Raw genomic sequence first — 227,686 nt, forward strand, 5'->3', positions numbered from 1 at the left:
CGCGCACGCTCGCCGGGACGCAACGGGCGCCGGCGAACAACAGCCGCTATTCCCGGTGCGCACGCGGTTCGCGATACAGCCGGTCACGCAGACCGGATCGCGCCGACGCGCGCACGGCAGCAAGCCGCACCGCGCCAGTCATGAGCCGTCGTCAGGCCGGAGAACGGGCCAACGGGAATCGAACGGCACGCGAATGCTCTCGGCACGCGTCGGACGCATTCAGCCGCGAGTGGCGATGTAGTCGGGAAACGGGGAAATACGACGAGGACAACGAGGAGGGAAACTGGCCGGCCCGTCGATCGGGCGTCTGGCCGCGGCTGAGGAAGCCGGAAAGGGTTCGCCGGTCTGGCCGGCGATGACGGCCCGGCAAGCCGCCGGGCCGAATCTCGCGTCGGGTGCCGACGCCGTCGGCGCGCCGGTGCGCCATTCGCGCACCAAGCCGCGCCAGCGGCGATCAGTCCCAGTCGCGGTGGTGGTGATGCTTGCGGTGGCGATAGCCACGATCGCCGCGACCGCCGTAATCGCGCTCGTACGAGCTGCGCGACATGTTGCCGCCGAGCGCCGCGCCGGCGCCGCCGCCGACAGCCGCACCCAGCAGGCCGCCCGTGCGGCCGCCCATCGCGTTGCCTGCCGCGGTACCTGCGCCGCCGCCGAGGGCGCCGCCGATGATCGCGCCGGTGCGCTCGTGACGGTTCGACGTCACCGCGCCACCCGCGCCGCCGCCGATGGCGCCGCCGATCACCGAGCCCGTGCTGCCGCCGAGCGCACCGCCGACCGCTGCGCCGGCTACCCCGCCGAGCGCGCCGCCAAGCGCGTTGTTCATGTCACCTGCCATGGCCGGCAGTGCAGTCGCGCCGGTCAACGCGGCGACGACGAGAGCGGGGGCGATTTTCTTCCACATTCCCGTATTCTTCCTTGTTCGCAATCTGGTTATTGAAGGTCCGCTCGGTACGACGATCTGAATCGATCGACGTCGTGTCAGGCATTGTGCCGAGCCGCGGACCAATTCATTTCAATGAGCTTGCGGCGAAGAATAGCACCGGTCCCACATCCTTGCCGTGGACATTCTGGTAACAAGTTGTTTACGAATGAGCGACTTCGCACGGCCTTACCGGAATGCCCGCAAACCCCCGCCAGCATTGGCTCGGCCGACAGTCCGGCCCTGCGGAACGACAGGCCGGCCGTGGGCTGCATCGCACGTTTGCGACACACGTGGCAACACATCGGGAACGAATCGTGGGCGCGGCCCGAAACGGCGGCCGGGAGGAAATGAAGGGGGTCAGTACACGCCCGGCAGCAGACGCCAGGTCCGCGCGCAATACGCGTCGTATTCGGCGCCGAATTGCGCGCGCAGCAGCGCCTCTTCGGAGCGGATGCGCGCGACGAGCGGCACCATCGTCAGTACGACCAGCAGCAAGCCGACACCCGAGCGGAAAGTGAACGCCCAGCCGACCGAATTGACGACCAGGCCGAGATAGCTCGGATTGCGGATGCGGCTGTAGATACCGTCGGTCACGAGCGTATGGCCCGGCTGGATCGCGACGAGCCCGCTGAAGCGCTTGCCGAGCACGAATACGGGCCAGATGCGCAGCACGCCGCCTACGATGTACAGCACGACGCCGATCCAGCGCACCGCATCGCCGCCGAAGGTCCAGAAGTCGAGCCGGTCGGTCAGCGCGGGCAGGTATGCGAGCAGGAACCCGCTTACCCCGAACGCCGCGAGCACCCAGCGGTTGTCGCGGTTCTCGCGCTCGCCGCTGCTCAGGTTGCCTTCGGTGAACAGCGCGGCGACGGCCATCGCGAGCGTCGCCACAACAACGACGGTCAGTTGGGGATGCGAGAAGAAGGCCTCGAACCCGCCGCTGCCGAGCACCGCGAGCCCGAGATAGACGAGCGTGGCGATGCACGACGCGACTGCGGCCCTGGAGGTGACTTTCATGGCTGCCTCACCGGAATGCGGAATGCGCTTTCCTGTGAAGTATAGGAACCGCGCGCACGCCGCGCATCGCACCGGTATCACGCGTTACGCGAATCCGCGTGAGCCATCCAGTGCAACGCGTTGGCGCTGACCGAGGCGGCCGGCGCCAACGCCCGGTGCCCGATCAGCGGATGCGGAAGTTGCCGCCGATCCCGACGCTGACGGGCGGCGCGTAATACGCCGGCGCATAGCCGTAGTAGGCCGGCGCGGGCGCGTAGCCGTATGGCGGCGCAACGTAGCAGCCGGACAGGCCGCCGATCAGGGCAAGCGTGATGAGAAGTCTGGTCATGGCTCGATTCCCGGCGCGAAAGACGAATGGCACCTCGCGAAAGCCGCTCCGCCGCGCGATGCGGCGGCCGGCACGAAGGGGCGATCCGCCCCTTCCTGTCGCTCGGTGAAGCAATGCGCGGAGTCTAGCGCCGGGTGGGCCGGGCCGAGTTTCGCCGGCGGTTACACGTGTTACCTCGCATGACCGCTGAAACAGGCGTTGGCGCGGCGGCTGGCCGATGCGTCATGCCGTGCCGTCGCCGCGTGCAATCGACGTGTGCAATCGACGCGTTACACGAAACGCGCGCGAATGCGCTGCGCGAGCGCTTCGAGCGTCGCCGCGTCGGCGATCTCGCGTGCATGCATCCGCAGCTCGGCGCCTTCCCAGCGCGGGATCACGTGGAAGTGCACATGCGGCACCGTCTGGCCGGCGGCCGCGCCGTTGAACTGGCCGATGAACACGCCGTCCGGCTCGAGCGCCGCGCGCACCGCCGCCGCCACGCGCTGCGTCATGCGGATGCCGGCCGCCGCCGCGTCGCCGGACAACTCGAAGATCTGCGCGGCCGGCTCCTTCGGGATCACGAGCACGTGGCCGTCGGCCTGCGGCATCAGATCCATGATCGCGAGGGTCGCGTCGTCTTCCGCGACTTTCACGCACGACAGTTCGCCGCGCAGGATTTTGGCGAACGGGTTGTTGTTGTCGTAGGACATGGCGTTTTCCGATAACGGTTGGACTGGGAGAGGGGGAAAGCGATGCCGGACGATTATCGGCCGATGGCGGGGCCGTTTTCAACTCGTTCACCGAGCGGTGGCGGCCGGATCGTCGGGCAGGACACGGGACGCGTCACGCACGGGCCACCGCCCGGTCGCCATCGCGCGTCAGGCCACCGCGATTGCAACGCATCGCCCGAACCTGAGACACTGCCGCATCGCTGCCTGCCGGCACGCCACCGAGGACGCTCGCGCATGACGATCCCCTTCAAGAAGCTGATCCTGCGCGGCGTCGCGCTCGCCGTCGTCGTCGCGGTCGGCTACACGGGCTACATGCTGTCCCGGCTCGCGCCGATCGCGACCGGCTATGCGGCGAAGGCGCTGTGTTCCGGCGTGTACGTGTCGGGCCGCCCGGCCGCATCCGTGATCGACGTCGACATCATGGCGGGCGTGCACCCCCTGCTGAAACTGGTGCACCCGTCGATCGATCCCGACCATCATCGCGCGACGGCGACCTTCGCCGGCTTCGCCGAACGCGAGGCCGACTTCCGGCCCGGGCTCGGCTGCACGCTCGCGCTCGGGCCGTCGCCCGGCGCGTTGCCGGCCGCGCTGCCGCCTCTCCCCGATCCGCCGTCCACACAACCGGCACCGGTCACGCCGCCAGCCGGCATCGACGCACAGAAGCTGCAGACCGCACTCGACCGTGCGTTCGACGAACCCGATCCGGCGCGGCCGCGGCGCACGCGCGCGGTCGTCGTGATGTGGCGCGGCCAGGTGATCGCCGAACGCTATGCGCCCGGCTTCACCGCCGACACGCCGCTGCCCGGCTGGTCGATGACGAAGACCGTCACGGCCGCACTGGTCGGCACGCTGGTCGCGCAGCACAAGCTGTCGCCCGATGCGTCGGCGCTGCTGCCCGAATGGCGCGGCAGCGGCGATCCACGCGCGGCCATCACGCTCGACGCGCTACTGCGGATGACGAGCGGCCTGCAATTCAACGAGGACTACGACGACCCGCTGTCCGACGTCGCATTGATGCTGTACGCGCAGCCCGATACCGCGCGGTTCGCCTCCGAAAAGCCGCTCGCCGCGACACCCGGCACACGGTGGTCCTACTCGAGCGGCACGAGCGCGATCCTCGCGCGCGTGATGCGCGAGGCACTGGGCAGCAGCGACGGCGACTACCTCGCGTTACCGCGCCGCGCGCTGTTCGCGCCGCTCGGGATGCGCAGTGCCGTGTTCGAGCCCGATGCGTCCGGCACGCTCGTCAGCCCGTCGTACATGTATGCGAGTGCGCGCGACTGGGCGCGCTTCGGGCAGTTGCTGCTGCAGGATGGCGTGTGGGACGGGCAGCGGCTGCTGCCGGAAGGCTGGGTGCGCTACCTGACGCGCACGACGCCGCAGTCGGAGCGCCAGGAGTATGGCGCGCAGCTGTGGGTCAAGGTGCCGGAGCCGTTCAACGATCGCGATCCGCATGCGGTCGCGATGCCGGCCGACGCGTTTCATGCGGTCGGCCATGAAGGCCAGTTCGTGAGCGTGGTGCCGAGTCGGCAACTGGTGGTCGTGCGGCTCGGGCTGTCGCGGCCGGAATCCGCGTGGAATCACGAGGCGTTTCTCGCGCGCGTGCTCGACGCGGTGCCGGCGCCCGGCGCGTGACAACAGGCCCTCAGGCCCGTTGTGCATACTGCTCATGACGCGAACGCGGCGGCGCTTGCCACGCCGCCGCGCCGCGCACTACCTGCGACGCGTCACGGGTTCGCGCTGCCTGCGTACTTCTGGAACCCTTCGCGCGTCGCGAGGCGTTCGACATAGCGCGACACCGCCGGGAAATCCGGATGCTCGAACGGCGTGCCGAACCAGCGGTTCACCGACAGGCCGATCGGAATATCCGCGAGGGTAAAACCGTTGCCGGCCACGTATGCGCCGGTCGCCTCGAGCTGCGTGTTCAGCACCTGCATGTGCTTCGTCCAGCCCGCGATCGACTGCGCGATGCCGGCCGGATCCTGGTGATCGGGCGATTTGCGCACGAGGCCGAGGAACGCGCCGACCCACGAGCGGTTCAGGTCCGCACCCTGCCAGTCGATCCACTGATCGACCCGCGCGCGCGCCTGCGGCTCGGCCGGATACAGTGCATCGCCGCCATAGCGGTTCGCGAGGTAGCGGATGATCGTGTTCGATTCCCAGAGCACGAAATCGTCGTCCTTGATGACGGGCACGAGACCGTTCGGATTCAGCGCAAGATAGGCCGGATCGTTGGTCGTGCGGAAGCCCGCGCCCCAGTCTTCCTGTTCGAACGGCAGGTTCAGCTCGGTGCACAGCCACAGCACCTTGCGGACGTTGATGGACGGGATCTTGCCGAGGATGTGCAGCATGCAGTCTCCTTGTGAGGTCGGATGCGGGGCATTCGGGACGCACGACACGTGCCGAACGCGTTCACGCCGAGTTTATACGCGACCTCGGGGCAAGCGACAGGCCATGCACGGAAAATCCGCATGCGGACGATTCGTCAGGTCACGCAGCGCGTGCTCGGCCGTCGGGAACCGGAACATGAATCCGTCCTGATGCAGGCGTGCCGGCATCACGCGCTGCCCGTCCAGCAGCAGCTCGGCCATCTCGCCCATCGCGATGCGCAGCGGCGCGGCCGGCACGTGCAGCCAGGCCGGGCGGCGCAGCACCTTCGACACGACCTGCACGAACTCGCGCTGGGTCAGCGGCGCGGGCGCAACCGCGTTGTAGACGCCGTGCATGCCCGGGTTCGCCATCGCACGCGCGATGATCCGCAGCACGTCGTCCCGATGGATCCAGCTCATCACCTGCGTGCCGTCGCCGAATCGCCCGCCCATCCCGACGTAGTGCGGCAACAGCATCGGGCGCAGCGCGCCGCCGGGGCCGAACACGACGCCCAGCCGCAGCACCACCGAACGAACGCCGTGACGCTCGAGCGGTCGTGCAGACTGCTCCCACTGCCGGCACAGCTCGGACATGAAGCCGGCGCCGGCGCTGCTGCTCTCGTCGAGCCGCTCGTCGGCGGGACGCACGCCGTAATAACCGATCGCTGACGCCTGGATCCACGTGCGCGGCTTGACCTCGGCGGTCTCGACCCAGCGCATCAGCGATTCCGTGACGCCGACGCGGCTCGCGAGCAGCACCGCCCGCCGACGCTTGCTCCAGCGTGCACCGAGCACCGGCGCGCCCGCTAGATTGATGACCGTGTCGAAACGTTCGTGCGGCTGCAGCTGACCGACGGACGTCACGCTGCGCACGCGGCCGTGAAACGTGTAGGCTGCGCGCAGCGGATCGCGCGCCAGCAACGTAACCGTATGCCCCGCATCGAGCAGATGGTTCACGAGGGTTTCGCCGATGAAGCCGGTCCCGCCCGTGACGAGCACGTTCCCCGGCGGCTGCCCCGCGAACGGATTGGCAACCGGCGCGCGTCGCGCGATCCGGCAGGCCGCGATCCCGTCGCGGATTCCCGATACCGTCACGCCGACGGCAAAGAGGCTCAGCACCCAGCCGCGCCAGCCGAGATCGAGCGCCTGCAGCGCGGTCGGCTCGTGCGCCCACGCGGCCAGTTGCATCGCGATCATCCCGAACAGCGCGCCGCCGTTGACGGCCAGCAGCGTGTGCAGCACGCGCTCGGTCGCCGGCAGCTTGCGGCTCTGGTCCTCGACGACGAAATCCCACAACGTCAGCACCACCTCGACCACCACCACCGCCGCGATGGCCGCGACCCACGCACCGTGGAAGGCGACGTTCGCAATCGATGCGAACACGAGACCGTAAAGCACGGAGCGCACCGCGTGAATTCCCAGCTCGAGCTGCGCACGCGGGCTGTGCGGGAGATCCTGCGTGAGTTCGTGGTGATAAAGCGTATCGAATGCGCCCATCGCGCCCTGCACGATCAGCAGGTTGAGCGCCCAGTCGTAAGCAGGCAAGGTGTTCATACCGCGTCCCTCCTCCAAAGCCAGACAAGCGGCGGCACCATCGCGACGAGTGCCGCCGCGTCGATCGCCACGTGGCCCGATACATGGGCCTGCAATGAAAACAGCATGTCCTGCGGCGCCCAGATCAGCAGGCCGGCCAGCAGCCATCCCCACACTTCCCGTTTCCGCAAGCGGTTGCCGAGGTGCACGAGCGCCAGCATCCAGACCGATGCGCATTGCACCGTCGCGCCCATCAGCGACATCCACCAGACCTGCTGTGCACGCGCCGCGTCGGGCGCCGCTCCCGCCCAGAAATGCAGCTCGATGACGCGGTGATACGCATCGAGCCACGGCGCGCCGGCAACCCACGGAACGGCCATGCCGACGAGCACGTGCGCGGTCGCCGCGACGTACATCCAGGTCACGACGAGGCGGCGTGCAGCGCCACCCGCGGGACGATCTGGCGTGGGCTCAGCCGCACGTTCGCTACCGCTACCGCACGCCGCCGCATCGCAAGGCGCTTCGGTGCGATAGCCGAGCCAGCGCGATACCGCATGCCGGTTGCGCGCGAAGCGGCGATACAGCAGCGCCAGCACACCGCGCACGGCCGGCACGCGAAGCAGCCGGACGAGCGTGCGGCGCCCGGTCAGCGCCTGGGCGGCCAGGATGCTGTCCACGCCGGTCAACATGCGTCCGTCGGGCAGGCGCGCGTGCAGCTCGCGATTCAGCGCGGGCAGGTCGACGCCCAGCGGCGCGGGATCGAAACCCGGCTTGGCGATATCGACAAAAGCCAGCCGGTGTCGCGCGTCGCGGGCCCCGAGACGCTTGATCTCCGCGACGCATAACGGACATCGTCCGTCGAAGTACAGTACCAGTTCACTTGATCTCATGATTCGCATTCCTTCTTATTACCTGTCGCATGCTTCATGAATCGATCGACTGCTTTCCTCCATGCCGTACCGCCACTTCAGCGCAGCGGCGGCGGCACGCTTACATCGGCTTGAGCACCATCAGGAAGTAGACGGTCAGCATCGCGAAGAACGCCGGATAGCCGAGCAGTTCCCAGCGCTTCGCATAACGCCAGTACCGTTCCGGCAGTGCGGCGTTGCCGTTCGCGTGCGCGAGCTTCGCCATCGATGCCAGTTCAAGCTGCAGCCACACGACCGGCAACCAGCACACGCCGGCGATCGCATACAGCACGATCGACGCGACGAGCCACGGCGTATCCCACGGCCAGCCGGCCGTGTGCGCGAGCCAGAGCCCCGATGCCGGCTGGAAGATCACGGCCGGCGTCGTGAACCACCAGTCCGCGCGCACCACGAGGCGCGACACGGCCGCAATAGCAGGCACCGAGCGCGTGCGGTTCGCGAAGAACAGGTAGAACGCGGTGCCGAACCCGGTGCCGACCAGCAGCACCGAGGACAGGATGTGAAGCGCCTTGATGACGAGATAGGTATTCATGCTTGTTCTTCTTCTGAAAAAAGGATCAACAGGATGGCGAGGATCGGCACGTTCTTGAGCACGGGGCCGAACGGTTCGGCGAGCAGGCCCGGCATCGTGACCGCAATGACCGCCGAATACGCGACGATCAGCGCGGCTTGCGCGCCCCACAGGCGGCGCGACGGCGCGACGACGGTCGCGATGCCGAACGAGAAGTCCAGCGCGCTGGCCGCATAGAGCGCGATCAGCGCGGGCAGCCCCGTCAGGTGCGCAGGCGCGAGCAGCGCGAGGCTCGCGTGCAGCGGATGGATGAACGCGCTGGCGATGGCCGTCCAGATCCACACGATCGCCAGCGCGCCGCGCAACAGCGGGCGACGCCACATCGCGAGCGCATCGCGACGCAGCGCGGCGGCTTCCGCGCCGATGAAGCCGTCGATCCCGCGTGGCGGCCGGCCGAGCATCGCCGTGGCGGCGGCCGGATCGCCGGTGTTCCCGCCACGCAGCATCGTCCACGTGTCGCGTGTGAAGATCGCGCCCGGCAGCGTGCCGAGCAGCGCGGCCGCCATACCGGCCAGCGGGCCCGGCAATCCGATGCGAGCGGCCGGCGGAAACCCCAGCGCCGCGCGGTAGCGGGCCAGCATCTCGCGGTATTCGACTTCGTCGGCGCCGACCACATCGATCACCGCGCGGCCCACCGCCGGCGCATCGACGCACCGCGCGACGACTTCGGCGAGATCGTCGACGTGCACGGGGCGCAGCCGCTGATGGCCACCGGCCGGCAGGACCTGCACCGGCAGGCTCGCGAGCATCCGGAAAAACCGCGCCGACGCGCCGTCCGTGCCATAGACGAGCGCGGGGCGCACGATCCGGAAGTCGATCGGCAGCGTCTTCAGGAAGCGGTCGGCAGCGCACTTGCTGGCGAAGTAGCGCGTATTGCCGCGCTCGACGCCGAGCGCCGAGATCTGGATCACGCGCCGCACGCCGGCGCGGCAGCACGCGGTGAAGAGCGCGCACGGCGCGGCGCGATGCACGGCGTCGAGCGTCGCGCCGCGCTGATCGGCAAGGATGCCGACCGCATTGATCACCACGTCGACGCCTTCCAGCCGCGCGAGCCACGCGTCCGGATCGATGTCCTGCGCGAAGTCGATCTCGACGTCGCACAGGCCTGTCGCATGACGCACGCCGCGCAGCACGCGATGGCCGCCGGCTTCGAGCTGTGCGCACAGTGCCCGCCCGATGAAGCCGTTCGCACCGCACACGAGAACGGTCATGCTGTGCGCCCGGGTGCGGCCATGCGGGCGGGTCGACGGCAAGACGGTGTCCATTTTCATCCTCTATTTACAGTTATTTCTGTACAGACAGAAATAACAACCCCGAAAAAAGCGGGCTGGCTGCCCGCATTTCACATACCGCTTACTTCGACGGCTTGCGCCTTACCGTCTGGCTGATCTTCGCGCCGATGCCGAGCGCCTTCATCAGCGTATCGGGCTTGAGCCGCAGCATCTCGTCCGACCAGGTCGTGAGCGTCTCGACGAACTGCAGCGTGTCGCGGATGCGCTGCTCGGTCTCGCGGCTCTCGTTCGCGATCTCGGGATTCGTCAGGCAATCGCGCAGCACCGTGAGCGTCGGCTCGATCTCGCGCTGCCGCCGCCCTTCGACGATCAGTTTGAACAGTTCCCAGATGTCGGTCGACGTCTCGAAGTGGTCGCGGCGGTCGCCCAGCACGTGCACGACTTTCGCCAGCCGCCACGCCTGAAGCTCCTTCAGGCTCGTGCTGACGTTGGAGCGCGCCACGTTGAGCGTCTCGGCGATCTCGTCGGCCGCGATCGGCCGGCCGGCCAGATAGAGCAGCGCGTGGATCTGCGAGACGGTGCGGTTGACGCCCCACCGCGAGCCCATTTCGCCCCAGTGGAGAATGAATCGTTCGGCTATCGGTGTGAGTTCCATGACGTGAAATTTAGGCATTTCAGTTATTTCTGTCAAGAGAGAAATAACTGGACGATCCGCCGGGTTCCGGCCGCGGCCGCCCGCGATCGGCCGCTTCCTTTACAATGCGCGGGATTTTCCCGAATTCAGGCCGTCCCAGCCTTTCTGACTAGAGGTTTCCATGATCATCAAACCGCGCGTGCGTGGCTTCATCTGCGTGACGACTCATCCGGTCGGCTGCGAAGCCAACGTCAAGGAACAGATCGACTACGTGACTTCGCACGGCCCGATCGCCAACGGCCCGAAAAAGGTGCTCGTGATCGGCGCGTCGACCGGCTACGGCCTCGCTGCCCGGATCTCGGCCGCCTTCGGCTCCGGCGCGGACACGCTCGGCGTGTTCTTCGAGCGCGCCGGCAGCGAGACGAAGCCCGGCACGGCCGGCTGGTACAACAGCGCCGCGTTCGAGAAATTCGCCGCCGAAAAGGGGCGCTATGCGCGCAGCATCAACGGCGACGCATTCTCCGACAAGGTGAAGCAGGTCACGATCGACACGATCAAGCAGGATCTCGGCAAGGTCGATCTCGTCGTCTACAGCCTCGCGGCGCCGCGCCGCACGCATCCGAAGACGGGCGAAACCATCAGCTCGACGCTCAAGCCGATCGGCAAGACGGTCACGTTCCGCGGCCTCGACACCGACAAGGAAGTGATCCGCGACGTCACGCTGGAACCGGCGACGCAGGAAGAGATCGACGGCACCGTCGCCGTGATGGGCGGCGAGGACTGGCAGATGTGGATCGACGCGCTCGATGAAGCCGGCGTGCTGGCCGACGGCGCGAAGACCACCGCGTTCACGTATCTCGGCGAGCAGATCACGCACGACATCTACTGGAACGGCTCGATCGGCGAAGCGAAGAAGGATCTCGACAAGAAGGTGCTGTCGATCCGCGACAAGCTCGCCGCGCACGGCGGCGACGCGCGCGTGTCGGTGCTGAAGGCCGTCGTCACGCAGGCCAGCTCGGCGATCCCGATGATGCCGCTGTACCTGTCGCTGCTGTTCAAGACGATGAAGGAAAACGGCACGCACGAAGGCTGCATCGAGCAGGTGTACGGCCTGTTCAAGGACAGCCTGTACGGCGCGACGCCGCACGTCGACGCGGAAGGCCGCCTGCGCGCGGACTACAAGGAGCTCGATCCGCAAGTTCAGGCGAAGGTCGTCGCGCAGTGGAACCACGTGACGAACGAGAACCTGTACGAGCTGACCGACTTCACCGGCTACAAGACCGAGTTCCTGCGGTTGTTCGGCTTCGAGATCGCCGGCGTCGACTACGACGCGGACGTGAACCCGGACGTGAAGATCCCGGGCATCATCGACACCACCGTCTGACGGTACGGCCCGCCGCCCCCCTGCACGCGCGGCAGGGGCAGCGGGCCCGGGATACCGGCGACGTCAACGCGGCGCCGGCTCTTCCAGATAAACGCCCGACGACAGCGTGGCCTTCACCTGCCGTGTGAACTCGTCGGTCGACACTTCCTCCTCTCCCGCCTCGATCGCTTCGTACGCCTGGCGCACGACGTCGGCCGGCGTCGCTTTCGGCACGTCGAGGCCGGCCGTCAGGTCGGTATCGATGAAGCCTGCATGCAGCCCGACGACCTGCGTGTGCTGCTCGCGCAGCGAATGGCGCAGCCCGTTGGTCAGCGCCCACGCAGCCGATTTCGACACGCCGTAGCCCGACAGGATCGGCCGGTTCACCCAGCTCGCGACGGACAGGATGTTCAGGATCGCGCCGCCGCCATGGCCGGCGAGGATGCCCGCGAACGCGCGCGACATCGCCAGCATCCCGAACACGTTGGTTTCGAAGTGATCGCGCAATGCGTCGGATGCGCCATCGTCCGTCAGGCTGCCGAGCCGCGCGATGCCCGCGTTGTTGATCAGCAGCGTGACGTCGCGTGCGGCTTCGGCCGCCGCGGCGACGGCCGCCGCATCGGTCACGTCGAGCTTCACCGGCACGACGCCCGGCAGCGTCACGGTGGCCGGATCGCGCGCCGCCGCATAGACCTTGCGCGCCCCTCTCGCGAGCGCCTGCTTCGCAAACTCGAGCCCGAGCCCGCGGTTTGCGCCCGTGATGAACACCACTGCACCTTCGATCTTCATGTTCGTTCCTTTCGCATGATGAATCGCATGCGCGCCGGCTCGCCGCGCGCGTGAGATCCGGTGGAAACCAGCCTGCCGTTGCTCGTCGAACCGTGGCGCCGCCTGGCGGCAGACGGCGAGCCGCCCGCTGCCCGTGACCCGGCGGCGCCAAAGACCCCGACCGATTGCCATCCAGTGTTCCGGCAGCGGCTTTGTGCTCGCCGCCAAGTCGACTACACTTGATGTCAATGTCGATCACCATCGTCTTTGCGATGCATTGTGTTCCCGCCATCCGGGCACGTCAATGGTGATCGCCATTGTGTTTTCCAATCGACGCGATCGACAAAATCAGGGAGGGATCGATGGGCGTGTCAAGACAGCAGGCTGCCGAGAACCGGAGCGCGATCGTCGCGGCCGCCGAGCGGCTGTTCCGCGCGCGCGGCGTCGACGCGGTGGGGCTCACGGAGCTGATGAAGGAAGCCGGCTTCACGCAGGGCGGCTTCTACAACCACTTCAAGTCGAAAGACGCGCTGGTCGCCGAGGTGATGGAAAAGGCGATGCAGGACCGCGCGGATTCGCCGAATGCCGGCAGTCTCGATGCGCAGGTGGCGTTGTATCTGTCCGCCGCGCATCGCGACAACGTCGAGGCCGGATGCCCGCTGTCCGGTTTCGCGGGCGATGCGCCGCGACTGACCGACGCGGCGCGCGCGTGCTATGCGCGCGGCCTCGCCACGTATCTCGATCGGCTCGAACGGATGGTGGCCAAGGAAGGCGCGACGCCGGCGCAGACGCGTCGCGAGGCGGTCGCGGTCTTCAGCCAGATGGTCGGCGCGCTCGTGCTGTCGCGCGCAATCGCCGGCACCGATCAGGCGCTGGCTGACGAGATCCTCGCAGCCGGGCGGGAGACGCTCACTGCCGGGCGCGACGATTCGGGCACGCCGGCGTGACGCCGCACACGGCACAACGCCATTCCGCCGTTGCTGCGCTATGCGATTGCCCGCGCGGCATTCCACAGCTGCTGCCCGCCGGGCAACGCATATCACGCGTCAAAGCGCGTGTACTACGATTCGAACGGCTCCATCAGCCGATGGAAGAAACTTGAATGACAGACTAAGAATTCTCGGACTATGTATTCTTACAGATTCTCAGCTTGTATTCATGCTTTGCCCTCGTCATCGGGATATCAAATATCCATGGAAACACGAGCACTTCGCCATCGTATTGCTCAAAGGACACTTTCCCCTTCAGCTTGCCCACCGAAGCAACGAGCGGATCGTTTAGCCTGGCCTTCGATACCGCATAGGGAAGCGGATACTGCATCGTGAATTTATCCTGTGGAGGAAAATACATCTCAGATGGCGGCAATGGTGAAAAATTCATACCCTCATCATAATCACTCGATGCATGCTTGATAATTGATCCACTATTGTCGACAGTTTGAAATGCAGAAACCGTTAATCGCGGCCATTGGGCCGACACAAGCCGATAAAGAGCAGAATCCGGGTTGGAAGCTTCTGGAGCGTATTTCTGGATCCTCGCCAGCACTGCCGCGGAAACGGCACCAAACTCCGGCGAATGGCGAGGATCGTACTCTCGGCCATCAGCATCCCTTATATATGCGATAAAATCTCGCGGGACGCAAAACTGCCAAGCCTTCAAAATTCCATCACACCATATCTGCGGTTCATACGTTGCGTCCTCTTCGCCCGAAGCAAAGGTACGATATTCACTAAGATTGATTGCATAATCAAACGAAGACTCCGGCTCCCTCAACGTAAGCAACGCCCTTGAAATTACTCCATATACAGAATTTCTCAACGGATAATCACCATTCAGGTATGTATCCAAAAAGAGATGCCTACTTATGTCATTCGGATTGAACGGTGAAACTGTATTCGACTGCAAGGTATCCGGCATCGCGGTGCGGAGCGCCTTGACCACGAGATCAGAGTCGGACGTAATGTACCCCTTCGCCATCAGCAACAAAATTTGCGACCGACGCGACATGAACGACCTTGAAATTTCCGGGTTTTATTTTCGGATTGGTATACACGACTCGGTGCGTTGCATTTGCATACAGACTACCCTGCGAATGCCTCACCAATAAAACACGCCGACCTTTATTCAGAACATAATCATTAACCTTCGATACCGCGCCTTCTACTCGATCGTCCACATATATGTATTTTGCCTTAAACTGCTCTGCAACTCTGGCCGCGGTCTCCTTTTCCGTATCAGAGATCATCGTCTTGACCAGATCGATCGTTGTCGGGAGGAGGCCATCCACGAAGCCACCAGCAACTCGCGCCAATATTTCCCAAGTTAGATTCGGACGATCGGCCATTTTTTGCCGAAATACGACCATTAGATCGTCTAGAAATCCATTTGATTCGTTTGGAAAGAACGAATAATAAACAGGAATACCCCCAACCTTATTTCCGATGAGCGCAGCCACGGCCTCTGCGCCGCTCTCGATATCCTGCATATTATTAAGAATCCCATTTCCGTAAACCACCTGATATGGCGAATCACACTTATCGTCGACTTGTTGCGCAAACACCGGGATCGAAAATGCAAGCACCAACACCATCATTAATTTTCGCACGATTCCCCCCGGTATAAATCGTAGATATGACCCGACATATTTTTCATCGCGACTGAAAATGCCTGCCAGCGCTCCTTGGTATTCAACATCATCGCCAGCACCAACTTCGATTCGTCAACACCCCTTTGTCCCATTAATCCACGAAGGCACGCAAATGATTTCACCATTCGCTCAGCAGCATTTACCGCCCCCTCACGCGATCCGCCATACACCAAAAAATCGCGTTGCGCGACAGCGTATTGCTTCATCGCTGCGCGTTGTTTCGGATCCGTATATTTTTTATCGATAAAATTCTCGATGTCATCGCGAATTTTATTATTCTTCGACTCAACCCCGGGAACGGAATCAGAATAGTCCGTTGAAACACCACCCATGGCCGGACTTCTCCGAGCCATCGAATTCACCGAATCAAATGACGACTGAATACCTATTGAGTCTGATGTGCCGAGTGAAGGCGTTGCTTCCGCTCCAGTCCATGTGGCCTTCGGGGTCTCGGTTCGAAGAAACGCATAGGTGCCCGCGACAACCATCCCCCCGATGACCACCACGACAATAAGGTCCCTCGTATTCATTTTTTGTGGCTCCCGTATTGTTATCGCTTATTCTTGGCGCACTATAGTCTCTGGCGGCAATCCTGCAAGATAATTATTAGAAAAACGAAAGGAATTCGCCAGAAAAGCCGCCTCGACGGGTGGCGTTTCGCAGGGAAAGGCGTTCTTACATTGGCCGCCGCCCGGCGGGCAATGCTCCAGTCACCAAGACGTGACGCTGAAGCAGCGCCGCTTCCGCGCTATTCGACCGACCGCGCCGCCTGCCACAGCGGCTGTGCACCGCGCGCCGCATTCCACGCGGCAAAACGCGTGCGCCACGCTTCGAACGGCTCCGACAGCGGGTGGCGCGGATCGTCGCTGAGCGAATACGCCATCCCTTCGATCAGCCAGCGCGGCCGGGTCGCGACGGCCAGGTTGCCGAGCACTTCGGCCTGCCGGTGATGAATCAGCTCGTGCGCGAGAAAATAGGTCTGCCAGCCGCGCGGTGCGACGACCACGCCGAAATTCCCGAGCGTCAGCGCCGCGCGTTGGCCGAGGCCGAACGCATCGGCGCACGCCCGCGTCGAGCAGAACACCACGCGCGGCGCCGCCTGGAATGCGCCGACGGCCGCCGCCGCGCGCGCATAGCCGTCGCGATAGAGTTGCTGCGCGTCGCCGAGCTTCGCGGCATCGTCCGTGCAGATATCGGCGCTCGGGCACGACACACCGGAAACCAGCGCGGGCGCGACGACGCGCAACGGCTTGACGAGCGCATACGCGGCAATCGGCAGCGCGACGAGCAGGCCCGTGAGGGCGAAAGCGACATGGGAGCGTTTCATCGGGGCGGTGGTTCCGGGGCGTTCTCGTTCTGCTGAAGTCTTCGTGCGTGACTATATCGGACCGGCGATGTCGGCGGCCTTGCTTGATTCCCTGACGAAGCCCGGCCAATCAGGCAACATGCCGCGTGCTCGCGTCGCCGGCCCCCGTCATCCGGCGGCTCCAGCGCAGCCCCAGCCGCAGAAGCGCGACACTGCACACGAGCAGGAGCACCTCGACCAGCACGGTATCGACGTGCCAGTACCGCGTGAGCAGCACGGCGGCGAGGTCGAACAGGAAATGAAACGCGATCGCATACGCGAGCCAGCGTTTCGTACCCCGGACGAATGCCTGCAGCACGATCAGCGACAGCCCCACATGCGCGGCCATCGCGCTCGCGCGCTCGAGCAGCGCCAAAAACGGCGACGCGAGCGTCATGCCCGCGAACTGCGAGCCGATCAGCGATTGCACGCCTTCGGGCACCACGACGCCCGCGTGCGCGAGCAGATACCCCGTGCCGAGCGCGAGAAACCCGACGCCGACCAGCAGCATCGCTTCCAGTCCGCCGTGCCCGAGCCCGAGCATCACGGCCGTCGGCGCGTCATGTCGCTTCGGCAGCAGATACCGGAAAGCGACCCAGCGCCCGCACTCCTCGAAGAGGCCAGCGGTCAACGCCGCGAACACGAGCATCGGCACGTGCCAGCGCGGCTCGTGCGCGAGCCAGCGGAACAGCGGAATCTGCCACGACATGCGCAATACCGGCTGGAACACGAAGAAGGTCAGCATGCCGTAGAAAAACACGCGAAGCGGCACCTGCGTGCGACGTCGCCACGCGGCGGCCAGCCCAGCAGGCGCGAGCAGCGCGACGAGACCGGCCGCAAGCGTGACGAACACGAGCGCCGGGGCGACGGGATGCACGGTGCGCCCCGCTACGCAAGTTGCTTGTGGAAATACGTCGTCGCGCAGACCGTGCCGTCGGGCATCAGCGCGTAGTTCGGCACGACGCCGACACGCTGCCAGCCGGCCCGCTCGTACAGCCGCTCGGCGTCGCCGCCCGTCACGGTATCGAGCACGAGCACGGTCTTGCCCGCGTCGCGTGCGGCCGCATCGGCCGCCGCCATCAGCCGCGCGGCGATGCCCTGCCGGCGCGCACGCCGCGACACGAGCATCTTCGAGATATCGGCGCGATGCGGCTGGTTCTCGGGCTGCGCGGTCACGACCTGCACGGTGCCGACGATCCGGCCGGCCGCATCTTCGGCAACGAGCAGGATGCGCTCGCCGTTCGCGACGCCGTCGGCGACGTGGGTCCAGAATGCGACGGCGGTCGTCCGCTCGATCGGCAACATGAAGCTGACGGACGCGCCGCCCTCGACGCAATCGATCAGCACGTCGGCCAGTGCTTCGACACAGCGCTTCGCTTCGCCCGCGTCGACGCGGCGGACGGTAACGGATTCGGTCATGCCAACTCCGGTAGTCAGTTGGATCGCACACGCGGGTTCGGCGTGCGTCCGGATGGGAAGGAACACCGGCCGGCCGTCGCGACTCGCGCAACGGCGGCAGGCGCGCGGCAACGCCGCACCCGGTCGGCACGTGTTACCGCCCCATCATCCTACGCGACGAAAGATTCCGTTGCATCGCCGTCCGCGTCGCCTATACTTAGCCGCATGGCTAACTTTCAACCCGGCATCAGCGACGTCTTCCACGCCCTCGCCGATCCGACGCGCTGCGCGATCGTCAACATGCTCGGCCACGGCGAACAAACCGTCTCCGCGCTGGCCGAGCCGTTCGACATGGCGTTGCCGTCGTTCATGAAGCACGTCGCCGTGCTCGAGCGCAGCGGCCTCGTCCAGACCCGCAAAGCCGGCCGCTCGCGCACCTGCACACTGGTCGGCAGCCGGCTGGCCGAAGCCGAGGCATGGCTCGCCGAGCAGCGCGCGCTGTGGGAAGCACGATCCGATCGTCTCGTCGAATTCGTCGAACGCCGCCACCAGGAGGAGCAAGATGTCAGCCAGCCCCGTCGACCCCGTTGAAGCCCACGATCTCGTCATCACGCGCACGCTGCGCGCGCCGCGCCACGCGCTGTGGCGTGCATGGACCGACCCCGAACTGCTGAAGCAATGGTGGTGCCCGAAACCGTGGACCACCGAAGTGCGCGCGTTCGACCTGCGTCCGGGCGGCGCCTTCCACACGTACATGCGCGGCCCCGACGGCGGCACCAGCGACAATCCCGGCTGCTTCCTCGAAATCGTGCCGGAATCGCGCATCGCGTTCACGTCGATGCTGACGGGCGGCTGGCGGCCGCAGGCGCCGTGGATGGGCTTCACCGCGATCATCACGATGGCCGACGACGATGCGGGCAGCCGCTACGAAGCGCGCGTGATGCATCCGGACGCCGCCACGCGCGACCGCCACGAAGCGCTCGGCTTCTTCGAGGGCTGGAACACCTGCATCACGCAGCTCGACGAATTCGCGGCCGCATTGCGCTGAGCCGGCCGCGGCCACGTGTGCGGTCATTGCATGCCGCCTCTCGCGCGCCTAGGATTCCTGAAGGAAGCATGACGACACGCCGGCCGCCGGCGTGCACCGTCGTGCGCGCTCCGCGGGAGGCCACATGTTGCACACGCACACGCATTCGACCCGGGTCAGCCGGCACCTGAACGCCCCGCGCGGCCGCGTCTACCGCGCACTCCTCGATCCGCACGCCGTCGAGCAATGGAAGGTGCCCGACGGCATGACGTGCCGCGTGCATGCGTACGACACGCGCGAAGGCGGTGCGCTGCGGGTATCGCTGAGCTACGACGCGCCGTCGGCCGGCAGCGGCAAGACCACCGCGCGCACCGACACCTATCACGGACGCTTCGTCACGCTCGTGCCGGACGAGCAGATCGTCGAGATCGACGTGTTCGAGACCGACGACCCGATGCTGCGCGGCGCGATGACGATCACGATCACGCTGTCCGACGAAGCGGGCGGCACGCGCGTGGACGCCGTGCACGACGGGGTGCCGCCCGGCGTCCCGGCCGCGGACAACGAGACCGGCTGGCAAATGGCGCTGGCGCGGCTCGCGGCACTGGTGGAAGCCGGGTGAGCCAGCGCCGCGCCGGGCCCGCCGCGGCGCGCGTCAGCCGAGCCGGTAAGCGCGCGTGACCGTGCCGCGGAACAGCGCGTCGCGCTCGTCCGGGCTCGCCTGCGCGGTCAGCCGCTTGAACGCATTCCAGCCGTTCACGAACGAATACGAGCCCTTGTCGACCGGGAAATTGCTCTCGAACATGCAGCGCCCGGGGCCGAACGCGTCGATGCAGGTCATCATCCACGGCTTCCACGCATCGGCGAGCTGCACGGAAGACGGCGGCCGCTCGCCCTTCTCGAAATCGAAACCGTTGATGCGCATCCCGAGCCCGCCGACCTTCACGTAGACGTTCGGCAGTTGCGCGAGCGTACGCATCGACGCCGACCAGCGCTCGAACACCTCCGGCCGCTTGTCGGCATAACTGGCGATCCGCACGACGCCGCCGCAGTGATTGACGATGACGCGCGTATCGGGGTTCGCCTTCGCGAGCTCGAACAGTTCGGGCAACTGCGGAAAGAACAGCCATGCGTCGTACGACAGCCCGAGCGGCGCGAGCTGGGCGACGCCCGCCCGGTACGCGGGATCGAGCAGCAGCCCGCGCGGCACTGCCGACAGCGGATTGGCGAGCGTCGGATCGGCGTCCCATGTCGTCAGGTGACGAACGCCGCGGAAGCGCCCGCGACCGGCGTCGAGATGCGCTTCGAGCACCTCGCGCACGCGTTCGCCGAGACGCAGGTCCGCGTGGCCGACGATGCCTTTCGCGACCGCCACCGGGCCGTGCTGCAGCGGCTCGGTCACGCCCGCGACGTAAGCCGTCTCGCCCACCGGTTTCAGTTCGACCGGGCCCGATTCGCGATAGCGCGTCTGCGCCTGCATGTAGACGGACGCCTGGATGTTGTGGCCCGAGCGCGCATCCTGCAGATAGTCGTCGAGCATGTAGATCCAGCCCGGCCGTTCATAGAAATGATGATGCGCGTCGACGATCGGCAGGTCGGGCTCGAGCGCGGGTTCGAGCGCCGACGCGAGCCAGTCGGGCCGGACCGCGAGATAGTTGCTTTGCGTCGTCATGCGGGAAACTCCTTCCTGGGTGGCCGCGCGCGTCCCGGTGAACGCGGGCAGCGCGAGCGATGCGGCGGCCGCACCGAGCAGCCGGCGTCGCTTGATCGAAGTCGTCGTGTCCATGTCATTCGCTCCGGTCGAACGCATACAGCGACAGCGTGAGCAGCGTCGTGATCGCCAGCACGATCGCGAGGCCGAGCATGCCGGCGGTAAAGGTGCCGAAGCTGTCCTTCAGGTAGCCGACGAGATAAGGGCCCGCGAAGCCGCCGAGCGCGCCGATCGAGTTGATCAGCGCGAGCCCGCCGGCCGCGGCCTGGCCGGACAGGAAGCGCGACGGCAGCGTGTAGAAGATCGTGCGGCCGGCGATCGTGCCGATCAGCGCGAGCGTGATGCCGACGAGTGCCGGCCCGAGCGTCAGGAAGTGCGTCGACACGCCGAGCGCCACCGCGCCGATGAACAGCCCGATCGCCAGGTTCGCGACCGGGCCGCCGCGCCGGTCGACGCGCTTCGCCCACCACAGCAGCGCGATGGTCGCGAAGAAGTACGGCACCGCGGACAGCCAGCCCGTCTGCATCGTCGACATGCCGTGCGCCTTCAGCATCTGCGGCAGCCAGATGCCGATCCCGTAGGATCCCATCGTGAAGCCGAACGAGATCAGCGCGAGCACGTACACGCGCACGTCGCGCAGCGCAACGCCGAAGCGCTTCTTGCGGCCGGCGGCCGCGGCGTCGCGCTCGAACGCGCGCTGCAGCGCCGCACGCTCGTCGTCGGACAGCCACGCGGCATGCGCCGGCGAATCGGACAGCAGCTTCAGCACGAGAAAACCGAGCGCGCACGCCGGCAGCCCTTCGACGATGAACATCCATTTCCATCCGGCAAGCCCGAGCACGCCGTCGAGTTGCAGCAGCCACGTCGACAACGGACCGCCGATCAGCGACGACAGCGGCGTCGACACGGTGAACCACGCCAGCACGCGCGTGCGGTAGCTCGCCGGAAACCACACGGCGAGGAAGAAGATCACGCCCGGAAAGAATCCGGCTTCGCCGATGCCGAGCAGCAGCCGGATCGCGTAGAAACTCGTCGGCCCGGTCGCCAGCGCGGTCGCGGCCGCCATCAGCCCCCACGTGATCATGATGCGGGCGAGCCAGCGCCGCGCGCCGAAGCGGTACAGCGCGAGATTGCTCGGCACCTCGAACATGCAGTAGCCGGCGAACATGATGCCCGCGCCCCAGCCGAACTGCGTCGCGGTCAGCCCGAGATCGCGGTTCATCGTGAGCGCAGCGAAGCCGACGCTCGTGCGGTCCAGGTAGTTGAAGAAGTACGCGAGCGCGAGCAGCGGAATGAAGCGCCACGCGGCCTTGCGCACGGCCCGTTGCTCGATCGACGCGTCGGTCTCGCGATCGTCGGCCAATGCCGGGGAAGCGGATGTCATGGTTGTCTCCGTGGATGGGGCGGCCGCGCCCGTGCGTGGGACGGCCGGGACGCCTTTGTTCGTTCGGTGAATCGCGGCCGCGCTACGCGCTCGCCAGTTCGTTCGGTGACGGCGCGCCGCCCGGCGCCGCATCGTCCGCGCCATGCTGGCCCGCGACGACGCCGGCTTCGATCAGCGCACGTGCCTCGTCCGGCGTGTAGCCGAGCTCGCCGAGCAGCGCGCGCGTGTCCTGGCCGAGTGCTGGCGGTGCCGCGCGCAGCCTCAGGCGTTCGCCGCCAAGCGTCAGCGGCAGCAGCGCGGTGCGCGTGTCGACCGGCCGCCCGGCGCTGCTCGCATCGGCCGGCAGCGTCACGGCCTCGAGGCCGCCCGTGGCGAGCAGGTGCGGATCGTCGAACAGGTCCTGCGGTTTCGTGATCGGCGCGTACGGCAGGCCGTTCGATTCGAAGATCGCGCCGATCTCCGCGGCCGAATGCGACGCGAGCCGCGCGCGCAACTCGGGCAGCAGCCACTCGCGCGCCTGCACGCGCAGGTTGTTGGTCGCGAGGCGCGGATCGTCCTTCAGCGCGGCCAGGCCGAACGCATCGCAGAACAACGCCCACTGCGTGTCCGATACGACCGCGAGAAAGATCTGTTCGCCATCCTTGACGGCAAACACGTCGTAGACGGCCCACGCGGAAATCCGGCTCGGCATCGGCGATGCGGCCTGCCCGGTCACCGCGAACTGCATCATGTGCTGCGCGACGAGGAACACGTTGTTCTCGAACAGCGAGCTCTGCACCTGCTGGCCGCGGCCGGTGCGTTCGCGCTGCGCGAGCGCGGCCATCGCGCCGATCGCGCCGAACATGCCGCCCATGATGTCGTTCACGCTGGCGCCCGCGCGCAGCGGCCGCCCTTCCGGGCCCGTCATGTACGCGAGGCCGCCCATCATCTGCACCACTTCGTCGAGCGCGGTGCGATGCTCGTACGGCCCCGGCAGGAAGCCCTTGTGCGACACGTACACGAGGCGCGGATTCAGCGAGAAGAGCGCGGGATAGCCGAGGCCGAGCCGGTCCATCGTGCCGCTCTTGAAGTTCTCGCTGAAGACATCCGCCGTCGCGACGAGCCGCAGCACGATCTCCAGCCCGCGCGGATCCTTCACGTCGACGGCAAGGCTCTTCTTGTTGCGATTGAACATCCCGAAGAAGCCCGCGCCGGAACCGCGCAGCGCGCGCGTGCTGTCGCCCGCGATCGGTTCGATCTTGATGACCTCCGCGCCGAGATCCGCGAGCAGCATCCCGCAGGTCGGGCCCATCACCATGTGCGTCATCTCGATCACGCGCGTGCCTGCGTACGGCAGCGCGGAAGCCGGTTGATGGTCGTTCATTGCGCGACTCCCGTCAGGCATCCTTCCGGTTGCACCGCGCTCGGTGCGCGGTCGTCCGCGTAACGGAAGCCCTTCGGCAACCCGGCGTCCGGCACATGCCCGTACAGCGCCTCGGCCGGCAGCGCCGCGTGCAGGATTGCGCGCGCGGCGAGCAGCGCGTCGACGTCGATACCCGTGTCGAATCCCATCGCCTCGAGCAGGAACACGAGATCCTCGGTGACGATGTTGCCGGTCGCGCCCGGCGCATACGGACAACCGCCGAGGCCGCCCTGGCTCGCGTCGATCGTCGTCACGCCCGCGTCGAGCGCCGCGACGACGTTCGCGAGCCCCTGCCCGCGCGTATTGTGGAAATGCGCGCCCCCCGCCTTGCCGCCGACTTCGCGCTGCAGCCGCAGGAACAGCCGGCGCACCTGCGCCGGGTTCGCATAGCCGCTCGTATCGGACAGCCCGATCTCGTCGACGCCGCATTCGGCCATCGCCACCGCCATCGCGATCGTCTCGTCGTCGCTGACGGCGCCCGCGATCGTGCAGCCGAACGCGACCGACACGCCCGCCTCGATCTGCACCGACGGAAACCGCTCATTGCGCAACGCGACGATCGCACGCACCTCGTCGATCATCTGCGCGGGCGTCTTGCGGATGTTCGCCAGCGAATGCGCTTCCGTCACCGAGACCGGCAGCGTCAGCTTGTGCACGCCGGCCTCGAATGCGCCCTCGGCGCCGCGCAGGTTCGGCGCGAGCGCGGCGACGTGCAGCCCGGGAATCGCCAGCGCATGCGCGACGACTTCGCGCACGTCGGCCATCTGCGGCAGCAGCCTGGCCGGCACGAACGACCCGACCTCGATCTCGCGCAGGCCGGCCGCGGCCAGCGCCGTGATCCAGCGCAGCTTGCCGGCCGTCGGCATCACGGCCTGGATGCTCTGCAGGCCGTCGCGCGGCCCGACCTCGCTGACCAGCACCTTCGGATATTCGGAAACGCTCATTTGACACTCCATCGTTCTATCTGAAAGAACATCGTTCTGTTTGATAGAACTTTATGCACACGTCGAACCAGCCGTAAGCGGGGTATACCCGTGAAATTGCGATTTTCTGGAACTTGCGTTCTGTCAGACAGAACGATATAGTCGACCGATCATCGTCAGAAGGAAGCACGCAGTGCCCAAGACTCAAACCGATCACGCCGGCAGCGAGCCCGATTCGCCGGTCGAAGAAGCGTCCAGCGGCGTCGCCGTGCTCGATCGCGCGTTCGCGATCCTCCGTGCGTTCGGGCAGACCGACGACCGGCTGTCGCTCGCGGAGCTGTCGCGCCGCACCGGCCTTTACAAGAGCACGATCCTGCGCCTGCTCACGGCGCTCGAACATGGCGGCTTCATGCGCAAGCTCGACGACGGCCAGTACGCGATCGGCCACGAGCCGCTGCGGCTCGCCGCGCTGTATCAGCGTTCTTTCCGGGTCGGCCCGGTGGTCGAGCCGCTGCTCGAGACGCTGAGCCGCGAACTCGGCGAAACGGCGTCGTTCTACGTGCGCCAGGGCGACATGCGCTCGGTGCTGTACCGGGTCGAGCCCGCCCGTGCGGTGCGCGTGTCGATTCGGGTCGGCGAGGAGTTTCCGGTGCGCCAGGGCGCGTCCGGGAAGGTGCTGCTGGCGTTCACCGACCTGCAGGATGCGCGATGGAACGACGTGCGCGAACAGCTGTGGGCCGCGTCGTACGGCGAGCGCGACCCCGAGACGGCGTCGGCATCCGCGCCCGTGTTCGGCGCAGCCGGCGAGTGTGTCGGCGCGCTGACCGTATCGGGCCCGAAATCGCGGCTCGCCGACGCGCCGGCCATGGCGGCGGCGCTGGCGACGCTGTTGCCGCTCGCGCAGAAGGCGACCGTGGCGCTCGGCGGCTCGGGCGCACGCTACGACGCGGCGGCCGTGCGTGACAGCCTCGCGCGGCTCGCATCGGCGGCGGGCCACGGCGACGCGGCGTCGTAACCAGCGGCGCGCGCCCGGCCGCGCCACAGCGCGAAAGGCGGCCGCGTGCGACACTGGCCGCCGATGCTTGCATCGCGCGCCGCCTGCGGGCGTGCCGCGCGTGCCGCAGCCAACCGGACACGCTTGAGGGCCGCCACCATGAACGCCGCGCGCACCGCCACCTGGTATTTCGATTTCGTTTCGCCGTTCGCCTACCTGCAGCAGGAACAATTCGACCGGTTGCCGGCCGCCGCCGCATTCGAGCCTCGGCCCATCGTGCTCGGCGCACTGCTCACGCACTGGGGCCAGAAAGCGCCGGCCGAGATCGCGGCGAAACGCGTCTTCACCTATCGCCACGCGCAATACCGCGCGGACAAGCTCGGCATCGCGTTCCGGATGCCGCCCGCGCACCCGTTCAATCCGATCAAGCCGCTGCGCCTCGCGATCGCGATGGGCAATTCTCCCGACGCAATCCGGCGGATCTTCCGGCATATCTGGCGCGACGGCCAGGACGTGTCGACGCCGGAAGGCTTCGCCGCGCTGTGCGAAGCGGTCGGCTTTCCGGAAGGTGTGACGGCCGTCGACGCCCAGCCGGTGAAGGACGCACTGCGTGCGAACACCGACGATGCGATCACGCACGGCGTATTCGGCGTGCCGACCTTCGCACTCGACGGCGACCTGTTCTGGGGCGAGGATGCGACCGACATGTTCGCCGACTGCGCGACGTCGCGCGCGTGGCTCGATTCGCCCGAGGTGCGCCGCATCAGCGCGCTGCCCGAAGGGATCCGGCGCGGCTGACACCACCGTGGCCGCCCGGCGCTCGCGGCACGTCCCGCGCCGGAGGTCAGGTATCGCGCCCTTCGACGAGCCCCGGCACGGCCTCGCGCATCATCGCGGCGAACCGCACGAGCCGCGACGGATAGAACTGCGCATGCGGGTAGGTCAGGTAGACGGGCAGCGGCGCGGCCTGCCAGTCGGGCGCGAGGTGCACGAGCTCGCCGCGCGCGAGGTGGTCGGCCAGCATCCATGACGAACCGACGCACGCCCCCACTCCCAGCAGCGCCGCGCTGCGCAGCGCGTACAGGTTCGCGGTCGTGATGCGCGGACGGATCGCAATGCGCCGCGTCTCGCCCGTGGCCGAGTGCGTGAGCGCCAGCTCCGTGCGGTAGTACGTGCGCAGCGCGAGCCACGGCAGCGCGGCCAGCGCGTCGGGATCGGCCGGCACCTCGGCGCCGTTCAGCACGGACGGCGCGGCGACCACGAAGCGCGGCACCTTCGAGAGCCGGATCGCGACCACGGCCGGATCGGTCGGCTCGCCCACCTGGATCGCGCAATCGATGCCGCTGCCGACGAAATCCCGCACCTCGTCCTGCAGCAGCCACTCGACCGACACGCGCGGATAGTCGCGCAGGAACCGCGCGAGCGGCTCGACGAAACGCTCCTGCCCGAACGCGTGCGGCACCGCGACCCGCAACAGCCCGTCCGGCTCCTCCTGTGCGCCGCGCAGATCGGCTTCGAACGCCGCCCAGTTCGCCAGCAGCTCCTTCGCGCGCTTGAAGCAGCGCTCGCCGTCGACGGTCAGCCGCATCGTGTGCGTGGTCCGCTGCAGCAGCCGCATGCCGAGCGAGCGCTCGAGCGCCTGCAGCCGCCGGCTGATCGTCGGCTGTGTCGTATGCAGTTGCGCGGCCGCGGCCGACAGGCTGCCAGCTTCGACTATGCGTACGAAGGTTTCCATCAGCTCGAAACGATAGCCGGCACCGTCCACCGGCACCGCCTGAATGCGCGGAGACCCGCCAGGACTGGGAGAGAACGAGGATTTTTCGGTCATTCGTGGAGCGTATAACAAATCTGCACGGGGCGGCACTACCGTGGCCGGCCACATGCCGCCACACTCGCGTCCATTCCTTCATCGCAACCAGGATGCACGCCATGTCCACCCCGTCCCGACTCGATGCCGCGCCCCACGCCGCCCACGCCGCCCACGCCCCGGCCCACCCGGCCGCCCGTTCGATGCCCGATCGCCGGCTCGTGCTGCTGCTCGCGGCCGCCGCCGGCCTCGGGGTCGCGCCGCTCTACTACGCGCAGCCGATGCTCGGCGCGCTCGGGCCCGATCTCGGCGCGTCGGCACGGGCGATCGGCTTCGTGCCGACGCTCACGCAGCTCGGCTACGCGCTCGGCATCCTGCTGCTCGCGCCGCTCGGCGACCGTTTCGACCGCCGCCGCGTGATCGTGACCAAGGCCGCGACGCTGGTCGTCGCGCTGCTGCTCGCCGCGATCGCGCCGTCGCTCGGGCTGCTGCTCGCGGCGAGCTTCGCGATCGGCCTCGCGGCGACGATGGCGCAGGACGTCGTGCCGGCCGCCGCGACGCTCGCGCACGACGCGCATCGCGGCCGCATCGTCGGCACGGTGATGACGGGGCTGCTGCTCGGCATCCTGCTGTCGCGGGTCGTGGCCGGGTTCGTCGCCGAGACGGCCGGCTGGCGCGCGATGTTCGCGCTCGCGGCCGCGAGCGTCGCGGCGATCGGCGTCGTGGCCGCGCGCGGGCTGCCGCACTTCGAGCCGACCACGCGCCTGCCGTATCGTGCGCTGATCGGGTCGCTCGGCGCGCTGTGGCGCCAGCATCCGGCGCTGCGCCGTGCCGCGCTCGCGCAGGGGCTGCTGGCCATCGGGTTCAGCGCGTTCTGGTCGACGCTCGCGGTGATGCTGCACGGCGCGCCGTTCCATCTCGGCAGTGCAGCCGCGGGCGCGTTCGGCCTCGCCGGTGCGGCCGGCGCGCTGGCCGCGCCGATTGCCGGGCGCCTGGCCGACCATCACGGGCCGGAGCGCGTCACGCGCATCGGCATCGGCATCGCGACTGTGTCGTTCGCGTCGATGGCCGCCGCACCGTTGATGTCGACGCATGCGCAGCTCGTGCTGCTCGCGGTCGCGACGATCGGCTTCGATCTCGGCGTGCAGGCCACGCTGATCGCGCACCAGGCGATCGTCTACCGGATCGACCCCGCGTCGCGCAGCCGCCTCAACGCGGTGCTGTTCGTCGGCATGTTCATCGGGATGGCGGCCGGCGCCGCGATCGGCAGTTTGTTGCTCGCGCAACTGGGCTGGAATGCGGTGACCGGGCTGGCCGTCGTGACGTCCCTTGCCGCGCTCGCCGTGCGGATCTGGCGCCGCTGAGTTTCCGCGTCCGCACCCACCTGGCGGGCAGGCCTCCAAGGGCTTGCCCGCCTTTTCTTTTATTTTCGATCGGCGCACGCATGACGCCGGGCAGCCTGGCAGATTCGTGCGCATTCGGCACGAAAGGCCCCCATCTCGCGCACGGTCCGCACCCGCTCGAACGAATGTCCAGTTCAACCGATTATTTTTCCGGCGGCCGTGCGCATCGATGCGAAAACGTCGGACGATTCGATGCGCCCCGCCACGCAGCGCTCACCCATCCGGCCCCGCCGCACAGCCCCGTTTTATCAGGGGATTCCCGGTATTTTTTCGCATTTTCTTCGAAATAACGAGTGACATACTTGCCCCCCGTTGCGCTCCGGTACGAGCGCGCTTTTCGATCCTGCCGGCCGCATGTCATGCGCTGAGCGTCCGCCCGGGTCGCACAGAACATGAACGATTTCGACACCACGATCCAGACCTTCCTCACTCACATCACGTTCGGCCCGCTGATGAATCACGCGATCCGCGTGGTCGCCGGGCTGTACACGTTCAAGGGCTTCGTGCTCATTCCCGTGCTGTGCTGGCTGTGGTTCCAGCCGGGCCCGAATCGCGAGCGGCAGCGCGAGCAGGTCGTCGCGACGATCGCGAGCGGGCTCATCGCGCTCGCGATCGGCCGGCTGCTCGCGCAGGTGCTGCCGTTCCGCGTGCGGCCGATCTACAACCCCGACCTGCACCTGCACTTTCCGTCGGCAGGACTGCGCGCGGCCACGCTGCAGGCATGGAGTTCGTTTCCGAGCGATCACGCGATGCTGTGGATGGCGATCGCCACCGGCATCTTCATCATCGCGCGCCGCATCGGCGTGTTCGCGCTGCTGTATGCGGTCGTGTTCATCTGCCTGCCGCGCGCGTATCTCGGCTTTCACTATCCGACCGACCTGATCGCGGGCGCTGCGATCGGCATCGCGCTCGCATGGCTGCTGACGCGCGATGCGATCCGCTCGCGCTTCGCGCCGCAAGTGCTCGCGATGATCAAGCGCTTCCCCGCGCCGGCCTATACGCTCGCGTTCCTGCTGTGCTTCGAGTTGATCACGCAGTTCGACGAACTGCTGACGCTCGCGCAGTCGGCCACCCACACGATGTGACGGGGAGACGCCGCGATGCTGCCGCTGCTTACGTTCCGCCGCCCCGGCACGCGCTGCCGGCCATGCGCAGTGGCGGCGCGCCGCGCGTCGCCCGCGCCGGTCAGTCGCGGTCAGGCGCACCCAGCGGAAAGAACGGGCGAAACGGCCGCGCCTCGTCGACCGCGCGCGCGAACGACGGCCGCGCCAGCAGACGCCGGCGGTACGCCAGCACGTTCGCGAACGACGGATCGATCCGGTGCGTCCAGTCCGCGTAGAACAGGAACGGCGCCGCGCCGCAGTCGGCGAGGCTGAAGCGGTCGCCGGCCGCCCATTCGCGATCGGCCATCTTCTTGTCCAGCCACGCGTACGACGTCTCCAGCAGCGCGCGCGCATCGGCCACCCCGCGCGCATCGCGCTCGGCCTCCGGCCGCAGCGCGTCGAACACGACCTTCTGCTGCGGCGTCGATACGTAGTTGTCGAAGAAACGATCCATCGTGCGCACCTCGAGCGCCGCGTGCGGATCGTCGGGCAGCAGGCGCACGGGGCCCGGATGGTTCAGGCCGAGATACTCGATGATGATCGACGCCTCGATCACCGTGCGGCCGGCATCGACGAGCACCGGAAAACGCTTCAGCGGCCACAGCGCGGCCAGCTCCTGCATCGGCTTCGGATCGTCGTGCGCGAGCACGCGATACGCGAACGGCGTGCCGTTCTCGTACAGCGCGGTCAGCACCTTCTGGCAGTAGGACGAAAAGGGATGGGCGTAGAGCGTCGGCATCATCGTGGGGTCTCTCAGGGGTTTCGGCGCCGCGTGATGCGGCGCCACGTGATCGGATACCTTGACGACGAACGGCACGCGGCCATTTCGACAGCGAATCGGAATTTTTTTCGTGCAACCTGGGGCGTTACGACCGGCCGTCCGTCACGACGCGCCCTTCGGCACGCCAGCGCAGCATCCCGCCGCCGAGATTCGCTACCGCGTCGAAGCCGGCCTTCAGCAGAATGACGGTCGCCTGCGCGGATCGCCCGCCGGCCCGGCACACGGTCACGACCGGCCGGTCGCGCGCGATCTCGCCGGTGCGCGCGGCCAGTTCGCCGAGCGGAATCGGCGTCGCGCCGGGCAGGTGGCCGAGCGGGCCGGTGAATTCGTCCGGCTCGCGCACGTCGACGACCTGCACCGCCGGCAGATGATCCTCGAGCCATTGCGGATCGATTTCCCAGAACCCGGCGAACGTATAGACGAGCGGCGCCCAGTCGGGCGCGGCCTGCACGTCGGGCGCGTTCGCCGCGACGCCGCACTGCAGGTTCGCCGGTACCGCGACGTCGATCTGCCGCGGATGCGCGAGCCCGAGATTGCGCATGTAGCCCGCGAAATCGTCTTCGCTCAGGTCGCCGCCGAGACGCGGATTGAAGCGCCGCTCTTCGCCGACGCTCGTCACCGTGAGCCCGCGATAATCGTGCGCCGGATACAGCAGGCACGCGGCCGGCAGTGTGAACAGCCGGCCGTGCACCGCGCGATACAGCGCGCGCGGGTCGCCCTGCTGGAAGTCGGTGCGGCCCGTGCCGCGGATCAGCAGGCAATCGCCGGTGAACGCCATCGATTCGTCGTCGAGCACGAGGCTGATGCAGCCGCTCGTGTGGCCGGGCGTCGCACGCACGGTCAGGTAGCGCGCGCCGAACGCGCAGCGGTCGCCGTCGTTCAGGTAGCGATCGGCGCCTTGCGCGCCGCTCGCGGCCGAGATCGCGATCGTGCTGCCGGTGCGCTGCTTCAGCAGCCACGCGCCCGTCACATGATCGGCATGCACGTGCGTGTCGACGGTCGCGACGAGCCGCAGCCCGAGTTCGTCGAGCAGCGCCGCGTCGCGGCGCACCTGCTCGAACACCGGATCGATCAGCACCGCTTCGCGCGATGCGCTGTCGGCAAGCAGGTACGTGTACGTCGACGATTGCGGGTCGAAGAGTTGCCGGAAGATCATCGCGAAGTCACTCCGTCGCTGGTTGAGGCTTGTTTGATGCGTGCTGGATGCTGTCGTCCGGCCCGCGCCGCGACGGTCGCCGTCGCGCGGGCCGCCCCGTCGTGGTCCTGCATGGCCGGCATCCGGCCGGCACGGTGCGTCAACGCGGCTGCGGCACGTAGCGCAAGTACGGCTTCAGCGTCCGGAAGCCGTCCGGATACTTCTGCTTCGCCGCATCGTCCGACACCGACGTCGGAATGATGACATCGTCGCCGGGCTTCCAGTTCACGGGTGTCGCCACCGTATGCTTCGCGTTGAGCTGCAACGCGTCGAGCAGACGCAGCACCTCGTCGAAGTTGCGCCCCGCGCTCATCGGATAGACGAGCATCGCCTTGACCTTCTTGTCCGGCCCGACGATGAAGACCGAACGCACGGTCGCGTTGTCGACCGCCGTGCGCGGGCCGCCGCTCGCATTCGGGTGAATCATGTCGTACAGCTTTGCCACCTTCAGCTCGTCGTCGCCTATCAGCGGATAGTTGACCGCGTGCCCCTGCGTTTCAGCGATATCCGCCACCCACTTCCGGTGATCGCTGACCGGATCGATCGACAGCCCGATGATCTTCGTGTTGCGCTTGTCGAATTCCGGCTTGAGCCCGGCCAGGTAGCCGAGTTCGGTCGTGCACACCGGCGTGAAATCCTTCGGATGGGAAAACAGGATCGCCCAGTGGTCGCCGATCCATTCATGAAAGCGGATCGTTCCCTCGGTGGTCTCCGCGGTGAAATCGGGCGCGTCCTCGCCTAGTCGAATCGACATGGTCGTCTCCGTGAAAGGGGAATCGTCACGACGCCCGCGCCGCGGCTTGCGCGCGACGCGCGATCGTCCGCACGCGACGCGCCGGCATCGCACATGCCGGGGGGCCGCGCGTTCATATAGCCTAGTTCAAAATGCGCGCGCCACCGGTATCGAGCACGCGGCGCGCTTGCGTATCGCGGCCGATTCCGACGACGAATGCGGTGCGGCAAAACGGTGCGCCGCACCCGGCCGCCTGTACGCACTGACTTACACTACCGGCTGTTCTCGTCTTACGTTCACAGGAATTCCACCGACATGTCGATGACGATCGATCCAAAGCAGGCCGCCGCGCTGCTGGCCGTCGCCGACACGGGCAGCTTCGAGCAGGCCGCCGTGCGCCTGCACGTGACCGCATCCGCCGTCACGCAGCGCGTCCGCGCGCTGGAAGCGAGCCTCGGCACGCCGCTCGTGCTGCGCACGCGGCCGTGCCGCCCCACGGTGGCCGGGCAGCGCGTGCTGCAGCACCTGCGCCGCGTCGCGCTGCTGCAGGCCGACCTGCAGAGCACGCTCGCGACCGAGCGCGAATCGCCGATCTCGGTCACGATCGCGCTCAATTCCGACAGCCTCGGTACGTGGTTCCTGCCGGCGCTGGCGTCCGTACTCGCCGGCGAGCGCATCCTGTTCGAGCTGATCGTCGAAGATCAGGACCACACGTTCGCGCTGCTCGAAAGCGGGATGGCCGTGGGCTGCGTGACGACCGAGCCGAAGCCGATGCGCGGCTGCCTCGCGACACCGCTCGGCACGATGCGCTACCGGCTGCTCGCGGCCGCCGCGTTCGCGGTGCGCTGGTTTCCGCGCGGACTGAACCGCACGAGCGCGCGCAAGGCGCCCGTCGTCGCGTATTCGCGGCGCGATACGCTGCAGTCGTCGTTCCTGAAGGAGAAGTTCGGGTTGCCCGAAGGCGCGTACCCGTGCCACTACGTGCCGGGCACCCATTCGCACTTCGCGGCGGTGCGGCACGGGCTCGGCTACGCGATGGTGCCGGAGCCGCTGATCGGCAGCGCACCGCTCGACACGCAGGGGCTCGTCGATCTCGCGCCCGCCCATCCGACCGACGTCACGCTGTACTGGCACGCGTGGACCGTGCAGTCGCCGACGATGGCGTCGTTGTCCGAGCGGGTCGTCGAAGCGGCGCGGCGGCTGCTCGCGCCGCTGCCGTGACACGCGTGCAAGCGGCGCCGCCCACGCCGCATTTGGGGTATGTCGTGCGGTGTGCCGTGTGCGATGCGCAGCGCAGTACACCTGGCGATGAGAATCCCCGCCGCGCCGCCTATACTTTTTCCATCGGCCTGATGAGCGCCCCGCGCGGCCGATCACGCCTGTCCGGCCGTTCCCTTTCCTGCAAGGAGAACATCATGTCTCGCCGCTATATCGATTGCCGCGAGTTTCCCAGCGCGACGAATTGCTCGGTCGCGATTTCCGCCGACTCCGACAACGAACTGCTGGAGGCCGCCGTGCAACATGCGGTCCTGGTGCACCAGCACACCGACAGCGCCGAACTGCGCACGCAACTGAAAGCGCTGTTCCGCGACGGCACACCGCCCGCGGATGCACCCCGGCAAGCATGACCCGCCGGCTCGCCCGATATCGACAGACGGGTTGCCACGTCGCCCCCGTCGCCTCTCCGCCTCCTGCTTCGCGCCACATCGGGCCGGCGTCCCCGCCGGCCGGCGCATTCCACCTTACGCGCGGCGTTGCGCGAAATACGCACCGACCGCGTCGATGAACGTATCGATGTCCGCGCGCGACACGTCGCAGTGCGTGACGAAGCGCGACGCGTACAGCATCTGCGTGAGGATCCCGCGTTCCTTGAGCCACGCCTCGAGCGGCGCGCAATCGGCTTCGGGGAATTGCGCGAACACCATGTTCGTCGCATGCGACAGCACCTTCACGGAGTCGATGCGCGCGAGGCCTTCGGCGAGATGCGCTGCATTCGCGTGATCGTCCGCGAGCCGCTCGACATTGTGGTCGAGCGCATACAGGCATGCGGCCGCGAGAATGCCCGACTGCCGCATCCCGCCGCCGAGCACCTTGCGCCAGCGCTGCGCGCGCTCGATCAGCGCGCGATTGCCGACCAGCACCGAGCCGACCGGCGCGCCGAGCCCTTTCGAGAAGCAGATCGACACGCTGTCGAACGGCGCGCCCAGCTCGGCGATCGAACGCCCCGACGCGACGGCCGCGTTGCACACGCGCGCGCCGTCGAGGTGCAGGGACAACCCGCGGCTGCGCGCGAACGCGGTCGCTTCCTGCACATAGCCTTCCGGCAAAACCTGCCCACCGATCGTGTTTTCGAGCGCGAGCAGGCGCGTGCGGGCAAAGTGATTGTCGAGCGGCTTGATCGCCGCGGCGATCTTCGCGAGCGGCAGCGTGCCGTCCGGCGCGTTCTCGATCGGCTGCGGCTGGATGCTGCCCAGCACGGCCGCGCCGCCGCCTTCGTACTTGTAGGTGTGCGCGAGCTGCCCGACGATGTACTCGTCGCCGCGTTCGCAATGGGCCATCAGCGCGGCCAGGTTGCTCTGCGTGCCGCTCGGGAAGAACAGGCCGGCTTCCTTGCCGGCCCGCTCGGCCGTCACCGCCTGCAGGCGCAGCACGGTCGGGTCGTCACCCCATACGTCGTCGCCGGTTTCGGCGGCAGTCATCGCGGCCAGCATTGCCTGGCTCGGACGTGTCACGGTATCGCTGCGTAAATCGATCATCGCTGAGTCCTGGGTAAACGCGGACCGGAACCGATGCGCCCGGCCCTGCCGAAACGAGACTCAGAGTGTACGCAATTCATGCAGCGTGTGTGAACCGACGGTCGAGGCACGCACGGCGCATCTGGCGTACCTGGCGCACGTGCGCGCCATGCCGTACGACGCCGCCCGGGCCGCCGTCAGTAGCGCGGCGGCGGCGGTTGAACGCCGGCCGGCGGCATCGGCGGTGCCGCGCGCGGCGCACCGCCGTATCCGCCCCCGCCATACCCACCACCACCACCACCGCCACCGCTCATCCCGCCCGGCACCGGCACGCGGTTGCCGGTCGCGTACATGCACTGCAGGTAGCCATAGTCGTAGCGGCGCTGGATGTCGTAAGCCGAGCCTTGCGCCGCACCGGCACCCACCACGCTGCCCGCGAGCAGCCCCGCGCCCGCGCCGACTGCCGCCCCCGTGCCGCCGTTGAACGCCGCGCCGGCCGCCGCACCCAGTGCGGTGCCGACGGCTGCGCTGCCCACTGCGCTTGCGGTCGACGCCTGCCCGGCGCTCACGCCGCCCGATTGCTCGAACGCGTATTGGCGGCAATTCGCATCGTCGGCGCGGAACTGGTCGAACGATTTGCCGGTGCCGGGCAACGCCATCACGCTCGGTCCGGTCGGCATGTACGCGCATGCGCCGAGCAGGCCGGCCAGCGCGAGCGCGGCCGGCACGCGCAGCGGTCGAAATACGGATTTCATCGTCGCGCCTCCGTCACTGCGGCCGCGCCGGCACCGATCGCCAGCCCGACTTGCAGGTCTTCACATACGGGTAGTAATGCTTCGACGCGTCGCAGTAGTACCAGAGGTTCGCGTCGCCTTCGTCCTGCGGCTGGCCCTTCTCGACGTACTCGGGCGGCGGCCCCGGATCGACGGGCACGGCGACGACGGGCGGCGGGTAGTAGTAAGGCGCAGGGACGACGGGGTAGTAATACGGGTAGCCGGGGCCGATATAGACCCCGACCCGGGCGGCATGCGCCACGCCGCCCGTCGCGATCGCCACTGCGGCCACCGCGCCCAGTGCGAGCTTCAATCCATTCACGTCACGTTCTCCGGCTGGCGGTTCGTCGATGCGAACCCGACATACGGAACGCTACGCCGCGCACGATCCGTCATCCATTACGGGCGCGCCCGCCAATGTTGCGCGGCGTTACTCATGTGACAGACCCCATCGGCCGCGGCCCGCCGGCACGACCGCGCACGTTACGCGATAACGCATTGCAACGGTTCGGGCGTGCACGGGCGCGGCGCCGCGTGTTGTCACGCGGGGTTTGCGCCGGCATCGAACCGTTCCGATGACGCGACGCGCCATATTGCCGCACGTGCGTCAGACCGCCACGCCGCGGCCGCGCCTGCCGCACGCATCCTTCTTGATACGAATCAACGATTTACCGCGAAAATGCGCGCGACGGGCTGGACATCTGCGACGAGTTGGCGCATTTCGCGGTGCAACATCGCGGCACATACTCCAGCCAACCCCGACGCCCGTCCGCCGGGGTCCGCCGGCACCCGCCGGCGGGTATCGTCAGCCTCGGTCAACTGGTATGGACACCGCTCTTTCGGCCCTCGATCTGGCCCGCCTGCAATTCGCGTTCACCGTCTCCTTTCACATCGTCTTTCCGGCGCTGAGCATCGGCCTCGCCAGCTTCATCGCCGTGCTCGAATATCGCTGGCTGAAGACTGGCAAGCAGTACTACAAAACCCTCTGCCTGTTCTGGTCGAAGATCTTCGCGGTCGCGTTCGGGATGGGCGTCGTCTCCGGTGTCGTGATGAGCTACCAGTTCGGCACGAACTGGTCGGGCTTCTCGAGCTTCGCGGGCGCCGTCACCGGGCCGCTGCTGATGTACGAGGTCATGACCGCGTTCTTCCTCGAAGCCGGCTTCCTCGGCATCATGCTGTTCGGCTGGAACCGCGTGAGCCCGCGCGCGCACTTCGGCGCGACGCTGATGGTCGCGATCGGCACGCTGATCTCGACGTTCTGGATTCTCGCGTCGAACAGCTGGATGCAGACGCCGCAGGGCTTCGAGATCGTCGACGGCCGCGTCGTGCCGACCGACTGGTTCGCGATCATCTTCAACCCGTCGTTCCCGTACCGCCTGTTCCACATGGCGATCGCCGCGTTCATCGTCGCCGCGCTGGTCGTAGCCGCGACGGGCGCCTGGCACCTGCTGAAGGGCCGCCGCGACAAGGGCGTGAAGAAGATGTTCTCGATGGCGCTGTGGCTGCTGCTCGTGCTCGCGCCGCTGCAGGCCGTGATCGGCGACCAGCACGGCATCAACACGCTGAAGCACCAGCCCGCGAAGATCGCGGCGATCGAGGGGCTGTGGGAAACCGAAAAGGGCGGCACGCCGCTGAACCTGTTCGGCATTCCGGACATGAAGGCGGAAACGACCCGCTACGCGGTGAAGGTGCCGCACCTCGGCAGCCTGATCCTCACGCACAGCTGGGACGGCGAGATCCGCGGGCTGAAGGAATTCCCGCCGGAAGACCGCCCGAACTCGACGGTCGTGTTCTGGAGCTTCCGGATCATGGTCGGCCTCGGCTTCGCGATGATCGGCCTCGCCGCGCTCGCCTGGTTCCTGCGCCGCCGCGGCCGCCTGTATGAATCGAAGTGGTTCCAGCGCTTCGCGCTCGTGATGGGCCCGACCGGCTTCGTGTCGCTGCTCGCGGGCTGGGTCACGACCGAAGCCGGCCGCCAGCCGTGGGTCGTGTATGGCGTGATGCGCACCGCGCATGCGGTATCGCCGCTGTCGGTGCAGCAGGTCAGCCTGTCGATGATGACGTTCGTGATCGTGTACTTCCTCGTGTTCGGCACCGGCGTGTACTACATGCTGAAGCTGATGAAGGCCGGCCCCGCGCTGCCCGACGTGAAGCACGACGACACTCCGGACACGCGCCCCGACCACACCGCGCGCCGCCCGATGTCGGCCGTCGACGAGCCGCTCGAGACCGTCTGAGCCCACCCTTTCCGCATACGAGAAAACCTATGGACGTCACCGTAATCTGGGCCGCGATCATCGCATTGGGGCTCTTCATGTACGTCGTGCTCGACGGCTTCGACCTCGGCATCGGCATCGTCTTCCCGTTCTTCCCGGACGAGAAGGAACGCGACCTGATGATGAACACGGTCGCGCCCGTGTGGGACGGCAACGAGACGTGGCTCGTGCTCGGCGGCGCCGGGCTGTTCGCGGTGTTCCCGGTCGTCTATTCGACCGTGCTGTCCGCGCTGTACCTGCCGCTGATCTTCATGCTGGTGTGCCTGATCTTCCGCGGCGTGTCGTTCGAGATCCGCGCGAAGGCGCGGCGCACGAAGCAGCTGTGGGATCTCGCGTTCATCGGCGGCTCGGCCGGCGCGACGTTCTTCCAGGGGATCGCGCTCGGCGCGTTCCTGCAGGGCATCAACGTGAAGGACGGCGTGTTCGCGGGCGACGCGTTCGACTGGCTCACGCCGTTCAGCCTGCTGACCGGCCTCGGCCTGATCGTGACCTATGCGCTGCTCGGCTGCTGCTGGCTCGTCGCGAAGACGGAAGGCGACCTGCAACGGCGTCTGCATCGTGTCGTATGGCCGCTGACGGTCGTGTTGCTCGGCTTCATCGCGGTCGTCAGCCTGTGGACGCCGCTGCAGGATCCGGCCATCGCGCAGCGCTGGTTCGATTCGGGGCTGTTCTGGCGCCTGCTGCCGGTGCCGTTCCTGGTCGCCGGCTGCGCGGTGTGGATGCGCCGCGCGGTGCGCGCCCGGCATGACATGACCCCGTTCGTGCTCGCGCTGGCGCTCGTGCTGCTCGGCTACGTCGGCCTGCTCGTCACGCTGTTCCCGTATGCGATTCCCCAGACGATGACGATCTGGGAAGCCGCGGCACCGCGTTCCAGCCAGACCTTCACGCTGGTCGGCGCAGCGGTTATCCTCCCGATCATCATCGCCTACACGACGATGGGTTACTGGGTATTCCGAGGCAAGGTGCGCCATGAAGACCAGCATTACTACCACCACTGATTCCGCCAATGGCCAGCCCGATGCGCCGAAGCCGCGCATGCGCGGCTGGATGTGGTTCGTCGTCCTGTGGGCAGGCGGCGTGATCGGCGCCGTCACGCTCGGCTATGCGTTCAAGATCTTCATGAACCTGACGCTGTTTGCGGTGAAGTAGGCGAAGCGGCTGCCGGGTCGAGCGACGATCCGGCAGCCGTTTTCTCGTCGACGGCTGCAGCGTCGCCCCGATGCAGTGGGCGGCGCGCCGGCATCCGCGCCCATTCTCCGGGCGGCCGCGCGCACGCCGTTCCCCGCCCCTCCCTTGCGCCCCCGGCGCCGGCACCTGCGTGCCGATCACCGCTCGCACGACGTCGTGCACATCGCCTTGTCCATCGCGCCGAAGAAGGTCTGGTAGTAATCGGGCTCGACGATGGTTTTCATCCGCGAGTCGCCGTTGCTGTCCCATACCGTGCGGTCGAATCGCGCACGCACGATCGCGTCGCGCGCCGCCGTCACGCGAACCGTGACGACGGCGGCTATCCGCTCGTGATCCGGCTTCGCAGGCAAGCCGCCGATGCGCGCCTTCAGCGCGCCGCGCAGCAGTTGCCGCCACTTCGGAATCAGCGTATCGCTGCGCCCGCCCTCGATCAGCCCCGAATCGCGATCGACCGTCACCGGCGCATAACCCTGTGCGCGCAGCACGCCGGCCACCGCGTCGAGTACGCGCCCCTGCGTCGCCCCCGCATAGCGGCGGTCGGTCATCATGCGCAGCGTCTGCTGCTCGCTCTCGGACAGGTCGACTTCGGTCTGGCTGGAACTGTAGCGCACCAGCGATCCGCCGCTGCCGATCTGGCGTTCGTTGTCCGGCTTCGACGCACATCCGGCCAGTACCGCGAGCAGCCCGGCACAGGCGAGCGCCAGCGCGCCGCGGCCGTGCACCGGCGGCACCGCTGCCTCGCGACGCATCGCGCGCCGGGCGCGAAGTCGGCGGCGAATTCCGGTTGATCGGCAATCGGGTGGCGCTATGATCGTCATCGCGGTTTTCTCCTGTCGGCGCCATCATAGGGACGCGCCCCGACCGCCACAAACGACATTTTTTGACCCACTGTGTAGCTTTTCTTCGCGATCTCACGATGCGCCGATTGCCGCCCCTGAACGCGCTGCGCAGCTTCGAAGCTGCCGGCCGCCTGCAGAGCCTCACCCTCGCCGCCGACGAGCTGAACGTGACCCAGAGCGCGGTCGCGCAGCAGATCCGCGTGCTCGAATCGTTCTTCGGACAGAAGCTGTTCGAGCGCGACGGACGCTCGTTGCGGCTCACGCCGCGCGCGCGGCATTACCTCGTCGACGTCGCGAGCTGCCTCGGCCGGCTCGCACAGGCGACGGGGCAGATGTTCGAACCCGGCGGCGGCCATCCGGTGCGGATCAACACGTCCGTCTCGTTCGCGCACGGATGGTTGCTGACGCAACTGGCTGCGTTCCAGGCCGAACATCCGGACATCGACGTGCAACTCGTCACGACGCCCGACAACGAGCGCGACCAGTTCGACGAAACCTGCGACATCGTGGTTCGTCGCTACACGCCGGAGTTGCGCCGCAAGGGGTTCGTGTCGCGGCCGCTGCTCGCGACCGTCGCGGTGCCGGTGTGCGCGCCCGGCCACCCGGTGCTCGATCAGGTGCGCACGCCGGCCGACCTGCGCAATGCGCCGCTGCTGCATTACGCGGGATTGCCGCAGGCATGGCAATACTGGTTCCACCAGGCGGGCTCGGTCGTCACCGAGACGCTGCGCGGGCCGTTCTATCGCGAGTTCTTCCTGATGACCAAGGCCGCCGCGAGCGGGCTTGGCGTATGCCTCGCGCCGCGTGCAGTGGTGCGCGACGACATCGAGCAAGGGCGGCTCGTCGCGCTGTTTCCGGAAATCCACCTGGAAGCGCCGCCGTTTCATTGCCTGTATCGCGACGACGACGATCCGTCGCTGCGCACGTTCGTCGACTGGCTGTTCGCGCGGGCGGAGGAACTGGAAGGGGCGCCGCCGGGATAGCCGGCGCGGGGTAGGAGGTGGAAACCGATGAAGCAGCCGAATACGGCTCCGCCGTCACGGCCGGCTACCCATCACAACTTATGTCGATTTCTGCCGAAACAAGAATCCTTGCCGTTACTTCAGGCAGTGCTGAAAGCGCTCGGATTCCCCTTCAGCGACCTATCGCCGCTCGCGCAGCGCCGCCTCGATCTTCCGGTCGGTCTTGTACTGGCTCAGCGCATACACCGACCAGATTGCGGCCGGCAGCCAGCCGATGATCGTGATTTGCAGGATCAGGCAGATGATCCCGGCGATCGGGCGGCCGATCGTGAAGAACTGGAACCACGGCAACAGCAGGGCAAGCAGAAGGCGCATCCGGAATCCTCTCGAGGTGTCATTGAACGTTCATGCACCGCCAATATGGCGAGTTGCCCGCACCATTTCAAGTCCGCCGCAGACGAACACCGGACGCGCAGCCGGCACCTCCTGCCGCCGGCCTACGCCGAATCGGCCAGCCACCGCGCGACCCGCGCAACGAGCGGATCCGCCTCGTCGAAGCATTCGGCGCCCGCCACGCGCGGCGCGTCGCAAATCGCGAACACCGGCTTGCCCCACTGCAACCCGAGCGCGATCTCGGACAGCGTGCCGAGCCCGCCGCCGACCGCGATCAGGCACAGCGACGCACGCGCGACCAGCGCGTTGCGCGTGATGCCGAGCCCGGTCGGCAGCGCGACGCTCAGGTAGGGATTCGCGAGCGTCGCATCGTCTTCCGGCAGCAGCCCGATCGCGCACCCGCCGGCCGCATGCACGCCGCGCGCGGCCGCCTCCATCACGCCCTGCTTGCCGCCGCCGACGATGGCGACACCCGCCGCCGCGAGCGCATGCGCGATCCGCTGCGCGACCCGCATCTGTTCGTCGGTCGCCTCGCGCGGACCGATCACGCCGACCGGCATGCGATGCCGCCGCGTGCCGCGCTGCCGCTGCGCGAGTTGCGCCAGCGCGTCGCACGCCGCGTCCGACCACTCATCCATGACGTCGTTGCCGTACAAGGCCTTCCCCCAATGCAAGAACGCAGGTGCAGATCGCCGTCAGCACGATCGACAGCACCGCCGCCTGCGAGAAATCGGTTTGCCCGTCCGACAGCTTCAGATACATCAGCAGCGGCAGGATGTTGATCTGCGTGCCGGCCAGCGCGAGCGCCGTGCCGTAGGTCCCGAGCGCGATCGCCGTGACGAGGCACCACGCGGACGCGACCGACGGCCATAGTTCGCGCCACGCGACGTCGAGCCACGCACGCCACGGCCGCGCGCCGAGCGTCAGTGCCGCCTCGAGCGGCCGCCGGTCGAGATTCGCGAGCGCCGGGTAGATCATCAGCGCGACCCGCGGGATCAGGTAATACGCATACGCGACCGCCAGCCCCGGCATCGTGTAGATCGCGCCGCCGAGCACGGTCGGGTCGGCGCCCAGCGATGCCGCGAGCGTGGTGACGAAGCCGGCGCGGCCGAACGCGAGGATGAAGCCGTACGCGATCACCAGCCCGGAGAACGCGAGCGGCACGCCGAGCAGCGCGAGCGTCCAGTGGCGGCGGGCGGGCGACTGCCCCGCCAGCGCGAATGCGACCGGCACGCCGATGCCGACCGACAGCGTGCCGGCGGCCACCGCCAGCGCCAGCGAATGTGCGACCGCATCGGCGACGAGCGGGTCGCGCAGCACCGCACCGAACGCACGGCCGCCATCCGTGAACGCCGAGCCGACGAGCGCGGCGAGCGGCAGCGCGAAGCACACCGCCAGCAATACCGCCGCCGGCACCGCGCCGAAGCGGCGCAGCGCACCGCGTTCCGCCAGGGAGGTCTGCATCGTGTGCCCTCTACTGGCCGAGCGTCGCCTGCGACCAGAGCTGGTCGACCTCGGCCTTGCGCGCGGCCGCCTTCGCCACGTCGAGCGGACGCACCTGCGGCGCCTTCGGCAGCTTCGCCGCGACATCCGGCGCGACCGGCGTGCCGGGCACGGCCGGCCGCACGAAGCCCTGCGCGAACAGCGCCTGCCCGACGTCGCTCATCACCAGGTTGAGCCAGAGCTGCGCGGCGGACGGGTTCGGGCCATTCTTCACGAGGCTCATCGCGTACGGCGCCGATACGCTGCCGTCCTGCGGAATCACGACGTCGGCCGCGTCACCCATGCCGTCGACGTACTTCGCCTTCAGGCCGTCGTTCTCGTAGCCGATCAGGATCGGAATCTCGCCCTTCACGAACTTCGCATAAGGCGTCGTGCCTTCGACGCGCAGCACGTTGCCCGCGCGCTTCAGCTTGCCGAAGAATTCCGTACCGGGCTTCGGGTTCTCGACGCTGCCGCCGTTCGCATATGCTGCCGCGAACACGGCGACCTGCCCCTGCCCGGTCGAACGCGGGTCGAGATAGACGACCGCGTTGCGATACTCCGGCTTCAGCAGGTCGGACCAGCGCTGCGGCACGTTCTTCACGAGCTTGCGGTTGACGAGGAACGCGATGTTCAGCGAGTGCACCGCGAACCAGCGGCCGTCCGTCGAGCGAAACACGTCCGGCAGCTTGTCGAAGTTGACCGGCTTGAACGGCGCGACGACATCCTTGCTTTCGGCGTCGAGCGCCGACGCGGCGAAGTAGTACGCGGTATCGGCCTGCGGACGGCGGCGCGACTTGTCGAGCGACACCACGGTCGCGGCCGAGCCGATGTCGTTGTAGGTGATCTCGACCTTCGGATAGCGCTTGCGGAACTCGGCGAACAGCGCCTTCCAGTTGGCCCATTCGGGGCCCGTGTCGAACGACACGACGAGCCCTTCGTCGGCGGCCTTCGCATACAGCGCGTCCTCGCCCGGATACAGCGGCGCGGCGTGCGCGGGCGCGACGGCCAGCGCCGCGAACGCGCAGAGCGCCAGCACGCCGGCGCGTAGGGTTTTCACAAGAGGGTGGCCTGCAGGCATCGAGATTCTCCGTTGAATGAAAGGGGTCATTGCGCCTCCGGCGCGGCCGGCAGCACGAGCAGATGGCGCGGGTCGATCGCGATCCGCCGGGAGGCCGGCACGCGGCCTTCGCACAGCAACGGGTCGGCCGAGCCGGTGGGAATGAAGTCGTAGCGCTGCGTCGCGCCGAAGTAGCGCACGTCGCCCGGCGCGCCGTCGATGCGGTTCACGCCGTGCGCCGGCGGATCGGCCTCCACGTGCTCCGGCCGCACCAGCACCTCGACCTCGGCGCCCGGCCGGTGCCCGCCGGTCTCGACGCGCAGCGTCGCGAACCGCACGTCGACCGTATCGTGCGCGGTCACGCGGCCGCGCAGCAGCGTCGAATGCCCGACGAAGCGCGCGACCTGCGCGGACACGGGCCGCTCGTACAGGTCGCGCGGCGTGCCCACCTGCAGCACCCGCCCGCCGTCGACGATCGCGACGCGGTCGGCCATGCTCAGCGCCTCGTCCTGGTCGTGCGTGACGAGCAGCGTCGTCGCGCCGCACGCACGCTGCAGCGCGCGAATCTCGTCGCGCAGCTGATGGCGGATGCCGGCATCGAGCGCCGCCAGCGGCTCGTCGAGCAGCAGCAGCTTCGGTTCGATCACGAGCGCACGCGCGAGCGCGACACGCTGCTGCTGCCCGCCGGACAGCATCGCGATGCCGCGTTCTGCATGCGCCGCGAGGCCGACCCGCTCGAGCATGTCACGCGCGCGACGCCGCCGAACCTCGGCCGCGACGCCGCGCATTTTCAGCCCGTACGCGACGTTGTCGGCCACCGACAGGTTCGGGAACAGCGCGTAATGCTGGAACACCATGCTGACCTCGCGCCGCCACACCGGCACGCCGGCCATGTCGGCGCCGCCGATCGCGATGCGGCCGCTGCCGCCGTCGAGCAGGCCGGCCGCGAGCCGCAGCAGCGTGGACTTGCCGGAGCCGCTGCGCCCCATCACCGCGAGCAGCTCGCCTTGCGCGGCGGACAGCGTGACGTCGTCGACGCCGTGCCGCGCGCCGGGATACTGGAAACTGACGTGTTCGAACTCGAGACTCATGACGGACTCACTTCATACGTTGCACGGTGCCGACCGATACGAGCGTCGCGAGCACGGCGAGGACGAGCAGCACGACGGTCGCCGCGCACGCCATCCCCGACGCGCCGTAGAACGCCTGCAGCAGCACGATCGGATAGTTGCGGTAGCGAAAGCCCGCGATCAGGTTCGATATCTGGAATTCGCCGATCGACAGCGCGGCCACCATCACGAGCCCCGAAAACAGGCTGTGCCGCAGGTTCGGCAGCACGATCGTGACGAACTGGCGCAGCGGCGTCGCACCGAGCGTCGCCGCACAGGCCTCGAGGCGCGCGAGCCCGAGGTGCCGCAGATCGCTGAGCAGCGTCTGCAGCAGGTACGGCAGCGTCAGCACCGCGTGGGCCGCGATCATCAGCGGCAGCGTGCCGAGCCACGGCAGCGTGTCGCCGCTGAAGATCGCGATATAGCCGAAGCCGAGCGTCAGCGCGGGCACGGCCACCGGCATCAGCATCACGAGGCGGGTCGCCATGCCGCGCCCGGCCTGCGCACGGTGATGCAGCGCATACGCGAGCGGCAGGCCGACCGCGGCGTTCAGCGCACAGCACGCCAGCGCCACCGTCAGGCTCACGCCGAATGCGCGGGTGAAGCTGCGATTTCCGGCGAGATCGGCGAACCAGTGCCAGGTGAAGCCGGTCGGCAGCAGCGTGTTCGTCCACGACTGGCCCACTGAGCCGATCAGCAGCAGCGCGATCGGCAGCAACAGGTAGAGCCCGAACACCGCGACGAGCGCGTGCAGCAAGAGGCGTCCGGCACGCGGACGCACCGGCCTGTTACGCGGAATCGGAACACCATCGGCCAGGGCCGGGGCGGTAGACGCAGGCATGAAAACACTCGCGGACAAGAGACGAAGACACCGCGCAACGTCCGCCGGGCGGGGCTGTCGCGCGTTTTCTGGATGGCCGCAGTGTGCGGAGTCGACATGGCATCGTCATGAAAAAAACGTACAAAGCCCGCATCGATCTGTGCGCCGAAGGAATAGTCGCGATGAAGCACCTGTATCCGAACGTCTCGGAACTGCACGCATTCACCTGTTCTGCGAAGACCCTGAACTTCTCCTACGCGGCCCGCGAACTGAGCCTGACGCCCAGTGCGGTCAGCCGGCAGATCGCGAATCTCGAGGCGCTGTTCGGCGTGAAGCTGTTCGTGCGCGAGGGGCGCAGCCTCGTGCTCACGCGTGCCGGGCAGGTGTACTACGCACGTGTTGCCGGCCCGTTGCGCGAGATCGGCAACGCGTCGATCGAACTGCTGAGCGCGCGCGAGAACGACGACCTGCTGACGATCGCCAGCGTGCCGACGTTCACGACCAAGTGGCTCGTCCCGCGGCTCTCGCGCTTCCTGGCCGTCGCCCCGAGCGTCACGCTGAGCTTTCGCCGCCATCTCGCGCACGGCGACATCTTCCCGTTCGGGCTCGACGCGGCGATCCGCTACGGCGACGGCGCCTGGGAAGGGGTGCGAAGCGATTACCTGGACGGGCGAACCTTCGTGCCGGTCTGTACGCGTGAATTCGGCGAGCGGCACGCATTGCGCACGCCCGCCGACGCCGTCACGGCGCCGCGCCTCGTGCACGAGCAGGCGGAAATCGCGTGGTCTGCGTGGGCGGAACGCCATCGCGCGACGCAGATGAACGCCCTCGCCGGGCCGCGCTTCGAACAGTATTCGGTGCTGATCCAGGCCGCGCAGGCGGGACTCGGGCTCGCGCTCGTGCCGCGTTTCCTGATCGCGGACAATCTCGCGGCCGGCACGCTCGTCGAACCGTTCGATGCACCCGTCGAAGTCGACGCGCAGGGGCACTACCTGTGCTATGCGCCGGAACGCCTCGAGACGAGCGAAGCGTTGCGGCACTTCAGGGAATGGATGCTGGACGAATGCGCGCCGGCGTAAGCCGGCGCGCATTCGTCATACGGCAGGACGCGCTGGGCCGCGCGCCCCGCCGCACCGGACGCCACCGGGCAGCGGCGTCCGGCTGTCGCCGTCAGCGGCGGATGCCGAGCCCCGGCAGCACCTCCGTGCCCTCGGCCACCACCGCATGCAGCAGGCGCGGGTCGGCACCGAGCAGCCCGAGGATCGTCGGCGCGACCTGCTTCGTGCCGACCGTATCGGTCACCGTGCGTGCGCGATGCAGGCCCGGATACGACACGAGCAGGCCGAGGTGGCTGTCGTCCGGCGCGTTGCCGCCGTGCTCCTCGTCCTTCTTCGTGCTCGACGTGTAGATCACGCCCGGATTCGGCTGGACGACGATGTCCGGCGTGCGGCCGTTGGCCGGATCGCCGAAGCGCTCGGCGAGCGCCGCGCCGTACAGCACGTACGCCTGCGGGCCGTCCGCGCAGATCCCCGGCGCGTTGCAGCCGAGGTTCGCCTTCAGCGTCTGCACCACGGCCGTGCGCTGGTTGCGGTCGCGCAGCCAGATCAGGCCGACGTCGTCGGTCTGCACGAAACCGGTGCCGACCAGGCCCGAGCCGTCGTTCAAGTTGCCCGTCGTCGTGTTGTTCTGGCCGAAGTTGCCGTTCGGGTCGATGTAGTTGTTCGCTTCGAGCAGCTTCGTCAGCGTGTCGCCGTTCTTCACGAGCTTCGTGTGATCGGTCGGCGACTGGCCGTGCTTCGCCGTGACGATCACGGCCGTCGACGAATACAAGTTCGCCTGCTTCAGCGCCGCGACGACATGGCCGATCGAGTTGTCGACGTACGTGATCGCGTTCGCGACCTGCCCGTTCGGCGTGAAGTTCGCATCGAGATAGCCGCCGCCCTTCGCGACCGGCGCCTTCTGCGCGACGCTGAGCGTCTGGAAGTTGCCGCCGAACAGCGTCGGCACCGGCACGCTCTTCGTGCCCGTCGAGTCACGGCCGTTGATCTGGTTGATCAGCGCCTGCACGTGCAGGTTGTCGAACTGCGCGGTATGCGAATAGACGTCCGTGTAGTTCGTCTTGGTCACCGGGTCGATCGAGTTGATCTCGGTGCGCATCAGGTCGTCGACACCGGTGCCCGACGGCCCGTTCAGCCAGTCGTAGCCCCACGCGTGCTTGTCGGCCCACGCGGTGGTCGCGTTCGGGATGCCGGCCTTCACGGCCTCGAACACCGTGTTGGTCTTCACGAAGTTGTGCGGATAGACCGGCACGCACTTGCCGTTGACCTTCGCGTTCGGGATCGCCTGCGGGTTGAACGCGCCGCCGCCGTCGAGGTGGACGAGCGCGCCGCCGTTCTCGGCGTCGATGCCGGTCGTCTCGTCGAACACGACGTTCCAGCCCTGCTTGCCCGAGCAGCTCGTATCGCCCGGCGCGTACAGGTTGCGGTCGTACGACACGTCGTAGAACAGGCCGGCCGTCTTCGGCGAGCCGCCCGTCACGAGCGCGGCGAGGCCCGGGAACGAATCCGACAGGCCCGGCGTATAGGCATTCGTGTACGTCACGCCGCTCTTCGCGAGCACCGCGATGTTCGGGCACGTGTTCGCGCCGATGCAGCGCGCGAGATCCTGCTCGTGCAGGCCGTCGACGCTGATCAGCAGCACGTGTTTCACGACGCGGCTCGCGTGGTCGCGGCCCTCGCCGCGACTGTCGTCGTCCTGCTGCGCGGCGTGCGCACCCGCACCGGCGAGCGCCAGCGCGCCCGCCACCACCGCCACCACCTTCCGCTGCTTACCAAGGAAAGACATGATCACCCCACCTCTTCGATTGACGTTGAACTGCGTGACTTGCCATCAGGCGCGCAAGAATATGGGCGCGTCGTGGGTCGCTCGCATGAAGCGGGGCTTTCTGTTTTCTATCAAACGTAACCAATCGCAAGTGACACGAATCGGCCGCAAAGCAATGTGGCCTGGCGCACATTGCGAAAGGCGCGCCCACCTGCCGGCACTACGCCGGTGCATCGGTCAATCCGTCCGAGGCGTCATCGGTCGTACGATTTTTTTTCCGGCTTGGCGCGCGACTATTGGCGTGTGATAAAGGGTTTTCCCTGACCCGGAGCACGAGTATGTCGACCCTGGAAGCCCTCCGGTTCGTGCTGGACGATGCACGCACCCCCGAGATCATTCGCCACCACGTCGTCGACGCGTTGCAGTACGCGTTGCGCAACTACGGACAGGTGTTCACCGCGAAGGAAGTCGAATGGCTGGCGCAGTGGGACGACGCGCGTCTGCCGCTGGCTGCAAAGAAGGAATTAGGCAAGCGCGAGGAACCGGCGATCGCCGCGCGCTGAGCGCTGAAGGAAACGCGCCGCCGCGCCCGAACGGATAAACGGGCGCGGCGGCGGATCGCCTGCTTACTGCAGGCCGAAGTCGACGCGAGTGGTCGCGCCCTTGTCCTCGATGCCCTTCGCATCGAGCTTCGGCGCGACGATGAACATGCGGCTCGAATCGATCTTCCCGTCGAGATACTGGCGCACCGCCTGCGCGCGCTGCTGCGCGAGCGCACGCAGCGCGTTGTCGTCGGCCGGCGCGTGCTCGGCGAGCGCCTTCTTCATGTCGGCGTCGGGCAGCGTCTTCTGCAGGCCGATCACGTTGCGCGGCTTCTTGAAGTCGGCGGCCTTGTACGCGCGCGTCAGGTACTTGCTGTACTCGGCCGGCTCGACCTTCACCGACATCGGGTCGATGCTCTCGCCCTGCCCGATTACGTCCTTCAGCTTCTGCTGGCGCACGAGCCGCTCGACGTATGCGTCGCCGAGCCCCGACGTGTCCTTCGCCGGGTCGACGCGGCCGATCAGGTCGAGGCGGATAGACGGCTTCTCGGTCAGCATCTTCACGACGGTGTCGAGCTTCTTCTGCTGCGCGTCGTCGAGCTGGTACGAGCCCGGCGCGAATTCGACGTAGCCGAGATCCTCGCCGCCGCCGCCGAACGCATGCGCGAGCAGCGAGAAGGGCGACGTGACGGCCTTCGCGATCAGGTTCAGCACCGCGCGCCAGATCAGCCCGCCGACGCTGAACTCCGGATTCGACAGCGAGCCGGACACCGGCAGGTTCACGTCGATCTGGCCGCGCGTGTTCTTCAGCAGCGAGATCGCGAGCTTCACCGGCAGCCTGGTCGCCGTATCGTTCTCCACATGGTCGCCGAACGTGAGCTGGTCGATGAAGATGTGGTTGTTTGCCTTCAGCTGGTCGTTCGCCAGTTCGTAATGCAGGTCGACGTTGAGCTTGCCCTTCGTGATCGGGTAGCCCGCGTACTTCGCCGAGTACGGCGTCAGGTTGGTCAGCTCGATGTCGTGCGCGGTCGCGGTGAGGTCGAGCGCCGGCTTCTCGATCAGCGGGTTCACCGAACCCTTGATCGAAATCGGCCCGTTGCCCGCGAGGTTCGCGGCGACGTCGACCGGCGCGGACGTCGTCGAATCCGTGCCGAACGCGCCGACCGTGCCCTTGATCGCAATGAGGTTCGCCGTGTAGTTCGGCTTGATGAAGTTGTCGGTATACGTCACGCGGCCGTTCTGCAGCAGCAACTCGCCGAAATGCATGCGCACCGGGTTCTGCGGCGGCGTCGCGGCCTTCACGACCACCGTCGCCGAGGCGGCGGCCGGCGCGGACGCCTGCTGCGCGGCCGCGGCCGACGCGGCCCGGGCGGCAGCCGGCGGCGTCACGCCCGGCGACAGCGGCACCGGCTCGCCCTTGCTCGCGTCACGCGTGAGCGACTGCGCGGGGCCCGTTTCCTTCGCGACCACGTCCTTCAGGTTCAAGCGTCCCTGCGCGTCGAGCAGCACGCGGCCGTAGAAGTTCGAGAACGTCACGCGCGCGGCATCGACGTCGGTGCCCTTCTCGTCGTAGTTCGCCTTCAGGTTCGTCAGCGCGAGCGAGCGCCAGCCCGCGAACGGGTCGGAGGTCGCCTTGTCGAGCATCCGCACGTCGACCAGCGCGACATCGCCGCGATAGGTCGCGCGCGGCGCGTCCTTCACCTGCGCGAACGTCAGGTTGCCCTGCGCGTTGAGCAGCGCACTGGCGATCGTCGCGTTCAGCGCGCTGCCGAAGTACGGCTCGAACGCGGCCGCGTCGAGGCGGTTGCCGTTGATCTTCAGGCCGAGCTTCAGCGGCTGCGCGGTCACGTCGCCCGTCACGTTCAGCGAACCCTTGCGGTTCAGCGTCGCCTTCAGCTGCACGGGCAGCGGCCTGGTCATGTCGTCGCTGATCTTCTGCACCGACAGGTCCAGCGGCTTGATCGCCAGCTTCACCGGGCGCGGCGTCGACAGGTCGGTGAAGTTCGCGGACGCATCCTTCACGTTCAGCGCGTCGATCCGGTAATGCCACGACGGCGCGGCGGCCTCGGCCTTGCGCGCGACCGTCCGCTTCGGCACCGACGCCTGGGCAGGTTCGGCCAGCGCCGCGAGGTCGATCTTGCCGTCCTTCAGGCGCTGCACGTCGAGCGCAAGCCCGCTTGCGTCGACGCTCGCGATCTCCGCGATGCGCGTGGCGACGTCGACCTTCGCGATCTTCGCGCTCGCGTCGGGCAGCACGATCGCGGGCGCCTTCGCGTCGGGCGTCGCGATCTTCAGCGACTTCAGGCTGACCGTGCTGTCGGCAACCTGTGCGGCGAGCGGCGTCTTGCCCCAGTCGGCCTTCGCGTTGACGGTCGCACCGAGCGTGCCGTCGAGCACGCGCGCACGCGTCGCCTCGCCGAGGTACGGCTGCAGCGCCGGCAGCGCGAGCGCGGCGACCGTCAGCTTGCTCTCGACCTGCTTCTCCGCGAGATTGAACGAGCCTTCGGCCTTCACGTCGCCGCCGCGCGACAGCGACGTCGACAGCGTATATTTCGCGGGCGTCTTGCCCTGCATCGTGAAGCCGTCGAGCGTCGCGGCGAGCTTCGTGAGCGACAGCGCGGTCGGCGTCGCCGGCACGCGGTCGTCGACGTTGACCGTGCCGCCGTCGATCGCGAAATGGCGGATCGTCAGGTCGAGCGGGGGCGCCTCCTTCGCGCCGGCGCCGGCTGCGGCCTTGGCGCCGCTGGCGGCGGCTTCGGCAGCGGCGGAAGCGGCCGCCGTGCCCGACGCCGCCGGCTTGCCTTCGGCGGCCTTCGATGCGGCTGCCGGCTGCGCGGCGAGCTTCTCGACGTTCAGCACGCCCTGCTTGTCGCGCGACAGGTCGACGACCGGCTGGTCGATCCGGATCTCGTCAAAGTGCATCGCGTTGCGCAGCGGCTCGAGGCTGGCCGCCGCGACGTGCACGCCGCGTGCGGCGAACAGCGGCGCGGACGCATGGTCCGTCACCTTCGCGTCCTTCAGGTCCACGGTGCCCGACACGCGCAGCGCGGGTGTCTCGCCGCTCATCACGAAATTGACCGAGAGGTCGCTGCTCAAGAGGCCGCTCGTCACGGCCACCGGCAGCTTCGCCGGCACGTACGAGATCAGCTTCGGCACGTCGAGGCCGTCGAATTTCAGCGCGATCTCCGATTCGCGCGACTGCGCGAACGGCTTGGTCTTGCCGTCGATCGCGATCGGGCTGCCGTCGAAACGCGCGCGCAGCTTCGGCTCGACGAAGATGTCGGTCTTCGAGGCCAGCGTCGCGATGTAGGGAATGCCGAGCGTCCAGTTGTCGACGACGTGCTTTTCGTTCAGCAGACGGTCGTCGAAATCGATCCGGCCGTTGTTGACCTGGATGTTCGACACCGAGAACTGCGTCGGCTTGCTCTCGGGTTTCGGCGACGGCGTCGAGAACTTCTCGATCAGGTCGGTGAAGTTGAAGCGCTGCGCGTCGTAGCGGACGATATGAAAGCGCGGCGAGTCGAGGCGAACCTCATTGACGATCGGCGCGCCGCGGAACAGCGACGACCACGACGGCCGCACGACGAGCTTCGCGATGTCGACGAAGTCGCCCTGGTCGCCTTTGTCGCCGAGATGGATGCCGTCGGCTTCGAGGTTCAGCGTGTACGGGTTCAGCGCGATGCGCTGGATCGTGGCGGGCCGGTCGAGCTGCTTGCTCAACTGCTGTTCGGCGATATGGCGGATCAGCGGCGGCGCCGCGAAGAACCCAAGCAGTCCGAACAAAACGATGAAGATCAGCAGGCCGATGCCGATGCGCCGGGCCCGGCGCGAGCGTGCAACGCCACCGAGGGCATGGAGGGTGGAGGGTACGGTTTCTTTGTCTGCGCTTGCCATGCTTGAATGCCTCGGGATGGAATGCCGGGCCGCGCCGGAGAACCGGGCGGCCGTGCACGCTATCCCGAAAGTATAGGCTCAGGAGGTGACGGCACGGGGTTCGGGCGCCGTCGCGCCCGCCGGTCGGACAACGCCGCCGGTCGTCCGTTCACTTCCGGACGACGACGGGCGGCATCCACGACCCGTCGCTCGCCTGCGGCTTCGGCGCGTACAGGCGCAACGCGAGTGCGAAATCGGCGCGCGGCGCCGGCAGCCAGTTGGCCGCATGCGTGCCGCCCGGCGACGCCGACACGACGATGTCGATCGAGCCGTCGTGGTTGCGGCGCAGGCGGTCGCGATCGCCGAGCGAGCGGCGCGCCGACCCGACGTCGGGCAGCGCGCCGTTGGTCGTATAGGGCGTGAGCGTCCAGAACGCGCGCACCGGCGGCAGCGCGCCTGGCGCGAAATGCAGCGCATAGCGATTCGCGCCGTTCAGCGCATGGCCGTCGCTGTCGACGCGGACGACCGCGAGCGTTTCGTCGTCGCGCGTCGCGGTGCCGAACTGCGTGTAGGCCGCGTACGCGCGCAGCGTGTAGTCCTGGCCGTACTTGCCGGCCGTATCGCCGATCCAGCTCCAGCCGTTCGCGTTCAGCAGGTTCGACGGCGGGGTCGAGAGCCGCGCGCGCGCCTCGGCGACGCCGGCCGTCGCGGCCGTGAGGCGGTCGCCCGTCCACAGCACCGGATAGCCGGCCGACACGCCGATGTCGCGGAGCAGTTCCTGTGCGTGCGCATCGTCGGCCGGCGCCGGGTTGTCCTGCAGCGCCTGCGCGAAGCGCGTGAAGAACGCCTTCGGATCGAGTGCGGCCACCTGCTCGGCCGGCGTGCCGCCGCCCACCGCTTCGGACGGCGCACTGCCCGCATGGACCGCGACCGACGCGCCGCGCGCCGCGCCCGTGTAGACGGACAGCGGCACCACGCGGATCGCGCGCTGCAGTTTCTTCACGTTCGTGAGGTCGCGCCCGCCGCTCGTCTGCAGCCGGACTTCGAGCCACGCGTTGGCCGACGGCACGTCGATCCGGACCGCGCCCTGCGGCAGCGTGCCCTGCCAGTCCTTCGCGGCGAACGCAATCGTTTGCGATCGCGCACCGCCGCGTGCCCCGCGTGCAGCCACGCTCGACGACGACCACAGCACGTTCGTCCACATGTCGAGTGCGCGCGCATCCCAGTAGCGGCCGCGCGTGTCGGGCAACGTGACGATCACGGGTTCGGTCGCGACGTCGAGCCAGCCGATCGAGTCGAGCGTGTCGACGCCCGGCAGCGGCGGATTGACCGCGCCGACGGGCGGCAGCGCCTGCGCATGGCGCAGCGTGTTGAGCGGCGCCTGCCCCGGTTGCGCGCCGTCGCCGCCGGTTGCCGCTTCCTTCGCGACGTCCATCAGCACGAGCGGATACGCGTAGACATAGGAGTCGGCGACTTCCGCCCGCATCCAGCCGGTTTTCCGCTGGATTGCATCCGGTTGCGACGCGCACCCCGCTAGCAACGCCGCGAGGGCAAGCGACGCGCACGCGCGCCGCAGAAAAACTGATTCCTGCTGGTTTTCAATCATCGATTACTGGCCGAATATCGTTCTTTTCAGTCAACGCCTTGTTCGACCTGCAAATGGCGAAAGCAAGGCACCCCAGCCTGCCCGGGCAACCGTTTCGCGACGGTTCATAACACTGGGCGCTGATGTCAGGCCGGTATCATAGCGCCTCAGGGCATCCCCCAATATGCCGATTAGCGGGTGGCGCGTATTCGCGGGCCCAATGGGTCCGAAAATGTCTCGCCGGGTCTTCAGGATAATTGGGGCGACATCGCAGCGGTTTCGGCTGGCTTTAGGTGCCCGAGCGGATCGCCGACCGAACCTATAGCGGTGAATTCAAGGTCCGCATCCCGCCGCAAGCTCACCGTGCGCTGGTGATCCAGGCCGCCGAACAAGGCGTCAGCCTGAACCGTCTCGCAAGCGCCAAGCTCTGCGCGTAACCGGTCGATTACGTGCAGCACGTGACGCCCGGCCTTCCTCGTGGAAGCCGGGCGTTCACTTTTTACGGGTCGTGGCACCCTGTGAACACGGATGGCCTCAGCCGATCCGCCCGCCTGGCATCGCGTACATCATCCACTACTTGACCTTACCATCATGGGAATGTTGATACTGGGATCATTGGCGGCATGAGCCGCGCATTCAGGGAATCCGACATGACTGAACCACTTGCCTCCGCAGCGCTGCATACGATCGAGCTGGGCATCGATGGCATGCATTGCGGCGGCTGTACGGGCCGCGTGCAACGGGCGCTGGCCGCGGTACCGGGCGTCGTCGAGGCGACGGTCGACCTCGACACGCACACGGCGGCTGTGACGGCGCACGATACGGTCGACGCCGCACAACTCGTCGAGGCGGTCGGTACAGCCGGCTACGGCGCCGCCGTGCGCGACCCGCTGCCCGAAGACGCTGCGACGCCGCATGCCCATCCTGTCGAAGCATCGCCCGCGCCGATGGCCGCCGCCGCTTCGACTGCCCGCCACCCGCTTCCGGCCGACAGCACCATCATCGAACTCGATATCGACGGGATGACCTGTGCATCGTGCGTGTCGCGCGTCGAAAAGGCGCTCGCGAAGGTGCCGGGCGTCACGCGCGCGTCGGTCAACCTCGCGACCGAACGGGCAACCGTCGACGCCGCGCCCGACGTGACTGCCGCCCGGCTTGCCGAAGCCGTGAAACAAGCCGGTTATGGCGCGACGCCGGTGGCCGGCGCCGCGATCCCGCCGGCAGCCTCCAACGCCCCCGCCGATCTCGAACTCGACATCGGCGGAATGACCTGCGCCTCCTGCGCCGGCCGCGTCGAAAAGGCGCTGGCCGCCGTGCCGGGCGTCGCGGGCGTTTCCGTCAACCTCGCGACCGAGCGCGCTTCCGTACACGGCGCCGGTGCGCTCGACGCCGCGGCGCTGATCGCGGCCGTCACCACCGCCGGCTACCGCGCGTCGCTCTCCGCCACATCATCAGCCGGTGCCGCCGGGGCTGACGCGCAACCGGCCGGCCCCGCGCAAGACCCCGACGTCCGCAAGCACCTCGAAGCGATTCGCGAACGCGATCTCGTGATCTGGTCCGCCGTGCTGAGCGCGCCCCTTGTCGCACCGATGCTCGTCGCGCCGTTCGGCATCGACCTGATGCTGCCCGGCTGGCTCCAGCTCATGCTCGCATCGATCGTCCAGTTCGGCTACGGCGCGCGCTTCTATCGCGCGGCCTGGCATGCGGTGAAGGCGCGCACCGGCAACATGGACCTGCTCGTCGCGCTCGGTACGTCGGCCGCGTACGGGCTGAGCCTGTGGATGCTGCTGCGCGCCCCCCTGCACCCCGGCCACCTGTATTTCGAGGCGTCGGCCGTCATCGTCACGCTGGTGCGCTTCGGCAAGTGGCTCGAGTCGCGCGCGAAGCGCCAGACCACCGACGCGATCCGCGCGCTGAACGCGCTGCGTCCCGACCGCGCGCGCGTCATCGAGCACGGCGTCGAGCGCGACGTGCCGCTGGCGCAGGTGCGCGTCGGCACCCGCGTCAGCATCCGTCCCGGCGAGCGCGTGCCGGTCGACGGCCGGATCGTGACGGGCCGCTCGCACATCGACGAATCGCTGATCACCGGTGAAAGCCTGCCCGTGCCGAAGGACGACGGCGACCCCGTCACGGCCGGCTCGATCAACGGCGAAGGCGCGCTCGTCGTCGAAACCACCGCGATCGGCGCGGAAACGACGCTCGCACGCATCATCCGCCTCGTCGAATCCGCGCAGGCCGAGAAGGCGCCGATACAGCGGCTCGTCGATCGCGTGAGCGAGGTATTCGTGCCGGCGATCCTCGGCATCGCGTTGCTGACGCTGATCGGCTGGCTGATCGCTGGCGCCGGCACGGAAACCGCGATCCTCAACGCGGTCGCGGTGCTCGTCATTGCGTGCCCATGCGCGCTCGGCCTGGCGACGCCCGCCGCGATCATGGCCGGCACGGGCGTCGCGGCCCGGCACGGCGTGCTGATCAAGGATGCGCAGGCGCTCGAACTCGCGCAGCGCACGACGGTGATCGCGTTCGACAAGACCGGTACGCTGACCGAAGGCAAGCCGTCCGTGACGGCGTTCGAAGCGGTCGGCGTGCCGCATGACGAAGCGCTCGCGCTCGCGGCGGCGGTGCAACGCCAGAGCGACCATCCGCTCGCGCGCGCCGTGGTCGCCGCGCACGAAGCCGAACTGGCCGCACGCGGCGGTGCGGTGTCATCGCCCGTCGCCGCCGATGCGCGTGCGGTGGCCGGACGCGGCGTGGAAGCACGTGTCGGCGGACAGTTGCTCGCGCTCGGCAGCACGCGCTGGCGCGACGAACTCGGCATCGCGGTGCCGCCCGCGCTCGATGCACGCGCAGCGGAACTCGAGCGCGCGGGCAACACGATCTCGTGGCTGATGCGCGCCGACGCGCCGCGCGCGTTGCTCGCGCTGATCGCTTTCGGCGATACCGTGAAGCCGGGGGCCCGCGACGCGATCGCGGCGCTGTCGGCGCGCGGTGTCGCGAGCGTACTCGTGACGGGCGACAACCGCGGCAGCGCGGCCGCCGTCGCGGCGTCGCTCGGCATCGGCGAGGTGCATGCGCAGGTGCTGCCCGACGACAAGGCGCGCGTCGTCACCGAGTTGAAGCGCACGCACGGCGGAATCGTCGCGATGGTCGGCGACGGGATCAACGATGCGCCCGCGCTCGCGGCGGCCGATGTCGGCATCGCGATGGCGACCGGTACGGATGTCGCGATGCACACGGCCGGCATCACGCTGATGCGCGGCGACCCGGCGCTCGTCGCCGACGCGATCGACATCTCCCGGCGCACGTACCGGAAGATCCAGCAGAACCTGTTCTGGGCGTTCGTCTACAACCTGGTCGGCGTGCCGCTCGCGGCGCTCGGCTGGCTGAACCCGGTGATCGCGGGCGCGGCAATGGCGTTTTCCAGCGTCAGCGTCGTGACCAACGCGTTGCTGTTGCGGAGATGGAAGGGGCGCGCGGGGTGACGTGTGCCGGTGACGTGTGCCGGTGACGTGTGCCGGTGACGTGTGCCGGTGACGTGTGCCGGTGACGTGTGCCGGTGACGTGTGCCGGTGACGTGTGCCGGTGACGTGTGCCGGTGACGTGTGCCGGTGACGTGTGCCGAACGGCCTGATGGCCGTTCGGCGTTCGCGCTTGGCGCTTGGCGCTTGGCGCTTGGCGCTTGGCGCTTGGCAAACAGGAAGGATCGTAAGTCGGCCGGCATTGGCCGATGGCGAGTCGAATCGCCAGCGCGTGTCGGCGCGGCGCCGGCCGATGGCTTCAGTCCGAAATGACTGGCTTGATCAAGGTCGTCGTGATCGGCGCGAAGCCGCACGCACGATACAACGCACGGGCCGCCGCGTTGTGATTGAACACCGACAACCCGATCTCGGTGACGCCGTACCGGCGTGCCTCGGCATCGAGCGCCTCGAGCGTACGCGTGGCCCAGCCCTGGCGGCGCCGGGACGGGGCGATGTCGAGGTCGTAGATGAACAGCGTGCGGTTCGGCCCTTCAGGCACGATCGCGTACCAGAGGTCACCCACCGCGTCGCCGCTAGTGCCGTCGATGAGCACGACAAGGGTTTGGCCGGAGGTGCGCAGGCCGTCCGGCAGCAGCGTGTCGAAACAGGCGCGCGCCCGGCTGGCCGCGTCTTCGACAGCATTTTGTCCGGATGAAACGAGATCGCTCGCGTAGCCGTCGATGGCTCGCATGCGGTACGCGTGGAATTCGCTCGCCGTCATCGGCCGCATCTGCAGCATGGCGCGGTCACCGTGAACGGAATCGGACTTCCAGTGTAGCGGGACGGTCGCGCCGGCGCGCGATGCAGCGGCGGAAAGCGGAAAGACAGGTGCGGCAGGCGCCGCGCTGACAGCCAATCAGCGAATCAGCGAATCAGCGAATCAGCGAATCAGCGAATCAGCGAATCAGCGACGGTACAGGACGATCGGCACGAGGTGCGCACGACGCACGCGCTCGGCTTCGGCACGACGCGCAGCGTACGAGTATTCGGCGTCAAGCGGCAGGTGCGGGGACACGAAAAGGTCGTCGATCTTTTGCAGCAGGGCGAGGATGAAGCTCATTTGAGACTCCTGACAGGTGTGGCTAGGGTTTTCCCTTAGATGGACTCCATTCTAAGGGTTTTCCCTGAACTCTGCCAGCGCACCGCATCAGTTTGCCGCAGGCGCGCGACGGCGGATCGCCGATACATAGCGGCGATCGTTGCTCCGTCAGGCTCCCAGGATAGGGTCGAAACGATTAACGCGTGCGGCGAGCGCGCTTCGCGACGGCCGCCTCGCGGTTCGCGTTGCGCTGAAGCCGGTCGACTTGCGACAACAGCGCCTCGTGATGCTCCTCGAGCGTCATCAGCGTTGCCTGTTGCGTCGACAGATCGGCCGCGAGGCGATCGATCCGCTGCTGCTTCGTGGCGACGTCCTGTTTCAGGTGCGCGATCTGCCGCGTCTGCATCACCAGCGCGACGAGCCCGGCCAGCACGACGACGGCCAACGCCAGCAGCAGGCGGTTGACGCGACGCATCTCGCGATCGGCCGCGCGCGTCAGGCCGTCCACATCGGCCTGCAGTGCGGCGAGCCGGTCGGTCAGCGGACGCAGGTGCGTGTCCGGATCGAAGACCGGGGCGCCCGGTTGCGTGCGCTCCGCCGATGGCTTCGTGACAAAGGAGGCAGCGGAAGCCGGTGGCACGGCGTCATGGGCCTTCGCGACGTTAGCCGTGTTAGCCGTGTTAGCCGTGTTAGCCGGGTTGGCCGGGTTGGCAGCATTCGCGGCAATCACCGGCTTGGCCGGCTGCGCCGACGTCTGCGGCTCGACCGTCGTCACCGAGTCTGACACCTGGCTCGCCCCGACCGCCTCCGCCACCGTGCCCACGCTCGTCACGACCAGCGCGGATTGCTCCGTTGTCGCGTCGCTTGCACCGGCAGCCGCCCGGCGTTTACCGCCCGACGGCGCACGGCGTTCCTTCACGGCGTCGCCGGCGGGCCGCCCTTCGCGGGATTTAACGGCGGTAGCAGCAACAACAGCAGCCTTCTCGACTGCACCATCAGCCGCTTGAGATCCGGTCGCCTTCGCCTCAGCACCATCGGTTGCTTGCAGCTTGGTCGCCACCGTTGCGGCGCCATCGCCCGCCCGCACATCGTCGGCCTTCGTTGCGGCGCCATCGCCCGCAAGCCCATCGGCGGCTTTCGATGCAACGCCATCGGCCAGGGGAATATCGACCGCCTTCATCGCAGCCGCGCCAGAATCCGGCACGACGTCGACGTTAGCGTCACCACCGCCTTCAGGCGACGAAACGCCATGCGCCACCGTCGCGTCTCCAGGCGTCACTGCACCTTCTGTTGCATCAACATGTCCTGCCGCGGCCACCGCCTCCGGTGCACTGAACCCGTCCAGCGCAGCCTGCCGCCCGGACGCCACATCGTCCGCGACATCGGCTTGCGCGCCCGCTTCGTCACGCACCGCGGCCGGCACGCGTTCACCCGGCTCGAGCACGGGATCGCCGAACAGGTCGAGCGTCTGTTCGTCCCGCGATGCGTCGCCGGCCGGCGCACTGCCGGACCGCACCGTCGCCCTCGCGGACGTACTGCCCGCGGCAGCAGCCGAGCGCGGTCGCGAACGGGCCGACGAACGATTGGAACGGGAGCGGGAGCGAGGCGAGGAAACGGATTCGGTCATGGAAATCGGATGGCTGGGCCCGCAAGCGCGGAACCGGATGTCGAACGGAATCGGTGGTCGGCCATTGTCGCATGCCCCGTCGCCGATTCCGCCTATTCGTCGCCCGACAACCCGTTGCCCTCTTCGAAACGCGTGACGCCCTTCAGCGCGCGCAGCTTGTCGCAGATCGCCCGGTATTCGAGTTCCGACACCCGCGCGAGCGCGATGCGCACCTCGTCGTGCTCGCCCGTGTCGTCGGCGCGCTGCACGATGAACTGCTTCACCCGCGCACTGTCCGGACCCAGCGCCGCGTGCAGCGAATCGAAGTTCAGCGTGCCGCCCACGACCGTCAGCACGAGCTGGCGCCGCTGGCGCGCCGTGAAGTAGCGCCGCTCCAGCGGCTTGATGCCGGCCAGGATGATCAGGATGATGATCGTCGCCGAAATCGACGCGACGTAGAGCCCGCCTCCCACCGCGAGGCCGATCGCGGCGACCGACCACAGGCTCGCGGCGGTCGTCAGCCCGCGCACGATCTCGCCGCGCAGCAGGATCGAGCCCGCGCCGAGGAAGCCGATGCCCGACACGACCTGCGCGGCGATCCGCGACGGATCGAGCACGATATGCTCGCTGCTGCCGAGTATGTCGGCGAACCCGAACGCCGACACGATCATGATCAGCGTCGAACCGACACAAACGAGCATGTGCGTACGCAGGCCGGCCGCCCACGACAGGCGCTCGCGCTCGAAGCCGATGACGCTGCCCAGCGCCGCCGCGAGGACGAGCCGCATCACGAGTTCCAGGTTGCTCAGCATGCGATTTATCTCCTTTTTTGGTGCCGGCCGCGCGGAATGTTTTATCCTTGGCCCCGGCCGCGCCGATCCTCCGGGCCGCGCCGACACGTTTTGAACCCAGCGCTCAACCCCGTCATGTCCGTTTCCGACTCCGCTTCCGCCCAGGCCGCCCAGCTGCGCCACCATTTCGCGCACGTCGTCTTGCCGATCTGGCGGGGTTCAGGGTTCGACCAGACATTACAGTTGCCGTTCGAAGCCGTCGATCCGGCCACCCACGCGCCGCTGCCCGTGACCCGATATCGCGCAATGGCCTGTGCACGGCAACTGTTCGTGTTCGCACGGGCCGGCGACACCGCGCACGCGGCCACGCTGTTCGACGCGCTGGGCCGCCGCTTTCGCGACCCGCGCCACGGCGGCTGGCACTACAGCGTGGATGCGCAGGGCGCACCGCTCGACACGACCAAGGATCTCTACACGCACGCCTTCATCGTGTTCGCGTGTGCGGCGTGGTATGCGGCGTCGGGCGACGTCGCCGCGCGCCAGGCGGCCGAAGAGACCGCCGCGCTGATTCAGGACCGTTTCGCGCCGCACCGCGGCGACGCGCTGCTCGATGCCGCCCGCCACGCCGATTTCTCGTCATCCGGCAGCGGGACGCTGCAGAATCCGCTGATGCACCTGACCGAAGCGTGGCTCGCGGCGGCCGCTGCATTCGGCGATGCGGCGTTCGATGACGCGCTCGCGCACACCGCACAGGCCGTCGAGCGCACGTTCGTCGACGCGGCAACCGGCTGCGTGGCCGAGCTGCCGCTCGACGCAGCCGACAACCGGTTCGAGCCCGGCCATCAGTTCGAGTGGTTCTATCTGGTCGATGCGGCCGGCGCGCGGCTCGCGCAGACCGGGCTCCCCGGCGCGCTGGCGCGCGCGTTCGTGTTCGCGGAGCAATACGGCGTCGATCCGCAGACGGGCGGCGTCTGCGCGGCGCTCGACGCGCAAGGCGCGTGCATCGACGGCACGCAGCGGATCTGGGCGCAGACCGAGTACCTGCGCGCGCTCGCGACGCACGGCGGCACGGCGGCCTCCGCGCCGCTCGCGCGGCAGATCGAACGCTTCGCCGCGCGCTTCCTGCATCCGCGCGGCTGGTTCGAGTGCAAGACGGCGGACGGGCAGGTGGCGCGCGCCGACATGCCGTCGACGACGCCCTACCACCTCGAGACCGCCTACGCGGCGCTGCCTGCCGGCGCGTAACCCGCGTCGTCGAACGACGGCGCCGCGCGCTCGCCGCGTGCGGCGCGGCCATCGCCCAGTTCGAACACCGACACCGCCTGCATCAGGTGCGCGGTCTGGTCGTTCAGCGACGCGGCCGCCGCCGCGACCTCCTCCACCAGCGCGGCGTTCTGCTGCGTGAGCTGATCCATCTGCGTGACGGCCTGGTTCACCTGCTCGATCCCGACGCTCTGCTCGACCGACGCCGCGGTGATCTCGGACATCGTCTGCACGACGCGCGTGATCGACGCCGATACCGTCCGCATCGCGTCGCCGGCGCGCTCGACGAGCTCCGCGCCGCCGTTGATCTGCGCGACCGAATCCTCGATCAGCGCCTTGATCTCCTTCGCCGATTGGGCGCTGCGCTGCGCGAGCGAGCGCACTTCGCCCGCGACGACCGCGAAGCCGCGCCCCTGTTCGCCTGCGCGTGCGGCTTCCACGGCCGCGTTCAGCGCAAGGATGTTGGTCTGGAACGCGATGCCGTCGATCACCGAGATGATCTCCGCGATCCGCCCCGAACTCTGTGCGATCCCGCGCATCCGGTCGATCACGCTGTCGACCACGCCGCCGCCGTGGCTCGTCGCCTCGAGCGCCGCGTCGGCCAGCGCGCTCGCCGCGCGCGCGCTGTCGGTGTTCTGCCGGACGGTCGCCGTCAGTTCCTCCATGCTCGCGGCCGTTTCCTCGAGCGACGCGGCCTGCGTGCCGGTGCGCGCCGACAGGTCGGCGTTGCCGCCCGCGATCTCGCCCGCGCCGAGGTGGATCGCATCCGACGCCTGGCGCACCGTGCGCACGGTGCCCGCGATGCTCGTCTGCATCGTGGCGAGGCCGCGCAGCATCCGGTCGATCTCGAACACGCCGCCGGCCCGCACGACTTCATCGAGCCGGCCCTGCGCGATCCGCTCGAAATGGCGGCCGGCTTCTTCCAGCGGCGCGACGACCGCGCGCCGTGCGGCCGCGTAGATCGCTGCGCTCGCCGCGAGCATCGCCACCAGCAGCACGATGCCGACCGACTTGAACCAGAGCATGCCGCCGTCGATGGTGTCGAGCGCCGCGCGGCTCGAAGCGCCGCCATAGTCGGTGAAGCGGCGCAGCTCGGCGAGATAGGCGTCCTGGATGCTCTGCGTCGGCTGGTCGAGGAAGGCCTGGATGTTGTCGGCATCGAGGAACTGCACGAGTTCGCCCAGCGCGCCGCGCAGCGCGCGATAGCGCTCGGTGAGCGCCGCGACGCGCGCGCGGTTGGCATCGTCGACCGGCTGCGCGGCCGTCAGCGCGGCGAACGCCTTGTCGGCTTCCGCGAGCGACGCGCCGGCATGGCGAATGATGTCTTCCGGCTTCGGGCCGCCGCGCACCATCCGCGTGCCGGCGCGCGACAGGTTGATGCGCGCGTCGAGCAGCTGCTGGGTCGCCTGGCTGGCTGCCTCGACCTGCGTGATCGCGACGTTCGACAGATCGTCGACGCCGCCGCGCGTGGACTTGAGCGCCCAGAAGCCGAGCGCCTCGATCGCGAACAGGAAGAGGCAAAACACGGTCAACACGCCGAGCAGACCCGACGCGAGCTTGATTTTTCCGAACATGGGGAGATTCCTGGAAAGCGGACGATGAGGCAATGCCCCGGCATTAGCGGCATTTCTTCGTCGGACTTTAGGTGCGCATGGCGACGAAATGCGCGTTGCCCGCGCATTCCCGCGGAATCGCCCGCAAACGGGGAAATCCACGGCATTCGACGCAACAATCACGTCGCATCGCGCCGGAAATTGCATGAAATGCGGACGAATTTCCTTGCTTATCCGCATCCCCCTTCCTAGAGTTCAGCGCAAGCGGGCACTCATTTCGAGGAAAGTCGATGACCGACATCACGGACCACGCGCGCGGCGCATTGCGTGCGCAACCGTTCAGCATGCTGCTGGGCACGGAGCTGATGCACATCGGCGACAACGAAGTGTCGCTGTGCCTGCCCGTGCGCGAAGAACTGCGGCAGCAGCACGGTTTCGTGCACGGCGGCGTCATCAGCTACCTCGCGGACAACGCGCTGACGTTCGCCGGCGCGCTCGTGCTCGGCCCGCGCGTGATCACGGCGGAATACAAGATCAACTACCTGCGGCCGGCCGTGAACGGCACGCTCGTCGCCCGCGCGAAGCTCGTCTACGCGGGGCGGCATCAGGCGACCTGCCAGTGTCATGTGTTCGTCATCGACGGCGATCACGAGCGGCTCGTCGCGATCGCGCAGGGCACGATCAACCGCGTCGGCGACGGCAAGATGCCGGATGCGCCGGAGGAAACGGCGTGAGCGGTTCTCCGCACTTGAAAGATCGCCCGTCCTTCCAGAAGACGATCACCGCGTAGTCGAGCCGAGCGGCCAGACGTGCGGAAAAGCTTGCCGCTTCCATATGCGGCGCATGGGGATCTAACGCTTCATCGCGGCAAGATAGACAGCATCGCGCTCGCGTCGACCGACCGCCACGACCAGTACGAGCACTTCCGAATCGCGCACTTCGTACACGAGCCGATAGCCGACGCTGCGCAGCTTGATCTTGTAGCGGTCCGGATGACCCTGCAGCTTCGCGGACGGTATTCGAGGATTCTCGAGCCGCTCGGCGAGCCGGGATTTGAACTGATCGCGAACGGTGCGATCGAGCTTCTTCCACTCTTTCAGAGCAGGTTCGAGAAAGGCAAGCTCAAAGGTCATTCAGCTTGACCTTGACGACCTTCTCCTTGGCGCGCTTGTCGGCCAACGCGTTGTCTTCGATATCTTCAAGGCGTTCGACCATCGCCTCCCAGGTCTTCGCCGGGATGCAATAGAACGCGGGTTCGTTGTGATTCAGGATCGCGACCGGGAAACCCTCTCCTGCCGCGACCGTGCCCATCGGATTCCGCTTCAGTTCCGAAACGCTCGCCGTAACGTTGGCCAGAATGGTATGAGGCATGTCGACTCCTTTTTCAACAGGAGATCGATTGTACTCTTTTTAAGGCCAAATTTAGCACCATAATTGGCGCCCAAGATTTGCGAAGTCTTTCGACAATGTGCGTTTCGAGACTGGCTCAACGACCTCGACATGTCAGTCCGTCTACTCCACCCCGCCCCCCGCCAACGGCAAAAACCGCGGCGCCACCCGCGCCCGCACGTTGCCGTTCTCATCCGTCCGATAGATCCCGCGCGCCGCGTTGTGCGGATGCGTAGCCGCGTCGGCCACGCTCAGCACCGGCGCGAAACACGCGTCGGTGCCTTCGAGCAACGCGCGCCAGTGCGCGGACGGCTGCTGCGCGAACACGTCGGCAAAACGCGCCTTCAACGCGGGCCAGCGCGCGCGGTCGTACTGCGACGCCGGATCGACGTCGGTCAGCCCGAGCCGTTCGACCAGCAGCGCATAGAACGGCGGCTCGAGCGCGCCGATCGTCACGCATTCGCCATCCGCGCAGCGATACACGTCGTAGAACGGCGCATCGTGAAAGAGGCTCGGCTGCGCGCCGTCGAGCTGCCCGTTCGCGCGCGCCCACAGCGCGAGCGAACCGAGCATCGACACGATGTCGACGATCGCGCCGTCGACCACGCGCCCCGGGCCGCCGCCACGCACGTCGAACAGCGCGCAGACGATTCCGAACGCGAGCCCGAGCGCGCCGCCCGCATCGCCGACGACGGTCGGCGGCAACCCCGGCCTGCCGTCGCGCGGCGCCGACAACGACAGCAGCCCCGTCAGCGCGACGTAGTTCAGGTCGTGTCCGGCCGCGGCCGCGAGCGGGCCGTGCTGGCCCCAGCCGGTCATCCGCCCGTACACGAGCGTCGGGTTGCGGCATGCGCAATCGTCCGGCCCGAGGCCGAGCCGTTCCATCACGCCGGGCCGCAGCCCCTCGATCAGCGCATCGGCCTGCGCGATCAGTTCGAGCGCGGCGTCGCGGCCGGCCGGCGACTTCAGGTCGAGTTCGACGACCGTCTTGCCTTCGCGCAGCAGGTCGCCGTCGCAGGCCCGCAACGCGTCAGGCGCGCTCGTGCGGCCGGACGGGCGGGCGATCAGCGTGATCCGCGCGCCCATCCCGGCAAGCATCCAGCCCGCGAGCGGGCCGGGGCCGAGACCTTCGAATTCGACGATGTGGATGCCGGCAAGCGGCGCATCGAGCGGCATGCGATTCTCCTGTCCGTGTCACGTATCGCGACGGTCTCCGATGCCGTGCGCGTCGCATCGGATCGCGCCCGTCACGCGGGCGTCAACGCGTCACATGAAAAAATCCCTGCGTCGCGGGGTCCGCTTCGCAGGGATCGGGGTGAGCCGTGCTCATTCCGGCTGCCTTGCCGGAACCGGCAACGCTCAGAACGCGTCGCCCGGCACCCTCACCCAGCCTTCCATCAACACGCGCGCACTGCGGCTCATGATCGCCTTGGTGACGGTCCACTCGCCGTTCTCGAGCTGCGCTTCCGCGCCGACGCGCAGCGTGCCCGACGGATGCCCGAAGCGCACCGCGTTGCGTTCGCCGCCGCCCGCCGCCAGGTTGACGAGCGTGCCGGGGATCGCCGCGGCCGTGCCGATCGCGACCGCTGCCGTGCCCATCATCGCGTGGTGCAGCTTGCCCATCGACATCGCGCGCACCAGCAGGTCGACGTCGCCCGCGTTCACGCGCTTGCCGCTCGATGCAACGTAGTCGGCCGGCTTCGCGACGAACGCGATCTTCGGCGTGTGCTGCCGCGTCGCGATTTCATCGAGCGTGTCGATCAGGCCCATCCGCAGCGCGCCGTGCGCACGAATCGTCTCGAACTTCTCGAGCGCCTTCGCATCGCCGTTGATCGCGTCCTGCAGCTCGGTGCCCGTATAGCCGATCGCTTCCGCTTCGACGAAGATCGTCGGGATCCCCGCGTTGATCATCGTCGCCTTCAGCGTACCGACGCCCGGCACCGCGAGATCGTCGACGAGGTTGCCGGTCGGGAACATCGACCCGCCCGCGCCCTCTTCCTCGGCGGCCGGATCCATGAACTCGAGCTGCACTTCGGCGGCCGGGAACGTGACGCCATCCAGCTCGAAGTCGCCCGTCTCCTGCACCGCACCGTTCGTCACCGGCACATGCGCGACGATCGTCTTGCCGATGTTCGCCTGCCAGATCCGCACGGTCGCGACGCCGTCGCGCGGCACGCGGGCCGGATCGACGAGCCCGCTGCTGATCGCGAACGGGCCGACCGCCGCCGACAGGTTGCCGCAGTTGCCGGTCCAGTCGACGAACGCCTTGTCGATCGACACCTGGCCGAACAGGTAGTCGACGTCGTGGCCGGGCCGCGCGCTCTTCGACACGATCACCGTCTTGCTGGTGGACGACGTCGCGCCGCCCATCCCGTCGATCTGCTTGCCGTATGGATCGGGGCTGCCGATCACGCGCAGCAGCAGCGCGTCGCGCGCGGCGCCCGGCGCCTGCGCGGCGTCCGGCAGGTCCTGCAGCCGGAAGAACACGCCCTTGCTGGTGCCGCCGCGAATGTAGGTCGCGGGAATCCTGATTTGAGGAATGTGAGCCATGTGTGCGTTATCCCTGTGTGACTCGGTCAAGCCGCCTGAGACGATTCGAGGAAGTCCTGCGCGAAGCGCTGCAGCACGCCGCCCGCCTCATAAATCGACACTTCCTCGGCCGTATCGAGCCGGCACGTCATCGGCACCTCGACGCGCTCGCCGTTCCTGCGGTGAATCACGAGCGTCAGGTCGGCGCGCGGCGTGCGCTCGCCGATCACGTCGAAGGTTTCGGTGCCGTCGATGCCGAGCGTCGTCCGGTTCGTGCCGGGCTTGAACTCGAGCGGCAGCACGCCCATCCCGATCAGGTTCGTGCGGTGGATCCGCTCGAAGCCTTCGGCGGCGATCGCCTCGACACCCGCGAGCCGCACGCCCTTCGCGGCCCAGTCGCGCGACGAGCCCTGGCCGTAGTCGGCGCCCGCCACGACGATCAGCGGCTGCTTGCGATTCATGTACGTCTCGATCGCTTCCCACATCCGCATGACCTTGCCTTCCGGCTCGACGCGCGCGAGCGAGCCCTTCTTCACCGCGCCGTCGACGATCGCCATCTCGTTGATCAGCGTCGGGTTCGCGAAGGTCGCGCGCTGCGCGGTCAGGTGGTCGCCCCGGTGCGTCGCGTACGAGTTGAAGTCTTCTTCCGGCAGGCCCATCTTCGCGAGGTATTCGCCGGCCGCGCTGTCCAGCAGGATCGCGTTCGACGGCGACAGGTGGTCGGTCGTGATGTTGTCGCCGAGCACCGCGAGCGGGCGCATCCCCTGCAACGTGCGCTCGCCGGCCAGTGCGCCTTCCCAGTACGGCGGACGGCGGATGTACGTGCTCTGCGCGCGCCAGTCGTACAGCGGCGCCGCGCGCTCGCCCGCCTCCGCGCTACGCGCGAACATCGGTTCGTAGACCTTGCGGAACTGCTCGGGCTTCACGCTCGCCGCGACGATCGCATCGATCTCCTCGTCGGTCGGCCAGATGTCCTTCAGCGTGACGGGCTTGCCGTCCTGGTCGTGGCCGAGCACGTCCTTCTCGATGTCGAAGCGGATCGTGCCGGCGATCGCATACGCGACGACCAGCGGCGGCGACGCGAGGAACGCCTGCTTCGCATACGGGTGGATGCGGCCGTCGAAGTTGCGGTTGCCGGACAGCACGGCCGTCGCGTACAGGTCGCGATCGACGATCTCCTGCTGGATCTTCGGGTCGAGCGCGCCCGACATCCCGTTGCAGGTCGTGCACGCGAACGCGACGATGCCGAAGCCGAGCTTCTCGAGTTCGGGCAACAGGTTCGCTTCTTCCAAATACAGCTCGACCGCCTTCGAGCCGGGCGCGAGCGAGCTCTTCACCCACGGCTTGCGCGTGAGGCCGCGCGCGTTCGCGTTGCGGGCGAGCAAGGCCGCGGCGATCACGTTGCGCGGGTTGCTGGTGTTCGTGCAGCTCGTGATCGCAGCGATGATCACCGCGCCGTCGGGCATCTCGCCCGGCTTCTCTTCCCACTTGCCGGCGATCCCGCGTGCGGCGAGGTCCGACGTCGGCAGCCGCTTGTGCGGGTTCGACGGGCCGGCCATGTTGCGCACGACGCTCGACAGGTCGAACGTCAGCGTGCGTTCGTATTGCGCGTTGTTCAGCGTGTCGGCCCACAGGCCCGCCACCTTCGCGTAGGTCTCGACCAGCTTCACCTGCTCGTCGCTGCGGCCGGTGAGGCGCAGGTAATCGGTCGTCTGGCCGTCGATGAAGAACATCGCGGCCGTCGCGCCATACTCGGGTGCCATGTTCGAGATCGTCGCGCGATCGCCGAGCGTGAGGCTCGCCGCGCCTTCGCCGCGGAACTCCAGATATGCGCCGACCACCTTCTCCTTGCGCAGGAACTCGGTCAGCGCGAGCACGACGTCGGTCGCGGTGATGCCGGGCTGGCGCTTGCCGGTCAGCTCGACGCCGACGATGTCCGGCAGGCGCATCCACGACGCGCGGCCGAGCATCACGTTCTCCGCCTCCAGCCCGCCGACGCCGATCGCGATCACGCCGAGCGCGTCGACGTGCGGCGTGTGGCTGTCGGTGCCGACGCAGGTATCCGGGAACGCCACGCCATCCTGCGCCTGGATCACCGGCGACATCTTCTCGAGGTTGATCTGGTGCATGATGCCGTTGCCCGGCGGGATCACGTCGACGTTCTCGAACGCCTTCTTCGTCCACTCGATGAAGTGGAAGCGATCTTCGTTGCGACGATCCTCGATCGCGCGGTTCTTCGCGAACGCGTCCGGATCGAAGCCGCCGCACTCGACCGCGAGCGAGTGGTCGACGATCAGCTGCACCGGCACGACCGGGTTCACCTTGGCCGGGTCGCCGCCGCCGTCGGCGATCGCGTCGCGCAGGCCGGCGAGATCGACGAGCGCCGTCTGCCCGAGGATGTCGTGGCACACGACGCGCGCCGGGAACCACGGGAAATCACGTTCGCGCTTGCGCTCGATGATCTGCTTCAGCGAATCGGCAAGGATCGCCGGATCGCAGCGGCGCACGAGGTTTTCGGCGAGCACGCGCGACGTGTACGGCAGCGTGTCGTAGGCGCCGGGCGCGATCGCTTCGACCGCGGCACGCGCGTCGAAATAGTCCAGCGACGTGCCGGGCAGGGGTTTGCGGTTGGCGGTATTCATGGTGTGGGGCGGAATTCGGGGTAAGGCGTTCCGCGCGCGCCGGCTGCCCGCATCACGGACGCCGGCGCGCGCGGCGGACGATCAGCGCTTCTCGATCGGCACGAACTGCAGGTCTTCCGGACCGGTGTAGTTCGCACTCGGGCGGATGATCTTGTTGTCGATGCGCTGCTCGATGATGTGCGCGCTCCAGCCGGACGTGCGCGAGATCACGAACAGCGGCGTGAACATCGCGGTCGGCACGCCCATCATGTGATACGACACCGCGCTGAACCAGTCGAGGTTCGGGAACATCTTCTTCGCTTCCCACATCACCGATTCGAGGCGCTCGGCGATGTTGTACAGCTTCAGGTCGCCCGCTTCCTTCGACAGCTTGTGCGCGACGCCCTTGATCACCTTGTTGCGCGGATCGGAGATCGTGTAGACCGGGTGCCCGAAACCGATCACGACTTCCTTGTTCTCGACGCGGCGGCGGATGTCGGCTTCGGCGTCGTCCGGCGAGCTGTAGCGGCTCTGGATTTCATACGCGACTTCGTTCGCGCCGCCATGCTTCGGCCCGCGCAGCGCGCCGATCGCGCCGGTGATCGCCGAGTAGATGTCCGAGCCCGTGCCCGCGATCACGCGGCCGGTGAACGTCGACGCATTGAACTCGTGCTCCGCGTACAGGATCAGCGACGTGTGCATCGCCTCGACCCACGACTTCGACGGCGTCTTGCCGTGCAGCAGATGCAGGAAGTGGCCGCCGATCGAGTCGTCGTCGGTTTCCGTCTCGATGCGCTTGCCGTTGTGCGAGAAGTGATACCAGTACAGCAGCATCGAGCCGAGCGATGCCATCAGGCGGTCGGCGATGTCGCGTGCGCCCGGCAGGTTGTGGTCGTCCTTCTCCGGCAGCACGGTGCCGAGCACCGACACGCCCGTGCGCATCACGTCCATCGGGTGCGCGGACGCCGGGATCTGCTCGAGCGCCGCCTTCAGCGCGTTCGGCAGGCCGCGCAGCGCGCGCAGCTTCGCCTTGTACGCGGCCAGTTCGGTCAGGTTCGGCAGCGTGCCGTGCACGAGCAGGTGCGCGATTTCCTCGAACTCGCACGATTCGGCGACGTCGAGAATGTCGTAGCCGCGATAGTGCAGGTCGTTGCCGGTCTTGCCGACCGTGCACAGCGCGGTGTTGCCGGCCGTCACGCCCGACAGCGCCACCGACTTCTTCGGCTTGAATGCGCCTGCGGCGGCCGGTGCTGCTGCGTCTTTCGTCTCGCTCATGTTTCTGCTCTCCAATGTGTATCTGGGGTATGGGCTGTCGGCCGGACTTGGCGCTTCAGCGCTTAGTCCGGCCCCATGCTTCGCGGTCGGCCGGACTTGGCGCTTCAGCGCTTAGTCCGGCCCCATGCAAGGCTCTCCGGAATCGTGTCCCGGCGCGCGGGTGCTTACTTCTTGCCCTGCGCGAACAGCTCGTCGAGCTTGCGCTCGTATTCGTGATAGCCGAGGAAGTCGTACAGCTCGGCACGCGTCTGCATCGTCTGCACGGCTTCCTTCTGCGTACCGTCTCGGCGCACCGTCTCGTAGAAGTTCAGCGCAGCCTTGTTCATCGCGCGATACGCGCCGCAGCAGTACAGCGCGATGTCGACGTTCGCCTCGCGCAGCTCGTCGACCGTGAACAGCGGCGTCGAGCCGAACTCGGTCAGGTTCGCGAGGATCGGCACCTTCACCGCGGCCTTGAAGCGGCGGTAGTCGTCGAGCGTCTTCATCGCTTCCGGGAAAATCATGTCCGCACCGGCTTCGACATAGGCCACAGCGCGCTCGATCGCCGAGTCGATCCCTTCGGCGGCGGCGGCGTCGGTACGCGCCATGATCACGAACTGGTCGTCGGTACGTGCATCGACCGCCGCCTTGACGCGATCGACCATTTCCTCGATCGGCACGACTTCCTTGCCCGGACGGTGGCCGCAGCGCTTCTGGCCGACCTGGTCTTCCAGGTGCACGGCCGCGACGCCGGCCTTGATGAACGAACGCACCGTGCGCGCGATGTTGAACGCGCCGCCCCAGCCGGTATCGATGTCGACCAGCAGCGGCAGGTCGGTCGCGTTGGTGATCCGGTTCGCGTCGATCAGCACGTCTTCCATCGTGCTGATGCCGAGGTCGGGGATCCCGAGCGAGTTCGCGGCGACGCCGCCGCCCGACAGGTAGACGGCCTTGAAGCCGACGGCCTGTGCCATCTTGGCCGCGTACGCGGTGATCGCGCCGACCACCTGCAGCGGCTGCTCGGCCGCGACTGCCGCGCGGAATTTCGCGCCGGCGCTCTGAAGATGCGTATTGCTCATGAACGGCCTCCTGAAGGAACGACCATTAACAGCAAGGACCGGGCCAGCTCGCGCAACGTCGCTAACCCACTGATTCTTAAGCACCTGGCCGGGGCGAAGCCACGTCCGACGATTTCAATTCAGCAATTTCATGTTTCAAAAATGAAATCACGCGCGCATAATCGACCGCCATGGACCTCTCCTCGACCAAGCCCGTCGGCCCGGCCGATCGCGCGGTGCGCCCGCGTATCTGGGCGATGGGTATCAGCCGCCTGCGCGACCTGTTTCGCGAGATCGCCGGCGAATTCGACGAACGCGCCGACGTGCGCATCGTCACGCGCGCCTATGAGGATGCACTCAGCGCAATCGCCGAGGCCGGCACCGCGCGGCCCGACGTGATCGTCGCGGCCGGCTCGAACGGCGGCTTCCTGAAAACGCGTGCGCAGGTGCCGGTGGTGGTCGTGTCGCCGACCGGCTTCGACGTGATGCAGGCGCTCGCGCGCGCTCGGCGCGACGCGTCGCGGATCGCGCTCGTCAGCGCCGGGGAAACGCCGCCCGAAGTGCGCCGCTTCGTCGCCGCGTACGGCCTCGACGTGCAGTTTGCGTCATATCAGTCCGCGCAGGAAGCGGAAGCCTGCGTGCACGACCTGCACGACCGCGGCATCGAGACGATCGTCGGCCCCGGCCTCGTCACCGATCTCGCGGCCAGCGCCGGCATGGGCGCGGTGTTCCTGTATTCGCACGCATCGGTACGCAAGGCCGTCGAGACGGCGCTCGAAGTCGCGTACGCGACGCATGCCGAGGCGTTCCGCCGCCAGCGGCTCGACAACCTGCTCCAGCACCTGCGCGACGGCGTGGTCGCGCTCGACGCGCGCGGCCGTGTGGAAGCGATCAACGAGCGGCTCGCGTCGGCGCTCGGGGTCGAACCCGCGGCGGCCGTCGGCCGTGCGCTCGTCGACCTGCGGCCCGAGTTGCGCACGCTGCGCGGCGAGGACGGCGACGCGCTCGCGACCGTGCGCGGCGTGCGCTACGTCGTGCATCGCGGGCCGCTCGTCGATCGCGGCGTCACGTCGGGCAGCGTGCTGACGTTCCAGGAATCGCGCGCGGTCGAACGGCTCGATCGTGCGCTGCGTTCGCAGCCCACCACGCAGCAGTTCGCGGCGCGCTACGCGCTCGACGACGTGGTCGGCGCGTCGGCGCCGATGGCGCGCGTGCGCGATCTCGTGCGCCGTTACGCGAAATCCGACGCGACCGTGCTCGTGCTCGGCGAAAGCGGCACCGGCAAGGAAATGATCGCGCAAAGCCTGCACGCGCTCTCTGCGCGGCGCAGCTACCCGTTCGTCGCGGTCAATTGCGGCGCGTTTCCGGAAGCGCTGCTCGAAAGCGAGCTGTTCGGCTATGAGGAAGGCGCGTTCACCGGTGCGCGGCGCGGCGGCAAGACCGGCCTGTTCGAAGCCGCCCACCGCGGCACGCTGTTTCTCGACGAGATCGGCGAGATGCCGCCGTCGCTGCAGAGCCGGCTGCTGCGCGCGCTGCAGGAACGCGAGGTGATCCGCCTCGGCTCGACCGAGCCGATCCGCATCGACGTGCGCGTGATCGCCGCGACGCACCGTCCGCTGCTCGCGGCCGTCGAGGCCGGCACGTTCCGCGCGGATCTCTATTACCGGCTCAACATCCTGAACGTCGGCCTGCCGCCGCTGCGCGAGCGCGCAGCCGACATTCCCGCGCTCGCGGCCACGCTGCTCGTGCAGGCCGCACGACGCGAACCGCGCCTGGCCGAACGCCTGCGCGATGCCGACGACGCCGCGCGCGTGCTCGGTGCGACGCAGGCCGTGCTTGCGCGCTACGGATGGCCCGGCAACGTGCGCGAACTGCAGAACGTGATCGAGCGGATCGCGGTGGAGCTCGCCGAGGAAGCCGATGAAAACGATCCGGCCGCCGCATGCGGCGCGCTCGATCCCGACGCGCTGCAGGCGATCGCACCCGAGCTGTTCGCGGCACCACCCGACACGGCCGACAGCGACGATGCGCAGACACTGCACGCCCGCCGGCGTCGTGCGGAAGCCGACGAAATCCGAGCGGTGCTCGACGCGTGCGGCGGCGACCGCGACCGCGCGTGCGCGATGCTCGGCATCAGCAAGACGACGCTGTGGCGGAAGTTGTCGGCGAAATGAACAGGGCGGTTGCCGCGCAGTGAACGTGAACGGGCCGACCGTCAGTCGGCCTTGTGATAGTGGCGGTACGCCTTCGCTCGATTGCCGCACGACGACATCGAACACCAGCGGCGGCTGCCGTTCTTGCTGTCGTCGATGAACAGCCACTGGCAGGCGTCGTTCGCGCAACGCTTGACCTTCGCGAGCCGCGCACCGCCGAGCAGGTCGATCGCCGACCACAGCACCGGGCTCAGCAGCCCCGCCAGCGTCGCGCGCCCCTCCGCGATCCGCCACGCATAACCGCCATCGATGCGTGCCAGCGCGACGCGCGGCGCCGCTTCCGCCAGGAAGCCGCCGAGCAGCGCGAGATCGTCGGCCTGCGGCTCGCGCTGTTCGGCCTGCGCAAGAAAGAGCCGATACAGCGCCTCGCGCAACGCGAGCGCGTGCGCCAGCATCGCCGGTTCACCCGCCTCTTCGCCGAGCGCACGACACACTTCCGCCAGGCCGACCGGCACGCCGGCCTGCTCGCGACACCACGCCAGCAGGTCGTCCATCGTGCCGAAGGTTTCCGTCGGCGGATCGCTGCCGCGCCAATACAGCGTATTCGCGAAATCGATGCTCAGGGTTTCGGGTGGCGCCGGAATCAGGCAGTCCATCGTGACGGAAGGTTGCGTATCGCTCATGCCCGGATCGTATCTAACCACCATGCCGGTTGACAAGCGCCCGAGCGATTTCTAACATAACCAGCATGGTGGTTAAAAACGGGTTTGCCGTACCGACGTCCCTCTCAATCCAAGGAGACACAGATGATCGATCGTCTTTCGTTCAGGGTTATCCACACCGCCGCCAGCCGCATGTATGACGACAGCACGCTTGGCGCGCTTCGCTACAAGCGGCTGGCATGGTGTCTCTAAGCAGCTTCGCCGCACTGACGTCCCCCTCAGTCCAAGGAGCCACAAATGATCGACCACCTTTCGTTCGGCGTTGCCCACATCGACCGCAGCCGCACCTTCTACGACAGCGCGCTCGGCGCACTCGGCTACAAGCGTCTGTATAGCGACGACGGCGCCATCGGATACGGCACGACCGAGCCCGAGCTGTGGTTGGAGCACGTGGCTCGCCCCGTCGTCGCCGATCCCGAGTCGGGATTGCACCTGTCGTTCAAGGCCGCGTCGCCGGTCGAGGTCGACGCGTTCTACCGCGCCGCGCTCGAGCACGGCGGCAAGGACAACGGCGGGCCCGGCAAACGCGAGCACTACGGCCCCGGCTATTACGCGGCGTTCGTCGTCGACCCCGACGGCTACCGGCTCGAGGCGCACTGCGAACTCGACAACGTCGTCTGATCTGCCCCGTACGGACGCGAACAAGCGACAAGGGCCCGGTTCCGCCTCGCGCGGAATCGGGCCCTTGGTTTTTGGCTATCTCGCTGCGCTTTCGCGTGGGTCGCCGTCGGCGGTCAAGCCGACGTGTCGGGCAACACGCCCAGCGTGCAGGCGGCCGCATCTTCCAGCCAGCCCGCGCCGCTCAAGCACTCATTGCGCGTCGCGCGTGCTCTGCAACTGCTCGCCGAGTCCTTCGATCCCGAGGCGCACCACTTGCCCGGCCTTCAGGAACACCGGCGACGGCTTGATGCCCATGCCGACGCCCGGCGGCGTGCCGGTCGTGATCACGTCGCCCGGCTGCAGGCTCATGCAGCGCGACAGATAGGCGATCAGCTGCGCGACGGTGAACACCATCGTGCGCGTGTTGCCGTTCTGATAGCGGTGGCCGTCGACCTCGAGCCACAGATCGAGACGCTGCGGATCGGGCACCTCGTCGCGCGTGACGAGCCACGGACCGACCGGGCCAAACGTGTCGAAGCCCTTGCCCTTGTCCCACTGGCCGCCGCGCTCGATCTGCCATTCGCGCTCGGACACGTCGTTGACGACGCAGTAGCCCGCGACGTAATCGAGCGCTCGCGCTTCGTCGACGTCCTTGCAGGACTTGCCGATCACGACGCCCAGCTCGACTTCCCAGTCGGTCTTGACGGAGCCCTTCGGGATATCGATGCCGTCGTTCGGGCCGCAGATCGAGCTCGTCCACTTGCCGAACACGACCGGCTCCTTCGGCACCGGCATGCCGGCTTCGGCCGCGTGATCGGCATAGTTCAGGCCGATGCCGATGAATTTGCCGACATGTCCGACGCATGCGCCGATGCGCGGCTCGCCCGACACCAGCGGCAGCGTGGCCGGATCGATCGCGCGCAGCCGCGCGAGACTCGCGTCGGACAGCACATCGCCGGACAGGTCCGGCACATGCGCGGACAGGTCGCGAATCCGGCCGTCCGCGTCGAGAATCCCGGGCTTTTCCTGGCCGGACGGGCCATAGCGAAGCAGTTTCATCGTGCTTAACCTCTGTTGTCGAATGGGACAGGATTCCGGCCGACGCGGCCCTTCACGGCCGCGCGCCGGACTGATTGTCGATCGTCGATGGCGCGCGTCGGCGCCGCATCCGGCATGCCGTCGACGCGCGAGGGTCGCGCGGGCGCAGCGATCGTGGCGCCGCACGGAAGTATGGCGCACATCGAACGGGCGGCCGCCGGCCTGCGCATCGGCGACGACGGCCCGGCACCCGCGACATGGTCCGGCCCGTACCGGCCGGCTACACGCGCGACCGCACCGTCGCTGGCCCGCCAGCCTTTGTACCACCGGCCGCGCAACGGGAAATGACGCGCGACGGATACCGACTATTGGTGCGCCCGCGGACGCTGCGGTGCAGCATTGGGGGCAAAGCCGCTGCCCGCTTTCCTTTCGAACACCTTGAACGTTTGCCACCTGTCATGAATACCGGGTATTCGGGGCTTCCCTGTCATCCCCGGAGCGAACTGATCCGTTCTTATTCGGTAACGATCGGTAAAAAGACGCTGCATTGCACACTAAATGTTTGTTGTTAAGCTCAAACGGTGGCCTTTGGTGCCACACGAGGGCTCGACACAAGCGGGTTGCAGAATTGGTCAGCGTGCGTCGCCAACCGACCGACGGCAATCCCCCAACTTCACATCGACAATGCAAACAACCAATGACCTGCTTCCCGGCTGCGACGCACGGGAATCGATGGGCGCAATCGACCGCTATCGCGCTCCCGCGCTCGACAAGGGTCTCGACATTCTCGAACTCCTGTCGGAGCAGAAAGAAGGCCTCACCCGCACTGAAATCACGAAGGAACTCGGCCGCAACGCGAGCGAGATCTACCGGATGCTCGAACGCCTCGTCGCGCGCCGCTACGTGATGCGCTCGACCGGCGGCGACCGCTACACGCTCAGCCTCAAGCTGTTCTCGCTCGCACACCGCCATCCGCCGATGAACCGGCTGATCGCCGAGGCGTTGCCGCCGATGCAGCGTTTCGCCGATTCCTCCGAGCAATCCTGCCACCTGTCCGTCTACGATCGCGGCAACCTGCTCGTGATCGCGCAGGTCGACGGGCCCGGCCCGTGGGGCGTGTCGGTCCGGCTCGGCTCGCGCGTCGGGCTCGCCGATACGGCATCGGGACGCGTGATGCTGGCGTTCCAGGGCGCCGAGCAGCGCGCGCACATGCTCGCCGAGCACCGCAAGGTCAAGGGCGAAGCGCCGCTGAACGAGCAGGAACTCGCCTATGCGTGCCAGTCGATCCGGCAGGACGGCTACCTGCGCGAGGACAGCCGCCAGGCGTATGGCGTGACCGACCTGAGCGCGCCGATCCTCGGGCCGTCCGGCCATGCGATCGCGGTGCTGACCTGCCCGTACATGCGCCGGATCGATGCGCATATGGCGCCGTCCGTCGACACGGTCGTCGAACGGGTGCGCGAGACGGCCGCCCATCTGTCGATGTGCCGCGACGAGGCCTGCTGACGCGCAGGCTCGGCGGAGCGCACCGGGGCGGCGCCATCGCGTCGCCCTCGGTCGCGCGCAACCCCTTTGCGGCGCGCGATACACGGTGCCATATCGTGCGCCCACGGCGCTACGCTAAAATAGCGGCCCTCTCAAAAACTACGGCGGCCGGTTGTCGCGGCCGTCGTGTCCGATGGATGTCATGGCCAAACTTCTGAACGATCAAGAATTCCAGCGTTTCTCCGAACTTCAGCAGAAGCAGGCAAGCTTCACGATCACGCCCGAAGAGGCGGACGAGCTGCGCGATATCGTCGCGCGCGCGCAGAAGAAGCGCGACGATCGTACCGCTGCAATGCAGGCGATCGAGAGCTACATCGAGCAGTTCGACATCACGCCCGACGAACTCTTCTCGCCCGAGCAGATCGGCGACGCGGCCCGCACCTACGGGCTCATCACGGCGACCAAGAAGGAACGCACGCTGCCGCCGTCGATCACGTTCAACGGCAAGCCGTACCAGTGGACCAAGACGCTCCCGGACGACGTGCGCGGCGCATTGTTCGAAGCGTTCACGTCCGGCGAATCGGTCAAGCGCTTCATCGCGATGCCGAAGGACACCGCGCGCTGTGCGCTGACGATCGCCCGCCTCGAGCGTGAAACCGGCGCGGTCTACGCCGATCCGCACCTCGAGGAACTCGCGATTTCGCGCGACCAGGTGAACGACGCGGCATCGAAACTCGCTGCCTGAACGGGGTCATGGGCACGGTTCGTGCGTGCCCGCACCCCGCATGACGCCGGCCCAGGCCAGCGCTGCGCTTGCGGGAGACGTGCATCCGGACGCTCCCGAAAAGCCTCACCTTTGCATCCCGCAAGCGCTCACCCACACCTCCCGAAAAAGCTCACCAAGGCTCCTGGAAACCCTCACCCAGGTCTCCCGGATGTGCTCACCAATACGTCCCGCAGACCCTCACCGATGTGCCCCGGAAAGGCTCACCGGCGGCTCCCGCAGACGCTCACCGGCCACTCCCGGGAAGGCTCACCTAGTGTTCCCGTATCGACTCACCAAGTGCTCCCGTATCGGCTCACCCCGACACGTCCCGGAGAAGCTCACCGACAGCTCCCGAAAAGTCTCACCTTTTGGGTAACGTCGAATTTTCGAGGGTGGAATGCGGCGGTAAATGCGTGCGGGCACCTTGTCTGAAGCAGCGGTGCGGGACGGATATCGCGACAAGCGGTACGCGTCTCGCAGTGCCTGCTCGGTGCCATTTGTGCGTCGATATTTCCGCTGCGAACAGGCGCCGACACTTGCTCGGTTACTTCGCTCGCGAAGCGGCTTCGAATGCTCTGCATTCCTCACCGGCAAAATTCCGGACGTGCGCGGAGGCCGAAGACATCCACCGCATGCAACGTCGCCGCGCGTCGGGCCGCCGACACACGCTACGGCTGCAGCTTCATCCTGAAGCCCACGACACCAGGCTCCTCCGTCGGCGACACCTCGAACCCGCACGCCTTCGCCAGCGAGATCATCGCCGAGTTCTCGCGCAGCGCCTCGCCGATCATCCATGCGGTTCCGCGCGAGCGCGCGTAGTCGATGATGCGGGTCATCATCAGCCGGCCAAGCCCCTTGCCCTTCTGATCGGGTCGCACCGCGATCGCGAACTCCGCGGTCTCGTTGTCGGGATCGGCCACCGCGCGCGCCACCGCGAGCGTGTGGTCGCGCCCCGACACATCGGTGAACGACACGATGAAGGCCATCTCACGGTCGTAATCGATCTGCGTCATGCGCGCGACCTGCGAATGATCGAAGCTGCGCACCGCCCCGAAGAAACGCATCCGCAGATCCTCCGGCGTCATCGCGCCGAGCAGTTCGTTGTGCGCGGCCTCGTCTTCCGGACGGATCGGGCGGATCGTCACCGTCTCGCCGCGCCACTCGAGCGTCTCCTCGAGGTGACGCGGATACGGCATGATCGCGAGCCGGCTGCGCCCTGCTGCCAGCGTGACGCGTGGCGCAATCACGTGCGCGCGGTCGGACAGCACGCGCAGCGTGACCGACATCGCCACGACTTCACGCACGTCGCAGACGACCTGCGACAGCGCCGTCAATGCGTCGAGCGTCGGCTCGATGGGCGTGCTGCGCGCATACGGCGAGCGCTCCATCACCGCGCGAGCGAGCACGGTGTTCAGCGGCGGCAGGCCATAGACGACGAACGGCGCCGATACGCCGTCCGCGGGCGGCACCGCATAGCGAAATACCGGGCCGAAATTCGAATCGTCATACATGTCGACGGTGACATCGACGACTTTCTTCCCGGCCGGCTCAACGGCCGGCTCGCCCTGCAGGCCGAAATGGGACAGCCAGCGCAGCGCGGCTTCGCCGGCCAGCTCATGTTGGCCGGCTTCGACCATCCGGCGCGCATCCGCCTGCGCGGATGCAACGCACTCGGCCGGCTGCAGCGGCGTACCCTCGGGCGTTTGCATCAGCAGTTGCCGCCCGAGGTTGTAGTCGACGAGACGCGCATAGGCACGCGCGAGCCGCTGCGGCGTGGTGTGCACCGGAATGCCGTTCGCATGCAGCGCATCGCGCGTCGCCGCATCGACCGCGCCGAAGAAACACGCGAGGATGCCGCGATGCGCATACTGCCGTGATTCGATCAGCGTGTGCGCAACCGCATCGGCCGGCGCGCTGTGGGAAGTCGAATGGACGACGAACAGCGTGCCCGTTTGCGGGAACGGCGCGAGCGCCTTGACCGCCGCGGCAAAGTGTTCCGGGCGCGCATCGTCGCCCAGCGTGAGCGGATTGCCGGGCGATACGAGATGCGGCAGCGCCGCCGACACGGCCGACGCGGCCGCGGGCGACCAGTCGGCCAGCACATCGCGCACCTCGGCCACCGCATCGACCGCGAGTTTCGCGACGCCCGCATCGCTCGTCACGAGCGTGGCCGCGCCGCGCGCCGTGACGCGGCCGACGCCGAGCGTCTCGATCTCGTCGAGCAGATCGTCGAGCGCATCCACACGCACCATCCCCGCGCGCTGGAACGCCGCCGTATAGAGCGCGTCGCCGGGATCCGCGCGGCCGGTGCGCAAGGCGAGCACCGGCTTGTTGCGTGCAGCGGCGCGAGCGGCCGACATGAACTTGCGCGCGGCGCGCACGGTATCGAGTTCGAGCAGGATCGCACGCGTGCCGGGATCGCTCGCGAGATAGTCGAGCACATCGCCCGCATCGACGTCGGACTCGGCGCCGAGCGCAACGACATGCGAAAAGCCGAGGCCCCGTGCATCGGCCCAGCCGAGCACCGCGTTCGTCAGCGCATTCGATTGCGACACCCACGCGACGCCGCCCGATCGCGCGGTGTAGGCCGGCGCGCCGAAATGCGCGTGCCGTGCAGGCGACAGCACGCCGAGACTGCCCGGCCCGACGATACGGAGCACGAACGGCTTCGCCGCCTTCAGCGTGCGATCGAGCGCGGCGCGATCGGCATCGGTGCGCGCCTCGCCGATGATCACCGCAACGCGCGTGCCGAGCTCGCCGAGCTTGCGCACGATGCCGGCCCAGGTCGCGGGCGGCGTGCAGATCACGGCCACCGACGGCGGCGCGGGCAACCGGTCGACATCGGCAACGACCGGATGCCCGTGCAGGTCACGATACTTCGGATTGACGGGCCACACGGGCCCCTCGAATGCACCGTCGAGCACGCGCGACCACACCATCGCGCCGATACTGCCCGCGCGCGACGACGCGCCGACGACCGCAACGGACCTGGGCTGGAACAACGCATCGAGATGGCGAACGGTCACATCGGCTCCCTGCGGTAACGAAAGACGACCCGATCGGCATGCGGCACGGGCAGGCCATACGCCGATCGACGCGAACTCCAAGCATAGGCGAAGCGCATGCAGCTGCCTATATGCCGGACGGCCGACTGTTCGACCCACGTCAACGCTCGCACCATGGGCCTGCAACACCAGTACGGAAGCCATCGCCGCGCGCCGTCCGGGCACATTCGCTCGGCGCACACGGTACAGGCGTGCAGCACGACGCTGCGTCCGCTTCGTCAAAGGTGAGGATTTACAGGAGCCATGGTGAGACTCTTCGGGAATTGCACGGCGCCACGCGCCAACACGCGAAAGGTGATCGGAATTTGCAGCACGCGTGCACCGCGAGATTGGCGCAGGCCCATGCGCATGTGCTGCGCAATTGCGCGGCTGTTTACCGGAATTCGCCGCGATATCCCGTCGAATCGCGGCGAATTCGCAAAACGTGATCCGTTAATTGCGCGGCGTCGCAGTTCAATACGCGATCGGGAATCGCGCCGGAAATGCACGAAAACAAAACGGCGCGACGGCCGCATGGCCGTTCGCACCGTCAGTCAGTACGCGAAAGGTGAGGTTTTTCGGGAGTCAGTCCTTGATCAGGAAACGCTCGCGATTCTTGCCGAGCCACGTCGGCGAGCGCCCGCGGCCACTCCAGGTTTCACCCGTCTTCGGATTCAAATATTTCGGCGGCGACACACGTTTCGGCTTGGCTGCGCCAGCGGCCGCGCGTACCGGACGAAACCCGAGTTCTTCCGGCGTAATGTCGTATTCCTCGATTTTCGCGCGGATATCGGCAATCGCATCGGCAATCGCCTTTTCGCGTTCCTTGTCGATCTTTTGCTGAAGCCGTTCGAGCTGCGCGGTCAGTTGCCTGTAGGTCGCCATATGGATGGGACTCCGTGAGTGTTATTCGTGAAAAATAGATGACTCTCAGCCAACAGAAAAACGCTTCGCCCGATCGTGGCGCCTCAACCGGTTATCTCGGGATCAATAACCGCTTTTTTTCTTGCACGCGAAGAGAAGATTTCGCGTGGCGTCATCGCTCGATTGCTGAATCACTTCGAAATCGCCGTTGCAGATCGCCCGTGCGTTGTCCGTGCAATTGCTCCAGTCGCTGCCGGTGCATTGCACCTGGGTAGTCGGACGCCCGTCCGAAGTGAACAGCGGCGCGCTGCCGCCACACCCGCCGAGCCCTGCAACCAGAGCCAAGACAACGGCCGCCCGAGGCCACCGACAGACCGACGCAAGCATGTGTTTCATTGTTGTTCCCGTCAACCTTTTTTTGAATGTCGCGAGTATGCCATGCGCGGCCCTCCGGCCGTCAGTCCGGCGTACGGCCGGGTTGCCCGCGCGCCTTGTACGGCAAGCGCTTGCGTGGATCTTCGGTGATGCGAACGAACACCTGCTCGACGTCGGGAAGCGCCTCGAGTTCGCGCTGCAACGCCTGCCGATCGAACGCCGTATCCGCACATCCTTCGACGTAAATGAAACGTCGCTGCACGGTGATCCAGAGGCTCGTGCCATGCAGCCGATCGGAGCCGGCGAAGTGCGCCTTCACGGCGTCGGCGATCGGTGCGTCATACATATACGAATTCGGCTTCGTGCAGCGATGCGCGAGCCAGCAGGTGGTGCCGCGTTCGGCGCGGTAATGCGCGTCGTCGGCCATCTCGGCCCGGGTCATCCACGGGCCGAGCGGCAACGGGCATTCGGCCACGTCCCGCGACAGCGCGATGAACGGATCGTTGTACCAGTTGCGCCGCGCCTCGGGCGCATCGGTGTCGCCGGACTGCGCGAACGCAGAAGTCGCCAGCAAAATAGTCAGCCACCCTGCGATGCCGATCCGTTTCATCGTGATCTCCTGTTCGATGCTTCACGTCCGGGCGCGCCGGCCTGGCCGTCTGGCTTACCGGTCGATGCCCAGCGCCGCCAGTTTCTTGTACAGCGTTGCGCGGCCGATTCCGATGCGCGCGGCCGCTTCCACCACCTTCCCGTCGCAGGCTGCCAGCGCATCGGTCAGGAACTGGCGCTCCCACGCCGCCAATGCATCGGCATACGAAGCGGCCGGCGCAGCGGGCCGCTCGCCCGCGCGTCGTTCGACCGGTGGCGCGGCCAGCGGTTGCGTCGGTGCGGCCGCGTCCGTCGATACGCGCACCGGCCCAAGGAACGGCGCGAGCGCGCGCGCATCGATCACCGACCGGTCCGACAGCATCAGCGCGCGTTCGAGCGTATTGCGCAACTCGCGCACGTTGCCCGGCCACGGATACGCGCACAGCATCCGCAGCGCATCGTCGGTCAGCTCGCAATGGGCGGCGCGCCCGTGCTGCGCGGCCAGCTCCTCGAGCGTCGCGTAGACGAGCGCCGCGATGTCGGACGCGCGCTCGCGCAGCGGCGGCGCGTGGATCGTCAGCACGTTCAACCGGTAATAGAGATCCGCGCGAAAACGCCCGGCCGCGACCAGCGCCGGCAGGTCGGCGCTCGTGGCCGCGATGATCCGGACGTCGGCGCGCACGATCCGGTTCGAGCCGACCGGCTCGAATTCCTTGTCCTGCAGCACGCGCAGCAGCTTGCCCTGCAGCGGCAGCGGCATGTCGCCGATCTCGTCGAGAAACAGCGTGCCGCGATCCGCCAGTTCGAACTTGCCGATGCGCCCCTTGCGATCGGCGCCCGTGTACGCGCCGGGTGCCGCGCCGAAGAATTCGGTTTCGAGCAGTGTGTCGGGAATCGCGGCGACGTTGACGGTCACGAGCGGCTGGAGTGCACGCGCCGACGCCGCGTGAATCGCATGCGCGAGCAGTTCCTTGCCGGTGCCCGTCTCGCCGAGCAGCAGCACCGGCGAATCGACCTGCGCGGCGCGGCGCGCCTGGCGCTTGGTTTCGAGGCTCGCGGCGCTCGTGCCGACGAAGCTCGCGAACGTGTATTTCGCGCGGCGCGCCTGCGCGAGCGAACGCTGCGTCGCGATCAGCTGCTGCTGAAGCTGTGCGTAGCGGGAAAAAATCGGCGTGAGCGTCTTCAACTGGTCGAACAGCGCGAAGCCGATCGCGCCGACCGTCTCGCCGGCCTCGTTCTTCAGCGGCAGCCGCGTGACGACGAGCGGCTCGCGGCCCGTCTCCATGATGTCGAGCAGGATCGGCTGCCCGGTCGACACGACCTCGCGCATCAGGCTGTTCGGAATCACGGCCTCGCAGTCGAGGCCGACGGCCTGCTGCGGATCGGCGAAACCGAAGCGCGCGGCGTACCGCTCGTTCATCCACACGACACGCGCATCGCGATCGACGACCACCGTGCCCGCGCTCGAATCCTCGAAGGTCCGGAACAGCGACTCGGCGGCGCGCCGCAGCACGTCGCCGTAGTTGACGGGCAGGCGGACCCAGTCATTCATCATCGTGTCGTCGTCTCCGTGTATCTTGGGCCGGCTGTCTCCGGAACGAGACGGATTATCTCACTCTGGAGACACGCCGCAACGCGTTGTCCAGGAAAGCCCTGCTTGATTCCGCGGGCTGGCCGGACGGCCATTTCGTCTCCGGATCGAGACGTTTTATGTAGAATCCTCAGACAACGACCGGCGCGGGCCCGCCAGTCTCCGGCGGACCCGCGTCCGGCGGCGCAATCCGGCCGATGGCACGAAACCTGCACGAACCTGAGCCGGTCCGCGGCGCGTCCCGCGATCGAACAACAACCAAAGCCATTAGGAGACTCCCTTGTCTTTCGTGATCGTCCTCGCCGCGCTGGCGTTCCTGATGTTTGCCGCGTATCGCGGCTACAGCGTGATCCTGTTCGCGCCGATCGCCGCACTCGGCGCGGTGCTCCTGACCGAACCCGCCGCCGTCGCACCGGTCTTCTCCGGCATCTTCATGGAGAAGATGGTCGGCTTCGTCAAACTGTATTTCCCGGTGTTCATGCTCGGCGCAGTGTTCGGCAAGGTGATCGAACTCTCCGGATTCTCCGAGTCGATCGTCCACGCGGCGATCCGCTACATCGGCCGTTCACGCGCGAATGCGGTGATCGTCGCGGTGTGTGCGCTGCTCACCTATGGCGGCGTATCGCTGTTCGTCGTGGTGTTCGCGGTGTATCCGTTCGCGGCCGAACTCTATCGCCAGAGCAACATCCCGAAACGGCTGATGCCCGGCGCGATCGCGCTCGGCGCATTCTCGTTCACGATGGATTCGCTGCCCGGCACGCCGCAGATCCAGAACATCATCCCGACCACGTTCTTCAAGACGACCGCCTGGGCCGCGCCGGTGCTCGGCACGATCGGCTCGCTGTTCATCATCGTCGTCGGCCTCACGTATCTCGAATGGCGCCGCCGTTCGGCGATGGCGAAGGGTGAAGGCTACGGCACGTCGCTCGTCAACGAGCCGGAACGCGTCGAGACCACGTCGCTGCCGCATCCCGCGCTCGCGATCCTGCCGCTGATCCTGGTCGGCGTGTCGAACTTCGCGTTCACGAAGCTGATTCCGCAGTGGTACGGCGCCGCGTCGTACACGGTCGCGCCGGAAGTGCTGCCCGGCGTGCACGCGCCGGTCACGACGTCGATCAAGACTGTCGTCGCGATCTGGTCGGTCGAGGCTGCACTGCTGCTCGGCATCGTGCTGGTCGTACTGACCGCATTCAAGCGGGTGAGCGGGCGCTTCGCGGCCGGCTCGAAGGCCGCCGTCGCCGGTGCGCTGCTCGCCGCGATGAACACCGCGTCGGAATACGGCTTCGGCGGCGTGATCGCCGCGCTGCCGGGCTTCCTCGTCGTCAGCGATGCACTGAAGAGCATCCCGAACCCGCTCGTCAACGCGGCCGTGTCGGTCAGCTCGCTCGCCGGTATCACGGGCTCGGCGTCGGGTGGGATGAGCATCGCGCTCGCCGCGATGTCGGACCTGTTCATCAAAGGGGCGCAAGCCGCGAATATCCCGCTGGACGTGCTGCACCGGGTCGTCGCGATGGCCAGCGGCGGCATGGACACGCTGCCGCACAACGGCGCGGTGATCACGCTGCTCGCGGTCACGGGCCTCACGCACCGCGAGTCGTATCGCGACATCTTCGCGGTCACGATCATCAAGACACTCGCGGTGTTCTTCGTGATCGCCGTGTACTACGCGACCGGGCTCGTGTAACACCCCGCAGCGGCCCGTTTCCGGGCCGCCGTCCGCCGGCCGCGTCGACGCGGCCGGCTTCTCCTCCGCTCCTCCCCCTTTTTGCCGCATGCCGCCCGGGCGCGCTCGCCGGCTCGCTCATTGTTATCCGCAGCAAAACACTACGTTGGTCGCAGCGGCATTTTTCGCGCGTCGGGCGAGGCCTACACTGCTTTCGACGGTGATCGCATGCGATCGTCACCGTCGAAAACCTGGAGGTATCCGCTCATGAACCCGCTCATCCGCACCATCGCCCTCGCTGCCGCCTTCGCCGCGCCCCTCGCCGCGCAGGCGCAAACCAGCCAGCCGCTCACGCGCGCCGAAGTTCATTCCGAAGTGGTTGCACTGAGAAAAGCCGGCTTCCAGCCGAGCGACTGGTTCTACCCGGCCAGCATTCAGGCCGCCGAGGCGAAGATCGCGCGGCAGCAGGGTGCGCCGCGGGCCGCGGGCGCCGGCGACGGCAATCGCGGCGCGTACTCCACGGGCCAATAGTCCGGTTTCGAATCCGCCGGCCGTGCGCGCATCAGCACCACGCTCCCGGCTCGCGGAGCACGCACCGCACCGTCCGCTCAGCGCGGCTCGATGCTCGCTTTCGCGTAGGACTCGCGTTCCAGTTCGAGTATTTCCGCGCTCAGCTGCAGGTGCGTGCCGGGCGGCGCAACGACGTGCCGCTTCAGTTCCGCCAGCACCTGCTCGGAAAATTCACGTTTGACGTCGGTCGTCCGGCCGCTCAGCACCGCGAGCTTCGCGTGGACGAACGCGCGCGGCGCCGGCGACGTGCCGACCGCGAACGTATCGAACCGCAGCGCGCGGCTCTTGATGTCGAGCTCGCTGAAATGACCGGACGCGGCAAGCGCGGCATTGAGCGCGCACAAGGTCGCGCCGGCGTCGAACCCGTCGAGGTTCGCGGAGTATTCGAGCGTCAGGTGGGGCATGGTGTCGGTGGCCTAGTGAGTATCGGGACAAGCGCCGGAAGGCATCCCGAAAGCCCGTGCAGTGCCACCGGATCTATGCCTTGACCGGCTGGATCAGGCGCGCGCAGGCGCTTGCCTGCGGATCGCCGGCGGGCAGTTTCCCACAGATGCCGTCGAACTGCTTCGCGATCGATTTGACCGATGCATCGTGTGCGCCGCTGCCGCGCCAGCGGTTCAGCTGCGTGACGACCTTGGTCAGCGCGCGCAGGTTAGCGCCGTAGAACGCGTCGCGCGTCTTGTCGGCCTGCGCGAGCACGCTCGCGGCAATCCCTTCGATGCGCGCCGAATCGTCCGGCGCCAGCTGGACCGCATTCGCAAAGTAGGTCGCGCCCCAGCGCAGCTTCGTCGCCGGCCCGCTCGCCGAGTCATAGGCCTTGCGGTACCAGTCGAGCGCCGCGGCCTTGTCGCCGCGCGCCTTCGCATTCGCAGCCAGCCCGGACATGAAGTAGTACGGCGTGGCCGAACGCGGCAGCTCGGCCTTCAGCAACGCATCCGACTCGTCGTACAGCCCCGCGTCGGTCAGCGTGTCCGCGCCTTCGCTGACGAGCGCCTGCCGCTCGTACGCATTCGCGGCGCCCTGCACCGACGCGGCGATCTGCTTGCGCGCCGTGTCGGCCAGCGCGGGCGCGGCAAGCGGTGCACCCTTGCTTGCATCGCCGCGCGCGAGCAGCACGCGGCCGTGCAGCGCCATCAGCCGGTCGATCGACGACAGCGTGGTGTCGGTCGACAGGCGCGCAAGCGCCGTGTCATATGCGCCGCGCAATTTCGCACGCTGCGCGTCGTCGCCGCCGAGATACGCGACCACGCGCGCGGGCGCCGCGACCAGCACGTCCGAATCGGCGCGCGACAACACCGGATCCTGCAGCACCGTGCGCAGCGAATCGGCAAGCGCCGCCTTGTCGAGCGCGCCGGCCTGCGCCGGATCGTCGGACGCGGCGACCACGGCCGACTTCAGCGCGAAGCGCGCCGATTCGGCTTTCGCGCCGGCCGCCCGCGCGCGTTGCGCGAGCGTCTGCAGCGTCTCGGCGACGCGATCGGCCGCCACCGGCAGCGCGCCGTCGGTATCCCACGAATAGTCGGCCAGCAGGCGCCATTCGTCCGGCGTCAGCGATGCGCCATTCTTCAGCGCGGTCGTGAGCGTCTGCCGCACCGGGTGCGCGGCCGTCATCCCGAGCGACAGCGCCTGCATGTAGCGATCGAGATCGGCTTCGCCCGGCAGCCGCGTCACTTCGGTGCCGTCGGGGCGGAACAGGATCATCGTCGGATAACCGTGCACCTTGAAACGCTCGCCGAGCTTCTGCGCGCTTTCGGTATCGCCGTCGAGATACACGGGCACGAAGAACGACGAGCGGGCTTTGAATGCCTGCTGGCTGAAGATCGTCGATTTCACCTGGTTGCACGACGGGCACCACACCGCGCCCCAGTAGAGCAGCAGCGGCTTGCCGGTGCGCTTCGCCAATGCGAAGGCGGCGTCGACGTCGCCGTGCTGCCACGCGATGCCGGGCGGCAGGTGCGCGCCATCAGGCGCCGCGCTCGCCACCGGGGCGCCCGTGGGCGTGGCAGCGGCAAGCGCCGCACCCGCGGCGGCGAGCAGGCAGGCGGCAGTCAGATTCCGGAGAGCAGTTTTCATCGAAGCGGGTCCGTTGAAAGAGACGGTTGCGGGAAGGTGCGGCGCGCGAAGCGATGGTTGTGAGTTACAGCCATGAAGCGATGACGCTGAAGCCTGCCGACGTGCAACGCCGCGCGTGATCGTTACGGAAATGCGCACGGCGGCCGAGGCGGCCGGCAAATCCTTTGACGATACGACGGGCACAGCCGGGAGAAAACGAACGAATTCTCGAATGAATATGACGCGCGACATCGCGGCCGAGCGTGCTGTCGGATACGTGGCGGCCGAGCCTTCACTGCCGCGCCTTGATCCGCGCCATGTGATACACGGACTCATGCACGCCGTCGCGCAATGCATAGCCCGGCGATTCACCCTCGACCCGGAAGCCATGCTTCTCGTAGAGCGCGATGGCCGCGCGGTTGTCGGCGAACACGGTCAGCTCGAGACGCGTGATGTTCAGCCAGTTTTCCGCGAGATCGATCGCAGCCGCGAGCAACCGGCTGCCGACGCCGCGCCCGTGGCGCGCCGCGTCGACCATCATGCCGAGCCCTGCTGCATGGCGACGGCGCGGATTCTGTTCGGGATGCAGGCCGAGATGGCCGACCACCACGCCGTCGATTTCGGCGACGAGGCTCACGCCGTGCTCGCGCGCGCCGTCGAGCCGCTTCTGCCATTTCTCGAGCGACGGAAACGGATGCTGCAACGTATTCGCGTACACCGCGGGATGCGCGGCGATTTGCCGGATCGCGTCGACGTCGTGCGTCTCGCTGTGCCGGATCGTGATGTCGGTCATGGGTGGGCCGGTTCCGAAAAGTCGCGCCAGTCGCGCGGGCTGCGCACCTGCGCAGCAACCCGTCGAGCTTATCCGATTTCACGCATTTGAAACACGGGCGCCATGCGATGCCGTTGCACTCGCAACGACATGCGATCACGCCACGCCATCGCGAACAGGAAAAATCCGACCGACTCTCACATCGCAGCCGGTAATTCCTGACCCGTTCCATCGTGCGTCGCTCTCCGATCAATCGTTGCGCGCGCAACGTTACGCGCACGACATGCGATGCCATGTCTTCATCACGTCGACGTCACGGCGTCTCCCTGGACTCGGCGCCGCCCACCCCGGCATGCGCCGGGCCGGCGTGTGCCGACGCTCGCGGGCCATACGACGAAAAGCCCGGTCGACGCGCCGAGCACCGCGCAACAGTCCGCGCCGAAGATCGTGCCGCCGGCCGCGCCGTCGCTGCCCGCCCAGGCGACCGGCGTGCGCCCGTCGCGCGCGCTGCCTTACGAACTGCATGCGAGCGCGCGTGCCGATGCCGGCAACGGCACGGTCACGCTGACGTTCGCGAACACGGGCCGCACCGCCGCCGTGTTTCACGTCTATGACAAGCTGCATCTCGACCGCCTGCCGCGGCGCTACGTCGTCGAACCGGGCAAGACGCTGCACGGCGACTGGGCCGCGCGCGCCGACAACGGCGGTAAATATGACCTGTGGGTGCTGGGCCCGAACGGCTATCACCTCCGCTCCACGGGCGACCTCAGCCGCCTGGCCGGTGCGCGCGCACCGCAGCCGAAAGTTCGCGCCGGCTATGCGGGGGCGAGCGGCAACCTTCACCTGACGCCGCGCCACCACGGCGGCGGCACGGTGCGCTTCACCGTGAAGTCGAATCCGGTCCACGGGCTGCTGTCCGGCCGCGGGGCGCATGACGATCGCGGTCATCGCCAGGGCAACGAAAACGGCAACAGCCACGGTCATGGCCACGGCACCGGTACCACGTGGACGGTGACGGTGCGCGCCGGCGACCAGGCCGAGCTGCACTGGAAACTCGACTCGACCGGCCACGGGTACGACTTCATCGTCACCGCCGACAGCGACGCGAATTTCTCGCGCCGCGTCGCCGACCAGACCGCGTCGAAACCGGCCGCCACTCGGTCAGCGACCCGGCGATGGGGCTCGCCGACCGCTTCCGAGGCCGCCGCGGCGGCACGCGCCGCGCCGCGTGTCGCCGCCCGGGCCGGCCCGGCCGAGAACGGCGGTCAGGCACCGGCCGCGGCTGCGCCCGATCGGGCGCAAACGCCCGCCCCGCGCGGCTCAAACATCTGAAGGATCGGTGGTTCAGCCCTCAATTCCCCCCAACGAAATTGCTCCGAATTGCGGCCCGTTCGCGTTAAACTGCGCCAAGCTGTATTCAAGAAAGACATCTTCGCCACCACGGCATCCACGATACGAGGATAGGTTCGATGCGCACTACCGGCTCATCCGGGGCAATGACCCTGCTCACCGAACACGACCCGACCGACGGTCGCGAACTGCGCTCGCTCCGGCTCGAAGCGACCGGCGACGGCAAGAGCGTGCTGCTGATCGAGATCGACGAACGCAAGCCCGGCATCCACCGCGAAGTCCGCTACGAGATCACGCCGGCCGAACTGATCGCGGCGATCCGCTCGCACGGCGCCGAGCTCCCCGGCGAAAACCACGGCGCCGCGTCGCTCGCCCGCACCTCCTCCTGATTTCGAACGGTGAGCCGCGCGCAACGCACCGGCTCACCGTGCACTCCCTGCGGCCGCCAGGCCCTTTGAGTTATTCCCGCCGCTGACTTGAAAAAGGCCGATAATCGGCCCATCTGCGTGCTTTCCGCGCGCGTTTCCTTTTCGGCCAGCCGTCATGCTCCTCCGTGACCTCGTCGCCCAATACGGGCCGCTTCTCGTCTTCGCCAACGTGCTCGCGGCGGCCATCGGGCTGCCGGTGCCCGCGATGCCGACGCTCGTGTTGTTCGGCGCGATGTCCGCGATGCATCCGGCGATGATCGGCTCGCAACTGGTCACGGTGGTCGCGCTGTCGGTGCTCGGCGCACTGATCGGCGACACCGTGTGGTACCTCGCCGGCCGGCGCTTCGGCGGCACGACGCTGAAGACGATCTGCCGCCTGTCGCTGTCGCGTGACAGCTGCGTGAAGAAAACCGAACGCTTCTTCGGCCGCTATGGCGTGCGGGTGCTCGCCGTCGCACGCTTCATTCCGGGGCTGTCGCTCGTGTCGGTGCCGATGGCCGGCGCGTTCGGCACCCGCTATCGCACGTTCGTCGGCTACGATGCGCTCGGCGCCGCGCTGTGGACGATCGTCGGGCTGATGGTCGGGCTGATATTCGCTCGCCAGATCGACTGGCTGTTCGCCGGTGCGGGCCAGCTCGGCCGCGCGGCGCTGCTGGTGGCCGCCGCGGTGCTGGCGGTGTATGCGGCGATCCGCTGGATGCGCCGCCGCGCGCTGATCCGCCAGCTCGCGAGCGCGCGGGTCGGCGTCGACGAGCTCGACGCGATGCTGCGCGATACGTCCGCGCCGGTGGTCCTCGACGTGCGCTCGCCCGAGCACCGCAAGCTCGACCCGTTCACGATTCCCGGCGCGCAGTTCGCCGACGAACGCCAGATCGGCGACATCGTCTCGCGTTATCCGTTCTCGCAGAAGTTCGTCGTGTACTGCTCGTGCCCGAACGAGTTCACGGCCGCGCTGATGGCGAAGCGCCTGCTCGACGCCGGCTTCACCGATGCGCTCGCGCTGCGCGGCGGCCTCGATGCATGGCGCGATACGGGCCGCCAGCTCACGTCGCTCGTGGAAGACATGCCCGCTGCGAACGATCCGGTCGCGGGGCTGCACAAGCCGGCCTGATCGTTTCGATCGAAGGCCGGCCGTGCGAGGCGGGGGCGCCTGCGCCCCCTGCGATCAGAACGCGTGCAGCGGCAGGTTCACGACCAGGCGGTACTCGGTGTTCGTCGCGTCCGAGTAGTGTGCCGAACCGGCGTGCCACATTGCGATGAACGTGACCTTCGTGTCCTTCAGCTTGCCGCTCTGGAACGTGTACGACGGGATGAAGCCGAACTCGTGGTGACGGCCCTGCACCGGTGCGCCGTTGCTCCAGTAGATGCTCGACTTGCTCGGGTCGTTCGCCGCGCCCGCGCTGCCGTCCGCCCCCCAGCCCGTCACGCCCCAGACCATCGCCTTGAAGCCCGGCAGGCCCGCTTCCTTGCCGTAGAACGTGTAACGCAGCTGCAGCGACTTTTCGTGCGGCGCGTTGTAGTCGACGTCCATCGAGTTGGTCAGGAAGATGCCGTTCGTTTCGTTCAGGTAGTCGAAGAACTGGTCGCCGAGCACCTGCTGGAAGCCGAGCAGCAGCTCGTGCGGGCCGTGCTGCGCGGCCAGCGACAGGCTGTATGCATTGTTGTTGATCTTGCCTTGCAGCGCATCGCCCGTGTCGTGCGTCGAATAGACGTTGCCGAAGCCCGTCCACTTGATCGTCTGCGGGCTGCCGATGCTGTGCTTCACCGACGCGTAGTACTGGTGCCACACGTCGTCGGCCTGGTTCGCGTACAGCGCGATTTCGCCGTTCGGCGAGTAGTCCCACGTGCCGCCGACGTACGACAGGCGGTTGATGCGCGTGCCGCCGTATTGCGTCGTCAGGTTGGTAAGCGTCGTATGGCCACGCGCGTCGGTCTTCGTGAAGCTGCCGGCCTCGAGCATCACGTTCTTGAATTCATTGCTGACGAGCGTCGCACCGAGAAACGTCGGCGGCAGCGCACGGTTGTCGTGCTGCTCCATGAACGGGTTGTCGACGGCCTGCAGACCGTACTTGACCACCGTGTTCGAGATGCGCGCCTTCACGTCGTAGATGCCGGGATAGGCCCACGCGAGCTGGTTGCCGCCACCGCCGCCCTTCGCGATGTGCACCATGCTGCCGGCGCCCTGGCCGCCGTCGAGCTTCAGCGCCGCATACAGCGATGCGTCGAAACCGATACCGATCAGGCCCGTCGTATAGCCCGACTCGAAGTTCGCCATCGCGCCCTGGACCCACGCGTGGCGATGCGGCCCGCCCTTGGCGTCGAGCACGTCCGCATAGTTGCGGAACAGGAAGTTGAGATGGCTGTCGGCGATGAAGCCCTTCGACTGCGACTGCGCCGACGGCTCGTCGGGCGGCGTGACGGCCTGGTTCGCTTCGGCGTTGATGACGGCGTTCGGGGTCGTTGCCTGCGCAACGGTCGTGCCCGGTGCGGCCTGTGCGACCGTCAGCGGGGCGGGGGCCGCGTCGTCGGCGTGCGCGACGCCCGTCAGCGAAACACCGGCGAGTGCCGGCAGCCCCCAGGCAAGCAGCATTTTCGATGCCGTCCCGATCGTCTTCTGTTTTTTCATCGTAATTCTCGTCTTGTGTTGATATCGTCCACGCCGGTTGCGATCCGCGCCCGGCCCCCCGGCGCGCCCGATCAAGGACGCGCCTGTACCCGCGGCGCGAAGATCGTTCGCGCCGCACCTACCCCTGTTGACCTGCCTTGGTTATGTTTGCTGCGTCACTTCAGCTCACGCCACACCCGCGCGGATGCACGCGACACGCGCGGCCGACCCCTGCCGAACTTCCGGCAGCGGCACGTCCTGCGCGCACGCTTCGATCGCGACCGGGCAGCGCGTGCGGAACGCGCAGCCGGACGGCGGGTTGAGCGGCGAGGGCATCTCGCCCGCCAGCAGCATCGGACGGCGAGCACGCTCGCGCGCCGGCTCCGGCGTCGGCGCCGCGTCGAGCAGCGCCTTCGTGTACGGGTGCTGCGGCACGCCGTACACGTCATGCCGCGTGCCGAACTCCATCACGCGGCCGAGATACATCACGAGCACACGCTGGCTGATGGCCTTCACCACCGCCAGATCGTGCGCAACGAACAGATAGGACAACGACAGTTCGCGTTGAAGGTCGCGCAGCAGGTTCACGATCTGCGCCTGGATCGACACGTCGAGCGCCGATACGGGTTCGTCGCAGATCACGAGCTTCGGCTCGCCGATCAGTGCGCGTGCGATACCTACGCGCTGGCACTGCCCGCCGGAAAATTCGTGCGGATAACGCAGCAGGTGATGCGCGTTCAGGCCGACGCGCTCGAGCATCGTGACCACGCGGCGGCGCACCTCGGTGCGGCCGAGGCCGGCCTGGTGCGTGACGAGCGGCTCCGCGACGACCTGTTCGATCGTCATGCGCGGGTCGAGCGACGCGAGCGGATCCTGGAAGATCATCTGCACTTCGCGCCGCATCGTGGTGCCGCGCAGGTGATCGGGCGCCACGGCTTCGCCGCGCCATTTCACCGTGCCCGCCGTCATCGGCACGAGGCCGATCAGCGCACGCGCAAGCGTCGACTTCCCGCAGCCCGATTCGCCGACGAGCCCGACCGTCTCGCCGCGCTTCACGTCGAACGACACGCCGTCGACGGCGCGCAGCGTCCCCTTCGGCGACCACGGATAGCCGCCGAGCGGCACGCGGAAATGCACTTTCAGACCGTCGACGGACAGCAGCGTGTCGTCCGTCGCGCCGGCATTCTGGCGTTCATCGACGCTCATCGCAGACCTCCCGTCAGATCGGCCACGGGGCGGTGGCACGCGCGCACCGCGCCCGCGGCGCCATAGGTTTCGAGCGCGGGGCGCGCCGTGCCGCAGCGTTCTTCCGCATACGTGCAGCGCTTCGCGAATGCACAGCCGGCCGGCGCGGTGCCGGGCATCGGCGGATTGCCGGGAATCGCGACGAGCGGCGCATCGTACGCGTCGGTCAGGCGCGGCAGCGCGTTGAGCAGGCCGATCGTGTACGGATGCGACGGCGCCGCGAAGATCGATTCGGCCGGCGCGTATTCGACGGTGCGGCCCGCATACATGACCATCACGTCGTCCGCGAGGCCGGCGACCACGCCCATGTCGTGCGTGATCAGCACGATCGCGGTGCCGCGCTCGCGGTTCAGCTCGCGCAGCAGGTCGATGATCTGTGCCTGCACGGTCACGTCGAGCGCGGTGGTCGGCTCGTCGGCGATCAGGATTTCCGGCTCGGACAGGAGCGCCATCGCGATCATCACGCGCTGGCGCATGCCGCCCGAGAACTCGTGCGGATACATGCGGATGCGGCGTGCCGCGTCGGGGATCCGCACCGATTCGAGCGCCTCGATCGCGCGCTTCGTGGCTTCCTTGCGCGACAGCTTGCGATGCAGCTGCAGCGTCTCGGTCATCTGCCGCTCGATCGTCAGGAACGGATTGAGCGACGTCATCGGATCCTGGAAGATCATCGCGATCCGGTCGCCGCGCACCTTGTTCAGCGCGCGCGCATCCATCTCGAGCAGGTTGTCGCCGCGATAGCGCGCGGCGCCCGTCGTCGTGCCGTTGCCGGCCAGCAGGCCGAGCAGCGCCATCACGGTCTGGCTCTTGCCCGAGCCCGATTCGCCGACGATGCCGAGCGTCTTGCCGGCTTCGAGCGAGAACGACACGCCGCTCACGGCGTCGACCGGCGGCGCATCCTTGCGCGTGAAGCGCACGCCGAGGTTATCGACTTCAAGTAGTGCAGCCATCTCAGCGATCCTTCGGGTCGAGCGCGTCACGCAGGCCATCGCCGACGAAGTTCACGCAGTAAAGCGTCACGCACAGCATGACGGCCGGGGCCAGCAGCAGCCACGGCATCGATTCCAGTTTCTGCGCGCCGTCCTGGATCAGCACGCCCCAGCTCGTCATCGGTTCCTGCACGCCGAGGCCGAGGAACGACAGCACCGATTCGGTCAGCACGATGCCCGGCACCGAGACCGTCGCGTACACGACGACCACGCCGAGCAGGTTCGGCACGACGTGGCGCAGCACGATCGACGTCGGCGTCACGCCGATCGCACGTGCCGCGTCGACGAACTCGCGATTGCGCAGCGACAGCGTCTGGCCGCGCACGACACGCGCCATGTCGATCCACGAGAACGCGCTGATGGTCAGCACGACCAGCATGAACGAGCGGCCGAACAGCGTCATCATCAGGATCGCGATCAGCAGGTACGGGATCGCGTACATCATGTCGACGACGCGCATCATCACGGAGTCGACGCGGCCGCCCGCGAAGCCCGCGGTCGCGCCCCACGCGACGCCGAACAGGCCCGACACGAGCGTGCCGAGCAGGCCGACCTCGATCGAAACGCGGCCGCCGATCAGCGTGCGCACGAGCAGGTCGCGGCCGAGCTCGTCGGTGCCGAACCAGTGCTGGTTCGCCCAGGTCGGCGGCAGGCTGATGGAGCCCCAGTCGCTCGCGGCGGGATCGGCCGCGAGCAGCCACGGGCCGACGAAACAGGCGAGCGTGATCAGCGCGAGCAGCGCGAGGCTGAACAGCGCCGCGCGGTTGTGAAGGAAGCGCGCGAACGCGAGCTCGAGCGGCGAGCGCGAGCGCGGCGGCGAATCGGTCTGCACGGGCAGGCCGACGGCGGGAGTGGTCGGAGTCATCGCTGTGCCTCGCTCAATAACGGATGCGCGGATCGAGCCATGCGTACGCGAGGTCGACCAGCAGGTTGAACAGCACCGCGAAGACGGTCGTCAGCACGACGAGACCGAGCACCAGCGTGTAATCGCGGTTGATCGCGCCGTTCACGACGAGCTGCCCGAGGCCCGGCAGCGCGAACACCGATTCGGTGACGACGGCCGCCGTGATCGACGTGATGCAGACCGTGCCGAACAGCGACACGACCGGCATCAGTGCGGGTTTGAGCGCATGGCGCAGCACGATCGTCGAGCCCGGCAGGCCCTTCGCGCGCGCGGTGCGGATGTAGTTGCTCGACAGCGTCTCGATCATCGAGCCGCGCATCACGCGTGCGAGCAGCGACATGTTGATGAAGGTCAGCAGCACGATCGGCAGCAGCCGGTACTGCCAGCCGCCGTCACCCCAGCCGCCCGCCGGCAGCCAGCCGTTGCCGGACGACGTCTTCAGCAGGATCGCGAAGATCCACACGAGCACGGGGCCGAGCACGAACGGCGGGATGACGTTGCCGAAGTTGCCGATCAGCATCACGAAGCGGTCGATGAAACTGTCGCGGCGCACGGCCGCGACGGTGCCGAGCAGCACGCCGCACACGATCGAGATCGGGATCGACACGCCGCCCACGCCGAGGCTCACGGGCAGCGCCTTCTTCACGAGATCGTTCACGGACCAGTCGACGTAGCGGAACGACGGGCCGAGATCGCCGTGCAGCAGCGCGTTCAGGTACAGCAGGTACTGCTTCCACAGCGGCTCGTCGAGGTGGTACTTCGCGTTCAGGTTCGCGAGCGTGGCGGCGGACAGCTGCTTCTCCGTATCGAACGGGCCGCCGGGCGTGAAATGCAGGAGCAGGTAGCAGACGGTGACGACCGCGAGGATCGTCGGCACCGCCCACAACGTGCGCCTCAATGCGTAGGCCAGCATGATCGCTCCGGGCTCAGTGCTTGATCAGGTACATGTCCTGCGAAGCACGCATGTCGATCACGTTCTTCAGCGAATAGCCGCCCACGTACGACTTCACGAGACGGTCGGCCGAATACTGGAACAGCGGCACCATCGGCGTGTCGTTCAGCGCCGTGTCGTGCGCCTGCGTGAGCAGCGCGGCGCGCGCCTGGTCGTCGAGCTTCTGGTTGCCTTCGTCGACGAGCGCGTCGACCTGCTTGTTGCAGTAGCCGACGGTGTTCTGCGCGCTGCCGCAGCGGATCAGGTCGAAGAAGGTCATCGCGTCGTTGTAGTCGGCGAACCAGCCGTCGCGCGCGATCTGCACCTTGCCGTCATGCCGCTGCTTCATCAGCACCTTGAATTCGACGTTCTCGAGCTTCGTGTTGACGCCGAGCTTCGTGCGCCACTCCGATGAAGTGAACAGCGCGACCTTCTTGTGCAGGTCGTTGGTGTTGTACGTGAGCGTGAACGACAGCGGCTTCGCGTCCGAGTAACCGGCCTGCTTGAGCAGGTCCTTCGCGGCCGCGATGCGCTTGGCCATCGGCCACGACGCCCATTCCGGCGTGAACGGTTGCTGCACGCCCTTCGTACCGTTCGGCATCAGGCCGTACATCGGCTTCTCGCCGGCCTGCGTGAGCTTCGACGTGAGCACGTCGCGATCGATCACCATCGACAGCGCCTGGCGCACGCGCTTGTCCTTCAGCGCCGCGTCGCTGTTGTTCAGGTAGTAGTAGTACGTCGCGAGCTGCAGGCCCTGGCGAAGCTCGCCGCCGAACTGCTTGCTGACCTGCTGGAAGATGCCCGACGGGATCGAGTAGCTGTAGTCGATCTGGCCGGCCTGGTACATGCGCATCGCGGTTTCGTCGCTTTCGATCGGCAGGTACGTGACCTTGTTGATCACGACCTTCGGCGCGTTCCAGTACTTCGCATCCTTCGAGATCACGATGCGGTTGTTCGGCTGCCAGTCGACGAGCTGGTATGCGCCGTTGCTGACGAGGTTGCCCGGGCGCGTCCATGCATCGCCGAACTTCGCGACCGCGTCCTTGTTCACCGGCACGAGCGGCGCCATCGCGGTCAGCTCGGGGAAGAACGCGACGGGCACGTCGGTCGTCACTTCGAGCGTGTACGGATCGACCGCGCGCACGCCGAGCGTCGACGGCGCGGCCTTGCCCGCGATGATGTCCTTCGAGTTCCTGATGAACTCGACGAGGATCGTGTATTTCGAGCCCGTCTTCGGATCGACGAGGCGCTGCCACGAATAGACGAAATCGGCGGCCGTCACCGGCTGGCCGTTGCTCCACTTCGCGTCACGGCGAAGCTTGAAGATCCACGTCGTCGGCGACTTGCGCTCCCACGACAGCGCGACACCGGGCACGACCTGGCCGGCGGCATCGATGCGGGCCAGCCCTTCGAACAGGTCGAGGCCGATCGTGTTGCCGGTCCACGATTCGATGTGCGCGGGGTCGAGCGACTCGACTTCGGCAGGCACCTGTCGCGTCAGGTCCTGTTGGGGCGCGAGCGCGACGTTCGACGGAACGGTAACGGCGTGGGCGGCAGGCGTCAGGGCGAGCGCGGCCAGCACGGCCGACATGGCATGCAAGGATTTCATCGTGGCAGTCTTGAGAAGGGTTGTTCGGTGAGCGTCGCGCGGCGGATGCCGCGGCTTACGCGTGAGACGCTGACGGGTGCAGCGATTGAGGAGGCCCGTGATTCTCGTATAGCATTTTAGTATTCCTTACGTTTCTTTCGACAGGCATTCCGTCTTCGAAACGAAGGAATACCTGTGCGTTAGAACAGCCTAGGCGTACCGACCCAGACCACCACCGACTCGATCTTCGCGGTGTTGACCCAGCTGTGCGGGACCGTCGACTGATAGTGCGAGCTGTCGCCGGCCTGCAGGACGAACGTCTTGCCTTCCAGCGTCAGCGACACTTCCCCTTCAATCACATACAGGAACTCCTCTCCTGCGTGTGTCGTCACCTCAGACCGCTTCTGCCCCGGCGGCATCCTCACGAGGATCGCCTCCAGCTGGCGCCCTTCGGATACGTTCGTCAGCCTCGCGAACAGGTTCGCCGAATCGGCAAACCCGAAGAAGCGCAACTGCTCGCCTCGGCAAACCGAGCGTTCCTCGCTCGGCGTATCCACGAAGTACTGCACCGTCACGCCGAGCGCGTGCGCGATACCGGCCAACGATGTCAGCGACGGCGACGCGAGCCCGCGTTCGACTTGAGACAGAAACGGCTTCGAAATCCCCGCGGCGGTAGCGGTGTCGTCGAGCGTGCGCTTGAGTCGTTGGCGCAACGCGCGAATCTTGCTGCCGAGAGCGGCAGCGTCTGCGGACCGCGAGTTTTCAGTGGGGGGAACCATAGCAGGCCGAAAAGTGATCGTCAAAAAATGTTTGATGGAAAATAACTAAGTTAGAACGATATAGCTTAGTCTTCGGGTTCGCGCCCGTCTTCGGTGTCAAGCCCGGTGCACTAAACGGGACACGAAGCGAGCGAAACGACGCGCTATCTTGCCAGACTCGCCGGCTTCACAGGCAAGCTGCAAGCGGCTCTCCGGGAATCTTCGGAGAGCCGGCACGAAAGCTTACAAATAGATGATGAGACGAATGTTCCTGAAAGCTACTGCCACATTAGGAGTTTCCCTAGGTGGCAGGTACGTGACGCACCGGACCGGTAGCCGCTACCATGCGCGCGCCGGTCGGGGCCCCTCGCCGCCACACCAGGCGGCGTCAGACCCCGGCCCGGGCTAACCGCCCGACTGTTCCATCGCCAGCACGAAGCCTACCCGGCCCCATTGTGCACCGGCGCGAGTTCGACCCCAAAAAAGACGACGCGCGATCCGTGCCGTCCGTTTCAAACGAGATTGATGATGCAACCACCTGTTTCACAAACCCGATCGTTCACGACGGTCTTCCTCATCGAAATGTGGGAGCGCTTCGGCTACTACGGCATGGCCGCGCTCCTGGTCCTCTTCATGGTCGACCGGCTCGGTTTCACCGACAGCCATGCGAACCTGACCTGGGGTGCGTTCACCGCACTCGTCTACGCGGCGCCGTCGATCGGCGGCTGGATCGGCGACAAGGTGCTCGGCGCCCGTCGCACGATGATCATCGGCGCGTCCGTGCTGTGCGCCGGCTACCTGATGCTGTCGGTACCGAACGATCACCTGACGTACATGTACGCGTCGCTCGGCGTGATCGTCGTCGGCAACGGCCTGTTCAAGGCCAATGCGGCCAACCTCGTGCGCCGCATCTATGAAGGCGACGACGCGCGCATCGACAGCGCGTTCACCATCTACTACATGGCGGTCAACATCGGCTCGACGGTGTCGATGCTCGCGACGCCGTGGATCAAGGATCACTGGGGCTGGCACACCGCGTTCGCGGTCTGCTGCGGCGGCATGCTGCTCGCGATCCTCAACTTCATGCTGATGCATCGCACGCTCGCGCACGTCGGCTCGCTGCCGGACGACCAGCCGATCCGCTGGAAGCGCCTCGGCGCGGTCGCGCTGGGCGGTGTCGGGCTCGCGCTGATCACGCTGTACGTGCTGCAGCACAAGCAGCTCGCCGTCGCCAGCGTGTGGACGGCCGCGTTCGCGATCCTCGCGATCTTCGCGTACATGATCGCGAAGTCGGAGCGCTCGGAGCGCGCGGGCCTGATCGCGGCGCTCGTGCTGATCGGCCAGGTGATCCTGTTCTTCATCTTCTACGTGCAGATGTCGACGTCGCTGACGCTGTTCGCGCTGCGCAACGTCGATCCGCGCTTCATGCTGTTCGGTACGACGCTGTTCACGTGGAGCGCCGCGCAGTTCCAGGCGCTGAACCCGATCTGGATCATGCTGCTGAGCCCGGTGCTCGTGTGGGTCTACAACGCCGTCGCGAAGGGCGGCCGTGACCTGCCGGTCGCCGCGAAGTACGCGCTCGGCTTCGGCGCAGTGGCCGCAGGCTACCTGGTGTTCACGATCAGCGGCCGCTACGCGGTCGACGGCCGTGTGTCGTCGTGGTTCATGGTGTGGGGCTACGGCCTCTACTCGCTCGGCGAACTGCTGGTGAGCGGCCTCGGCCTCGCGATGATCGCCCGCTACGTGCCGGCGCGCATGAGCGGCTTCATGATGGGTGCGTACTTCGTCGCAACGGGCGTGTCGCAGTATCTGGGCAGCGTCGTCGCGAACTTCGCGCAGATGCCGTCGCACGATCTGCCGGCCACCGAATCGCTGCCGCTCTACCTGTCGCTGTTCGAGAAGCTCGGCTGGCTCGCCGCGATCGGCATGCTGCTCGCGCTGCTGCTGCTGCCGCTGATGAACCGCCTGTCGCGCCAGCACCAGCGTTGTGCGGAAGAACGCCGCGAAGAAGCGCTGCAGGCACAGGGCGCCGCCGCCGCGCAGTAAGTAATATCCCTCGGCGTGCGGCGTGCACGCCACATTCTCCCGCCAGGCACGCGAACGCGTCCTACACTGGATGCAGGAAACGCATCCGCTTCGCGCGATGCGCACTGGCGGGAGAAGACGATGAAAAGCAAAGCAACGCGGCTGTTGAGGATACTGTCGGACATCCGGCACGCTCAGCGCTGCACCGCGATACGGGCCGCGCGCGCCGCGGCCGAAGCCGACGCGGTACTCGCGGAACACGACGATCCGGCGCCCGACGAACGCGACGACGCCGAATCCGACGACGCCACCGCCGTTCCCCGCTCCCGTATCGGCTCACCTCACTGACGCCGCGCAGCACGCTCCGTGCCGCACGCCCTGCGTCCCGCGCCGCTCACGCGGCCGCGCCGCGCCACCGCGCGATCCACGTTCCCGAACCGGCCACGGCCATCATCAGCCCGAGCGCGCACGCGTCGGCAGCGAGGCCTACGCCGACATGCCGCAGATCCGCGCTGCGCACGACCGGATGCAGCAGCGAATCGATGACGAGCGAGATCGCCGCGCCCGCGACGAAGCAGATCAGCCCGCGCTGGCCCACGGCCACGACGGGCCGCACGCCCTGCGCGATCCGCGCGATCCAGCCGAAGCGCACGCAGTCGGCCATCACCCACGCAATGGCCGCGAAGCTCACGACGCGCGGCAGCGCGAGATCGCGCTTGAACACGCCTTCCGGCAGCGGCAGCCCCGAGAACAGCTTGTAGCTCGCGCAGCCGAGCACGACCGCGCACGCGAGCCCGGTCGCGGCGGCCCCCCAGCGCCCGAGCGCGACGCGCCGGTAGAACGGCTGGCAGCGCGCGAGCACGCCGGCGACGAACATCAGCTGCCACGCGAACGGATTGAAGCTCCAGCGGAACCCGTCGGAATCCAGCAGCTCGGGGCCGAGCCAGCCGGCCGTCAGCCATGACGCGATGCTCAGCGCGACGAGCAGCCACGGATGCCGCCGCGCGAACGGCACGAGCACCGGCGACGCGAGCGCGAACAGCACGTACATCGGCAGCACCGACGCGAGATACGGCTGGCGCTGGAAGGTCAGCAGCTCGGCTGCACCGGTGAGCGGCGACGCGAGCATCACGCTGACGTCGTCGAGCGCGAGGTTCGGCGCATCGATCCCGAAGTGGTCGAGCACGGCCGACACGACGAGCATCAGCGTCGAGGTTGCGAGAAACGCGCGGTAGATCTGCATCGCGCGGCGCACGAAGCGCTTTTGCGCGGCGCGCGCGCCGTGCCGCTCGGCAATCGCGCCATAGGCGCTCGCGGTTGCGAAGCCGCCGAGAAAGACGAAGACCTCGGCCGCATCGCACAGCGCGAACGCGTGCAGCGTGACGCGCGACAGCACGCTCGCGCCGATGTGATCGACGACGATCATCAACAGCACGATGCCGCGGAAGAAATCGACTTCGACCAGGCGGCCGCTGCGCGACGGTGAAAACCTAGCGGAAGGCGGCGTGCTCAACGACATGAGCACACCTGCACGACGGCGGTGCGGCACGCACCGGAAGATAGATCGGGGAGAGGAAGGCGAGCGCGATCAGCGGCGATGCGCGTATGCCCGCGTCGCGCCAACCCGGCCGGCCAGGCACGGAGATGACCGTTCATTGAAAAGCTGCATACGTAGGGAAGTCGGTAAGGCCAGTCTAATGGCCGATCCGGGGAGACCCTAAGTAACAAAGTGCAACCGAATCTTCTGTTCGATTACACGCGCGAGCCTTGTCGCGCAAAGCGGGCAGCGTCGCCAGACTCGCGTCAGCGCGACGCCAGTTTGCGGCCAGCATCGATGCGTTCGACCGCTGCGGCGTGGTCGTTTTGCGTTGCACGACACGGCACGCGGCATGCAACGGCCGCATCGCGATCGACGCTTATCCGCGCGTGGGCAAGCGCCGCATCATCAGTATCGCGCTGTGCCACGCGGTCAGTGCAACGGCGACCCAGATCGGCCCGTACGTCGCGAGCTTCGCCACGCTCAGCGTCTCGCCGAGCAGCAGCAGCGACACCGCGACGAGCAGCACGGGTTCGACGTAGCCGAGAATCCCGAACAGCGCCATCGGCAGCATCCGGCTCGCCTTCAGGTAGCTCGCGAGCGCGAGCGTGCTGAGCACGCCGAGGCCCGGCAGCAGCGCGGCCCACAGCACCGGATGGTCGGCCACCTGCGTCAGGCTCGTCGCGACCATCGCGAACGCGACCGGGCACAGCAGCGCGATCTCGACCGCGAACGCGGCGAGCGAATCGGCATTGATCCGCCGGCGCAGCACGAAATACGGCGGATAGCCGAGCGCGACGACGAGCGTCGGCCACGCGAACGCGCGCGTCGCCCACACCTCGTGCGCGACGCCGAGCGCGGCGCACGCGACCGCCGCCCATTGCAGCGGATCGAGCCGCTCGTGATAGTAGAAGCGGCCGACGAGCACCATCGTCAGCGGCAGCAGGAAATAGCCGAGCGACACTTCGAGCATGCGGCCGTGCAGCGGCGCCCACAGGAACAGCCACAACTGCGCGCCGAGCAGCCCGGCGCTCACGGGCAGCGCAATCAGCAGGCGCCAGTCGCGCACGCTGCGCCGAACGAGGTCGACGAGCGCCGGCCAGCGGCCGCGCAACGCGATCAGCGCAACCGCGCCCGGTGCGGTCCACAACACGCGCCACGCGAAGATGTCGAGCCCCGTGAGCGGCGCGAGCAGTTTCGCGTAGGCGGACATCAGCGCGAACAGCGTCGATGCCATCACCGACAACACGAGGCCGCGCCCGGCCTCCGGATACCCCGTCATGATCGTTCCGCGCCGCTTACTGCTGCTGGAAACGCTCGAAGCGCTTCTCGGTCCGGCGTTCCTCGAACGTCACCTCGGTCACGTGCGCGGCCGGCGGCCCGTGGCGCAGCCACGCGAGCATCCGGTCGATCTGCGCGCCGGGGCCCTGGATCATCGCCTCGACGGTGCCGTCCTCGAGATTCGCGACCCAGCCGCGCAGCTTCAGCGCATGCGCCTCGCGCACCGTCGCATGACGGAAGCCGACGCCCTGCACGACGCCGCGCACCCGCACGTAGTAGGTCTCGATCCGTTCGTCCAGTTCATTGCGGCTCATCGCGTCGCCCTCCCGTTGCATTCAAGCCCGGCATTGTAGTCGCGTCGGCCGCTTCGCACACGGGTCGGAGCCCGTTCGCCCCGTCACGGCCCGGCGTCGCCGCACGCGCCGACCACGTACAATCTCGCCGATGCTCAACCGCCGCGCCGCCCGCGCGCGGCCCCGAAGGAAACGCATGACTGATACCTCCCGCGATCTCGTTCTCGTCACCGGCGCATCCGGCTTCGTCGGCTCGGCCGTCGCGCGCATTGCGCAGCAGAAAGGCTATGCGGTGCGCGTGCTCGTGCGCCCGACCAGCCCGCGCACGAACGTGGCGGATCTCGACGCCGAGATCGTCACCGGCGACATGCGCGACGAAGCGTCGATGCGCGCCGCGCTACGCGGCGTGCGCTACCTGCTGCACGTGGCAGCCGACTACCGGCTGTGGGCGCCCGATCCCGACGAGATCGAGCGCGCGAACCTCGAAGGGGCGGTCGCGACGATGCGCGCGGCGCGCGCGGAAGGCGTCGAGCGGATCGTCTACACGAGCAGCGTCGCGACGCTGAAGGTGACGAGCGCCGGCGACCCGTCCGACGAAAACCGGCCGCTCACGGCCGAGCAGGCGATCGGCGTGTACAAGCGCAGCAAGGTGCTCGCGGAACGCGCGGTCGAGCGGATGATCGCCGACGAAGGGCTGCCGGCCGTGATCGTCAATCCGTCGACGCCGATCGGCCCGCGCGACGTGAAGCCGACGCCGACCGGCCGCATCATCGTCGAAGCCGCGCTCGGCAAGATTCCCGCGTTCGTCGACACGGGGCTGAACCTCGTGCACGTGGACGACGTCGCGCACGGCCACTTCCTCGCGCTCGAGCGCGGCCGGATCGGCGAGCGCTACATCCTCGGCGGCGAGAACCTGCCGCTGCAGCAGATGCTCGCCGACATCGCGCAGATGACGGGCCGCAAGGCGCCGACGATCGCGCTGCCGCGCTGGCCGCTCTACCCGCTCGCGGTCGGTGCGGAAGCGGTCGCGAAGTTCACGAAGAAGGAGCCGTTCGTCACCGTGGACGGGCTGCGGATGTCGAAGAACAAGATGTATTTCACGTCCGCGAAGGCCGAGCAAGAGCTCGGCTACCGGGCGCGCCCGTACCGTGAAGGGCTGCGCGACGCGCTCGACTGGTTCGGCTCCGCGGGCTACCTGAAGTAACACAAAGCGGCGTGCTTCACGCCGCTTTGCGCACTTTGTTACACGTCCCGCACGGCCCGCTACCGGCGCAGCGGTTAAAATCGCGGGTCTTACGCAGAGAAGACACGCATGAACCTGAACGATCAGATCGCTTCGCTCGCCACGGGCGTCGATCAGCTCCTCCACGATCACCACGCCGCGCAGCAGGCGGCACGCAGCGCGGAAGCCTTCGCACGCGCCGCGGCAGCGGAGGCCCGGGCCGCGGCAGAGCGTCACGCCGCCGCGGAAGCCGAAGCGCTAGCCGCCGCACAACGCCACACGGCAGCAGCCGCCGACGCCGAGGCTGCGCAGCAGCGCCACGCCAGCGCGACCGCCGCGGCCGAAGCCGCCGCCCAGCGTCATACCGATGCCACCGCGCAAGCCGAAGCCGCGTCGCAGCGCCATGCGGAAGCCACCGCACTGACCGAAGCACTCGCGCAACGTCATGCGGATGCCGAAGCAGCGTCGCAGCGCCACGCGGCAGCGATCGCCGAAGCCGAGGCCGCCGCGCAGCGTCATCACGCGGCAGCCACCGAAGCCGAAGCGGCCGCGCAGCGCCATGCAGCCGCGACTGCCGAAGCCGAAGCCGCCGCGAAGCGGCACGCGGAAGCGACCGCCGAGGCCGAAGCGGCCACGCAGCGTCACGCAGCCGCCATCGCCGAAGCCGAAGCCGCCGCCCAACGCCACACGGCTGCAATCGCGGAAGCCGAAGCGCTCGCGCAGCAGCACACGCAGGCGATCGCCGAAACGCAAGCCGCCGCGCAGCGTCATGCCGAGGCGACCGCCGAGGCCGAAGCCGTCACGCAACGCCATACCGAAGCGATCGCGCAGGCCGAGGCGGCCGCGCAGCGCCACGCCGATGCCACCGCGCGGGCGGAGGCCGTCACGCAGCGTCATGCCGAAGCGATCGCACAAGCCGAAGCGGCTGCGCAGCACCACGCGAAGGCCATCGCCGACGCCGAGGCGCTGGTCGAGGCCGTCGTCAAGGAAGCCGCGACGAGCGCAGTCGCCGCCCCGGCAGTTGCAGCCGAAGTCGTCGAACCTGCGCCGGCCGCTACGCCGGCGGCGGAGCCGGCCGTGATCGCGCCCGCGCCGGCTGCGGCCGAAACGGTGGATTCGACGGCCGACGCCGAAACGGCCGTCGTCGCGACGGCGCAAGCCGAAGCGCCGGTTGAAGTCGAAGCCGAAGCCGACGTCGCCCCGGCCCCGTCCGACAAAGCGACGCTGCACGTGTCGCGCCCGACGCAGAACGAACTCACGCTGACCATCAACGGCGAATCGATCACGCTGCATCCGGAGCAGCTGGGCCAGCTGATCGAGGAACTCGCGCATGCGCGCGCGTCGATGCAGCCGGAGCCGCCGCCCGGCATCCCGGCCGGCTGGCGCTTCGTGACGACGAAGAACCCGATGATGGCCGTGCAGAAGCAGGCGAACGGCGACCGCCTGCTGGTGGCCCGCCACACGGGCTACGGCTGGGTGCCGTTCACGTTCTCGCCGGATGTCGTGGTCCAGATGTACATGATGCTGACCCAGCGCTGAGCATCGGCACGCCGCACCGCCGAACCAGCAGTCCAAAACGAAACAGCCCGACCGGTTTCCACCGATCGGGCTGTTTGCTTTCCGGCTGCCGGGAGGCACGCCTCCCGGGCAAGTCTCAGCGCTCCACCGGCGCCTGCACGCGCGCCTTCCACTGGCCGCCCTTGCCGCGCCAGTAGCGCCACGCGGACGCGAACGTCGCGCCGACGTAGAACAGCGCGACGAGCGGCAGCGCCGGCGCCCACAGCGGCGAGCGCCGGTAGTAGCGCAGCATCGGTGCATACGCGGCGCACATCGACGCCCATGCGAGCCACGCCGGCCATGCACGCGCGCCGTACGCGAGCGCCGCGGCGGGCGGCACGAGATAGATGATCGTCATCCCGAGCAGCGTGCCGGCCAGCAGCAGCGGCGAATAGTGCAGCTGCGTGAACGCGGTGCGCGCGATCATGTTCCAGATGTCGCGCCAGCTGTCGTACGGGCGCAACGACACGCTGCGGTCGGCCAGGTCGAGCCGGATCGGATGGCGGCCTTCGCCGCGATGCTTGATCTGCGCGGCGAGGCTGCAGTCGTCGATCAGCGCGCCACGGATCGACTCGATGCCGCCCGCTTCCTCGAGCGCCGTGCGCTTGACGAGCATGCAGCCGCCCGCGGCGCCGGCCGTCCGGTTGCGCGGATTGTTGATCCACGAGAACGGGTAGAGCTTCGCGAAGAAGAACACGAACGCCGGGATCAGCGCCTTCTCCCAGAACGAATCGCAGCGCAGCCGCACCATCAGCGACACGAGATCGCGGTTCTCGGCCTGCGCGCGCGTGACGAGCTGCGCGACGGCGTCGGGCGGATGGCCGATGTCGGCATCCGTCAGCAGCAGGTAGTCGGCCGGCAGGCCGAGCGTCTGCACCGCGGCGATCCCCTGCGACTGCGCCCACACCTTGCCCGACCATCCGGCCGGCAGCGGCTTCGCGGCCAGCACCGTCAGCCGGTCGGCGCGGTTGATCGCGAGCGCCGCCGCGCGCGCCGCGTCGGCGGTGCCGTCGTCGCTGTGGTCATCGACAATGATCAGATGAAATTCGCCCGGGTAATCCTGCTCGAGCAGCGAAGTCGCCGCCCGGGCGATCACGTCGGCCTCGTTGCGCGCCGGCACGACCGCGACGACGGCCGGCCAGCCGGCCTCGGCCGCGGCGCCGCGCGCCTCGGGCGGCAGCGGCCGCGCGGGCACCGCGCGCCAGAAGCCGCCGCGCGCGACGAGCAGCACGATCCAGATCATCAGCGACAGGCCGGACACCAGGAATGCAAGAACCAGCATCATCGGCGCGCCCCCTGTCGGACGCCGGCAGCGGCAAAATCAATAGGGGTCGGGAACAAAACGCCCGAAACCGCACGGGCGGCCGGGCAATACGCGTAAGAATCGACGGTCATCGAATGGCCTTGAAATGAGCGCGACGCCGGGCAGCCGGAGCGGCTGCCCGCGAAACCGCGTAGTTTACTGGGTTCCGCGCGCGCCAGCGCCGACGCGGTTCTCCCGCAAATGCAACACGCCGGATACAGCACCAGAGCAAGGAGTTCCCGATAGGGTTAAAATGCGCGATTAATTCGGGGTTCCGGGGCCTGGCCGGCCGGTTCGTTCCTGCCTTCATAACATCAAGCCGGGGCGAGCGAGCGAGTGCCAGCTCCTCGAACCCCGGCGTCTGTCGTCGGAGTTCGCTCACCTATGCGAGTCATCCTTGCCCAGCCCCGCGGCTTTTGTGCGGGGGTTGTCCGTGCGATCGAGATCGTCGATCGCGCGCTGCAACAGCACGGTGCGCCGGTCTATGTGCGTCATGAGATCGTGCATAACCGGCATGTCGTCGAGAATCTGCGTAATAAAGGGGCCCGATTCGTTGAGGAACTCGACGAGGTGCCCCACGGCGCTGTCGCGATCTTCAGCGCGCACGGTGTCGCCCAGACGGTCGAGCGCGACGCGGAAACGCGCGGGCTCGACGTGCTCGACGCGACCTGCCCGCTCGTCACGAAAGTGCACGTGCAAGGCCGCCAGTATGTCGCGGCGGGCCGCCGGCTGATCCTGATCGGCCATGCGGGCCACCCGGAAGTCGAGGGGACGATCGGCCAGATTCCGGCCGAGGTGATCCTCGTGCAGAGCGAAGCCGAAGTCGATACGCTGACGCTGCCCGTCGACACGCCGGTCGCGTACATTACGCAGACCACGCTGTCGGTGGACGATACGCGCGGCATCATCGAAGCGCTGCAGCGCCGGTTCACCGACCTCGTCGGCCCGGACACGCGCGACATCTGCTACGCGACGCAAAATCGCCAGGCCGCCGTGCGCGAGCTGAGCGAACAGGTTGACGTGCTGCTCGTGGTCGGTGCGACGAACAGCTCGAACTCGAACCGCCTGCGCGAGATCGGCACCGAAAGCGGTGTGCCGAGCTACCTCGTCGCCGACGGTTCGGAAGTAAAGGCCGAATGGTTCGCGAATGCGAAGACCGTGGGCCTGACCGCCGGGGCGTCCGCGCCCGAGGAGATGGTCGAAGATGTCATCGGCGCGTTGCGCGCGCTGGGTCCCGTCGACGTCACGACGATGGCGGGCCGTGAGGAAAAAGTCGAATTCAAGCTGCCGGCGAAGCTCACGCAAGCTGTCGCCCGCGAAGTTTAAGGAGGACATCTCTTGTCTATTCCGCTGCTCCAGCAAGTCCGCGTCGGCGCGTACATCACGCGCCAACACCTGTCCGGCAACAAACGCTATCCGCTCGCGCTGATGCTCGAGCCGCTGTTCCGCTGCAACCTCGCGTGCAACGGCTGCGGCAAGATCGATTATCCGGACCCCATCCTGAACCAGCGTCTGTCCGTCCAGGAATGCCTGGAAGCGGTCGACGAATGCGGCGCGCCGATCGTGTCGATCGCGGGCGGCGAGCCGCTGCTGCACAAGGAAATGCCGGAAATCGTCCGCGGCATCATGAAGCGCAAGAAGTTCGTCTACCTCTGCACGAATGCGCTGCTGATGGAAAAGAAGATGGACGACTACCAGCCGAGCCCGTATTTCGTCTGGTCGGTCCACCTCGACGGCGACGCGCAGATGCACGATCACTCGGTGTCGCAGGAAGGCGTGTACGACAAGGCGGTCGCGGCCATCAAGGAAGCGAAGCGCCGCGGCTTCCGCGTGAACATCAACTGCACGCTGTTCAACGATGCGATCCCCGAGCGCGTCGCGAAGTTCTTCGATACGTTGAAGCCGATCGGCGTCGACGGCATCACCGTGTCGCCGGGCTACGCGTACGAGCGCGCGCCGGATCAGCAGCACTTCCTGAACCGCGACAAGACGAAGAACCTGTTCCGCGAAATCCTGAAGCGCGGCGAAGGCGGCAAGCGCTGGTCGTTCAGCCAGTCGTCGCTGTTCCTCGACTTCCTGGCCGGCAACCAGACGTACAAGTGCACGCCGTGGGGCAACCCGGCGCGTACGGTGTTCGGCTGGCAGAAGCCGTGCTACCTGGTCGGCGAAGGTTACGTGAAGACCTTCAAGGAACTGATGGAAGACACGAACTGGGACAACTACGGCGTCGGCAACTACGAGAAGTGCGCGGACTGCATGGTCCACTGCGGCTTCGAGGCAACTGCCGTGATGGACACGATGGCGCATCCGCTGAAGGCGTTCGCCGTGAGCCGCAAGGGCATCAAGACCGACGGCCCGTTCGCTCCGGACATTCCGATCGACAAGCAGCGCCCGGCCGAGTACGTGTTCTCGCGCCACGTCGAGATCAAGCTCGAGGAAATCCAGCGCGCCGGCAAGGGCAAGCTGCAGAAGGCGGCGAAGCCGGCAGCCGCAGCCTGAGTGCGTTTCGCCGCGCGGAGGCCACGCCTTCGCGCCGGCGGGAAAAAATGAAGCGCCACGGAGTCCGCTCCGTGGCGCTTTTGTTTTGGGCCGCGGTTTTGCATCGCGTTTCACCGTCACCGTATTGATTGCCGCGACAGTCACGCATGCGCTGAATCAACGTGACTGTATCGCTGCGCCGGTGCGGCCGGCCCTGTCTCCTCCATCCTCCCTGCGAAACCGGTGCGACGCTACGCGGCCAGCGATTCGGCCGCATGCATGCGCATCTTCTCCGCCGCGCCCGCGACGAGTGCCGGCTGGCCGCTCGACGCGAACGCGCAGACGTGCTCCCATAGCTCGGCCAGCCGATGCCGCGTGAGCGTCGTGACGCACGTGTCGTTCGCCGCGAGCACAGGCTCGAGTACTGCGCATTCGTCGTCGCGCAGCGTCCATGCGCCGCTTTGCGCCGCGCGCGCCACACCCGCATCGAGCGCACGCTCCGCGTCGACGCACAGGTCGATGTCCGCATCCGCGCCTACCGCATCGTCGAGCGCCAGGAACACGAGGTAGACACTCGTGCGCAAGCGCATCAGCAGCGCCTCGTTGCCATGCCCGCTACGCAGCGCGACGAGCGCCATGTGGCATTTCAGCGAGATGTCGCGTGCATGCACGGGCGGCAGCGGCAGCAGCCACTCGCGGGTCAGCGGCACGTGGCGACGGTTTTTCCGGGAGCCTTTCATGACGGGCTCCCGTCGGCGGGCAAATCGCTCGCCTCGAATGCCGGCCATGCGAGGCGGCACGCAACGGCGTCGCGGCGCGCGTGGCGCAGGTACGTCGCACGACGCCGCGCGCCGTGCCCATCGTCGCGCCGCTGCGCCGCCCGCGCGTCCGGCAGCCGGCGCGGCGCCGACGCGCGCACGACGCCGTTAAATCGGATCGTGCAAGCCATGTTCGCCTCCTGCATCAGAACGTGTTCTCGCCCTTCAGGTAGTACGCGGTCTTCACGAAGAACGCCTTGACCGGATGGCCGCCCTGCACATCGCGCGCGGCGCGCGCTTCCATCGCGGCCCGCTCTTCGCGCGACCGGTCCGGCACGGGGTTATGGACACGTTCGAGCGCACGCTGCATCGCGAGCGGATAGTTCTGGTTGCCGGCGGACGTCGCGCGATAGCCGGCGCGCGTCATCTGCGTCAGTTGCGCGTCGGTTTCGGCACGCGCCGCCGACCAGCTCGACCATGAGGCATTCGAGGCGCCGTCCGTCACGGCGGACTGAGCGAAACTGACGGCGGGCAGCGCAGCGAGTGCGCAGGAAAGTACCGCAACGGGAACGAGGGATCGCATAGTGGCCTCCAGGTGGTTGTCCCCGCATCGATCATGTTCGACGATGCGTTGAAACCATCGTATGACGCGCTGCATTCCGTATGAATAGCCGATTCCGCAATTGATATTTTCGGTGTCGACACCCGGTGCGCAAACCGCGTCATGCGCGAATCCCGCCAAACAGGAATTTCTTTATTTCATTCAACGCCCTGATCGCATTTGTTCAGACGATCCGAAGCAGCGCACGCAGCTCTTTTTCAATTTCGGAAATGACATGTTGCCGATGCGATCACCACCGGCGCACCCGCCGACAAGGCTTCCGGCGTGATATCGCGCGTGCGGACACCGCAATCGGTCGCCCGATCGAATCGAACGTTTCTCATGATTCAGGACAAATCATCGCGTCCGGATTGCCGGATAGCGACACGACGCGCACGGCAAGGACGCGCGATAATCACACATCGGCCGTTTCGCACGGCACCTCATGCATTCCCATCTTCATCGAGTCCTTCCATGGCTGCCCTCGACATCACCGCCATCCACAGTTGGCACGCGCACGTCTATTTCGATGCGGTGAGCCGCGACGCGGCCTGGACGTTTCGCCAGGTCGTCGACGAACGGTTCGGCGCGGTCATCGAACTCGGCCGCTTTCACGAACGCCTCGTCGGCCCGCACCCGGCATGGTCGTACCAGATCGCGTTCGACGCCGCGCGCTTCGATGACATCGTGCCGTGGCTCGTGCTGAACCACGGGGCGCTCGACATCTTCCTGCATCCGAATACGAACGACGAACTGCGCGACCATCGCGATTGCGCGGTGTGGATCGGGAAGTCGTATCAGCTGAATCTCGACGCGCTGGCCGGATAACGGCCGGCACGCGGCCGCCTGCGCCGCGGCACATCCACGTTTCGGGTCGACGTGAAACGTTCCGCGGCGGCGCGCCCATACAGTGGGTTCCGTTATCGACGCTTCCGGGACCCGCCATGTCACACGCCCACGCCGATGCCCGGCACATTTACGAAGGCTGGCACGCGGCCGTCGTCGCGCGCGACGTCGATGCGCTGATGGCGCTGTATGCCGACGACGCGATACTCGAAACGCCGCTGATCGTCGTCACGCTGCCCGATCACGGCTCCGGCGTGCTGCACGGCAAGGCCGCGATCGGCGCATTCTTCGCGGCGAGCCTGGGCAATCCGGGCAACAAGCTCGGGCGCTGGTATCGCACCGGGCTGTTCTTCTCGAACGGCCGCCAGCTCACGTGGGAATATCCGCGCGCCACGCCGGACGGCGACCAGGTCGATCTCGTCGAAGTGATGGATCTGCGCGACGGGCTGATCGCGCATCATCGCGTGTACTGGGGATGGGCCGGCTTTCTCGCGCTGCGCGCCGCCACGCCGGCGCCCGACCGCGCATGACGGGCGCCGCACCGAACCGCGCCGCGGCCCGCCGCGTGCTCGCCGCGACCGGCGTGAGCTACACGCTCGTGCTGCTCGACGCGTCCATCGTCAACGTCGCGCTCACCGACATCGCCCATACGTTCGGCAGCCGCGTAGCCGGGCTGCAGTGGATCGTGAACGCGTACACGCTCGCGTTCGCGAGCCTGCTGATGACCGGCGGCACACTCGGCGACCGGCTCGGCGATCGCGACGTCTATATCGCCGGGCTCGCGGTATTCGTCGCCGCGTCGGCGCTATGCGGCGTCGCGCCGAGCCTCCCGGCGCTTGCAGTCGCCCGCGCGCTGCAAGGCGTCGGCAGCGCGATGCTGGTGCCCTGCTCGCTCGCGCTGCTCAATCGCGCCTTCCCCGAGCCGGCCGCACGCGCGTCGGCGATCAGCCTGTGGATGGGCTGCGGCGGCATCGCGATGGCGTCGGGCCCGCTGATCGGCGGCCTGCTGATCCATCTGTTCGGATGGCGCAGCCTCTTCTTCGTGAACCTGCCGCTCGGGCTGGCCGGCATCCGGCTCGGCCGCTCGGTCGTGCGCGCTGCCGCGGGCGACGCATCGCGGCATGTCGACTGGGGCGGTCAGGCTACGGCCATCGTCGCGATCGCGGCGCTGATCGGCACGCTGATCGAAGGCCCGTCGCTCGGCTGGCGCTCGGCGCCGATCATCGGCGGCGCGGTGACGAGCGTCGTCGCGTGGAGCGCGTTCATCGCGATCGAAGCGCGGCGCCGCGAACCGATGCTGCCGCTCGCGTTCTTCCGCAACCGGCTGTTCGCCGGATCGACGTTCGTGTCGATGGCGTCGGCGTTCGTGTTCTACGGGTTGCTGTTCGTGCTCAGCCTGTTCTATCGGCAGGTCCGCGGCGCGAGCCCGCTCGATACGGGGCTCGCGTTCCTGCCGATGACCGCGATGGTCGCGCTCGGCGGTCTGTGTTCGGGCAGGCTGGTTGCTCGCTTCGGCGCGCGCGGCACGATGTGCGCGGCGTTTGGGCTCTATGCGGGCGGCGCGCTCGGCATGACGGGCATCGGTGCGACGACACCCGCGTGGCTCGCCGTCGCGCCGATGCTCGCGATCGGCTTCGCATCGGGATTCATCTCGCCGGCCGCGACGTCGCCGGCGCTCGGGACGGTCGACCGGCGCCGCGCCGGCGTGGCGGCGGCCGCGCTGAACGCGGCGCGGCAAAGTGGATCGGCGCTTGGGGTGGCGATCTTCGGCGCGTGCATCGCGACGCTGCAGCCGTTTCCGGCGGCGATGCGGGTGGCGCTCGGCATCGCGACAGGATTGTCGGCACTCGCCGCCGCGACGTGGTGGATCACGGCGCGGCCGTCACGGGCACCCGGCGAACCGGCTGCGCAGCTACAAACCGCCACGCGTCGGTGACGCATGCTCCAGCAGGTGCGCGCGCGGCGGCACGGCGCGCCGCCATTGCGTCAACGCCGCCCGTCGCTCACGCGACATACATCGCGACACTGACGAACTGGCACAGGCTCCCGGCCAGCACGAACAGATGCCAGATGCCGTGCCCATGGCGGATGCGTTCGTCGTTGATGAAGAAGTAGATCCCCGCGCTGTAGATCAACCCGCCGGCCACGAGCCAAGCGGTACCGACCGGCGGCAGCGCATGGATCAACGGGCGCACCGCGACCAGCGCGAGCCAGCCCATCGCCACGTACAGGATCATCGACAACAGGCGCGTGCGCCGCCCGAGCGTCAACTCCTGCACGATCCCGAACACGGCGAGCCCCCAGCTCACGCCGAACAGCGACCAGCCCCACGGGCCGCGCAGCGTGACCAGCGTGAACGGCGTGTAGCTGCCGGCAATCAGCAGGTAGATCGCCGAGTGGTCGCACTTCTGCAGGATCGCCTTCAGGCGCGGATTGCGCACGCTGTGGTACAGCGTCGAGATGGCATAGAGCAGGATCAGCATCGCGCCATACACGCTGAAGCTCACCACTTTGTAGGGATCGCCTTCGAGCGCGCCCATCGTGACGAGCGCCACGAGACCGACCACCGACAGCACCGCGCCGACGAGATGGGAAATGCTGTTGAAACGCTCACCGACATGCACGACGTGTTCTCCTGCGGGTCCATCGGGAAAAGAGGGAACCCTATGATACCGGCCGGCGGAATGTGCCGTGCTGCGCTCAGGCAAACGGCGACGCGCGCCGCCGGCCCGCCAAAGAAAAAAGCGCCGCGACATGCATCGCGGCGCCTCCCTTTCGATTACCGAACGGCCTGGGCAGCCCGGTTCAACAGCACTTCCCCGCTCCCGACCCGTACCGCGCATTCTGACGCTCGCGGAAGAATTCCTCATACGTCATCGGCTCGCGGTCCGGATGGGTCGCGCGCATGTGCGCGACGTAGGTGTCGTAGTCGGGCAGGCCGACCATCAGCCGCAACGCCTGCCCGAGGTAACGCCCCGCGCTGCGCAGGTCGCTGCCAAGATCGCTGAACATCGCGGCCTCCCCTTAACGTCCGCTGCCGAGCGCCTGCGCGGCCGGCATCGCTTCGTACGGCGTCTCGCGCACCGTCGGCTTCGACTCGCGGCGCGCGCGCAGCACGGCGATCACGCCGTACACCGCGATCGCCACGACGACGAAGATGAACAGCCCGGCCAGCGCCGCATCGATGTAGTCGTTGAAGATGATCCGCTTCATCTGCGCGATCGACTTCGCCGGCGCGAGCACCTTGCCTTCGTCCACCGCGGCCTGCAGCTTCGCGGCGTGCGCGAGGAAGCTGACCTTCGGGTTCGCGTCGAAAATCTTCTGCCAGCCGGCCGTCAGCGTGCAGATCAGGAGCCACGCGGTCGGCACGATCGTCACCCATGCGTAGCGCTCGCGCTTCATCTTGAACAGCACGACGGTGCCGAGCACCAGCGCGATCGCGGCGAGCATCTGGTTCGAGATGCCGAACAGCGGCCACAGCGTGTTGATGCCGCCGAGCGGATCGACCACGCCCTGATACAGGAAGTAGCCCCACGCGGCCACGCACAGCGCGGTGGCGACCAGGTTCGCGGGCAGCGACTCGGTGCGCTTGAGCGCCGGGTGGAACGTGCCGAGCAGGTCCTGCAGCATGAAGCGGCCCGCGCGCGTGCCGGCGTCGACGGCCGTCAGGATGAACAGCGCCTCGAACAGGATCGCGAAGTGATACCAGAACGCCATCATCGCTTCGCCGCCGATCACCTGGTGCAGGATGTGCGCCATGCCGACGGCCAGCGTCGGCGCGCCGCCCGCACGCGCGATGATCGTCGTTTCGCCGACGGCCTTCGCGGTCTGCGTCAGCATGTCGGGCGTCAGCACGAAGCCCCATTGCGTGACGGTGTTGGCCACCGCTTCCGGCGTCGAGCCGAGCACGGCAGCCGGTGCGTTCATCGCGAAGTAGATGCCCGGTTCGATCACGCACGCGGCAACCAGCGCCATGATCGCGACGAACGATTCCATCAGCATCGCGCCGTAGCCGATGAAGCGCGCGTTGGTTTCGTTGTCGATCAGCTTCGGCGTCGTGCCGGACGAGATCAGCGCGTGGAAGCCAGACACCGCACCGCACGCGATCGTGATGAACAGGAACGGGAACAGGTTGCCCGACCACACGGGGCCCGTGCCGTCGACGAACTTCGTCAGCGCGGGCATCTTCAGTTCCGGCGCGACGACCAGGATGCCGATCGCGAGGCCGAGGATCGTGCCGATCTTCAGGAAGGTCGACAGGTAGTCGCGCGGTGCGAGCAGCAGCCACACCGGCAGCACCGAGGCGACGAAGCCGTAGCCGATCAGGATCCACGTGAGCTGCGTGCCCGTGAACGTGAACCACGCGGCGAGCGTCGGCGAATCGTGCACGTGCTGGCCGAACGCGATCGATGCCATCAGCAGCACGAAGCCGATGATCGACACTTCGCCGATGCGGCCCGGACGGATGTAGCGCGTGTAGACGCCCATGAACAGCGCGATCGGAATCGTCGCGGCGACGGTGAACGTGCCCCACGGCGAATTCGTCAGCGCCTTCACGACGATCAGCGCGAGCACCGCGAGGATGATCACCATGATCAGGAACGCGCCGAACAGCGCGATCACGCCGGGCACCGTGCCGAGCTCCATCTTGACGAGATCGCCGAGCGAGCGGCCGTCGCGGCGCGTCGAGATGAACAGCACGATGAAGTCCTGCACCGCGCCGGCGAACACGACGCCGGCCAGGATCCACAGCATGCCGGGCGTGTAGCCCATCTGCGCGGCGAGCACGGGGCCGACCAGCGGCCCGGCGCCGGCGATCGCGGCGAAGTGATGGCCGAACAGCACGTACTTGTTGGTCGGCACGTAGTCGAGGCCGTCGTTGTACTTGACGGCCGGCGTCATCCGCAGCCCGTCGAGCTGCATGACCTTGCTGGCGATGAAACGGCTGTAGAAGCGATACGCGATCAGATACACGCAGACTGCGGCGATCACGATCCAGAGGGCACTGACGCGCTCGCCGTGTGCGAGTGCGATCGTGCCGAACGCGAACGCGCCGAGCAGCGCGACCGCGATCCATAGCAGGGTACTGGAAGCCCGATTCATGGCGTCTCCTGGTCTCCAATGTGTTTTTGAGTGGATGCGACGAGGGGCCGAACCCGCGTGACGTCGATGCGTCGTGCCGCAGCCTCGCAGAGGCCACGGCGATGGGCCGTAGTATTCCGCGCGACGGGGGCGGCTTACAAGCGGATAACTACGTATGCGGGGCTACGTAGAATTACGTAGATGTGGGGAGGTGCGGCGCGACGACAACGTCGGTTTGCGGAAATTTGTACCCAGCCCCCACTGCCGAAGCGGGAGCTGGATCGATTCAAGGTAACCCAAGACGTGGTGCGCCACCGCGAGGAAAAGCGAACCGTCCCATCAATGTGGATAGCGACATCGAACGCTGCATCCGGCGAGAACATCGACTCGACCACGCATCCGTAGAACCGATGCGCTCGTTCGCCCAGCATCGATGCTACAGACCGCCGCGCTTGAGCCGGATCCCGTGCGGATGCGGATTCGCGTCGCCGGAATCTTCGGGCAGCAGGTTGCCATCGTCGAGCTTCGCATCGGCACGCGCTGTTGCCGGATAACGTTCCGGGTAAAGGTGGCGCTGGGCGACCGTCTCGTCGAACGTACCAGACCATTTCGCAACGACGACCGTGGCCAGGCTGTTGCCGATCGTATTGCACGTGGCGATCGCCATCGACATGAAGCGGTAGACGCCAAAGATCAGCGCGAGCCCCTCCACCGGCAGCAGCCCCGTCGATGTCACCGTCGCCGCGAACACCACGAACGATCCGCCCGATACCGTCGCGGCGCCTTTCGACGTCAACAGCATCAGCAGCAGGATCCCCATCTGATGCTCGAACGTGAGCGGCACGTTGTACGCGTGCGCGATGAACATCACGCCCATCGCCATGAAGATCGACGTCCCGTCGAGATTGAACGCATAGCCGGTCGGCAGCACGAGACCGACCGTCTGCTTCGCGCAGCCAAGTCGCTCGAGCTTGATCAGCAGGCGTGGCAACGCGCTTTCCGACGACGCGGTGCCGAGCACGATCAGGATCTCGTCCTTGATGTAGCGCATGAAGCGCCACATGCTGAAGCCGGCCAGCTTCGCGACGATGCCCATCACGACGACGATGAACAGCACCACGACCGCGTAGAAGCTGAGCACGAGTTGCGCGAGCGCGACCAGCACGGCTGTCCCGTTGCTGCCGACCGCGAACGCGATCGCGCCGAAGGTGCCGAGCGGGGCAAGCCTCATCACCAGGTTGATGAACGAGAACAGGACCTCCGAAATCTGGTCGAGCCCGTCGTTGATTCGCGTGCGGCGCCCTTCGGGAATCGCGAGAATCCCGATGCCGACCATCACCGCGAGCACGACCACCTGCAGCAGCTCGCCCTTCGCGAACGCGCCGATGAAGTTGTCCGGCACGAGATGCATCACGAATTCGGTGAACCCTTGCGGCGCCGCCTTTGCCGCGGCGACCGGTACCTTGCCGACCGCCACGGACGTCATACCCTGCCCGGTCTGCAGCAGGTTGCCGGCGAACAGGCCGAACGCCAGCGCGATCGTCGACACGACTTCGAAGTAGACGATCGCACGCCAGCCGACCCGCCCCGCGCTCTTCACGTCGCCGGCGGAAGCAATGCCATGCACGATCGTCAGGAACACGAGCGGCGCGACGCCGGCCTTGATCAGCGCGAGAAACACGTCGCCGAGAATCTTCATCTGCGTGCCGAATTTCGGAAACAGCAGCCCGGCGACGATGCCGAGCACCAGCGACGCGAGCACCTGCATGCCGAGCTTGCGATACCACGGGCGCTTCGGCGCCGGGGCGACCGGTTCGTCGCGCGAGGTCTGTGCGTGATTCATGATGGTGTCTCCTCCACGTCGTCCGCTCAGATTTCGCGGGACAGTGCGATCGCCCGATCGACCATCTGCGGCGCGAGGCCCAGGTAGTTGACCGGATCCGTCATGCGTTCGATCGCGTCGCGATCGAAGTGCCGCGTCACCTCGGGCAGTGCGGCCAGCGCTTCGGCGAGCGTGCCGCCCTTCTCGTTGACCGTGCGGCACGCGTCATACACGATGTCGTGCGCCTGCTGGCGCCCGGTAAACGGCGCCATCTGCATCATCGCGGCTTCGGCGACGATCAGCCCCTTGCTGATGCCGAGGTTCTGCTTCATCCGCGCCGCATCGACGATCAGCCCGCCGAGCGCGAACTTCGCCTGATGCAGCGCGCCGGATGTCAGGATGAAGCTCTCGGGAATCGCGATCCATTCCGCATGCCACGGACCTGTCGCACGCTCGAAATCCTGGATCATCGCGTCGACCATCAGGCCCGCGTGCTGCCGCACAGCTTTCGCCGCCGCCAGCATCAGCTCGCTCGAGATCGGATTGCGCTTTTGCGGCATCGTGCTGCTTGCGCCGCGCCCCTTGACGAACGGTTCGTACACTTCCGCGAACTCGTTCGACGCCATGATCATGATGTCGAGCGCGATCTTGCCGAGCGAGCCCGTGACCAGCGCAAGCAGGTTCACTGCCTCGGCGAAGCCATCGCGCGCGACGTGCCACGTCGTCGCGGGCACACCGAGCTTCAGTTCTTCCGCAAGCGCCTTCTGGACGTCGAAACCCTTGTCGCCGAGCGACGCCAGCGTGCCGGCCGCGCCCGCGAACTCGACGACCGCGACGCGTGCGCGCAGCTCCGCGAGCCGCTGCTGATGCCGGTCGAACATCGCGAGCCAGATTGCGGCCTTGTAGCCGAACGTGACCGGCAGCGCATGCTGGAGATGGGTGCGGCCTGCCATTGCGGTGTCGCGGTGCGTGCGCGCGAGGTCGGCGAGAATGCCGCGCAATTCGCGGATATCGGCGTCGATCGAGTCCAGCGCATCGCGTACTTGCAGGGCCACCGCGGTGTCCATGATGTCCTGCGTCGTGGCACCCCAATGCACGTAGCGGCCCGCGTCGCCGCACATCGCGACGAGCTGGTGCACGAGCGGCAGGATCGGATAGCCGACGATGTCCGTCTCCTCGCGCATGTGATCGAAATCGATGCGCTCGATGCTCGCTTCCCGTGCAATCACGTCGGCCGCTTCGGCAGGAATCACGCCGACGCGCGCCTCGGCCTTCGCGAGCGCGACTTCGACGTCGATGTAGCGCTGCACGAGTGAATGATCGGAAAACAGCGCACGCATCTTCGCGGTGCCGAAGGCATCTCGAAACAGAATCGAATCGACGACGGTGCTGGAGACAGGGAGGGTGCGGCTTGCCATGGTGACCTCTGAAAAGGAAAACGGGAAAAGGCATCGGACCTTCGAAGCCGGATACCTTCAATATGTCCGGACATATCGAAGGCTATTATGTCCGGACATATCGCTCAAGCGACGTTTACCCTTAAACTGTCAGCGACGACTGACATGCAGAGAAAATGAACCGACCCCATTTCGCCGAGATCGCGCGCGACCTGACTGAAGGCATCGCGTCGGGCCGCTTTCCCGTCGGCTCGTACTTGCCGACCGAGCTCGAATTGCGCGATCTGTACAAGACGAGCCGGCACACGATTCGCGCGGCGCTGCACGAGCTGCAGCAACTCGGCTTCGTGTCGCGCCGCAAGAACGCGGGGACGCGTGTCGAATCGGTGCAACCGAAAAACGACTTCCGGCCGTCTCTTGCTTCGATCGAGGATCTCGTCCAGTTCGGTTCCGAGAATCTGCGCGTGGTGCAGACGGTCGAGGAGCTTGTCGCTGACGGCAAGCTCGCGAAGGTCCTGAAGAGCGACGAAGGTGCGCGCTGGCTGCGCATTTCGAGCCTGCGTGTCGAACGCGATACCTCGCGTCCGCCGATTGGCTGGACGGACGTTTATATTGATCCGAGCTATGCGGAAATCGTGGAGACGATCCGCAACGAGCCTGACACGCTGATCAGTTCATTGATCGAGGCCCGTTACGGACGATGCGTTGCCGAAATCGAGCAAAACGTACAAGCGGTGAACGTCTCGCCGGAGATGGCTGCGAGACTGCAGATCCCGGCGGGAACGGCCGCGCTTGAAATCGTGCGGCGCTATATCGATTCGATGGGCGTTGCGTTCGAAATCTCGATCAGCATTCACCCGGCCGAACGATTTTCCGTTTCCATGAGGCTGAAACGGTCCGAGAGTTGAACCGGCAGACGGGTGAAAGCGCCGTCAACATTGGCGCACCGAAGCAAAAAGTGGATTTGCTCGGTATCTGCTCTGCGCGTGACGCCCCCGCCGCCTTCAATGCACTGGTTACGGTGCAGTAGCACTACTCAATCACCTGATGCGTTGCGCTGAAGCAGGTGCCCGTTAAGCCGTCGGTTTCTGCCATTTGCAGGAAGCTCTCGGACGACTCTAGTTGACCGAACTGAGTCAGACGATCTGATGCTGTCTGTTTGGTCCAGTCCAGACTTATACACGTACGACGCGGCGGTGCTCCAGCGGTAGACTCGGCAGAGGAGTTGACGATCAAAGGTGCCAGATATAGTGCGTGCGAGTCTTCGGTGAGATCACACGCCGTCAATTCCTTCTGATCTACATGCTCCCCGATCAAAAGCCGAGCATCGAGAAGCTATCGCCGCGCCTACTGCGGCAGCGACCTAGTTCATGTTAGAACCAATGGCGCAAGCCAATAGCGATTTCTGTTTGGTTTCTCGCCCCTGGGAGTTGGACGTTAGCCGCTCCGCTCGTATGGTTGTAGTCGACTTGGCCGTACACACTGGTCCTCTTTGAGAAAGCGTACTCCGCTTCCGAAACGAGGGTCCATCGCACGCCGTCATTGCCCGCGAATTTTTGCGCATCGTGAATATTGTCGTAATAGTACGCTTGACGGAGTAATACGGTTGGGCTCAATTGGTACGATACGCCAGCGAAAAAGCCCTGATCCCGGCGTTCGACGTCCGCGGTGCCGGATGGTGCGCCGGTAATGTTCAGCTGTGTATCGGCAAGGCCCGTGCCGTCACGATTATTTTGATATCCCGCATACAGTGTTGCCGGACCGATCGCGTACGTTAGGCCCAAGCCGAAGATGCGCTGGAGCCCACCGTAGTTGGCGGCCCTGGTTTGTTGATACACGGCGCCGGCTGTCATACTCCCTCCGGCATACATGATTGCACCGCCAAACTGGGAATTTTGGGCGACGCTTCCCGGCACTCCGCCAACACCGTAAGAAAGCCCTATCCGCACGGGTCCAAGCTCCTTCTCGTAGTACATGGCGCTTGGCCGTTTCCCGCTATCCGTGCCAAACCACCAAGCCGTGTTGTAGAAGTTGCCCACCGTGAGCGGATCATAGTTGCTCATGGTGTTGTAGAAGATCGTGTTGATATTTCCCGCGATTAGCGATCCGAAGCGACCTTTGAGACCAACGTACGCGTATCGGTCGAAAATGAGATTCTTCGATGCCATGGAACCATCCTGCGGATTGAAGCCGCTTTCCAGTCGAAAGATCGCACTCGTCCCGCCGCCAAGGTCTTCGTTCCCGAGCAACCCGAACCGACTGTGATTAATCGCACCATTACTCATTTCGACCATGTCTCCTCCCTTCGGAGTGGCGTGATTTCTCCATACAAGGCTGGCGTCCACGACACCATAAAGCGTGACGGACGACTGCGCGCTGGCCAACGAACTTGCCATAAGGGCTGCAATGGAAAAAGCAATGTTTCTATTCCTTATTTTCATCGAAAATCTCCAACCTGTTTATCGAGTTTATATTTATTGATTAGCATGACGAAGTTATACATCCGAATACTTCCGATATCGCCGTGCTTTCCGTCTCAATGACGCAAAACTGGACAACGGAACCGAACCAGTTCCGATGCAATTGGGTGAAGGAGACGCCCCTGATGGGGCGCAGGTGCTATGTATTAGTTACAGCCTGCCCGCGTCGACGATTTTTTTGAGAAATTCTCTGGTTCTCGCCTCTACGGGATCGCCGAACAACTGTGAAGGCGGCCCTTTCTCGAGCACACGACCCTGTTCAAGGAAAACAACCTGGTCAGACACTTCCCGAGCGAACTGCATCTCGTGCGTCGCGAGAATCATGGTCATACCATCCGCTGCCAGGTCGCGGACAATGTTAAGCACTTCGGATACGAGTTCGGGGTCGAGCGCGGAAGTGATTTCATCCAGAAGCATGGCCTCGGGTCGCATCGCGATAGTACGCATAATCGCAACCCGTTGTTGCTGACCACCTGAGAGCTGATCCGGATAATATTCAGCGCGATGCGACAAGTTCACTCGGTCTAACAGTGCGCGAGCACGCTCCCGTGCCGCTCCGACATTCTCCCCCAGCAACTTGACCGGCCCCAACGCCACATTGTCCAGCACGGTCATATGGGGAAAGAGATTGTAGGACTGAAATACCATACCGACCCGCTTGCGCAATCGATTGACGTCGACGCCCGGGCCGGATACGACGTCGCCGCCGATTAGAACCTTGCCGGTGTCGATGGTCTCAAGCGCATTGATGCAACGAAGGAGGGTCGACTTCCCGCAACCTGATGCGCCGATTAACGTAACAACCTGATGCTTCTCGATATTAAGGTCGATTCCGCGAAGCACTTCGTGTTCGCCATACCGCTTTTTTAAGTCGACAAGTTCGATGAATGACATTATTTACCCTTCTGGCGACGAGTTGAGCTTCGCGCAAGCATCCAGTCGACGAAGCGAGTTTGAGGTATCGTGACCATTACAAACAATGCAGCCACCACGGTGACCGACGACAGATTGAAGTTGCTCGACGCATAAAATTTCGCTTGATTGAATGCATCGACGGTTCCAATGATGTTGACCAGAGAGGTGTCCTTTTGCAGTGCGATGAATCCGCCAAGCAGCGGCGGAATGACACGTCGCACTGCTTGAGGAAGAATCACGTACCTCAACGTTTGGCCGTACGAGAACCCGAGCGAACGCGTCGAAGACCACTGTGAAGGATGGATGGACTCAATGCCGGCTCTATATGTCTCCGCAGCATATGCACTGAATGTCATCGTTAAGGCAAAGATCGCATACCATTCCGGCGACAAGTCACTTAGAAGCGGGATCTTCGCCAACGGAAGACCAAAGCCAACCAGGTAGAGGACAATGATGGCCGGAACTGCCCGCATAATGTCGATATATGCAATCGCCAACGCCCTAACCGGTGCTCCGGCCCGACCTGGAATCATCCGCATCACAGCGAGCACAAGTCCTAATACGAGCACCAGCGCCTGCGAAACGAGGGCCATCCATATGTTGACACCGAAGGCTCTCAACACATCGAGGAAGCATTCCTTGATGACATCAATGCGTAGAAACGTTTTCTGAATGCTGCCGTCATTGATTGTCATGAACAAACCGAACATAAGAACGATCAAATATGTCAGGTTCAGGCCAAACGAAATAAGTGCATCCTGCTTCGCGCCGTCGGCGCTTGCACGGGCTGCCAGGATATCGTTACGGCGCGCCTCGCGTTGAGCCTTGAGAGACAAGCGCAACGCAGCGACGCTATACCAGAGGGACACAGCGGCAGCAACTACGCCGACCGAGCTGATTGCAAGTCCGATAACGTTGCCGGCCCCTTTGTGTGCAGAGGTCACCGTGAGGGCGCCGCCGATAGTTGCGATCAGCAGTAACAATGCCAACGATGCCGCGATTGCCGCGATTGAAAGCGGCAGGCTCTTGGGCGCCGGACTCAACGTGTCTCTGCCGACAAACGCGTTCGAAGTTTCACTCACGATGTTCATCAACGTACGCTCCAGAAAGATATCTGGGATGGGTCAACGCCGAACCTCGGTTGAAGGTATGTAGCCGAGAGCTTTTTGAGCGTACCGTCCGATGCGAGTGAACCGATCACCGTATCGACGGGCTGCGTGTTGACCGAACCACGCGGGGTGATCACGCCATAACCCTGATCCACTCTAAATTGCCCGGGTACATGTACTACCCCATTTGACGCCTTGGCTTGCGTCAGCGCGAGCGTGGTATCGGTCACGATCGCATCGACCTGTCCTGCCATCAGGGCAGTGAACATGTCTTCCTGGGATTGGTAAACACTAACCTTCGTCTGCGGCTTGAGGACGTTTGCGACCCAATCCGAGCCGACGTTGCCTTGAAGCACGCCGATACGCTTGTTCCTGATGTTGCCTTCGGTAACGCCCCCGGAGACCTTCGTTGCAACACCAAGATTGGAAGTGAAGTACGGGCGAGAAAAGTTGAATACTTTCTTTCTCGGTTCGGTAATGGTTGTCGACGCAATCGCTACGTCATACCCGGTCGCCATCCCGGAAAAGAACTGCGCGGGACTGATGTTCTTGATCCTGATACGGTGAAGTCCCGCACGCGATGCGATGTTGGCAGCAAGGCAGTACTCGAATCCTCCGTTGATGGTATCCGGCGACATCCCGTTCCACCAACCCGGGTTAGGCAAGATGGTTGCCACCGTCAGCGAATCTTTCTCGATCGTTTGCAGCTTTGTATCTTGCTGCGCGCTTGTAATCTCGCAGGTTCCGAACGAGGACGAAGTCTGAGCCTGACTACCTGCGATCGCCGGTGTAACGACGGTTGCAGTCGTTATAAGCATCCACGTAGCGGCTGCATTCGAAAATTTGTACTTCATATGTCATCCTTAATAAGTCAACCGGAAATTCGCGAGCGATAGTTCGAACACTCACGATCCAGAGCGGAAAATAGCAGCTCCAATTGCGCCTGGTCGGCACCGGGGTATTCCGGATGCCATTGCACGCCTAGCCCCCATTGATCGCCCGCAATCTCGATCGCTTCAGTGATGCCATCCGGCGCGACGGCTGAAACGACAAGGTTTTCTCCGAGCTCATGAACGGCCTGGTGATGTGCGGAATGAACGATGATCTGGTCAGTGCGGTAGATCAGCCCCAGCTTGCTATCAGGCAGAATCCGTACGCTATGCGTGATGAACTGCGTGTTGTTTGCAGATACATTGTGAATGGACTGCGTGCCAACGTCCTGCAGAAGCGAGCCGCCGAGCGCAACGTTCAAAATTTGCATTCCCCGGCAAATGCCCAGGAATGGCATCGAACGATTCATCGCCGCGCGAACGAGCCTGATCTCGAAATCATCAGCTCGCGGGTTGATCCCATATGAGCACGGATGCAAGGTGTCGTCACCATAATTTCCGGGGTGAACGTCGCTGCCGCCGAGCACGACAAGTCCGTCATACTCGCTGACAAGATCAGCGGGATCTCTTGAAGAATGAGCGGCGTCCACCATGCCTGCCTCGAGGCCAGCGCTGGCCAGTCTCGAAACGGTGTGGTCCGCCAAGGTGCGGAGCGCCAAGTTCAGTTCTGGCGCAGCGAGCTCAGAGTCCATGACACAGGACACTAAGACGCGAGCGGGCACTTTTTTAGCAACTTCTGACATAAGGAGTACAATTGAGTGTCGACTGTAAAACTATAACACCTAGAGGTTATGGAAAAAAAAGCTTTCGCATCCACACTTACCCCTATCGCGGGGCAGAGTGCACCCGAAACAATCGTGCGCAAGGTGACCGAAAGCATCACCACCGGTGAGTTTCGGCCAGGCGACAAGTTGCCTCGGGAGGAAGAACTCGCCCGCACGTTCGGGGTGGCACCCATGACGCTTCGCACCGCACTCGCATCACTGCGCGAACTCGGGCTTGTCGTGACAACACGCGGGCGGTTTGGCGGTAGTTACATTGCAGAAAATGTGGGCCAGCGCTTGCGGGAAGTGGCGGGAGCAAACACATTCACGCAGAGTGAACTCCGAAGTCTTACCGACTGGCGCCGCGCAATATCCGGAGAGGCCTGCTTCCTTGCGGCCGAACGCGGCAGCGAGAGAGACATCCGGAGGATTGAAGAGGCGGCTCGACGGTTTGACGCGGAGCCCACCGACGTACCGGCAAGACGCATGGCCGACGCACACCTCCATACCTTGATAGCGGAAGCCGCCAAGTCTCCCGACCTGTTACGCGAGGAGGTAGAAATACAAGCGCAGATGAACCGTCTTATCATGCCGCTGCCCCTCATTACACCGGTGAAAGGAACGCTTTCCTTTGAACATCGGCGATTGGTGTCGGCCATTGCCGCGCGGGACGCTGACGGCGCAAGACGAGAGATGATTGCACACGTTGAATCAACGTTCGAATGGTGCAAACCACTCTTGGGTTGTTGACATCGTCACGCTTGCAGATTGCGCCAGATCCGGTCGTGCGTTCGCCTGCCGAAATCCATGTGCGGCAGTTCGAATCATTCGAACCGCCCCGTGTTGAATGACGTCGCTCGGCGCGGCGACTCAGAAGGTATGCATCATGGCGACGCGGGACACGACTTGATGCGAGTTCGAGGAAACGCCAGCTGAACCGACAATGAATGCGTTGTCGAGCACGGTGCCGGTCGCACCCGACACCTTTTGATACACCGCTTGTGCATAGAGCACGGTTCGCTTGGACAGCGAGTAGGAGGCCATGACGCCCCCTTCGTTCCAGTGAATGGACGACGCGCCCCCGCCGCTGCTCACACTGGCGCGCGTATAGGTATACATCCCGCCGACGGAAAAGGCAGGCGATATATCGTACTTTACGTTCCCTTCGACGTTGTCGAACCTGGTGCTTCCGTTGCTCGTTCCCAGGTCGCCAACCCATATCGAGCTTGCCGGCCGAGACACACTCGTATGCGTGTACACGAGCCCCAGCGTCGCAGGCCCAATGCCGTAGTTTGCGCCGATGCCATAAATCTTTTGGTTCCCCGCGACAAATCCTGCGTCGTCGGTGGTAAGGGCACCGGTCTGAGATGCCCCCGGAGACGAGAGGTCTGCATAAATTGCCCCGACGGTCAGCGTGTCATACGTGTATTTGATGCCCGCCATCACCGCTCGATTCAGTGCAAAGCCACCGGCCTGGTTACTGAAACCGTACATCGCAGTGGCGGAGAAACCACCGTAAGTGCCAGACGTGTACTTGACGGCGTTGTCGACGTGAAATGTCGCGTCCGTATTGTCATTGTCCAGGGGGTGAGAGAAAAGCGTTCCCGCCCAGTTGCCGTTGGCCGTCAGCGGACCCAGCACATCCGTAATGGAGTCGAACTGGCGACCCAGCGTCAGCGATCCCAACGCGTCCGATTGCAGACCCACGTATGCGTTGTAGCCGAAGAGCCGCCCTCCGTACGACAGCCGACCGTTGTTGATATCGAAGCCGTTGTCGAGTTGAAAGATGCCATGCAGGCCGCCGCCAAGTTCTTCGCTGCCTTTCAGCCCGAACCGGCTGACGCCGAGGTCGGCGGTCGACATCTGGTATGCCTTTGCTCCGCCAGCGTTGTTGGTGAAGTTCAGGCCTTCGTCGAGAACCCCATAGAGGGTAACGCTACCTTGTGCGCTGGCGACAGTCGAAAAGATGAACGTGGCGGCGGCGACTGACAGAGACTTTTGCATGAAGTACCTATTACGAGAGTGAAGTAATTGAAGACAGACTTCCGTTCGGACCTGTTTCGTGACGGCCCTAGTCGTGGCAGTGCACGATCACACTTTTCGTTGTCCTATATGAAACATGCTGCATCTCGAAGAAACGGGTTGTCCGCGAACGCCGGCGGCCAACCGCTGCCGTCTGTGTAACCTACAAGAGCAGGAACAATGCCAATCACGCGCCGACATCGCTTTTTTCCGTCGAATCAGCACGTTAGCGAATCAGCGTAGGCGATTTCCCCTACTGCCGAGGTGATGCAGAACTGCGGCACCCGTGATGCAGTGATGCAGCTCTGCCATCAGAGCCCACCCATGTGTCGACACACGCGACAGCGACTCACATGCCTTCATTTGCGAATATCCGGCGGCTGGGTATCATGTGAACCACTCCGCCACGATTGACCAGGTGCAAAAGAAGAACGCTCGCATGGACCTACGACAGCTTCGATACTTCGTGACCGTTGCCGAACAACTGCACTTCGCGAATGCTGCGGAAACGCTTGACATCGCTCCGTCTGCGCTGAGCATGCAAATACTCGCGCTTGAAAAGGAGCTCGGCGTAAAGCTGCTGATAAGGACGAAGCGCTCGGTCACCCTGAATGCAGCGGGTCTGTTGTTCCTGCAAGAGGCCAGACAGACGCTCGCTGCAGCCGAGAACGCGAAGCGCGTTGCGATGATGGCCGGGCGTGGACAACTTGGTGCGCTGGAAATCGGATATGTGATTTCCGCGGCATGCGCCGGCGTCGTACAGCGGTTACTGACGAGCCATGCCGAGCGCTATCCGCAGGTGCGAACCGGACTACATTCGCTGGATAGCCCGGCTCAAATTCAACGACTCCATCAACGGGACCTCGATGCGTGCATTGTGCGAACGGCCGCAGGCAACCGCGAAGAAGTCGACCAGATTCTCTTGTTGAGAGAAAGGCTGGTCGTCGCTTTACCGCAAGCCCATCGGCTCGCAGAACAGGAAGCGATACACGCGGCAGATCTCGCCGACGAGACCTTCACGGCGCCTCAATTCGAGCGAGACATCGGCTTTGCCCGTCATCTTCTCGCAATCGGTCGAGACGCCGGTTTTACACCGAGGATTGAGCTCCAGACGAAGGACTTCCTCACAGCTCTCGTGCATGTCGCGTCCGCCCACGGCGTGGCAATCGTGCCGGAGAGTATCGGAAACATCAGGCTTCCTGGCTTGGTGTTTCGCCAATTGCTGGACGTCCAGGACGATTCAGAGTTGTATCTCGTCTTGCGCAGGAATGACCAATCGCCGTTAGTCGCGAGCCTGCGGGACATCGCCATTCGAATGGGTGGGACGCGAGTCGAATAGCGACGAAAGGCCGCCAGAGCCCCCCCTCCGTCCGAAATATCATCTGATGCACGCTTCCGTCGCCTCAACCGGCAAGGCCGATAGCGCGGGCGATATGTTCTCCAATCTCGATCGACGCCGTTGCCGCGGGAGACGGAGCGTTGCAAACATGAATGGATCGGTCGCCCGGAATGAGATGAAAGTCGTCCACGAGACTGCCGTCAGCCTTCAGCGCTTGTGCGCGGACGCCGGCAGGCGCAGCCACGAGGTCTCTTTCGTGAATCTCGGGAATAAGTTGCTGCAGGCTCTTGACGAAAGCCGCCTTGCTCACTGAGCGCTGCATTTCCTCGAGTCCTTCCCGCCAGTACCTCGACGACAGCTTCCAGAAGCCCGGGTACATCAAGACTTCGCCAAGGTCTCGAAGGCTGAAGTCCCGCTTGCGGTAACCCTCGCGCTTGAAGGCCAGCACCGCATTGGGCCCCGCTTCAACGTGACCACCGATCATCCGGGTGTAGTGAACCCCGAGAAACGGAAAATTCGGGTTCGGCACCGGGTAGATGAGGTGCTTCACGAGATGTCGGCGTTCGGGTCGAATCTCGTAATACTCGCCCCGAAACGGCACGATCTTCAAGTCGTCGGCGACGTTGTCCATCCTCGCGACGCGATCCGAGTGAAGGCCGGCACAGTTGATGACGAACTTCGTCTGGACAACCCCTTGACGTGTTTCAATCTCGACGTTCGATGCGTTCTTGCGAATCGCCAGGACCCGCTCACCCAGGCTGATTTCGCCTCCGCCCAGGGTGATGATTCGGCCGTACATCTGGCAAACCTGTTTGTAGTTCACGATGCCGGCGGCAGGTACTCGAATCGCTTGCAAGCCCGCGACGTGGGGTTCGATCTCTTTCAACCGGTCCGGCCCGATCTTTTCGATGGCAAGGCCGTTCTCGAGCCCGCGTTTGTACAGATTCTCAAGCAGCGGAAGTTCCTCCGGCTTGGTAGCAACAATCACTTTCCCGCAGATTTCGTGTTCAATCGCATGCTCCTCGCAGAAGCGGACCATCGACTCGCTACCGGCGCGCGCGAACTTCGCCTTGAAGCTCCCTGGTTTGTAGTAGATACCTGAGTGGATTACACCGCTGTTGTGACCAGTCTGGTGTTCAGCGAGGGCGCTCTCTTTTTCGATGACGATAATCTTCTTGCCGGGGAACCGCTTTGTGAGCGCCATCCCGGTCGAAAGTCCAACGATACCTCCGCCGACAATGGCAAAGTCATATAGCCGCTTCATAACGTCTAACGCCTCACAGTTGCGTGAATTCCCCGCGAATGCGCATCAGCTCGCGGTGCAGTCCCGGGTTCTTTTCGAAAGGCGCCCGGCCATGAAGCCAGAACAGGTTGTTCAACATCACAAGGTCGCCAACGGGAAGCGGGATCGCAGCCGTTCCCTTTGACGCTTCCATCGACTCGGACAGGCTTTGCAGGTAGTACGCGTGGTCGATCGACTCCGGATTGGCGAATTGATCGATGAAGCAGATGCCCGGCTTGCCGTCGACATTGAAGAACGTACGCCGCTCGACTTGCTGCCCCACATTTTTGCTGGGCGGTGACTTGTACGTGAACTTGTAAGAGGCCAGCGGGTGATTGACGAACTGGCCCAACTGCTCCCAATCGTCCAGATGGAGCAGGCGGGACTCGCCCCCGACAGCGTTCTGTTCACTGAACTTCATCATGAGCAGCCAGTCAGTCGGCTCATCGACGAAAGTTCCGTCGGTGTGCAGCGTGAACAGGCGATATGCCTGACGCAGGTAGGAATCGCTGTTATCCGTATCTTTCACCAGGAAGCGAGCGTAGTAGGTACCCGACATCGAGTCATGGTTGGCTGGCCCGACAAGATGAGCCATGGCGGTGCCGAACTTCACGTAGTCGTCCGAGTCGCTCGTCGCGCCTTGCACACCGATGGTCAGCCCGCCGGAAGCGCGGTCGCGCAGGATGCTCCGCACGGTGTCGGTGAAGGCCTTCCCGAGCATCGCCTCCAGCTTGCCTGCGAGGACGAACCGCATATACGGCACATACTCGAGATTCTGGCTGTTGATTCCGCGTGTTTGCTCAAAGAATCGATCGAGAACCTCCTGATCGATTTCAATGTGGCGAATGCGTGCATGATGCGGATTCTGTCCGACGTGGAATCGCTCCCTTCTTGCCAATCCATACGGATTCCTAATTTCAGTCACTTGTGCAGCGTCCATTTTTCGCCTCTCCTTCGCAGATGTGGTGCGGATATGAACCATTCTAGTTTTGACTTGGGTGGCTCTCAATTCGATTCGGGAGCGATTCAATTCAGAAAAACTGATTTGTTCATCCGTTTGCCTTACGCGCGGCGGACTGAGGAGCGCAGTGGCACCGTCAGCTGCGTGCGACCGGACGGCCCGATTCGCTGCCGAATCCGTGAGATAGCACGAACAGTCAATACGCCCGCGTTGAGCTCCTTGATTCCGACGACGTTAAGCAACGGTCGCGCTTCATCGCCCAAGTGCGGCAGCAACATTTGAGCAGCCGAGAAGTCCTGGCTCTCAGTCCAGAAACTCGGTAGCGCAACCGTCCAGATACCGACCGCCGACGCGGCCTGAACACCAATGGTTGTCGCGGCCAGCGCGACGGCTGTACTCGCGGGCAACTCAAGCGTGTGAAGCAGACGCTGATACATACCGCTGGTGACCTCACTGAATCGCGTACCGTCTCCCGAGGCAACGGCGCAGATGGTCGACGTCCAGTTACTGCCCAATAGTGATTCCAGTGCCATCGATACCGAGCTCGGCGTTTGGCAGCTGACTACTGCGATGCGATAGCCGCCCTGTTCCGCCTGCTGAAGCACGCGCGCGACACCCGGCCGGAACGCCAGACCTCGCTCCTTGAGGAGTCGGTTGAATGCTTCTACCCGTTCCGCCTCGATGCTCCCGAGCAAATCATCTGACCAGTCCGCTTCGACCTGCTCTTGATAGCAGGCGGGAAGCTGAGGGCGACTGCTCACGGACAGCAAGCGCTGATAGACCTCGGGCGTCCATCGCAAGCTGAGCCCGACACGAGCAAAAGCGGTGTTGAATGCCAGCAGGTGCAATGAATCTGTGTCTGCCAATGCGCCATCAAGGCTGAAAATCAATACTTCAGTCGACACGTGTCACCTCGAATGAGAAGTGTCCAAAACGAGCATCTGCGTCTTGCCACAGGCTGGTAGGCGGTCGAACCACTTTCGGGGAAGCGAACTAACGACCAGGATTTCGTGGACTCATTGATACACGTTTCGTGCCAAGCACTACGGCGAATGACCGCTCAAGGCTTGACAGCCAGTTTTTGAATTGACAAGCCACACGCGTGATTCATTCCTGCAATTTGCTGCACTACAAGCATCACAAAAATGAATCAGACGCTGATGGAAACAAAAAAAACGGCACCGAAGATTCGGTGCCGCCAAAGCCATTCACGGATGGACTGGACGAACCCAGCCGGGCCTAACCGTTATAAGCGGTCTTCACGGTAGTGAAGAACTCCGCTGCGTAGCTGCCTTGCTCCCGCGAGCCGTAGCTCGAGCCCTTGCGCCCGCCGAAAGGGACGTGATAATCGACCCCGGCGGTGGGAACGTTGACCATCACCATGCCGGCCTGCGCTTCGCGCTTGAAGCGTGTGGCGTATTGGAGCGACGTCGTACAAATGCCTGCCGATAACCCGAATTCCGTATCATTGGCTATCTGGAGCGCGTCGTCGAAATCTCGTGCCGGGATGAGGCATGCTACCGGGCCGAATATTTCTTCGCGGGCGATACGCATTCCGCTGGTCACGTCCGCGAAGAGTGCCGGCGAGAGGAAAAATCCGTCCGTGTCGCGCTTGATACGCTCTCCGCCAAACGCAAGCGTCGCACCTTCTTCCCGTCCGATTCGGATGTATTCCAGGTCGGTCTGCAACTGCTCGGAATCGACCACCGGCCCAATGTGCGTGTCGGCAGAGAGCGCGTGACCGACGCGCAAGTGCGAAAGCCGCTCGACGAGCGCGTCGCGGAATCTGGAATAGATGCCGTGCGTGACGATGATTCGGCTCGATGCCGTGCATCGCTGGCCGGTAGAGTAAAAGGATCCCTGGATAGCACAGGTGAGTGCCGTCTCCATGTCCGCGTCATCCGTCACGAGCAACGGGTTCTTTCCGCCCATCTCGAGTTGCAACTTTGCAAAGCGTGCGCCGGCCGTTGCCATGACCCGCGCGCCAGTCCCGGTGGAGCCGGTGAAACTGATCGCATGAACCTTCGGACTCTCGAGGAGCGCCTTCCCTACGACGCTGCCACGGCCGATAACGAGGTTGAAAACGCCCGCCGGAAACCCGGCGCGACTGATGATTTCGCTCAATGCCCACGCGGACGATGGCACCAGTTCTGCCGGCTTGAACACCACACAGTTGCCATAAGCGAGTGCCGGCGCAATCTTCCACGCCGGGATGGCAATCGGGAAGTTCCACGGCGCGATGATCCCGACGACGCCGACTGGCTCACGGGTGATGTCGACGCTCAAGCCGGGTCTGACAGATTCGAGGTGTTCACCCCGTACGCGAAGGACTTCGCCCGCGAAAAATTTGAAGATCTGGCCGGCGCGCGCCACTTCACCGATACCTTCCGCACGGGTTTTTCCTTCCTCCCGTGAAAGCAGCTCGCCCAGCTCTTCTTTCCGGGCGAGGAGCTCAGTGCCCACGCGATCCAGTGCATCAGCGCGAGCTTGCACGCCGAGTACTTGCCCGGTAGTGAACGCCTGGTACGCGGCGTCGATTGCCTCGAGAGCCAGGCTCTCGTCCGCCTGTGAGAATTCGTCGACCACGTCAGATGTATCGGACGGGTTGATGTTTCGGTAACCGTCCGAACCGGGACGCCATTGCCCACCGATGTAGCTCGTTTTCATTTGAGTACCTTGATCACGCGTTGTTTCTGAAGTTGCTCAATGACGTCGTTCGACAGGCCCAGCACACCTTCGAGTATCTCTCTGGTGTGCTGCCCCAGGAGTGGTGGCGGATTCCTGTAGTCAACCGGTGTTTCGCTCATCCGAATCGGACTTGCCACCGTACGCACAATCCCGGCCAATGGGTGCGGCTGTTCAACGACCGCCCCCCGCACCGATACATGCGGGTCCTGGAACGCCTGGCCGATGTCGTTGACCGGGCTGCAAGGAACGCCAGCCGCCTCGAGGGCAGCCAGCAACTCTGCATTGCGCCAAAGCTTGATTTGCTCGCGAAGGAGCGGGATAAGCACCGTTCTGAACTCGACGCGTCTGCGATTGGTCGCGAAGCGCTCCTCATTCGGCAGCCCTTCGCAACCGATCGTCCTGCACAGCGCCTTGAACTGTTCATCGTTCCCGACCGCGATTACGATTCGCCCGTCCGACGTCTCGAAGTCTTGATACGGAACGATGTTCGGATGGGCATTGCCCAATCGGACGGGCGAAATCCCGGTCGTGAGAAAGTTCGACGCCTGATTGGCCAACGTGGCGAGTTGCACGTCCAGAAGGGACAGGTCGATCCGCTGGCCTACACCCGTCACCGTCCGATGATGAAGGGCCGCGAGGATGGCCGAACTCGCGTAGATGCCTGTCATGACGTCGGTCAGTGCCACACCTACCTTCTGCGGTCCGGCACCCGGCTGACCGTCTGGCACGCCGGTAATGCTCATCAATCCGCCCATCGCCTGGATCGCGAAGTCGTACCCCGGGCGATTAGCGTACGGACCCGATTGCCCGTACCCCGTCACCGAGCAGTAGATCAGGCGAGGATTCAGTTCTCTCAGGCTGTCATAGTCCAGCCCATACTGCACCAGGCCGCCGGTCTTGAAGTTCTCGACAAGAACATCGGATTTCGCGACGAGGTCCCGGATGATTTTCTGGCCTGCGGCGGTCGCGATGTCAATGGCGAGCGAACGCTTGTTGCGATTGGCAGCGAGAAAATATGCCGACTCCGAGGTCGTATTCCCGTCGCGGTCTCTCAGGTATGGAGGGCCCCATGCACGCGTCTCGTCGCCAAGCGCCGGACGCTCGACCTTGATCACGTCGGCACCGAGGTCGGCAAGAATCTGCGTGGCCCAAGGGCCAGCGAGTACTCGCGACAAATCGAGCACCTTTACGTCGGACAATGCGGAACTCATCGATCAGCCCGGCTAGAGAAGCATTGAAGAAAGGCGCGAACCGAAGCCGCGCCCATTTCCGGCACGGATAAGCGAGCGACGCTTACCCGTATGCCGACACGTTCAGGCCAGCTGTACGACGCCGGCGCCGGCCGTCAACTTGAGGAGGATGCCCTCGATGATGTCCATGCCCTCATCGATGAGCGCGTTCGAAGCCGTCAGGGGGAGCATGATGCGCAAGACGTTGCCGTACGATCCGCACGTCAACAGGAGAAGCCCTTCCTTTTGTGCTTCGGCCTTCAGACTCGTCACGATGTCGGGAGCCGGCTGCCCATTTTTCATGAATTCAATCCCTGTCATGGCGCCGAGACCGCGTACGTCGGCGATTTCAGGGACATGGGCACGCAGGCCGTTGAAGCGGGAACGCAGACGCTCGCCGATCGCCTCGCTTCGCGCGCAGAGGGATTCCTCCTCCATGACGTCGAGAACCGCGAGGGACGCGACACAGGCCATCGGGTGGCCCGCGTACGTGCTTCCCAACCCGCCGGGAGGAATCGAATCCAGCACGTCGGCGCGGCCAACGACGGCCGAGATCGTCATGCCGCCGCCCAGTCCCTTGGCCATCGTGGTCAGGTCCGGCACGACGCCGGAGTGCTCCATCGCGAACATCCGTCCGGTCCGGCCAACACCGGTCTGGATTTCATCCGCGATGAAGACGATGCCGTACGTGTCACAGATGTTCCGCAGTCGCTTGAGGAATTCGGTCGGCGCGGGCGTGTAACCACCTTCACCCTGGACCGGCTCCACGATGATTGCAGCAACGCGCTGTGGGTCCACCGTGTATTTGAACAACCGTTCGAGCCCGTAGATGGCATCGTCGACCGAGACGCCATGCAGCTCCGACGGAAACGGCGCTTGATAGACCTCTGCCGACATCGGGCCGAAACCGGCCTTATAGGGCGCAACCTTGCCTGTCAGGGCCATCGCCATGAACGTACGGCCGTGGAAAGCACCGTCAAACGAAATGACGGCCGAGCGCTTCGTGTAGTAACGGGCGACTTTGACGGCGTTTTCGACCGCTTCGGCACCGGTCGTCATGAAGAAGGCCTTCTTCGGAAATTGGCCGGGGGCAAGCTCCGAAAGCCGTTCCGCCAGCTCGACGTACGATTCGTAGGCCACGACTTGAAAACACGTGTGGGAGAATTTTTCGGCTTGCTTCGCAACCGCTGCCGATACCTTCGGGTGTCGATGTCCCGTATTGAGAACAGCGATACCGGCACAGAAATCGATATACCGCTTGCCTTCGACGTCCCAGATTTCCCCATTCTCCGCGCGTTCCGCGAATACGGGATGAGCATTCCCAATGCCCTGGGGAACGGCGCGAGCGCGTCGCGCCATCAAAGCCTTGTTCGTTTGCTCGTTATTCGACATCTTTCACTCCTGTTGATACGGGACGACCGGGTGGTCATCACAATTCAAAAATCAAACCGGGACGACGGCTCGGTCGTTATTTCGAGACGGTAATTTCGCCCTTTCCACTACCGAACCCAGTCCAGCGGGTATCCGCCTGGCTGGTAAACACTTCTCTTGAGACGAGCTGGCCCGTTGCAGCCTTCCACTTTCCGGTGCCTCCCTGAAGCGTGAACGTGATGCCGTCGTATACGGTATCGATGGCGCTCAGAAGCTTGTCACCGTCCTTGTCCTTCATCTCGCAGCGGCCGGTGCCTTTCGCCGTCACGTCCTTGCCCACCGTCGTATCAGTCTCGATTCCGACACACGTGGTGTCGAAAAAAACATCGCCCTTTGACGGCAGACTTACCCTGTAGCTGCCACGCAGTTGAAACACCGCGGTCGAGCGATTCGCGCCTTCCGCGATGCTCGGCGAAAAATCCGCTGTCCAGCCACTCGACAAGATCACTGGCTCAGCTGACGCGACCGCAGATGCGAGCAGGACACTGCAGCCGAACAACATCACACCGATTTTCATGTTTGACCTTCAAATAGTCTTTGAACGTGGAACGCAGAAGTCCAGCTTGGAGCGGCCCCTTTCAACGAGGGGCCGCCCGGACCAAAGGTCAGATTCCCGTGCGAAATGCAAAGCACAGCACAAACACTTCTGCCACAAAGTGGCGCAGCCCCGCGAACAACTGTTTGTATCGCATTTCACCCTCCATTTACTCACGAGTACTACATCAGCACTCTAGATGCTCGCAATTGGATCGTTTGGTTTGGATGGTTTCGGGGCTCGGAGCGTCCCAAAACCATTCGTCAGAGGTTGCGCGACACCGTCACTTCTTGAAACGAGCCAGCTCCGTCAGACGCAAACCGCCGTTGCCTGGTGAGCAAATGCGCGTCTCCGGCCGGAGCATCACTCTTGCGGTGCGGCTTGCCGATGAAGAGATAGAGCAGCCCGGAGATGACCACCACCACCAGGGTCAGCAGCATGGAGTAGTTCATGTACCACGGAGCCGTCGGCGTACGCGGCCAGAGAATATTGACGACAGCGCCGATTCCATAGGCGAGCGCAAGGATGTTGACCAGCCATCCCAGATTACCCATCGAGAACTGACCGGCCGGGCGCCAGCCGCGCACGCGGGCGAACATCGCACCGAGCACCACCATCTGGAACGCGACGTAAATGCCGACCGCCGCAAAGCTGACGATAATGTTCAGCGCATCCTGGACGAAGAACCCGATGCAGTCGATGAACGCGGACACGACACCGGCAACCACCAGCGCCGCGGCCGGGACGTGGGTCCGCGGCGAGATGCGGGAGAGGAAGCCGCTGCAAATGATCATCTTGTCACGAGCGTAGGCATAAACCAGCCGACTGACGGCGGCCTGAAGGCTGAGAATGCACGACACGTGAGAGATCAGCACGATCCCGTAGACCACGCGTGCGCCAATCGAGCCGAAAGCATGCGTAAGGATGGTGTTGATCGGGTCCGCGTCCTTGCCCGAGATGGCAGCCTGCAGGTCGGGTACCGCAAGGATGAGGCCAAGGCACGCGTAGATCGTGACGGGGATACCGATGTAAATCGTCATCCGCATCGCGCGCGGAATCGCCTTGCCCGGGTTCGGTGTTTCTTCTGCAAGGTCGCCGCATGCTTCGAAGCCATAGCAACAGAACATGCCAACCAACGCCGCGGCAAGGAAGGCGGGCAGATACGAACCACCTGCACTGAAGCTGAACGTCTCGAAGATGACGTGAAGCGGCTGCAGGCGGCCGAACAGGAGCAGGTAACCACTGACGAGCAACGCGCCCAGCACCTCGCAGATGAAACCGAACATCGCAATGCGTGCCAGCGTCTTCGTGCCGAGCAGGTTGATGAGCGTCGACCCGAGCAAAAGTACGATGGCGATGATAGTCGTCGTCTTCGGTGTGACGTCGAACCCGAGCAGATAGGCAAAGAACGGCGCACCGCCAACAGGGACAGCGGCCACGGTTGTAATCAAAGCCCACATATAAACCCAACCGCTCATCCATGCCCAGCGCGCGCCCACCAGCCGTCGCGTCCACGGATAAAGTCCGCCGGCAATCGGGAATTGCGACACGACCTCGCCAAAAATCAGGCAAACAAACATCTGGCCGATTGCCGCAATCAGATAGGACCAGATGAATGGAGGCCCGCCCGTCGTCATGCCGAACGTGAACAGCGTGTACGCGCCCACGACGGGAGAAAGATAGGTAAAGCCGAGCGCAAAGTTTTGCCACAGGCCCATCGAGCGGTCGAAGCTCGATGTGTAGCCCAACGCTGCGAGTTGCGCCGAGTCGTCGTCGGCAGAGCGGGGGTCAGAGAAGGACATGTTGTCTCCTACCTTCAGATGGAAAATTCAGGCGAAACGGCGTTTGGGGCGGGCGCAAACACCGCTATGCACGGTGTTGCGCCCGTTTGCCAACCGGGTCGGCGCGGTCATGCGCCGACTTCCTCCAACAACGCGGTTTCACTCCAAATTGAGCCAAACGGACTTGCTCTGTGTGTGAGCAAGAATGGTTTCGAAGCACTTGTCGCGCCCCTGCCCCGACTGCTTGAAGCCACCCCAAGGCTGCGTCATGTCGCCGTGGTCATAACAATTCACCCAGACGATTCCCGATTCGACGTTGCGCGCCACGCGGTGGGCGCGGGTGACATTCGATGTCCAGATACCGGCAGCCAGCCCATAAATGGACGAGTTTGCGATATCGACCGCTTCCTCCTCGCTGTCGAACGGCATGATGGCTGCAACGGGTCCGAAGATTTCCTCGTTCGCAATGCGCATATTGCGATTCACATCGGTGAAGAGCGTCGGCGCCACGAAGTTGCCAGCGCGAAGCTCCGCCGGAATCTGACCCGCCAGCGCGAGAACACCCCCTTCGCTCTGCCCGATGTCGATGTATGACGACACGCGCTTGTGCTGTTCTTTCGTCACCAACGGGCCCATGGTCGTGCCGGGATCGAGCGGGTCGCCCGGCTTGAACATCGTCGGCGCCAGTTCGACGAACTTCTTCACGAACTGCTCGTAGATGCCGCGCTGCACCAGGATGCGCGAGCCGGCGCTGCAAACCTCGCCCTGGTTGCCATAGATGCCGCTCGCGGCGTATCGGACGGCTGTGTCGATGTCCGCTACGTCGTCAAACACGATCTGCGGGCTCTTGCCGCCACACTCCGTCGTCACCCGCTTCATGTTGGACTGGCCGGCGTAGATCATCATCAGCTTGCCGACTTCCGTCGACCCCGTGAAGGAAATCTTGTCGACATCCTTGTGCAACGCGAGCGCTTTACCCGCGTCTTCGCCGAATCCGTTCACCACGTTGAACACGCCTGCCGGACCGCCCGCTTCCACGAACAGACGCGCGAGCAGGAGCGCGCTCGTCGGCGATTGCTCAGCCGGCTTGAGGACGACCGAGTTACCCGCAGCCAGCGCCGGCGCGACCTTCCACGCTGCCATCATCAGCGGATAATTCCACGGCGTCACCGCACCGACGACACCGATGGGCTCACGGGAGATGAAGTGGAAAGCGCTCGACGCGGTGTTTGTGACAACCCCTTCGATCTTGTCGATTGCTTCGGCAAAGTACTGGAACGTGTGGGCCGAGAACGGTACGTCGCCGTTCAAAAGATCGCTGATGGGCTTGCCCATGTCGAGGCAGTCCAGCAACGCGAATTCTTCGGTATGTTCGTTGATGAGTTGAGCCAGGCGGAACAGCACATCCATTCGGTCGCGCGGCGCCATCCTCGACCAAACCCCTTCCTTGAAGGTACGGCGAGCCGCGGCCACCGCGAGATCGATGTCCTTCTCGTTGCCGCGGACCATCGTGTGCTGGTCAAGGCCCGTTGCCGGATTGACCGTGGTAAACCGGCCGCCATCGACTGCATCGACGAACTGGCCGTCGATGAACAGTTTCGTCTGGACATCGAGGCTTTTTGCCTTGGCATGCCAATCAACCACTTTGACTTCTTCGCTCATTTCTTGATGCTCCTCAGACATGTTTTAGCTGGTGCTCCGAACGAACCGCCAGTCGGACTACACTAATGCACCTTCCGTGCCAATTGCATGCCTGCGCGAGAGAAGCCTTGTATCTATTGGGTTTGCTGCGTTTAGTTAGCTTCCTGAAATATAGGTTGATGCACTGTCGTATCGAACGATGCATTTGCGCATCATGCTTCTGCAGCGGTGGACGGTCTGCTCTTTCTGGAGATGGTGGCGATGTCCGTCTGAAGCAACTCCGCGGCCTTGCGTTTGCTGCCACAGCGCCTGATGGCATCTTCGATGACTTTGCTCTCGTAGCGACGTACCAGCGCTTTCAGACTGAGCTCTGATGTCTCGCTTTCATCGACGATATCGACAGTCAATGCATTCTGGCCGATGCCAAGCGGCTCCCCACCATCGAACGGCCCGCTTGCGGATGCCTCGAGCGGCAGATCCTCTTCGCCTGCCGTGCTTTCGCATGCCACCGACAGGTATTCGATGAGGTTCTGAAGCTCTCGAATGTTGCCGGGAAATGCATACTTCCGGAGCTTGTCTCGACACTCCTTCGTGAGCTGCAGCGGCGTCTCGCGCCGCTGGTTGACTGACGAAAGGAAACGCTCCACGAGAGGATCGATCAGGTCGCGCTGCAGACGAAGTGGAGGCAATGAAAGTACGACCACCGACAACCGGTAGTAAAGGTCCCGACGGAAGCGGCCCTGTTCCACCAGTTCACGCAGATTCTGGTTTGTCGCCGCTACCACATTGACCTTGACCCTTCTCGGTTGCATCGCGCCGACCCGCTGCACAAGGCCCGATTCAAGAACCATCAGAAGTTTCGCCTGCGACTGCAACGGCGTCTCGCCAATCTCGTCGAGAAACAACGTTCCCCCGTCGGCTGATTCGATCAGGCCCGGCTTACCCCGCGTAAGCGCACCTGTGAAGGAGCCACTTTCATAGCCGAACATTTCCGACTCGAACAAGGATTCGGGAATACCCGCGCAGTTCACGTGGACGAAAGGCGAGCTTTCCCGGCCGGAGCGGCGGTGCAGCAACTTCGCAAATTCCGTCTTGCCTACACCGGACTCGCCCAGCAGCAGCACGCGGCTTCCCATCGAGATCGCACGCTGGCCAACGGTCAGCAATCTCGCCGTATCTTCCGTCACACCCATCAACGGGCTCGGCTCGGATTGCGACTGGTTCGCCTCCTTGCCGCCATGCGCGGCATTCAACGGGGCGCCCTTGGTGAACGCGTCGAGGTTACGCTGCAGAATGATGTAGCAGGTCATGGCGCCCTTGCTGTCACGCAAGGCTCGGCCCGTAATCACGAGACGTCGGCCGGTGCCATCGACGAGGTTCTCGTGGTAGCGCTCCCCCTTGTTGAACGCTTCCAGGACACCAGGGCATTGTATGAATGACTCGTTGACGAACTCGAGCAGCGGCCGGCCCACGATGGAGGCTCTAGGCAACTCGTTCATGCTTTCGCCCGCGGCATTCACATACCGTGTCACGCCGCCACGGTCGATCATGAGCATCCCGTCCGGCAAGAGGTCGCAGATCGTGCTCCATCGGGGGTCGCCGAGAAACTCCAGCAGTTCGTCATGCGACCAACCGGTCTCGTCCCGCTCGGACATGTCAGCGAACTTCATTCGAGGACCTCTTCGAAGCGGTGACGGCGCGCCGCGCCGGGCCGGAACTGCGCGCGACAGGTGCGACAGGACGAATGGAAAACACGAAATCCGAAAATAGGTCGTCCCCCACCGGGCCGACTCGCACATCACAGTCCATCACGGCGCCGTTCGAGAATTTCACGACGTCGAGCCAGCGATGCGTCTCGCCGTTGCTCCACTTGCGTGCAACGTCGGTATCGGCAAGCGAAATGAAATCACCGATCCTGCCGTGCAGGATGCTCGACGCTGGACTGTTGAAGAGCCGTTCGCAAGCGGGATTGACCGCGGTGATCGTGCCGCTTCTGCTTGCGACCAGGATCGCGTCGGGTATCGCGCTGAGAATGCGCTGGACGGTCTCTGCCGACTGTACGAGCTTGTCACGTTCGTTTCTGAAGTCGGTAAGGTCCTGCAGCGTCCCCCACATCCGGGTGAGATAGCCGCCCTGAATCTTGCCTCGAACGTTGTTCTCGACATACATCGTCGACCCGTCATATTTCAGGTCAATCGTGAGGCTGCGATCGACGTTGAAGTCATTCCGGATGAGATTGCGGACAAATGCCTCGTTCTGGGGGCTGCGAGGGAAGTAGGTTCGGACGGGTTGGTCGTTAATGTCCACGCCGTCGGGCAGCGAGTAGAAGCGCGACATCGCTTCGTTGCAGTTCGACCAGTGACACTCGTTGGAAAACACCTGCCGGATGATCTCCGGCTCGCTCTCCTGAAGATTGACGGGTTCAGTGAACTCGATGCACCACATGGGCTGGCTCGTGGTTTCGATGTAACCACGCAGCAGTTCGGCACCACTCTGAACTTGCGCAAGAAGCTGCCTTCCTCCAACACTCTCGACCGCGAAAATCTGCAACGCCGGTTCTCCGTCATGAAGCGTCCCGACGAGCCGGGAACTGACTGGCGTCGGTACACCTTCCAGCACCATCTCGAGCTCTTCGTTTGCGGTCACTGTTTCAAGTGTCTGGAGCGCCAGATAGTTATCAAGGATACCTATTGAATTCCCCGTAAAGAGAGAGGCAGTCGGCATGCCGACGAGAGATCCGACGTTTCCGCACCATTCCGTCAGGAGCGTGCTTGCGTCGAGCACCGCTCCCGACCTCGCAATGGTGAGCGCCAATACCGGGATGTTTGACAGCACGAGGACCTCCATCACAGCGCCGTCCCGACGTCGGGACTGATGCGCATTTGTTGCTCGTTGCTGCGAATTTGCATCGATCAAAAATATTGAGATAGTTATTTTTTAGTAGGGATTTCCCTGACGCTCCATGTGCGACAAGGCGTTCAGGCTGCTGGCACGAGTCTCGCTTTGCAGTAGGGCGAACTCGTTTGCTGCGGCTGCCTTGATGTGGCTGCCGACGCGGCGACGGATCGAACGAACGTCCAAGGAGGCTTCAACCATGTTAATCACCGGCATAAAAAGCCGTCCGGTGTATGACGTCCTCGCACCGATGTCCAACGGTGCGCTCCACGTCATAGCGGGTCAGGGAAGCGGGGGCCAAGCGCTCTTGCGTTTGCTCGGCGAGTTGTCCGACAAGTCAGAGCACATCGTCGTCTTCTATTCCACCGAGTCGTTTTCGGGGAAGGACTTCTCGGCGGAACTTCAGGCCATCGAAACGGAGAACCTCAGGCTCTTCAAGTCGAACGCCGAACTCGTCGGTTACCTGGAAACGTATTTGTCGACGGCGAAGACTGGACTGCGTCTTTATCTGGCCGGTTCGGAGAGCTTCATCGGTACGGCGATGCAAGTCGCAAACAAGTTCAACCTGAACAGCGACGAGGTGCTGCGCGAGCACGGCGGCACATACGTTCGCCGTGTCTGGTGTGTTCACTGCGATACCTACACGGAGAACGTCACGCATCGTGTTTTCAAGTGCCCCGGCTGCGGCCTTGACCTCGTGGTTCGCGATCATTACTCGGGTCGCCTGGCCGCATTCATGGGCGTGAAGGCAGACGCGGAACAGACCGGCAACATGCCGGCGGCAGAGGAGCTCGACACATGAACGCGCATGCAGGTACGTTGCCGGTTGTTGTCACCGCAATTGAAGACATCACCCCGCTCATCAAGGTATTCACCCTTCAGGACCCTTCCGGCAAGCCGCTTCCCGGCTTCTCAGGCGGAAGTCACGTGGTTGTGCTGATTCCCGACGAAGGAAAAATCTATCGCAACCCGTACTCGCTGATGAGCACGCCGTTCGACACGACGTCGTACAGAATCGGCGTTCGTCGCCAAGACAATGGTCGCGGTGGATCACTTGCCATGCACAACGATGTTCGCGTCGGCATGACGCTTCACATCACGCATCCGGCCAATAATTTCCCGCTTAACCGTCGGTCGCTGAAGCACATCTTTATTGCAGGCGGCGTCGGCATCACGCCCATCATCTCCCAGATTCACGACCTTCAGGTCGGCTCGGTCCCTTATGAACTGCACTACGCGGTCCGCAACACCGACCACAACGGGATGAAGCAATTTATCGCGGGCGACGAGATCGGGTCCACGGAGCTCTACTACGACAGCGCTGACGCTCAGATCGACTTTGACGCGATTCTCGGCAATCAGCCGTTGGGCTCCGATGTCTATATTTGCGGCCCGGCTCCGATGATTGAAGCGGTTGTCGCTTCCGCACGCGCGCTCGGGTGGGCGGACAGCCACATTCACTGGGAAGAGTTCGTTGAAGCATCGACTGGAGACGCGTTCGAGGCGTTTCTGAAGAAGGCCAACAAGCGGATCATGGTCCCGCCCGAACTCAGCCTGCTCGAGGCAATCGAGGGCGCCGGCCTCGACATGCCCTACCTCTGCCGTGGTGGTGCCTGTGGGCACTGCGAAACCGACGTGCTCGAACTCGATGGTGAAATTGAACATCGAGACATCTGGCTCAGCGACGACATCAAGGCATCCAATCGAAAGATGATGCCCTGCGTGTCCCGCGCCAAATGCAAGAAGCTTGTCCTCGACCTGTAACCGGAGCGAATCATGTCTATCGTCTTCAACACGACCGAAACCTTCCGCGACGATTACACGTTCCGGAACAGCAAAGAAAGTATCCAGCGTTGGCCGTTCCCGTTCTTCGAGGACAAGTACGAGTACACGATGAATCTGGAGCCTCACGTCAAGGTTCCCGGTACCGTGTACGCCGCCAACTTCGACATCGACGAGCATTACGTCGCGGAGATGAAGGAACGCGCGATTGCATTGGAGGAGCGTCCCGGGCAGCATTTCAAGGCGCTGCCCAACATGATGCAAGCGCAGTGGGATCTGCTCGAGTTGATCATGGAGTCGTATGCGGCCGACTACCCGGAGTACTTCACTTTGAGCATTGACGGCTCGCAGTGGACGTGGGAGAACAAGCTGCTGAACATCAAGGACACCTTCACCTTCGGCGACCCGAAAACCCTGCCGTATGAGCCGATGGAATACATCACTCGCCAGGCTCAAGGTGAATGGATCGTCGTGGATGACCGCGACGATACCCTCTATTGGTCCGCCGCGATGGCGACCGAACGCGCCGATTACTCATTGCGCTTCAACCTTGGCATGAGCTGGAAGGAGTGGCACGGCCCGACGATCTCGTCGCTGCACGACAGCGGCATTCTCGAGCGGGGCCTCAAGTTCCTCAAGCGCATGCGTATCGGCCATCCGGTGCGGCGTCTCAACTGGACTTTTACCGTCAACCCGCGCCTCGAGACGTCCGCAGAGACGCTGCCGGAGTGGGCCCCCGACCGAGCGAAGCTCACGCTCGACGACGTGGGCAAGAAGGTCAATATGCGCGTCGAGTTGCAGCCGCTGCACCGTCTGCCACGGAGCAACGCGATCGTGTTTCCCGTGCGGACGTATTTCGCAAGCCTCGAAGAACTGTGCACCATCCCGAAGTGGGGCCGTCGCATGCACCGCGTCTTGCGAGACCTGAACCCTGAAATCCGGGACTACAAGGGCTTTACGCTTTACCACGACTTGATGGTTGAGTACCTGTCGAAGTTCGACGACGGCGCTCCGACTTCTCCCGGAAACGGTCCGGAGTAAGCGCCTTTGCGCAGGCGCCGCATGTTTCTTGGCGCCTGCCCATATACCCGGCAGCGAATATTCCGATGCGATATCCGGACCGCGTAAACAAGCGCCGCGGTTGATTTCCGGCGGCGTATTTCAGCCGTGTGCGGCTTCAAGTCTTTGTGGGCACCCTCGCGCTACATCACCCGCACGGCACCCTTACGTGGAACTGCGAAGGTCGCGAGCGACGACTTCGAGTGCTCGCGTCCGCCCCTCTGCTGGACGACTTTCTTGCTCTTTTCCGATGTTACTTTCAACCAAGGAGACATTCATGTCGCAAGCGCAATCCGAAGAGCAACTGGACCAAGCGTTTCAACAAGCGATTGCCGCCAATTACGCGGTGCTGACCAACGGTTTCGGGACCAACAACGCAGGTACCGTCGCCTACGAATTCTTCACGCCGGATGCATGGTCCGTCGGTGCGGAAGAGGAGACGGCCATCGGCGCGAAGGCGATCGAAACGCTTTACGCCGACTTCGTCGGTGCATACACCTTTGAGGCCAAGTCCGTCTCGGCCCACCGGGTGGGTGATGCCGGATGGGACTTCGCGGAGGTCACACTCGTGTCAACGGACGGCCAGAAGGAAGTTCATCCGTACAAGGTTCTCTACGTTTGGGAGCGCATTGACGGCAAATGGACCTGCAAAGGACAGATGTACGTTGAAGGGAGTTTCAAAGGTACAGTCGCCGGCGTTTGAACGGTCGGAACGATGACCTTTACCCGCGCGATATTCGCGCGGGAATTCCTTCCACGCTTTGGTCGATGTTTCAGGGCTAGCCTACGATGAAGTTCGACTTTTCGGTCACCCGCTCGCTACACCTTTACGGGCTGAGCTTTCCATTCGACATATTCATCAAATGCGCGCGAGGTTTGCAGAACGTCGAAGGTATCGATCTGGTGCCGAGCCAACGACAACGTTGCATTCAGATTCCGGTGAGTCGCCGCTTCGATTATCAATTGGAACCGGATGCCAGCGGTGCAGCTGAGGCGGTGGTTCACATTCTTTGCGAGCACGATTGCGGCGTGACGATGACGGCGAAGGACTGGGAGGGCCTGTCTCTCGCGACCCACACCAGGACGGCCTCGATCTCGCTGGCGCTCGCTCGGAAGATATTCCTCTATCCCCATGACCGATGGACGCTGGCGACCGTTGCAGAACAAACTGAAACGACTGTTCGCGCACTGCAAGCGCGCATCTTCCGTGAGAACGCTGCATTCTCGGAAATACTGTCCCGCCAACGCAGACTGCGAGCACTACTCGACATGCTTGCAATGGGGGTGCACGTCGGCGACGCGTCGCTGAGCGCACCCAGGACTCGCGGAGAAACGTCATTGAGGCGGACCCTGGCTCGCGGCTATCTCATACTCTGAAGCGCCAGTTCGACGTGCTGTCGGTCATCGTAGACCCAATTAAAGTTGTCTCTGTTTGCGAAGTAAAAATGTCACTTCGCCGCTAGGCGCCGGCGAAGATGGGCGAAACGCTCGGAAATTCGTGACGTTACACGTCGCGAATTAAAGCTGGCACTGACCATAACCCGCAAAGACCCGTGTCAACTCCCGGGCAGCGCTGGCAGCCCCTGTCGCGCGTTGTACGAAACCAGCGTTTGAGCAGGCGATCGTACCGTAGCGGCAAAAGGCCAACCCAGCGTCCTTGTCAGCCACAGGTGCCCACCTCCCTCATCGGTGGGCACCCATGCTCCTTGGTCAAAGCGCCGTGACGTAGACGTCGAGAATGGCCCCCTGACGGTCGATCAACCTCAATTGCTGTAGATCAGACCGCGAGCGGCGCCGTTGACGTAAATCCTGCCATACGTGTTCCAGTCGCCGGCCATCACGCCGGAGTCGCCGAATTGGTGCGCGTCATCGTTGAAGCGCGCCCACGTTGCACCACCGTCGTCGGAATGGTAAATGCCCCAGACGCCGTTCAATGTGCCTTCCACGTAGACTGCGGCCGAGTACGGCGAACCGGTCGGCGCCCTGCCCAAGGCGATCACGGTGGCGCCCGGTGTGTCGTTGGTGGACGCGAAGGCGCTGAGCTTCGTCCAGGTTGCCCCCGAGTCCACCGAGTGGTACACGGCCGTGCCGTCGGCCAGCCAGAGGTCGCCCTCGGCGTTCGGATTGACCGCCATCGACGTATCCCCCCACGCATTCCAGGCCAGGTTCGCGTTCACGGAGCCCTGGCTCAGCGCGAACGTGTGGCCGCCGTCGTTCGAGACGTAGATCTTGCCGCGCTGCCAGCTCCACGGTGCGCCGCCGGAGTCGTAGGCATAGACCTTGTTCGGGTTCTTGCGGTCCGCGGCCAGGCGGTAGGCTCGCGGGAAGCCGTTCCATTTGGCGCTGAACGCCGGCAGGTTGGTCGATGTCCAGCTGGCGCCATTGTTTGTCGTGTACGACGGCACCGAGTCGGGCGGTGCCCAGGTCACGTTGTTGCGCGACGGGACGACCAGGTTGCCCACGTTGCTCTGGCTTGCCGCGGCGCCGTCAGGCAGCGACGCGAACGTCGCCCAGGTATTGCCGCTGTCGCCCGACCAGAAGCCCTTGGTGGCATGGCCGTTGGCGTTGTCGACGCCCGCGGCGGCGATGTACGTCGGATCGGACCACGACATGTCGGCCGAATTGCCGCTGCTCCACGTGTTCAACGGGCCTTTCGTCGGCCTCGTCGTGAGATCCGTATTGACCCACGTGCCGATGTCGCCGGCGCTGTTGATGAACTTGTACGACGCACCGGGCGGCGCCGTGACGAGCGCCAGCGTCACGGTTTCCTCGAGGTTGTCGACCTTGGGGCGCCAGGTTGGCGTGGGCGACGAGGCGTTCATGGTTTCACAGATGCCGCCGCCGTGGACGTGCATGACGTGATCGCGATTGGCCGGGTCGATGGCGACGCTCTCGACCCAGCCGGCGCAGCCACCCGAGGCAGTGCCGGTGTGCGGCATGCCGGCCTCGATTTCGCGCCACGTACTGCCGCCGTCGTCGGATAGCTGGATGGTCTTGCTGGTGTCGCTCCAGCCCGTCATGCCCAGTGCGATGCGGGCGGACGAGCCCAGACCGGAGACGGACAGGCCGCCAAAGCCGTTACCGTTGGAGCGGTTGAGCAGCGTCCAGTTGCCGTTGTTACTTCCGCCGAACTCGTAGAGATAGCTCGGACCACCGATGCCCTGGCCGACGCCCGCGTTGAACACCACGTAGAAGTTGCCGTCGGACGTGCGCACGACGTGCGGGATGTAGTAGCCGGACACCGTCGGCGGGACGGGCACCGGCGTCCACGAGAAGCCGCCGTTGGTGGATTTGTACAGGGTCGACGTCAGACCCGCCGCGTTGGCGTAGTCCGGGGCGACGGTGGCCCACATGATCCAGGTCGGCTGGCCACTACCCTTGCCCGACGTATCGAAGATCACCTGTTCGACGCCGATCGGGGAGCCGCCGCCGCTGATCGTGGTGGAGGACAGACCCGTGACCTGCGTCCAGGTGCGGCCCGAATCGGCACTCTTCCACAGGCCGGCCGTGCGCGATCCGTAGAACAGCGTCGAGGGATTGTTCGGGTCGACCTGCAGGCGCTCGCCCGTGGCGCGGCCGTTGTCGTTGCCGCCCACCGGGAACGGCAGGTCGTAGTGCGTCCAGGTGTCGCCGCGGTTGCTCGAGATGTAGATGCGGCCGTTGTGACCCTGCGTCACGGTAATGCCGGTCATCATGTAGACGAGCTGATCGTTGTTCGGGTCGAGCGCAAGGCTTTCGACGCCGTGATAATCGCCCTCGCCCGAGCCGAAACCGATGCCGTCGGTGATGGGCGTCCACGTCGAGTTGGTCGCGTTCCAGCGGTACGCGCCGCCAACGTCGGTGCGTGCGTACAGCAGGCCCGCGTTGGCTGGATGGTAGATCAGGCCGGTAACGTAACCGCCGCCACCCCACTTGACGCTGGTCCAGCTGGCCGCCGGCAGGTTGCTGCCGCTGCCATTTCCGCCGATCTGACTACGATTGGCGGCGACATTGGCACCCGCATTGGTCACGCCTGTCGTGCTGTCGGATCCGCCGTCACAGCCCCATAACGTACACGCAATCGCCGCAGCGGCAATCCATCGTTGAGAAAACATGGTCATCAGAAGTCCTTAATGAAAGAGGTCCATCGCAGGGCCCGTCGTCGGGCCCTGCGTGATCAATTCGTCATGAGCGATGCAATCTGCGCAGCGCTGAGCGCACCGCGATAGATACGGAAATCGTCGATCAGGCCGTGGAACGTGGCGTCGGCACTGTATTGCGATTTGCCCAGCCAGTTCTGCGTGGTAGGGCCAAGGCGGAACGGCGCCTGGAACATCGCCGTGTTGGTACTGACGGGCGTGCCGTCCACGTATATCGTGCCGGTCGAACCCGATAGCGTGACGGCCACATGCACCCATCGCTTGCTCGGCAGCTCGGTGGGGGCGTCGATGATCTGTTCCGGAGGGCCGTCACCTGGGCCGTTGGCCGTCATCGCGAAGCGCATGCCGGCCCAGCCGTTGCGCAACTGGGCGCGCGGCGTGAACATCATGTAGCGGTGGAACCCCGTGCCGAAGTCGAACAGGCGTGCCCACGTTTGCGCGCCGTTCCAGAACACCCAGCTGGCGATGGTGAAGTCCGACACATCGGCCAGCAGATCGCCGGGCAACGCCACATACGCGCCCGAGCCGTTGAGCGAAACCGCGTTGCCGCTGCGCCCCGCTGCCCACGTTGCGCCGTTGAGCGTGCCATTGCGCCCGTTGCCCGAGCTATCGGCGGCCGTGACGCCGCTGCCTTCATCGAACGTGAGGTGCGCGAGCAGCTGCTGCGCCGTGATCACTTTCACTTCGTTGGAGGGCGCCGATTCGCCCGCAATCGTTTGCGCCGTCACGACATAAAAATACGTGCCGGCACCGGCGGGCATATCGGTAAAGGTCAGCAGATCGGTGATACCGCTCCGGATGGTGCTGTACGGTCCGCCGGCAATGGTGGCGCGCTTGACGTTGTAGCTGACGGCGTTACTGCTGCCCCACCACGACAGCACCACCTTGCCCGCGCCGGCGTAGCCGGTCAGGCCGGTCGGCGTTGCGGCAGGGGTGCCGGGGTCGAGCGTACAGGTGAGCGTGCCGTAGCCAAGCTGGTCGAATCCGCCACTGTTGGGGCCGTAGTTGCCGCCGCCGCCTTCCGGTGCCACAAGCTCGGCAGCGCGCTTGGTGTAGGGCGCCGCCAGACCTTTGCGGTTGATGTAATGGTTGGCCACCAGCGCCCAGCAGGGCCGCCCCAGGGCGTCGCCTTGCCCGCCGGTGGAGAACTGCGTCTGGGTAACGCCGGCGCTGTTCTGGTACGTGACGAAAGGCACCGTGTAGAACGCGCCGTCCGCCTGCTTCAGGTTGGCCTTGGCCACGTATTCCGCGCCCGCCAGAAAGCGATTGTTGTCATAGCCGTACAGGTCGATGCCCTGACTCCACGCCATCTCGCAAATGGCGCCCGTCAAAGCAATGCCGAGCGTGCTGTGGCCCTGGTCACGGCCGGCTTCCTGCCATTGCCCGAGGTTGCCGGGGTGCAGGTAGTACACGGCTTGCCGGATACAGCCGTTGCTGCCACCGGTCTTGAAATGGGTGACGGCCTCGTTGACCAGCTCGGCATCGTCGCACAGCACGCCGATGGCCAGGATGCACGCGATGTTGGCCAGGCCCCAGTTGGCCCAGTAGTGCGTGTCCATCGCGGTGTCGATACGGGTCAGGAAAGCGTGACTGACCGGGTAGAAGACATTGCGCATCATGGCCTGGAACGCCGCGAGTCCGGCCGGACTCCAGCCGCTGTAGCCGCGCATGATTTCGGCTGCGTTGGCGAACTCGTAACCGTAGATGCCGGCGGCGAGCGCCACGTCGCTGCCGCCAAGCGTCGTCAGCTTCGCGGTCCATTGGTCCAGATACTCCACGGCTTTGTCGGCATAGCGTGTGTCGTCCGACACCTTCCAGCGCAGCGCGTCGCCATAGGCGGCAGCGATGTCGTTGTAGAGCGCGCCGTAGTTCTGGCCATGCGTGGGATCATTGCCGCGATAGATGCCGACCTGCGGGTTCGGCTTGTTCGTGAGGCGCGTGTGACCGTTGGCGACGAGCACGTTCCAGCTGTCGATCCATGGGGAAGCGTGAGCCCCGACCTTAGCGCGCATGCGTTCGAAATCCGCCTCGGTATGCAGCAAACCGGGATGCGTGAAGGCGCGGGTCTGGGCAGTGCCTGCCGACGTCACCCCTGCGTCGATACCATTCGAAGCTGGAGCACCTCGGGACGCCTGGCCGGTGCCGTTTGCCGATGCACGCTCACCGCCTGTAACCGCGTTGCTTCCGTCGCCGCCGCATCCGGCCAGAAGCGTTGCGCCGAGCGCCGTCACGAAATGGCGTCGTGCAATATTTTCGATGTCGCCGAGTGGGACGATTTCCTCGGGTAGCATCGTCGGTGCTCCGTTGTCTCGCATGTCTGGATCCCCAGTTTTTTAGCTATGGTCGAAGCAACAAAATGTACGAACCGTTCCGTATTCGTCAGGAACGCGTAGCATTCTATCCAATACGATAGGGATGTAATCAAGCGAAAAAAAACATATTCATCAATGACACGCACGTGTCACATCAGTGATGCACGGATTGAGGATTGCGCGAAGCGGCTGGGCGCCGCCGTAGAACAAGACAACGTCGATCGTGAGCATGATCTGTTGTCCATCGCGCGCTCACGGCGGAGCACGCCACCTCGAATCCGACGACCCACCTGCCAACAGAAGTTCGACGTTGACGGCTGCGGCCGCGATCCCGCCCACATCCTCGCCGTATTACCAGCAGGCTCCTGCGAGCCGCTACGGTCTGAGGGATCGCATGTCACGGCAAGCACAGATTCATGCAACCCATCGGAAGGAGCGGGAAACGCGCCGGCCCGCCCGTGCGGCACGATGCAAAACGGCCGGCAACAGATGTGCCGGCCGCTGGTGTGAAACGAATGCATCCCGCGTCGCGCGCCGCGGCCGTCGCAGACGGCGCAGCGCCACGGGATGCGTTGCTACGACTGCCGCTCGGCTGCCACGACCGGCTCCGCCCGGCCGTCGCGCGTGCCGCTTGCCGCCGCCGGCTTCTCCCAGAACGTCGCATTCGCGATGCCGAGCGCGGCCGGATCGAACGTCGGCTCGCGTCCCGCGCGCTTCTGCGCCTCGTAGTCGCGCAGCGCCTTGAGCGCCGGCTTCTGCAGCAACAGGATCGCGACGATGTTCAGCCACGCCATCAACCCGACGCCGATGTCGCCCAGCGCCCATGCGACGCTCGCGCTCTTCACCGCGCCGTACAGCGTCGCGAGCAGGATCACCGCACGCAGCACGAACGTGCCGGCGGCGCTGCTGCGTGCACGGCTCAGGTACGCGACGTTGGTTTCCGCGATGTAGTAGTACGCGAGGATCGTGGTGAACGCGAAGAAGAACAGCGCCATCGCGACGAACGCCGCACCGAAGCCCGGCAGCACCGATTCGACGGCCATCTGCGTGTAGCCGGGGCCGGCCTCGATGCCGGCCGCGCCCGAGAACAGCGCGCGGCCGCCCGGCGCGACCACGTTGTACGCGCCGGTGATCAGGATCATGAAACCCGTCGCCGAACAGACGAACAGCGTATCGACGTAGACCGAGAACGCCTGCACGAGCCCCTGCTGCGCCGGGTGCGTCACTTCCGCGGCCGCCGACGCGTGCGGGCCCGTGCCCTGCCCCGCTTCGTTCGAATAGACACCCCGCTTCACGCCCCACTGGATCGCCATGCCGAGCACCGCGCCGAAGCCGGCCTCGACGCCGAACGCACTTTCGAATACCAGCCTGACGACACCCGGCAGACGCTCGATGTCGAGCGCGATCACGACCCACGCGATCAGGATGTAGCCGAGCGCCATGAACGGCACGACGATCTCCGCGACGCGCGCGATCCGCTTCACACCGCCGAAGATGATCATGCCGAGCAGCAGCACGAGCACCGCCCCGGTGACGGGCTTCGCGATGCCGAAGGAATTCTCGATCGCGGACGAGATCCCGTTCGCCTGCACGCCCGGCAGCAGCAGCCCGCACGCGAGCACGGTGGCGATCGCGAACGCCACCGCATACCAGCGGATGCCGAGCCCCTTCTCGATGTAATACGCGGGGCCGCCGCGATACTGCCCTTCGCGCCGCACCTTGTAGATCTGCGACAGCGTCGATTCGACGAACGCGGTGCTCGCGCCGAGGAACGCGACGAGCCACATCCAGAACATCGCGCCAGGGCCGCCGAACGTGATGGCCGTCGCGACGCCCGCGATGTTGCCCGTGCCGACGCGCCCCGACAGCGACATCGCCAGCGCCTGGAACGACGACACGCCTTCCGCCGAGGCCTTGCTGCCCCGCATCAGGCGCAGCATTTCGATGAAGTGGCGAACCTGCGCGAAACGCGTGCGCAGCGAAAAGTACAGCCCTGCGGCAAGACAGAGAAAGATGAGCGCAGGGCTCCAGATGACACCGTTGAGCGAATCGACGAGTTGTTCCATGGGGCGTTTCTGTTGAAGGTGCGAATGACGCGTGGGCGGACGGTCGGATCCGTTACGCGAGCGAGCGGGCGTCATGACTACGGACAAATCCGAATTTATCTTTCATTTATATTACATGTCTTACGATTTCATTCGGAATCGGGGTGTCCCCCTAGCGGCGCGTGACGCGTCCGGGCGGCGCCGCAACGACGTGATCGTCAATCGGGCAGCCCGCCGTGCATCGGGCGGATCGAATCTTCCGGCGCTGCGCCCCGCCGTGCCCGAACGGCATTGATCCCGGCCGGCGCGCACCGTACAGTGGTCGCCTGCCTCGATACAGGAACCGCCATGCCAATCGGATTTCGGAAGATGCACGCGAACGGCGACGACTTCGCGATCGTCGACCTGCGCGGTCAGGATCACGCGCACGCGATCGATGGCAACCTCGCGCGGCGCATGGGCGACCGCAAGCGCGGCATCGGCTTCAATCAGCTCGCGGTCGTGTCGGACTGCGACGACGCAGCAGCCCGCGTCGCGTTCTGGAACGCCGACGGCTCGCCGCTCGACACCTGCGGCAGCGCAACGCGCGGCGTCGCGTGGCAACTGATGCGGGAAACCGGCCTGTCATCGCTCGTGCTGCGAACCCGCCGCGGGTATCTCGAGTGCTCGACGGAGGCGAACGGCCTGATCACCGTCGAGATGGGCCGGCCGCTCACCGGCTGGCGGGACGTGCCGCTCGCGGAGGCACTCGACACGCTCGCGTTGCCGCTGCCCGGCGCCCCTGCCGCGTGCAACATGGGCAATCCGCATTGCACGTTCTTCGTCGACGATCTGCGCACGATCGATGTCGCGGCGCTCGGCCCGACCATCGAAACGCATCCGCTGTTTCCGCAGAAAACCAACGTGCACTTCGTTCAGGTCATCGATCGCACGCATATTCGCCTGCGCATCTGGGAGCGCGGCGGCGGCGTGCCGCTCGGTTCGGGATCATGTTCGTGCGGGGCGGTCGTCAACGGCATCCGGCGCGGGTTGCTGGATGCGTCGGTGCGCGTCGAATGCGACGGCGGCGACGTGACGGTGCGTTGGGATGGTGCCGGCAGTGTGCTTCTGAGCGGGCCGGTCGCGTTCGGGTTCAGCGGAAACTGGCTGGGCGAGCAGACGCCCGGAGCCTGACGGCCCGGGCCGGCGGACGCGCCTCGCAGGCGCGCGGCCGACCGGACCCAGCCCGGCGCGTTGCGCGCCGGGCCGTACCAATCCGTGCTGGCTCAGTGCTTGTCGTCGAGCTTCTTCGGCTTCGGCGGCGACGGCACCTTCGCGTACTGGAACGCGGGCGTCGCCTTCAGCGCATCCTTCGTCGCGCCCGGCAGGTAGATGTTGCCGTTGCGCACGTCGAGCGATGCGATCGGCACCGCGACGTCGTGCGCGGCCACGCCGAGGAAGCCGCCGGCCGACACGATCGCCGCCGATACCGAGCCGTCCGGCGCGACGATCAGGTCGCGCACGGTGCCGACCTTCTGGTTCTCGTCGTTGTAGACGGCCTTGCCGAGCACGCTCTTCTTCACGCTCCAGCCTTCGAGCAGCGCCTGCGATTGTTCGACGGTCACGCTGATCGGCTGCGCGCCCGCGATCTGTGCGTGCGCGCTGACGCTCGAGGCGAGGACGGTTGCTGCGATGAGGGTCTCGTAGAAAGCCATGCTGTTATGCACTCCGGTGAATTGTTGTCGGTGTCGGCGGCCGGCCAAGCCGCCTCCGTGCATGCGCCGCGTGAAACGAGAAGGCCTCTGTACGACGCATCACACCGGCCCATGTTAGCGCCACTCGCGAAACGCTGCATTGGACGTGATGACGCAGTCGCCGTCATGCGCCTGTTGTGATGGCGACATTACGGATACCGCAGCGAATCGCGTACCTCCCCGCCGTCACGCGTTGCGCGAATACACGCGCCGGTGCCGCACCGCCTCCGCCAGCACGTCGAGCACCGGCTCCGTCTGCGTCCAGCTCAGGCACGCATCGGTGATCGACACACCGTACTTCAGCGGCACGCCCGGCTTCAGGTCCTGGCGTCCGGCCTCGAGATGGCTCTCGACCATCACGCCGACGATCCGGTGCTCGCCCTGCGCCAACTGCCGCGCGAGATCCTGCGCGACGTCGATCTGCCGCTCGTGCGACTTGTTCGAGTTCGCATGCGAGCAGTCGACCATCACCTGTTCGCGCAGGCCGGCCTTGCGCAGCACCGCGCAGCTCGCCTCGACATGCTCGGCGTCGTAGTTCGGGCCGTTCTTGCCGCCGCGCAGGATCACGTGCGCGTCGTCGTTGCCGCGCGTCTCGAAGATCGCGGCCATCCCCATCTTCGTCATCCCCATGAACGCATGGCTCGCCGCTGCCGCGACGATCGCGTCGGACGCGACCTGCACGCCGCCGTCGGTGCCGTTCTTGAAGCCGATCGGGCAGCTCAGGCCCGACGCGAGCTGTCGATGGCTCTGGCTCTCGGTCGTCCGCGCGCCAATCGCACCCCACGCGATCAGGTCGGCGATGTACTGCGGGCTCAGCAGGTCGAGGAATTCGGTCGATGCCGGCAGGCCCAGCGCGTTGATGTCGAGCAGCAGTTGCCGCGCGGCGCGCAGCCCTTCGTTGATGCGGAAGCTGCCGTCGAGGCGCGGATCGTTGATGTAGCCCTTCCAGCCGACCGTCGTGCGCGGCTTCTCGAAGTAGACGCGCATCGTGATCAGCAGGTCGTCCTTCAGCGCATCGGCGGCCGCCTTCAGGCGGCGCGCGTAATCGAGTGCCTGGTCGTGATCGTGGATCGAGCACGGGCCGACGACGAGCAGCAGCCGGTCATCGCGGCCGTGCAGGATGTCGCCGATCGCGCGGCGCGTGTCCTCGACGAGCGTCTGCGTGGCGGCCGGCACCGGCAGCTCGTCCAGCAGCAGTGCGGGGGAAATCAGCGGGCGCACGGCGCCGATGCGGACGTCGTCGATGCGCGTGGTGTCCTGCGTCGCGTCGGCGCTGCCTACCTCGCGATCGTGGGAAGGATTGTCGAGGTTCTGCATGGTGAATCTCCGGGGGACGTCTGTCTGGAATGATGGGCAGGCTCGATTATGGCACCCGGGCGGGACGGTGGCGGCTTGCGGCGGGGAGCGGGCGCGGCTGCATGGCGGCAGCGCGACGGAGATCAACAGGCGAAAAGAAAAAGGCGACCCGCGAAGGGTCGCCCGGCCGTGCGCCACATCACACGCGGCGTGGCGGCTAGTGCAGCGTCTCCGGCGCCAGCGAGTTGCTCGGCAGCAGCGACGTCAGCCAGCAATTGCTCGGCGCCGCTTTTCCGTTGAAACGGTCGTAGAGCCACGGCAGCATGCCGGCCACCCACGGCACGATCGCGCCCGCATGTTCGAGCGGGTACTCGTTGTACGTGACCGGCGTGCCGCTGGCACAGAACTTCTGCGCCAGCGCGCGCACGTCGTACGCCATCATCACGCCATCGCCCACCTGGCTGCTGAACGTGCCATCGAGCGCGCCCGCCGTGCCCTGGCCGATGAACATCGGGATCGTCGGCGAGGCGGCCAACCCCGCATTCACCTTGTTCGCGTACGTCACGTACACGGGAATGCTGTTGATGTCGTTCGCGTATTGCGGCTTGAACAGCGTGCCCCAGTGCAGCCCTGTGTACTTCGGCAGGATATACGCGAGCGACTGGCTCTGGATGTCCTTGAGCACGGCGACGCCGGTATCGCTGAGATAAGGCGTCAGGTCGAAGCCGTAGCCGCGCGACAGCCCGGCCAGCGCGGCCGCGGCCACGCCGCCCCAGACGATGCTGCCGTCGACGTAGCGCAGGTTGTGCGCGGGGTCGACCAGCACGCCGCCTTCCGCCGCACCGACGAGCTGCTTGTTGATCTCGGGCGCATAGCTCGGCGCGAGCTGCGCGGCCCAGTTCGTCGCGATCGCGCCGCCGGAATAGCCGATCATCGCGACCTTGCTCGACGGGTTCAGGCCCGTGGACGGCGTATTGAGCGCCGCGCGGATCGAATCGAGCGTGGTCATCCCGTATTCGGGGCCGGCAGCGAAGTCGGCCGTCTGGCCTTCCGTGTCGGGCACGATGACGTTGTAGCCGAGCAGCAGCAGTGTCGACAGCGGAATCGATTCCGCGCTGTAGAGCAGCGTGCCGACGTTGATGACCTTCGTGACGTCGCGGTCGCCGGCAATCACTTGCGACGGCTCGTCGTACGGGTTCAGCGAATCGTAGGCCGACTGGTACGAGATGGCCTGGCCGTTGCTGACCTGGCTCCGGATCACGGACGTCACGTTGACGACCGGCTGGTTCAGCGCGTTATTGGTGCGATACAGCAACTGCTGCGCGGTCAGCGCGGTGGGGATGCCGGCCACGTGGTACGTGACGTTGCGCGTCCTGAGCACCGTGCCCGGTGGAATCGATGCCAATGGCGTTGTGCCGGTGTACGTGTAGAACGGGTCGGATACGGTCGGCGCGGCGGCACTGGCCGGCGGTGTCGCAATGGCCAGCGTGGCGGATACGGCCGCCGCGGCCATCATGAAACGTCTGGAGGACATGGTTGGGGCCCCTGGAATAACCTGCTTTCATCGAAGGAAGTTCGCGGTGTTGCAGACCATCGCGTGTGCTGCTTCAAAACCGGTTCCGAGCCATCGACTGTCTCCTGTTAATTAGCAATCCGGGCTGTTCTGAATTCGTCGTTTTAGTAGGAGTACAAACCGGATGAATTGAAGCACAACGAGCACGCACGCGATGGGCGTTTTCTGTTGTTTGAAGGTAAACGTCTAAAGCCGTCGGCGCGCGATGCGGGTCGCTCCGGCCGTTCGGCCGCCCTTACAGGTCACGACGACACCATGGGAAATGATCGACGGCAAGATCGACGGCGAATACGAAATGATGAGCCAGGGCGCCGTGGTCTACTCGATGACCTACACCAACGCGCGCACCGGCAAGAAGACCGACTTCGCGTAGGCGCCGGATGACGACGCTTCGGCGAAATCGGGGTGCCGCTGGTAGTGACGGCGCAGGGGCGCTCGACACCCGCTGCGCGGCGCAACGGTGAGCCGGTCAGCCCGCGTCGCCTTGCGCATCGACGTCGATGCCCAGCTCGCCGGCCATCCGCAGGACCAGCGCATTCAGTCGCGCCACTTCATCCGCGAGCCGCTTCTGTTCGGCCTTCAGCGCTTCGAATTCGGAAGGCGGCACGGAATCCGCACCGCCGGCATCCGCGCTCGCGAAATCGGCCATGTTCACTTCGCCGCACATCAGGTGCATCCAGCGGTTCTCGCGCGCGCCCGGCGCACGCGGCAACCGGACGACGAGCGGCTGTGCGCGCGCCGCGAGTTCGTCGAGGAACGCCTCGACCGACGAGATATCGGCGAAGCCGTGCAGGCGCGCGCTGTTCAGGCGCAGTTCGGCGGCCGTCTGCGGGCCGCGCAGCAGCAGGATCGTCAGCAGCGCGATCGCCTGGCTCGGAATGCCGAGCACGCGGTTCATGTTGTGCTCGAAACGCGGCACGCGGCTGCTGCTGCCTTCCATCACGATGCTCAGGTGCTTCAGCCCGTCGAGCGCGGTCGTGACCTCATCCTCGCTGACGTTCATCACCGGCGAGCGCGCGGTTTTCTGGTTGCAGCCCGCGGTCAGCGCATTCAACGACAGCGGATAGGTGTCCGGCACCGTGTGCTGTTTCTCGACGAGCACACCGAGAATGCGGGCCTCGAGGGGCGTGAGTTCGCGAAGGGCGCGTGGCGTTGGCGTATCCGGCGTGGTGTTCATGGTGGCGTCGCAGCGTGCAGCAGGTGAAGGGAAACGATCGCGGCCCGTCCGGCATCGCGCACGGGCGAGCCATATGATAGCTCGCGTCGCGTGGCCCGGCGCCGCGCGACGTGCCGGCGCGCGCACTTGCCGCAGCAGGGTTTCGTCCAACGTATCGGCCGGACGGTGCCGCGCGGCGGACTCCACCTCCTTGCACACGGCGGCGTTTGCACGCCGCGCATGCGGGCGCTACGATATGCGTCATCCCGGCGTCTGCGGCGCCGCGTGACCGCCTTCGCACGCAGTACCACGCAATACCACGCATCGCCCGACCCGCACGCCATGCCGCCGCGCATACGCGCCGCTCGTCGACGCCACTCATCCGTTCACCCCTTCGCCCCGTTCATCGCCATGACCGCATCCTCCCCCGCACCGCACGTACGCGCCATCGTCACCGGACACACGCGCGGCCTCGGCGCGTCGCTCGCCGAACAACTGCTGCTGGAAGGCGTCGCCGTGCTCGGCGTGTCGCGCAGCCGCCATCCGTCGCTCGCGTCGCAGGCCGGCGACCGCTTCGCCGAAATCGAACTCGACCTGTCGGATACGTCGGCCGTCGCGGCCTGGCTGGCGGGCGACACGCTGCGCCGCTTCGTCGACGGCGCGTCGATCGTGCTGCTGTTCAACAACGCGGGCATCGTCGATCCGATCGGCCCGCTCGCCGCGCAAGACCCGGCGATCGTCGCGCGCGCGGTCGGCGTGAACGTCGCGGCGCCGCTGATGCTGTCGGCCGCGCTCGCGCAAGCGGCGTCGGCCACGACCGAATGCCGGATCCTGCACGTGTCGAGCGGCGCGGCACGCAACGCGTACGCGGGCTGGAGCGTCTACTGTGCGACCAAGGCGGCACTCGATCACCATGCGCGCGCAGTCGCGCTCGATGCGAACCACGCGCTGCGGATCTGCAGCGTCGCGCCGGGCGTCGTCGATACGGGCATGCAGGCGACGATCCGCTCGACCAGCGAAGACAACTTCCCGATGCGCGAGAAATTCGACCAGCTGAAGTCGAGCGGCGCGCTCGCGACGCCCGAGGCGGCCGCGCGACAGCTGATCGGCTATGCACTGAGCGACGCATTCGGCTCGGTGCCGACGGCCGACGTGCGGGAACTGCCGAGCCACTGAGTTACGCGGCCACAAGGACACACGGACACACGGCCCGTCAACGTCCTTCGAGCCGCTTCGTCCAGTCTTCGACCTGCCGCTCCGTCCGGCGCCTTTCGAGCATCGTGCGCCAGCCGGGCGGCAGGTTCGGGACTTCGTACAGCGCATCGAGCGCGGCCATGTCGAGCGTGCGCCGGTACAGCACATCGAGCACCGTCGCCAGCGGCCATTGCGGGTAGCGGCGCTCATGCAGCGTCAGCACGTCACCCGATTCCACCCAACCTTCCTGCAGCACGCGGTAGTACCAGCCGGTCCGGCCGCTTTGCTGCACGAGCGCGGCCATCCGCGGATGATCGAAACGTGCGTTGAGCTTCCAGCACGGCTGCCGCGACTGCGACACCTGAAGCACGGCACCGCCCAGCGTGAACGCATCGCCGAGACACACGTCGTGCTCGGTCATGCCGTGCGTCGACAGGTTCTCGCCGAACGCGCCCGGTTGCGCGAGCACGTCGCGCGCGCCGATCTGCTCCGACCACCACGCATAGTGATCGTGCGCATAGTGGTGCACCGCCTTGTCAGGCCCGCCATGATGCCGCGCATCGGCCTGCTCGTCGCCGGCGAAGCCGAGCGTGCCCAGCCACAGACGCGCGCCTGCCGGCTGCTTGTCGATCGCGCTGGCGTGCGGCGTGCCGGCCAGCGGCCGGCTTTTGCCGACCCGCACCGCGCCGATGGCGGCCGAGATCAGCGGCCGTGTCGCATCGCTCATGTCGCCGCACCGTCGGGCAGCGCCGCGAGCAGGCGTTCGAGCTCGCGCGTACGCGCGTCGCCGAGCGGCATCAGCGGCTTCCTCGGTTCGCCAGCATCGAAGCCGCGCAGGCGCAACCCGGCCTTCACGGTCACCGGCAATCCGCCGTTGACGATGAACTGCAGCAGCGGCAGCTGCGCATGAAAGACCGACCTCGCCCGCGCGAGGTCGCCCGCCTGCATTGCGTCGAACAGCGCCAGCGGCAACGCCGCATTCAGGTTCGGCGCGGCCGTGCACCATCCTGCCGCGCCCGCTGCAAGCGCGGCAAGCGCCATCGGATTGCTGCCGTTGTAAAACGGAATCGCGCCGTCGCTCAGTTGAGCGAGCCGGTGCATCCGCCCGATGTCGCCGGTGCTCTCCTTCACCATCGTCACGTTGTCGACGGTCCGGCAGATCGTCGCGATCAGGTCCGGTGACATGTCGACGCCGCTCGTCGCGGGGTTGTTGTACAGCATGATCGGGATGCCGATGGCAGCGCCGATCGCGCGATAGTGCGCGACGATCTCGTCGTTGGCGAGCTTCCAGTACGACACCGGCAGCACCATCACCGCATCGGCGCCGGCCCGTTCGGCGAAGCGCGCGCGGCGCACTGCGCCCGCGGTGGTGAGATCGGAAATGCCGACGACGGTCGGCACGCGTCGGCGCACCGCACGAATCGACGCGGAGGCGACCGCCTCCCATTCGGTGTCGGACAGGTACGCGCTTTCGCCGGTACTGCCCAGTGGCGCGATCGCGTGGACGCCATCGGCAATCAGCCGCTCGATCAGCGCGTCGAGCGTTTTCAGGTCAACGCCGCCGTCAGCGGAGAACGGCGTAACCGGGTAGGCAATGATGCCTTTCAGCAGGATGGACACGATAGGTATTCCTCAATGATGATCGAAGACGAGAACGACGAATCGTCCGCTCATGCGACGCAATCCTGATGCGTACGCAATGCCCGCCGTGCGTAGTAGTCGAACGTCACCGCATCGCGCTTCGGCTTCGAGATCCAGTCGTGCGCTTCGCGCGCCAGCGCGGGCGGCACCGGCTTGATCTCGCCGGCCGCCATCGCGAGCAGCTGCAGCTTCGCGGCCCGCTCGATCAGCAGCGCGAGGATGCAGGCTTCCTCGATCGTCTTGCCGACCACCAGCTGGCCGTGATGCGACAGCAGGATCGCGCGCTTGCTGCCGAGCGCCTTCGAGATGATCTCGCCCTCCTCGTTGCCGACCGGCACGCCGGGCCAGTCCTTCAGGAACGCGCAATCGTCGTACAGCGGGCAGGTATCCATGTGCGACACGACGAGCGGCTGCTCGAGCATCGACAGCGCCGCGACATGCGCGGGATGCGTATGAATGATGCAGTTCGCGTCCGGGCGCTCGCGGTAGATCCACGTATGGAACCGGTTGGCCGGATTCGGAATGCCTTCGCCGTCGACGACGTCGAGATCCTCGTTGACGCGCAGCAGGTTCGCGGCCGAGATCTCGTCGAAGCCGAGCCCGAGCCGCTGCGTGTAGTACGTGCCGGCTTCGCCCGCGCGGCAGGTGATCTGCCCGGCCAGGCCCGAATCGTGACCGGCGTCGAACAGGATCCGGCACGTGAGCGCGAGCTTCTGCCGCGCGGACCAGCCGCTGTCGCCCACCGCGTTGTCCAGACGCCGCTCCGCCAGCGCGACCAGTGCCTCCTTCGTCAGATTCAGCGTTTCCGCCATGTTCACCTCCTGAATGGATCGGGTCGGTCGCGCCGTCCGCGGCCGCTTTCCCGGGAAAACATGACACACGATACACCGCAGGACACTTTGTGTCATGCGTTACAATCGGTTTTTCGAAGGACACCTGGCGCCCCATGACGATTCGCCTGAAGCTGCTCAGAAAACAGAAGGGCTGGACGCTCGACGTGCTGGCCGACGAGACGGGCCTCACCAAGAGCTACCTGTCGAAAGTCGAGCGCGGCCTGAGCGTGCCGTCGATCGCGGTCGCGCTGAAGCTGTCGAAGGCACTGAATGTCGACGTCGAGCAGTTGTTCTCGGAAAGCCACAACCGCGAGCTGATCACGGTCACGCGCGCCGGCGAGCGCACGGCGATGGGCGCGGCAGCCGACAGCCAGGCCCACCGCTTCGAAAGCATCGCGGCCGGCGTCGCGCCGAAGAAGATGTTGCCGTTCGTCGTGCATCCGCCGCACGAATTCGTCGCGTCGACGTTCCGCGAGCACGAAGGCGAGGAATTCCTGTTCGTGCACAAGGGGCGCGTCGAAATCGAATTTCCGAACGAGACGGTGCAACTCAAGGCCGGCGATTCAGTCTATTTCAACGCTCTCATCCCGCACCGCACGCGCAGCCTCGGCACCGCGCAGGCGGAGATCCTGGTCATCGTCAGTCACGACGACTAGCATCGTCACCTTTTCGCGCAAGGATCCCCGATGGTCACGAAGGCCACCGCACCGTTCCAGCAGATCAAGACACTCGTTCGCCAGAACGTCGAATCGGGCGACTGGCGCCCCGGGGACCGCATTCCGTCCGAGCTCGATCTCGCCGCGCAGTTCGGCGTCGCACGCATGACGGTCAACCGCGCGCTGCGCGAGCTGACCGAGGAAGGCGTGCTGAAGCGCATCGCGGGCGTCGGCACCTTCGTCGCCGAAGTGAAGCCGCAGTCGAACCTGCTGATGATCGCGCACATCCGCGACGAAATCCGCGCGCGCGGCCACGAATATCGCTGCCGCGTGCTGAGCCAGTCGAGCGAACCCGCGTCGTTCGACGTCGCGGCCGCGTTCGGCCTGCCGGTCAACACGCCGGTGTTTCATGTGGTGTGCGTGCACGAGGAAAACGGCCGCCCGATCCAGCTCGAGGATCGCTACGTGAACCCGGCCGCCGCACCCGGCTTCATCGACCAGGATTTCCAGGTCGAACCGCCGTCCGAGTACCTGTTCAACAACGTGTCGCACTACGAACTGGAGATCGAGCACGTGGTCGATGCGTCGTTGCCGACCGGCGAGCAGGCGCGGCTGCTCGACATGCGTGCGGACGAGCCCTGCCTCACGCTCACGCGGCGCACCTGGACAAACGGGCAGCCCGTCACGTTCGTGCACTTCCTGCATCCGGGCAACCGCTACCGGCTCGGCTCGCGCTTCAAGCCGGGCGCCGGACGCCACCCGACCTGATCCTTTTACCCCAGTACAAAAGCGCGCGGCGGCCGTTTCGTCAGGAAACGGCCGCCGCGTTCGTCATGACCACCCGCCCACGTCAGATCGCGCGCACCTGCCCCGCGCCGCGCGACCACACGACCGGAAACAGCGGGTGATCGAGCGGCGCGCCGTCGGGCAGTTGCTCGGCGAGCCCCGGGAAATCGGGCGACGTCTTCCAGCGGCGCGGCGCGTGACGGATATCGTCGCCGACGAAGCGGATCGAGAACGCGCGCCGCCGGTTCTGCGTTCCGCCCGACGCGTGCAGCGTGAGCATCCGGAAGCACACCATGTCGCCGGGTTCGAGCGACCAGCGGCGGATCGGGAAGGCCGCGCGATCGCCTTCGATGTCCGGCAGGTCCGCCAGGCTGCCTTCCGGGAACCACTTCGCTTCCTTGTCCATGAACGTGCGCGGCATCAGCCACGGCCCGAGATGCGAGCCCGCGACGAATTCCAGCGTCGATTCGAGCGGCACGGGATCGACCGGAATCCACATGCTGACGTTGTCGTCGCCTTCGATGTTGTAGTACGGCTGGTCCTGGTGCCACGGGGTGCGTTGCCGTGTGCCGGGCTCCTTCACGAGCAGGTGGTCGTGATGCAGCCGCACGTTGTCGGTGCCCATCAGCGCGGCGGCCACCGACGGCGCTGGCGAGCGCACGATGAAGTCGCGATACGCGTCGTTGTGCTGCCAGTTGCAGAAATCCTCGAAGAACCAACCCGGATCGTCGGGCCGGCTCGCGACTTTCGCGCGCTCGCTCGGCTGCGCGAGATTCGCGTCGATGCCGGCGCGCAGCGCGGCGACTTCGTCGGGCGAGAAGATGCCCTTGATGCAGACCGCCCCTTCCTCGCGGAACGCGGCGATCAGTTCGGGCGTCACGGCTTGCGCGACGCGATCCTGGATACTCGTCATGGTGTGCCTGTCGATGGAATGAATCACGGAATCACGGATTCACGGTGCGGAAGTCAGCTGCTGCTTCGCGCCGTAGATGTCGAAGTCGAAATACTTGGCGGCGATCTTCTGGTAGGTGCCGTTCGCGCGGATCGCGACGATCGCGTCGTTCAGCCGCTTCTTCATCGCGTCGTCGCCCTTGCGGACGCCCATCGCGACGCCGTAGCCGGTGATCCGTACGTCGGTCACGTCGGGGCCCGCGAACGCGTAGCCCTTGCCGCGCGGCGTCTTCAGGAACGAGTAGCCGGCCTGCGTCTTGTCCTGGAAGGTCGCGTCGAGGCGGCCGTTGACCAGATCCTGATACACCTGGTCCTGGTTCTGGTACGAGACGATCGTCACGCCCTTGGTCGCCCATTCGGCCTTCGCGTACGCCTCCTGCGTCGTGCCCTGGTCGATCCCGATGCGCTTGCCCGCGAGCGACGCGGCGGTCGGCAGCAGCGTCGAGCCGGCCGGCGCGACGAGCGCGCCCGGCGACGCATACAGTTTGTTCGAGAAGTCGATCTGCTTGAGCCGCTCGTCGGTAGCCGTCATCGCGGACATGATCACGTCGAACTTGCGCGCGCGCAGCGCCGGAATCATCCCGTCGAAGCCCTGCTCGACCCACACGCACTTCGCATGCAGTTGCGCGCAGATCGCATTGCGCAGGTCGATGTCGAAGCCGGCGAGCGAGCCGTCGGGCTGCTTCGCCTCGAACGGCGGGTACGTGGGGTCGATGCCCCAGCGGATCGTCGACGTGTCCTGCGCGAACGACGCGAGCGGCGCGAACGCCAGCGCGGTAACGAGAAGCGTTGCAGTGCGGTTCATGGCGGGTCCTTGAAGGTCTCGACGCGGCGGGCGAACGCCGGCGTCCGGTGGGGAGCGGTACGCCGGATCACCCGGCGCGGTGCGCGAAAGACAGGGACTTCGATGAAACTGCGTTGCAGTCTAGACCGCTCAAATTTCAAGCGCAAGCGGGGGAAACGGGGGCGGGGTGGGTGGAGGACCGAATCGGGAAGGAAGAATGCGCTGAGGCTTCAGACATGACTGACATACACGGATTTCATCGCATTTCTGGGGTGTTTACCCTGTACGATGCACTGCCGCCACAGCGCGTGTTTTTCCGGATATCTGTGGGATGACGAGGTCTATACCGGTGATCTCGGCGCGGCCTCGACCAAGCTTTTCCGGTGTTATGGGCGATGCGCCCTATACCACGAAGGAATTCTTGGACGACGAAAACCCATCCAAAGATGTAAGATATACCTTACATTCTAGATCACTGTATCCGCGCCGGGAGGTCACCATGCAACTCTATGAAATCGGTCAAGCCGTTGCGAAACGGCGGGCAGAACTCGACCTCACACAGGCCCAACTTGCGAAACTCGCCGGCTTGTCTCGCCTCACCGTGAACCAGCTCGAATCGGGCAAAGTCAAGGATCTCGGCGTCAACAAGCTGATTCCGCTGCTCAGCGTGCTCGGCATTGAACTCCTTGCGCTACCGCGGCAGCCGCAAAACGGTCTCTATAAGGCCGTCGTGAGTTCCAACGTCAGCTACAAGGGCGAATTGACCGAACGGCTGCTGGCCGACGCGTTGGCTACCGGACGGATTCCCACGGGCTACGAATCGCAGTTTTCCGTCATCCTCGACGAAGTGCCGCTGCCGGTGGTGGTAAAAGCCGCCGAGGAAGCCGCCGAGCGCTCAGGCACGCCCCTCCGGACCATCTGGAAGAATCTCGCCGCATGGTCGAAGGATCTTCACCTGTACCGGGAGGTATGGGCATGACTGCACCATCCACCTCGCCCGACGGCCCATGGCAAGGTCTCTTCCGTCACGCGCTGGCACTGATCGAAGAGATACGGAAGCACGGCACGTCGAATCCGTTCTGGACGTTTGGTGGTGGCACAGTCCTGATGCTGCGCCACGGCCATCGCGTCAGCAAAGACGTCGACATCTTCGTACCCGATCCGCAGTATCTCGGGTACGTGAATCCCCGCATCAGCGACGCTGCAGCCGACATCGCGACGAACTACGAGGAACACGCCGGGTTCGTGAAGTTACTGCTGCCCGACGGCGAGATCGACTTCGTGGTCTCCCGAAATCTGATGTCTCCCGGCTACGACGAATGGATGCTGATGGATCACGTCGTCAAGGTCGAGACTTCCGCGGAGATCGTCGCCAAGAAAATGTGGCACCGTGGCGATCGACCGACCGCGCGGGATCTGTTCGATCTGTGCCTGGTCATCGAGCGTGAACCGGAGAGCCTGACGGCCGCCGGTGCATTCCTTGTCCGGCATCGCGATAAGTTTCTGCGTCTACTACACGAGCGTCGGGCGTTCGTACGGGCACGCTTCGATGACATCCAGACACTCGGCTATTCGCCGTCGTTCGACTATTGCGTCGAACTGGCCGAAGCATTCCTGCAGAAACTTCCCAATGGCGTACCCGAACAAAAATCACGCCACCGGTGACCCCTCCGGCGCCTGATTGCCACTGGCCTCCGCTTGACCACACCATACCCGCGGCGGCGAGCAGGATCGCTTCCAGCACCCCGCGACGCCATGCCCCGTCCGGCGAAACCGCGATTGCCCGCTCCGTCCGGCCATGTTAAAAGTCGTCGCACGCATTTGGAAATGAAATGCTCGAATCCGCAAAAGTGCAGAAATGAATAGACCCCTGTTCGACCTCGACCTGCTGCGCGCGCTCGTGATGGTCGCCGACTGCGGCAGCTTCACGACGGCGTCCGCGCGCCTGCATTCGACGCAGTCGACGGTCAGCCAGAAGGTGCGCCGGCTCGAGGAAATCGCCGGGCACCGCCTGCTCGATCGCGGCACGCGCGACGTGCGGCCGACCGACGCGGGCGTGACGGTGCTCAGCTATGCGCGGCGCATGATCGCGCTGAACGACGAAATGCTGGAAGCGCTGTCGGGCGCCACGGTCGCGCTGACGATCCGGCTCGGCGTGCCCGACGATTTCGCGGCAGGCCGCACAACACATGCGCTCGCGGCGTTCAAGCGCGCGCATCCGCAGGTGAAGCTCGAAGTGATGTGCGGGCTGAGCCGAGACATCAGCGCCGCGTACGACCGCGGCGAACTCGACCTCGTGCTGATCAAGCAGCGGCGCGACAGCCGCGAGGCCGTCGTGCGCTGGCCCGAGAAGCTGCGCTGGATCGACAGCGCGAAGCATCCGTCGATCGAGCTCGACCCGGTGCCGATCGTCGTGTTTCCGCCGCGCGGGCTCTATCGCGACGACATGATCAAGGCGATCGAGGAACGCGGCCGCCGCTGGCGGATCAGCTTCACGACGTCGAGCCTGAGCGGCATTCAGGCCGCCGTCGCGGACGGGCTCGGCATCAGCGTATTGCCCGCGCGCGTGGTGACGGACGAGCACGTCGTGCTGACCGCGAAGCAGGGCTTCGCGCCGATCGAGCACATGGATATCGCGATCCTGCATCGGCCGACGGCCGACCCGATGGTCAGCGAACTGACGAAGGCGCTGGCGACGATGCTGGAGCTCGAGGAGTAGCAAGCAGGCGGGATGCCGCGGCAATGCGAAGGACGCCGCGGCACAGCCGTTGCGACGAGACCGCGGGCGCGTCGACACACCCACACGCCCGGTACACGTCAGAACATCGTGTTCCCGTTCGCGGCCTGCTCGGGCACGGGTTGATTGACGTCCCAGTGTTCGACGATCTTGCCGTTCTCGAGCTTGAAGATGTCCACGATCGCGCTGCCGCGCGTGCCGGGTTCGCGCACCGCGTGCACGTGCAGGATCACGTAGTCGCCGTCGACGAACGAGCGCTTGATCTCGCTGTGCGACCGCGGATACTTGTCGCGCAGGAATGCGACGAACTTGCGGAAGCCGTCGCGGCCGTCGGCTGCGTTCGGGTTGTGCTGCACGTAGCGATCGCCGACGTAGGCGAGCGCGGCGTCGGCATCCTTCTCGTTCAGGCCTTTTTCGTAGAACGCGAGCACCGCCCGCCGGTTGGCTTCCTGCTGTGCGTCCGTTGGCCCGGCCGCCACCGCGTGCGCGGCGGTCACGGCGAACAGGGCCGCCGCCATCCATCGTGCGGCCCGTGCCGCTGTCGTGCGTCGCATCGTCGTCTCCCGGGAAATCCCGCTGAAAACCGGATCATACCGGGGGCGACGCTGCACTCACGCTTCATTCAGACCAGCGCACCGTTGCGCGCAACGATCTTCCCCGACGACACGACGAGCCGCCGCACCGGCCGCGCGACGACGGCCTCGGCAAACGTCAGCGCATCGACCAGCACGACATCCGCGCGGCTGCCCGGCTGCAGCCCGTAATCGCCAAAGCCGCAACCGCGGGCCGCGCCGTGCGTCACGCAGTCGAGCGCGACTTCGAGCGCATCGTCGCGGCGGAAATCGTTGCGCATGCCGATCAGCATCGCGCGTTCGAGCATGTCGGGCGACCCGTACGGCGTCCACGTATCGCGCACGCCGTCGTTGCCGCCGATGACCGTCACGCCCGCCGCGCGGCACGCGGCCACCGGCGGCACCGGCACCGCCGCCGGCGCGGTCGTGACGAGCCCGACGCCGAGTTCGGCCATCCGCGCGAGCAGCGCATCGCGCTCGCGTTCGCCGATATCGCCGAGGCAGAACCCGTGGCTGATCGTCACCTTGCCCTGCATGCCGTGCGTAGCGGTGCGCTGCAGGATCAGGTCGAGCGAGTACGCGCCCATCGATCCGCGCTCGTGCAGGTGAAGGTCGAGCCCGCGGCCGTGGCGCTCGGCGATTGCGAACAGCACGTCCACCGCTTCGACCGGATCGCCTTCGATCGCGCACGGGTCGAGCCCGCCGAGCAGATCGGCGCCTGCTGCGAGTGCGTCGGACAGCAGCACATCGGTGCCCGGCCGCTTGAGCACGCCCGATTGCGGAAACGCGACGATCTGGATGTCGACTTCCCCGCGCAGCGTCTCGCGCGTCGCGAGCACGCCGTGCAGATGCCGCAGCCCGGCTTCGGTGTCGATGTCGACGTGCGTGCGGATGCGCGTCGTGCCGGCCGCGAGGAACGCGCGCGCCAGTGCGAGCGACGCGGCGCCCGCGTCATGACCGCTCGTCGCGCGATAGTGGCGCTCGTTCTCGATGCGGTCGACGAGGCGCGGCCCGACCTGGTTGCGATACCACGGCATCCCCCAGTGCGTCTTGTCGAGGTGCGTGTGGCCTTCGACGAGGCCGGGCAACGCGAGCGCGCCCGCGCCGTCCTCGATCGCGCAGCCGGCGGGCGCGTCGAGCGACGGGCCGATGCGCGCGATGCGATCGCCTTCGATCAGGATGTCGAGCGCGGCGTCGGCGCTCGGGCGGACGTTGCGGATCAGCAGGTTCGTCATGTCGGTTCCGGTGGGGTCGGTCAGTGCAGTCAGTGCGTTCGGTGCGAAGGGGGCACGGCGCGTGCGGTGCCGCCTGTCAGTCGGTCAGCGCGTGAAGCGCAGCGCGGGGGCGAACGGCGCGCCGGTGTCGCTTTCGCCGCGGCGGAATACCCAGCGCTCGGCCGGCACGCCCGCGACGGCCGCCGCCGCATTCGGCGCACGCACCGCGACGAACGTCGCATCGCGGCCGACTGCGATTCCATAGTTGTCCTTGCCGATCACGCGCGCGCCGGCGTGCGTCGCCATGTCGAGCGCGATACCGAGCGCTTCGTCGGTGTAGAAGCCCGACCGATAGCCGACCATCATCGCGCGCTGCAGCATGTCACCGTTGCCGTACGGCCACCATGCGTCGCGGATGTTGTCGTTGCCGGCGAACACGTGCACGCCCGCATCGCGCAACGCCTGCACCGGTGGAAACGCGCAGTCGCCCGGCGCATTCGTCAGGATCGACACGCCGGCCTCGGCCAGTGCCGCTGCCGTGCGCTGCACGTCGCCATCGCTCACCTGCCCGAGCGCGTACGCATGGCTCACGTTCACGCGGCCGCCGAGCCCCGCCGCGCGCGTGCGCGCCGCGATCCGCAGCAGCTGCGCGATGCCCGTTTCACCGGGCTCGTGCAGGTGGATGTCGATCTTCGCGCCGCGCTTCTCGGCGATGCCGAACACGATGTCGAGCTGGCCGTCCGCATCGCCGTCGAGCGTCGTCGGGTCGATCCCGCCGACCACGTCCGCGCCTTCGCGCACGGCTACATCGAGGATCTCGGCGGTGCCCGGGCAGGTGACGACGCCCGCCTGCGGGAACGCGACCAGCTCGATGTCGACGATCCCGCGCCATTGCTCGCGCGCGGCCATCACGGCCTGCAGGTTCGACAGGCCGGTGGTTGCATCGACGTCGACGTGGCTGCGCATCGCGACCGTGCCGAATGCGGCGGCCTGCGCGATCAGCGCATTCGCGCGCTCGACGATCGGCGGCGCGGCTGCGAGCTGGCGCTTCTCGACCGCGAGCCGCTCGCGCAGCGTGCCGACCGGTTCGTGCGGCACCCAGCGATCGCCGACGAAGCTCTTGTCGAGGTGGATGTGGCCGTCGACGAAGCCGGGCAGCACGACACGGCCGTCGAGGTCGATCGTTTCCGCGCCGGGCGCGGCGGCGCAATCGGCACCGATCGCGATAAAGCGGCCGTCACGGACGACGAGGTGGATGGGCTGGCCGCCGGCGTCGACGGCGTTGATGAAGATACGATCGGTCATGGCTCGGAATGTGGGGCGGTCGCGGCACGTCACCGGCGCGGACGGGGGAAGGCACCGCAGCCGGCACGGCGCGTGCCGTTGGCAGGGAATGCGGCCACGATATCGGACGCCGTCGCCCGAGGCCAATTAAATGTCGCGATGCCGCGCATTCGATTTCGCGATGCGCGGCGCGCGCGGCCGCCGGGCCACGCATGGCGATGGGGCGGGATCGCGGGGAAAGCGACGGAACAACCGAGGGCTGCGCAGCGTCGGCATCACCGGAAGGCGGGCGTCTCGCGCCCTTGCCGCGCGTCGCTCCAACGCCCCGCCCGCGCGGCGATTTACGCGGCAACAGACTTTACACGTTGTTACCCGGCCGCACCGGACGTGCCTCCGGCCATTCCTTATACTCACGCCGAGTTCGCCACCCGTTCCGGCATTCGTCGGCGAACCCGTTGCCGATGCAGGAATCACCATGATGCGCATGCCTTCCACGAAGACCGTTCTGTTCGCCTCGCTCGTCGCCGTCGCGGCGCTTCCGCTGACCGCCTGCGTCGCGCCGGGTTACTACGGCGCGCAACCGGGGTATCCGCAGCAGCAGCAATACGCGACGCCCGGCTACGCACAGCCCGCGTATTCGCAACCGGGCTACGTGCAGCAGCAACAGCCGTATCCGAACCAGGCGCCGCAGCCGTACGATCAGTACGGCAACCAGCAGCAATACGGGTCGCAGCCGTATGACCAGTACGGCAATCAGCAGCAATACGGCAACCAGTACGGCAACGGCTACGGCACGCAATACGGCACGGTCTCGAACATCCAGCCGGTCAACGGCTCGGTCGGCCCGTCGGGCGTCGCCGGCACCGTCGTCGGCGCGCTGGTCGGCGGCCTGGTGGGCAACCAGTTCGGCCGCGGTCACGGCCGCGATGCGGCCACCGTGATCGGTGCGCTCGGCGGTGCGGTGGCCGGCAACCAGATCGGCCAGCAGATGGGCGCAGCACAAGGCCCGAGCAGCTACCGGATCGACGTGCAGGTCAGCGACGGCTCGATGCGCTCGTTCGACGTGCAATCGCCGGGCAACCTGCGTCCGGGCGATCGCGTGCAGATCAACGGCAATCAGCTCGCGCGCTATTGATTCGGATGCGGTGCGCCTGAGCTGATCGGCGCATCGTCGCGCGTTCGACGTCGGGCGCCGGTTCTGCGCGACGGCGCGCCTGTTTCACCTCGCCCTCATTCTTCATGCCGACGCGGCGCGCATCACGCGCCGCCGATATCTCGGCGACACCACGCGCCCGTCTCCACCGCACGCCGTCGCACGACCTCTCGCCTGCACTTACGGTCGCGACCCGACGCCTCGCCGCCATACACGCTCGACGCCGCGCCCGACACGAGTGCGACGCCGTTGCCGCCATGTCCGACAGCACGCGCGCGCCGCTGAACACGATGCCGTCGAAGCTCGACAGCGCGGTCGGACACGTGTACCTGAGCCTCTGCGACACCGATGCCGCGGCGCTCACATGCTGCGTCGACAGCGATGCAAAGCGGCCGCGCGACGCGATCAGACTATCTGCATTCGATCACGCGGCGGTGCCGAACGTCGCCACCCGACAACCGGATTCCCGTTACGATGAGGACGGTGCATCCCGCGGCCCCAGCGGCCCGCGCCGGCATGCACGACCTTCAACCGGAACGCCCCCGATGACGATCACGACCCGCCTGCTCGATGCGGCCGACGCCGCCCGTTTCCAGACCGTTCGCCTGCGTGCGGTCGACACCGCCCCCACCTCCTTCCTGCCGACGCTCGCCGAAGAATCGCAGGTGCCCGTCGACGAATTCGCGACGCGCATCACGCCGACTCACGAACGTGCGGTGTTCGGCGCGTTCGACGGCGATACGCTCGTCGGCATCACGGGCGTACGCCGCGATGCGCGCGTGAAGATCGCGCACAAGGCGACGATCTGGGGCGTGTTCGTCGATCCCGCGTATCGCGGGCAAGGCATCGCGCAAACGCTGCTCGAATGCGCGACCGCGCACGCGGCGCAGGAATGGGACTGCAAGCAACTGATGCTGTGCGTGAACGAGATCAATGCCAATGCGGAGCGGCTGTATGCGTCGCAGGGGTTCGTGCGGTTCGGTACGGAACCGCGCTCGTTGTTCGTCGATGGCCGCTTCTATGACGAACACCATATGGTCAAGACGCTCGGGTAACGCGTTCGAACCTGCGTTCGCGCGCATCGATCGATCGCGCGCGAACGACCTTCCCCCTCTGCGCGTCGCGTTGTCGCTTGTCGGTGATCGTCTTGTTGACGGCCTTGCCCGGCGACCGTCACATCTCAATGCGGAACGTGACGTTGCTCCGCAGCACGATCGGCCGGCCCGGCGCAATACCCGTTGCCGGACGGCACGACGCCCCGGCCTGCGCCTTCGGGGCAGCACCGCGCCGATCCCCGCGAGAAACGCTGGGGGCGAATCGAACGCATCGGACGCACGAATCACGACTCATACGTCGTCCGACTGCTTAACTCAGTCGAGACGTGAGCGACGCAAGGCATGCATTTGTCGCATCCCCGTTTTTACCGAATCCATGACCTGTATGTGTGCGCACACTCACATTCGAGTGGACGGCGTTCGAGATAAGTTGTCGTATGTTTATGCGCAAAAACTTCAACTAGAAGTTCCCCGGCCGACGTCGTCAGCCGGGGCGAATGCCTACTCGGCGGCCACCGCGACTGCCCCCATCACCGGCTCGCGTCCCGCCGAAGCAACCGGTTCGAACATCAGCACCAGATCGCCGCGATAAGGCCCGTTGGCCGGCGCTGCCCCGCCGCGGACCGGCGCTTTTGCACTGATCTTCAGCGTGCGGACTTCGTCGTAGCCGTCAAATCCGTCGTGCGCGGGCTTGGCCAGCGTGAGCGTGCGAGCGCCATCGGACGCGATTTCCGCATCGCCCGCATTACCCGTCAGCAGAACCTTCGCGCTGACCAGATCGTCGTGGCCGTTCGACAGCCGCAGCGGCTGCAGCAGCGTGACGTTGATGTCGGGATTCGTCGTACGGACGCGAATCGGCAGCGCCGCGGCAAATGCCTGCTGCTGGGCGTCCGTCGCGTTCAGTTCGACCACGCCGTACGCGGCGTTGTCCGGATTCGACACGAACAGGCTGTCGCCGATATGCGCGGTCAGCGTGATCTTCTTGACGACCGCTTGCGGCGACGCCGGGCCTGCGTGAGCGATGCCTGCCAATGCACCGCACGCAACGAGTACGGCCAGCTGTGTTCCGATCTTCATGGTGTGGTTCCGCATTTCGAATGGTTGATATTCGAGCACCCGATTCCGCCATCGCCCAGAAATCCTGAATTCCCTTATCCCGAAATTCACCGGCAATATCCCCGTGGAATTCGCTATGCCCTGCCGTATGCGTGCGCGATCGCGTCGGCCGAATGCCATCGCATCGCTTCCGGGATTCGCCTGTCAGCCCAGTCCGGCCTGCTTGGGCGCTTCCATCGCGCTACGGCACACAATAACGATAGGTCGAGAAAAGCCCATTAAAAATCCATGGAAACCTTCACGATTCTTTTCGGTTTCCATTTACCAGTGCTATCTCCAAATCAAATAAAACACGCTCGCCCATTGCCCGACTATCCGGCGGGCGCCCATCCGCCTCGGTAATTTCGCCCCTGTTCATCCCCCCACCGCCCGCGCTATCGTTTCCGTACCTTCACAGCCCAGGAGCTGCCTTTGCCTTCCCGCCACGGAGTCGACCTCATTCGCGCCCGCGCGCTGTTCGATCGCGAGCGCCACGCGTTCACCGAAGCCATGCCGGTCTCCCGCGCCCTGTCCGCGGAAGCCTCCGAGCACTTGCTGTTCGGCGTGCCGTTGCACTGGATGCAGGACTGGTCGACACCGTTTTCGCTGTATGTGAAAGAGGCGCGCGGCGCGACGTTCACCGACGTCGACGGCCATCGCTATGTGGACTTCTGCCTCGGCGACACCGGCGCGATGTTCGGTCATGCGCCCGAACCCGTCGCGCGCGCACTCGTCGAGCAGGCCACGCGCGGCTACACGACGATGCTGCCGAGCGAGGACGCCACGTGGGTGTCGCGCGAACTCGCGCGCCGCTTCAGGCTGCCGGTCTGGCAATTCGCATTGAGCGCGAGCGACGCGAACCGCTTCGTGCTGCGCTGGGCGCGCGCGGCCACCGGCCGCAAGACGATCGTGGTGTTCAACGGCTGCTATCACGGCACCGTCGACGACGTGTTCGTCGATCTCGTCGATGGCCGCCCCGTGCAGCGCGACAGCCTGCTCGGGCAGTCGTACGACCTGCTCGCGAACACCCGCGTCGTCGAATTCAACGACCTCGCCGCGCTCGAAGCGGCGCTGAAAGGCGGCGATGTCGCCTGCGTGCTCGCCGAGCCCGCGATGACGAACATCGGGATGGTGCTGCCCGATCCGGGCTTCTGGGAGGCGGCACGCGAACTGACGCGCCGCTACGGCACGCTGCTCGTGATCGACGAAACGCACACGATCAGCAGCGGCCCGGGCGGCTATGCGGTCGCGCACGATCTCGAGCCGGACATGCTGGTAGTCGGCAAGCCGATCGCGGGCGGCGTGCCGTGCGCGGTGTACGGGTTCAGCGCGGAATTTGCGGAACGCGCGAAGCAGGCGAAGCTGAATGCGCCGCCCGGCCATTCGGGGATCGGCACGACCCTCACCGCGAACATGCTCGCGATGCATGCGATGCGTGCAACGCTCGCCGAAGTTGCGACCGACGCGGCGTATGCGCACATGTTCGAACTCGCCGCGCGGCTGGCGGCGGGGCTCGAACAGGCGATCGCAAAACACGGGCTGCCGTGGTGCGTGACGCGCATCGGCGCGCGCACCGAATTCCAGTTCGCTTCCACGCCGCCGCGCAACGGCACGCTCGCCGGTGCGCAGCTCGACAGCGAACTCGAACACATCGTGCACCTGTACCTGCTGAATCGCGGCGTGCTGATCACGCCGTTCCACAACATGATGCTCGTGTGTCCGCAGACGACGGCCGATGATGTCGACCGGCTCGTCGCGCAGTTCGACGCGTGTCTCGGCGAGTTGGTGTGATGCAGTGACATTCGCGGCAGGCCACACATCGCGCGAGCGCGGCCACGATGTGTGGCCTGCCGCGCCGCTCGTGTCGCCTGACAGTGAAACGGAACGCCGCACAGCGGGCCGTTTCCCGTCGCATCCGCATCATGCAGCGATGCGCTCCGCCGCCTTCAACGCCCGCCGCGCCACTTCCGCGAAATACCGCGCCCCCACCGGCAGGATCTCGTCGTTGAAGTCGTAGCCCGCGTTGTGCAGCGGCACGCCGCCCCGACCGGCCGCCTCCCCGTTGCCGATGAAGACGAAGTTGCCGGGCACCGCCTGCAGGAACGCGCCGAAGTCTTCCGAGATCATCATCGGCTGGACGTTCGCGTTCACGTTCTCTGCGCCCGCGACCTGCGCCGCGGCCCGCACGGCCGTGTCGACCCATTCCGGCGAATTCACCGTCGGCGCGAACTCGTGCGTGTACTCGAACGTGCAGGTTGCGCCGTGCGTGCGGCAGATCCCTTCGCTGATCTCGCGCATCCGCGTGGCCAGCAGCGCCTGCACGTCACGCGAATAACTGCGCGTGTCGCCCTTGATCGTCACCGTCGACGGCAGCACGTTGCGCAGCCCGTCGGTGATGAACTCCGTGCACGAGATCACGGCCTGCTCGCCCGGATCGAGATTGCGCGACACGATCGTCTGCAGCGCGAGCACGACCTGCGCGCCGATCACGATCGGATCGATGCCCATGTGCGGGCGCGCCGCATGCGTGCCGCGCCCGTCGATCCGGATCACGAAATTGTCTTCGCTCGCCATGATGCCGCCCGCGCGCGTCGCGAACGTGCCCGCGCGCATCCCCGGCATGTTGTGCGCGCCGAAGATCGCGTCCACCGGAAAGCGCTCGAACAGCCCGTCGGCCATCATCGCCTTCGCGCCGCGGCCATGCTCCTCGGCCGGCTGGAAGATGAAGCGCACGGTGCCGTCGAAATCCTTGCGCTCGGCCAGCAGCTGCGCGGCGCCGAGCACCATCGACATGTGGCCGTCGTGCCCGCACGCATGCATCTTGCCCGGCATGCGCGACGCATGTTCGCGGCCCGGCGCATGCTCGACGATGTTCAGCGCGTCCATGTCCGCGCGGATGCCGATCGCGCGCTTGCCGGTGCCGGCCGTCAGGTTCGCGACGAGCCCCGTGCCGCCGATCCCGCGATGCACGTCGAGCCCGAGCGTCGTCAGGATGCGCGCGACGTAGTCCGACGTGTTCACCTCTTCGAATCCCGTCTCCGGAAACTGGTGCAGATGGCGGCGCCAGGTCTTCAGTTGCCCCTGCAGCGTGCTTTCTTCGGTTGCGTTCATGGCGTGGGCCTCGTCGGTCGTCGTTGGTCGTGGTCGGTCGTCGTCGGTCGGGATGTCGTTCAGGCCGCGACCGCCGCGCGCTCCAGCCAGGCGCGCTGCCTCGCGAGCACGACGTCGGCCGTCTCGCCGACGCAGTTCCGGTACACGGACGGCGCCGTCGCGCCTTCCGTATTGATCGCTAGCACGCGCGAATGCGCATCGAGCCCCACCTGTCGCGCGAGCGCAGGGTCGCGCATCAGCACGTCGAGCCCCGCGACGCCGGCCGCGCCCGATTCGCCGGCCACGAGCGGCACGTCGCGTTCGCTGCCGGCCGCAAGGTTGCGCATCGCCTGCACCGCGTCTTCGTCGTCGATCAGCATGAAATAGTCGATGCACATCTCGAGGAAGTCCCACGCAAGCGGCGACGCCTCGCCGCACGCCAGCCCGGCCATCACGGAATCGACACTGCCGGTCGCCCTGGACGCGCGACCTGCGAGTGCACTCTGGTACAGGCAGTCGGCCTGGCGCGGCTCGACGACGATGAAACGCGGCCGCTGCACGCCGTCGCGCTCCCACAGGTAACTCGCGACGCCCGCGGCGAGGCCGCCCACGCCGCCTTGCAGCAGCACATGCGTGAACGGCCGCCCGTCGTCCTCGGCCGCCTGCGCGGCGGCCTCGGCGGCGATCACGCCATAGCCCTGCATCACGTCGCGCGGAATCGCTTCGTAGCCGTCGTACGACGTATCCGACACGACATACCAGCCGTTCGCCTGCGCGAGCTGCGCCGCGCAAATGACCGACTCGTCGTAGTTCCCCTCGATGCGCACGATCCGCGCGCCGTACGCCGAGATCGCGCGTTCGCGTTCGGCCTCGACGTTCGCGTGCAGCACGATCACGCACCCGCAGCCGATCGCACGCGCGGCGGCGGCCAGCGCGCGGCCGTGATTGCCGTCGGTCGCGCTGATCACCGTCAGGTCGGCCAGTTCGGCCGCGTAGCGGCCGGTGACGAGCCCTTGAGGATCGAGATCCTGCGTGCGTCGCAAGCGCTTCACGAGCCGCACCAGCGCGATCGGTGCGCCCAGCGCCTTGAAGCTGCCGAGCGGCGAGCGGCACGACTCGTCCTTCACGCTGACGCTCGCGACGCCGAGCCGCGCGGCGAGATCCGGCAGCGCGCGCAACGGCGTGCGCGCGTTGCCGACGAGCGGCCAGTGCGACAGCCACGCGCCGCTTTCGTCGGCCGATGCGATGTTCATCACTCGGCGCAGCGCGTGGGGATAGGCGGTGCGCGAGGCACGGGGGTTGGCGATCAGCATGGCGGGCAGCACTCCGTGAGTCGGTTCGGGTCGGTCGCGCACGGGTTGCGCGCGCCGCCGGTTCGAAAAATAATATTGCGCATGCGGGTCAATAAAATCGCCAAATCGGCGCCTGCAACGCAAAAAATTCTCATTCTTCCGAGGCTTCACGCGCCATCATGACCACCCCACTCGATGCGTTCGATCGCAAGCTCCTGATGGAAATCCAGCGCGACGCGCAAACGCCGCAAAGCGAGCTCGGCGCGCGCGTCAACCTGTCGACCGCGGCCGTGAACCGGCGCCTCAAACGTCTCGCGGACGACGGCGTGATCGAGCGCTACACGGCCGTCGTCGCGCCGGACAAGGTCGATCATCCGCTGACGATCGTCGTCAACGTCGAGGTCGAAAGCGAGCAGATCGACCAGCTCGACGCGATGAAGCGCACCTTCGAGCGCTGCCCGCAGATCCAGCAGTGCTACTACGTGACGGGGGAATGGGATTTCGTGCTGATCCTCGCGGTGCGCAACATGGATCAGTACAACGCGCTCACGCGCGAGCTGTTCTTCGCGAACAACAACGTGAAGCGGTTCAAGACGCTGGTGAGCATGAGCCGCGTGAAGGTCGGGCTCGAGGTGCCGGTCGAACCGGGCGAGTGAGTGTAAGTGAGTGAGCGGTTGCACACATGAGGCGACCGGTGCGCGAATGCATGCACCGATCGCCTCCCATCGACGGCTACGTCAGCGGCAACTGAAGCTCGCTGCCGAATTCACGTCGCCCGACCCGTTGTAGCGCGCCACCTGCGGATACGCGCACAGCGGCCGCGTGCGTCCCGCGCCCCACGATGCCGGCACGTCCGCATTCGGCACCGCGTTCGTCGCGTCGCGCGCGGTGGCCACCACCGCACCGGGCGCCTGCCCCTGCTCGACCCAGGCCACGAGCGGCGTCAGCAGGTCGAACTGGTCGGCCGCCGGGCCCCCCGAGCAGTGGTTCATCCCCGGCACCGGATAGAAGCGCGCGAAATCCGACGCATCGCCGCCGTTCGCCTGCGCAACCCGCGCGTACCAGTCGCGCGTATCGTCGAACGAGAACACCGGGTCGCCGGTGCCGTGATAGACGAGCAGCTTCGCACCGCGCGCCTTCAGCGCGGACAGGTTGGTCTCGTCGGGCGGCGTCATGAACGACCACGCGGATTGCGTGTACACGCCGCTGGTCGCGAAGATCGCCGGCGCGTCGTTGTCCATGTCGAAGCCGAGCGCGAAACCGGGCAGGTTCGCGAGCACCGCGGCGGTTTTCGGCGGCGACATGAACGTGAACGCCATCGCGGCCGGGTCGAGCGTGATCGAATTCGACTGCTTCCACGCGGCCCAGCCGCCGCCGGCAATGCCCGGATCGTACGGAAAGCCCGCATAGAGCGCCGTGCCCGCGCTGTTGCGGGCGCCCGTGAACACGTTCCCGAGCGCGGTCTTCTGCGCGGGCGTCAGGCACGCGCCCGTGCGCGTGCCGTTCGCGCAGGTCGGGATGTCCGCGTCGACGCTGAAGTGCGCTTGGCACGCGGCAACGTCCTGCACCATTCCGTCGGCGGCGCCGTCGAGCGCGTCGCATTTCTCGAGGATCTTCGCGCCGACGAACTGCCGCTCCGCGTCGGTGAAGCCGCTGCGGATATCCGGCAGCCCGTTCGACCCGGTCGCCGATGCGATCTTCGCGAACTGCTGCGCGCCGTACATCTCGCCGATCGCCGCCTTCGGCAGATGAAAACCCGGATCGCCCGCGATGATGCCGTCGTAGTCGGCCGGGTTGCGCACCGCCGTGACCATCGCATGACGGCCGCCGTTCGAGCAGCCGCCGAAATAGCTGCGGTCGGGCGCCTTGCCGTACGCAAGCCGGATCACCTGCTTCGCCATCGGCGTGAGCGCATCGACCGCGCCGTAGCCGTAGTCGATGCGCGCCTGCGGATCGAGGCCGAACAGCGGATTCTGCGCGGCGCTGTGCCCGGAATCCGAGCTGATCACCGCGAAGCCCTGGTTCAGCGCGTCGGTCAGCGGCCCGCCGCCGCCGATCTCGCCGGTCGCGGTCACGACGTTGCCGTCGAGGCCGCCGTTCGCCTGGTAGAAGAAGCGGCCGTTCCACGCCTTCGGCAGGCGCATCTCGAAGCCGATCGCATAGGTCTTGCCGTCGACCGTGCTCACGCGCTCGTTCATCTTCCCTGCGATCACGCAGTGCTCGGCGATCGGCTTGCCCGCCACCGTGAGCGCGCCGGCAGCCGCGGTCGTCACCGACGTGAACGACGTGTTCGCATACGCCAGCTTCGCGGCGAGCGCGTCGCAGGTTTGCGACATCGCGGCCGGCGTCGCGGCGCTCAGGTGCGTCGGTGCTGAATTCACCGAGTCGTCGCCGCCGCAACCGGCGAGCAGGGCGGCGGCGGACAGCGGCGCAATACAGAGGAATGCAGATTTCCTGTTCAAGATATCTCCCTTCGGTTCGTCACGCCGGTGAATCAGAACATGTGCCGCACGCCGACCATCGCGCCGAGCTGCCCCATCCCTTCGCCGGGTGTCGTGCCGGGCCCGCCGCCGCTGACGGAGTAGCGCGCATGCGCGCTGTTCCACAGATACGACGATTGCGCATAGACGGCCGTGCGCTTGGTCAGCAGATAGGTCGCGCGCAGCGTGGCCATCGTCGCGCGCGTGTCGTGCGCGCTGTTGACGATCCGGTAGCCTTCGCCGTCGACGACGAAATCGGGCTTCACCGCATACGACGCGCCGACGAAGAACAGGTCCGAATGCGCGCCGGGCGCGGCCGGCGAACCGGTCGACACGCGCCGCCCGATCCAGCCCGCGCCGATCTTTGCGCCGGCCGCCTGCGCATACGCGCTCACGTGAGCGCGCGCGTCCTTGCCGCCGCTGCTGGTGAAGGGAACGGGCGCCACGCCGTCGAAGAAGTTCGCGGCCGCGCCGGTGCCGCCGCGCTGTTCCTCGTATGACGCCGCCGCACCGAAGTACGCGCTGTCGTACTTGAGCATCACCGACCAGTTGCGGCACTGCACCGCGTCGCCCGGCACCTGCCCCGCGCACGTGCCCTGGCCCGGCGAGTTGCCGGTGCCCGCGCCGTCGCGTCCGAACGAATACGCGGCGCCGAACGTCACGCCGCGATACGCGCCGACGTAGGTCACCGCGTTGTCGGCGCGGCCATTCGGCACGTACGCGTCGAACGAGCCGAGCCCGTAGATGTCGGGGCCGATGATGTCCGCGCCCTGCAGCGCGAGATAGGTCATCGTGTACTGGCGCCCGAACGCGAGCGTGCCGAAGCCGCTCTTCAGCCCGACGAACGCCTGCCGCCCGAACAGCCGGCCGCCCTGCCCGAGATCGCCGCCGCGCACGTTGAAGCCGCTTTCGAGCGTGAACACCGCCTGATAGCCGCCGCCGAGATCCTCGGTGCCGCGCAGCCCCCAGCGCGACGGCAGTTCGCCCGTCACGCCCGGCATGCGCACGACGTGGTCGCCTGCCGCGTTCGCGTGCGACACGTATTCGACGCCCGTATCGATGATCCCGTATAGCGTCACGCTCGACTGCGCATGCGCACCGGGCGCGGCGAGCGCGCAGCACGCGCCGGCGGCCAGCAGGCCGTTCCTTGTCTTCGTCTTCATCGTTGCGTCTCCAGACCTTGAGTAAGCGCGCTCTGACGGCGCGCATTGAAAAAATCGAACCATCAGTCGCCGGCTTGCGGGCGGCGAATCAGCACGAATGCAGCGAAGGCCGCGACGAGCGTGACGGGGATGCTCGCGCCGATCACGACCGGCGCGCTGCGGCCCGCGGCCAGCAGCGTCGCGGCCGCGAGCGGCCCGACGACGGAACCGAGCCGGCCGACCGCCACCGCCGCGCCGACGCCCGTGCCACGCATCGCGGTCGGGTAGTAGATCGCCGCGAGCGCGTACAGCACCGACTGCCCGCCGACCACGAACATCCCCGCCGCGAACGCAGCCGCCGCGAGCGACGCGAAACCGGGCGCGGCCGCGAGCGCGGCGAGCGACAGCACGATCCCGATATACATGCCGCCGACCACGCGCGATGCGCGCATCCGGTCGAGCGCCGCGCCGATGCCGAGCGCGCCGAGCCCCGCGCCGACGTTGAACGCGATCTGCACGAGGCCGACGTGTGCGCGATCGAGCCCGCGCGAGGCCATCAGCGACGGCAGCCAGTTCAGCAGGAAGTAGAGGACGATCAGCGTGCAGAAGTAGCTGACCCACAGCGCGACCGTGGACGTCGTGCGGCCGTCGCCGAACAGCGTGCGTGCCACGCTCGTGCGCGCGGCCTGCGTGCCGGCGACGTCGAGATATGCACGCGATTCCGGCAGGAACCACACGAGCAGCGGCACGAGCAGCAGCGGCCCCACGCCGCCGACGTAGAAGATGTGTCGCCATTCGGTGTCGCCGGCCAGCAGCACGCCGATCAGCGACGCGATCACGCCGCCGAACGGGATACCGCAGTACATCGTCGCCACCGCGCTGCTGCGCGAGCGCGGCTCGACCGCTTCGGACGACAGCGCGATCAGGTTCGGCATCGCGCCGCCGAGGCCGATGCCGGTCAGCACGCGCACGACGACGAGCATCGCGAACGTCGAGACCTGCGCGGTCGCGATCGACAGCAGCCCGAACAGCACGACCGATGCGATCAGCACGCGCTTGCGGCCGATCCGGTCGGCGAGCCGCCCGCCGAGCATCGCGCCCGGCAGCAGCCCGAAGGTGCCCGCGCTGAACGCGATACCCATCTGCGACACGCTCAGCCCGAATTCGCGCGCCATGCGCGGCGCGGCGACACCGACCGACTGCAGGTCGAGCCCCTCGAGGAGAGCAATCGCGAAACACAGCGCGAGCGTGGTCGCGACCGTGGGTTTTTCGGCAACGTAAGTGTTCATCCTGTCTCCAGTCCCATGTCTTGTAGTCGGTCGGCCGCTGACGGCCGCCGCGCGCCGTCGCCGGCCAGTGGCGAAGCAGCGCGCACGTTGTCGTCTGAACGGGCGCCTTTATCAGGCAACCTGATTCACTGGCCGCAAGCATGCCTGCCGGTATCGTGGCCGGCAGGTCGTTGTGTCTGCTTGATGCGATGTGCTTCCGGTTACGCGTAAATCACGTCGGGATCGCGTCGCGCCGGGTCGTACAGCGCGTCGATCGTCGCCGCGCGGTGCTGCTGCACGGCCGCCTGGTTCAGCGAACCCTTGTCGGTCACTTCACCGAGGTCGAGCGACGGCGGCGTGTCGATCAGCCGGATGCGCGCGACGAACGTCGAACCGCCGCTCGCATGCCGGTTCAGCTCGACGAGCCATTGCTCGAACACCGCACGCACGGCCGGCGCGCGCAGCACGTCGGTCACGGACGCATCGGCGGCGAGTCCCGCCAACGAACGGCACGCGTCGACGCGCGGAAACACCAGCAGCCCGATGTCGTCGCGATTGATCCCGGTGACGACCACGTCCTGCACGTACGGCGCACCGCTCGACACCGCGTTCGCGCGCAGCGGCCCGACGCTGACGAAGGTGCCGCTGCTCAGCTTGAAATCCTCGGTCAGCCGCCCGTCGAACAGCAGCCCGAGCTCCGGCCGCTGCGGATCGGCAAAGACCCCCGCATCGCCGCTGCGGTAATAGCCTTCGTCGTCGAATACGTCACGCGGATCGACGTCCGCATGCCAGTAGCCGCGCATCACGTTCGGCCCCTTGAAGCGCAGTTCGTGCTTGCCGCCGCACGGCACGAGCTTCGCGTCGCAGCCGGGCGCGGGCAGCCCGATATAGCCGGCGCGCATCAGCGGCCCCGTCGTGAACAGGCACGACGGCGACGCCTCCGTCATCCCGAGGCCCGCCATGATCCGGATCCGCTCGCCGCAATGCGCTTCGGTCACGCGGTCGAGCCGGTCCCATGCGGCCTGCGACAGGCCCGCGCCGCCGAAGAAATACAGCTTCACGCGCGAGAAGAACGTCGCGCGCAACTCGGCATCGCGTTCGAGCGCGACGGTCAGCTCTTCCCAGCCCTTCGGCACGTTGAAGTAGATCGTCGGCGCGATCTCGCGCAGGTTGCGCACGGTTTCGTCGAAGCGGCCCGGCACCGGGCGGCCGTCGTCGATGTACAGCGAGCCGCCGTTGTACAGCGCGATGCCGAGGTTGTGACTGCCGCCGAACGTGTGATTCCACGGCAGCCAGTCGACCAGCACCGGCGGTTCGCGCGTCAGTTCGGGCATCGTCTGGCGCAGCATCTGCTGGTTGCTGCACAGCATCCGGTGCGTGGTCGGCACGGCCTTCGGCTGCTTCGTCGAGCCGGACGTGAACAGGATCTTCGCGAGATGATCGGGGCCGACCGCTTCGTGGAGTGCGTCGATCGTGCGCGGGACGGTCGCAAGAAGCTGCGACAGCGGCACCGCGCCGACCCTCCCGTTCGCATCGGCATCGTCGTCGCGTGCGACGATCAGCGCCGCATCGGCCGGCAACGTGACGTCGAGCGCACGTGCGAACGGCGCACGTTCGGCGACGAACACCGCACCCGGCTTCAGCACGCCGAGCGTGTGACGCAGCTTGCCGTAGTCGGTCGACACCAGCGAATACGCGGGCGAGATCGGCGAGTACGGCACGCCGGCCAGCATCGCCGCGAACATCAACTGCAGATGCTCGAGATCGTTGCCGGACAGCACCGCGAGCGGACGCTCGACCGACAGCCCGAGATCGACGAGGCCCTGGCCGATTGCACGCGCACGTTCAAGCATCTGTGCGTAGGTGATCTCGACCCAGCGGCCGTCGGCGCCGCGCCTCGCGGCCAGCACGCGGTCGGGGTGTGCTTGCGCGCCGTTCACGAGGCAATCGGTCAGGCGCGTCGGGTAGTCGCCGAGCGGTTCGCGCGAACGCAGGTACCACGCGCCGTTTTCCGCGCGACGAATCTCGGCCGCGCCAACGGCGACGGCCGCTGCGCGATAGCGCACGCCGCCCGTGTCGTGTGCGGCCTCGCCCGGAGGCTTCGCTACATTCATCGTCGCCTCGCTCATATCGGGTAATGCCGCGGCGTGGTCTGCACGGTGATCCAGCGCAGCTCGGTGAATTCGGCGATCGACGCACGGCTGCCGAAGCGGCCGTAGCCGCTCGCCTTGGTACCGCCGAACGGCATCTGCGCCTCGTCGTGCACGGTCGGCCCGTTGATGTGGCAGATTCCCGATTCGATCCGGCGCGCGACCGCCATCGCGCGCGCGACATCGCGGCTGAACACGCTCGCCGACAGCCCGAACTCGCTGTCGTTCGCGAGCGCGACCGCTTCGTCGTCGCTGTCCGCGCGCAGGATCGCGACGACCGGCGCGAACGACTCCTCGCGATACAGCCGCATGTCGCGCGTCACGCCATCGACGATCGCCGGCTGCATCGTCGCGCCTTCCACGCGGCACCCGAGCGGCAGTTGAGCGCCAAGCGCCCGCGCATCCTCGACCAGCGACGCCGCACGCACGGCGGCCGACGCGTCGACCATCGTGCCGAGCGGATGGCCGGCCAGCGGATCGCCCGCGACCAGCGTGCGCGCCTTCGCGGCGAGGCGTTCGACCAGCGCATCGGCAATCGGCCGCGCGGCGATCACGCGCTCGGTCGACATGCAGATCTGCCCCTGGTTGAAGAACGCGCCGAACGCGATCGCGTCGACGGCCGCGTCGAGATCGGCATCGTCCAGCACGAGCACGGGCGCCTTGCCGCCGAGTTCGAGCAGCACCGGTTTCAGGTGGGCGGCCGCGTGGCGCGCGATGATGCGCCCGACATGCGTCGACCCGGTGAAGTTGATGCGCTTCACGTGCGGATGCGCGATCAGGCGCTCGACGAGTTCGGGTGCGTCGGCCGCCGCGTGCGTGACCACGTTGACCACGCCCGCGCCGAGCCCTGCTTCGTCCAGCACCGCGCCGATCAGCGCATGCACGCCGGGGCACGCTTCGGAGGCCTTCAGCACGACCGTGTTGCCGCAAGCGAGCGGCATCGCCAGCGCGCGCGTGCCGAGGATCACCGGCGCGTTCCACGGCGCGATGCCGAGCACGACGCCGCACGGCACGCGCATCGCCAGCGCGAGATTGCCGGGCACGTCGGACGGGATCACGTCGCCGGCGATCTGCGTCGTCATCGACGCGGCCTCGCGCAGCATGTTCGCCGCGAGCGTCACGTTGAAGCCGATCCAGCCGGGCGTCGCGCCGGTTTCGGCTACGCCCGTCGCGATGAACGCGTCGATGCGCGCGTCCATCAGGTCGGCCGCCTTCAGCAGCAGCCGGCGGCGCTCGGTCGGCGCAAGCGCCGACCATGCCGGAAACGCGCGGTGCGCGGCGTCGATCGCCGCGTCGGCGTCGGCTGCGCCGGCCGCCGGCGCGCGTGACGCCAGCGCGCCCGTCGCGGGATTGAATCGGTCGAAGGTGCGCCCATCGCGGGCGGTGCACCACTCGCCGGCGATCAGCATCCGTCTGTCGGTCATGTTGTCTCCTGCCTTGCCTGTTTCTTGCGATTACGCCGGCGGTGATGCCGGCGGCTGCGTCCGCGCTTGTATCAGCGCTTGTATGCCTGCAGGCCCGGCTTGATCGTCTTGTCGTCGAGGAACTGCTTCAACCCCTGTTCGCGGCCGCGTTCCGGATCGCGCAGCTGCGCCTGGTCGAGCTTCGCGTACAGGTAATCCTCGCACTGCTCCCAGGTGAGTTCACGCGCGCGCTTGAAGCCATGCTTCGCCGCGCGCAGCACGACCGGGTTCTTGTCCATCAGGCGGGCCGCGAGCGCGATCGTCGCGTCACGCAGTTCGGCCAGCGGCACGCTGCTGTTCACGAGGCCCATCCCGGCCGCTTCCACGCCGGTGAACGTATCGCCCGTCATGATGTAGTGCAGCGCGCGACGGTGCCCGACCGTATCCGCCATCGCCTTGCTGACGAGGTTGCCCGGCGGGATCCCCCAGTTGATCTCCGACAGCCCGAACACCGCTTCGTCGGCCGCGATCGCGAGATCGCACGCGACGAGCGGCGAGAAACCGCCGCCGAAACACCAGCCGTTCACCATCGCGATGGTCGGCTTGTTGTACATCCGCAGGCGGCGCCATTGCCATTCCGATGCGTCGCGGCGCACTTTTTCCTGCAGCGCGTCGGAGCCGCCGTCGATCTCGCGGAAGTACTCCTTCAGGTCCATGCCGGCGGTCCATGCAGCGCCCGCGCCGGTGAGGACGAGCACCTTCGCCTCGTCGTCGAACTCGACCGCATCGAGGACTTCCAGCATCTCCCGGTTCAGCGTCGGGCTCATTGCGTTGCGCTTCTCGGGGCGGTTCAGCGTGACCCACGCGATGCCGGCCTCCACCTTCACATCAACGGTCTGCCAGCGGTTGTCGTACTTGCTCATATCGTTTCCTGTCGTTCGTTCCTGTGCGATTCGGTGCGCAGCATTCCTGCTGCGGACGGCTTCATTTAATATCAGGCTACCTGATATTGCAAGCGGCATGAGCGCCGGTGTAAACCCGGATCGGAAAGCGGTGAAAGCGACGGAATCGGGGAACGGTCAGGCGACCGGCAGAGCGAACGCGGGGCGCACAGGCCCGCGCGACGAGGGTTCGGAATGGGGTCAGCCGCGCAGGTTGCGCGAGAACAGTTCGAGCGCGCGCTGCACGTGCGTGGCGTCGTCGGCGGATATGTCGCCGAGCATGCGCTTTTCGAGCGGGCGCAGCACGGCTTCGCATTCGCGCAGCATCGCCGCGCCTTCGTCGGTCAGCTTGAGCAGGATGATGCGGCCGTGCGACGGGTCCGCTTCACGCGTGACGAAGCCGCGGGCGGCCATCACGCTCATCACTTCATTCGCCGATTGCGGCGTGATCCACGAGCGCTCGGCCAGTTGCGCGTTCGACGACGCGCCGCGCGCCTCGAGCACCGACAGCGCCGTGTATTGCGCGAGCGTGATGCCAAGCGGTGCGAGCGCGTCGGTCATGTGGCGGCGCAGCAACCGGTCGAGACCGCCGATCACGTAGGTCAGGCGCTGCTGCACGCGCGCCTTCGGCTTGTCGCCGGTCGCGCGGGTGGCGGGCTTCGTGGCGTTCTTCGGATTCGCGGGTTTGGTCGGTGCGGAACTCATGGTGCGGGCGGGATGGAATTGCGGGCCATCTTACCAGCACGTCAGAGCGCGAACGGGAGGTTCCAGGCATGCCGGGCAACCGCAGCGCACTCGCGCGCGCGTCGCGGACTGCCGGCCTGGCCGAGAAATCCGCTGCGTCAGCGACATCCCATGAACGGCATCCCGTACGCGATCAGCCGCGCGGCGTCCCCGCAAACCGCGCCGTCGCCATCCCCGCGTGCCGCGTCTGCGCGACGAACACGCCGCCCGCATGCGGGTCGTCGGCCAGCGCATCGTCGCTCAACCCGACGCGCGCGCTCGTCACGTACAGGCGGCCCTCACCGTCGAGCGCCGTGCAACTCGGCTGCGCGGTCGGCACCGCCACGCGATCCGTCTCGACACCGTCCGGCCCATAACGCACCACCCGCCTGCCGCCCCACTGCGCATTCCACAGGCCGCCGTCGCGATCGACGATCGAGCCGTCCGGATCGCCGTCGGGATCGGTCAGGCGCGCGAACGGCCGCACGTTCGCGACTTCGCCGCCCGGCCGGTAATCGCACACGAAAATCTCGCGCACCAGCGAATCGCAAAAGTACATCTTCGACCCATCCGGCGAGAACCCGATGCTGTTCGCAATCGCGGCCGGCGGCAACGCGAGCCGTTCGAGCGTGAGATCGGCATTGAGCCGGTAGAACCCGCCGACCGCGCGCGGCGGCTCGGCGCCTTCGTCCTTCATCCCGAACACGAACGCGCCGGAACCGTCGCAGCGCCCGTCGTTCAGCCGCGTCGGCAGCTCGGGCTCGACTTCGACGATCCGCGTGAACGCGCCGCTGCGCAGGTCGAAGAACGCGAGGTGCGTCGCGAGCCCGACGAGCAGCACGTCCGGATCGTCGGTCAGCGCGAAACACGCGAGCCGCTCGGGCATCGGCCATGGCGTGAGGTCGGAGCCATCCGCACGACAGCGCCACAGTTGCGCACCTTCAATGTCCACCCAGTACAGCGCGCGCGTCCTGTCGCACCACGTCGCGCCTTCGCCGAGCGTGTTGCGGGTGTCGGCCAGCAGCGTCGCCTGCCCGGCCGGATGAATCTGTTGCATGCCGTCTCCCGATATCTGTCGCTTATGCGGGCGGCCGCGCGTTCGCCAGGGTCAGATCTTCATCGCGCGCCGCTGGTTGCGACGATACTGGTCGAACAGCACCGCGAGCAACAGAATTCCGCCGCGTATCAGATATTGGTAAAACGTCGGCACGTTCAGCAGGCTCATCGCGTCCTGCACGGAGCCCATGATCAGCACGCCGACCAGCACGCCGGAGATCGTCGCGACGCCGCCCGTCAGCGACACGCCGCCCAACACGCATGCGGAAATCACGCCGAGTTCGAGGCCGACCGACGTCTTCGGGTCGCCAAGGCTCATCCGCGACGCGAGCATCACGCCGGCAAAACCCGTCACGAGCCCCTGCAGCACGAACACGGTGATCTTGATGCGCATCACCGGCAGCCCGGCGAGCAGCGCGGCCTCGCCATTGCCGCCCACTGCGAGCACGTTCTTGCCGAACACCGTCTTGCGCAGCAGGAAGCCGAACACGACGAAGCCGACGATGTTGCTCCAGATCGGATACGAGATGCCGAGGAACGAGCCGCCGCCGAGATCGAAGAAGCGTTCCTCGGAGATCATCACCGCGTCGCCGTTCGACGTGATGAACGCGAGCCCGCGCACGACTTCCATCATCGCGAGCGTGACGATCAGCGAGTTGATCCGCCAGCGCGCGATCAGCACACCGTTGACGAGCCCGACCGCACCGCCCGCGAGCACGCCGCCCGCGATGCCGAGCACGACGCTGTGCGTCGCGGTGATCAGCGTCGACGCGACGACGCCCGAGAACGCGACGATCGACGCGACCGACAGGTCGACCTCGCCGAGCGCGAGCACGAACATCATCGTCACCGCGATCGAACCGATCAGCGTGACCGACAGCAGCAGGCCCTGGATGTTGCGCGGCGTGAGGAAGTCCGGCACCGTTAGCGAAAGCGTCGCGAACAGCACGAGAAACACCATCACGATGCCGGAGCGGTTGATCAGCTGCCACACGCCGCCGCGCGCTCGCGCGGGTGCGATGGCGGCATCGGGGGACGGGGAAGTGCGTTGGGGTTGCATTGCCTGGCTCATGTCGTTTGCATCCGGTTGATCGTTGCGGGGCGCTAGCGCGGCAGCGCGAGCTTGATCAGCGCGTCGGGCGTCGCGTGCGCCTTCGCGACCTCGCCCGCGATCCGCCCTTCCTTCATCACGATGATCCGGTCCGACACGCCGATCACCTCGGCCAGGTCGCTCGACACGAGGATCACCGTGCGGCCCGCTTCCGCGAGTTCGTAGAACAGGTTGTAGATTTCCGCGCGCGCGCCGACGTCGATGCCGCGCGTCGGCTCGTCCATCAGGAACACGTCGATGCGCTCGGCCAGCCAGCGCGCGAGCACGACTTTCTGCTGGTTGCCGCCGGACAGCGCGCCGATCGGCGTGTCGCCATCGCGCGTCTTGATCGCGAGCCGCTCGATGTAGCGCTGCGCGAGTTCGCGTTCGCGCCGCCCGTCGAGCAGCACCCGCGCCGGGCTGAAATGCCGGCGCGCGCTGATGTTCAGGTTGTCGGCCACCGACGCGATCGCGACGATGCCTTCCTGCTTGCGGTCTTCCGGGCACAGCGCGAGGCCGGCGCGCACCGCGTCGCGCGGGCTCCCGAACGCCACGCGCTTGCCGTTCAGTTCGACGTGCCCCGCGCTCGGGCGCGCGGCGCCGTACAGCAGCTTCATCAACTCCGAGCGGCCCGCGCCCACGAGCCCGAAGAAGCCGACGATCTCGCCGCGCCGCGCGGTGAACGACACGGGCTCGGACAACCCGGGCCCCGCCAGCCCCTTCGCCTCGATCAGCACGTCACCGGCCGCGCGCGGCCGGTAGCCGTACACGTCCTCGATCGAGCGGCCGACCATGCAGCCGATCAACCGGTCGCGGTCGAGATCGGTGACGGAATCGAACGTGTCGATGCGGCGGCCGTCGCGGAACACCGTCACGCGGTCGCACAGTTCGTACACCTCTTCCATCCGGTGCGTGACGTAGATGATCGCGCGGCCTTCCGCGCGCAGCGCGCGGATGATCCGGAACAGTTGCGTGGTTTCGCGCGCGGACAGCGAACTCGTCGGCTCGTCGAACGCGATCACGCGCGCGTCGCGCATCAGCGCCTTGCCGATCTCGATCATCTGGCGCTGGCCGATCGACAGGTACTTCACCGGGATGCCCGGATCGATGTGCTCGCCGAGTCGCTCCAGCGCATCGAGCGCGCGCGCGGCAAGCGTGCGTTCGTCGACCACGCCGAGCCGGCTCGGCAGCTGCCCGAGCATCAGGTTCTCGGCCACCGTCAACTCGGGCACCAGATGCAGCTCCTGGTAGATGATCGCGATGCCGGCCTCGAGCGCCGCGCGCGTCGACGCGAAGCGCTGCTCGGTGCCGTTCAGCGTCAGCGTGCCGGCCTGCGGCTGGTTCACGCCGGACAGCACCTTCAGCAGCGTCGACTTCCCCGCGCCGTTCTCGCCCATCAGCCCGTGCACTTCGCCCGCGCGCACCGACAGCGACACGGCGTCGAGCGCACGCACGCCCGGGAACGTCACCGTGATGCCGTCGAGCGCGAGCAGCGGGCCGCCCGGCGGCGACTCGGCGGCATCGCCGCCGGTGTCGCCATCGTTGCCGGATACGGCCGTCATCGTCTGCGTCGTCATCGCGTTCTCGCCTCGTGCGCTCAGATGCCGAGTTCGGCGCGTACGGCCTGCCAGTTCGCGCGCGTCATCAGCTTGCCGCTCGTCTGCGTGTCGGCCGGCGGCGTCTTGCCGTCGCGAATCCATTCGACGAGGTTCTGCGTGCTGTCCTTGCCGTGGTTCGTCGAGCTGACCGCAATCGTCCCGTAGAAGCCGGTCGGCTCCTTCTTCTGGAATTCGGCGAACGCCTCGCCCGCGCCGTTGATGCCCACGCCGATCACGTCGGCCGCCGGGATATGCAGCTGCTCGGTCGCGCGCACCGCGCCGAGCACGGTTTCCTCGTTCAGCGCGTAGACCACCCACTTCTTCACGTTCGGATGGCGCGCGAGCACGGGCGCGGCCGCGCTGAAACCGCCTTCGTCGTCGGTCGTCTTCTGCGGCGCGTCGAAGATGTTCTCCTTGCGGAAGCCGTTCGCGAGCAGCGCCTGCGTCGCGCCGTCGGTGCGCAGCTTCGCGGTCGGCAGCTCGTAGTTCGTGATCCGCAGCGCGCCGACTTCCTCGGGCTTCCAGCCGCGCCGCTTCATCTCGTCGGAAATCGCCTGGCCGACCTGGTTGCCGATCTTGGTTGCCGACATCCCGAGGTGCGGCACGTTCGGCAGCGGCTTGCCGGTCGAATCGACGAGCTGGTCGTCGACGGTCACGAACTTCATGTTGTAGCGCTTCGCGCGTGCGGCGATCGCCGGGCCGAGGCGCACGTCCGGCGCGCAGATCACGAAGCCCTGCGCACCCTGCGAGCCGAGGTTGTCGATCGCGGCCAGCACCTTCTCGCCGTCGGGCGTACCGATCTTCACGACCGAGAAATTCTCCTTCTGGCCGAGCGCGGACGCCGCATTCTGCTCGTTGATGAACCAGGCCTGCTCGGGCATCTTCACCAGGAAGCCGATCTTCAGCGGCGCGTCGGCGCGCGCGGCGCCCTGCATGCCGAGCGGTGCAATGCAAAGCGCGGCCAGCAGCGCGCGTAGGGTATGGCGGCGAATCGTGCGGTTCATGAGGTGTCTCCTTTGTATCGGCTGGTGCCGTGATGTGTGCCGTAATCCGTCATTCGTCGCGCTTCATGCGGAAGCGCGCAGGTTCAGCGGCCGAACGCGTCGGTCTGCACGCGCCGGCCGAACAGGAATGCATCGGCGACGAGCCGCAACGGCCGTACGTCGACGTCGCTTTCGCCACGCGCGATCAGCGCGTGGAAGTGCGCATACAGCGCCGGATACTCGCGTTCGGGCCCGAGCTCGACCGGCTCGCCCGCGATCGACAACTGCGCGCCGCCGCGGCTGATCGCGAGCACGCCGTCGGCCGTGTCGACCGCGATCTCCCATTGCTCGACCGGGCCGTGCCGCCAGTCGAATTCCGCACGCACCGGCACGCCGTCGGTATCCGCACAATCGAGCTCGGCGGCGATCGGCGTCTGCACGTCGCTCGGCACGATGAGCGTCGCCTCGCGCAGCACGAGCTCACGCGGCAGGATCCGCGTGACGATCGACAGCGCGTTGATGCCCGGGTCGAACACGCCGAGGCCGCCCGGCTCCCAGATCCATTGCTGCCCCGGATGCCAGCGCCGCACATCCTCTTTCCAGCGCACCTGCACCGCACGGATCGCGCGCGTCGCGAGCCATTCACGGGCGGGCTCCACCGCACTCGCGCAGCGCGAATGCCAGGTCGCGAACAGCGTGAGGCCGCGCTCGCGCGCAAGCGCCTCCAGCACGGCCACTTCGCCGAGCGTCGCACCCGGCGGCTTCTCGAGCATCACGTGCTTGCCGGCTTCGAGCGCAGCGCGCGCCTGCGCGTAGCGCACCTGCGGAGGCGCGCACAGCGACACGGCGTCGAGCTCGCGCTCGGCGGCCAGCAGCGCGCGCAGGTCGCGATAGTTGCGCACCCCGGTGACTTCCGCGTGACGGCTCGCGCACGCGGTCAACTTGAAACCCGGTTCGGCGTCGATCGCCGGCAGATGCTGGTCGCGTGCGATCTTGCCGATGCCGACGACACCCAGCGAAACCTGATCACTCATCGTGCATGCCTCCTTCGCGAATCGTTCGGTGACCGTTCAGTGCGCCCAGCGCAGCACGAGCGGATCGAGCCGGCGCGCGATCGCGAGCAGTTCCGCGCGCGTGTCCGGATGCAGTTCCGGCATCGGATGCCGCGGCCGCTCGCTCGCGATCACGCCGCCTTCGCGCATCAGCGCCTTCGCGGTGAGGATCCCGGACTGGCGGTTCTCATGGTTGATCAGCGGCAGCCATGCCTGGTAGCGCGCGTAGGCGTCGTCATGGCGCCCTTCGCGCCACGCTTCGAGGATCGGCCGGATTCCGTCCGGAAACCCGCCGCCCGTCATCGCGCCGGTCGCGCCCGCGTGCAGATCGGCAAGCAGCGTGATCGCCTCCTCGCCGTCCCACGGCCCTTCGATGGCATCGCCGCCGAGCCGGATCAGCTCGCGCAGCTTGTTCGCGGCGCCCGGCGTCTCGATCTTGAAGTACGCGACCTGCTCGATCTCGCGCGCCATCCGCGCGAGGAACGGAGCGGATAGCGCGGTGCCGCTCGCGGGCGCGTCCTGGACCATGATCGGAATCGCGATCGCGTCGGACACGCGCGCATAGAACTCGAAAATCTGCGCTTCGGGCACGCGGAACGTCGCGCCGTGATACGGCGGCATCGCCATCACCATCGCCGCGCCGAGCTGCTGCGCGCGCAGGCTGCGCGCCGCGCACACCTGCGTGCTGTAGTGCGACGTCGTGACGATCACCGGCACGCGGCCCGCCACGTGCTCGAGGATCGTGCGCGTGAGCACGTCGCGCTCGTCGTCGGTGATCGCGAACTGCTCGGAGAAGTTCGCGAGAATGCACAGCCCGTCCGAGCCCGCGTCGATCATGAAATCGACCGCGCGCTTCTGGCTTGCAAGGTCCAGCTCGCCGGTATCGGCAAACGTCGTCGGAACGACGGGGAAAATGCCGCGATGGCGCGGCGTGCTGCTCGATGTCATGGTTCGCGTCCTGCTTCGGCCTCGGTCACGACCGGCCGTCATGCGTTTACGGTTTCACGTTGCACGGGCCCGGAAGGCCCGCGACCGGCTGCCGCGCAGCCGCTCAATGCGAATGGCTCGGCACTTCAGCGCCGCGCGTGCCGACCAGGAAGTCGAGGTCGCACCCCTCGTCGGCCTGCAGCACGTGATCGATGTACAGCCGCGCATAGCCGCCCTTGCCGAGCTGGCCGGCCACGCCCGGCGCCGCGGTCGGATCGACGTCCGACAGGCGGCGATGCAGTTCGTCGTCCGTAATGTCCAGATGCAGCGTGCCGGCCTCGCAGTCGAGCTCGATCCAGTCGCCGTTGCGCACGGCCGCGAGCGGCCCGCCGGCAGCGGCTTCCGGCGCGACGTGCAGCACGACCGTGCCGTACGCGGTGCCGCTCATCCGCGCGTCGGAAATCCGGACCATGTCCTTCACGCCCTGGCGCAACAGCTTCGGCGGCAGCCCCATGTTGCCGACCTCGGCCATCCCCGGATAACCGCGCGGCCCGCAGTTCTTCAGCACCATCACCGAGCTTGCGTCGATGTCGAGCGCCTCGTCGTTGATCGTCGCCTTGTAGTGGTCGAGGTTCTCGAACACGACCGCGCGACCGCGATGCTTCAGCAACTCGGGGCTCGCCGCCGACGGCTTCAGCACCGCGCCGCGCGGCGCGAGATTGCCGCGCAGGATGCGGATGCCGCCGTCCGCGATCAGCGGCCGGTCGAGCGGGCGGATTACTTCCTCGTCGTAGTTCGGCGCTTCGCGCACGTTGTCCCACAGCGACTTGCCGTTCACCGTCAGCGCATCCGGGTTCGGCAGCAGCCCGCCTTCGCCGAGCCGGCGCAACACCGCCGGCAGGCCGCCCGCGTAATAGAACTCTTCCATCAGGAAGCGCCCCGACGGCATCAGGTCGACGATCGTCGGCGTGTCGCGGCCGATGCGCATCCAGTCTTCCAGTTCGAGCGGCACGCCGATGCGGCCCGCGATCGCCTTCAGGTGGATCACCGCGTTGGTCGAGCCTCCGATCGCCGCGTTCGCGCGGATCGCGTTCTCGAACGCCGCGCGCGTCAGGATCTTCGACAGCACGAGCCCTTCGAGCGCCATTTCGACGATGCGGATGCCCGACATGTGCGCGAGCACGTAGCGGCGCGAATCGACGGCCGGAATCGCCGCGTTGTGCGGCAGCGCGACGCCGAGCGCCTCGGCCATGCACGCCATCGTCGACGCGGTGCCCATCGTGTTGCAGGTGCCGGCCGAGCGCGACATCCCGGCTTCGGCCGACAGGAAGTGATGGACATCGATCTCGCCGGCTTTCAGCGCTTCGTGCAACTGCCACACGGCGGTGCCGGAGCCGATGTTCTTGCCCTCCAGCTTGCCGTTCAGCATCGGGCCGCCGGACACGACGATCGCCGGCACGTCGCAGCTCGCCGCGCCCATCAGCAGCGCGGGCGTCGTCTTGTCGCAGCCGGCGAGCAGCACGACCGCGTCGATCGGGTTGCCGCGGATCGCCTCCTCGACGTCCATCGACGCGAGGTTGCGCGTGAGCATCGCCGAAGGGCGCAGGTTCGATTCACCGTTCGAGAACACCGGGAACTCGACCGGGAAGCCGCCCGCCTCGGAGATCCCGCGCTTCACGTGCTCGGCGAGCTTGCGGAAGTGCGCGTTGCACGGCGTCAGTTCGGACCACGTATTGCAGATGCCGATGATCGGCCGGCCGTCGAACTCGTGATCGGGGATGCCCTGGTTCTTCATCCAGCTCCGGTACATGAAGCCGTTCTTGTCGTTCGTGCCGAACCATTGGGTAGAGCGCAGCCTGGGTTTCGTTGCCGACATCGTCAGTCCTGTGGTGACGGGATACCGGCGCAGTCTAGGCAGAATTTTGATAACTGGCTAATGACGTTTTTGGCGATTACGATATCGATTCCGATATCGATATAAACCCGTACGATGACCGAAGCCAGCCCGTGGGGAAACCGTGGCCGCCTGAAGACGCGCCAGCTTCTGCTGGTCGTCGCGCTCGCGGACGAAGGCAGCATTCACCGCGCGGCGGCCGCGCTGAACATGACGCAGCCGGCCGCGTCGAAGCTGCTGCGCGAACTCGAGGAATCGATCGGCGCGGTGCTGTTCGAGCGCCTGCCGCGCGGGATGCGGCCGACGCTCTACGGCGACGCGCTGATCCGCCATGCGCGCGCGGCGCTCGGCAGCCTCGACCAGGCGCACGAGGAGCTGGCCGCGCTGAAGGCCGGCCACCTGGGCCATGTGGCGGTGGGGGCGATCACGTCACCGGGCCTGCGGCTCGTGCCGCCGGCGGTCGCCGCGGTGAAGGGCACGCATGCCGGCCTGCACGTGTCGGTCGAGATCGACACCAGCAACGTGCTGCTCGAACATCTCGCGCAGGAGAAGATCGACATCGTGATCGGCCGGCTCTCCGCCGAACACGACAAGCTGCGGCTGCGCTACGAACCGCTGACCGGCGAGCCGGTGGCCGCCGTCGTGCGGCCCGGCCATCCGCTGCTCGCGCACGCGCCGCTGTCGCTCGCGGACGTGCAGCGCGCCGCGTGGGTCGTGCCGCCGGCCGGCAGCGTGCTGCGCCACCGCTTCGATCTCGTGTTCCAGCGCGCGAGCCTCGCGCCGCCGGCGAACCTCGTCGAGACGTCCGCGCTGCTGTTCATCACGCAGCTGCTCGAACAGAGCGACATGATCGCGGTGCTGGCCGAGGACGTCGCGCGCTACTACGCGCGGCACGGGATCGTCACGGTGCTGCCGCTGGAGATGGATTGCCGGATGGACGATTTCGGGATCATCACGCGCACCGACCGGCTGCATTCGCCGGCCGTCGCGATGATGGCCGATGCGATTCGCGGGGCGGCGCGGGAGGTTTACGGGGTCGCGCTGTGACGTCGTCGCAGCGGTTCCGGCCGACTACGCGGCGGCATACTCGACCACCGGTTCACAACGAATCGGAAAATTGACCGAATTCGCGACATAGCACTTCGCGTGCGCATCGTGATGCAGATGCGCGGCCCGTTCGCGATCGTCGCCGGCCTGGATCGTCACATGCGGGCGCAGCACGATTTCGGTGAAGCGGCCTTCATCGGCGCTGTCGAGCATCGTGCCTTCCGCGTTGTCGACATAGGCGAGCACGCGAATACCGGCTTCCGAGCACAGATGCAGGTACCAGAGCTTGTGGCACGCCGATGCCGACGCCAGCAGCAGGTCTTCCGGATTCCAGCGCGCGGCATCGCCGCGAAACGCCGCGTCCGACGAACCGGGAATGTCCGGCTTGGAACCAGCCCGGATCACATGGTCCCGGCCGTACTCGCGATACCCCGACGTGCCGGTGCCGCGATTGCCCGTCCACTCTACTGCGACGCGATACTTGTGTTCGCCAGATGCCATCTCGCTCTCCATGGATGTGGGTTGCTTCGGCCGGGCCGGATGTCGTTTGACGAAGCCCGCCTGCGATCGCCATTTTGGCACTGGATTCCCATTTGGTATACCATTATTCCAAACTGACGGAACATGCAGGCATGGAAGCCAAACTCGATTCCACGGCGGACGCGGTCGCCGCCTCGTTGCGGGACATGATCATCAACGGCGAGCTGGAAGCCGGCGAACGGCTCGTCGAGCGCGACCTGGCCGACCGGTTCGGCATCAGCCGGATTCCGATGCGCGAGGCGATTCAACGCCTCGAGCGCGAAGGCTTGCTGGACATCTTCAGGAATCGCGGCGCCGTCGTGCGCATGCTGAGTGCATCGGACGTGCAGGAAATCTACGACTTGCGCGCGCTGCTCGAAGGCGACGCGATCTACCGGAGCGTGAAGCGGCTCGACGACGAGACGCTGGCGCGCGCCGAGCTCGTCCATCGTTTGCTCGGCGATGCGGCCGTGCCGCGCCGGCAAGGCGAACTGAACCGCGAATTCCACGCGCTGCTGTATTCATGCTGCGGCAACGCGCGGCAGTTGAAGACGATCGCGGAACTGCGCAGCCAGGTCGAACGGTACGAGCGCCTGCAGGCCACACTGCTCGCCGATACGCCGTCGTTCCAGGTCGAGCACGAGGAGATCCTGCAGGTGTGCCGTGATCGCAATGCACGCGCGGCGCGCTCGATGACGGTCGCGCATCTCGAATCGGCCAGGCGCATCGTGATGCGGCTCGTCGAAGGCGGGTGAGGCCGGCGCGCTGCGATTACCGCTTTCAACACGGCGCGCGGCTCCGAACCGGGTCGCGCCGGTTGCGGCGACAACCTCGAGGCACTCGATGCAGCCTCGCATCAAACCGGCGGCTTCGCGCCCCCGCCCGGCACGCGGCCAGTCGTACCCCGCACCACCAGCCTCGGTAGCGACGCGACACGCACGCTCGACGCCGCGTCGCGCTGCCCCCCCGCCTCGCGCAGCGCATTGAGCAGCTCGACCGCCAACCTGGCGGCCTCGGCGGTCGGGATCGCGACGGTCGTCAGCGTGGGCCGCGTGTCGCTCGCCAGGTGAATGTCGGTGATCCCGACGATCGACAGATCATCCGGCACTCGCCGGCCGCGATCGGCCGCCGCATGCATCGCGCCGATCGCCGGCAGGTCGTTGGTCGCGACCAGCGCGGTCAACTGCGGGTGCTCGTCGAGCAACCACCCCGCCGCGCGCACGCCGCCTTCGATCGAATCGGGCTCGGCCGCGACGATCGACGCATCGAGCCCCGCTTCGCTCATCACGTCGACGAAGCCGTCATAGCGCGCCGCCTGCACGCCGCTCGCCGACCCGCCGACGATCACGCCGATCTCGCGATGGCCGAGCTCGACCAGATGCCGCGTCGCGATCCGCCCCGCCTCGCGGAAATCCACCGCCACGCACGGCAATCCATCGGGCGGCGCCTCCGGCCGCTCCCACAGGCACAGCACGACCGGCACGCCACGCGCTGCCACATCGAGAAGATCCGGCAGATGCAGGTTCGCATTCGTCACGAGAATCCCTTCGGAGATCGTGCCGGCGATCTGGTCGAGATACGCACGCCCCTGCAACGGATCTTCGTTCGTGTTGCAGACGATCAGGAACTGCCCGTTACGCCGCACCGCGCGCTCGACCGCCAGCGCGAACTCCGGGTAGAACGGGTTCGCGATGCTCGACACCATCAGCGCGACCGTCGGCGCGCGCCCTCCGCCAGCGCCCGCGCGGCGAGATGCGGCCGATACCCGAGCGCCTCCACGGCTTCCAGCACCCGCGCGCGCGTCGCCTCGCCCACCCGGCCGCGATCGCGCAGCACGTTCGACACGGTTGCGGCCGTCACGCCGGCGCGGCGCGCCACTTCATCCAGGGTTGCCATCGCTTGCTCACTATATGAGACGTCTATTCAATATTTGCTTCGCTCACCGAAGCGGCGCACTATCGCCGCACACCCTGCCGCCCGACCGACGGGCGCGACTCGGCCGCGATCGCATCGCCTCTTTTTTTGATCGCGATGATTAAGCGCTTAATCACTGATGAAAGCGCATTAAAACATGGAGCGGAGACAATGGCGAGCATCTCGATGCGGCGCGTGCAGAAAGCCTACGGCGATCACGCGCCGGTCATTCGCGACGTCGATCTGGAAATCGGCGCGCACGAGTTCTGCGTGTTCCTCGGGCCGTCCGGATGCGGCAAGTCGACGTTGCTGCGGATGATCGCCGGGCTCGAGGACCTGAGCGCGGGCGAGCTGTCGATCGATGGCCGCCGCGTCGACGACGTGCCCGCCGCCGAGCGCGGTGTCGCGATGGTGTTCCAGAGCTACGCGCTGTTTCCGCACATGACGGTCTACGAGAACATGGCGTTCGGGCTGAAGCTCGCGCGCGTGCCCAAGGCCGAGATCGACCGGAAGGTACGCGATGCCGCGCGCATCCTGCAGCTCGACATGCTGCTCGATCGCAAGCCGAAGGCGCTGTCGGGCGGGCAACGGCAGCGCGTCGCGATCGGCCGCGCGATCGTGCGCGAGCCCGGCGTGTTCCTCTTCGACGAACCGCTGTCGAATCTCGACGCCGCGCTGCGCGGTCAGACCCGCATCGAAATCGCGAAGCTGCACCGCCAGTTCGAACGCGCGAGCGTCGTCTATGTGACGCACGACCAGACCGAAGCGATGACGCTCGCCGACAAGATCGTGCTGCTGCATGCCGGCGCCGATACCGCGCAGCACGGCAGCATCGCGCAGGTCGGTGCGCCGCTCGACCTCTACCACCACCCGGCCAGCCGCTTCGTCGCAGGCTTCATCGGCTCGCCGCGCATGAACTTCCTGCCGGCCGTCGTGACCGCCTGCGATGCGCATCGCACGACCGTCACGCTCACACCGTCCGGCGAAACCTTCGTACTGCCACGCGATGGCTCGGCGCTCGGTGCGGGCGCCACCGTAGCGCTCGGCATTCGCCCCGAACACCTGACGCTCGGCGCCGCGCACGACGCGACGTCGCTCGCACGCGACGTCGTACTCGTCGAACGCCTCGGCGAACAGACCTACGTGCATCTCGAGCAGCCCGGCGGCCACTCGCTCATCGCGAAGGTGCCCGGCGACGCGCAGGTGCGCAGCGGCGAGCGCGTGCTCGTGCATGCGCCGGCCGCGGCCTGCCATCTCTTCACCGAAGACGGCCGCGCGGTGCCCGCGTGCGCCGACGTCCACGTTCACCACTACGCATAAGGATCGGGCATGCGCCTCGGAGTCTGTTATTACCCGGAACACTGGCCGGAAACGATGTGGGCCGACGATGCCCGCCGGATGAAAGCGCTTGGCATCGAGCAGGTGCGGATCGCCGAATTCGCGTGGAGCCGGATCGAGCCGTCGCCGGGCGAATACGACTGGGGCTGGCTCGATCGCGCGGTCGACGTGCTCGGTGCGGCCGGCCTCGAGATCGTGATGTGCACGCCGACCGCCACGCCGCCGAAATGGCTGGTCGACCGCCATCCCGACATCCTCGCGATCGGCGCGGACGGACGGCCGCGCAAGTTCGGCTCGCGCCGCCACTACGACTTCTCGTCGCCGACCTATCTCGACGCGTCGCGCCAGATCTGCACGGCGGTTGCCGAACGCTACGGCCGCCACCCGGCCGTGCGTTACTGGCAGACCGACAACGAGCTGGGCTGCCACCAGACCGTCGTCAGCTACTCGCCGGCCGCGCTCGTGCGCTTCCGTGCGTGGCTGAAGGCGCGCTACGACACGATCGACGCGCTGAACCGCGCGTGGGGCACCGTGTTCTGGAGCATGGAGTATCGCGATTTCGACGAGGTCGACGCGCCCGTCGGCACCGTGACCGAGGCTCACCCGTCGCACCGCCTCGACTACCGGCGCTTCGCGTCGGACGAAGTTGCGCGCTATCACCGGATGCAGGTGGACGTGATTCGCGCGCACTCGCCGGGCCGCCCGGTCGCGCACAACTTCATGCAGCTGTTCACCGAGTTCGATCACTACAAAGTGGCACGCGACCTCGACGTCGCGACCTGGGACAGCTATCCGCTCGGCGCGCTCGAGGAGCAATGGTTCGCACCCGACGTGAAGGCGCGCTGGCTGCGCACCGGCCATCCCGATTTCGCGTCGTTCAATCACGACCTCTATCGCGGCATGTCGAAACTGCCGTTCTGGGTGATGGAGCAGCAGCCGGGCCCCGTGAACTGGGCGCAATGGAACCCCGCGCCGCTGCCGGGCATGGTGCGCCTGTGGAGCTGGGAAGCATTCGCGCACGGCGCCGGCTGCGTGTCGTATTTCCGCTGGCGGCAGGCGCCGTTCGCGCAGGAGCAGATGCATGCGGGCCTGCACACCCCCGACGACCAACTCGACGAAGGCGGCCGCGAGGCGCAACGCGTCGCGAACGAGATCGCGGCCGTGCACGACGCCGGCGCGGATGCGGACGGCACCGTGCGCGCCCCCGTTGCACTGGTCTTCGACTACGAAGCGAAGTGGCTGTTCGAAGTGCAGCCGCAGGGCGCCGATTTCCATTACCCGCGCTTCGCGTTCGAGTACTACTCGGCGCTGCGCTCGCTCGGCTTCGACGTCGACATCGTTTCCGCGCACGCGCCGCTCGACGGCTACCGCCTCGTCGTCGTGCCGCCGCTGCCGGTCGTCCCGGACGATTTCGCCGCGCGGCTCGCGGCGTCCGGCGCGCATGTCGTGCTCGGCCCGCGCACCGGTTCGAAGACCGTCGACCTGCAGATCCCGCCGACGCTGCCGCCCGGCCCGCTTGCGTCGATCCTGCCGGTGCGCGTGTGGCGCGTCGAATCGCTGCGGCCGAACGTGACCGAGCAGATCGACGGCACGCTGCGCGACGGCGCGCCGCTCGCCGGCAACGCACGCCACTGGCGCGACTTCGTCGAACTGCACGACGACACCCACAGTGTCGTGCGCGCACGCTTCGCCGACGGTCATCCGGCTTGCGTGTCGCACGGCATGCTGCACTACTGGGCCGCGCTGTTCGACGACGCGACTACCGTCCGGCTGTTCGCCGACGTCGCGGCCGAAGCCGGCCTCGCGCCCGCCCCGCTCGGCGACGGCGTGCGCGTGAGCCGGCGCGGCGGCCTGACCTACGTTTTCAACTATGGCGACGCGCCGCACACGATCGACGCGGTGCCGCCGTCGGCGTTCGTGCTCGGCACGGCGCAAGTCGGGCCGCAAGACGTGGCCGTGTATCGAAGCCGTTCGTAGCACCCGCTACCGGCGCCACGACACGCCGGTCACGTACAACGACACCCAGAACTGGAGACACGTATGACCCATCGCCCCCTTCGCGCCGCCGCCCGGCTCGCCACGGCCGCCGCTGTCGCACTGGCATCGCTCGGCATGACGGCGCCCGCCGATGCCGGCACGCTGACGATCAACATCGCGTTCAAGGGCGCCAGCCAGCGCGCGGTCTGGCAGTCGACGCTCGAAGCGTTCCGCAAGGCGCATCCCGACATCGACGTGAAGGCGACCTTCGTCGACGAGGAAGCGTACAAGGTGCAGCTCCCCGCCTGGCTCACGACCATCGCACCGGACGTCGTGAACTGGCACGCGGGCGAACGGATGGCGTACTACGCGAAGCGCGGGCTGTTCGAGGACCTGAGCGGCGACTGGACGAAGAACGGCTGGGGCGCGATGTATGCGTCGACACGCGACGCATCGTCGTACAACGGCAAGCAGTACGCGGCGCCGACCGTCTACTACTCGTGGGGGCTGTTCTATCGCAAGGACCTGTTCCGCAAGGTCGGCATCGCCGACGAGCCGAAGACGTGGGACCAGTTTCTCGACGCGTGCAAGAAGCTGAAGGCGGCCGGCATCACGCCGATCGCGGTCGGCGGCCGCGACGCGTGGACCCTCGCCGGCTGGTTCGACTATCTCGACCTGCGCGTGAACGGCAACGCGTTCCACCAGCAGCTGATGGCCGGCGACGTGCCGTACACCGACCCGCGCGTGAAGAAGGTCTACACGACGTGGAAATCGCTGATCGACGCAGGCTACTTCATCGACAACGCGCTGTCCTACGATCTCGACGGCGCGCAGCCGTTCCTGTTCCAGGGCAAGGCCGCGATGATGCTGATGGGCACCTTCATCGCGGCGGGCTTTCCGCCGAACGTGAAGCCGGAAATGGGCTACTACCGCTTCCCGATCATCGACCCGAAGGTGCCGACCGCCGAGGACGGCCCGGTGGAATCGCTGCATATCCCGACGAAGGCGAAGAACAAGGCCGACGCGCACACGTTCCTCGCATTCGTCGAAACGCCCGAGATGGGCGCGAAGCTCGCGGAAGGGCTCGGCTCGCTGTCGGCCAACAGCAAGTCGCCCGAGCCGGCCGATCCGATCTCGCGCGTCGGGTTCCGGATCCTTGCCGACACGAAGGGCGGCGTCGCGCAGTTCTACGACCGCGACATGACGAAGGAAATGGCCGACGAGGGGATGAAGGGGATGCAGCAGTTCCTCGCGAATCCCGCGCAGCTCGATACGGTGCTCGCGCAACTCGAACAGACCCGCAAGCGCATCTACAAGAAGTAACCGCGTGACCCAACCGGCGGCCGCGTGCCGCCGTGCCCGTTCAGGAGGCTTGCCGTGTCCAGTCCGATCACGTCCCCCGCCCGCCGGCGCGGGCGCCGCGCCGCCGCCACGCGGCGCATCCGCCGCCACCGCCCTGCCCGCGCGTCGCCCGTCGCCCGCCTTGCGGCGCCAGCAGCGCGCCGCGTGGCTCTTTCTCGCGCCGGCCTGCGCGATGGTTGCCGTCTATGTGATCTGGCCGATCCTGTCGACGCTGTGGCTGAGCCTGTACAACTGGGACGGGATGACCGAGCGCACCTTCGTCGGTCTCGCGAACTACGCGGAGCTGCTGCATGCGCCGACGTTCTACACCGCGCTGCGCAACAACGTGATCTGGCTCGCGCTCTTCATGCTCGCGCCGCCGCTCGGCCTCGCGCTCGCGTTGTACCTGAATCAGGCGGTGGCCGGCATCCGGCTCGTGAAGTCGCTGTTCTTCGCGCCGTTCGTGTTGTCCGGCGTGGTCGTCGGGCTGATCTTTTCGTGGTTCTACGATCCGACGTTCGGCCTGCTCGCGCTGATCGCCGGACACGGCATCCCGGTGCTCGGCGATGCGCGCTACGCGACGTTCGGTATCGTGTTCGCCGCGCTGTGGCCGCAGACCGCGTACTGCATGATCCTGTACCTCACCGGCCTCACGTCGCTCAACCCGGAACAGATCGAAGCCGCCCGAATGGAAGGCGCGCGCGGATTCGCGCTGCTGTGGCACGTGGTGCTGCCACAGTTGCGGCCGACCACCTTCATGGCGATCGTCGTCACGGTGATCGGCGCGCTGCGCAGCTTCGACCTGATCTCGGTGATGACGAGCGGCGGCCCGTTCGAAAGCTCGACCGTGCTCGCGTATTACATGTACGACCAGGCGATCAAGTACTACCGGCTCGGCTATTCCGCGTCGATTGCGGTCGTGCTGTTCGCGATCATGCTCGTCTACATCGTGTTCCAGTTGCGCCGCCTTCTGCGCAACGAGCAATAACCTGACCGGTGGCCATCATGTTTCCGACTCCCGTTGCTCAATGGAAGCCTGTCTCGCGCAGGCTGTACAAGCTGTCGTTGCCGGTTGCGCTGCTGATCTGGCTGCTGCCGATGATCGCGGTGTTCGTCACGTCGGTGCGCTCGACCGAGGAACTGGTCGAAGGTCACTACTGGGGCTGGCCACGGCACTTCTCGATGATCGAGAACTATCGCGACGCGCTGACGACGTCGCCGATGCTGCATTACTTCTGGAATAGCGTGCAGATCACCGTGCCTTCCGTGGTCGGGTCGATTGCGCTGGCGGCAATGGCGGGCTTTGCGCTGGCGACCTACAAGTTTCGCGGGAGTACGGCGCTGTTCGGGACGTTCGTTGCCGGTAACTTCGTGCCCGTGCAGGTGTTGATGATTCCGGTGCGGGATCTGTCGCTCAGGCTCGGTGTGTTCAATACGGTCGAGGCGCTGATTCTTTTTCATGTCGCGTTTCAGACGGGGTTCTGCACGCTGTTTTTGCGCAACTTCATCAAGCAGTTGCCGTTCGAGTTGATCGAAGCGGCAAGAATCGAAGGGGCGGGGGAATGGACGGTGTTCTGGCGGATCGTGCTGCCGTTGATTCGGCCCGCGTTGGCCGCGCTGGCGATTCTCGTTTTTACGTTCGTGTGGAATGACTACTTCTGGGCGCTGTGTCTCACGCAAGGGGATGAGGCCGCGCCGATCACGGCTGGCGTTGCCGCACTGAAGGGGCAGTGGACGACGTCGTGGAATCTCGTGTCCGCCGGGTCGATTCTGGCGGCGTTGCCGTCCGTCGCGATGTTCTTCGCGATGCAGAAGCATTTCGTGGCGGGGCTGACGTTCGGGGCGACCAAAGGCTGAACGCGCAGCTTCGCGTATTCGTATCTCCCCCTCCGCATCGTGAGGTTGCCCGCTTCGGCGGGCTTTTTTATTGTCGGGAATTGGCCGGGGGGAGGTACAGGTCGTCTGTGACTTTGACGAATCCAATAGCCTTATCTCGCTTGGCCCGTTCTTTGGCGGCGATGCGGCCGACGAATGTACAAGGTCATTGGAGCGGCTTGGGCTGACATACATCGACGACTTTTTCGTCTTCGAAGGGCTTGTGCCCGACTGGTGCTCGTTCGAAGTATTTTGACATGCGTGCCGATCTCTAGCGTCCGAAGGCTGCACTGGTCGATTAACGCCCTCAACCCGCGCACGAATCGACTAATGCCGCCACTGTTGGATTGCTGTCTGTACGCCGCCACGCAAGCGCGACTTCATATGGCACCGGCGTCCCTCGTCCGGCAAGTCGCGTGAATTTCACGTCCGACACCTCCTTCGACGCAAGCGGTTCCGGTACGAGCCCAACGCCTAGGTTCGCAGCCGCAAGTCCGATGATCGTGTCCATTTGCATTGCGTGCTGTACCACCCGCGGGACAAATCCGGCCGCAGCACACGCGTCGAGGATTGTCGCGTACAAGCCGGGCCCTTCCGTCGGCGGAAACAGAATCCATGGCTCGCGCGCGAGCGCCGCAAGCGGCACGGAGCGACCAGGAGAAGTAGCGAGCGCGTGCTTCGCAGACATGACAGCGACCATGCGACTCTTCAACAGCTTGCGCTTTGCAATGCGCCGGTCGACGTTGACATCAAGGGGCAGCACGACAATGGCGACGTCGAGACGGTCTTCGTCGAGCGCAGCGAGCTGCTGACTAGTGGTCGCCTCAGCCAGGTCAAGCGCGACATCGGGATGCGTCTGTCGAAAGCGCGCAATCAAAGGAGGCAAGACGTGCCGCGTGGCGCTCGCCACAAAACCGACTCTGAGAGAACCCATAAGCCCCTGGCCCGCACGCCGGGTGAGCTCAACGGCGCGCTGAGACTGTTCCAGTGTCCTGCGCGCCTCTTCGCGCAAAACCTTGCCGGCCGCGGTTAAAGACGTCACGCGATTGCCGCGTTCCAGCAAGCGCACGCCCAACAGCAATTCGATCTGTCGGATCGCCGCCGTCAGTGGCGGCTGAGCCATGTTGAGTTGCTCTGCAGCACGACGGAAATTCATCGTCTCTGCGACGACGAGAAACTGTTCGAACTGCCGAAGAGTGAGGGTTGCCATACGACAAGAGTATCAGAACAGCTGTTCAATCGTATTAGACGTATCGTATTTCCGGTTTTAACCTGCATCCAACGCAAACGAGTGGAGCCGGAAATTGACGGAGAAAAAACATGCAGTTGTAACCGGTGGCGCGAGCGGCATCGGCTTGGGCATCGCGCGCGCATGCATCAACGCGGGCTATCGCGTGACAATTGTCGGTCGAAACGACCAACGGTTACGAGACGCCGTTGCGAAGCTGGGGCCTGCGGCCACCTGCCAACGCGCTGACGTAGGCCAGCGCGCGGATGTCGAGTCCGCACTCGCGAACGTCGAGCGCGTAGATCTGCTGGTCAATGCCGCGGGATTCGTACGTTCCGTGAGTCTCGATGCTGCGCTCGACCAGGTCGAGCCGGATTGGGACGCGGTCATCGAAACCAACCTCAAAGGCAGCTTTTTGATGGCGCACTGCGTCGCGCCACTGTTGCCCCGTCCTGGGGGGCGAGTTATCAATATCAGTTCGATTGGTGCACAAACTGGCGGCAGCAGGCCGGGGGGGCTGGCCTATGCTGCAGCGAAGGCGGGCTTACACGGCCTTACCTTTGCGCTCGCGCGAGAACTGGCGCCACACGGCTGCACTGCTAACGTTATCGCGCCAGGCTTCATCGCCGGGACGGGATTCACCGGCGGGTGGTCCGAAGAACGCGTTACCGCCATCGTCGCAGAAACGCCTGTCGGTCGCCCCGGCACCCCGGACGACGTGGCCGCTGCGGTGCTCTGGCTTGCCTCGGAGGCCGCGAGCTTCGTAACCGGCACTGTTATTGCCGTCAATGGAGGATGGCGAATGGGCTGAGTGCTTCTGTCCAGCTACGTTTAGCAGTTCAAAGTACTTTAGCGCCCGCGCCTATGTCCCATTTCTCCCGGAACGAGTCATTGACGATTCGGCACGTCAGTAGTCCGTTCAGGGTCGAGAAACGACATCCACGGAAATCTGCGATGAACGATTCCCCTGGCCGCTACTGCGACCCTGAGCTCGGGCCGCAGCCCTTGAGCCGCAGCAATGCGTCGACCGACCCGATGTTCTTCTCATGCGCCACGAGCATCTGCGTGAGTGCATGGTGCATGTCGGGCTGCATGAGCGTCGGCAGCAACGCCTGCAGCTTCCGCACAACCCACCGCTGTCCACGATTCAAAAACGCCAGCCGCTCCGGGAGACCGTCGATCGCCATCGCCTTCTCATAGAAAGCACCGGTGGCATGCGTCGGCGTCGCATCGAGCGACCGGATCGCGTCGACCAGTACCGCGCACCAATGCGCCTCGTCCTGCCGAATACCGACCACCAGCCGATGAAGTTCGGGATCGCCGATTTCCGCCGCCGTCTCCGACGCAACCCACGCACCTGCGCGCTCGGCTTCCAGCAGCTCATTCAGCAACGCGAGCAACGCGTCGCGCTGCGCATCGGCGTAATCGTCCGCCGATGTCGCCGGACGGGCGTCGTGCCCGTCGTCACGGGTCCGGTTCGACATGCGATGTCCTCCGTTCAGGAAGCGTGGCGCACCGGTTCGTCCAACGTGGTTCCGTCAGGCGCTGCCTACATGACAGCGTCCACGCATCACGCAGACGACAGCGCGGCCAAACAAAGAATGGCTCACAAGTCTGACATAGCCCTGTGACACGCGTTGCCAGGCGGCCCGTCGCGCATGATGCACCTCAAGCCACACCGCCACGCACAGCCGACATCACGTCCACCCTTCAAGCCTCAACGTCGACCGCACCAGCCGCTGCTCCTCCTGCTCGATCTCCCGCAGATACTCGACACACTGGCGAATATGCTCGCTAGCCGCCTTGCGCGCCTGCTCGGGCAACCGCCCCGTCACCGCGTTATAAAGCCGCGCATGCTGCCGGTCGATCTGCTTTTTCAACGGCTCGCGGTGATAGAGATTGTTCACCGACGCAAACACCGAACTCAGCAGCAGATCCGTCAGCGACTGCAGCGTATTCACCAGCACCGGGTTATACGAAGCCTCGCAGATCGCGAGATGAAACGCGTGATCGAGCTTCGCGCGCGCGGCCGGGTCGAGATCCTGCGCATCGGCCGCGGTCATCTCCTCATAGCGACGCTTGATCAGGATGAAATCGGCCGGCGTGCCTCGCAGCGCCGCGAGCCGCGCGGCCTCCGTCTCGAGCATCCCGCGCACCTCGAACAGGTCGTACAGCGTGCGCGGCTGCGAGCCGAGCAGATGCATCATCGGCGTGATCTCGCGTTGCGGGGTCAGGCTCGCAACGAACGAGCCCTTGCCGTGCGTGGTGTCGATGATGCCGCGCGCGCGCAGCAACTTCATCCCTTCACGTACGGCGGTGCGCGACACGCCGAGCTTCTCGGTCAGCCGCCGTTCGGACGGCAATGCCTGCCCGGCCTTCAGCACGCCGTCGACGATCAACTGTTCGATGCGCTCGGCAACGACGTCGGCCACGTTCCGCGCCGGGCCCGCCTGTTCCTGCATTTCCATACTGGTATGACCACTTCGGAAGGATATCGGCGATTTTCCCACAAACCCTTTTAGACATTCAGTTTCATGGCGATCTACAAAGCTGCTTTCCGGCCGCCTCACAAAAACTGGTATGACCATGCCAGACACGTCTGGACACGCGCGCGCCGCCCGCCAAGAATCCCTTCCTTCCGGCGCGCCGCGTCTCGCGCAGCCGCCTGCATGGTGGAGACAACCCCGATGAGTTTCACCTACGACGAACGGATCGACGGCCCGCTGGCGACCGTCGGCCGCGACACACTCGTCGCCGCGCTGCACGCGTCGGCCCCCGGCCTCGACGTGCTGCACGAACGCGAGGCGCTCAAGCCGTTCGAATGCGACGGCCTCGCCGCATACCGCACGGTGCCGCTCGCGGTCGTATTGCCCGATACGGTCGAGCAAGTGCGCGCGGTGCTGCGCGTCGCGGCCGCGCTCGGCGTGCCGGTGGTCGCGCGCGGCGCGGGCACCGGCCTGTCGGGCGGCGCGATGCCGCTCGAAAAAGGCCTCCTGCTCGTGATGGCGAAGTTCAACAGGATTCTCGACATCGACCCCGATGCCGGCATCGCGCGCGTGCAGCCCGGCGTGCGCAACCTCGCTATCTCGCAGGCGGCCGCGCCGCACGGCCTGTACTACGCGCCCGATCCGTCGTCGCAGATCGCGTGCTCGATCGGCGGCAACGTCGCCGAGAACGCGGGCGGCGTGCACTGCCTGAAATACGGGCTCACGGTACACAACATCCTGAAGGTCGAGATCCTGACGATCGACGGCGAAACGCTCACGCTCGGCGCCGATGCGCTCGACGCGCCCGGCTTCGACCTGCTCGCCCTGTTCACCGGCTCGGAAGGAATGCTCGGCATCGTCACGGAAGTCACCGTGAAGCTGCTGCCGAAGCCGCCGAGCGTGAAGGTGCTGATGGCGAGCTTCGACGACGTCGCGGAAGCCGGCGCGGCGGTCGCACGGATCATCGGCGCGGGCGTGATCCCCGGCGGCCTCGAGATGATGGACAACCTTGCGATCCGCGCGGCGGAGGATTTCATCCACGCGGGCTACCCGGTCGACGCGCAGGCGATCCTGCTGTGCGAGCTCGACGGCTCGCCGACCGACGTCGACGAAGACACCGAACGCGTCGCCGCGCTGTTGCGCGACGCGGGCGCAACCGAGATCCGCGTCGCACGCGACGAGGCCGAGCGCCAGCGCTTCTGGGCCGGCCGCAAGAACGCATTTCCCGCAGTCGGCCGCATGTCGCCCGACTACTACTGCATGGACGGCACGATCCCGCGCCGCGAGCTACCGCGCGTGCTCGAAGGCATTGCCGCGCTGTCCGCCGAATACGGGCTGCCGGTCGCGAACGTGTTCCACGCGGGCGACGGCAACATGCACCCGCTGATCCTGTTCGACGCGAACCGGCCCGGCGAACTCGACCGCGCGGAAGCGCTCGGCGGCAAGATCCTGGAACTGTGCGTCGCGGCGGGCGGCAGCATCACCGGCGAGCACGGCGTCGGCCGCGAGAAGATCAACCAGATGTGCGTGCAGTTCAACGCCGACGAGATCACGTTCTTCCACGCGGTGAAGGCCGCGTTCGATCCGCAAGGGCTGCTCAATCCCGGCAAGAACATCCCGACGCTGCACCGCTGTGCCGAATTCGGCGCAATGCACGTTCATCAAGGCAAGCTGCCGTTTCCCGAACTGGAGCGCTTCTGATGCGACGCGACATCGAATCGATCGACGACAGCGCGGCGCTCGTCGCGCAGGTCGACGCGGCGATCCACGACCGCCAGCCGCTGTACGTCCGCGGCGCCGGCACGAAGGCGTTCCTCGGCTGCCCCGTCGAAGGCCGCACGCTTGACGTGCGCACGCATCGCGGCGTCGTGTCGTACGACCCGACCGAACTCGTCGTCACCGCGCGCGCGGGCACGCCGCTCGCCGATCTCGACGCGATGCTCGACGCGGCCGGCCAGATGCTGCCGTGCGAGCCGCCGACGTTCGGCGGCGCGGCAACGGTCGGCGGCATGTTCGCGGCGGCACTGTCGGGCCCGCGCCGCCCGTGGGCCGGCGCGGTGCGTGACTTCGTGCTCGGCTGCCGCGTGATCACCGGCCACGCGAAGCACCTGCGCTTCGGCGGCGAGGTGATGAAGAACGTCGCGGGCTACGACGTATCGCGGCTGCTCGCGGGCAGTTTCGGCTGTCTCGGCGTCGTGACCGAGGTGTCGTTGAAGGTGCTGCCGAAGCCGCGCGCGACGGGCGATCTCGCATTACAGCTTGCCGTGGACGAAGCCGTGCAGCGCGTCGCCGCATGGCGACGCGCAGGGCTGCCGCTCGCGGGCGCCTGCCATGCGGACGGTGTGCTGCGCGTGCGGATCGAAGGCGGCGAGGGCTCGGTGAAAGCCGCGCGCGACACGATCGGCGGCGAGCGCATGGACGATCGCGACGATGCGTTCTGGGCCCGGCTGCGCGACCTGGCGCTGCCGTTCTTCGACGATCTGCGCCCGCTGTGGCGCGTATCGGTGCCGGCCTCCGCACCGCTCGACGCACTGCCCGGCGCGCTGCTTGCCGACTGGGGCGGCGCACAGCGCTGGATAAAGAGCGACGCGGCGCCGGCCGACGTGCAGCGGTTCGCCGCGCAATGGGGCGGCCACGCGACCTGCTGCACGCCGGGCGCGACGCGCGAGCCGTTCCAGCCGCTGCCGCCCGCGCTGCTGCGCGTGCACCGGCAGCTCAAGGCGCAGCTCGACCCGCACGCGATTTTCAATCCCGGCCGCCTGTACGCCGACTTCTGACGCGAACCCGATTCCAACCCGCCGATGCAAACCAATCTCAGCGAAGCAAGCAAGGCCCTCGCCCGGGCCGACGAAGCGGAAGCGATCCTGCGCGCGTGCGTGCACTGCGGCTTCTGCAATGCGACCTGCCCGACCTACCAGGTGCTCGGCAACGAGCTCGACGGGCCGCGCGGGCGCATCTACCTGATCAAGCAGCTGCTCGAAGGCGAGCCGTGCGGCGAGCGCACGCAGCAGCATCTCGACCGCTGCCTCACGTGCCGCAACTGCGAGACGACCTGCCCGTCCGGCGTGCGCTATCACACGCTGCTCGACATCGGCCGCGCGGAAGCCGAGAAGCGTGTGCAGCGGCCCGCGCGCGAGCGCCTGCTGCGCGCGGGGCTGCGCCACGTCATACCGCGCCCGGCGACGTTCGCCGCGTTGCTGAAGGCCGGCCGCGCGCTGCGCCCGCTGCTGCCCGGCACGCTGCAGGCCAAGATCCCGGCCGCCGTCTCCGCGGTCGCACCGCGCCCGCCCGTGCGCCACGCTCGGCGCGTGCTGATGCTCGAAGGCTGCGTGCAGCCTTCGCTGTCGCCGAACACCAATGCGGCCGCCGCGCGCGTGCTCGACCGGCTCGGCATCAGCGTGAGTCCGGCGCGCGAAGCCGGCTGCTGCGGCGCGACCGAATATCACCTGAATGCGCAGGATGCCGGCCTCGCCCGCGCACGCCGCAATATCGACGCATGGTGGCCCGCGATCGAAGCGGGCGCCGAAGCGATCGTGCTGACGGCGAGCGGCTGCGGTGCGTTCGTCAAGGAATACGGCGACCTGCTGCGCTCCGACCCCGTCTATGCGGAGAAAGCGCAACGCGTCAGCGCGCTCGCACGCGATCTCGCCGAAGTGATCGCGGCCGAGCCGCTCGACGCGCTGGCCGGGTCGACGCCACGCCGCATCGCGGTGCATTGCCCGTGCACGCTGCAGCACGCACAGCGCCTCGGCGGCGCGGTCGAACGCATCCTGACGCAGCTCGGCTTCGATCTGACGAATGTCGCCGACAGCCATCTGTGCTGCGGCTCGGCCGGCACGTATTCCCTGACACAGCCCGAACTCGCGACGAAACTGCGCGACAACCGGCTCGACGCACTCGAAGCCGCGCGGCCGGACCTGATTGTCACGGCCAACGTCGGCTGCCAGACTCACCTGAACGGCGCGGGCCGCACGCCTGTGCGCCACTGGATCGAGCTCGTCGACAACCGCCTCGTCAACTGACCAGATTCCGGAGGAATGCCATGCAGACGAAACCCGAACTCGAACTCGCCGATGCCGACCGCATGCTCGCCGCCGCCCGCGCGGAAGCGGAGCGTCACGGCTGGGCCGTGTCGATCGCCGTCGTCGACGACGGCGGCCACCTGCTCGCTTTTGCGCGCCTGGACGGTGCATCGCCGGCCAGCACGTATATCGCGCAGGACAAGGCGCGTGCGGCGGCGCTCGGCCGGCGCGAGACGAAGGCGTATGAGGATATGATCAACGGTGGCCGCACCGCGTTTCTCAGCGCGCCGCTGACGGGGTTGCTCGAAGGCGGCGTGCCGATCACGGTCGACGGCCGGATCGCAGGCGCGATCGGCGTGTCTGGCGTAAAGTCCGAACAGGACGCGCAAATCGCCCGCGCCGGCACACAAAGCGTCGTGGCCTAGCCAGCCAACGCACGCGCGTTTTTCATTCCCCGGGAGGAATCACGATGATCGACCAAGCAGGACTGCAAGTCGCGCCAGCGCTGAGCCAGTTCATTGAAAACGAAGCGCTGCCGGGCACCGGCATCGACAAGGCCGCGTTCTGGAGCGGTTTCTCGGCCCTGGTGCACGACCTGGCGCCCCGCAACCGCGAGCTGCTCGCCGAACGCGACCGCCTGCAGCAGGAACTCGACACCTGGCACCGCGCGCACCCCGGCCCCGTGCGCGACCACGCCGCGTATCGCGCTTTCCTCGAACAAATCGGCTACCTCGTGCCGGTCCCGTCGAACGTCGCGGCAGCCACCGCGAACGTCGACAGCGAGATCGCCACGCAGGCCGGCCCGCAGCTCGTCGTGCCGCTGTCGAATGCGCGCTATGCGCTGAACGCCGCGAACGCCCGCTGGGGCAGCCTGTACGACGCGCTGTACGGCACCGATGCGCTGCCTGAAGACGGCGGCGCCGAACGCACCACGGCCTACAACCCGACGCGCGGCCAGCGCGTGATCGACTACGCGCGCAACGTGCTCGACAACGCGGCGCCGCTCGCGAGCGGCTCGCATCGCGACGCGCTGCGCTACCGCGTGCAGGACGGCCAGCTCGCCGTCGAAACCGCGAAGGGCGTCGTGCATCTCGCGCAGCCGGCGCAGTTCGTCGGCTACCAGGGCGCGGCCGACGCGCCGTCCGCGATCCTGCTGAAGCACAACGGCCTGCACCTCGAGATCCAGATCGACGCATCGACGCCGATCGGCCGCGCCGATCTCGCGAACGTGAAGGACGTCGTGCTCGAAGCCGCGGTCAGCACGATCATCGACTGCGAGGATTCGGTCGCGGCGGTGGACGCGCAAGACAAGGTCCAGCTCTACCGCAACTGGCTCGGCCTGATGCAGGGCACGCTGGTCGAGGAAGTCGCGAAGGGCGGCAAGACCTTCACGCGCCGCCTGAATGCCGATCGCGAGTACACCACGCCCGCCGGCGGCACGCTGTCGCTGCACGGCCGCTCGCTGCTGTTCGTGCGCAACGTCGGCCACCTGATGACCAACGGCGCAGTGCTTGACCGCGACGGCAACGAGATTCCGGAAGGGATCCTCGACGGCGTCGTCACGGTGCTGTGCTCGCTGCACGACCTGAAGGCGAAGCGCAACTCGCGCACCGGCTCGATCTACATCGTGAAGCCGAAGATGCACGGCCCGGCCGAAGTCGCATTCGCCGATACGCTGTTCGCGCGCATCGAGGATCTGTACGGCCTGCCGCGCAACACGCTGAAGATGGGCATCATGGACGAGGAGCGCCGCACCAGCGTGAACCTAGCCGCATGCATCGCCGCGGCTGCCGCACGCGTGGCGTTCATCAACACCGGTTTCCTCGACCGCACCGGCGACGAGATGCACACCGCGATGGAAGCGGGCCCGATGATCCGCAAGGGCGACATGAAGTCGTCGGCGTGGATCCAGTCGTACGAGCGCAACAACGTGCTCGCGGGCCTGTCGGCCGGCCTGCGCGGCCGCGCGCAGATCGGCAAGGGCATGTGGGCGATGCCGGACCTGATGCACGCGATGCTCGAGCAGAAGATCGCGCATCCGCGCGCCGGCGCGAACACCGCGTGGGTGCCGTCGCCGACCGCCGCGACGCTGCACGCGCTGCACTACCACCTCGTCGACGTGCAGGCCGTCCAGCAGGAGCTCGAGAAGACGCCGTACGCAAGCGAACGCGACGCGCTGCTCGAAGGCCTGCTGACCGTGCCGGTCGTCGAGCGCGCCGCGTGGAGCGAGGCCGAGATCCTGAGCGAAGTCGAAAACAACGCGCAGGGCATCCTCGGCTACGTCGTGCGCTGGGTCGAACAGGGCGTCGGCTGCTCGAAGGTGCCCGACATCCACGACGTCGGCCTGATGGAAGACCGCGCGACGCTGCGCATCTCGAGCCAGCACATCGCGAACTGGCTGCGCCACGGCGTGATCACCGAGGCGTTCGTGCTCGACGTGTTCAAGCGGATGGCGCGCGTCGTCGACCAGCAGAACGCCGGCGACCCGAACTATCGCCCGATGGCGCCCGGCTACGACCAGTCGACCGCGTTCAAGGCCGCGTGCGCGCTCGCGCTGCAGGGCACGTCGCAGCCGAGCGGCTATACCGAGCCGCTGCTGCACCGGTTCCGCCTCGCGTTCAAGGCGCAGCAGCACGGCGGTTAGGCGTCGGCGGGCTTCACGAAACGGGCGGCCGCCACGGCCGCCCGTTTTTCATATTCGTGTTCGCCCGGCGGTTGAAACGGATAATCGGCGCATATCGCCCGCCTTCATTTTTCGCATGCGTTTGCCGATAACCGTGTGGAATCGACAGCGGCATGCCGCCCGCTCCGGCCCTTCGTGCCTCGAAGCCTTGCGCCACAACGCTTTGCACGGGATTCGGAAGGACGGCAATACCCGGTAATTTGATCCTGATCAACCGCCCGCAACATTTTTCGCGTGCGTGGACGCGCGCGTTATACTCCGTTGAATTCGCGTTGCCCGATTCGTCGGATCGTTGAATCGGCGCAGATGTCACCAGTAAATGCTTGATTTACCGGCATATCTGGCCGCGATTACCGATAATCGGCGCCCATTTTCCCGCCGGCCGGCAGGAAGGCGTCGGAATGGCCGCGTCACGGATCGCCGCCGGCACGACATACGAACAATCGCATCGGCCCGCCTCCCGGCGGCAATGCCCACCGATCCACAGATCATGGCAGAAACCGACTACGCAATGCCCAGCGAATCCGGCCTGACGAGCCGTGTCGCCGCACATCTGCGCCGGTTCCTGCTGCCGCACCTGATCTTCTACACCGGGCTGCTGATCGCGCTCGTCCTGCTGCTTTTGTGCGCGCTCGTGCTGTACCAGGGCCGCATCGACGCGCGTGAGCGCTCGATCGCCATGCAGCAGAACCTCGCGCTGATGGCGTCGTGGGACATCGAGCGCAACATCGAGATCTATTCACTGTCGCTGCAGGCCGTCGTCGAAGGCATGAACGACCCTGCGGTCGCTGCGCTGCCGATGGCACTGCGCCGGCAGGTGCTGTTCGACCGCGCGACGACGGCCAAATATCTCGGCGGCATCTATGTACTCGACGCCAATGGCGACATCGCGGTCGACGGCAAGAGCGACGTGCCGCGCAAGGCCAACTTGGGCAATGCGACCTACTTCGCCGTGCACCGCGACCACCCCGACGTCGGCCTCCACGTCAGCGACCCGTACTTTTCGCGGCTGCGCGGCGGCTCGCCGAGCATCGCGCTCAGCCGGCGGATCACGAAGCCCGACGGTTCGTTCGGCGGCGTCGCCGTGATGTCGATCCGGCTCGAGTATTTCCAGAACCTGTTCTCGCGCCTGTCGCTGGGCGATCGCGGCTCGATCGCGCTGATCAACACGGACGGCAGGATGCTCGCGCGCGAGCCGTACGACCCGAAGATCGTCGGCCGCGACATCCGCCGTGCCAGCACGTTCCGGCGGTTCATGACCGCCAATGAAGGCAGCTTCGCCGACACCGCGTCGATCGACGGCGTGCGGCGCCTGTACGTGTTCCGGCATCTCGAGCACCTGCCGCTCATCATCATGGTCGCGCGCTCGGAAGCCGATACCTACGCCGCGTGGTACGACCGCGCGATTCCGATCGGCTCCGCGATGGTCGCGCTCGCGATCGGCTTCGTCGGCCTGTCGCTGCTGCTCGACGTGCAATTGCGCAAGCGCCACCGCGCGGAAACCGAGCTGCAGGCGCTCGCGCGCACCGACGGCCTCACGGGCCTCGACAACCGGCGGATGCTCGACGTCACGCTCGCGCGTGAATGGCGCCGTGCCGCGCGCTCGCAGCACGCGCTGTCGCTGCTGTTCATCGACGTCGATTACTTCAAGCGCTACAACGACACGCAAGGGCACCAGGCCGGGGACGACGCGCTTGCCGCGGTCGGCCACTGCATCGCCGGCTGCCTGCGCCGCCCGGCCGACTATGCGGCACGCTACGGCGGCGAAGAGTTCGTCGTCGTGCTGCCCGACGTCGACACGGACGGCGCGGTGTCGATCGCCGAAACGATCCGTACCGGCATCCTCGATCTCGGCATCCGGCACGACGCCGGTGCGTCCGGCCGCCTGACGGTGAGCATCGGCGTGACGACCAGCTATCCCGAACACGACGACGACATGCAGGGCGCGCTGAAGCTGGCCGACGACGCGCTGTATCGCGCGAAGGAAGGCGGGCGCAACCGCATCGTCGTGCACCCGGCCGCTTCCGGCGGCCTCGCGGCGCGGCGGGCCTGAGCGGCCGGACGCGCCACGCCGCCGAGCGACGGCCGCGCAGCCGTCGCCGCCCGCGCGCAAAATCGCCGACAATGTCGCCTCGACATGCCGCCGCACGGCTGACGCGCCCGGCGCGGCCCGCGCGGGTGCGCGGCTGCTTCGCACCACCATGAGACTCAAGGCAAAGATCTTCCTTCTGGCCATCGTGCCGTTCCTGCTCGCGATCGCCGGCATCGGCTTCGGCGTGCGCCAGCAGGCGACGTCCCTCGCGCGCACGCAGCACGCGACGATCCAGGCCGCGTACCTGTCGAGCAAGGAAGTCGAGCTCAAGCACTATGTCGAGCTGGCGACGAGCGCGATCATGCCGCTCTACGACGCGAGCGGCCGCAACGCGCGCGACGACGCGATGCTGCGCACGCAGGCGCTCGCGATGCTGCAAAAGATGGATTTCGGCCCCGACGGCTATTTCTTCGTGTACGACCTGCACGGCAATTCGCTGATGCATCCGCGCGAGCCCGAGCGCGTCGGCC

The 227,686-nt window shown here is 66.3% G+C and carries 206 protein-coding genes and 4 pseudogenes (1 of these 210 only partly in view); 75 read left to right on the forward strand and 135 right to left on the reverse strand.

Annotated features, from left to right (window positions below; translation table 11 throughout):
* Window positions 1-454: 454 nt before the first annotated feature.
* From LXE91_RS24340 to LXE91_RS24355, 4 genes are all read right to left on the reverse strand, one after another.
* Complete coding sequence (locus tag LXE91_RS24340; RefSeq protein ID WP_039349867.1) at window positions 455-901, reverse strand: hypothetical protein; 447 nt, start codon at window positions 899-901, stop codon at window positions 455-457.
* 378 nt (window positions 902-1,279) lie between these two features.
* A complete protein-coding gene (locus LXE91_RS24345; protein WP_039349864.1) occupies window positions 1,280-1,939 on the reverse strand; it encodes a methyltransferase family protein in 660 nt (219 codons plus the stop codon).
* Window positions 1,940-2,102: 163 nt separating this feature from the next.
* Entirely contained in the window at window positions 2,103-2,267 is a 165-nt protein-coding gene (locus LXE91_RS24350) for a hypothetical protein (protein WP_011353821.1), read from the reverse strand.
* 269 nt (window positions 2,268-2,536) lie between these two features.
* Complete coding sequence (locus LXE91_RS24355; RefSeq protein ID WP_039349861.1) at window positions 2,537-2,956, reverse strand: HIT family protein; 420 nt, start codon at window positions 2,954-2,956, stop codon at window positions 2,537-2,539.
* Between the two features lie 255 nt (window positions 2,957-3,211).
* On the opposite strand from LXE91_RS24355, the gene LXE91_RS24360 reads away from it, so the two are divergent.
* Window positions 3,212-4,612, forward strand: coding sequence for a serine hydrolase domain-containing protein (locus LXE91_RS24360; protein ID WP_039349844.1), 1,401 nt, complete (start codon window positions 3,212-3,214; stop codon window positions 4,610-4,612).
* Between the two features lie 92 nt (window positions 4,613-4,704).
* On the opposite strand, the gene LXE91_RS24365 is transcribed toward LXE91_RS24360, so the two are convergent.
* From LXE91_RS24365 to LXE91_RS24390, 6 genes are all read right to left on the reverse strand, one after another.
* A complete protein-coding gene (locus tag LXE91_RS24365; RefSeq protein ID WP_039349841.1) occupies window positions 4,705-5,328 on the reverse strand; it encodes a glutathione S-transferase family protein in 624 nt (207 codons plus the stop codon).
* Window positions 5,329-5,400: 72 nt separating this feature from the next.
* On the reverse strand, window positions 5,401-6,900 hold the full coding sequence (locus LXE91_RS24370; protein ID WP_039349838.1) for a TIGR01777 family oxidoreductase: 1,500 nt from the start codon (window positions 6,898-6,900) through the stop codon (window positions 5,401-5,403).
* Window positions 6,897-7,769: a thiol-disulfide oxidoreductase DCC family protein gene (locus LXE91_RS24375; RefSeq protein ID WP_039349802.1), complete on the reverse strand. Its 873-nt coding sequence runs from the start codon at window positions 7,767-7,769 to the stop codon at window positions 6,897-6,899. The genes LXE91_RS24370 and LXE91_RS24375 overlap by 4 nt, the downstream gene beginning before the upstream one ends.
* A gap of 100 nt (window positions 7,770-7,869) precedes the next feature.
* Window positions 7,870-8,340, reverse strand: coding sequence for a DUF2269 family protein (locus tag LXE91_RS24380; RefSeq protein WP_039349799.1), 471 nt, complete (start codon window positions 8,338-8,340; stop codon window positions 7,870-7,872).
* Window positions 8,337-9,644: an SDR family oxidoreductase gene (locus tag LXE91_RS24385; RefSeq protein ID WP_039349797.1), complete on the reverse strand. Its 1,308-nt coding sequence runs from the start codon at window positions 9,642-9,644 to the stop codon at window positions 8,337-8,339. The genes LXE91_RS24380 and LXE91_RS24385 overlap by 4 nt, the downstream gene beginning before the upstream one ends.
* 88 nt (window positions 9,645-9,732) lie before the next feature.
* The gene (locus LXE91_RS24390; RefSeq protein WP_011353812.1) at window positions 9,733-10,266 is read right to left on the reverse strand and encodes a GbsR/MarR family transcriptional regulator; all 534 of its coding nucleotides are present in this window, start codon (window positions 10,264-10,266) and stop codon (window positions 9,733-9,735) included.
* A gap of 160 nt (window positions 10,267-10,426) precedes the next feature.
* Between LXE91_RS24390 and fabV the strand changes: the two genes are divergently transcribed.
* Complete coding sequence (fabV, locus tag LXE91_RS24395; protein WP_039349792.1) at window positions 10,427-11,629, forward strand: enoyl-ACP reductase FabV; 1,203 nt, start codon at window positions 10,427-10,429, stop codon at window positions 11,627-11,629.
* A 63-nt stretch (window positions 11,630-11,692) separates the two neighbouring features.
* On the opposite strand, the gene LXE91_RS24400 is transcribed toward fabV, so the two are convergent.
* Window positions 11,693-12,397: an SDR family oxidoreductase gene (locus LXE91_RS24400; protein ID WP_039349791.1), complete on the reverse strand. Its 705-nt coding sequence runs from the start codon at window positions 12,395-12,397 to the stop codon at window positions 11,693-11,695.
* A gap of 341 nt (window positions 12,398-12,738) precedes the next feature.
* Here LXE91_RS24400 and LXE91_RS24405 point away from each other — a divergent pair, with 341 nt between their 5' ends.
* Complete coding sequence (locus LXE91_RS24405) at window positions 12,739-13,323, forward strand: TetR/AcrR family transcriptional regulator (RefSeq protein ID WP_039349773.1); 585 nt, start codon at window positions 12,739-12,741, stop codon at window positions 13,321-13,323.
* A gap of 178 nt (window positions 13,324-13,501) precedes the next feature.
* Here the strand turns inward: LXE91_RS24405 and LXE91_RS24410 are convergent, their stop codons facing one another.
* From LXE91_RS24410 to LXE91_RS24435, 6 genes are all read right to left on the reverse strand, one after another.
* The gene (locus LXE91_RS24410) at window positions 13,502-14,317 is read right to left on the reverse strand and encodes a hypothetical protein (protein ID WP_135370697.1); all 816 of its coding nucleotides are present in this window, start codon (window positions 14,315-14,317) and stop codon (window positions 13,502-13,504) included.
* Window positions 14,318-14,321: 4 nt separating this feature from the next.
* Window positions 14,322-14,969: a hypothetical protein gene (locus LXE91_RS24415; RefSeq protein ID WP_135370696.1), complete on the reverse strand. Its 648-nt coding sequence runs from the start codon at window positions 14,967-14,969 to the stop codon at window positions 14,322-14,324.
* Window positions 14,969-15,553, reverse strand: coding sequence for a hypothetical protein (locus LXE91_RS24420; RefSeq protein ID WP_135370695.1), 585 nt, complete (start codon window positions 15,551-15,553; stop codon window positions 14,969-14,971). The genes LXE91_RS24415 and LXE91_RS24420 overlap by 1 nt, the downstream gene beginning before the upstream one ends.
* A gap of 218 nt (window positions 15,554-15,771) precedes the next feature.
* Window positions 15,772-16,350 carry a membrane protein gene (locus tag LXE91_RS24425; protein WP_039349769.1) on the reverse strand — a complete coding sequence of 193 codons (579 nt, stop codon included), beginning with the start codon at window positions 16,348-16,350 and terminating at the stop codon, window positions 15,772-15,774.
* A 109-nt stretch (window positions 16,351-16,459) separates the two neighbouring features.
* Entirely contained in the window at window positions 16,460-17,245 is a 786-nt protein-coding gene (locus LXE91_RS24430) for a YhfC family intramembrane metalloprotease (RefSeq protein ID WP_039349766.1), read from the reverse strand.
* Window positions 17,246-17,256: 11 nt separating this feature from the next.
* Window positions 17,257-17,787 (reverse strand): GNAT family N-acetyltransferase, encoded by a 531-nt coding sequence (locus LXE91_RS24435; protein WP_039349763.1) that lies wholly within the window; start codon window positions 17,785-17,787, stop codon window positions 17,257-17,259.
* A 204-nt stretch (window positions 17,788-17,991) separates the two neighbouring features.
* On the opposite strand from LXE91_RS24435, the gene LXE91_RS24440 reads away from it, so the two are divergent.
* From LXE91_RS24440 to LXE91_RS24450, 3 genes are all read left to right on the forward strand, one after another.
* Entirely contained in the window at window positions 17,992-18,357 is a 366-nt protein-coding gene (locus LXE91_RS24440; RefSeq protein WP_039349761.1) for an ArsR/SmtB family transcription factor, read from the forward strand.
* Window positions 18,329-18,814 (forward strand): SRPBCC family protein, encoded by a 486-nt coding sequence (locus LXE91_RS24445; RefSeq protein ID WP_039349758.1) that lies wholly within the window; start codon window positions 18,329-18,331, stop codon window positions 18,812-18,814. The genes LXE91_RS24440 and LXE91_RS24445 overlap by 29 nt, the downstream gene beginning before the upstream one ends.
* Window positions 18,815-18,938: 124 nt before the next feature.
* Entirely contained in the window at window positions 18,939-19,415 is a 477-nt protein-coding gene (locus LXE91_RS24450; RefSeq protein WP_039349756.1) for an SRPBCC family protein, read from the forward strand.
* Between the two features lie 33 nt (window positions 19,416-19,448).
* Here the strand turns inward: LXE91_RS24450 and LXE91_RS24455 are convergent, their stop codons facing one another.
* The 4 genes from LXE91_RS24455 to LXE91_RS24470 form a co-directional block, all read right to left on the reverse strand.
* The gene (locus tag LXE91_RS24455) at window positions 19,449-20,579 is read right to left on the reverse strand and encodes an amidohydrolase family protein (protein ID WP_039349754.1); all 1,131 of its coding nucleotides are present in this window, start codon (window positions 20,577-20,579) and stop codon (window positions 19,449-19,451) included.
* A 1-nt stretch (window position 20,580) separates the two neighbouring features.
* Entirely contained in the window at window positions 20,581-21,888 is a 1,308-nt protein-coding gene (locus LXE91_RS24460; protein WP_039349752.1) for an MFS transporter, read from the reverse strand.
* Window positions 21,889-21,970: 82 nt separating this feature from the next.
* Window positions 21,971-23,251: a CaiB/BaiF CoA transferase family protein gene (locus tag LXE91_RS24465; protein ID WP_039349750.1), complete on the reverse strand. Its 1,281-nt coding sequence runs from the start codon at window positions 23,249-23,251 to the stop codon at window positions 21,971-21,973.
* Window positions 23,248-24,234 carry a hydroxymethylglutaryl-CoA lyase gene (locus LXE91_RS24470; protein ID WP_039349747.1) on the reverse strand — a complete coding sequence of 329 codons (987 nt, stop codon included), beginning with the start codon at window positions 24,232-24,234 and terminating at the stop codon, window positions 23,248-23,250. Before LXE91_RS24470 ends, LXE91_RS24465 begins: the two co-directional genes overlap by 4 nt.
* A gap of 172 nt (window positions 24,235-24,406) precedes the next feature.
* On the opposite strand from LXE91_RS24470, the gene LXE91_RS24475 reads away from it, so the two are divergent.
* Window positions 24,407-25,228 carry an IclR family transcriptional regulator gene (locus LXE91_RS24475; RefSeq protein WP_039349744.1) on the forward strand — a complete coding sequence of 274 codons (822 nt, stop codon included), beginning with the start codon at window positions 24,407-24,409 and terminating at the stop codon, window positions 25,226-25,228.
* 138 nt (window positions 25,229-25,366) lie between these two features.
* A complete protein-coding gene (locus tag LXE91_RS24480; protein WP_039349739.1) occupies window positions 25,367-26,005 on the forward strand; it encodes a 2-hydroxychromene-2-carboxylate isomerase in 639 nt (212 codons plus the stop codon).
* Between the two features lie 46 nt (window positions 26,006-26,051).
* Here LXE91_RS24480 and LXE91_RS24485 read toward each other — a convergent pair whose 3' ends face one another.
* Window positions 26,052-27,035 (reverse strand): LysR family transcriptional regulator, encoded by a 984-nt coding sequence (locus LXE91_RS24485; protein WP_076841417.1) that lies wholly within the window; start codon window positions 27,033-27,035, stop codon window positions 26,052-26,054.
* Window positions 27,036-27,136: 101 nt separating this feature from the next.
* On the opposite strand from LXE91_RS24485, the gene LXE91_RS24490 reads away from it, so the two are divergent.
* Together LXE91_RS24490 and LXE91_RS24495 are read left to right on the forward strand one after the other, a co-directional pair.
* Window positions 27,137-28,378 (forward strand): MFS transporter, encoded by a 1,242-nt coding sequence (locus LXE91_RS24490; protein WP_039350092.1) that lies wholly within the window; start codon window positions 27,137-27,139, stop codon window positions 28,376-28,378.
* Window positions 28,379-28,809: 431 nt separating this feature from the next.
* Window positions 28,810-29,502 (forward strand): phosphatase PAP2 family protein, encoded by a 693-nt coding sequence (locus tag LXE91_RS24495; protein ID WP_039349734.1) that lies wholly within the window; start codon window positions 28,810-28,812, stop codon window positions 29,500-29,502.
* A 100-nt stretch (window positions 29,503-29,602) separates the two neighbouring features.
* Here the strand turns inward: LXE91_RS24495 and LXE91_RS24500 are convergent, their stop codons facing one another.
* From LXE91_RS24500 to LXE91_RS24510, 3 genes are all read right to left on the reverse strand, one after another.
* Window positions 29,603-30,262 carry a glutathione S-transferase family protein gene (locus LXE91_RS24500; protein ID WP_039350089.1) on the reverse strand — a complete coding sequence of 220 codons (660 nt, stop codon included), beginning with the start codon at window positions 30,260-30,262 and terminating at the stop codon, window positions 29,603-29,605.
* A 124-nt stretch (window positions 30,263-30,386) separates the two neighbouring features.
* A complete protein-coding gene (locus LXE91_RS24505) occupies window positions 30,387-31,457 on the reverse strand; it encodes an MBL fold metallo-hydrolase (protein WP_039349731.1) in 1,071 nt (356 codons plus the stop codon).
* A gap of 139 nt (window positions 31,458-31,596) precedes the next feature.
* Window positions 31,597-32,250, reverse strand: a complete 654-nt coding sequence (locus LXE91_RS24510) for a peroxiredoxin (protein WP_039349728.1) — start codon at window positions 32,248-32,250, stop codon at window positions 31,597-31,599.
* A 294-nt stretch (window positions 32,251-32,544) separates the two neighbouring features.
* Between LXE91_RS24510 and LXE91_RS24515 the strand changes: the two genes are divergently transcribed.
* Together LXE91_RS24515 and LXE91_RS24520 are read left to right on the forward strand one after the other, a co-directional pair.
* Window positions 32,545-33,450, forward strand: a complete 906-nt coding sequence (locus LXE91_RS24515) for an HTH-type transcriptional regulator ArgP (protein ID WP_039349725.1) — start codon at window positions 32,545-32,547, stop codon at window positions 33,448-33,450.
* Window positions 33,451-33,644: 194 nt separating this feature from the next.
* Window positions 33,645-33,857, forward strand: a complete 213-nt coding sequence (locus LXE91_RS24520; protein ID WP_039349722.1) for a DUF1059 domain-containing protein — start codon at window positions 33,645-33,647, stop codon at window positions 33,855-33,857.
* 114 nt (window positions 33,858-33,971) lie between these two features.
* Here the strand turns inward: LXE91_RS24520 and ltaE are convergent, their stop codons facing one another.
* The 3 genes from ltaE to LXE91_RS24535 form a co-directional block, all read right to left on the reverse strand.
* Complete coding sequence (gene ltaE / locus LXE91_RS24525) at window positions 33,972-34,985, reverse strand: low-specificity L-threonine aldolase (protein ID WP_046196365.1); 1,014 nt, start codon at window positions 34,983-34,985, stop codon at window positions 33,972-33,974.
* Between the two features lie 176 nt (window positions 34,986-35,161).
* On the reverse strand, window positions 35,162-35,719 hold the full coding sequence (locus LXE91_RS24530) for a YMGG-like glycine zipper-containing protein (RefSeq protein WP_046544075.1): 558 nt from the start codon (window positions 35,717-35,719) through the stop codon (window positions 35,162-35,164).
* A gap of 13 nt (window positions 35,720-35,732) precedes the next feature.
* A complete protein-coding gene (locus LXE91_RS24535) occupies window positions 35,733-36,059 on the reverse strand; it encodes a hypothetical protein (protein ID WP_039364383.1) in 327 nt (108 codons plus the stop codon).
* A 502-nt stretch (window positions 36,060-36,561) separates the two neighbouring features.
* Between LXE91_RS24535 and LXE91_RS24540 the strand changes: the two genes are divergently transcribed.
* From LXE91_RS24540 to LXE91_RS24550, 3 genes are read left to right on the forward strand one after another with little or no spacing between them, the layout of a single operon-like run.
* Entirely contained in the window at window positions 36,562-37,974 is a 1,413-nt protein-coding gene (locus tag LXE91_RS24540; protein WP_039364381.1) for a cytochrome ubiquinol oxidase subunit I, read from the forward strand.
* Between the two features lie 29 nt (window positions 37,975-38,003).
* Window positions 38,004-39,011, forward strand: coding sequence for a cytochrome d ubiquinol oxidase subunit II (gene cydB, locus LXE91_RS24545; protein WP_039364378.1), 1,008 nt, complete (start codon window positions 38,004-38,006; stop codon window positions 39,009-39,011).
* Window positions 38,983-39,162, forward strand: coding sequence for a hypothetical protein (locus LXE91_RS24550; protein WP_039364375.1), 180 nt, complete (start codon window positions 38,983-38,985; stop codon window positions 39,160-39,162). Before cydB ends, LXE91_RS24550 begins: the two co-directional genes overlap by 29 nt.
* A gap of 176 nt (window positions 39,163-39,338) precedes the next feature.
* Here the strand turns inward: LXE91_RS24550 and LXE91_RS24555 are convergent, their stop codons facing one another.
* Entirely contained in the window at window positions 39,339-39,950 is a 612-nt protein-coding gene (locus LXE91_RS24555) for a hypothetical protein (RefSeq protein ID WP_223274445.1), read from the reverse strand.
* 167 nt (window positions 39,951-40,117) lie between these two features.
* Between LXE91_RS24555 and LXE91_RS24560 the strand changes: the two genes are divergently transcribed.
* The gene (locus LXE91_RS24560) at window positions 40,118-41,023 is read left to right on the forward strand and encodes a LysR substrate-binding domain-containing protein (protein ID WP_039349691.1); all 906 of its coding nucleotides are present in this window, start codon (window positions 40,118-40,120) and stop codon (window positions 41,021-41,023) included.
* Window positions 41,024-41,182: 159 nt separating this feature from the next.
* Here LXE91_RS24560 and LXE91_RS24565 read toward each other — a convergent pair whose 3' ends face one another.
* From LXE91_RS24565 to LXE91_RS24590, 6 genes are all read right to left on the reverse strand, one after another.
* The gene (locus LXE91_RS24565) at window positions 41,183-41,377 is read right to left on the reverse strand and encodes a YqaE/Pmp3 family membrane protein (protein WP_006397338.1); all 195 of its coding nucleotides are present in this window, start codon (window positions 41,375-41,377) and stop codon (window positions 41,183-41,185) included.
* A gap of 122 nt (window positions 41,378-41,499) precedes the next feature.
* Window positions 41,500-42,033 (reverse strand): TIGR00725 family protein, encoded by a 534-nt coding sequence (locus tag LXE91_RS24570; RefSeq protein ID WP_039349685.1) that lies wholly within the window; start codon window positions 42,031-42,033, stop codon window positions 41,500-41,502.
* Window positions 42,026-42,859, reverse strand: a complete 834-nt coding sequence (locus LXE91_RS24575) for an ABC transporter permease (protein ID WP_039349682.1) — start codon at window positions 42,857-42,859, stop codon at window positions 42,026-42,028. The genes LXE91_RS24570 and LXE91_RS24575 overlap by 8 nt, the downstream gene beginning before the upstream one ends.
* 10 nt (window positions 42,860-42,869) lie before the next feature.
* The gene (locus LXE91_RS24580) at window positions 42,870-43,958 is read right to left on the reverse strand and encodes an extracellular solute-binding protein (protein ID WP_039349679.1); all 1,089 of its coding nucleotides are present in this window, start codon (window positions 43,956-43,958) and stop codon (window positions 42,870-42,872) included.
* A 26-nt stretch (window positions 43,959-43,984) separates the two neighbouring features.
* A complete protein-coding gene (locus tag LXE91_RS24585) occupies window positions 43,985-45,028 on the reverse strand; it encodes an ABC transporter ATP-binding protein (protein WP_039349676.1) in 1,044 nt (347 codons plus the stop codon).
* Window positions 45,029-45,035: 7 nt separating this feature from the next.
* On the reverse strand, window positions 45,036-45,887 hold the full coding sequence (locus LXE91_RS24590) for an ABC transporter permease (protein WP_039349675.1): 852 nt from the start codon (window positions 45,885-45,887) through the stop codon (window positions 45,036-45,038).
* Between the two features lie 161 nt (window positions 45,888-46,048).
* Between LXE91_RS24590 and LXE91_RS24595 the strand changes: the two genes are divergently transcribed.
* Window positions 46,049-46,945, forward strand: coding sequence for a LysR substrate-binding domain-containing protein (locus LXE91_RS24595; RefSeq protein ID WP_039349673.1), 897 nt, complete (start codon window positions 46,049-46,051; stop codon window positions 46,943-46,945).
* 91 nt (window positions 46,946-47,036) lie between these two features.
* Here LXE91_RS24595 and LXE91_RS24600 read toward each other — a convergent pair whose 3' ends face one another.
* Window positions 47,037-48,710, reverse strand: a complete 1,674-nt coding sequence (locus LXE91_RS24600) for an alkaline phosphatase family protein (RefSeq protein ID WP_220497395.1) — start codon at window positions 48,708-48,710, stop codon at window positions 47,037-47,039.
* A gap of 317 nt (window positions 48,711-49,027) precedes the next feature.
* Here LXE91_RS24600 and LXE91_RS24605 point away from each other — a divergent pair, with 317 nt between their 5' ends.
* Window positions 49,028-49,252 (forward strand): hypothetical protein, encoded by a 225-nt coding sequence (locus tag LXE91_RS24605; protein ID WP_027790361.1) that lies wholly within the window; start codon window positions 49,028-49,030, stop codon window positions 49,250-49,252.
* A gap of 63 nt (window positions 49,253-49,315) precedes the next feature.
* Here the strand turns inward: LXE91_RS24605 and LXE91_RS24610 are convergent, their stop codons facing one another.
* Entirely contained in the window at window positions 49,316-53,125 is a 3,810-nt protein-coding gene (locus LXE91_RS24610; RefSeq protein WP_039349669.1) for a DUF748 domain-containing protein, read from the reverse strand.
* Between the two features lie 148 nt (window positions 53,126-53,273).
* The gene (locus LXE91_RS24615; protein WP_039349667.1) at window positions 53,274-54,710 is read right to left on the reverse strand and encodes a DUF1254 domain-containing protein; all 1,437 of its coding nucleotides are present in this window, start codon (window positions 54,708-54,710) and stop codon (window positions 53,274-53,276) included.
* A 272-nt stretch (window positions 54,711-54,982) separates the two neighbouring features.
* Between LXE91_RS24615 and LXE91_RS24620 the strand changes: the two are divergent.
* Window positions 54,983-55,126, forward strand: a pseudogene (locus tag LXE91_RS24620) (toxin-antitoxin system HicB family antitoxin); the annotation flags it as partial.
* Window positions 55,127-55,339: 213 nt separating this feature from the next.
* On the forward strand, window positions 55,340-58,171 hold the full coding sequence (locus tag LXE91_RS24625) for a heavy metal translocating P-type ATPase (protein WP_076841415.1): 2,832 nt from the start codon (window positions 55,340-55,342) through the stop codon (window positions 58,169-58,171).
* Window positions 58,172-58,466: 295 nt separating this feature from the next.
* On the opposite strand, the gene LXE91_RS24630 is transcribed toward LXE91_RS24625, so the two are convergent.
* The 4 genes from LXE91_RS24630 to LXE91_RS24645 form a co-directional block, all read right to left on the reverse strand.
* Window positions 58,467-58,946 (reverse strand): GNAT family N-acetyltransferase, encoded by a 480-nt coding sequence (locus LXE91_RS24630; RefSeq protein ID WP_039349662.1) that lies wholly within the window; start codon window positions 58,944-58,946, stop codon window positions 58,467-58,469.
* A gap of 165 nt (window positions 58,947-59,111) precedes the next feature.
* Window positions 59,112-59,267 carry a hypothetical protein gene (locus LXE91_RS24635; protein WP_006481665.1) on the reverse strand — a complete coding sequence of 52 codons (156 nt, stop codon included), beginning with the start codon at window positions 59,265-59,267 and terminating at the stop codon, window positions 59,112-59,114.
* A gap of 175 nt (window positions 59,268-59,442) precedes the next feature.
* A complete protein-coding gene (locus LXE91_RS24640) occupies window positions 59,443-60,873 on the reverse strand; it encodes a hypothetical protein (protein ID WP_039349660.1) in 1,431 nt (476 codons plus the stop codon).
* A gap of 92 nt (window positions 60,874-60,965) precedes the next feature.
* Entirely contained in the window at window positions 60,966-61,664 is a 699-nt protein-coding gene (locus LXE91_RS24645; protein WP_039349658.1) for an MgtC/SapB family protein, read from the reverse strand.
* Between the two features lie 114 nt (window positions 61,665-61,778).
* Between LXE91_RS24645 and LXE91_RS24650 the strand changes: the two genes are divergently transcribed.
* Window positions 61,779-62,888, forward strand: coding sequence for an AGE family epimerase/isomerase (locus LXE91_RS24650; protein ID WP_039349656.1), 1,110 nt, complete (start codon window positions 61,779-61,781; stop codon window positions 62,886-62,888).
* On the opposite strand, the gene LXE91_RS24655 is transcribed toward LXE91_RS24650, so the two are convergent.
* Window positions 62,861-64,480 carry a methyl-accepting chemotaxis protein gene (locus LXE91_RS24655; RefSeq protein WP_039349654.1) on the reverse strand — a complete coding sequence of 540 codons (1,620 nt, stop codon included), beginning with the start codon at window positions 64,478-64,480 and terminating at the stop codon, window positions 62,861-62,863. The two genes, LXE91_RS24650 and LXE91_RS24655, sit on opposite strands and share 28 nt — an antisense overlap.
* A 269-nt stretch (window positions 64,481-64,749) precedes the next feature.
* On the opposite strand from LXE91_RS24655, the gene LXE91_RS24660 reads away from it, so the two are divergent.
* Window positions 64,750-65,193 (forward strand): PaaI family thioesterase, encoded by a 444-nt coding sequence (locus LXE91_RS24660; protein ID WP_011353771.1) that lies wholly within the window; start codon window positions 64,750-64,752, stop codon window positions 65,191-65,193.
* A 117-nt stretch (window positions 65,194-65,310) separates the two neighbouring features.
* On the opposite strand, the gene LXE91_RS24665 is transcribed toward LXE91_RS24660, so the two are convergent.
* The 7 genes from LXE91_RS24665 to prpB form a co-directional block, all read right to left on the reverse strand.
* On the reverse strand, window positions 65,311-65,592 hold the full coding sequence (locus LXE91_RS24665) for a type II toxin-antitoxin system RelE family toxin (RefSeq protein ID WP_039349649.1): 282 nt from the start codon (window positions 65,590-65,592) through the stop codon (window positions 65,311-65,313).
* On the reverse strand, window positions 65,582-65,830 hold the full coding sequence (locus tag LXE91_RS24670; RefSeq protein ID WP_039349647.1) for a type II toxin-antitoxin system Phd/YefM family antitoxin: 249 nt from the start codon (window positions 65,828-65,830) through the stop codon (window positions 65,582-65,584). The genes LXE91_RS24665 and LXE91_RS24670 overlap by 11 nt, the downstream gene beginning before the upstream one ends.
* Before the next feature lie 141 nt (window positions 65,831-65,971).
* Complete coding sequence (locus LXE91_RS24675; protein ID WP_039349645.1) at window positions 65,972-67,024, reverse strand: CaiB/BaiF CoA transferase family protein; 1,053 nt, start codon at window positions 67,022-67,024, stop codon at window positions 65,972-65,974.
* 183 nt (window positions 67,025-67,207) lie between these two features.
* Window positions 67,208-68,398, reverse strand: coding sequence for a 2-methylaconitate cis-trans isomerase PrpF (gene prpF / locus LXE91_RS24680; protein WP_039349643.1), 1,191 nt, complete (start codon window positions 68,396-68,398; stop codon window positions 67,208-67,210).
* Window positions 68,399-68,424: 26 nt separating this feature from the next.
* Window positions 68,425-71,019 (reverse strand): Fe/S-dependent 2-methylisocitrate dehydratase AcnD, encoded by a 2,595-nt coding sequence (acnD, locus tag LXE91_RS24685; protein ID WP_039349641.1) that lies wholly within the window; start codon window positions 71,017-71,019, stop codon window positions 68,425-68,427.
* Between the two features lie 81 nt (window positions 71,020-71,100).
* Window positions 71,101-72,273 (reverse strand): bifunctional 2-methylcitrate synthase/citrate synthase, encoded by a 1,173-nt coding sequence (prpC, locus tag LXE91_RS24690; RefSeq protein WP_027790338.1) that lies wholly within the window; start codon window positions 72,271-72,273, stop codon window positions 71,101-71,103.
* A gap of 164 nt (window positions 72,274-72,437) precedes the next feature.
* A complete protein-coding gene (gene prpB, locus LXE91_RS24695; protein WP_039349639.1) occupies window positions 72,438-73,331 on the reverse strand; it encodes a methylisocitrate lyase in 894 nt (297 codons plus the stop codon).
* Between the two features lie 170 nt (window positions 73,332-73,501).
* On the opposite strand from prpB, the gene prpR reads away from it, so the two are divergent.
* Entirely contained in the window at window positions 73,502-75,484 is a 1,983-nt protein-coding gene (gene prpR, locus LXE91_RS24700; RefSeq protein ID WP_039349633.1) for a propionate catabolism operon regulatory protein PrpR, read from the forward strand.
* Window positions 75,485-75,525: 41 nt separating this feature from the next.
* Here the strand turns inward: prpR and LXE91_RS24705 are convergent, their stop codons facing one another.
* Window positions 75,526-76,170: a CGNR zinc finger domain-containing protein gene (locus LXE91_RS24705; protein ID WP_039349630.1), complete on the reverse strand. Its 645-nt coding sequence runs from the start codon at window positions 76,168-76,170 to the stop codon at window positions 75,526-75,528.
* 252 nt (window positions 76,171-76,422) lie between these two features.
* Between LXE91_RS24705 and LXE91_RS24710 the strand changes: the two genes are divergently transcribed.
* Window positions 76,423-76,806 carry a VOC family protein gene (locus LXE91_RS24710; RefSeq protein ID WP_039349627.1) on the forward strand — a complete coding sequence of 128 codons (384 nt, stop codon included), beginning with the start codon at window positions 76,423-76,425 and terminating at the stop codon, window positions 76,804-76,806.
* A gap of 189 nt (window positions 76,807-76,995) precedes the next feature.
* On the opposite strand, the gene LXE91_RS24715 is transcribed toward LXE91_RS24710, so the two are convergent.
* Window positions 76,996-77,844, reverse strand: a complete 849-nt coding sequence (locus LXE91_RS24715; RefSeq protein ID WP_039349624.1) for an ureidoglycolate lyase — start codon at window positions 77,842-77,844, stop codon at window positions 76,996-76,998.
* Window positions 77,845-78,507: 663 nt separating this feature from the next.
* Here LXE91_RS24715 and LXE91_RS24720 point away from each other — a divergent pair.
* Together LXE91_RS24720 and LXE91_RS24725 are read left to right on the forward strand one after the other, a co-directional pair.
* On the forward strand, window positions 78,508-79,329 hold the full coding sequence (locus LXE91_RS24720) for an IclR family transcriptional regulator (RefSeq protein WP_039349622.1): 822 nt from the start codon (window positions 78,508-78,510) through the stop codon (window positions 79,327-79,329).
* A 172-nt stretch (window positions 79,330-79,501) separates the two neighbouring features.
* A complete protein-coding gene (locus tag LXE91_RS24725; RefSeq protein ID WP_039349620.1) occupies window positions 79,502-80,053 on the forward strand; it encodes a hypothetical protein in 552 nt (183 codons plus the stop codon).
* Window positions 80,054-80,742: 689 nt separating this feature from the next.
* Here LXE91_RS24725 and LXE91_RS24730 read toward each other — a convergent pair.
* From LXE91_RS24730 to LXE91_RS24750, 5 genes are all read right to left on the reverse strand, one after another.
* Window positions 80,743-83,100 (reverse strand): GNAT family N-acetyltransferase, encoded by a 2,358-nt coding sequence (locus LXE91_RS24730; RefSeq protein WP_039349618.1) that lies wholly within the window; start codon window positions 83,098-83,100, stop codon window positions 80,743-80,745.
* A 603-nt stretch (window positions 83,101-83,703) separates the two neighbouring features.
* On the reverse strand, window positions 83,704-84,003 hold the full coding sequence (locus LXE91_RS24735; protein WP_039349617.1) for an H-NS histone family protein: 300 nt from the start codon (window positions 84,001-84,003) through the stop codon (window positions 83,704-83,706).
* A gap of 102 nt (window positions 84,004-84,105) precedes the next feature.
* The gene (locus LXE91_RS24740; RefSeq protein ID WP_081421152.1) at window positions 84,106-84,378 is read right to left on the reverse strand and encodes a hypothetical protein; all 273 of its coding nucleotides are present in this window, start codon (window positions 84,376-84,378) and stop codon (window positions 84,106-84,108) included.
* 61 nt (window positions 84,379-84,439) lie between these two features.
* Window positions 84,440-84,967 carry a BON domain-containing protein gene (locus LXE91_RS24745; RefSeq protein WP_039349614.1) on the reverse strand — a complete coding sequence of 176 codons (528 nt, stop codon included), beginning with the start codon at window positions 84,965-84,967 and terminating at the stop codon, window positions 84,440-84,442.
* 54 nt (window positions 84,968-85,021) lie between these two features.
* The gene (locus LXE91_RS24750; RefSeq protein WP_039349611.1) at window positions 85,022-86,500 is read right to left on the reverse strand and encodes a sigma-54 interaction domain-containing protein; all 1,479 of its coding nucleotides are present in this window, start codon (window positions 86,498-86,500) and stop codon (window positions 85,022-85,024) included.
* A gap of 316 nt (window positions 86,501-86,816) precedes the next feature.
* Here LXE91_RS24750 and LXE91_RS24755 point away from each other — a divergent pair, with 316 nt between their 5' ends.
* The gene (locus LXE91_RS24755; protein ID WP_039349609.1) at window positions 86,817-88,220 is read left to right on the forward strand and encodes a GntP family permease; all 1,404 of its coding nucleotides are present in this window, start codon (window positions 86,817-86,819) and stop codon (window positions 88,218-88,220) included.
* Between the two features lie 246 nt (window positions 88,221-88,466).
* Window positions 88,467-88,730 carry a DUF4148 domain-containing protein gene (locus tag LXE91_RS24760; protein WP_039349606.1) on the forward strand — a complete coding sequence of 88 codons (264 nt, stop codon included), beginning with the start codon at window positions 88,467-88,469 and terminating at the stop codon, window positions 88,728-88,730.
* A 77-nt stretch (window positions 88,731-88,807) separates the two neighbouring features.
* On the opposite strand, the gene LXE91_RS24765 is transcribed toward LXE91_RS24760, so the two are convergent.
* The 3 genes from LXE91_RS24765 to LXE91_RS24775 form a co-directional block, all read right to left on the reverse strand.
* Window positions 88,808-89,173, reverse strand: coding sequence for a 5-carboxymethyl-2-hydroxymuconate Delta-isomerase (locus tag LXE91_RS24765; RefSeq protein ID WP_039349603.1), 366 nt, complete (start codon window positions 89,171-89,173; stop codon window positions 88,808-88,810).
* A 73-nt stretch (window positions 89,174-89,246) separates the two neighbouring features.
* Window positions 89,247-90,842: a thioredoxin family protein gene (locus LXE91_RS24770; protein ID WP_039349599.1), complete on the reverse strand. Its 1,596-nt coding sequence runs from the start codon at window positions 90,840-90,842 to the stop codon at window positions 89,247-89,249.
* Window positions 90,843-91,113: 271 nt separating this feature from the next.
* Window positions 91,114-91,614 carry a GNAT family N-acetyltransferase gene (locus LXE91_RS24775; RefSeq protein WP_039349598.1) on the reverse strand — a complete coding sequence of 167 codons (501 nt, stop codon included), beginning with the start codon at window positions 91,612-91,614 and terminating at the stop codon, window positions 91,114-91,116.
* A gap of 348 nt (window positions 91,615-91,962) precedes the next feature.
* Between LXE91_RS24775 and LXE91_RS24780 the strand changes: the two are divergent.
* The 3 genes and pseudogenes from LXE91_RS24780 to LXE91_RS24790 form a co-directional block, all read left to right on the forward strand.
* A pseudogene (locus LXE91_RS24780) lies at window positions 91,963-92,789 on the forward strand (phospholipase domain-containing protein); the annotation flags it as partial.
* A 273-nt stretch (window positions 92,790-93,062) separates the two neighbouring features.
* Window positions 93,063-93,332: a hypothetical protein gene (locus tag LXE91_RS24785; RefSeq protein ID WP_039349596.1), complete on the forward strand. Its 270-nt coding sequence runs from the start codon at window positions 93,063-93,065 to the stop codon at window positions 93,330-93,332.
* Between the two features lie 154 nt (window positions 93,333-93,486).
* A complete protein-coding gene (locus tag LXE91_RS24790) occupies window positions 93,487-94,482 on the forward strand; it encodes a DedA family protein/thiosulfate sulfurtransferase GlpE (RefSeq protein ID WP_039349594.1) in 996 nt (331 codons plus the stop codon).
* A 54-nt stretch (window positions 94,483-94,536) separates the two neighbouring features.
* Here LXE91_RS24790 and LXE91_RS24795 read toward each other — a convergent pair whose 3' ends face one another.
* From LXE91_RS24795 to LXE91_RS24825, 7 genes are all read right to left on the reverse strand, one after another.
* Entirely contained in the window at window positions 94,537-95,997 is a 1,461-nt protein-coding gene (locus tag LXE91_RS24795) for an OprD family porin (RefSeq protein WP_039349592.1), read from the reverse strand.
* A 165-nt stretch (window positions 95,998-96,162) separates the two neighbouring features.
* Entirely contained in the window at window positions 96,163-97,182 is a 1,020-nt protein-coding gene (locus LXE91_RS24800) for an ABC transporter ATP-binding protein (RefSeq protein WP_039349587.1), read from the reverse strand.
* On the reverse strand, window positions 97,179-98,171 hold the full coding sequence (locus LXE91_RS24805) for an ABC transporter ATP-binding protein (protein ID WP_039349585.1): 993 nt from the start codon (window positions 98,169-98,171) through the stop codon (window positions 97,179-97,181). The genes LXE91_RS24800 and LXE91_RS24805 overlap by 4 nt, the downstream gene beginning before the upstream one ends.
* 1 nt (window position 98,172) lies before the next feature.
* On the reverse strand, window positions 98,173-99,075 hold the full coding sequence (locus LXE91_RS24810; protein WP_039349583.1) for an ABC transporter permease: 903 nt from the start codon (window positions 99,073-99,075) through the stop codon (window positions 98,173-98,175).
* A gap of 13 nt (window positions 99,076-99,088) precedes the next feature.
* Complete coding sequence (locus tag LXE91_RS24815) at window positions 99,089-100,027, reverse strand: ABC transporter permease subunit (RefSeq protein WP_039349576.1); 939 nt, start codon at window positions 100,025-100,027, stop codon at window positions 99,089-99,091.
* 13 nt (window positions 100,028-100,040) lie between these two features.
* Window positions 100,041-101,654, reverse strand: a complete 1,614-nt coding sequence (locus LXE91_RS24820; protein ID WP_039349573.1) for a peptide ABC transporter substrate-binding protein — start codon at window positions 101,652-101,654, stop codon at window positions 100,041-100,043.
* Between the two features lie 179 nt (window positions 101,655-101,833).
* Complete coding sequence (locus LXE91_RS24825; RefSeq protein ID WP_039349569.1) at window positions 101,834-102,412, reverse strand: cupin domain-containing protein; 579 nt, start codon at window positions 102,410-102,412, stop codon at window positions 101,834-101,836.
* Between the two features lie 504 nt (window positions 102,413-102,916).
* On the opposite strand from LXE91_RS24825, the gene LXE91_RS24830 reads away from it, so the two are divergent.
* The gene (locus tag LXE91_RS24830; protein WP_039349566.1) at window positions 102,917-104,437 is read left to right on the forward strand and encodes a peptide MFS transporter; all 1,521 of its coding nucleotides are present in this window, start codon (window positions 102,917-102,919) and stop codon (window positions 104,435-104,437) included.
* 120 nt (window positions 104,438-104,557) lie between these two features.
* Window positions 104,558-104,764 carry a hypothetical protein gene (locus LXE91_RS24835; protein WP_039349563.1) on the forward strand — a complete coding sequence of 69 codons (207 nt, stop codon included), beginning with the start codon at window positions 104,558-104,560 and terminating at the stop codon, window positions 104,762-104,764.
* A 46-nt stretch (window positions 104,765-104,810) separates the two neighbouring features.
* Here LXE91_RS24835 and LXE91_RS24840 read toward each other — a convergent pair whose 3' ends face one another.
* The 3 genes from LXE91_RS24840 to LXE91_RS24850 all read right to left on the reverse strand — a co-directional run bounded on the left by LXE91_RS24840 (window position 104,811) and on the right by LXE91_RS24850 (window position 107,548).
* Entirely contained in the window at window positions 104,811-105,935 is a 1,125-nt protein-coding gene (locus tag LXE91_RS24840) for an OpgC domain-containing protein (protein ID WP_039349560.1), read from the reverse strand.
* 397 nt (window positions 105,936-106,332) lie between these two features.
* Complete coding sequence (gene rarD / locus LXE91_RS24845; protein WP_039349557.1) at window positions 106,333-107,235, reverse strand: EamA family transporter RarD; 903 nt, start codon at window positions 107,233-107,235, stop codon at window positions 106,333-106,335.
* A 16-nt stretch (window positions 107,236-107,251) separates the two neighbouring features.
* Entirely contained in the window at window positions 107,252-107,548 is a 297-nt protein-coding gene (locus LXE91_RS24850; protein WP_039349555.1) for an acylphosphatase, read from the reverse strand.
* 175 nt (window positions 107,549-107,723) lie between these two features.
* On the opposite strand from LXE91_RS24850, the gene hpnA reads away from it, so the two are divergent.
* A complete protein-coding gene (gene hpnA, locus LXE91_RS24855; RefSeq protein ID WP_039349552.1) occupies window positions 107,724-108,731 on the forward strand; it encodes a hopanoid-associated sugar epimerase in 1,008 nt (335 codons plus the stop codon).
* A gap of 108 nt (window positions 108,732-108,839) precedes the next feature.
* Window positions 108,840-110,288: a hypothetical protein gene (locus LXE91_RS24860; protein ID WP_039349549.1), complete on the forward strand. Its 1,449-nt coding sequence runs from the start codon at window positions 108,840-108,842 to the stop codon at window positions 110,286-110,288.
* Between the two features lie 115 nt (window positions 110,289-110,403).
* Here the strand turns inward: LXE91_RS24860 and LXE91_RS24865 are convergent, their stop codons facing one another.
* A complete protein-coding gene (locus tag LXE91_RS24865) occupies window positions 110,404-111,591 on the reverse strand; it encodes a glycosyltransferase (RefSeq protein WP_039349546.1) in 1,188 nt (395 codons plus the stop codon).
* Between the two features lie 402 nt (window positions 111,592-111,993).
* Here LXE91_RS24865 and ispH point away from each other — a divergent pair, with 402 nt between their 5' ends.
* Window positions 111,994-112,935 carry a 4-hydroxy-3-methylbut-2-enyl diphosphate reductase gene (gene ispH / locus LXE91_RS24870; RefSeq protein ID WP_039349543.1) on the forward strand — a complete coding sequence of 314 codons (942 nt, stop codon included), beginning with the start codon at window positions 111,994-111,996 and terminating at the stop codon, window positions 112,933-112,935.
* A gap of 12 nt (window positions 112,936-112,947) precedes the next feature.
* The gene (gene hpnH / locus LXE91_RS24875) at window positions 112,948-114,108 is read left to right on the forward strand and encodes an adenosyl-hopene transferase HpnH (protein ID WP_039349540.1); all 1,161 of its coding nucleotides are present in this window, start codon (window positions 112,948-112,950) and stop codon (window positions 114,106-114,108) included.
* 230 nt (window positions 114,109-114,338) lie between these two features.
* Here hpnH and LXE91_RS24880 read toward each other — a convergent pair whose 3' ends face one another.
* From LXE91_RS24880 to LXE91_RS24890, 3 genes are read right to left on the reverse strand one after another with little or no spacing between them, the layout of a single operon-like run.
* Window positions 114,339-114,827: a hypothetical protein gene (locus LXE91_RS24880; protein ID WP_039349537.1), complete on the reverse strand. Its 489-nt coding sequence runs from the start codon at window positions 114,825-114,827 to the stop codon at window positions 114,339-114,341.
* Window positions 114,824-115,036, reverse strand: coding sequence for a hypothetical protein (locus LXE91_RS24885; protein ID WP_039349709.1), 213 nt, complete (start codon window positions 115,034-115,036; stop codon window positions 114,824-114,826). The genes LXE91_RS24880 and LXE91_RS24885 overlap by 4 nt, the downstream gene beginning before the upstream one ends.
* Before the next feature lie 14 nt (window positions 115,037-115,050).
* Window positions 115,051-115,428, reverse strand: coding sequence for a hypothetical protein (locus LXE91_RS24890; protein WP_039349533.1), 378 nt, complete (start codon window positions 115,426-115,428; stop codon window positions 115,051-115,053).
* Between the two features lie 492 nt (window positions 115,429-115,920).
* On the opposite strand from LXE91_RS24890, the gene LXE91_RS24895 reads away from it, so the two are divergent.
* The 3 genes from LXE91_RS24895 (at window position 115,921) to LXE91_RS24905 (ending at window position 118,228) form a co-directional block, all read left to right on the forward strand.
* Window positions 115,921-116,274: a DOPA 4,5-dioxygenase family protein gene (locus LXE91_RS24895; RefSeq protein WP_039349531.1), complete on the forward strand. Its 354-nt coding sequence runs from the start codon at window positions 115,921-115,923 to the stop codon at window positions 116,272-116,274.
* Between the two features lie 116 nt (window positions 116,275-116,390).
* Entirely contained in the window at window positions 116,391-116,822 is a 432-nt protein-coding gene (locus LXE91_RS24900) for a nuclear transport factor 2 family protein (RefSeq protein WP_039349529.1), read from the forward strand.
* Entirely contained in the window at window positions 116,819-118,228 is a 1,410-nt protein-coding gene (locus LXE91_RS24905; protein WP_039349527.1) for an MFS transporter, read from the forward strand. The genes LXE91_RS24900 and LXE91_RS24905 overlap by 4 nt, the downstream gene beginning before the upstream one ends.
* A 67-nt stretch (window positions 118,229-118,295) precedes the next feature.
* Here LXE91_RS24905 and trhA read toward each other — a convergent pair whose 3' ends face one another.
* From trhA to LXE91_RS24930, 5 genes are all read right to left on the reverse strand, one after another.
* Window positions 118,296-118,916: a PAQR family membrane homeostasis protein TrhA gene (trhA, locus tag LXE91_RS24910; RefSeq protein WP_039349524.1), complete on the reverse strand. Its 621-nt coding sequence runs from the start codon at window positions 118,914-118,916 to the stop codon at window positions 118,296-118,298.
* A gap of 181 nt (window positions 118,917-119,097) precedes the next feature.
* Window positions 119,098-119,304, reverse strand: a complete 207-nt coding sequence (locus LXE91_RS24915; RefSeq protein ID WP_011353713.1) for a YbdD/YjiX family protein — start codon at window positions 119,302-119,304, stop codon at window positions 119,098-119,100.
* A 12-nt stretch (window positions 119,305-119,316) separates the two neighbouring features.
* On the reverse strand, window positions 119,317-121,395 hold the full coding sequence (locus tag LXE91_RS24920) for a carbon starvation CstA family protein (RefSeq protein WP_039349522.1): 2,079 nt from the start codon (window positions 121,393-121,395) through the stop codon (window positions 119,317-119,319).
* Between the two features lie 415 nt (window positions 121,396-121,810).
* Complete coding sequence (locus LXE91_RS24925; protein ID WP_039349520.1) at window positions 121,811-123,217, reverse strand: cation:dicarboxylate symporter family transporter; 1,407 nt, start codon at window positions 123,215-123,217, stop codon at window positions 121,811-121,813.
* Window positions 123,218-123,243: 26 nt separating this feature from the next.
* Window positions 123,244-124,614, reverse strand: a complete 1,371-nt coding sequence (locus LXE91_RS24930) for a class-II fumarase/aspartase family protein (protein ID WP_039349517.1) — start codon at window positions 124,612-124,614, stop codon at window positions 123,244-123,246.
* Between the two features lie 155 nt (window positions 124,615-124,769).
* On the opposite strand from LXE91_RS24930, the gene LXE91_RS24935 reads away from it, so the two are divergent.
* Window positions 124,770-125,501, forward strand: coding sequence for a GntR family transcriptional regulator (locus LXE91_RS24935; protein ID WP_039349514.1), 732 nt, complete (start codon window positions 124,770-124,772; stop codon window positions 125,499-125,501).
* 465 nt (window positions 125,502-125,966) lie between these two features.
* Here the strand turns inward: LXE91_RS24935 and LXE91_RS24940 are convergent, their stop codons facing one another.
* The 5 genes from LXE91_RS24940 to LXE91_RS24960 all read right to left on the reverse strand — a co-directional run bounded on the left by LXE91_RS24940 (window position 125,967) and on the right by LXE91_RS24960 (window position 130,679).
* A complete protein-coding gene (locus LXE91_RS24940) occupies window positions 125,967-127,034 on the reverse strand; it encodes a porin (RefSeq protein ID WP_039349511.1) in 1,068 nt (355 codons plus the stop codon).
* A 189-nt stretch (window positions 127,035-127,223) separates the two neighbouring features.
* A complete protein-coding gene (locus LXE91_RS24945) occupies window positions 127,224-127,967 on the reverse strand; it encodes an amino acid ABC transporter ATP-binding protein (protein WP_039349509.1) in 744 nt (247 codons plus the stop codon).
* On the reverse strand, window positions 127,967-129,079 hold the full coding sequence (locus LXE91_RS24950; protein ID WP_046196367.1) for an amino acid ABC transporter permease: 1,113 nt from the start codon (window positions 129,077-129,079) through the stop codon (window positions 127,967-127,969). The genes LXE91_RS24945 and LXE91_RS24950 overlap by 1 nt, the downstream gene beginning before the upstream one ends.
* A complete protein-coding gene (locus tag LXE91_RS24955) occupies window positions 129,079-129,951 on the reverse strand; it encodes an ABC transporter substrate-binding protein (RefSeq protein WP_198113716.1) in 873 nt (290 codons plus the stop codon). Before LXE91_RS24955 ends, LXE91_RS24950 begins: the two co-directional genes overlap by 1 nt.
* A 17-nt stretch (window positions 129,952-129,968) precedes the next feature.
* A complete protein-coding gene (locus LXE91_RS24960) occupies window positions 129,969-130,679 on the reverse strand; it encodes a gamma-glutamyl-gamma-aminobutyrate hydrolase family protein (protein ID WP_052760156.1) in 711 nt (236 codons plus the stop codon).
* 165 nt (window positions 130,680-130,844) lie between these two features.
* Between LXE91_RS24960 and LXE91_RS24965 the strand changes: the two genes are divergently transcribed.
* Window positions 130,845-131,501, forward strand: coding sequence for a FadR/GntR family transcriptional regulator (locus LXE91_RS24965; protein WP_158077514.1), 657 nt, complete (start codon window positions 130,845-130,847; stop codon window positions 131,499-131,501).
* A gap of 120 nt (window positions 131,502-131,621) precedes the next feature.
* On the opposite strand, the gene LXE91_RS24970 is transcribed toward LXE91_RS24965, so the two are convergent.
* Entirely contained in the window at window positions 131,622-132,755 is a 1,134-nt protein-coding gene (locus tag LXE91_RS24970) for a porin (RefSeq protein ID WP_039349506.1), read from the reverse strand.
* A gap of 436 nt (window positions 132,756-133,191) precedes the next feature.
* Here LXE91_RS24970 and LXE91_RS24975 point away from each other — a divergent pair, with 436 nt between their 5' ends.
* A complete protein-coding gene (locus tag LXE91_RS24975) occupies window positions 133,192-134,112 on the forward strand; it encodes a LysR substrate-binding domain-containing protein (protein ID WP_135370694.1) in 921 nt (306 codons plus the stop codon).
* Window positions 134,113-134,176: 64 nt separating this feature from the next.
* Here the strand turns inward: LXE91_RS24975 and lhgO are convergent, their stop codons facing one another.
* The 12 genes from lhgO to LXE91_RS25035 all read right to left on the reverse strand — a co-directional run bounded on the left by lhgO (window position 134,177) and on the right by LXE91_RS25035 (window position 148,756).
* Complete coding sequence (gene lhgO / locus LXE91_RS24980; RefSeq protein ID WP_039349503.1) at window positions 134,177-135,376, reverse strand: L-2-hydroxyglutarate oxidase; 1,200 nt, start codon at window positions 135,374-135,376, stop codon at window positions 134,177-134,179.
* Between the two features lie 13 nt (window positions 135,377-135,389).
* Window positions 135,390-136,334 carry a glutarate dioxygenase GlaH gene (gene glaH / locus LXE91_RS24985; RefSeq protein WP_046196378.1) on the reverse strand — a complete coding sequence of 315 codons (945 nt, stop codon included), beginning with the start codon at window positions 136,332-136,334 and terminating at the stop codon, window positions 135,390-135,392.
* Between the two features lie 122 nt (window positions 136,335-136,456).
* Window positions 136,457-137,260 carry an HAD hydrolase-like protein gene (locus tag LXE91_RS24990; protein WP_046544077.1) on the reverse strand — a complete coding sequence of 268 codons (804 nt, stop codon included), beginning with the start codon at window positions 137,258-137,260 and terminating at the stop codon, window positions 136,457-136,459.
* A gap of 334 nt (window positions 137,261-137,594) precedes the next feature.
* Entirely contained in the window at window positions 137,595-139,022 is a 1,428-nt protein-coding gene (locus LXE91_RS24995) for an aldehyde dehydrogenase family protein (RefSeq protein ID WP_039340469.1), read from the reverse strand.
* Entirely contained in the window at window positions 139,019-140,254 is a 1,236-nt protein-coding gene (locus tag LXE91_RS25000; protein ID WP_039340467.1) for a CaiB/BaiF CoA transferase family protein, read from the reverse strand. Before LXE91_RS25000 ends, LXE91_RS24995 begins: the two co-directional genes overlap by 4 nt.
* Before the next feature lie 102 nt (window positions 140,255-140,356).
* The gene (gabT, locus tag LXE91_RS25005; RefSeq protein ID WP_039340465.1) at window positions 140,357-141,664 is read right to left on the reverse strand and encodes a 4-aminobutyrate--2-oxoglutarate transaminase; all 1,308 of its coding nucleotides are present in this window, start codon (window positions 141,662-141,664) and stop codon (window positions 140,357-140,359) included.
* 76 nt (window positions 141,665-141,740) lie between these two features.
* Window positions 141,741-142,220 carry a hypothetical protein gene (locus LXE91_RS25010; protein WP_039340463.1) on the reverse strand — a complete coding sequence of 160 codons (480 nt, stop codon included), beginning with the start codon at window positions 142,218-142,220 and terminating at the stop codon, window positions 141,741-141,743.
* A gap of 281 nt (window positions 142,221-142,501) precedes the next feature.
* Window positions 142,502-144,040 (reverse strand): APC family permease, encoded by a 1,539-nt coding sequence (locus tag LXE91_RS25015; protein ID WP_046196371.1) that lies wholly within the window; start codon window positions 144,038-144,040, stop codon window positions 142,502-142,504.
* A 138-nt stretch (window positions 144,041-144,178) separates the two neighbouring features.
* Entirely contained in the window at window positions 144,179-145,681 is a 1,503-nt protein-coding gene (locus tag LXE91_RS25020) for an aldehyde dehydrogenase (protein ID WP_039340461.1), read from the reverse strand.
* 191 nt (window positions 145,682-145,872) lie between these two features.
* A complete protein-coding gene (locus LXE91_RS25025) occupies window positions 145,873-147,330 on the reverse strand; it encodes a sigma-54 interaction domain-containing protein (protein ID WP_052760157.1) in 1,458 nt (485 codons plus the stop codon).
* A complete protein-coding gene (locus LXE91_RS25030) occupies window positions 147,317-148,495 on the reverse strand; it encodes a PAS domain-containing protein (RefSeq protein ID WP_158077513.1) in 1,179 nt (392 codons plus the stop codon). The genes LXE91_RS25025 and LXE91_RS25030 overlap by 14 nt, the downstream gene beginning before the upstream one ends.
* Window positions 148,496-148,597: 102 nt before the next feature.
* Window positions 148,598-148,756 (reverse strand): hypothetical protein, encoded by a 159-nt coding sequence (locus LXE91_RS25035; protein WP_157644950.1) that lies wholly within the window; start codon window positions 148,754-148,756, stop codon window positions 148,598-148,600.
* Between LXE91_RS25035 and LXE91_RS25040 the strand changes: the two genes are divergently transcribed.
* The 5 genes from LXE91_RS25040 (at window position 148,755) to LXE91_RS25060 (ending at window position 152,773) form a co-directional block, all read left to right on the forward strand.
* Window positions 148,755-149,357 carry a dimethylamine monooxygenase subunit DmmA family protein gene (locus LXE91_RS25040; RefSeq protein ID WP_039340459.1) on the forward strand — a complete coding sequence of 201 codons (603 nt, stop codon included), beginning with the start codon at window positions 148,755-148,757 and terminating at the stop codon, window positions 149,355-149,357. The two genes, LXE91_RS25035 and LXE91_RS25040, sit on opposite strands and share 2 nt — an antisense overlap.
* Window positions 149,354-150,319, forward strand: a complete 966-nt coding sequence (locus tag LXE91_RS25045) for a PDR/VanB family oxidoreductase (RefSeq protein WP_039340458.1) — start codon at window positions 149,354-149,356, stop codon at window positions 150,317-150,319. Before LXE91_RS25040 ends, LXE91_RS25045 begins: the two co-directional genes overlap by 4 nt.
* Before the next feature lie 12 nt (window positions 150,320-150,331).
* The gene (locus LXE91_RS25050; RefSeq protein WP_039340456.1) at window positions 150,332-151,378 is read left to right on the forward strand and encodes a heme-dependent oxidative N-demethylase family protein; all 1,047 of its coding nucleotides are present in this window, start codon (window positions 150,332-150,334) and stop codon (window positions 151,376-151,378) included.
* 295 nt (window positions 151,379-151,673) lie between these two features.
* On the forward strand, window positions 151,674-152,099 hold the full coding sequence (locus LXE91_RS25055; RefSeq protein ID WP_039340454.1) for a Cif family virulence factor: 426 nt from the start codon (window positions 151,674-151,676) through the stop codon (window positions 152,097-152,099).
* 86 nt (window positions 152,100-152,185) lie between these two features.
* Window positions 152,186-152,773, forward strand: a complete 588-nt coding sequence (locus LXE91_RS25060; RefSeq protein ID WP_039340452.1) for a hypothetical protein — start codon at window positions 152,186-152,188, stop codon at window positions 152,771-152,773.
* A gap of 386 nt (window positions 152,774-153,159) precedes the next feature.
* Here the strand turns inward: LXE91_RS25060 and LXE91_RS25065 are convergent, their stop codons facing one another.
* From LXE91_RS25065 to LXE91_RS25075, 3 genes are all read right to left on the reverse strand, one after another.
* Window positions 153,160-155,406, reverse strand: a complete 2,247-nt coding sequence (locus LXE91_RS25065) for a WD40/YVTN/BNR-like repeat-containing protein (RefSeq protein WP_278068134.1) — start codon at window positions 155,404-155,406, stop codon at window positions 153,160-153,162.
* A gap of 146 nt (window positions 155,407-155,552) precedes the next feature.
* Window positions 155,553-157,826 carry a LamG-like jellyroll fold domain-containing protein gene (locus tag LXE91_RS25070; RefSeq protein ID WP_039340449.1) on the reverse strand — a complete coding sequence of 758 codons (2,274 nt, stop codon included), beginning with the start codon at window positions 157,824-157,826 and terminating at the stop codon, window positions 155,553-155,555.
* Window positions 157,827-158,422: 596 nt separating this feature from the next.
* Entirely contained in the window at window positions 158,423-159,913 is a 1,491-nt protein-coding gene (locus LXE91_RS25075; RefSeq protein WP_039340447.1) for an alanine/glycine:cation symporter family protein, read from the reverse strand.
* A 73-nt stretch (window positions 159,914-159,986) separates the two neighbouring features.
* On the opposite strand from LXE91_RS25075, the gene LXE91_RS25080 reads away from it, so the two are divergent.
* Together LXE91_RS25080 and dapF are read left to right on the forward strand one after the other, a co-directional pair.
* Window positions 159,987-160,187, forward strand: coding sequence for a hypothetical protein (locus tag LXE91_RS25080; protein WP_135370693.1), 201 nt, complete (start codon window positions 159,987-159,989; stop codon window positions 160,185-160,187).
* Window positions 160,188-160,240: 53 nt separating this feature from the next.
* Window positions 160,241-161,065, forward strand: a complete 825-nt coding sequence (dapF, locus tag LXE91_RS25085; protein WP_039340445.1) for a diaminopimelate epimerase — start codon at window positions 160,241-160,243, stop codon at window positions 161,063-161,065.
* A 92-nt stretch (window positions 161,066-161,157) separates the two neighbouring features.
* Here the strand turns inward: dapF and LXE91_RS25090 are convergent, their stop codons facing one another.
* The 4 genes from LXE91_RS25090 to LXE91_RS25105 all read right to left on the reverse strand — a co-directional run bounded on the left by LXE91_RS25090 (window position 161,158) and on the right by LXE91_RS25105 (window position 165,671).
* Window positions 161,158-161,586, reverse strand: a complete 429-nt coding sequence (locus LXE91_RS25090; RefSeq protein WP_039340443.1) for a PRC-barrel domain-containing protein — start codon at window positions 161,584-161,586, stop codon at window positions 161,158-161,160.
* A 225-nt stretch (window positions 161,587-161,811) separates the two neighbouring features.
* Window positions 161,812-162,942, reverse strand: a complete 1,131-nt coding sequence (locus LXE91_RS25095; RefSeq protein WP_039340441.1) for a 3-deoxy-7-phosphoheptulonate synthase — start codon at window positions 162,940-162,942, stop codon at window positions 161,812-161,814.
* A gap of 196 nt (window positions 162,943-163,138) precedes the next feature.
* Window positions 163,139-164,455: a lipase family protein gene (locus LXE91_RS25100; RefSeq protein ID WP_039340439.1), complete on the reverse strand. Its 1,317-nt coding sequence runs from the start codon at window positions 164,453-164,455 to the stop codon at window positions 163,139-163,141.
* 508 nt (window positions 164,456-164,963) lie between these two features.
* Window positions 164,964-165,671 carry a YceH family protein gene (locus tag LXE91_RS25105; protein WP_039340437.1) on the reverse strand — a complete coding sequence of 236 codons (708 nt, stop codon included), beginning with the start codon at window positions 165,669-165,671 and terminating at the stop codon, window positions 164,964-164,966.
* A 390-nt stretch (window positions 165,672-166,061) separates the two neighbouring features.
* On the opposite strand from LXE91_RS25105, the gene LXE91_RS25110 reads away from it, so the two are divergent.
* On the forward strand, window positions 166,062-166,826 hold the full coding sequence (locus LXE91_RS25110; RefSeq protein ID WP_039340434.1) for an SDR family oxidoreductase: 765 nt from the start codon (window positions 166,062-166,064) through the stop codon (window positions 166,824-166,826).
* A 37-nt stretch (window positions 166,827-166,863) separates the two neighbouring features.
* On the opposite strand, the gene LXE91_RS25115 is transcribed toward LXE91_RS25110, so the two are convergent.
* Genes LXE91_RS25115 through LXE91_RS25125 form a run of 3 tightly spaced genes read right to left on the reverse strand, consistent with a single transcriptional unit; the run spans window position 166,864 to window position 169,297 of the window.
* Window positions 166,864-167,571 (reverse strand): MOSC domain-containing protein, encoded by a 708-nt coding sequence (locus LXE91_RS25115; RefSeq protein ID WP_039340432.1) that lies wholly within the window; start codon window positions 167,569-167,571, stop codon window positions 166,864-166,866.
* Entirely contained in the window at window positions 167,568-168,464 is an 897-nt protein-coding gene (locus LXE91_RS25120; protein ID WP_039340430.1) for a dihydrodipicolinate synthase family protein, read from the reverse strand. Before LXE91_RS25120 ends, LXE91_RS25115 begins: the two co-directional genes overlap by 4 nt.
* 50 nt (window positions 168,465-168,514) lie before the next feature.
* Window positions 168,515-169,297 (reverse strand): aldolase, encoded by a 783-nt coding sequence (locus LXE91_RS25125; RefSeq protein ID WP_039340428.1) that lies wholly within the window; start codon window positions 169,295-169,297, stop codon window positions 168,515-168,517.
* A 134-nt stretch (window positions 169,298-169,431) separates the two neighbouring features.
* On the opposite strand from LXE91_RS25125, the gene LXE91_RS25130 reads away from it, so the two are divergent.
* Together LXE91_RS25130 and hutC are read left to right on the forward strand one after the other, a co-directional pair.
* Window positions 169,432-169,974 (forward strand): helix-turn-helix domain-containing protein, encoded by a 543-nt coding sequence (locus LXE91_RS25130; RefSeq protein ID WP_039340426.1) that lies wholly within the window; start codon window positions 169,432-169,434, stop codon window positions 169,972-169,974.
* 30 nt (window positions 169,975-170,004) lie between these two features.
* Entirely contained in the window at window positions 170,005-170,742 is a 738-nt protein-coding gene (hutC, locus tag LXE91_RS25135) for a histidine utilization repressor (RefSeq protein WP_039340424.1), read from the forward strand.
* A gap of 82 nt (window positions 170,743-170,824) precedes the next feature.
* Here the strand turns inward: hutC and LXE91_RS25140 are convergent, their stop codons facing one another.
* Together LXE91_RS25140 and LXE91_RS25145 are read right to left on the reverse strand one after the other, a co-directional pair.
* Complete coding sequence (locus LXE91_RS25140; RefSeq protein ID WP_039340422.1) at window positions 170,825-171,673, reverse strand: phytanoyl-CoA dioxygenase family protein; 849 nt, start codon at window positions 171,671-171,673, stop codon at window positions 170,825-170,827.
* A 39-nt stretch (window positions 171,674-171,712) separates the two neighbouring features.
* On the reverse strand, window positions 171,713-172,516 hold the full coding sequence (locus tag LXE91_RS25145) for an ABC transporter substrate-binding protein (RefSeq protein ID WP_039340420.1): 804 nt from the start codon (window positions 172,514-172,516) through the stop codon (window positions 171,713-171,715).
* Between the two features lie 478 nt (window positions 172,517-172,994).
* Between LXE91_RS25145 and LXE91_RS25150 the strand changes: the two genes are divergently transcribed.
* The 3 genes from LXE91_RS25150 to LXE91_RS25160 all read left to right on the forward strand — a co-directional run bounded on the left by LXE91_RS25150 (window position 172,995) and on the right by LXE91_RS25160 (window position 175,214).
* Window positions 172,995-173,474 carry a helix-turn-helix domain-containing protein gene (locus LXE91_RS25150; RefSeq protein ID WP_039340418.1) on the forward strand — a complete coding sequence of 160 codons (480 nt, stop codon included), beginning with the start codon at window positions 172,995-172,997 and terminating at the stop codon, window positions 173,472-173,474.
* Window positions 173,471-174,160, forward strand: coding sequence for a nucleotidyl transferase AbiEii/AbiGii toxin family protein (locus LXE91_RS25155; protein WP_039340478.1), 690 nt, complete (start codon window positions 173,471-173,473; stop codon window positions 174,158-174,160). The genes LXE91_RS25150 and LXE91_RS25155 overlap by 4 nt, the downstream gene beginning before the upstream one ends.
* A gap of 193 nt (window positions 174,161-174,353) precedes the next feature.
* Window positions 174,354-175,214, forward strand: a complete 861-nt coding sequence (locus tag LXE91_RS25160; protein WP_039340415.1) for a LysR family transcriptional regulator — start codon at window positions 174,354-174,356, stop codon at window positions 175,212-175,214.
* Window positions 175,215-175,312: 98 nt separating this feature from the next.
* Here the strand turns inward: LXE91_RS25160 and LXE91_RS25165 are convergent, their stop codons facing one another.
* The 3 genes from LXE91_RS25165 to LXE91_RS25175 form a co-directional block, all read right to left on the reverse strand.
* Window positions 175,313-175,786 carry a nuclear transport factor 2 family protein gene (locus LXE91_RS25165; RefSeq protein ID WP_039340413.1) on the reverse strand — a complete coding sequence of 158 codons (474 nt, stop codon included), beginning with the start codon at window positions 175,784-175,786 and terminating at the stop codon, window positions 175,313-175,315.
* A 68-nt stretch (window positions 175,787-175,854) separates the two neighbouring features.
* Window positions 175,855-177,039 (reverse strand): amidohydrolase family protein, encoded by a 1,185-nt coding sequence (locus LXE91_RS25170; RefSeq protein WP_039340412.1) that lies wholly within the window; start codon window positions 177,037-177,039, stop codon window positions 175,855-175,857.
* A gap of 84 nt (window positions 177,040-177,123) precedes the next feature.
* Complete coding sequence (locus LXE91_RS25175) at window positions 177,124-178,323, reverse strand: amidohydrolase family protein (RefSeq protein ID WP_039340410.1); 1,200 nt, start codon at window positions 178,321-178,323, stop codon at window positions 177,124-177,126.
* Between the two features lie 454 nt (window positions 178,324-178,777).
* Between LXE91_RS25175 and LXE91_RS25180 the strand changes: the two genes are divergently transcribed.
* A complete protein-coding gene (locus LXE91_RS25180) occupies window positions 178,778-179,437 on the forward strand; it encodes an outer membrane lipoprotein (RefSeq protein ID WP_039340408.1) in 660 nt (219 codons plus the stop codon).
* A 563-nt stretch (window positions 179,438-180,000) separates the two neighbouring features.
* Complete coding sequence (locus LXE91_RS25185) at window positions 180,001-180,510, forward strand: GNAT family N-acetyltransferase (protein WP_039340476.1); 510 nt, start codon at window positions 180,001-180,003, stop codon at window positions 180,508-180,510.
* Between the two features lie 501 nt (window positions 180,511-181,011).
* Here the strand turns inward: LXE91_RS25185 and LXE91_RS25190 are convergent.
* Complete coding sequence (locus LXE91_RS25190) at window positions 181,012-181,587, reverse strand: hypothetical protein (RefSeq protein ID WP_046196379.1); 576 nt, start codon at window positions 181,585-181,587, stop codon at window positions 181,012-181,014.
* Between the two features lie 450 nt (window positions 181,588-182,037).
* Between LXE91_RS25190 and LXE91_RS25195 the strand changes: the two genes are divergently transcribed.
* Window positions 182,038-183,396, forward strand: a complete 1,359-nt coding sequence (locus LXE91_RS25195; RefSeq protein ID WP_039340406.1) for an aspartate aminotransferase family protein — start codon at window positions 182,038-182,040, stop codon at window positions 183,394-183,396.
* A gap of 129 nt (window positions 183,397-183,525) precedes the next feature.
* On the opposite strand, the gene LXE91_RS25200 is transcribed toward LXE91_RS25195, so the two are convergent.
* Together LXE91_RS25200 and LXE91_RS25205 are read right to left on the reverse strand one after the other, a co-directional pair.
* The gene (locus tag LXE91_RS25200; protein ID WP_039340404.1) at window positions 183,526-184,716 is read right to left on the reverse strand and encodes a M20 aminoacylase family protein; all 1,191 of its coding nucleotides are present in this window, start codon (window positions 184,714-184,716) and stop codon (window positions 183,526-183,528) included.
* 59 nt (window positions 184,717-184,775) lie between these two features.
* Entirely contained in the window at window positions 184,776-186,008 is a 1,233-nt protein-coding gene (locus LXE91_RS25205) for a diaminopropionate ammonia-lyase (protein WP_039340402.1), read from the reverse strand.
* A gap of 158 nt (window positions 186,009-186,166) precedes the next feature.
* Between LXE91_RS25205 and LXE91_RS25210 the strand changes: the two genes are divergently transcribed.
* On the forward strand, window positions 186,167-186,643 hold the full coding sequence (locus LXE91_RS25210; RefSeq protein WP_039340400.1) for an Lrp/AsnC family transcriptional regulator: 477 nt from the start codon (window positions 186,167-186,169) through the stop codon (window positions 186,641-186,643).
* An 81-nt stretch (window positions 186,644-186,724) separates the two neighbouring features.
* On the opposite strand, the gene LXE91_RS25215 is transcribed toward LXE91_RS25210, so the two are convergent.
* From LXE91_RS25215 to LXE91_RS25280, 14 genes are all read right to left on the reverse strand, one after another.
* Window positions 186,725-188,449 (reverse strand): tannase/feruloyl esterase family alpha/beta hydrolase, encoded by a 1,725-nt coding sequence (locus tag LXE91_RS25215; RefSeq protein ID WP_039340398.1) that lies wholly within the window; start codon window positions 188,447-188,449, stop codon window positions 186,725-186,727.
* A 32-nt stretch (window positions 188,450-188,481) separates the two neighbouring features.
* The gene (locus LXE91_RS25220; protein ID WP_039340396.1) at window positions 188,482-189,630 is read right to left on the reverse strand and encodes a porin; all 1,149 of its coding nucleotides are present in this window, start codon (window positions 189,628-189,630) and stop codon (window positions 188,482-188,484) included.
* Window positions 189,631-189,692: 62 nt separating this feature from the next.
* Entirely contained in the window at window positions 189,693-190,898 is a 1,206-nt protein-coding gene (gene mhpT / locus LXE91_RS25225) for a 3-(3-hydroxy-phenyl)propionate transporter MhpT (protein ID WP_039340395.1), read from the reverse strand.
* 200 nt (window positions 190,899-191,098) lie between these two features.
* Window positions 191,099-193,006 (reverse strand): feruloyl-CoA synthase, encoded by a 1,908-nt coding sequence (locus LXE91_RS25230; protein WP_039340394.1) that lies wholly within the window; start codon window positions 193,004-193,006, stop codon window positions 191,099-191,101.
* Window positions 193,003-194,451 carry an aldehyde dehydrogenase gene (locus LXE91_RS25235; protein ID WP_039340392.1) on the reverse strand — a complete coding sequence of 483 codons (1,449 nt, stop codon included), beginning with the start codon at window positions 194,449-194,451 and terminating at the stop codon, window positions 193,003-193,005. Before LXE91_RS25235 ends, LXE91_RS25230 begins: the two co-directional genes overlap by 4 nt.
* 71 nt (window positions 194,452-194,522) lie before the next feature.
* Window positions 194,523-195,353, reverse strand: coding sequence for a p-hydroxycinnamoyl CoA hydratase/lyase (locus LXE91_RS25240; RefSeq protein WP_039340390.1), 831 nt, complete (start codon window positions 195,351-195,353; stop codon window positions 194,523-194,525).
* A gap of 219 nt (window positions 195,354-195,572) precedes the next feature.
* The gene (locus LXE91_RS25245; protein ID WP_039340388.1) at window positions 195,573-196,076 is read right to left on the reverse strand and encodes a MarR family winged helix-turn-helix transcriptional regulator; all 504 of its coding nucleotides are present in this window, start codon (window positions 196,074-196,076) and stop codon (window positions 195,573-195,575) included.
* Between the two features lie 172 nt (window positions 196,077-196,248).
* The gene (locus LXE91_RS25250; RefSeq protein ID WP_039340385.1) at window positions 196,249-197,151 is read right to left on the reverse strand and encodes an SMP-30/gluconolactonase/LRE family protein; all 903 of its coding nucleotides are present in this window, start codon (window positions 197,149-197,151) and stop codon (window positions 196,249-196,251) included.
* Window positions 197,152-197,202: 51 nt separating this feature from the next.
* Window positions 197,203-198,222 (reverse strand): L-arabinose ABC transporter permease AraH, encoded by a 1,020-nt coding sequence (gene araH / locus LXE91_RS25255; RefSeq protein ID WP_039340382.1) that lies wholly within the window; start codon window positions 198,220-198,222, stop codon window positions 197,203-197,205.
* A 32-nt stretch (window positions 198,223-198,254) separates the two neighbouring features.
* The gene (gene araG, locus LXE91_RS25260) at window positions 198,255-199,817 is read right to left on the reverse strand and encodes an L-arabinose ABC transporter ATP-binding protein AraG (RefSeq protein ID WP_039340380.1); all 1,563 of its coding nucleotides are present in this window, start codon (window positions 199,815-199,817) and stop codon (window positions 198,255-198,257) included.
* A gap of 20 nt (window positions 199,818-199,837) precedes the next feature.
* Window positions 199,838-200,842 carry an arabinose ABC transporter substrate-binding protein gene (locus tag LXE91_RS25265; RefSeq protein ID WP_039340378.1) on the reverse strand — a complete coding sequence of 335 codons (1,005 nt, stop codon included), beginning with the start codon at window positions 200,840-200,842 and terminating at the stop codon, window positions 199,838-199,840.
* An 83-nt stretch (window positions 200,843-200,925) separates the two neighbouring features.
* Window positions 200,926-201,855: a Gfo/Idh/MocA family protein gene (locus tag LXE91_RS25270; protein WP_039340374.1), complete on the reverse strand. Its 930-nt coding sequence runs from the start codon at window positions 201,853-201,855 to the stop codon at window positions 200,926-200,928.
* 36 nt (window positions 201,856-201,891) lie between these two features.
* A complete protein-coding gene (locus LXE91_RS25275; protein ID WP_039340369.1) occupies window positions 201,892-202,821 on the reverse strand; it encodes a dihydrodipicolinate synthase family protein in 930 nt (309 codons plus the stop codon).
* Between the two features lie 103 nt (window positions 202,822-202,924).
* Window positions 202,925-204,676 carry an IlvD/Edd family dehydratase gene (locus LXE91_RS25280; RefSeq protein ID WP_039340365.1) on the reverse strand — a complete coding sequence of 584 codons (1,752 nt, stop codon included), beginning with the start codon at window positions 204,674-204,676 and terminating at the stop codon, window positions 202,925-202,927.
* A gap of 114 nt (window positions 204,677-204,790) precedes the next feature.
* On the opposite strand from LXE91_RS25280, the gene LXE91_RS25285 reads away from it, so the two are divergent.
* Window positions 204,791-205,741, forward strand: coding sequence for a LysR family transcriptional regulator (locus tag LXE91_RS25285; protein WP_039340363.1), 951 nt, complete (start codon window positions 204,791-204,793; stop codon window positions 205,739-205,741).
* A 24-nt stretch (window positions 205,742-205,765) separates the two neighbouring features.
* Here the strand turns inward: LXE91_RS25285 and LXE91_RS25290 are convergent, their stop codons facing one another.
* The gene (locus LXE91_RS25290) at window positions 205,766-206,242 is read right to left on the reverse strand and encodes an OsmC family protein (RefSeq protein WP_039340361.1); all 477 of its coding nucleotides are present in this window, start codon (window positions 206,240-206,242) and stop codon (window positions 205,766-205,768) included.
* A gap of 131 nt (window positions 206,243-206,373) precedes the next feature.
* On the opposite strand from LXE91_RS25290, the gene LXE91_RS25295 reads away from it, so the two are divergent.
* A complete protein-coding gene (locus tag LXE91_RS25295) occupies window positions 206,374-207,015 on the forward strand; it encodes a GntR family transcriptional regulator (protein WP_039340359.1) in 642 nt (213 codons plus the stop codon).
* A gap of 101 nt (window positions 207,016-207,116) precedes the next feature.
* On the opposite strand, the pseudogene LXE91_RS25300 reads toward LXE91_RS25295, so the two are convergent.
* Window positions 207,117-208,156 (reverse strand): annotated as a pseudogene (locus LXE91_RS25300) (LacI family DNA-binding transcriptional regulator).
* A gap of 189 nt (window positions 208,157-208,345) precedes the next feature.
* On the opposite strand from LXE91_RS25300, the gene LXE91_RS25305 reads away from it, so the two are divergent.
* The 5 genes from LXE91_RS25305 (at window position 208,346) to LXE91_RS25325 (ending at window position 214,687) form a co-directional block, all read left to right on the forward strand.
* The gene (locus tag LXE91_RS25305) at window positions 208,346-209,494 is read left to right on the forward strand and encodes an ABC transporter ATP-binding protein (RefSeq protein ID WP_039340355.1); all 1,149 of its coding nucleotides are present in this window, start codon (window positions 208,346-208,348) and stop codon (window positions 209,492-209,494) included.
* Window positions 209,495-209,503: 9 nt separating this feature from the next.
* Complete coding sequence (locus LXE91_RS25310; RefSeq protein ID WP_039340353.1) at window positions 209,504-211,489, forward strand: beta-galactosidase; 1,986 nt, start codon at window positions 209,504-209,506, stop codon at window positions 211,487-211,489.
* Window positions 211,490-211,552: 63 nt separating this feature from the next.
* A complete protein-coding gene (locus LXE91_RS25315; protein ID WP_039340351.1) occupies window positions 211,553-212,812 on the forward strand; it encodes an ABC transporter substrate-binding protein in 1,260 nt (419 codons plus the stop codon).
* A 211-nt stretch (window positions 212,813-213,023) separates the two neighbouring features.
* Entirely contained in the window at window positions 213,024-213,818 is a 795-nt protein-coding gene (locus LXE91_RS25320) for a carbohydrate ABC transporter permease (RefSeq protein ID WP_411694350.1), read from the forward strand.
* A gap of 17 nt (window positions 213,819-213,835) precedes the next feature.
* Window positions 213,836-214,687 carry a carbohydrate ABC transporter permease gene (locus LXE91_RS25325; RefSeq protein ID WP_039340348.1) on the forward strand — a complete coding sequence of 284 codons (852 nt, stop codon included), beginning with the start codon at window positions 213,836-213,838 and terminating at the stop codon, window positions 214,685-214,687.
* A 325-nt stretch (window positions 214,688-215,012) separates the two neighbouring features.
* Here LXE91_RS25325 and LXE91_RS25330 read toward each other — a convergent pair whose 3' ends face one another.
* Window positions 215,013-215,915, reverse strand: a complete 903-nt coding sequence (locus LXE91_RS25330) for a LysR family transcriptional regulator (protein WP_039340347.1) — start codon at window positions 215,913-215,915, stop codon at window positions 215,013-215,015.
* A gap of 94 nt (window positions 215,916-216,009) precedes the next feature.
* Between LXE91_RS25330 and LXE91_RS25335 the strand changes: the two genes are divergently transcribed.
* Window positions 216,010-216,744, forward strand: a complete 735-nt coding sequence (locus tag LXE91_RS25335; protein WP_046196374.1) for an SDR family NAD(P)-dependent oxidoreductase — start codon at window positions 216,010-216,012, stop codon at window positions 216,742-216,744.
* A 163-nt stretch (window positions 216,745-216,907) separates the two neighbouring features.
* Here the strand turns inward: LXE91_RS25335 and LXE91_RS25340 are convergent.
* Together LXE91_RS25340 and glcC are read right to left on the reverse strand one after the other, a co-directional pair.
* Window positions 216,908-217,357: pseudogene (locus LXE91_RS25340) on the reverse strand (DUF6306 domain-containing protein); the annotation flags it as partial.
* Between the two features lie 273 nt (window positions 217,358-217,630).
* Window positions 217,631-218,401, reverse strand: coding sequence for a transcriptional regulator GlcC (glcC, locus tag LXE91_RS25345; protein ID WP_039340342.1), 771 nt, complete (start codon window positions 218,399-218,401; stop codon window positions 217,631-217,633).
* 219 nt (window positions 218,402-218,620) lie between these two features.
* Between glcC and glcD the strand changes: the two genes are divergently transcribed.
* The 5 genes from glcD to LXE91_RS25370 are packed head-to-tail and all read left to right on the forward strand — an operon-like array spanning window position 218,621 to window position 225,085.
* Window positions 218,621-220,120, forward strand: coding sequence for a glycolate oxidase subunit GlcD (glcD, locus tag LXE91_RS25350; RefSeq protein ID WP_039340340.1), 1,500 nt, complete (start codon window positions 218,621-218,623; stop codon window positions 220,118-220,120).
* Window positions 220,120-221,196, forward strand: a complete 1,077-nt coding sequence (glcE, locus tag LXE91_RS25355) for a glycolate oxidase subunit GlcE (RefSeq protein ID WP_039340338.1) — start codon at window positions 220,120-220,122, stop codon at window positions 221,194-221,196. The genes glcD and glcE overlap by 1 nt, the downstream gene beginning before the upstream one ends.
* Before the next feature lie 24 nt (window positions 221,197-221,220).
* Window positions 221,221-222,441, forward strand: coding sequence for a glycolate oxidase subunit GlcF (gene glcF / locus LXE91_RS25360; RefSeq protein WP_039340336.1), 1,221 nt, complete (start codon window positions 221,221-221,223; stop codon window positions 222,439-222,441).
* Between the two features lie 20 nt (window positions 222,442-222,461).
* Window positions 222,462-222,866: a GlcG/HbpS family heme-binding protein gene (locus tag LXE91_RS25365; RefSeq protein WP_039340333.1), complete on the forward strand. Its 405-nt coding sequence runs from the start codon at window positions 222,462-222,464 to the stop codon at window positions 222,864-222,866.
* 44 nt (window positions 222,867-222,910) lie between these two features.
* A complete protein-coding gene (locus LXE91_RS25370; RefSeq protein WP_039340332.1) occupies window positions 222,911-225,085 on the forward strand; it encodes a malate synthase G in 2,175 nt (724 codons plus the stop codon).
* A gap of 13 nt (window positions 225,086-225,098) precedes the next feature.
* Here the strand turns inward: LXE91_RS25370 and LXE91_RS25375 are convergent, their stop codons facing one another.
* Entirely contained in the window at window positions 225,099-225,239 is a 141-nt protein-coding gene (locus tag LXE91_RS25375) for a hypothetical protein (RefSeq protein ID WP_223821086.1), read from the reverse strand.
* 375 nt (window positions 225,240-225,614) lie between these two features.
* Between LXE91_RS25375 and LXE91_RS25380 the strand changes: the two genes are divergently transcribed.
* Both LXE91_RS25380 and LXE91_RS25385 read left to right on the forward strand, forming a co-directional pair.
* Window positions 225,615-227,177, forward strand: coding sequence for a sensor domain-containing diguanylate cyclase (locus tag LXE91_RS25380; protein ID WP_039340473.1), 1,563 nt, complete (start codon window positions 225,615-225,617; stop codon window positions 227,175-227,177).
* A 148-nt stretch (window positions 227,178-227,325) separates the two neighbouring features.
* On the forward strand, window positions 227,326-227,686 hold the start of the coding sequence (locus LXE91_RS25385) for a cache domain-containing protein (protein WP_039340330.1). The gene runs 1,025 nt beyond the window's last position; only the first 361 of its 1,386 coding nucleotides appear in the window; the start codon lies at window positions 227,326-227,328; the stop codon falls past the right edge of the window.

It is taken from the genome of Burkholderia contaminans (assembly GCF_029633825.1).
Taxonomy (GTDB): Bacteria; Pseudomonadota; Gammaproteobacteria; order Burkholderiales; family Burkholderiaceae; genus Burkholderia; species Burkholderia contaminans.

Excerpts from the sequence above, each read along its gene's own strand:
- LXE91_RS25375 (WP_223821086.1), bottom strand. The coding sequence starts at position 225,239 with ATGCCGCTGTCGATTCCACACGGTTATCGGCAAACGCATGCGAAAAAT.
- LXE91_RS25140 (WP_039340422.1), bottom strand. The coding sequence starts at position 171,673 with ATGACGAGTATCCAGGATCGCGTCGCGCAAGCCGTGACGCCCGAACTG.
- LXE91_RS24860 (WP_039349549.1), top strand. The coding sequence starts at position 108,840 with ATGAACCTGAACGATCAGATCGCTTCGCTCGCCACGGGCGTCGATCAG.
- LXE91_RS25380 (WP_039340473.1), top strand. The coding sequence starts at position 225,615 with ATGGCAGAAACCGACTACGCAATGCCCAGCGAATCCGGCCTGACGAGC.
- LXE91_RS25250 (WP_039340385.1), bottom strand. The coding sequence starts at position 197,151 with ATGCAACAGATTCATCCGGCCGGGCAGGCGACGCTGCTGGCCGACACC.
- LXE91_RS25045 (WP_039340458.1), top strand. The coding sequence starts at position 149,354 with ATGAACGCGCATGCAGGTACGTTGCCGGTTGTTGTCACCGCAATTGAA.
- LXE91_RS25035 (WP_157644950.1), bottom strand. The coding sequence starts at position 148,756 with ATGGTTGAAGCCTCCTTGGACGTTCGTTCGATCCGTCGCCGCGTCGGC.
- LXE91_RS25125 (WP_039340428.1), bottom strand. The coding sequence starts at position 169,297 with ATGGCGGAAACGCTGAATCTGACGAAGGAGGCACTGGTCGCGCTGGCG.
- LXE91_RS25090 (WP_039340443.1), bottom strand. The coding sequence starts at position 161,586 with ATGGCTTTCTACGAGACCCTCATCGCAGCAACCGTCCTCGCCTCGAGC.
- fabV (WP_039349792.1), top strand. The coding sequence starts at position 10,427 with ATGATCATCAAACCGCGCGTGCGTGGCTTCATCTGCGTGACGACTCAT.
- LXE91_RS25145 (WP_039340420.1), bottom strand. The coding sequence starts at position 172,516 with ATGAACCGCACTGCAACGCTTCTCGTTACCGCGCTGGCGTTCGCGCCG.
- prpC (WP_027790338.1), bottom strand. The coding sequence starts at position 72,273 with ATGAGCGAGACGAAAGACGCAGCAGCACCGGCCGCCGCAGGCGCATTC.
- LXE91_RS24645 (WP_039349658.1), bottom strand. The coding sequence starts at position 61,664 with ATGCTGAGCAACCTGGAACTCGTGATGCGGCTCGTCCTCGCGGCGGCG.
- LXE91_RS24630 (WP_039349662.1), bottom strand. The coding sequence starts at position 58,946 with ATGCTGCAGATGCGGCCGATGACGGCGAGCGAATTCCACGCGTACCGC.
- LXE91_RS24640 (WP_039349660.1), bottom strand. The coding sequence starts at position 60,873 with ATGACCGAATCCGTTTCCTCGCCTCGCTCCCGCTCCCGTTCCAATCGT.
- LXE91_RS24515 (WP_039349725.1), top strand. The coding sequence starts at position 32,545 with ATGTCGATGACGATCGATCCAAAGCAGGCCGCCGCGCTGCTGGCCGTC.
- LXE91_RS24340 (WP_039349867.1), bottom strand. The coding sequence starts at position 901 with ATGTGGAAGAAAATCGCCCCCGCTCTCGTCGTCGCCGCGTTGACCGGC.
- LXE91_RS24720 (WP_039349622.1), top strand. The coding sequence starts at position 78,508 with ATGCAAACAACCAATGACCTGCTTCCCGGCTGCGACGCACGGGAATCG.
- LXE91_RS25285 (WP_039340363.1), top strand. The coding sequence starts at position 204,791 with ATGACCGAAGCCAGCCCGTGGGGAAACCGTGGCCGCCTGAAGACGCGC.
- LXE91_RS25075 (WP_039340447.1), bottom strand. The coding sequence starts at position 159,913 with ATGGAACAACTCGTCGATTCGCTCAACGGTGTCATCTGGAGCCCTGCG.
- LXE91_RS24670 (WP_039349647.1), bottom strand. The coding sequence starts at position 65,830 with ATGCCTCATACCATTCTGGCCAACGTTACGGCGAGCGTTTCGGAACTG.
- LXE91_RS24580 (WP_039349679.1), bottom strand. The coding sequence starts at position 43,958 with ATGCCTGCAGGCCACCCTCTTGTGAAAACCCTACGCGCCGGCGTGCTG.
- LXE91_RS24385 (WP_039349797.1), bottom strand. The coding sequence starts at position 9,644 with ATGGACACCGTCTTGCCGTCGACCCGCCCGCATGGCCGCACCCGGGCG.
- LXE91_RS24450 (WP_039349756.1), top strand. The coding sequence starts at position 18,939 with ATGTTGCACACGCACACGCATTCGACCCGGGTCAGCCGGCACCTGAAC.
- LXE91_RS24490 (WP_039350092.1), top strand. The coding sequence starts at position 27,137 with ATGTCCACCCCGTCCCGACTCGATGCCGCGCCCCACGCCGCCCACGCC.
- LXE91_RS24445 (WP_039349758.1), top strand. The coding sequence starts at position 18,329 with ATGTCAGCCAGCCCCGTCGACCCCGTTGAAGCCCACGATCTCGTCATC.
- LXE91_RS24770 (WP_039349599.1), bottom strand. The coding sequence starts at position 90,842 with ATGAAAACTGCTCTCCGGAATCTGACTGCCGCCTGCCTGCTCGCCGCC.
- LXE91_RS25155 (WP_039340478.1), top strand. The coding sequence starts at position 173,471 with ATGACTGCACCATCCACCTCGCCCGACGGCCCATGGCAAGGTCTCTTC.
- LXE91_RS25060 (WP_039340452.1), top strand. The coding sequence starts at position 152,186 with ATGAAGTTCGACTTTTCGGTCACCCGCTCGCTACACCTTTACGGGCTG.
- LXE91_RS24715 (WP_039349624.1), bottom strand. The coding sequence starts at position 77,844 with ATGAAACTGCTTCGCTATGGCCCGTCCGGCCAGGAAAAGCCCGGGATT.
- LXE91_RS24380 (WP_039349799.1), bottom strand. The coding sequence starts at position 8,340 with ATGAATACCTATCTCGTCATCAAGGCGCTTCACATCCTGTCCTCGGTG.
- LXE91_RS25325 (WP_039340348.1), top strand. The coding sequence starts at position 213,836 with ATGTTTCCGACTCCCGTTGCTCAATGGAAGCCTGTCTCGCGCAGGCTG.
- cydB (WP_039364378.1), top strand. The coding sequence starts at position 38,004 with ATGGACGTCACCGTAATCTGGGCCGCGATCATCGCATTGGGGCTCTTC.
- araG (WP_039340380.1), bottom strand. The coding sequence starts at position 199,817 with ATGACGACGCAGACGATGACGGCCGTATCCGGCAACGATGGCGACACC.
- LXE91_RS24805 (WP_039349585.1), bottom strand. The coding sequence starts at position 98,171 with ATGGCTGCACTACTTGAAGTCGATAACCTCGGCGTGCGCTTCACGCGC.
- LXE91_RS24785 (WP_039349596.1), top strand. The coding sequence starts at position 93,063 with ATGCGCACTACCGGCTCATCCGGGGCAATGACCCTGCTCACCGAACAC.
- LXE91_RS24470 (WP_039349747.1), bottom strand. The coding sequence starts at position 24,234 with ATGAGCGTTTCCGAATATCCGAAGGTGCTGGTCAGCGAGGTCGGGCCG.
- LXE91_RS25170 (WP_039340412.1), bottom strand. The coding sequence starts at position 177,039 with ATGACGAACCTGCTGATCCGCAACGTCCGCCCGAGCGCCGACGCCGCG.
- LXE91_RS24650 (WP_039349656.1), top strand. The coding sequence starts at position 61,779 with ATGTCCGTTTCCGACTCCGCTTCCGCCCAGGCCGCCCAGCTGCGCCAC.
- LXE91_RS25040 (WP_039340459.1), top strand. The coding sequence starts at position 148,755 with ATGTTAATCACCGGCATAAAAAGCCGTCCGGTGTATGACGTCCTCGCA.
- LXE91_RS24375 (WP_039349802.1), bottom strand. The coding sequence starts at position 7,769 with ATGAGATCAAGTGAACTGGTACTGTACTTCGACGGACGATGTCCGTTA.
- LXE91_RS25295 (WP_039340359.1), top strand. The coding sequence starts at position 206,374 with ATGGAAGCCAAACTCGATTCCACGGCGGACGCGGTCGCCGCCTCGTTG.
- LXE91_RS25020 (WP_039340461.1), bottom strand. The coding sequence starts at position 145,681 with ATGAGCGAAGAAGTCAAAGTGGTTGATTGGCATGCCAAGGCAAAAAGC.
- acnD (WP_039349641.1), bottom strand. The coding sequence starts at position 71,019 with ATGAATACCGCCAACCGCAAACCCCTGCCCGGCACGTCGCTGGACTAT.
- LXE91_RS24585 (WP_039349676.1), bottom strand. The coding sequence starts at position 45,028 with ATGAGTCTCGAGTTCGAACACGTCAGTTTCCAGTATCCCGGCGCGCGG.
- dapF (WP_039340445.1), top strand. The coding sequence starts at position 160,241 with ATGCCAATCGGATTTCGGAAGATGCACGCGAACGGCGACGACTTCGCG.
- lhgO (WP_039349503.1), bottom strand. The coding sequence starts at position 135,376 with ATGAAGCGGCTATATGACTTTGCCATTGTCGGCGGAGGTATCGTTGGA.
- LXE91_RS24435 (WP_039349763.1), bottom strand. The coding sequence starts at position 17,787 with ATGACCGAATCCGTTACCGTCCGCCGCGTCGACGCGGGCGAAGCGAAG.
- LXE91_RS24820 (WP_039349573.1), bottom strand. The coding sequence starts at position 101,654 with ATGAAATCCTTGCATGCCATGTCGGCCGTGCTGGCCGCGCTCGCCCTG.
- LXE91_RS24800 (WP_039349587.1), bottom strand. The coding sequence starts at position 97,182 with ATGAGCGTCGATGAACGCCAGAATGCCGGCGCGACGGACGACACGCTG.
- araH (WP_039340382.1), bottom strand. The coding sequence starts at position 198,222 with ATGAGCCAGGCAATGCAACCCCAACGCACTTCCCCGTCCCCCGATGCC.
- LXE91_RS24850 (WP_039349555.1), bottom strand. The coding sequence starts at position 107,548 with ATGAGCCGCAATGAACTGGACGAACGGATCGAGACCTACTACGTGCGG.
- LXE91_RS24625 (WP_076841415.1), top strand. The coding sequence starts at position 55,340 with ATGACTGAACCACTTGCCTCCGCAGCGCTGCATACGATCGAGCTGGGC.
- LXE91_RS24830 (WP_039349566.1), top strand. The coding sequence starts at position 102,917 with ATGATGCAACCACCTGTTTCACAAACCCGATCGTTCACGACGGTCTTC.
- LXE91_RS25080 (WP_135370693.1), top strand. The coding sequence starts at position 159,987 with ATGACTACGGACAAATCCGAATTTATCTTTCATTTATATTACATGTCT.
- ispH (WP_039349543.1), top strand. The coding sequence starts at position 111,994 with ATGCGAGTCATCCTTGCCCAGCCCCGCGGCTTTTGTGCGGGGGTTGTC.
- ltaE (WP_046196365.1), bottom strand. The coding sequence starts at position 34,985 with ATGATCGATTTACGCAGCGATACCGTGACACGTCCGAGCCAGGCAATG.
- LXE91_RS25205 (WP_039340402.1), bottom strand. The coding sequence starts at position 186,008 with ATGCTGATCGCCAACCCCCGTGCCTCGCGCACCGCCTATCCCCACGCG.
- LXE91_RS24925 (WP_039349520.1), bottom strand. The coding sequence starts at position 123,217 with ATGAATCACGCACAGACCTCGCGCGACGAACCGGTCGCCCCGGCGCCG.
- LXE91_RS25180 (WP_039340408.1), top strand. The coding sequence starts at position 178,778 with ATGATGCGCATGCCTTCCACGAAGACCGTTCTGTTCGCCTCGCTCGTC.
- LXE91_RS24455 (WP_039349754.1), bottom strand. The coding sequence starts at position 20,579 with ATGGACACGACGACTTCGATCAAGCGACGCCGGCTGCTCGGTGCGGCC.
- LXE91_RS25230 (WP_039340394.1), bottom strand. The coding sequence starts at position 193,006 with ATGAGCGAGGCGACGATGAATGTAGCGAAGCCTCCGGGCGAGGCCGCA.
- LXE91_RS24530 (WP_046544075.1), bottom strand. The coding sequence starts at position 35,719 with ATGAAATCCGTATTTCGACCGCTGCGCGTGCCGGCCGCGCTCGCGCTG.
- LXE91_RS24735 (WP_039349617.1), bottom strand. The coding sequence starts at position 84,003 with ATGGCGACCTACAGGCAACTGACCGCGCAGCTCGAACGGCTTCAGCAA.
- LXE91_RS25310 (WP_039340353.1), top strand. The coding sequence starts at position 209,504 with ATGCGCCTCGGAGTCTGTTATTACCCGGAACACTGGCCGGAAACGATG.
- LXE91_RS25100 (WP_039340439.1), bottom strand. The coding sequence starts at position 164,455 with ATGTCCTCCAGACGTTTCATGATGGCCGCGGCGGCCGTATCCGCCACG.
- LXE91_RS25190 (WP_046196379.1), bottom strand. The coding sequence starts at position 181,587 with ATGAAGATCGGAACACAGCTGGCCGTACTCGTTGCGTGCGGTGCATTG.
- LXE91_RS25105 (WP_039340437.1), bottom strand. The coding sequence starts at position 165,671 with ATGAACACCACGCCGGATACGCCAACGCCACGCGCCCTTCGCGAACTC.
- prpR (WP_039349633.1), top strand. The coding sequence starts at position 73,502 with ATGGACCTCTCCTCGACCAAGCCCGTCGGCCCGGCCGATCGCGCGGTG.
- LXE91_RS24750 (WP_039349611.1), bottom strand. The coding sequence starts at position 86,500 with ATGATGAATGACTGGGTCCGCCTGCCCGTCAACTACGGCGACGTGCTG.
- LXE91_RS25175 (WP_039340410.1), bottom strand. The coding sequence starts at position 178,323 with ATGACCGATCGTATCTTCATCAACGCCGTCGACGCCGGCGGCCAGCCC.
- hutC (WP_039340424.1), top strand. The coding sequence starts at position 170,005 with ATGGTCACGAAGGCCACCGCACCGTTCCAGCAGATCAAGACACTCGTT.
- LXE91_RS24440 (WP_039349761.1), top strand. The coding sequence starts at position 17,992 with ATGGCTAACTTTCAACCCGGCATCAGCGACGTCTTCCACGCCCTCGCC.
- LXE91_RS25185 (WP_039340476.1), top strand. The coding sequence starts at position 180,001 with ATGACGATCACGACCCGCCTGCTCGATGCGGCCGACGCCGCCCGTTTC.
- LXE91_RS25320 (WP_411694350.1), top strand. The coding sequence starts at position 213,024 with ATGGTTGCCGTCTATGTGATCTGGCCGATCCTGTCGACGCTGTGGCTG.
- LXE91_RS24705 (WP_039349630.1), bottom strand. The coding sequence starts at position 76,170 with ATGGTGGTTAGATACGATCCGGGCATGAGCGATACGCAACCTTCCGTC.
- LXE91_RS24825 (WP_039349569.1), bottom strand. The coding sequence starts at position 102,412 with ATGGTTCCCCCCACTGAAAACTCGCGGTCCGCAGACGCTGCCGCTCTC.
- LXE91_RS25095 (WP_039340441.1), bottom strand. The coding sequence starts at position 162,942 with ATGCAGAACCTCGACAATCCTTCCCACGATCGCGAGGTAGGCAGCGCC.
- LXE91_RS24565 (WP_006397338.1), bottom strand. The coding sequence starts at position 41,377 with ATGCGCCTTCTGCTTGCCCTGCTGTTGCCGTGGTTCCAGTTCTTCACG.
- LXE91_RS24595 (WP_039349673.1), top strand. The coding sequence starts at position 46,049 with ATGAAGCACCTGTATCCGAACGTCTCGGAACTGCACGCATTCACCTGT.
- LXE91_RS24765 (WP_039349603.1), bottom strand. The coding sequence starts at position 89,173 with ATGCCCCACCTGACGCTCGAATACTCCGCGAACCTCGACGGGTTCGAC.
- LXE91_RS25280 (WP_039340365.1), bottom strand. The coding sequence starts at position 204,676 with ATGTCGGCAACGAAACCCAGGCTGCGCTCTACCCAATGGTTCGGCACG.
- LXE91_RS25055 (WP_039340454.1), top strand. The coding sequence starts at position 151,674 with ATGTCGCAAGCGCAATCCGAAGAGCAACTGGACCAAGCGTTTCAACAA.
- LXE91_RS24420 (WP_135370695.1), bottom strand. The coding sequence starts at position 15,553 with ATGAATACGAGGGACCTTATTGTCGTGGTGGTCATCGGGGGGATGGTT.
- LXE91_RS25115 (WP_039340432.1), bottom strand. The coding sequence starts at position 167,571 with ATGAGCGATGCGACACGGCCGCTGATCTCGGCCGCCATCGGCGCGGTG.
- LXE91_RS25370 (WP_039340332.1), top strand. The coding sequence starts at position 222,911 with ATGATCGACCAAGCAGGACTGCAAGTCGCGCCAGCGCTGAGCCAGTTC.
- LXE91_RS24880 (WP_039349537.1), bottom strand. The coding sequence starts at position 114,827 with ATGAAAGGCTCCCGGAAAAACCGTCGCCACGTGCCGCTGACCCGCGAG.
- LXE91_RS25165 (WP_039340413.1), bottom strand. The coding sequence starts at position 175,786 with ATGCGACGCACGACAGCGGCACGGGCCGCACGATGGATGGCGGCGGCC.
- LXE91_RS24415 (WP_135370696.1), bottom strand. The coding sequence starts at position 14,969 with ATGATGGTGTTGGTGCTTGCATTTTCGATCCCGGTGTTTGCGCAACAA.
- glaH (WP_046196378.1), bottom strand. The coding sequence starts at position 136,334 with ATGGACGCTGCACAAGTGACTGAAATTAGGAATCCGTATGGATTGGCA.
- LXE91_RS24465 (WP_039349750.1), bottom strand. The coding sequence starts at position 23,251 with ATGAACGACCATCAACCGGCTTCCGCGCTGCCGTACGCAGGCACGCGC.
- LXE91_RS25305 (WP_039340355.1), top strand. The coding sequence starts at position 208,346 with ATGGCGAGCATCTCGATGCGGCGCGTGCAGAAAGCCTACGGCGATCAC.
- LXE91_RS24550 (WP_039364375.1), top strand. The coding sequence starts at position 38,983 with ATGAAGACCAGCATTACTACCACCACTGATTCCGCCAATGGCCAGCCC.
- LXE91_RS24725 (WP_039349620.1), top strand. The coding sequence starts at position 79,502 with ATGGATGTCATGGCCAAACTTCTGAACGATCAAGAATTCCAGCGTTTC.
- LXE91_RS24510 (WP_039349728.1), bottom strand. The coding sequence starts at position 32,250 with ATGTCGATTCGACTAGGCGAGGACGCGCCCGATTTCACCGCGGAGACC.
- LXE91_RS24665 (WP_039349649.1), bottom strand. The coding sequence starts at position 65,592 with ATGACCTTTGAGCTTGCCTTTCTCGAACCTGCTCTGAAAGAGTGGAAG.
- LXE91_RS24610 (WP_039349669.1), bottom strand. The coding sequence starts at position 53,125 with ATGGCAAGCGCAGACAAAGAAACCGTACCCTCCACCCTCCATGCCCTC.
- LXE91_RS25010 (WP_039340463.1), bottom strand. The coding sequence starts at position 142,220 with ATGAAAATCGGTGTGATGTTGTTCGGCTGCAGTGTCCTGCTCGCATCT.
- LXE91_RS24995 (WP_039340469.1), bottom strand. The coding sequence starts at position 139,022 with ATGAAAACGAGCTACATCGGTGGGCAATGGCGTCCCGGTTCGGACGGT.
- LXE91_RS24890 (WP_039349533.1), bottom strand. The coding sequence starts at position 115,428 with ATGCGATCCCTCGTTCCCGTTGCGGTACTTTCCTGCGCACTCGCTGCG.
- LXE91_RS24350 (WP_011353821.1), bottom strand. The coding sequence starts at position 2,267 with ATGACCAGACTTCTCATCACGCTTGCCCTGATCGGCGGCCTGTCCGGC.
- hpnA (WP_039349552.1), top strand. The coding sequence starts at position 107,724 with ATGACTGATACCTCCCGCGATCTCGTTCTCGTCACCGGCGCATCCGGC.
- LXE91_RS24740 (WP_081421152.1), bottom strand. The coding sequence starts at position 84,378 with ATGAAACACATGCTTGCGTCGGTCTGTCGGTGGCCTCGGGCGGCCGTT.
- LXE91_RS24605 (WP_027790361.1), top strand. The coding sequence starts at position 49,028 with ATGTCGACCCTGGAAGCCCTCCGGTTCGTGCTGGACGATGCACGCACC.
- LXE91_RS25265 (WP_039340378.1), bottom strand. The coding sequence starts at position 200,842 with ATGAACCGCACGATTCGCCGCCATACCCTACGCGCGCTGCTGGCCGCG.
- LXE91_RS24485 (WP_076841417.1), bottom strand. The coding sequence starts at position 27,035 with ATGACCGAAAAATCCTCGTTCTCTCCCAGTCCTGGCGGGTCTCCGCGC.
- LXE91_RS24405 (WP_039349773.1), top strand. The coding sequence starts at position 12,739 with ATGGGCGTGTCAAGACAGCAGGCTGCCGAGAACCGGAGCGCGATCGTC.
- LXE91_RS24660 (WP_011353771.1), top strand. The coding sequence starts at position 64,750 with ATGACCGACATCACGGACCACGCGCGCGGCGCATTGCGTGCGCAACCG.
- LXE91_RS24355 (WP_039349861.1), bottom strand. The coding sequence starts at position 2,956 with ATGTCCTACGACAACAACAACCCGTTCGCCAAAATCCTGCGCGGCGAA.
- LXE91_RS24575 (WP_039349682.1), bottom strand. The coding sequence starts at position 42,859 with ATGCAGACCTCCCTGGCGGAACGCGGTGCGCTGCGCCGCTTCGGCGCG.
- LXE91_RS24570 (WP_039349685.1), bottom strand. The coding sequence starts at position 42,033 with ATGGATGAGTGGTCGGACGCGGCGTGCGACGCGCTGGCGCAACTCGCG.
- LXE91_RS25275 (WP_039340369.1), bottom strand. The coding sequence starts at position 202,821 with ATGACATCGAGCAGCACGCCGCGCCATCGCGGCATTTTCCCCGTCGTT.
- mhpT (WP_039340395.1), bottom strand. The coding sequence starts at position 190,898 with ATGAACACTTACGTTGCCGAAAAACCCACGGTCGCGACCACGCTCGCG.
- LXE91_RS24590 (WP_039349675.1), bottom strand. The coding sequence starts at position 45,887 with ATGCCTGCGTCTACCGCCCCGGCCCTGGCCGATGGTGTTCCGATTCCG.
- LXE91_RS25000 (WP_039340467.1), bottom strand. The coding sequence starts at position 140,254 with ATGAGTTCCGCATTGTCCGACGTAAAGGTGCTCGATTTGTCGCGAGTA.
- glcD (WP_039340340.1), top strand. The coding sequence starts at position 218,621 with ATGAGTTTCACCTACGACGAACGGATCGACGGCCCGCTGGCGACCGTC.
- LXE91_RS24345 (WP_039349864.1), bottom strand. The coding sequence starts at position 1,939 with ATGAAAGTCACCTCCAGGGCCGCAGTCGCGTCGTGCATCGCCACGCTC.
- LXE91_RS24915 (WP_011353713.1), bottom strand. The coding sequence starts at position 119,304 with ATGTTCAGCGATCTTGGCAGCGACCTGCGCAGCGCGGGGCGTTACCTC.
- LXE91_RS24790 (WP_039349594.1), top strand. The coding sequence starts at position 93,487 with ATGCTCCTCCGTGACCTCGTCGCCCAATACGGGCCGCTTCTCGTCTTC.
- LXE91_RS24495 (WP_039349734.1), top strand. The coding sequence starts at position 28,810 with ATGAACGATTTCGACACCACGATCCAGACCTTCCTCACTCACATCACG.
- glcF (WP_039340336.1), top strand. The coding sequence starts at position 221,221 with ATGCAAACCAATCTCAGCGAAGCAAGCAAGGCCCTCGCCCGGGCCGAC.
- LXE91_RS24795 (WP_039349592.1), bottom strand. The coding sequence starts at position 95,997 with ATGAAAAAACAGAAGACGATCGGGACGGCATCGAAAATGCTGCTTGCC.
- LXE91_RS25270 (WP_039340374.1), bottom strand. The coding sequence starts at position 201,855 with ATGAGTGATCAGGTTTCGCTGGGTGTCGTCGGCATCGGCAAGATCGCA.
- LXE91_RS24480 (WP_039349739.1), top strand. The coding sequence starts at position 25,367 with ATGAACGCCGCGCGCACCGCCACCTGGTATTTCGATTTCGTTTCGCCG.
- LXE91_RS24775 (WP_039349598.1), bottom strand. The coding sequence starts at position 91,614 with ATGACCGACATCACGATCCGGCACAGCGAGACGCACGACGTCGACGCG.
- LXE91_RS24960 (WP_052760156.1), bottom strand. The coding sequence starts at position 130,679 with ATGGACTCTGAGCTCGCTGCGCCAGAACTGAACTTGGCGCTCCGCACC.
- prpF (WP_039349643.1), bottom strand. The coding sequence starts at position 68,398 with ATGGCTCACATTCCTCAAATCAGGATTCCCGCGACCTACATTCGCGGC.
- LXE91_RS24520 (WP_039349722.1), top strand. The coding sequence starts at position 33,645 with ATGTCTCGCCGCTATATCGATTGCCGCGAGTTTCCCAGCGCGACGAAT.
- glcC (WP_039340342.1), bottom strand. The coding sequence starts at position 218,401 with ATGGAAATGCAGGAACAGGCGGGCCCGGCGCGGAACGTGGCCGACGTC.
- LXE91_RS24745 (WP_039349614.1), bottom strand. The coding sequence starts at position 84,967 with ATGAAACGGATCGGCATCGCAGGGTGGCTGACTATTTTGCTGGCGACT.
- LXE91_RS24370 (WP_039349838.1), bottom strand. The coding sequence starts at position 6,900 with ATGAACACCTTGCCTGCTTACGACTGGGCGCTCAACCTGCTGATCGTG.
- LXE91_RS25070 (WP_039340449.1), bottom strand. The coding sequence starts at position 157,826 with ATGCTACCCGAGGAAATCGTCCCACTCGGCGACATCGAAAATATTGCA.
- LXE91_RS25200 (WP_039340404.1), bottom strand. The coding sequence starts at position 184,716 with ATGAACGCAACCGAAGAAAGCACGCTGCAGGGGCAACTGAAGACCTGG.
- LXE91_RS24885 (WP_039349709.1), bottom strand. The coding sequence starts at position 115,036 with ATGGCTTGCACGATCCGATTTAACGGCGTCGTGCGCGCGTCGGCGCCG.
- LXE91_RS24425 (WP_039349769.1), bottom strand. The coding sequence starts at position 16,350 with ATGAAACGCTCCCATGTCGCTTTCGCCCTCACGGGCCTGCTCGTCGCG.
- LXE91_RS24895 (WP_039349531.1), top strand. The coding sequence starts at position 115,921 with ATGGCTGCCCTCGACATCACCGCCATCCACAGTTGGCACGCGCACGTC.
- LXE91_RS24760 (WP_039349606.1), top strand. The coding sequence starts at position 88,467 with ATGAACCCGCTCATCCGCACCATCGCCCTCGCTGCCGCCTTCGCCGCG.
- LXE91_RS25160 (WP_039340415.1), top strand. The coding sequence starts at position 174,354 with ATGAATAGACCCCTGTTCGACCTCGACCTGCTGCGCGCGCTCGTGATG.
- LXE91_RS25210 (WP_039340400.1), top strand. The coding sequence starts at position 186,167 with ATGACCACCCCACTCGATGCGTTCGATCGCAAGCTCCTGATGGAAATC.
- LXE91_RS24615 (WP_039349667.1), bottom strand. The coding sequence starts at position 54,710 with ATGATTGAAAACCAGCAGGAATCAGTTTTTCTGCGGCGCGCGTGCGCG.
- LXE91_RS24360 (WP_039349844.1), top strand. The coding sequence starts at position 3,212 with ATGACGATCCCCTTCAAGAAGCTGATCCTGCGCGGCGTCGCGCTCGCC.
- gabT (WP_039340465.1), bottom strand. The coding sequence starts at position 141,664 with ATGTCGAATAACGAGCAAACGAACAAGGCTTTGATGGCGCGACGCGCT.
- LXE91_RS25245 (WP_039340388.1), bottom strand. The coding sequence starts at position 196,076 with ATGAGTTCCGCACCGACCAAACCCGCGAATCCGAAGAACGCCACGAAG.
- LXE91_RS25130 (WP_039340426.1), top strand. The coding sequence starts at position 169,432 with ATGACGATTCGCCTGAAGCTGCTCAGAAAACAGAAGGGCTGGACGCTC.
- LXE91_RS24500 (WP_039350089.1), bottom strand. The coding sequence starts at position 30,262 with ATGATGCCGACGCTCTACGCCCATCCCTTTTCGTCCTACTGCCAGAAG.
- LXE91_RS25220 (WP_039340396.1), bottom strand. The coding sequence starts at position 189,630 with ATGAAGACGAAGACAAGGAACGGCCTGCTGGCCGCCGGCGCGTGCTGC.
- LXE91_RS24675 (WP_039349645.1), bottom strand. The coding sequence starts at position 67,024 with ATGCCGCTCGATGCGCCGCTTGCCGGCATCCACATCGTCGAATTCGAA.
- LXE91_RS24600 (WP_220497395.1), bottom strand. The coding sequence starts at position 48,710 with ATGTCTTTCCTTGGTAAGCAGCGGAAGGTGGTGGCGGTGGTGGCGGGC.
- LXE91_RS25315 (WP_039340351.1), top strand. The coding sequence starts at position 211,553 with ATGACCCATCGCCCCCTTCGCGCCGCCGCCCGGCTCGCCACGGCCGCC.
- LXE91_RS24900 (WP_039349529.1), top strand. The coding sequence starts at position 116,391 with ATGTCACACGCCCACGCCGATGCCCGGCACATTTACGAAGGCTGGCAC.
- LXE91_RS24865 (WP_039349546.1), bottom strand. The coding sequence starts at position 111,591 with ATGATGCTGGTTCTTGCATTCCTGGTGTCCGGCCTGTCGCTGATGATC.
- LXE91_RS24940 (WP_039349511.1), bottom strand. The coding sequence starts at position 127,034 with ATGAAAATAAGGAATAGAAACATTGCTTTTTCCATTGCAGCCCTTATG.
- LXE91_RS25235 (WP_039340392.1), bottom strand. The coding sequence starts at position 194,451 with ATGACCGACAGACGGATGCTGATCGCCGGCGAGTGGTGCACCGCCCGC.
- LXE91_RS24655 (WP_039349654.1), bottom strand. The coding sequence starts at position 64,480 with ATGTTCGGAAAAATCAAGCTCGCGTCGGGTCTGCTCGGCGTGTTGACC.
- LXE91_RS24365 (WP_039349841.1), bottom strand. The coding sequence starts at position 5,328 with ATGCTGCACATCCTCGGCAAGATCCCGTCCATCAACGTCCGCAAGGTG.
- LXE91_RS24815 (WP_039349576.1), bottom strand. The coding sequence starts at position 100,027 with ATGCTGGCCTACGCATTGAGGCGCACGTTGTGGGCGGTGCCGACGATC.
- LXE91_RS24905 (WP_039349527.1), top strand. The coding sequence starts at position 116,819 with ATGACGGGCGCCGCACCGAACCGCGCCGCGGCCCGCCGCGTGCTCGCC.
- LXE91_RS25015 (WP_046196371.1), bottom strand. The coding sequence starts at position 144,040 with ATGTCCTTCTCTGACCCCCGCTCTGCCGACGACGACTCGGCGCAACTC.
- LXE91_RS24810 (WP_039349583.1), bottom strand. The coding sequence starts at position 99,075 with ATGACTCCGACCACTCCCGCCGTCGGCCTGCCCGTGCAGACCGATTCG.
- LXE91_RS24390 (WP_011353812.1), bottom strand. The coding sequence starts at position 10,266 with ATGGAACTCACACCGATAGCCGAACGATTCATTCTCCACTGGGGCGAA.
- LXE91_RS24710 (WP_039349627.1), top strand. The coding sequence starts at position 76,423 with ATGATCGACCACCTTTCGTTCGGCGTTGCCCACATCGACCGCAGCCGC.
- LXE91_RS25150 (WP_039340418.1), top strand. The coding sequence starts at position 172,995 with ATGCAACTCTATGAAATCGGTCAAGCCGTTGCGAAACGGCGGGCAGAA.
- LXE91_RS24540 (WP_039364381.1), top strand. The coding sequence starts at position 36,562 with ATGGACACCGCTCTTTCGGCCCTCGATCTGGCCCGCCTGCAATTCGCG.
- LXE91_RS25330 (WP_039340347.1), bottom strand. The coding sequence starts at position 215,915 with ATGGCAACCCTCACTCTTCGGCAGTTCGAACAGTTTCTCGTCGTCGCA.
- LXE91_RS24400 (WP_039349791.1), bottom strand. The coding sequence starts at position 12,397 with ATGAAGATCGAAGGTGCAGTGGTGTTCATCACGGGCGCAAACCGCGGG.
- LXE91_RS24555 (WP_223274445.1), bottom strand. The coding sequence starts at position 39,950 with ATGCGTCGCGAGGCAGCGGTGCCGCCGGTGCACGGCCGCGGCGCGCTG.
- rarD (WP_039349557.1), bottom strand. The coding sequence starts at position 107,235 with ATGACGGGGTATCCGGAGGCCGGGCGCGGCCTCGTGTTGTCGGTGATG.
- LXE91_RS24970 (WP_039349506.1), bottom strand. The coding sequence starts at position 132,755 with ATGCAAAAGTCTCTGTCAGTCGCCGCCGCCACGTTCATCTTTTCGACT.
- glcE (WP_039340338.1), top strand. The coding sequence starts at position 220,120 with ATGCGACGCGACATCGAATCGATCGACGACAGCGCGGCGCTCGTCGCG.
- LXE91_RS24945 (WP_039349509.1), bottom strand. The coding sequence starts at position 127,967 with ATGTCATTCATCGAACTTGTCGACTTAAAAAAGCGGTATGGCGAACAC.
- LXE91_RS24930 (WP_039349517.1), bottom strand. The coding sequence starts at position 124,614 with ATGGCAAGCCGCACCCTCCCTGTCTCCAGCACCGTCGTCGATTCGATT.
- LXE91_RS24950 (WP_046196367.1), bottom strand. The coding sequence starts at position 129,079 with ATGAACATCGTGAGTGAAACTTCGAACGCGTTTGTCGGCAGAGACACG.
- LXE91_RS24635 (WP_006481665.1), bottom strand. The coding sequence starts at position 59,267 with ATGAGCTTCATCCTCGCCCTGCTGCAAAAGATCGACGACCTTTTCGTG.
- LXE91_RS25365 (WP_039340333.1), top strand. The coding sequence starts at position 222,462 with ATGCAGACGAAACCCGAACTCGAACTCGCCGATGCCGACCGCATGCTC.
- LXE91_RS25025 (WP_052760157.1), bottom strand. The coding sequence starts at position 147,330 with ATGAAGTTCGCTGACATGTCCGAGCGGGACGAGACCGGTTGGTCGCAT.
- LXE91_RS24840 (WP_039349560.1), bottom strand. The coding sequence starts at position 105,935 with ATGTCGTTGAGCACGCCGCCTTCCGCTAGGTTTTCACCGTCGCGCAGC.
- LXE91_RS25290 (WP_039340361.1), bottom strand. The coding sequence starts at position 206,242 with ATGGCATCTGGCGAACACAAGTATCGCGTCGCAGTAGAGTGGACGGGC.
- LXE91_RS24955 (WP_198113716.1), bottom strand. The coding sequence starts at position 129,951 with ATGAAGTACAAATTTTCGAATGCAGCCGCTACGTGGATGCTTATAACG.
- LXE91_RS25050 (WP_039340456.1), top strand. The coding sequence starts at position 150,332 with ATGTCTATCGTCTTCAACACGACCGAAACCTTCCGCGACGATTACACG.
- LXE91_RS24560 (WP_039349691.1), top strand. The coding sequence starts at position 40,118 with ATGCGCCGATTGCCGCCCCTGAACGCGCTGCGCAGCTTCGAAGCTGCC.
- LXE91_RS24505 (WP_039349731.1), bottom strand. The coding sequence starts at position 31,457 with ATGATCTTCCGGCAACTCTTCGACCCGCAATCGTCGACGTACACGTAC.
- LXE91_RS24835 (WP_039349563.1), top strand. The coding sequence starts at position 104,558 with ATGAAAAGCAAAGCAACGCGGCTGTTGAGGATACTGTCGGACATCCGG.
- LXE91_RS25240 (WP_039340390.1), bottom strand. The coding sequence starts at position 195,353 with ATGAGCAAGTACGACAACCGCTGGCAGACCGTTGATGTGAAGGTGGAG.
- LXE91_RS24460 (WP_039349752.1), bottom strand. The coding sequence starts at position 21,888 with ATGACATCCGCTTCCCCGGCATTGGCCGACGATCGCGAGACCGACGCG.
- prpB (WP_039349639.1), bottom strand. The coding sequence starts at position 73,331 with ATGAGCAATACGCATCTTCAGAGCGCCGGCGCGAAATTCCGCGCGGCA.
- LXE91_RS24920 (WP_039349522.1), bottom strand. The coding sequence starts at position 121,395 with ATGAATCGGGCTTCCAGTACCCTGCTATGGATCGCGGTCGCGCTGCTC.
- LXE91_RS25110 (WP_039340434.1), top strand. The coding sequence starts at position 166,062 with ATGACCGCATCCTCCCCCGCACCGCACGTACGCGCCATCGTCACCGGA.
- LXE91_RS24935 (WP_039349514.1), top strand. The coding sequence starts at position 124,770 with ATGAACCGACCCCATTTCGCCGAGATCGCGCGCGACCTGACTGAAGGC.